The sequence below is a fragment of the Cupriavidus sp. FW306-01-F10A genome, from assembly GCF_058782785.1.
On sequence record NZ_JBYSYA010000009.1, the window covers coordinates 1 to 226,120 of the forward strand.

General features: G+C 67.5%; 202 protein-coding genes and 4 pseudogenes (1 of these 206 cut by a window edge). 84 read left to right on the plus strand and 122 right to left on the minus strand.

Going from position 1 to position 226,120, the window contains the following annotated elements; all coding sequences use genetic code 11:
• The first annotated feature begins 125 nt into the window (after positions 1-125).
• Positions 126-1,721, plus strand: a complete 1,596-nt coding sequence (locus AC3WLF_RS14930) for an exonuclease domain-containing protein (RefSeq protein WP_492321225.1) — start codon at positions 126-128, stop codon at positions 1,719-1,721.
• A gap of 113 nt (positions 1,722-1,834) precedes the next feature.
• Positions 1,835-2,275: a hypothetical protein gene (locus tag AC3WLF_RS14935; RefSeq protein WP_492351832.1), complete on the plus strand. Its 441-nt coding sequence runs from the start codon at positions 1,835-1,837 to the stop codon at positions 2,273-2,275.
• A 29-nt stretch (positions 2,276-2,304) separates the two neighbouring features.
• Here AC3WLF_RS14935 and AC3WLF_RS14940 read toward each other — a convergent pair whose 3' ends face one another.
• The 3 genes from AC3WLF_RS14940 to AC3WLF_RS14950 all read right to left on the minus strand — a co-directional run bounded on the left by AC3WLF_RS14940 (position 2,305) and on the right by AC3WLF_RS14950 (position 5,118).
• Complete coding sequence (locus AC3WLF_RS14940; RefSeq protein WP_492351833.1) at positions 2,305-3,312, minus strand: Bug family tripartite tricarboxylate transporter substrate binding protein; 1,008 nt, start codon at positions 3,310-3,312, stop codon at positions 2,305-2,307.
• A 135-nt stretch (positions 3,313-3,447) separates the two neighbouring features.
• On the minus strand, positions 3,448-4,422 hold the full coding sequence (locus AC3WLF_RS14945; RefSeq protein WP_492358437.1) for a pyridoxamine 5'-phosphate oxidase family protein: 975 nt from the start codon (positions 4,420-4,422) through the stop codon (positions 3,448-3,450).
• Positions 4,423-4,476: 54 nt separating this feature from the next.
• Positions 4,477-5,118, minus strand: coding sequence for a glutathione S-transferase family protein (locus AC3WLF_RS14950; protein WP_492321229.1), 642 nt, complete (start codon positions 5,116-5,118; stop codon positions 4,477-4,479).
• Between the two features lie 98 nt (positions 5,119-5,216).
• On the opposite strand from AC3WLF_RS14950, the gene AC3WLF_RS14955 reads away from it, so the two are divergent.
• The 4 genes from AC3WLF_RS14955 (at position 5,217) to AC3WLF_RS14970 (ending at position 8,594) form a co-directional block, all read left to right on the plus strand.
• Positions 5,217-6,119 (plus strand): LysR family transcriptional regulator, encoded by a 903-nt coding sequence (locus AC3WLF_RS14955; RefSeq protein ID WP_492321230.1) that lies wholly within the window; start codon positions 5,217-5,219, stop codon positions 6,117-6,119.
• 23 nt (positions 6,120-6,142) lie between these two features.
• Positions 6,143-6,877 (plus strand): VIT1/CCC1 transporter family protein, encoded by a 735-nt coding sequence (locus AC3WLF_RS14960; protein WP_492321231.1) that lies wholly within the window; start codon positions 6,143-6,145, stop codon positions 6,875-6,877.
• Positions 6,878-7,034: 157 nt separating this feature from the next.
• Complete coding sequence (locus AC3WLF_RS14965) at positions 7,035-7,721, plus strand: TetR/AcrR family transcriptional regulator (protein WP_013952396.1); 687 nt, start codon at positions 7,035-7,037, stop codon at positions 7,719-7,721.
• 198 nt (positions 7,722-7,919) lie between these two features.
• Positions 7,920-8,594 carry a histidine phosphatase family protein gene (locus tag AC3WLF_RS14970; RefSeq protein ID WP_492321232.1) on the plus strand — a complete coding sequence of 225 codons (675 nt, stop codon included), beginning with the start codon at positions 7,920-7,922 and terminating at the stop codon, positions 8,592-8,594.
• A gap of 170 nt (positions 8,595-8,764) precedes the next feature.
• Here AC3WLF_RS14970 and AC3WLF_RS14975 read toward each other — a convergent pair whose 3' ends face one another.
• The 3 genes from AC3WLF_RS14975 to AC3WLF_RS14985 all read right to left on the minus strand — a co-directional run bounded on the left by AC3WLF_RS14975 (position 8,765) and on the right by AC3WLF_RS14985 (position 11,533).
• Positions 8,765-9,940, minus strand: coding sequence for an acetyl-CoA C-acetyltransferase (locus tag AC3WLF_RS14975; RefSeq protein ID WP_492321233.1), 1,176 nt, complete (start codon positions 9,938-9,940; stop codon positions 8,765-8,767).
• A gap of 146 nt (positions 9,941-10,086) precedes the next feature.
• Entirely contained in the window at positions 10,087-10,557 is a 471-nt protein-coding gene (locus AC3WLF_RS14980) for a PaaI family thioesterase (RefSeq protein ID WP_492321234.1), read from the minus strand.
• Between the two features lie 4 nt (positions 10,558-10,561).
• Positions 10,562-11,533 carry an NAD(P)H-dependent flavin oxidoreductase gene (locus tag AC3WLF_RS14985; protein ID WP_492321235.1) on the minus strand — a complete coding sequence of 324 codons (972 nt, stop codon included), beginning with the start codon at positions 11,531-11,533 and terminating at the stop codon, positions 10,562-10,564.
• Between the two features lie 216 nt (positions 11,534-11,749).
• On the opposite strand from AC3WLF_RS14985, the gene AC3WLF_RS14990 reads away from it, so the two are divergent.
• Complete coding sequence (locus tag AC3WLF_RS14990; protein WP_010811662.1) at positions 11,750-12,625, plus strand: crotonase/enoyl-CoA hydratase family protein; 876 nt, start codon at positions 11,750-11,752, stop codon at positions 12,623-12,625.
• Between the two features lie 23 nt (positions 12,626-12,648).
• Entirely contained in the window at positions 12,649-13,320 is a 672-nt protein-coding gene (locus AC3WLF_RS14995; protein ID WP_492358438.1) for a nitroreductase, read from the plus strand.
• A 39-nt stretch (positions 13,321-13,359) separates the two neighbouring features.
• Here the strand turns inward: AC3WLF_RS14995 and AC3WLF_RS15000 are convergent, their stop codons facing one another.
• Both AC3WLF_RS15000 and AC3WLF_RS15005 read right to left on the minus strand, forming a co-directional pair.
• Positions 13,360-16,122 (minus strand): winged helix-turn-helix domain-containing protein, encoded by a 2,763-nt coding sequence (locus AC3WLF_RS15000; protein WP_492358439.1) that lies wholly within the window; start codon positions 16,120-16,122, stop codon positions 13,360-13,362.
• A gap of 155 nt (positions 16,123-16,277) precedes the next feature.
• Complete coding sequence (locus AC3WLF_RS15005; protein WP_492358440.1) at positions 16,278-17,825, minus strand: AMP-binding protein; 1,548 nt, start codon at positions 17,823-17,825, stop codon at positions 16,278-16,280.
• A gap of 254 nt (positions 17,826-18,079) precedes the next feature.
• On the opposite strand from AC3WLF_RS15005, the gene AC3WLF_RS15010 reads away from it, so the two are divergent.
• The 4 genes from AC3WLF_RS15010 (at position 18,080) to AC3WLF_RS15025 (ending at position 23,127) form a co-directional block, all read left to right on the plus strand.
• On the plus strand, positions 18,080-19,234 hold the full coding sequence (locus tag AC3WLF_RS15010; protein ID WP_492321240.1) for an acyl-CoA dehydrogenase family protein: 1,155 nt from the start codon (positions 18,080-18,082) through the stop codon (positions 19,232-19,234).
• Positions 19,235-19,279: 45 nt separating this feature from the next.
• Positions 19,280-20,515 carry an acyl-CoA dehydrogenase family protein gene (locus AC3WLF_RS15015; protein ID WP_492321241.1) on the plus strand — a complete coding sequence of 412 codons (1,236 nt, stop codon included), beginning with the start codon at positions 19,280-19,282 and terminating at the stop codon, positions 20,513-20,515.
• 566 nt (positions 20,516-21,081) lie between these two features.
• Positions 21,082-22,218, plus strand: a complete 1,137-nt coding sequence (locus AC3WLF_RS15020) for an FAD-dependent monooxygenase (protein ID WP_492358441.1) — start codon at positions 21,082-21,084, stop codon at positions 22,216-22,218.
• Between the two features lie 69 nt (positions 22,219-22,287).
• Positions 22,288-23,127: an IclR family transcriptional regulator gene (locus AC3WLF_RS15025; protein WP_492358442.1), complete on the plus strand. Its 840-nt coding sequence runs from the start codon at positions 22,288-22,290 to the stop codon at positions 23,125-23,127.
• Here the strand turns inward: AC3WLF_RS15025 and AC3WLF_RS15030 are convergent.
• The 7 genes from AC3WLF_RS15030 to AC3WLF_RS15060 form a co-directional block, all read right to left on the minus strand.
• Entirely contained in the window at positions 23,114-24,130 is a 1,017-nt protein-coding gene (locus tag AC3WLF_RS15030) for a tripartite tricarboxylate transporter substrate binding protein (protein WP_492358443.1), read from the minus strand. The genes AC3WLF_RS15025 and AC3WLF_RS15030 overlap by 14 nt on opposite strands.
• A 38-nt stretch (positions 24,131-24,168) precedes the next feature.
• Positions 24,169-25,020, minus strand: coding sequence for an IclR family transcriptional regulator (locus tag AC3WLF_RS15035; protein WP_492321245.1), 852 nt, complete (start codon positions 25,018-25,020; stop codon positions 24,169-24,171).
• A gap of 102 nt (positions 25,021-25,122) precedes the next feature.
• Positions 25,123-25,863 (minus strand): SRPBCC family protein, encoded by a 741-nt coding sequence (locus AC3WLF_RS15040; RefSeq protein WP_492351839.1) that lies wholly within the window; start codon positions 25,861-25,863, stop codon positions 25,123-25,125.
• The gene (locus tag AC3WLF_RS15045) at positions 25,853-26,329 is read right to left on the minus strand and encodes a (2Fe-2S)-binding protein (RefSeq protein ID WP_010811673.1); all 477 of its coding nucleotides are present in this window, start codon (positions 26,327-26,329) and stop codon (positions 25,853-25,855) included. Before AC3WLF_RS15045 ends, AC3WLF_RS15040 begins: the two co-directional genes overlap by 11 nt.
• Positions 26,330-26,338: 9 nt before the next feature.
• The gene (locus tag AC3WLF_RS15050) at positions 26,339-27,205 is read right to left on the minus strand and encodes an FAD binding domain-containing protein (RefSeq protein WP_492321247.1); all 867 of its coding nucleotides are present in this window, start codon (positions 27,203-27,205) and stop codon (positions 26,339-26,341) included.
• Positions 27,198-29,489 (minus strand): xanthine dehydrogenase family protein molybdopterin-binding subunit, encoded by a 2,292-nt coding sequence (locus AC3WLF_RS15055; RefSeq protein ID WP_492358444.1) that lies wholly within the window; start codon positions 29,487-29,489, stop codon positions 27,198-27,200. The genes AC3WLF_RS15050 and AC3WLF_RS15055 overlap by 8 nt, the downstream gene beginning before the upstream one ends.
• A 49-nt stretch (positions 29,490-29,538) precedes the next feature.
• A complete protein-coding gene (locus AC3WLF_RS15060; RefSeq protein ID WP_492321249.1) occupies positions 29,539-30,531 on the minus strand; it encodes a Bug family tripartite tricarboxylate transporter substrate binding protein in 993 nt (330 codons plus the stop codon).
• Between the two features lie 322 nt (positions 30,532-30,853).
• Here AC3WLF_RS15060 and AC3WLF_RS15065 point away from each other — a divergent pair, with 322 nt between their 5' ends.
• Entirely contained in the window at positions 30,854-31,372 is a 519-nt protein-coding gene (locus AC3WLF_RS15065) for a MarR family winged helix-turn-helix transcriptional regulator (protein WP_010811677.1), read from the plus strand.
• 61 nt (positions 31,373-31,433) lie between these two features.
• Here the strand turns inward: AC3WLF_RS15065 and AC3WLF_RS15070 are convergent.
• The 13 genes and pseudogenes from AC3WLF_RS15070 to AC3WLF_RS15130 all read right to left on the minus strand — a co-directional run bounded on the left by AC3WLF_RS15070 (position 31,434) and on the right by AC3WLF_RS15130 (position 44,692).
• A pseudogene (locus AC3WLF_RS15070) lies at positions 31,434-32,740 on the minus strand (MFS transporter).
• A gap of 349 nt (positions 32,741-33,089) precedes the next feature.
• On the minus strand, positions 33,090-34,046 hold the full coding sequence (locus AC3WLF_RS15075) for a PDR/VanB family oxidoreductase (RefSeq protein ID WP_492321250.1): 957 nt from the start codon (positions 34,044-34,046) through the stop codon (positions 33,090-33,092).
• Positions 34,047-34,072: 26 nt separating this feature from the next.
• Positions 34,073-35,047: a VOC family protein gene (locus AC3WLF_RS15080; protein WP_492358445.1), complete on the minus strand. Its 975-nt coding sequence runs from the start codon at positions 35,045-35,047 to the stop codon at positions 34,073-34,075.
• A 23-nt stretch (positions 35,048-35,070) separates the two neighbouring features.
• Entirely contained in the window at positions 35,071-36,549 is a 1,479-nt protein-coding gene (locus AC3WLF_RS15085) for an aldehyde dehydrogenase (RefSeq protein WP_492321251.1), read from the minus strand.
• A gap of 40 nt (positions 36,550-36,589) precedes the next feature.
• Positions 36,590-37,390 (minus strand): aspartate dehydrogenase, encoded by an 801-nt coding sequence (locus tag AC3WLF_RS15090; RefSeq protein WP_035825062.1) that lies wholly within the window; start codon positions 37,388-37,390, stop codon positions 36,590-36,592.
• A gap of 12 nt (positions 37,391-37,402) precedes the next feature.
• Positions 37,403-39,118 (minus strand): thiamine pyrophosphate-binding protein, encoded by a 1,716-nt coding sequence (locus AC3WLF_RS15095; protein WP_492358446.1) that lies wholly within the window; start codon positions 39,116-39,118, stop codon positions 37,403-37,405.
• Entirely contained in the window at positions 39,111-39,914 is an 804-nt protein-coding gene (locus tag AC3WLF_RS15100) for an SDR family oxidoreductase (protein ID WP_492358447.1), read from the minus strand. Before AC3WLF_RS15100 ends, AC3WLF_RS15095 begins: the two co-directional genes overlap by 8 nt.
• Positions 39,915-39,919: 5 nt before the next feature.
• Positions 39,920-40,774 carry an IclR family transcriptional regulator gene (locus AC3WLF_RS15105; protein WP_492351847.1) on the minus strand — a complete coding sequence of 285 codons (855 nt, stop codon included), beginning with the start codon at positions 40,772-40,774 and terminating at the stop codon, positions 39,920-39,922.
• A gap of 38 nt (positions 40,775-40,812) precedes the next feature.
• Positions 40,813-41,349, minus strand: a complete 537-nt coding sequence (locus AC3WLF_RS15110; RefSeq protein ID WP_492358448.1) for a cupin domain-containing protein — start codon at positions 41,347-41,349, stop codon at positions 40,813-40,815.
• Between the two features lie 34 nt (positions 41,350-41,383).
• On the minus strand, positions 41,384-42,157 hold the full coding sequence (locus AC3WLF_RS15115; RefSeq protein WP_492358449.1) for an SDR family oxidoreductase: 774 nt from the start codon (positions 42,155-42,157) through the stop codon (positions 41,384-41,386).
• Positions 42,150-43,211, minus strand: a complete 1,062-nt coding sequence (locus AC3WLF_RS15120) for an aromatic ring-hydroxylating dioxygenase subunit alpha (protein ID WP_492356559.1) — start codon at positions 43,209-43,211, stop codon at positions 42,150-42,152. Before AC3WLF_RS15120 ends, AC3WLF_RS15115 begins: the two co-directional genes overlap by 8 nt.
• 40 nt (positions 43,212-43,251) lie before the next feature.
• Positions 43,252-43,557 (minus strand): recombinase-like helix-turn-helix domain-containing protein, encoded by a 306-nt coding sequence (locus AC3WLF_RS15125; RefSeq protein ID WP_492321257.1) that lies wholly within the window; start codon positions 43,555-43,557, stop codon positions 43,252-43,254.
• 250 nt (positions 43,558-43,807) lie between these two features.
• Positions 43,808-44,692, minus strand: a complete 885-nt coding sequence (locus AC3WLF_RS15130) for an alpha/beta fold hydrolase (RefSeq protein WP_492321258.1) — start codon at positions 44,690-44,692, stop codon at positions 43,808-43,810.
• Positions 44,693-45,006: 314 nt separating this feature from the next.
• Between AC3WLF_RS15130 and AC3WLF_RS15135 the strand changes: the two genes are divergently transcribed.
• From AC3WLF_RS15135 to AC3WLF_RS15145, 3 genes are all read left to right on the plus strand, one after another.
• Positions 45,007-46,101 carry a porin gene (locus tag AC3WLF_RS15135; RefSeq protein WP_010811691.1) on the plus strand — a complete coding sequence of 365 codons (1,095 nt, stop codon included), beginning with the start codon at positions 45,007-45,009 and terminating at the stop codon, positions 46,099-46,101.
• A 112-nt stretch (positions 46,102-46,213) separates the two neighbouring features.
• Positions 46,214-47,206 carry a Bug family tripartite tricarboxylate transporter substrate binding protein gene (locus AC3WLF_RS15140; RefSeq protein ID WP_492321259.1) on the plus strand — a complete coding sequence of 331 codons (993 nt, stop codon included), beginning with the start codon at positions 46,214-46,216 and terminating at the stop codon, positions 47,204-47,206.
• A gap of 161 nt (positions 47,207-47,367) precedes the next feature.
• Entirely contained in the window at positions 47,368-47,859 is a 492-nt protein-coding gene (locus AC3WLF_RS15145) for a DUF421 domain-containing protein (protein ID WP_492321260.1), read from the plus strand.
• Positions 47,860-47,908: 49 nt separating this feature from the next.
• Here the strand turns inward: AC3WLF_RS15145 and AC3WLF_RS15150 are convergent, their stop codons facing one another.
• Positions 47,909-49,990: a 3-hydroxyacyl-CoA dehydrogenase NAD-binding domain-containing protein gene (locus AC3WLF_RS15150; protein WP_492358450.1), complete on the minus strand. Its 2,082-nt coding sequence runs from the start codon at positions 49,988-49,990 to the stop codon at positions 47,909-47,911.
• Positions 49,987-51,372, minus strand: a complete 1,386-nt coding sequence (locus AC3WLF_RS15155) for an MFS transporter (protein ID WP_492351852.1) — start codon at positions 51,370-51,372, stop codon at positions 49,987-49,989. Before AC3WLF_RS15155 ends, AC3WLF_RS15150 begins: the two co-directional genes overlap by 4 nt.
• 534 nt (positions 51,373-51,906) lie before the next feature.
• On the opposite strand from AC3WLF_RS15155, the gene AC3WLF_RS15160 reads away from it, so the two are divergent.
• The 7 genes from AC3WLF_RS15160 (at position 51,907) to AC3WLF_RS15190 (ending at position 60,389) form a co-directional block, all read left to right on the plus strand.
• Positions 51,907-53,091 carry an acyl-CoA dehydrogenase family protein gene (locus AC3WLF_RS15160; RefSeq protein WP_492351853.1) on the plus strand — a complete coding sequence of 395 codons (1,185 nt, stop codon included), beginning with the start codon at positions 51,907-51,909 and terminating at the stop codon, positions 53,089-53,091.
• Positions 53,092-53,145: 54 nt separating this feature from the next.
• Positions 53,146-54,285, plus strand: coding sequence for an acyl-CoA dehydrogenase family protein (locus AC3WLF_RS15165; RefSeq protein ID WP_492356561.1), 1,140 nt, complete (start codon positions 53,146-53,148; stop codon positions 54,283-54,285).
• Between the two features lie 359 nt (positions 54,286-54,644).
• Positions 54,645-55,601 carry an ABC transporter permease gene (locus AC3WLF_RS15170; RefSeq protein WP_035825039.1) on the plus strand — a complete coding sequence of 319 codons (957 nt, stop codon included), beginning with the start codon at positions 54,645-54,647 and terminating at the stop codon, positions 55,599-55,601.
• Complete coding sequence (locus tag AC3WLF_RS15175; RefSeq protein WP_492321265.1) at positions 55,601-56,518, plus strand: ABC transporter permease; 918 nt, start codon at positions 55,601-55,603, stop codon at positions 56,516-56,518. Before AC3WLF_RS15170 ends, AC3WLF_RS15175 begins: the two co-directional genes overlap by 1 nt.
• 125 nt (positions 56,519-56,643) lie before the next feature.
• A complete protein-coding gene (locus tag AC3WLF_RS15180) occupies positions 56,644-58,311 on the plus strand; it encodes an ABC transporter substrate-binding protein (RefSeq protein WP_492356571.1) in 1,668 nt (555 codons plus the stop codon).
• Between the two features lie 19 nt (positions 58,312-58,330).
• On the plus strand, positions 58,331-59,332 hold the full coding sequence (locus tag AC3WLF_RS15185) for an ABC transporter ATP-binding protein (protein ID WP_492321266.1): 1,002 nt from the start codon (positions 58,331-58,333) through the stop codon (positions 59,330-59,332).
• Positions 59,319-60,389, plus strand: a complete 1,071-nt coding sequence (locus AC3WLF_RS15190; protein WP_492351855.1) for an ABC transporter ATP-binding protein — start codon at positions 59,319-59,321, stop codon at positions 60,387-60,389. Before AC3WLF_RS15185 ends, AC3WLF_RS15190 begins: the two co-directional genes overlap by 14 nt.
• 14 nt (positions 60,390-60,403) lie before the next feature.
• On the opposite strand, the gene AC3WLF_RS15195 is transcribed toward AC3WLF_RS15190, so the two are convergent.
• The 3 genes from AC3WLF_RS15195 to AC3WLF_RS15205 form a co-directional block, all read right to left on the minus strand.
• Positions 60,404-61,642: a TetR/AcrR family transcriptional regulator gene (locus AC3WLF_RS15195; RefSeq protein WP_492321268.1), complete on the minus strand. Its 1,239-nt coding sequence runs from the start codon at positions 61,640-61,642 to the stop codon at positions 60,404-60,406.
• Positions 61,643-61,789: 147 nt separating this feature from the next.
• Positions 61,790-63,373: a fatty acid--CoA ligase gene (locus AC3WLF_RS15200; RefSeq protein WP_492321269.1), complete on the minus strand. Its 1,584-nt coding sequence runs from the start codon at positions 63,371-63,373 to the stop codon at positions 61,790-61,792.
• A 75-nt stretch (positions 63,374-63,448) separates the two neighbouring features.
• Entirely contained in the window at positions 63,449-64,231 is a 783-nt protein-coding gene (locus AC3WLF_RS15205; protein WP_035825028.1) for an SDR family NAD(P)-dependent oxidoreductase, read from the minus strand.
• Between the two features lie 264 nt (positions 64,232-64,495).
• On the opposite strand from AC3WLF_RS15205, the gene AC3WLF_RS15210 reads away from it, so the two are divergent.
• Together AC3WLF_RS15210 and AC3WLF_RS15215 are read left to right on the plus strand one after the other, a co-directional pair.
• Positions 64,496-66,832 (plus strand): mechanosensitive ion channel family protein, encoded by a 2,337-nt coding sequence (locus tag AC3WLF_RS15210; protein ID WP_492321270.1) that lies wholly within the window; start codon positions 64,496-64,498, stop codon positions 66,830-66,832.
• Positions 66,833-67,182: 350 nt separating this feature from the next.
• On the plus strand, positions 67,183-68,379 hold the full coding sequence (locus AC3WLF_RS15215; RefSeq protein ID WP_492321271.1) for a helix-turn-helix transcriptional regulator: 1,197 nt from the start codon (positions 67,183-67,185) through the stop codon (positions 68,377-68,379).
• A gap of 19 nt (positions 68,380-68,398) precedes the next feature.
• Here the strand turns inward: AC3WLF_RS15215 and AC3WLF_RS15220 are convergent, their stop codons facing one another.
• A complete protein-coding gene (locus tag AC3WLF_RS15220) occupies positions 68,399-69,289 on the minus strand; it encodes a LysR family transcriptional regulator (protein WP_011616764.1) in 891 nt (296 codons plus the stop codon).
• Positions 69,290-69,395: 106 nt separating this feature from the next.
• Between AC3WLF_RS15220 and AC3WLF_RS15225 the strand changes: the two genes are divergently transcribed.
• The 5 genes from AC3WLF_RS15225 to AC3WLF_RS15245 are packed head-to-tail and all read left to right on the plus strand — an operon-like array spanning position 69,396 to position 74,355.
• Positions 69,396-70,619 carry a CaiB/BaiF CoA transferase family protein gene (locus tag AC3WLF_RS15225; RefSeq protein ID WP_492351857.1) on the plus strand — a complete coding sequence of 408 codons (1,224 nt, stop codon included), beginning with the start codon at positions 69,396-69,398 and terminating at the stop codon, positions 70,617-70,619.
• Positions 70,616-71,077: a MaoC family dehydratase gene (locus AC3WLF_RS15230; protein WP_492321273.1), complete on the plus strand. Its 462-nt coding sequence runs from the start codon at positions 70,616-70,618 to the stop codon at positions 71,075-71,077. The genes AC3WLF_RS15225 and AC3WLF_RS15230 overlap by 4 nt, the downstream gene beginning before the upstream one ends.
• Positions 71,078-71,127: 50 nt before the next feature.
• A complete protein-coding gene (locus AC3WLF_RS15235) occupies positions 71,128-72,117 on the plus strand; it encodes a tripartite tricarboxylate transporter substrate binding protein (RefSeq protein ID WP_010811713.1) in 990 nt (329 codons plus the stop codon).
• A gap of 39 nt (positions 72,118-72,156) precedes the next feature.
• On the plus strand, positions 72,157-73,317 hold the full coding sequence (locus AC3WLF_RS15240) for an acyl-CoA dehydrogenase family protein (RefSeq protein ID WP_492321274.1): 1,161 nt from the start codon (positions 72,157-72,159) through the stop codon (positions 73,315-73,317).
• Between the two features lie 39 nt (positions 73,318-73,356).
• A complete protein-coding gene (locus AC3WLF_RS15245; RefSeq protein ID WP_492358451.1) occupies positions 73,357-74,355 on the plus strand; it encodes an acyl-CoA dehydrogenase family protein in 999 nt (332 codons plus the stop codon).
• 31 nt (positions 74,356-74,386) lie between these two features.
• On the opposite strand, the gene AC3WLF_RS15250 is transcribed toward AC3WLF_RS15245, so the two are convergent.
• The 8 genes from AC3WLF_RS15250 to AC3WLF_RS15285 all read right to left on the minus strand — a co-directional run bounded on the left by AC3WLF_RS15250 (position 74,387) and on the right by AC3WLF_RS15285 (position 85,623).
• Positions 74,387-75,940 carry a SpoVR family protein gene (locus AC3WLF_RS15250; RefSeq protein WP_492321276.1) on the minus strand — a complete coding sequence of 518 codons (1,554 nt, stop codon included), beginning with the start codon at positions 75,938-75,940 and terminating at the stop codon, positions 74,387-74,389.
• Between the two features lie 135 nt (positions 75,941-76,075).
• Positions 76,076-77,338, minus strand: a complete 1,263-nt coding sequence (locus tag AC3WLF_RS15255; RefSeq protein ID WP_492321277.1) for a YeaH/YhbH family protein — start codon at positions 77,336-77,338, stop codon at positions 76,076-76,078.
• A gap of 37 nt (positions 77,339-77,375) precedes the next feature.
• Positions 77,376-79,298, minus strand: coding sequence for a PrkA family serine protein kinase (locus AC3WLF_RS15260; protein WP_492321278.1), 1,923 nt, complete (start codon positions 79,296-79,298; stop codon positions 77,376-77,378).
• Between the two features lie 427 nt (positions 79,299-79,725).
• The gene (locus AC3WLF_RS15265; protein WP_492321279.1) at positions 79,726-80,913 is read right to left on the minus strand and encodes an acyl-CoA dehydrogenase family protein; all 1,188 of its coding nucleotides are present in this window, start codon (positions 80,911-80,913) and stop codon (positions 79,726-79,728) included.
• Between the two features lie 136 nt (positions 80,914-81,049).
• Entirely contained in the window at positions 81,050-81,829 is a 780-nt protein-coding gene (locus AC3WLF_RS15270) for an enoyl-CoA hydratase/isomerase family protein (RefSeq protein ID WP_492321280.1), read from the minus strand.
• Positions 81,830-81,852: 23 nt separating this feature from the next.
• Positions 81,853-82,836, minus strand: coding sequence for a Bug family tripartite tricarboxylate transporter substrate binding protein (locus AC3WLF_RS15275; RefSeq protein ID WP_492321281.1), 984 nt, complete (start codon positions 82,834-82,836; stop codon positions 81,853-81,855).
• A gap of 34 nt (positions 82,837-82,870) precedes the next feature.
• Entirely contained in the window at positions 82,871-84,583 is a 1,713-nt protein-coding gene (locus tag AC3WLF_RS15280; protein WP_492321282.1) for a long-chain fatty acid--CoA ligase, read from the minus strand.
• Between the two features lie 32 nt (positions 84,584-84,615).
• Positions 84,616-85,623, minus strand: a complete 1,008-nt coding sequence (locus tag AC3WLF_RS15285) for a tripartite tricarboxylate transporter substrate binding protein (protein ID WP_492321283.1) — start codon at positions 85,621-85,623, stop codon at positions 84,616-84,618.
• A gap of 322 nt (positions 85,624-85,945) precedes the next feature.
• On the opposite strand from AC3WLF_RS15285, the gene AC3WLF_RS15290 reads away from it, so the two are divergent.
• Positions 85,946-87,130, plus strand: coding sequence for an AraC family transcriptional regulator (locus AC3WLF_RS15290; RefSeq protein ID WP_492321284.1), 1,185 nt, complete (start codon positions 85,946-85,948; stop codon positions 87,128-87,130).
• 14 nt (positions 87,131-87,144) lie between these two features.
• Here AC3WLF_RS15290 and AC3WLF_RS15295 read toward each other — a convergent pair whose 3' ends face one another.
• The 3 genes and pseudogenes from AC3WLF_RS15295 to AC3WLF_RS15305 form a co-directional block, all read right to left on the minus strand.
• Positions 87,145-87,351, minus strand: coding sequence for a DUF6494 family protein (locus AC3WLF_RS15295; protein WP_492321285.1), 207 nt, complete (start codon positions 87,349-87,351; stop codon positions 87,145-87,147).
• Between the two features lie 144 nt (positions 87,352-87,495).
• Positions 87,496-88,738 (minus strand): annotated as a pseudogene (locus tag AC3WLF_RS15300) (CaiB/BaiF CoA transferase family protein).
• Entirely contained in the window at positions 88,738-89,652 is a 915-nt protein-coding gene (locus AC3WLF_RS15305; protein WP_492340460.1) for an SDR family NAD(P)-dependent oxidoreductase, read from the minus strand. The pseudogene AC3WLF_RS15300 and the gene AC3WLF_RS15305 overlap by 1 nt, the downstream one beginning before the upstream one ends.
• A 190-nt stretch (positions 89,653-89,842) precedes the next feature.
• Between AC3WLF_RS15305 and AC3WLF_RS15310 the strand changes: the two genes are divergently transcribed.
• Positions 89,843-90,745, plus strand: coding sequence for a LysR family transcriptional regulator (locus AC3WLF_RS15310; RefSeq protein WP_010813949.1), 903 nt, complete (start codon positions 89,843-89,845; stop codon positions 90,743-90,745).
• Positions 90,746-90,766: 21 nt separating this feature from the next.
• Here AC3WLF_RS15310 and AC3WLF_RS15315 read toward each other — a convergent pair whose 3' ends face one another.
• Together AC3WLF_RS15315 and AC3WLF_RS15320 are read right to left on the minus strand one after the other, a co-directional pair.
• Positions 90,767-91,273 carry a DUF2628 domain-containing protein gene (locus AC3WLF_RS15315; protein ID WP_492321142.1) on the minus strand — a complete coding sequence of 169 codons (507 nt, stop codon included), beginning with the start codon at positions 91,271-91,273 and terminating at the stop codon, positions 90,767-90,769.
• 196 nt (positions 91,274-91,469) lie between these two features.
• Positions 91,470-91,937 carry an MgtC/SapB family protein gene (locus AC3WLF_RS15320; RefSeq protein ID WP_010813951.1) on the minus strand — a complete coding sequence of 156 codons (468 nt, stop codon included), beginning with the start codon at positions 91,935-91,937 and terminating at the stop codon, positions 91,470-91,472.
• 502 nt (positions 91,938-92,439) lie between these two features.
• Here AC3WLF_RS15320 and AC3WLF_RS15325 point away from each other — a divergent pair.
• The 5 genes from AC3WLF_RS15325 (at position 92,440) to AC3WLF_RS15345 (ending at position 98,014) form a co-directional block, all read left to right on the plus strand.
• Positions 92,440-93,609, plus strand: coding sequence for an acyl-CoA dehydrogenase family protein (locus AC3WLF_RS15325; protein WP_492353083.1), 1,170 nt, complete (start codon positions 92,440-92,442; stop codon positions 93,607-93,609).
• 8 nt (positions 93,610-93,617) lie between these two features.
• Positions 93,618-94,814, plus strand: a complete 1,197-nt coding sequence (locus tag AC3WLF_RS15330; RefSeq protein ID WP_492321140.1) for a CaiB/BaiF CoA transferase family protein — start codon at positions 93,618-93,620, stop codon at positions 94,812-94,814.
• A gap of 73 nt (positions 94,815-94,887) precedes the next feature.
• Complete coding sequence (locus tag AC3WLF_RS15335; RefSeq protein ID WP_492321139.1) at positions 94,888-96,270, plus strand: MmgE/PrpD family protein; 1,383 nt, start codon at positions 94,888-94,890, stop codon at positions 96,268-96,270.
• A gap of 10 nt (positions 96,271-96,280) precedes the next feature.
• A complete protein-coding gene (locus tag AC3WLF_RS15340; protein ID WP_492321138.1) occupies positions 96,281-97,105 on the plus strand; it encodes an HpcH/HpaI aldolase/citrate lyase family protein in 825 nt (274 codons plus the stop codon).
• Positions 97,106-97,147: 42 nt separating this feature from the next.
• The gene (locus AC3WLF_RS15345; protein ID WP_492321137.1) at positions 97,148-98,014 is read left to right on the plus strand and encodes an HTD2 family dehydratase; all 867 of its coding nucleotides are present in this window, start codon (positions 97,148-97,150) and stop codon (positions 98,012-98,014) included.
• A gap of 180 nt (positions 98,015-98,194) precedes the next feature.
• Here AC3WLF_RS15345 and AC3WLF_RS15350 read toward each other — a convergent pair whose 3' ends face one another.
• The gene (locus tag AC3WLF_RS15350) at positions 98,195-98,866 is read right to left on the minus strand and encodes a GntR family transcriptional regulator (RefSeq protein WP_492321136.1); all 672 of its coding nucleotides are present in this window, start codon (positions 98,864-98,866) and stop codon (positions 98,195-98,197) included.
• A 360-nt stretch (positions 98,867-99,226) separates the two neighbouring features.
• Here AC3WLF_RS15350 and AC3WLF_RS15355 point away from each other — a divergent pair, with 360 nt between their 5' ends.
• The 7 genes from AC3WLF_RS15355 (at position 99,227) to AC3WLF_RS15385 (ending at position 105,793) form a co-directional block, all read left to right on the plus strand.
• Positions 99,227-100,576, plus strand: a complete 1,350-nt coding sequence (locus AC3WLF_RS15355) for an MFS transporter (protein WP_492321135.1) — start codon at positions 99,227-99,229, stop codon at positions 100,574-100,576.
• A gap of 29 nt (positions 100,577-100,605) precedes the next feature.
• The gene (locus AC3WLF_RS15360) at positions 100,606-101,400 is read left to right on the plus strand and encodes a citryl-CoA lyase (protein WP_492321134.1); all 795 of its coding nucleotides are present in this window, start codon (positions 100,606-100,608) and stop codon (positions 101,398-101,400) included.
• On the plus strand, positions 101,397-102,599 hold the full coding sequence (locus AC3WLF_RS15365; protein ID WP_492358452.1) for a CaiB/BaiF CoA transferase family protein: 1,203 nt from the start codon (positions 101,397-101,399) through the stop codon (positions 102,597-102,599). The genes AC3WLF_RS15360 and AC3WLF_RS15365 overlap by 4 nt, the downstream gene beginning before the upstream one ends.
• Positions 102,596-103,078, plus strand: a complete 483-nt coding sequence (locus AC3WLF_RS15370; protein WP_492321132.1) for an Lrp/AsnC family transcriptional regulator — start codon at positions 102,596-102,598, stop codon at positions 103,076-103,078. The genes AC3WLF_RS15365 and AC3WLF_RS15370 overlap by 4 nt, the downstream gene beginning before the upstream one ends.
• 202 nt (positions 103,079-103,280) lie before the next feature.
• Positions 103,281-104,264: a Bug family tripartite tricarboxylate transporter substrate binding protein gene (locus AC3WLF_RS15375; RefSeq protein ID WP_492358453.1), complete on the plus strand. Its 984-nt coding sequence runs from the start codon at positions 103,281-103,283 to the stop codon at positions 104,262-104,264.
• Positions 104,265-104,342: 78 nt separating this feature from the next.
• A complete protein-coding gene (gene rraA / locus AC3WLF_RS15380) occupies positions 104,343-104,843 on the plus strand; it encodes a ribonuclease E activity regulator RraA (protein WP_492358454.1) in 501 nt (166 codons plus the stop codon).
• A gap of 95 nt (positions 104,844-104,938) precedes the next feature.
• The gene (locus AC3WLF_RS15385; protein WP_492358455.1) at positions 104,939-105,793 is read left to right on the plus strand and encodes a helix-turn-helix domain-containing protein; all 855 of its coding nucleotides are present in this window, start codon (positions 104,939-104,941) and stop codon (positions 105,791-105,793) included.
• Positions 105,794-105,869: 76 nt separating this feature from the next.
• Here the strand turns inward: AC3WLF_RS15385 and AC3WLF_RS15390 are convergent, their stop codons facing one another.
• The 5 genes from AC3WLF_RS15390 to AC3WLF_RS15410 all read right to left on the minus strand — a co-directional run bounded on the left by AC3WLF_RS15390 (position 105,870) and on the right by AC3WLF_RS15410 (position 110,284).
• Positions 105,870-106,490 (minus strand): glutathione S-transferase family protein, encoded by a 621-nt coding sequence (locus AC3WLF_RS15390; protein WP_492321128.1) that lies wholly within the window; start codon positions 106,488-106,490, stop codon positions 105,870-105,872.
• Positions 106,491-106,520: 30 nt separating this feature from the next.
• On the minus strand, positions 106,521-106,991 hold the full coding sequence (locus AC3WLF_RS15395) for a GlcG/HbpS family heme-binding protein (protein WP_492358456.1): 471 nt from the start codon (positions 106,989-106,991) through the stop codon (positions 106,521-106,523).
• A gap of 35 nt (positions 106,992-107,026) precedes the next feature.
• Positions 107,027-108,283 carry an MFS transporter gene (locus tag AC3WLF_RS15400; protein WP_492358457.1) on the minus strand — a complete coding sequence of 419 codons (1,257 nt, stop codon included), beginning with the start codon at positions 108,281-108,283 and terminating at the stop codon, positions 107,027-107,029.
• Positions 108,284-108,306: 23 nt separating this feature from the next.
• On the minus strand, positions 108,307-109,542 hold the full coding sequence (locus AC3WLF_RS15405; RefSeq protein ID WP_492358458.1) for an acetamidase/formamidase family protein: 1,236 nt from the start codon (positions 109,540-109,542) through the stop codon (positions 108,307-108,309).
• A gap of 181 nt (positions 109,543-109,723) precedes the next feature.
• Complete coding sequence (locus AC3WLF_RS15410; protein ID WP_492321125.1) at positions 109,724-110,284, minus strand: cupin domain-containing protein; 561 nt, start codon at positions 110,282-110,284, stop codon at positions 109,724-109,726.
• 341 nt (positions 110,285-110,625) lie between these two features.
• Here AC3WLF_RS15410 and AC3WLF_RS15415 point away from each other — a divergent pair, with 341 nt between their 5' ends.
• The 4 genes from AC3WLF_RS15415 to AC3WLF_RS15430 all read left to right on the plus strand — a co-directional run bounded on the left by AC3WLF_RS15415 (position 110,626) and on the right by AC3WLF_RS15430 (position 114,638).
• A complete protein-coding gene (locus tag AC3WLF_RS15415; protein ID WP_492358459.1) occupies positions 110,626-111,564 on the plus strand; it encodes a fumarylacetoacetate hydrolase family protein in 939 nt (312 codons plus the stop codon).
• A gap of 154 nt (positions 111,565-111,718) precedes the next feature.
• The gene (locus AC3WLF_RS15420) at positions 111,719-112,756 is read left to right on the plus strand and encodes a porin (protein ID WP_492321123.1); all 1,038 of its coding nucleotides are present in this window, start codon (positions 111,719-111,721) and stop codon (positions 112,754-112,756) included.
• Between the two features lie 175 nt (positions 112,757-112,931).
• Positions 112,932-113,489: a VOC family protein gene (locus tag AC3WLF_RS15425; RefSeq protein ID WP_492353075.1), complete on the plus strand. Its 558-nt coding sequence runs from the start codon at positions 112,932-112,934 to the stop codon at positions 113,487-113,489.
• A 15-nt stretch (positions 113,490-113,504) separates the two neighbouring features.
• Complete coding sequence (locus AC3WLF_RS15430) at positions 113,505-114,638, plus strand: alpha/beta hydrolase family protein (RefSeq protein WP_492321121.1); 1,134 nt, start codon at positions 113,505-113,507, stop codon at positions 114,636-114,638.
• 58 nt (positions 114,639-114,696) lie between these two features.
• On the opposite strand, the gene ilvB is transcribed toward AC3WLF_RS15430, so the two are convergent.
• The 3 genes from ilvB to AC3WLF_RS15445 form a co-directional block, all read right to left on the minus strand.
• Positions 114,697-116,475 (minus strand): biosynthetic-type acetolactate synthase large subunit, encoded by a 1,779-nt coding sequence (ilvB, locus tag AC3WLF_RS15435; protein ID WP_492358460.1) that lies wholly within the window; start codon positions 116,473-116,475, stop codon positions 114,697-114,699.
• A 1,838-nt stretch (positions 116,476-118,313) separates the two neighbouring features.
• Entirely contained in the window at positions 118,314-119,285 is a 972-nt protein-coding gene (locus tag AC3WLF_RS15440; protein WP_492321119.1) for a Bug family tripartite tricarboxylate transporter substrate binding protein, read from the minus strand.
• A gap of 57 nt (positions 119,286-119,342) precedes the next feature.
• Positions 119,343-120,863, minus strand: coding sequence for a class I adenylate-forming enzyme family protein (locus AC3WLF_RS15445; protein WP_492358461.1), 1,521 nt, complete (start codon positions 120,861-120,863; stop codon positions 119,343-119,345).
• A 344-nt stretch (positions 120,864-121,207) separates the two neighbouring features.
• Between AC3WLF_RS15445 and AC3WLF_RS15450 the strand changes: the two genes are divergently transcribed.
• The 3 genes from AC3WLF_RS15450 (at position 121,208) to AC3WLF_RS15460 (ending at position 125,223) form a co-directional block, all read left to right on the plus strand.
• Complete coding sequence (locus tag AC3WLF_RS15450; protein ID WP_492353461.1) at positions 121,208-122,401, plus strand: acyl-CoA dehydrogenase family protein; 1,194 nt, start codon at positions 121,208-121,210, stop codon at positions 122,399-122,401.
• Between the two features lie 13 nt (positions 122,402-122,414).
• The gene (locus AC3WLF_RS15455; protein ID WP_492321116.1) at positions 122,415-123,542 is read left to right on the plus strand and encodes an acyl-CoA dehydrogenase family protein; all 1,128 of its coding nucleotides are present in this window, start codon (positions 122,415-122,417) and stop codon (positions 123,540-123,542) included.
• A 301-nt stretch (positions 123,543-123,843) separates the two neighbouring features.
• Positions 123,844-125,223: a DUF1329 domain-containing protein gene (locus AC3WLF_RS15460; RefSeq protein ID WP_492321115.1), complete on the plus strand. Its 1,380-nt coding sequence runs from the start codon at positions 123,844-123,846 to the stop codon at positions 125,221-125,223.
• Between the two features lie 289 nt (positions 125,224-125,512).
• Here the strand turns inward: AC3WLF_RS15460 and AC3WLF_RS15465 are convergent, their stop codons facing one another.
• The 22 genes from AC3WLF_RS15465 to AC3WLF_RS15570 all read right to left on the minus strand — a co-directional run bounded on the left by AC3WLF_RS15465 (position 125,513) and on the right by AC3WLF_RS15570 (position 149,148).
• On the minus strand, positions 125,513-126,304 hold the full coding sequence (locus AC3WLF_RS15465; RefSeq protein WP_492358462.1) for an SDR family oxidoreductase: 792 nt from the start codon (positions 126,302-126,304) through the stop codon (positions 125,513-125,515).
• 26 nt (positions 126,305-126,330) lie between these two features.
• The gene (locus AC3WLF_RS15470) at positions 126,331-127,431 is read right to left on the minus strand and encodes a 3-ketosteroid-9-alpha-monooxygenase, oxygenase component (protein ID WP_492321113.1); all 1,101 of its coding nucleotides are present in this window, start codon (positions 127,429-127,431) and stop codon (positions 126,331-126,333) included.
• Between the two features lie 75 nt (positions 127,432-127,506).
• Positions 127,507-128,703, minus strand: coding sequence for an NADH:flavin oxidoreductase (locus tag AC3WLF_RS15475; RefSeq protein ID WP_492358492.1), 1,197 nt, complete (start codon positions 128,701-128,703; stop codon positions 127,507-127,509).
• Positions 128,704-128,774: 71 nt separating this feature from the next.
• Complete coding sequence (locus tag AC3WLF_RS15480; RefSeq protein WP_492321112.1) at positions 128,775-131,216, minus strand: efflux RND transporter permease subunit; 2,442 nt, start codon at positions 131,214-131,216, stop codon at positions 128,775-128,777.
• Positions 131,217-131,254: 38 nt separating this feature from the next.
• Positions 131,255-132,220: a WD40/YVTN/BNR-like repeat-containing protein gene (locus AC3WLF_RS15485; RefSeq protein WP_492356695.1), complete on the minus strand. Its 966-nt coding sequence runs from the start codon at positions 132,218-132,220 to the stop codon at positions 131,255-131,257.
• 70 nt (positions 132,221-132,290) lie between these two features.
• On the minus strand, positions 132,291-133,493 hold the full coding sequence (locus tag AC3WLF_RS15490) for a thiolase family protein (RefSeq protein ID WP_492358463.1): 1,203 nt from the start codon (positions 133,491-133,493) through the stop codon (positions 132,291-132,293).
• 13 nt (positions 133,494-133,506) lie between these two features.
• Complete coding sequence (locus tag AC3WLF_RS15495) at positions 133,507-133,962, minus strand: MaoC family dehydratase (RefSeq protein WP_492321109.1); 456 nt, start codon at positions 133,960-133,962, stop codon at positions 133,507-133,509.
• A 40-nt stretch (positions 133,963-134,002) separates the two neighbouring features.
• Positions 134,003-134,806 (minus strand): SDR family oxidoreductase, encoded by an 804-nt coding sequence (locus tag AC3WLF_RS15500; protein WP_010813970.1) that lies wholly within the window; start codon positions 134,804-134,806, stop codon positions 134,003-134,005.
• Positions 134,803-136,005 carry an acyl-CoA dehydrogenase family protein gene (locus tag AC3WLF_RS15505; RefSeq protein WP_492356693.1) on the minus strand — a complete coding sequence of 401 codons (1,203 nt, stop codon included), beginning with the start codon at positions 136,003-136,005 and terminating at the stop codon, positions 134,803-134,805. The genes AC3WLF_RS15500 and AC3WLF_RS15505 overlap by 4 nt, the downstream gene beginning before the upstream one ends.
• Entirely contained in the window at positions 136,002-137,165 is a 1,164-nt protein-coding gene (locus AC3WLF_RS15510) for an acyl-CoA dehydrogenase family protein (protein ID WP_492321107.1), read from the minus strand. The genes AC3WLF_RS15505 and AC3WLF_RS15510 overlap by 4 nt, the downstream gene beginning before the upstream one ends.
• An 11-nt stretch (positions 137,166-137,176) precedes the next feature.
• Complete coding sequence (locus tag AC3WLF_RS15515; RefSeq protein WP_492352576.1) at positions 137,177-138,052, minus strand: SDR family oxidoreductase; 876 nt, start codon at positions 138,050-138,052, stop codon at positions 137,177-137,179.
• Positions 138,053-138,062: 10 nt separating this feature from the next.
• A complete protein-coding gene (locus tag AC3WLF_RS15520) occupies positions 138,063-139,214 on the minus strand; it encodes an acetyl-CoA C-acetyltransferase (RefSeq protein WP_492358464.1) in 1,152 nt (383 codons plus the stop codon).
• Positions 139,215-139,234: 20 nt separating this feature from the next.
• Positions 139,235-140,302, minus strand: a complete 1,068-nt coding sequence (locus AC3WLF_RS15525) for an acyl-CoA dehydrogenase family protein (RefSeq protein ID WP_492321104.1) — start codon at positions 140,300-140,302, stop codon at positions 139,235-139,237.
• Positions 140,303-140,322: 20 nt separating this feature from the next.
• Positions 140,323-141,489, minus strand: a complete 1,167-nt coding sequence (locus AC3WLF_RS15530) for an acyl-CoA dehydrogenase family protein (protein ID WP_492321103.1) — start codon at positions 141,487-141,489, stop codon at positions 140,323-140,325.
• A complete protein-coding gene (locus tag AC3WLF_RS15535) occupies positions 141,479-142,270 on the minus strand; it encodes an enoyl-CoA hydratase family protein (RefSeq protein ID WP_492321102.1) in 792 nt (263 codons plus the stop codon). The genes AC3WLF_RS15530 and AC3WLF_RS15535 overlap by 11 nt, the downstream gene beginning before the upstream one ends.
• 19 nt (positions 142,271-142,289) lie before the next feature.
• A complete protein-coding gene (locus tag AC3WLF_RS15540; RefSeq protein ID WP_492321101.1) occupies positions 142,290-143,372 on the minus strand; it encodes an NAD(P)H-dependent flavin oxidoreductase in 1,083 nt (360 codons plus the stop codon).
• Positions 143,369-144,256: an enoyl-CoA hydratase gene (locus AC3WLF_RS15545; protein ID WP_492321100.1), complete on the minus strand. Its 888-nt coding sequence runs from the start codon at positions 144,254-144,256 to the stop codon at positions 143,369-143,371. The genes AC3WLF_RS15540 and AC3WLF_RS15545 overlap by 4 nt, the downstream gene beginning before the upstream one ends.
• Positions 144,257-144,263: 7 nt before the next feature.
• The gene (locus tag AC3WLF_RS15550) at positions 144,264-145,064 is read right to left on the minus strand and encodes a CoA-transferase subunit beta (RefSeq protein WP_492321099.1); all 801 of its coding nucleotides are present in this window, start codon (positions 145,062-145,064) and stop codon (positions 144,264-144,266) included.
• Positions 145,065-145,087: 23 nt separating this feature from the next.
• Positions 145,088-145,978 carry a CoA transferase subunit A gene (locus AC3WLF_RS15555; RefSeq protein ID WP_492358465.1) on the minus strand — a complete coding sequence of 297 codons (891 nt, stop codon included), beginning with the start codon at positions 145,976-145,978 and terminating at the stop codon, positions 145,088-145,090.
• Positions 145,979-145,985: 7 nt separating this feature from the next.
• Positions 145,986-146,882: a VOC family protein gene (locus tag AC3WLF_RS15560; RefSeq protein ID WP_492321097.1), complete on the minus strand. Its 897-nt coding sequence runs from the start codon at positions 146,880-146,882 to the stop codon at positions 145,986-145,988.
• A gap of 105 nt (positions 146,883-146,987) precedes the next feature.
• A complete protein-coding gene (locus AC3WLF_RS15565) occupies positions 146,988-147,704 on the minus strand; it encodes an EthD domain-containing protein (protein WP_492321096.1) in 717 nt (238 codons plus the stop codon).
• 256 nt (positions 147,705-147,960) lie between these two features.
• The gene (locus AC3WLF_RS15570) at positions 147,961-149,148 is read right to left on the minus strand and encodes a helix-turn-helix transcriptional regulator (protein WP_340520975.1); all 1,188 of its coding nucleotides are present in this window, start codon (positions 149,146-149,148) and stop codon (positions 147,961-147,963) included.
• Between the two features lie 232 nt (positions 149,149-149,380).
• Here AC3WLF_RS15570 and AC3WLF_RS15575 point away from each other — a divergent pair, with 232 nt between their 5' ends.
• A complete protein-coding gene (locus AC3WLF_RS15575; RefSeq protein WP_116384512.1) occupies positions 149,381-150,211 on the plus strand; it encodes an SDR family NAD(P)-dependent oxidoreductase in 831 nt (276 codons plus the stop codon).
• A 43-nt stretch (positions 150,212-150,254) separates the two neighbouring features.
• Positions 150,255-151,154, plus strand: coding sequence for an NAD-dependent epimerase/dehydratase family protein (locus tag AC3WLF_RS15580; RefSeq protein WP_492358466.1), 900 nt, complete (start codon positions 150,255-150,257; stop codon positions 151,152-151,154).
• 45 nt (positions 151,155-151,199) lie between these two features.
• Here the strand turns inward: AC3WLF_RS15580 and AC3WLF_RS15585 are convergent, their stop codons facing one another.
• The 3 genes from AC3WLF_RS15585 to AC3WLF_RS15595 are packed head-to-tail and all read right to left on the minus strand — an operon-like array spanning position 151,200 to position 153,257.
• On the minus strand, positions 151,200-151,958 hold the full coding sequence (locus tag AC3WLF_RS15585) for an SDR family oxidoreductase (RefSeq protein WP_492358467.1): 759 nt from the start codon (positions 151,956-151,958) through the stop codon (positions 151,200-151,202).
• A 25-nt stretch (positions 151,959-151,983) separates the two neighbouring features.
• Positions 151,984-152,841, minus strand: coding sequence for an SDR family NAD(P)-dependent oxidoreductase (locus AC3WLF_RS15590; protein ID WP_492358468.1), 858 nt, complete (start codon positions 152,839-152,841; stop codon positions 151,984-151,986).
• A complete protein-coding gene (locus AC3WLF_RS15595; protein ID WP_492321093.1) occupies positions 152,838-153,257 on the minus strand; it encodes a nuclear transport factor 2 family protein in 420 nt (139 codons plus the stop codon). Before AC3WLF_RS15595 ends, AC3WLF_RS15590 begins: the two co-directional genes overlap by 4 nt.
• 208 nt (positions 153,258-153,465) lie before the next feature.
• Here AC3WLF_RS15595 and AC3WLF_RS15600 point away from each other — a divergent pair, with 208 nt between their 5' ends.
• Entirely contained in the window at positions 153,466-154,332 is an 867-nt protein-coding gene (locus tag AC3WLF_RS15600; RefSeq protein ID WP_492358469.1) for an SDR family NAD(P)-dependent oxidoreductase, read from the plus strand.
• Between the two features lie 77 nt (positions 154,333-154,409).
• On the opposite strand, the gene AC3WLF_RS15605 is transcribed toward AC3WLF_RS15600, so the two are convergent.
• The 9 genes from AC3WLF_RS15605 to AC3WLF_RS15645 form a co-directional block, all read right to left on the minus strand.
• The gene (locus AC3WLF_RS15605; RefSeq protein WP_492358470.1) at positions 154,410-154,874 is read right to left on the minus strand and encodes a nuclear transport factor 2 family protein; all 465 of its coding nucleotides are present in this window, start codon (positions 154,872-154,874) and stop codon (positions 154,410-154,412) included.
• On the minus strand, positions 154,874-156,505 hold the full coding sequence (locus AC3WLF_RS15610) for a FadD3 family acyl-CoA ligase (RefSeq protein ID WP_492358471.1): 1,632 nt from the start codon (positions 156,503-156,505) through the stop codon (positions 154,874-154,876). The genes AC3WLF_RS15605 and AC3WLF_RS15610 overlap by 1 nt, the downstream gene beginning before the upstream one ends.
• Before the next feature lies 1 nt (position 156,506).
• Positions 156,507-157,580, minus strand: coding sequence for a 2Fe-2S iron-sulfur cluster-binding protein (locus AC3WLF_RS15615; protein ID WP_492358472.1), 1,074 nt, complete (start codon positions 157,578-157,580; stop codon positions 156,507-156,509).
• A gap of 28 nt (positions 157,581-157,608) precedes the next feature.
• Positions 157,609-158,373 (minus strand): SDR family oxidoreductase, encoded by a 765-nt coding sequence (locus AC3WLF_RS15620; protein ID WP_492358473.1) that lies wholly within the window; start codon positions 158,371-158,373, stop codon positions 157,609-157,611.
• Positions 158,357-160,063, minus strand: coding sequence for an FAD-binding protein (locus AC3WLF_RS15625; protein WP_492358474.1), 1,707 nt, complete (start codon positions 160,061-160,063; stop codon positions 158,357-158,359). The genes AC3WLF_RS15620 and AC3WLF_RS15625 overlap by 17 nt, the downstream gene beginning before the upstream one ends.
• A gap of 19 nt (positions 160,064-160,082) precedes the next feature.
• Positions 160,083-160,619: a flavin reductase family protein gene (locus AC3WLF_RS15630; protein ID WP_492358475.1), complete on the minus strand. Its 537-nt coding sequence runs from the start codon at positions 160,617-160,619 to the stop codon at positions 160,083-160,085.
• Positions 160,616-162,370: an FAD-dependent oxidoreductase gene (locus tag AC3WLF_RS15635; protein ID WP_492358476.1), complete on the minus strand. Its 1,755-nt coding sequence runs from the start codon at positions 162,368-162,370 to the stop codon at positions 160,616-160,618. Before AC3WLF_RS15635 ends, AC3WLF_RS15630 begins: the two co-directional genes overlap by 4 nt.
• A gap of 26 nt (positions 162,371-162,396) precedes the next feature.
• Positions 162,397-163,590 carry an acyl-CoA dehydrogenase family protein gene (locus AC3WLF_RS15640; protein ID WP_492358477.1) on the minus strand — a complete coding sequence of 398 codons (1,194 nt, stop codon included), beginning with the start codon at positions 163,588-163,590 and terminating at the stop codon, positions 162,397-162,399.
• Between the two features lie 193 nt (positions 163,591-163,783).
• A complete protein-coding gene (locus tag AC3WLF_RS15645) occupies positions 163,784-164,935 on the minus strand; it encodes an LLM class flavin-dependent oxidoreductase (RefSeq protein ID WP_492358478.1) in 1,152 nt (383 codons plus the stop codon).
• 211 nt (positions 164,936-165,146) lie between these two features.
• Here AC3WLF_RS15645 and AC3WLF_RS15650 point away from each other — a divergent pair, with 211 nt between their 5' ends.
• On the plus strand, positions 165,147-165,491 hold the full coding sequence (locus AC3WLF_RS15650; RefSeq protein ID WP_492321082.1) for a VOC family protein: 345 nt from the start codon (positions 165,147-165,149) through the stop codon (positions 165,489-165,491).
• 15 nt (positions 165,492-165,506) lie between these two features.
• On the opposite strand, the gene AC3WLF_RS15655 is transcribed toward AC3WLF_RS15650, so the two are convergent.
• Positions 165,507-166,691: a helix-turn-helix transcriptional regulator gene (locus tag AC3WLF_RS15655; RefSeq protein WP_010814001.1), complete on the minus strand. Its 1,185-nt coding sequence runs from the start codon at positions 166,689-166,691 to the stop codon at positions 165,507-165,509.
• A 401-nt stretch (positions 166,692-167,092) separates the two neighbouring features.
• Here AC3WLF_RS15655 and AC3WLF_RS15660 point away from each other — a divergent pair, with 401 nt between their 5' ends.
• Genes AC3WLF_RS15660 through AC3WLF_RS15670 form a run of 3 tightly spaced genes read left to right on the plus strand, consistent with a single transcriptional unit; the run spans position 167,093 to position 169,989 of the window.
• The gene (locus AC3WLF_RS15660) at positions 167,093-167,902 is read left to right on the plus strand and encodes an SDR family NAD(P)-dependent oxidoreductase (RefSeq protein WP_492352583.1); all 810 of its coding nucleotides are present in this window, start codon (positions 167,093-167,095) and stop codon (positions 167,900-167,902) included.
• Positions 167,903-167,935: 33 nt separating this feature from the next.
• A complete protein-coding gene (gene lipP1 / locus AC3WLF_RS15665) occupies positions 167,936-168,892 on the plus strand; it encodes a LipP1 family hormone-sensitive lipase (protein ID WP_492358479.1) in 957 nt (318 codons plus the stop codon).
• On the plus strand, positions 168,889-169,989 hold the full coding sequence (locus AC3WLF_RS15670; protein ID WP_492321080.1) for a 3,4-dihydroxy-2-butanone-4-phosphate synthase: 1,101 nt from the start codon (positions 168,889-168,891) through the stop codon (positions 169,987-169,989). The genes lipP1 and AC3WLF_RS15670 overlap by 4 nt, the downstream gene beginning before the upstream one ends.
• 4 nt (positions 169,990-169,993) lie before the next feature.
• Here the strand turns inward: AC3WLF_RS15670 and AC3WLF_RS15675 are convergent, their stop codons facing one another.
• Genes AC3WLF_RS15675 through AC3WLF_RS15690 form a run of 4 tightly spaced genes read right to left on the minus strand, consistent with a single transcriptional unit; the run spans position 169,994 to position 174,111 of the window.
• Positions 169,994-170,959: an acetyltransferase gene (locus AC3WLF_RS15675; protein WP_492358480.1), complete on the minus strand. Its 966-nt coding sequence runs from the start codon at positions 170,957-170,959 to the stop codon at positions 169,994-169,996.
• A gap of 18 nt (positions 170,960-170,977) precedes the next feature.
• Complete coding sequence (locus tag AC3WLF_RS15680; RefSeq protein WP_492321078.1) at positions 170,978-171,769, minus strand: SDR family oxidoreductase; 792 nt, start codon at positions 171,767-171,769, stop codon at positions 170,978-170,980.
• Between the two features lie 33 nt (positions 171,770-171,802).
• Positions 171,803-172,996 carry a sulfotransferase family protein gene (locus AC3WLF_RS15685; RefSeq protein WP_492321077.1) on the minus strand — a complete coding sequence of 398 codons (1,194 nt, stop codon included), beginning with the start codon at positions 172,994-172,996 and terminating at the stop codon, positions 171,803-171,805.
• The gene (locus AC3WLF_RS15690) at positions 172,993-174,111 is read right to left on the minus strand and encodes a DUF1214 domain-containing protein (RefSeq protein ID WP_492352558.1); all 1,119 of its coding nucleotides are present in this window, start codon (positions 174,109-174,111) and stop codon (positions 172,993-172,995) included. The genes AC3WLF_RS15685 and AC3WLF_RS15690 overlap by 4 nt, the downstream gene beginning before the upstream one ends.
• A 212-nt stretch (positions 174,112-174,323) precedes the next feature.
• Between AC3WLF_RS15690 and cysD the strand changes: the two genes are divergently transcribed.
• From cysD to AC3WLF_RS15710, 4 genes are all read left to right on the plus strand, one after another.
• Complete coding sequence (cysD, locus tag AC3WLF_RS15695; protein ID WP_492352557.1) at positions 174,324-175,220, plus strand: sulfate adenylyltransferase subunit CysD; 897 nt, start codon at positions 174,324-174,326, stop codon at positions 175,218-175,220.
• Positions 175,220-177,154, plus strand: coding sequence for a sulfate adenylyltransferase subunit CysN (gene cysN, locus AC3WLF_RS15700; RefSeq protein WP_492321074.1), 1,935 nt, complete (start codon positions 175,220-175,222; stop codon positions 177,152-177,154). Before cysD ends, cysN begins: the two co-directional genes overlap by 1 nt.
• Positions 177,155-177,409: 255 nt before the next feature.
• Complete coding sequence (locus AC3WLF_RS15705) at positions 177,410-178,549, plus strand: helix-turn-helix transcriptional regulator (RefSeq protein ID WP_492352556.1); 1,140 nt, start codon at positions 177,410-177,412, stop codon at positions 178,547-178,549.
• 78 nt (positions 178,550-178,627) lie between these two features.
• A complete protein-coding gene (locus tag AC3WLF_RS15710; RefSeq protein ID WP_492321072.1) occupies positions 178,628-179,068 on the plus strand; it encodes a nuclear transport factor 2 family protein in 441 nt (146 codons plus the stop codon).
• A gap of 36 nt (positions 179,069-179,104) precedes the next feature.
• Here AC3WLF_RS15710 and AC3WLF_RS15715 read toward each other — a convergent pair whose 3' ends face one another.
• From AC3WLF_RS15715 to AC3WLF_RS15730, 4 genes and pseudogenes are all read right to left on the minus strand, one after another.
• Entirely contained in the window at positions 179,105-179,686 is a 582-nt protein-coding gene (locus AC3WLF_RS15715; RefSeq protein WP_010814013.1) for a cysteine hydrolase family protein, read from the minus strand.
• 201 nt (positions 179,687-179,887) lie between these two features.
• A complete protein-coding gene (locus tag AC3WLF_RS15720; protein WP_492358481.1) occupies positions 179,888-181,807 on the minus strand; it encodes a sensor histidine kinase in 1,920 nt (639 codons plus the stop codon).
• 2 nt (positions 181,808-181,809) lie between these two features.
• Entirely contained in the window at positions 181,810-182,517 is a 708-nt protein-coding gene (locus tag AC3WLF_RS15725) for a response regulator (protein ID WP_492352554.1), read from the minus strand.
• A 172-nt stretch (positions 182,518-182,689) separates the two neighbouring features.
• Positions 182,690-183,073: pseudogene (locus AC3WLF_RS15730) on the minus strand (pyridoxal-phosphate dependent enzyme); the annotation flags it as partial.
• A gap of 4 nt (positions 183,074-183,077) precedes the next feature.
• Between AC3WLF_RS15730 and AC3WLF_RS15735 the strand changes: the two are divergent.
• A complete protein-coding gene (locus AC3WLF_RS15735; protein WP_492352553.1) occupies positions 183,078-183,290 on the plus strand; it encodes a LysR substrate-binding domain-containing protein in 213 nt (70 codons plus the stop codon).
• A gap of 79 nt (positions 183,291-183,369) precedes the next feature.
• Here AC3WLF_RS15735 and AC3WLF_RS15740 read toward each other — a convergent pair whose 3' ends face one another.
• Positions 183,370-183,660 carry an excalibur calcium-binding domain-containing protein gene (locus tag AC3WLF_RS15740; protein WP_492358482.1) on the minus strand — a complete coding sequence of 97 codons (291 nt, stop codon included), beginning with the start codon at positions 183,658-183,660 and terminating at the stop codon, positions 183,370-183,372.
• A 79-nt stretch (positions 183,661-183,739) separates the two neighbouring features.
• Entirely contained in the window at positions 183,740-184,198 is a 459-nt protein-coding gene (locus AC3WLF_RS15745) for a MarR family winged helix-turn-helix transcriptional regulator (RefSeq protein ID WP_492321068.1), read from the minus strand.
• Between the two features lie 68 nt (positions 184,199-184,266).
• Here AC3WLF_RS15745 and AC3WLF_RS15750 point away from each other — a divergent pair, with 68 nt between their 5' ends.
• Positions 184,267-184,746, plus strand: a complete 480-nt coding sequence (locus AC3WLF_RS15750; protein ID WP_492356676.1) for a PaaI family thioesterase — start codon at positions 184,267-184,269, stop codon at positions 184,744-184,746.
• 149 nt (positions 184,747-184,895) lie between these two features.
• Positions 184,896-186,371 (plus strand): type I glutamate--ammonia ligase, encoded by a 1,476-nt coding sequence (gene glnA, locus AC3WLF_RS15755; RefSeq protein WP_492352551.1) that lies wholly within the window; start codon positions 184,896-184,898, stop codon positions 186,369-186,371.
• Positions 186,372-186,450: 79 nt separating this feature from the next.
• Here the strand turns inward: glnA and AC3WLF_RS15760 are convergent, their stop codons facing one another.
• Together AC3WLF_RS15760 and AC3WLF_RS15765 are read right to left on the minus strand one after the other, a co-directional pair.
• Positions 186,451-187,626 carry a M20 aminoacylase family protein gene (locus tag AC3WLF_RS15760; protein ID WP_492321065.1) on the minus strand — a complete coding sequence of 392 codons (1,176 nt, stop codon included), beginning with the start codon at positions 187,624-187,626 and terminating at the stop codon, positions 186,451-186,453.
• A 7-nt stretch (positions 187,627-187,633) separates the two neighbouring features.
• Complete coding sequence (locus tag AC3WLF_RS15765; protein ID WP_492356675.1) at positions 187,634-188,632, minus strand: tripartite tricarboxylate transporter substrate binding protein; 999 nt, start codon at positions 188,630-188,632, stop codon at positions 187,634-187,636.
• A 114-nt stretch (positions 188,633-188,746) separates the two neighbouring features.
• Here AC3WLF_RS15765 and AC3WLF_RS15770 point away from each other — a divergent pair, with 114 nt between their 5' ends.
• Positions 188,747-189,658: a LysR family transcriptional regulator gene (locus tag AC3WLF_RS15770; protein ID WP_492321063.1), complete on the plus strand. Its 912-nt coding sequence runs from the start codon at positions 188,747-188,749 to the stop codon at positions 189,656-189,658.
• 98 nt (positions 189,659-189,756) lie between these two features.
• Here the strand turns inward: AC3WLF_RS15770 and AC3WLF_RS15775 are convergent, their stop codons facing one another.
• Both AC3WLF_RS15775 and AC3WLF_RS15780 read right to left on the minus strand, forming a co-directional pair.
• On the minus strand, positions 189,757-190,674 hold the full coding sequence (locus tag AC3WLF_RS15775) for a LysR family transcriptional regulator (RefSeq protein WP_492321062.1): 918 nt from the start codon (positions 190,672-190,674) through the stop codon (positions 189,757-189,759).
• Positions 190,675-190,973: 299 nt separating this feature from the next.
• A pseudogene (locus tag AC3WLF_RS15780) lies at positions 190,974-192,025 on the minus strand (RNA-guided endonuclease InsQ/TnpB family protein).
• 95 nt (positions 192,026-192,120) lie between these two features.
• Between AC3WLF_RS15780 and AC3WLF_RS15785 the strand changes: the two are divergent.
• Genes AC3WLF_RS15785 through AC3WLF_RS15800 form a run of 4 tightly spaced genes read left to right on the plus strand, consistent with a single transcriptional unit; the run spans position 192,121 to position 195,703 of the window.
• A complete protein-coding gene (locus AC3WLF_RS15785; RefSeq protein WP_492358493.1) occupies positions 192,121-193,323 on the plus strand; it encodes a CaiB/BaiF CoA transferase family protein in 1,203 nt (400 codons plus the stop codon).
• A gap of 13 nt (positions 193,324-193,336) precedes the next feature.
• Complete coding sequence (locus tag AC3WLF_RS15790; RefSeq protein ID WP_492358483.1) at positions 193,337-194,290, plus strand: hydroxymethylglutaryl-CoA lyase; 954 nt, start codon at positions 193,337-193,339, stop codon at positions 194,288-194,290.
• Positions 194,291-194,309: 19 nt separating this feature from the next.
• A complete protein-coding gene (locus AC3WLF_RS15795; protein ID WP_035827066.1) occupies positions 194,310-194,696 on the plus strand; it encodes a VOC family protein in 387 nt (128 codons plus the stop codon).
• Positions 194,697-194,734: 38 nt separating this feature from the next.
• Complete coding sequence (locus AC3WLF_RS15800) at positions 194,735-195,703, plus strand: Bug family tripartite tricarboxylate transporter substrate binding protein (protein WP_492321059.1); 969 nt, start codon at positions 194,735-194,737, stop codon at positions 195,701-195,703.
• Between the two features lie 50 nt (positions 195,704-195,753).
• Here AC3WLF_RS15800 and AC3WLF_RS15805 read toward each other — a convergent pair whose 3' ends face one another.
• Entirely contained in the window at positions 195,754-196,908 is a 1,155-nt protein-coding gene (locus tag AC3WLF_RS15805) for a glycerate kinase (RefSeq protein WP_492321058.1), read from the minus strand.
• A gap of 31 nt (positions 196,909-196,939) precedes the next feature.
• Positions 196,940-197,896 carry a D-2-hydroxyacid dehydrogenase gene (locus AC3WLF_RS15810; protein ID WP_492358484.1) on the minus strand — a complete coding sequence of 319 codons (957 nt, stop codon included), beginning with the start codon at positions 197,894-197,896 and terminating at the stop codon, positions 196,940-196,942.
• A gap of 353 nt (positions 197,897-198,249) precedes the next feature.
• Between AC3WLF_RS15810 and AC3WLF_RS15815 the strand changes: the two genes are divergently transcribed.
• Entirely contained in the window at positions 198,250-198,960 is a 711-nt protein-coding gene (locus AC3WLF_RS15815; RefSeq protein ID WP_492321056.1) for a DUF899 domain-containing protein, read from the plus strand.
• Between the two features lie 20 nt (positions 198,961-198,980).
• On the opposite strand, the gene AC3WLF_RS15820 is transcribed toward AC3WLF_RS15815, so the two are convergent.
• The gene (locus tag AC3WLF_RS15820) at positions 198,981-199,355 is read right to left on the minus strand and encodes a VOC family protein (RefSeq protein WP_492321055.1); all 375 of its coding nucleotides are present in this window, start codon (positions 199,353-199,355) and stop codon (positions 198,981-198,983) included.
• Positions 199,356-199,647: 292 nt separating this feature from the next.
• On the opposite strand from AC3WLF_RS15820, the gene AC3WLF_RS15825 reads away from it, so the two are divergent.
• Positions 199,648-200,127: an SRPBCC domain-containing protein gene (locus AC3WLF_RS15825; RefSeq protein ID WP_492320726.1), complete on the plus strand. Its 480-nt coding sequence runs from the start codon at positions 199,648-199,650 to the stop codon at positions 200,125-200,127.
• 35 nt (positions 200,128-200,162) lie between these two features.
• On the opposite strand, the gene AC3WLF_RS15830 is transcribed toward AC3WLF_RS15825, so the two are convergent.
• Positions 200,163-201,062: a LysR family transcriptional regulator gene (locus tag AC3WLF_RS15830; RefSeq protein WP_436224008.1), complete on the minus strand. Its 900-nt coding sequence runs from the start codon at positions 201,060-201,062 to the stop codon at positions 200,163-200,165.
• 144 nt (positions 201,063-201,206) lie between these two features.
• Here AC3WLF_RS15830 and AC3WLF_RS15835 point away from each other — a divergent pair, with 144 nt between their 5' ends.
• Positions 201,207-202,244: a tripartite tricarboxylate transporter substrate binding protein gene (locus AC3WLF_RS15835; RefSeq protein WP_492320725.1), complete on the plus strand. Its 1,038-nt coding sequence runs from the start codon at positions 201,207-201,209 to the stop codon at positions 202,242-202,244.
• A gap of 42 nt (positions 202,245-202,286) precedes the next feature.
• Positions 202,287-203,462 carry a M20 aminoacylase family protein gene (locus AC3WLF_RS15840; protein WP_492358485.1) on the plus strand — a complete coding sequence of 392 codons (1,176 nt, stop codon included), beginning with the start codon at positions 202,287-202,289 and terminating at the stop codon, positions 203,460-203,462.
• A 73-nt stretch (positions 203,463-203,535) separates the two neighbouring features.
• Here AC3WLF_RS15840 and AC3WLF_RS15845 read toward each other — a convergent pair whose 3' ends face one another.
• The 5 genes from AC3WLF_RS15845 to AC3WLF_RS15865 form a co-directional block, all read right to left on the minus strand.
• Positions 203,536-203,772, minus strand: coding sequence for a hypothetical protein (locus AC3WLF_RS15845; protein WP_492358486.1), 237 nt, complete (start codon positions 203,770-203,772; stop codon positions 203,536-203,538).
• An 86-nt stretch (positions 203,773-203,858) separates the two neighbouring features.
• Positions 203,859-204,512 carry a TetR/AcrR family transcriptional regulator gene (locus AC3WLF_RS15850; RefSeq protein ID WP_492356669.1) on the minus strand — a complete coding sequence of 218 codons (654 nt, stop codon included), beginning with the start codon at positions 204,510-204,512 and terminating at the stop codon, positions 203,859-203,861.
• A gap of 13 nt (positions 204,513-204,525) precedes the next feature.
• Positions 204,526-204,903: a nuclear transport factor 2 family protein gene (locus tag AC3WLF_RS15855; protein WP_492320722.1), complete on the minus strand. Its 378-nt coding sequence runs from the start codon at positions 204,901-204,903 to the stop codon at positions 204,526-204,528.
• A 24-nt stretch (positions 204,904-204,927) separates the two neighbouring features.
• On the minus strand, positions 204,928-205,713 hold the full coding sequence (locus tag AC3WLF_RS15860; protein ID WP_492356668.1) for an SDR family NAD(P)-dependent oxidoreductase: 786 nt from the start codon (positions 205,711-205,713) through the stop codon (positions 204,928-204,930).
• 39 nt (positions 205,714-205,752) lie between these two features.
• Entirely contained in the window at positions 205,753-206,625 is an 873-nt protein-coding gene (locus AC3WLF_RS15865) for an alpha/beta fold hydrolase (protein WP_492356667.1), read from the minus strand.
• 126 nt (positions 206,626-206,751) lie between these two features.
• Here AC3WLF_RS15865 and AC3WLF_RS15870 point away from each other — a divergent pair, with 126 nt between their 5' ends.
• The 9 genes from AC3WLF_RS15870 (at position 206,752) to AC3WLF_RS15910 (ending at position 215,922) form a co-directional block, all read left to right on the plus strand.
• Positions 206,752-207,540: an SDR family oxidoreductase gene (locus tag AC3WLF_RS15870; RefSeq protein ID WP_492320719.1), complete on the plus strand. Its 789-nt coding sequence runs from the start codon at positions 206,752-206,754 to the stop codon at positions 207,538-207,540.
• Positions 207,541-207,677: 137 nt separating this feature from the next.
• Positions 207,678-209,240, plus strand: a complete 1,563-nt coding sequence (locus AC3WLF_RS15875) for a DUF1302 domain-containing protein (RefSeq protein ID WP_492356666.1) — start codon at positions 207,678-207,680, stop codon at positions 209,238-209,240.
• A 68-nt stretch (positions 209,241-209,308) separates the two neighbouring features.
• On the plus strand, positions 209,309-210,091 hold the full coding sequence (dmpE, locus tag AC3WLF_RS15880) for a 2-oxopent-4-enoate hydratase (protein WP_492320717.1): 783 nt from the start codon (positions 209,309-209,311) through the stop codon (positions 210,089-210,091).
• A 45-nt stretch (positions 210,092-210,136) separates the two neighbouring features.
• On the plus strand, positions 210,137-211,045 hold the full coding sequence (locus AC3WLF_RS15885; protein WP_492353225.1) for an acetaldehyde dehydrogenase (acetylating): 909 nt from the start codon (positions 210,137-210,139) through the stop codon (positions 211,043-211,045).
• A 10-nt stretch (positions 211,046-211,055) separates the two neighbouring features.
• Positions 211,056-212,081 carry a 4-hydroxy-2-oxovalerate aldolase gene (dmpG, locus tag AC3WLF_RS15890; protein ID WP_035823796.1) on the plus strand — a complete coding sequence of 342 codons (1,026 nt, stop codon included), beginning with the start codon at positions 211,056-211,058 and terminating at the stop codon, positions 212,079-212,081.
• A gap of 92 nt (positions 212,082-212,173) precedes the next feature.
• Complete coding sequence (surE, locus tag AC3WLF_RS15895; RefSeq protein ID WP_492320715.1) at positions 212,174-213,166, plus strand: 5'/3'-nucleotidase SurE; 993 nt, start codon at positions 212,174-212,176, stop codon at positions 213,164-213,166.
• An 11-nt stretch (positions 213,167-213,177) separates the two neighbouring features.
• Positions 213,178-213,840, plus strand: coding sequence for a hypothetical protein (locus AC3WLF_RS15900; protein WP_492320714.1), 663 nt, complete (start codon positions 213,178-213,180; stop codon positions 213,838-213,840).
• 356 nt (positions 213,841-214,196) lie between these two features.
• Positions 214,197-215,384 carry a cellulose synthase complex periplasmic endoglucanase BcsZ gene (gene bcsZ / locus AC3WLF_RS15905; RefSeq protein ID WP_492358487.1) on the plus strand — a complete coding sequence of 396 codons (1,188 nt, stop codon included), beginning with the start codon at positions 214,197-214,199 and terminating at the stop codon, positions 215,382-215,384.
• A gap of 130 nt (positions 215,385-215,514) precedes the next feature.
• On the plus strand, positions 215,515-215,922 hold the full coding sequence (locus tag AC3WLF_RS15910) for a hypothetical protein (RefSeq protein WP_492358488.1): 408 nt from the start codon (positions 215,515-215,517) through the stop codon (positions 215,920-215,922).
• 975 nt (positions 215,923-216,897) lie between these two features.
• On the opposite strand, the gene AC3WLF_RS15915 is transcribed toward AC3WLF_RS15910, so the two are convergent.
• From AC3WLF_RS15915 to AC3WLF_RS15930, 4 genes are all read right to left on the minus strand, one after another.
• The gene (locus AC3WLF_RS15915; RefSeq protein WP_492358489.1) at positions 216,898-218,070 is read right to left on the minus strand and encodes a thiolase family protein; all 1,173 of its coding nucleotides are present in this window, start codon (positions 218,068-218,070) and stop codon (positions 216,898-216,900) included.
• Between the two features lie 4 nt (positions 218,071-218,074).
• Positions 218,075-218,467, minus strand: coding sequence for a Zn-ribbon domain-containing OB-fold protein (locus tag AC3WLF_RS15920; RefSeq protein WP_051591783.1), 393 nt, complete (start codon positions 218,465-218,467; stop codon positions 218,075-218,077).
• A 131-nt stretch (positions 218,468-218,598) separates the two neighbouring features.
• Complete coding sequence (locus AC3WLF_RS15925) at positions 218,599-220,143, minus strand: acetolactate synthase large subunit (protein ID WP_492356700.1); 1,545 nt, start codon at positions 220,141-220,143, stop codon at positions 218,599-218,601.
• A 44-nt stretch (positions 220,144-220,187) separates the two neighbouring features.
• Positions 220,188-220,994, minus strand: a complete 807-nt coding sequence (locus AC3WLF_RS15930) for a GntR family transcriptional regulator (protein WP_492320711.1) — start codon at positions 220,992-220,994, stop codon at positions 220,188-220,190.
• A 324-nt stretch (positions 220,995-221,318) separates the two neighbouring features.
• On the opposite strand from AC3WLF_RS15930, the gene AC3WLF_RS15935 reads away from it, so the two are divergent.
• The gene (locus AC3WLF_RS15935; RefSeq protein ID WP_010810373.1) at positions 221,319-221,816 is read left to right on the plus strand and encodes an acyl-CoA thioesterase; all 498 of its coding nucleotides are present in this window, start codon (positions 221,319-221,321) and stop codon (positions 221,814-221,816) included.
• 53 nt (positions 221,817-221,869) lie between these two features.
• Here the strand turns inward: AC3WLF_RS15935 and AC3WLF_RS15940 are convergent, their stop codons facing one another.
• From AC3WLF_RS15940 to AC3WLF_RS15955, 4 genes are all read right to left on the minus strand, one after another.
• Positions 221,870-223,288 (minus strand): sensor histidine kinase, encoded by a 1,419-nt coding sequence (locus tag AC3WLF_RS15940; RefSeq protein WP_492320710.1) that lies wholly within the window; start codon positions 223,286-223,288, stop codon positions 221,870-221,872.
• Positions 223,289-223,527: 239 nt separating this feature from the next.
• A complete protein-coding gene (locus AC3WLF_RS15945) occupies positions 223,528-223,731 on the minus strand; it encodes a CsbD family protein (RefSeq protein WP_454750397.1) in 204 nt (67 codons plus the stop codon).
• A gap of 102 nt (positions 223,732-223,833) precedes the next feature.
• Complete coding sequence (locus AC3WLF_RS15950; protein ID WP_492320709.1) at positions 223,834-224,442, minus strand: hypothetical protein; 609 nt, start codon at positions 224,440-224,442, stop codon at positions 223,834-223,836.
• A gap of 319 nt (positions 224,443-224,761) precedes the next feature.
• On the minus strand, positions 224,762-226,120 hold the 3' portion of the coding sequence (locus tag AC3WLF_RS15955) for an efflux RND transporter permease subunit (protein WP_492320708.1). The gene runs 1,764 nt beyond the window's last position; only the last 1,359 of its 3,123 coding nucleotides appear in the window; its start codon lies off the right edge, out of view — the gene reads right to left on this strand; its stop codon occupies positions 224,762-224,764.

Here is a 226,120-nt window from a genome sequence, read left to right on the forward strand (position 1 = left end):
TGCGTCTGCTTTGCAGCGCTGCGTTGTGTTGCGAGGGGGCGAATATTAAGTGACCGCAGCGGGGTTGGCAAGGGGTTTTTGAAAACTTCTTCGTGCCACCATCAGCGCCCCCTTAGAATCGGCAGATGCCTGACATGCCTACCTACCTGCCGTCGCACCTGCCATCGGAAGGGGCGCGCCTGCTCGACGCCCAAGCTCTCGCCGCGGCGCTGTCGCGCCCTATTGTCTTTGTCGACCTGGAGACCACCGGCGCGGACGCCCAGCGCGACCGCATTACCGAGATCGGCGTGGTCGAAGTCGGCCCGGACGGCATCATTGAATGGGACACCCTGCTCGACCCCGGCATGTCGATCCCGCCGTTCATCCAGCGCATGACTGGCATTACCGAAGAGATGGTGCGCGGCCAGCCGAGCTTCGAGTCACTGGCGGAATCGCTTGCAGAACGCCTGCAAGGCCGCTTGTTCGTGGCGCACAACGCGCGCTTCGACTATGGCTTCCTGAAGAACGCCTTCCGGCGTGCCGGCGTGACCTTCCGGGCCGACGTGCTGTGCACGGTAAGACTGTCGCGCTCGCTGTTCCCGTCCGTGGAACGCCACGGCCTGGATGCGCTGATCGCGCGCTTCGGCCTGACGCCCAAGGGCCGCCACCGCGCGCTGGCCGATGCCGAGCTGCTGTGGCAGTTCTGGCAGAAGATCCATGCCACGTATTCCGTCGACCTGGTGGAATCAGCCGTGCGCACGCTGGTGCGGCGGGCCAGCCTGCCGGCCGGCCTGGACGAAACCGCGCTGGAAGACGTGCCGGCGGCGCCCGGTGTCTATATCTTCTACGGCGACCAGGACGTGCCACTCTATGTCGGCAAGAGCGTGCACCTGCGCCAACGGATCGGCGCCCACTTCTCCGGCGACTACCGGTACGGCAAGGACATGCGGCTGGCCCGGCTGGTACGCCGTGTGGAATGGCGCGAGACCGGCGGCGAGACCGGCGCGCTGCTGCTGGAAGCCCGGCTGGTCAAGGCGATGCAGCCGGTGCACAACCAGCTGCTGCGCTGCAATGCCCGGCTCTATGCCTGGGAACTGCCGCAGCAGTTGCCGGTGCCACGCCTGCGCTCGGATCGAGATACGGATTTCTGCCGGCATCGAGACCTGTTCGGCGTGTTCGGCAGCCGCGGCGCGGCCGAGGCTCGCTTGCGCGCACTGGCGCAGGAACACGGCCTGTGCCTGGCAACGCTGTCGCTGGAGAAAACCACCCGCCGTGGCAGCCCCTGCTTTGCGCGCCAGGTCCATCGCTGCGCCGGTGCCTGCGTCGGCGCCGAGCCGTCGGGCGCGCACCGCGCCCGGCTGGCCGCCGCGCTGGCGCCGATCGCGCTGATACCCTGGCCCTTCGATGGCCCGGCCGCCTGGCGCGAGCAGCACGACGGACGCACCTGGTGGCATGTCGCCGACGACTGGTGCTACCTGGGCTGCGCAGCCACACTGGAAGAAGCGCAGGCGCTGGCGGCAGCACCAGCGCATTTCGACCTCGATACATACCAGATCCTCGCGCCGCGGCTGGCGCAATGGATGCCGCAGGCGGTGCCGCTGTCCGTGCACAGGCCGTTCACGCTGACCGCCCCCGAGGCCCCCGCCGAGGCGCCACGCCCGGCACGCATCCCGGGCGGGCAGACCGCCCGCAAGGCGCCGCCGGCTGCCGCACAGCACCCCTTGGGCCTGTTCTCCGACTGAAGCCGGCCACGCTCTGTGCGTCATCGCGCAGAGCACGCTTGCAGCGAGGCACGCGGCTCCGCTAGCCTGCACAGGCCGGCCCTTGCAGCCGGCTGCGCCGATGCGGAGCCTACATGCCAGCCAACCCAATCCTTCCGGCCGAAACGGCCCGCGGCGCCGTCAGCGTGCGTGCAAGCCTGGCCGTCTTGTGGGCGGCTGCCATCACCGGTGCCTGCGCCGGCCTGGAGGCCAGCGCCATGCAGGACGTCTTCGATTCCTGGAAAAACGTCCCCGTCGATGAGGCGAAGCGCCAGTGGGGTCCGCCGCAAGCGGTGCAGGCCCTGCCCTCCGGCACGGCCTATGTCTGGAACGATTCGGTTGCGCCCGCGCGCGCCCCGGGCAGCGGCCCGCGCGATGCCGGCATGGAGCGCACGCCGGTGCCGGGCCAATGCCAGCGCAAGCTGGTGACCGGCCAGGACGGCATCGTCATCGGCGGCGAATGGCGCGGCGATGCCTGCTGCATCACCGCGCTCGTCGGCCACTGCGCCAGCCTGAAATATCGGGGCCGCAGCTGAGCCACGGCACCCGCGGGTACCAGCCCGGCTCAGTCGATACTTGCGCCCGACGCCTTCACTGCCTGCCCCCAGCGCTTCTGCTCGGCCGTGATCGTGGCGGCAAATGCCTCCGGCGACTGCCACGCGGGCTCGGCACCCTGCTGCTCGAGCTTCGCCTTGGTGTCGGGGTCGGCCAGCACCGTGCGCAAGGCACCGGACAGGCGTGAGACCACGTCCCTGGGCGTGCCCGCCGGCGCCAGCATGCCGTAGAAGCCAACCACCTCGAAGCCCTTCAGCCCGGCTTCCTGCATCGTCGGCACATCCGGCAGCGCGGGAGAGCGCTGCGGCGAGGTCACCGCCAGCGCACGCACCTTGCCCGCCTTGATGTACTGCGTGAACAGCGGGATCGAGTCGGCCATCATCTGCGCCTGGCCGCCCATCACGTCGGTCAGCGCCGGCGAGCTGCCCTTGTACGGGATATGGACGATGAACGTGCCCGAAGCCTGCTTGAACATTTCCGGCATCAGGTGCGAGATGCCGCCATTGCCGCCCGAGGCAAAGTTCAGCTTGCCCGGGTTGGCCTTGGCATAGCTGATGAACGCCTTCAGGTCGCGCGCCGGCACGTTGTTGTTGACCACCATCACCAGCGGGATCAGCGCCGTGCGTGCCACCGGCGCGAAGTCCTTCGGCATGCTGTAGGGCAGCTTGCGATAGAGCGAGTTGTTGATGGCCATCTGCCCGGTGTTGGCCAGCAGCAGCGTGTAGCCGTCGGGCGCGGACTTGGCGACGTTGTCCGAGCCGATATTGCCGGCGGCGCCGGCCTTGTAGTCGATCACGATGGTCTGGCCCAGGATCGGCTGCAGCTTTTCGGCCAGCAGGCGCGCGTGCGTGTCGACCGGGCCGCCGGGCGGGAATGCCACCACCAGCCGGATCGGCTTTTCCGGCCAGGCCGCCTGCGCGGCCCCCGCCGCCAGCGCCAGCGGCGCGGCGGCCAGGGCCAGCAGTGCGTGTTTCAGGATGTCCCGGCGGGCTTGCGGCTTGTTCTTCGTCTTGTCCACGGTTGATTTCTCCTTGATACAGGGCTGCCCGCCAGCGCCCTGGTTCCGGGTGCTACGGACAATCGCCAGCCGCCATTGTGACTCTTTTGTGACTTTTTGATGTCATTTTTATGACAATCTCCCGGACTACCGGACTCAACGCACCGGCCACGCGCCCGTGTCCGCCAGCACCGGCGAGTATTCGCGAAAACCGAAACGCAGCGGCAATACCGCCGCACGCCGCACCACGCGCTCGACATGCAGCCGCACCAGCCGTTCGGCGCCGGCGTATGACGCCAGTTCATCGCCCTCCCAGATCACCTCGGCGCGCCCGCCCACATGCAGCAGCGAGCCATCGACGAAATCCGGCACCACGATCCCGGCTCGCGGATTGGCCAGCAGGTTGCCGACCGTATTGAAGAAGTTGTTGCCGTTGAAGTCCGGGAATGTCAGCGTGCCGGCCTCGTCGACGCGGATAAAGCCAGGCTTGCCGCCGCGGTGCGAGACATCGGCGCCGCCGGTGTGCTCGCCCTCGTCCTGCGGCGATGCGGTGTGGCTGGTGGCGATGAACAGGGTATCGGCACCGCGCAGCCAGGCCACCGCCTGCTCGTCCAGCGCGTCGCCGTGCCAGGCGGGCGGCGCGGGCGCCGGCTCGGCCAGGCTCACGTCGCGCAACTGGATATAGCGCGGGCAGTTGCCAAAGCTCTGCTCGACCTCGACCGTCATCCCGCCCTCGTCGCGCGCCACGATGACCCCGTTCATGCGGTTGCGCCGGCGCGTAGGCAGCTCGATCCCGAGCAGGCCGATGCGCGCGCCCTGCGCCAGCGCCGAGGCCGCCGGGTCGCCGGGCAGCGGCACGGCGTCGATACGCAGGTGGGTGGCGTCAGGCGTATGCGCAAACCCCGGCGTCCCGGCCAGCATCGTGGCCCAGGGCTGCCCGTCGGCATCGACGGCGCCAACCAGCAGGAACGGCAGCTGCGCAAAGAACGTGCGGTGCTGCTCCGGCATCTCGCCACGGATCACCCGCGGGCCGGACGCGGCCATGCGTTCGCGCTTGCCGGCGCGCTCCTGGGCGGCCAGTTCGCCGGCGTGGAATGGCAGGCCGGCGTGCGGCCATGTGGGCAGATCCATGACTAGCTCCTTTTCCTTGTCGGATCGATTGGCGATACGCGGGTCCGGCAGGCGCTACGCCGCCAGGCCGACCTTCGACACCAGCATCGGCACGAAGCCGGGCAAGGCTTCGATGCGGCGCAGCCAGGCGTTCAGCGCGGGGTACGGCACCAGCGGCACGTTGCCTTCCTCGGCGCGGGCGATATAGCTGTAGGCGGCAACGTCGGCGATGGTGGCATGGTCGGCCGCCAGGAACGGCTGCCCGGCGAGCAGGGTTTCCATCAGCGTGAACAGCCGCTGCGCGCGGGTGACGGCATCGTCCATCGCCACCGGCCTGCCGAACAGCACGCCCAGGCGCGCCGCCGCCGGCCCGAAGGCAATGTCGCCGGCGGCCACCGACAGCCAGCGCTGCACGCGCGCCGCGCCCACCGGGTCGCGCGGCAGCCAGCGGCCGTGGTCATAGCGCGTGGCCAGGTAGACCAGGATGGCGTTGGAATCGCCGACGATCACGCCGTCGTCATCCAGCACCGGCACCTGGCCGAACGGGTTCAGGCGCAGGAAGGCCTCGCTGCGCTGCTCGCCGCCGCGCAGGTCGACGTCCACCAGCCGGCAGGGCAAGCCCAGCAGCCCCAGGAACAGTTCTGCGCGATGGGCGTGGCCGGACACCGGCGAGCGGTACAGCACCAGCGGCTTGGCGGGGCGATTGGTTTCTTGCATGGCACTCTCCTCAACGGTTGGGATAGCCGGATTCTGGGCGCCGAAGCCGTTGCAATAAATAGGGCAATTGATATTTGACTACTCCAAAGAATGGAGTAATGTGTGGCGCCATGGACAAGCTACGCGCGATGCAGACCTTTGTGCGGATCGTCGACGAGGGCAGCCTGACGGCAGCCGCGACGACGCTGCATACCTCGTTGCCGGCGGTGGTGCGCACGCTGGCGGCACTGGAATCCGAGTTGCAGGTCCGGCTGCTCAACCGCACCACGCGGCGGCTGTCGCTGACCGGCGAGGGGCGCAGCTACCTGGACAGCTGCCGGCGCATCCTGGCCACCATCGACGAGGTCGAGGCCGGCCTGACCGCCAGCCATGTCGAACCCAGCGGCCAGCTCACGCTGACCGCCTCGGTGCTGTTCGGCCAGATGTATGTGGCGCCGGCGGTCACGCGTTTCGTGCAGCGCTATCCGCGCGTGCGCTGCCGCATGGAGTTCACCGACCGCGTGGTGAACCTGCTTGAAGAAGACCTGGACGTGGGCGTGCGCATCGGCCCGCTGGCTGATTCCACGCTGGTGGCGCAGACCGTCGGCAGCATCCGCCGCGTGGTGGTGGCCACGCCCGCCTACCTGCGCAAGCACGGCGTGCCACGCCATCCCGAGGAACTGGCCAGCGCCAACTGCGTGCGCTTCACCGGCAACCACGCGCACTGGTGGACCTTCCAGGAAGCCGGCCGGGAGTTCCACGTGCAGGTCAGCGGCAACCTGGAATTCAACCAGACCGCGCCCGCCGTGGCTGCCTGTGCCGAAGGCGCGGGCTTCGGCCACTTCCTGTCCTACCAGGTCGCGCAACTGGTCGAAGCACGCAAACTGCGCATCGTGCTGCAGGATTTCGAGCAGCCGGCATGGCCGCTGTCGCTGATCTATCCCCATGCACGGCTGTTGCCGGCACGCACGCGCGCCTTTATCGAATGGATGCGGGATGACCTGGGCCCGCGCTTCAACTGACAACGTTCCATCGCCAAAAGACCATGCCCCTGTCGAGCGCCCCCACTCCAACCGGCTTCGGCTCCCGCGTGCGGCGCCTGATCCATCGACCGAGCGGCAACGCCTTGCGCGCAGCCGTGCTGGGCGTCAACGACGGGCTGGTGTCCAGCTTCTGCCTGGTGATGGGCCTGGAGGGCGCGGCGGCCTCGCGCGAGGCCGTCATCCTGGCCGGGCTGGCGGGCCTGGCGGCGGGCGCTTGCTCGATGGCGCTGGGCGAATGGCTGTCGGTGACCAACAGCCGCGAGATGAACAACAAGCGCCTGCGCGACATGGCGCACGAGCTCGCGCATGATGCCACCCGGGCCCGGCAGCGGCTGGTCACGGTGATCGAGGGCAAGGGCGTGCTGCCGGCCGATGCCGAGCGCGCCGCCGACGAGATCATGCGCAACCCGCGCGCGGCCCTGGACACCTTTGCGCGCGAAGTGCTGGGCATCAACCCGCAGGAGCGCGGCGGCAACCCGGTGCAGGCAGCGGTGATTTCCTTCGTGCTGTACAGCAGCGGTGCGCTGGTGCCGTTGCTGCCATTCCTCGTGACCGCAGGGCCATCGGCGCAACTCGGCAGCATCGTCGCGTGCCTGGCCGGCCTTGGCCTGGTGGGCTGGGGCACCTCGTCGTTCAATGGCCGCCCGGGATGGTTCTCGGCGCTGCGGCAGGTGCTGATCGGGGGCATGGCGGCAGCCTTCACCTACGGACTGGGCACCGTGTTCGGCTCGCTCTGACCCGCGCCGAGGCAAGCGGCGCATGCGCGCCGCAACGCCACCTCCGGCGCAGCCCACCCACCCGTCACGCCGGGCTGCCACCCGACAAAATCCTTGACGCGTCGTGGCACGCACCGGTATTTTCAAAATCGAATCCGAATTCGAATACGGAGTGCCCATGTCAGCGACCCAATCCGGCTTCACCGCCAACGCCTCCTTTCCCCGTATCGATACGCCCTCGATCCTGCAGCCGCCGCGCCAGCGCCGTGCGCGCGAGACCGAACAAGCCTTGCTGGGCGCGGGCCGGGAACTGCTTGCCTCGCGTGACTTTGCCGCGGTTTCCGTGGCGCAGATCGCCGCGGCGTGCCAGGTGTCGGTGGGTGCCTTCTATGGGCGCTTCCGCGACAAGATGGCCTATTTCGAGGCCTTGCGCGCGCTGGTGATGGAAGAAACCGCAGCGTCGACCGAGCGCTACCTGGCGCAGGAGCGCTGGGAGGACGTGCCGACACCGGTGCTGCTGGAAAAGGCCGCGCGCTTCATGGTGCTCGGCACCCTGGCCAACCGCGGCGTGATCCGCGCGTCGCTGCGGCATGCGTCCACGCGGCCCGAGGAATGGGTGCCCCACCGCCAGAGCGGCGAAGCCATCGTGGAGCGCATGGTGCAGTTGCTGGTGCCGCGGCTGGCGATGCCTGCCGAGACCGCCGAGCTGCGCGTGCGCTTTGCCATGCAGGCGGTGTTCAGTGTGCTGGTCAATGCCGTGCTCAACGATTCCGGCCCGCTGCACCTCGACGACGAACAGATGATCCCGGAACTCAACCGCCTGATGGCCGGCTATCTCGGCATCACCTGCGCAGAGCCGGCCTGAGCACACGACCGGCCCGCGCCAGCCGCGGTAATGCAGCCAGGCCATGGCTGCCATGAATTGCGCAGCGCTTGCTTGGCTGGCGCGCCGGACCTCCCTAGAATGTGCCCACGCCGGGTTCCGTGCCCGGCGCCCCCGGCCTGCCGCGAAACGGCGCGCCGGGCGCAGCCCTATCCGCCTCAACGTTCACCGGGACCGCTCATGGCCACGCTTTTCCTCGTCCGGCACGGACAAGCCTCGTTTGGCGCCGCCAACTACGACTGCCTGTCGCCGACCGGCCGCCAGCAGGCGCGCTGGCTGGGCGAGTATTTCCAGGAGCGCGGCGTCAGCTTCAGCCGCGTGGTAGCCGGCACGCTGGTGCGCCAGCAGGACACCGCCAGCGAGATCCTGGCCGGCATGGGTCAGCCGCAGGCGGCGATCGTCTCGCACCCGGGCCTGAACGAATACGACGGCGAGGCGCTGTACCGTTGCCACACCGGCGGCGCCGACCACCGCGCACACCAGAACGGCGACTACAACGATTACTGGCGCACCTTCCGCGCCGCCTACGCGGCATGGACCCAGGACGGGCTGGCCGAGATGCCCGAGAGCTGGGCCGATTTCGGCGCCCGCATTAACGGCGCCCTCGCGCACGCAAGCGAAGGCACGACGCGCGAGGATGCCATCCTGGTGGTGAGCTCCGGTGGCGCCATCGGCCGCGCCACGGCCGACCTGCTTGGCGCACCGGCCCAGGCCGCCATCGAGATGAACCTGCAGTTCCGCAACACGGCGTTCTGCGAGATCATCGTCGGCCGCGGCGTGCAGCGGCTGCTGAGCTTCAACAACGTGCCGCACCTGGAACGCGCCGACCGGCGCAGCGCAGTGACGTTCGCCTGACGCGCGACACACCGTAAACAAAAAAAGCCGCGAATATCGCGGCCTTTTTTCCGGCTGCCGGCGCGGGCACGCTGACATGCCCGCGCCGCCGGTCCTTCTCCCTTTACCACTCCTTGCTGCTGCAATTCATGCGCTGCGTGCCTGTGCGGCGCGCAGCGAGTCTCACAGCTTTACAGGCGCTCGACAATGGTCACGTTGGCCAGCCCGCCGCCTTCGCACATCGTCTGCAGGCCGTAGCGCTTGCCGTGCGTATGCAGCGCATGCACCAGCGTGGTCATCAGCTTGGCGCCCGAGCCGCCCAGCGGATGGCCCAGCGCGATCGCGCCGCCATGCACGTTCAGGCGCGCCGGATCGGCGCCGGTGGCCTTCAGCCAGGCCAGCGGCACCGGGGCGAAGGCTTCGTTGACTTCGAACAGGTCGATATCGCCGATGCGCAGGCCCGCCTTCTTCAGTGCGACCTCCGTGGCCGGCAGCGGCGCTTCCAGCATCACCACCGGATCATGCCCGATCACCGTCATGGTGTGCACGCGCGCCAGCGGCTTGACGCCGAGCTTCTTCAGTCCGGCCTCGTTGACCACCATCAGGCCGGCGGCGCCATCGCAGATCTGGCTGGCTGAGGCAGCCGTCACGCGGCCGCCTTCGGCGATCAGCTTGACGCTGCCGATGCTTTCCAGCGTGGCGTCATAGCGGATGCCTTCGTCAGTGGTGTGCATTTCACCATTGGCACCGTCGGCCGTGCGCACTTCCACCGGCAGGATTTCGGCAGTGAAGCGGCCCGCCTTGGTGGCGGCGATGGCGCGCTGGTGGCTCTGCAGGGCGTAGGCATCCAGCTGCTCGCGCGACAGGTCATACTTGCGCGCGATCATCTCGGCGCCGGTGAACTGGCTGAACTGCACGCCGGGGTAGCGCGCCTCGACACCGGGGCTCTTGGGCACGCCGAAACCGTTCTTGGCCGGCAGCTGCGACGACAGGCCCATCGGCACGCGCGTCATGCTTTCCACGCCGGCAGCGATGACGATGTCCATCGCGCCCGACATCACTGCCTGCGCGGCAAAGTGCAGTGCCTGCTGCGACGAACCGCACTGGCGGTCCACCGAGGTGCCGGGCACGCTTTCAGGCAGGCGCGAGGCCAGGATGGCATTGCGCGCCACGTTGCCGGCCTGCTCGCCGACCTGGCTCACGCAGCCCATGATGACGTCTTCGACCAGCGCCGGGTCGGCACCGGTGCGTTCCACCAGCGCGTCCAGCACCTGTGCGGCCAGGTCGGCCGGATGCCAGCCCGACAGCTTGCCGCCCTTGCGGCCGCCGGCGGTACGGACCGCCGCAACGATATATGCCTCTGCCATGTGATCTCCTTGGTTCGGTGCAGGCTGCCGGGGCAGCCATGGTGTTGTCCGGAGTGCCGGCATCTGGCGCCGGCAGTGTCGCTTTGCATTGTTGCGCTGCGGGCAGTGGCAAGCGTCGTCGGAAGCGACGAAGTTTGCCGCAGACCTCAGGTGCGCGGCGCCAGCACCGCAAAGATCGCGGTCGCGCGCAGCAGGCAGCGCTCGCCGCTGACCAGCCGGCAGGTGCCGTAGCGCAGGCGCGAGCCGAGCTTGTCGAACTCCACGCGGGCCTCGACCCAGTCGCCCAGGCGCGCGGAATCCAGGTAGTCCAGGCTCAGGTTGACGGTCACCGCGCTTTTGGAGCGCCCGGTTTCCAGCGACATCATCATGCCGATGGCGGTATCGGCCAGCGTCGCCAGCATGCCGCCGTGCGGGATGCCCAGGTTGTTCAGGTGGCTCTCGTCAATGCGCACCGCCAGCGTGCGGCGCCCGGCATGCAGGTAGAGCTGGCCAAAGCCCGCCATGTAGCCGCTCATGCGGCGCACCGGGACGAAGCCCTCCGGCACGTCCCCGCCGGCAGCTTCGCCCGGCGCGGCGATGGCCCGGGTCATCGCCGCCTCGATTTCAGCCTCGGCCATGGCGTCAGGCAAAGAAGCGCGAGGCCACGCTGAGGTGCTCGCGGCAATCGGCCACCATGCGCGTGATCAGCTCCTCGCAGCTGGGCACGTCGTCGATCAGGCCCACGCACTGGCCGGCGCTGATGATGCCGCCGTCGGTCTCGCCCGCCTTGAGCGCCGCCTTGCCGCGCACGCCGGCGACCAGGTGCTTGACGTCCTCGAACTGCGCGCCGCCCGGGCGGCGCTCAATGCTCACCACCTCGTCCGACACGGCGTTCTTGAGCACGCGCGCGGTGTTGTGCAGCGTGCGGAAGATCAGGTTGGTGTCGCGCTCGCTGGCCTGCACCAGCGCCTGCTTGACGTTGTCGTGGATCGGCGCCTCGCGCGTGGCGCAGAAGCGCGTACCCATGTTGACGCCCTCGGCGCCCAGCACCAGCGCCGCCGCCATGCCGCGCCCGTCGGCGATGCCGCCGGAGGCGATCACCGGGATCGACAGCTTGCGCACCGCCTGCGGGATCAGCACCATGCCGGGCACGTCGTCCTCGCCGGGGTGGCCGGCGCACTCGAAGCCGTCGATCGACACCGCGTCCACGCCCAGGCGCTCGGCCGACAGCGCATGGCGCACCGCCACGCACTTGTGGATCACCTTGATGCCGGCGGCCTTGGCGCGCGCGATATGTTCCTTGGGGTTGTTGCCGGCGGTTTCCAGCACCTTGACGCCGCTCTCGATGATGACGTCGAGGTAGCGCGCGTACGGCGGCGGGTTGATCGACGGCAGCAGGGTCAGGTTCACGCCGAACGGCTTGTCGGTCATCTCGCGGCAGCGGCGGATCTCTTCGGCCAGGTCCTCGGGCGTGGCTTGCGTCAGCGCCGTGAGGATGCCCAGCCCGCCGGCGTTGGAAACGGCCGAGGCCATCTCGGCGTAGCCAACCCATTGCATGCCACCCTGGATGATCGGGTAGCGGATGCCAAGCAGTTCGGTAATTCGTGTCTTCATGGTTGTCCCTTTGCTGTCTGCGCCGGCAGGCGCGCGGTAGTGCCGGCCCTGCCGCTTGATCGGGATCAGTCTACGGCCAGGTGCCAATTCCGAGCCTCGTCGGAAGCGACGATTGCGGGCGGCGCATTCTGCACTAGTGTTGACCGAGCCCCGTGCCGGCGCCCCGCCCCGGCACCCTTCCTCCCTTGTTTGCAGCAATCCCGGCAGGAGCCTCCCATGACGCAAGCCACGCCTTCGTTCGAAACCCTGCGCTACGCCGTTGCAGACGGTGTCGCCACCATCACCCTGCACCGCCCGGACCAGCTCAATGCGTTCACCGCGCAGATGATGCATGAGCTGATCGCCGCGTTCGACGCCACCGATGCCGACGACAACGTGCGCGCCGTGATCGTCACGGGCTCGGGCCGGGCCTTCTGCGCCGGCGCCGACCTGTCCGGCGGCAGTTCCACCTTCGACTTCGAGAAGCGCTATGGCGCCAGCCCCGACAGCGCGCACCGCGACGGCGGCGGGCGCGTCTCGCTGCGCATCTTCCGCAGCCTCAAGCCGGTGATCGCCGCGGTCAACGGCGCCGCGGTCGGCGTGGGCGTGACCATGCAGCTGCCGATGGATATCCGGCTGGCATCGACCGACGCCAAGTTCGGCTTTGTCTTTGCGCGCCGGGGCATCACGCCCGAAGCGGCGTCGTCGTGGTTCCTGTCGCGCGTGGTCGGCATCTCGACCGCGCTGGAATGGTGCTATACCGGCCGCGTGTTCTCGGCCCAGGAAGCGCATGAGCGCGGCCTGGTGCGCTCGCTGCACGCGCCCGAAGACCTGCTGCCTGCCGCCCAGGCCATTGCCCGCGAGATCGCCGCCAATGCCGCGCCGGTTTCGGTAGCGATCTCGCGCCAGCTGATCTGGCGCATGGCCGGCGCCAGCCACCCGATGGAAGCGCACAAGCTCGACAGCCGCGCGATCCAGTCGCGCGGGCGCTCCGCCGACGTGAAGGAAGGCGTCAGCGCCTTCCTGGAGAAGCGTCCCGCCGCCTTCCCGGAAACCGTGTCGCACGACATGCCGGACTTCTTCGACTGGACCAGCGAGCCGCCCTTCATCTGAAGCGCAACTTTTCCGGAATACGCATGAAAGTCAGCCAAGCCGTCACCAGCCGCAAGTCCGTCCGCGGCTTCCTGCCCCGGGCCGTTGCGCCCGACACCATCCGCCGCGTGCTCGACGCCGCCGCGCGCGCGCCCTCCGGGGGCAACCTGCAGCCCTGGCATATCCATGTCGTCGGCGGCGAAGCCCTGAAGGGGCTGCGCGCCATCATGCGCGAGCGCATCGCCCAGGCGCCCGCGGGTGAAGAGCGCGAGTACGACATCTACCCGCGCGAGCTGGTCTCGCCCTACCGCGACCGCCGCTTCCAGGTGGGCGAGGCGCTCTACCACTACCTCGGCATCCCGCGCGAGGACAAGGCGCGGCGGCTGGCGCAGTTTGCCAACAACTTCACCTTCTTCGGCGCGCCGCTGGCACTGTTCTGCACCGTGGACCGCCGCATGGGCCCGCCGCAATGGTCTGACCTGGGCATGTACCTGCAGACCGTGATGCTGCTGCTGCGTGAAGAAGGCCTGGACAGCTGCGCGCAGGAATGCTGGGCGATGTACCCGCAGACCATCGGCAAGTTCCTGTCGCTGCCTGCCGAACGGATGCTGTTCACCGGCATGGCAATCGGCTACGAGGATCCCGAGGCGCCCGCCAACCAGCTGCGTGCCGTGCGCGCGCCGCTGGAGGAATTCACGGAGTTTATGGGCATCTGAGCCGCAACCGCGCGCGCGGGCTGGCCTGCGCGCGCGGCCTCAGAGCAGCCCGAGCTGGCGTGCGATGGCCACCGCCTGGGTGCGGTTGCTGGCGTGCAGCTTGGCGCTGATATTGCGCAGGTGCGTGCGCACCGTGGTTTCGGACACGAACAGGCGCTCGGCCATGGCCACATTGGAATAGCCCTCGGCCAGCAGGTGCAGCACCTTCTGCTCCTTGGGCGTCAGCGGCTCCACCAGCGCGGCCGGCGCCGGCCGGCCGGCACCGGCGGCCTGCTCGCCCCCGGCCTGGCCGCAGGCCTGCAGCAGCTTTTCCACATAGGGAGCAGGCAGGCTGGCCGACTGGCGCGAGCAGGCATCGGCCACCAGCCTGCGCACATCGTCGCCCTCGTCGGTAAGGATGCGGACAAAGCCTTCGGCAGCGCCGAAACGCAGCGCCTCGCCCATCACCACCAGCGCGTGCGCGCCGTCGCCGGTGCGCTGGCACGCCTGCGCCAGCAGGATGCGCAGCTTGAGCGCGCGGCGCATCAGCTGGTTGCCGGCGGCAGCCGCCAGCTCGCGCTCGATGGCCTCGCGCACCGGCGTGCCCGGGCGCGCATACAGGTCCAGCCGCAGCCGGCCAAGGGTGATGTCCTCGACATCGCTGGCAAAGGAGCTGACCCCGGGCCGCGTGCGCCACAGCGCCGGATCGGCGGCGCGTTCGATCGCCTCCTGCGCCGCGTGGACATTGCCCTGGCGCAGTGCCAGCCGTGCGCGCTCCAGCATTGCCGCCATCACCAGCCGCGTCAGCCCGCGGTGGTGCCCCAGCGCTTCCAGTTGCGCCAGCCATTCATGCGCCTGGTCGGCTTCGCCGCGCTCGAAGGCAATGCGGGCCAGCACCGTGTGCCCGGTGATGATCTGGTCCGGCAGCCCGAGGTCGCGCGACAGCGGCAGGTAGACGTTGAGCAATCGGCTGGCGCGCTCGGAATCGCCGCTCTCGTACAGGCCTTCGGCCAGCAGGATGCCGGCCATGGCATTGCCGTTGGTGGGCCCGAAGCGGTTCGGCAGCATCGTGCTGGCGGCGATGCGGAACCGTGCCAGGGCCTGCTGCAGCCGCCCCTGGCGCAGGTCGATCAGCCCTTCGACCGATTCCGAGAAAATCTTGTTGAAATTGCTGTCCGAGCCGCGCACCGCGTGCCGCGCCACCTGCAGCAGCCGGCGTGCCTCCGGGTAGTCGCCGGCGACTGCAGCCAGGCGCGCCATCGACGTGCCCAGGATCGCATCGGGGAAGGCATAGCCCATCGGCAACGGCGGCAGCTCATTGCGGGCGAAGGCGCGCGCATCGTCGAAGCGGTCCATCATGTTCAGCAGCATGTGGCGCAGCGCGCGGATATGCGCCAGCAGGTCGCCGGCCGCGCCCTCGGTGGGGATCTGCTGCAGCAGGGCGATGGCTTCGGCCGGGCCGCGCGTGAACGACACCGCCCACACGCGCGCGATCTGCAGCTTGGGCCAGCGCGCCAGTTCTTCCGCCGGCACCGCCTCCAGCCAGCGCGTCAGCAGGCGCATGCGGCCCTGCGCCAGCAGGTCGTCCGCGGCGCCGTCCAGCAACGGCAGCGCGCGCGCCAGCGCACCGGCCGCGAAGGCATGCTCGATGGCGGGCACCGGGCGCCCCTGCGACTCATACCAGCGCGATGCCGACAGGTGCAGCTGCGGCACGGCGTCAGGCATGGCCTGCGCCAGCTGGCCGCGCAGGAAGCCGGAAAAGAGGCTGTGATAGCGGTACCACTGCTCCGATGCCGCACCGGAGCCACGCTCGCCATAGCGTTCGCTCTCCAGCGGCAGCAGGAACAGGTTGGCGCGCTCCAGCCAGGCCAGGATCTCGTCGCTGCTGCCAGCTGTCGCGGGCTCGCACACGACGTCGCACAGCGGCCCGCACAACTGGTCCAGGATCGAGGTGCGCAGCAGGAAGTCGCGCACCGCCTCGGGCAGGTGCAGGAATACGTCTTCGACCAGGTAGTCGGCAATCGCCGCGTTGGAGCCGGAGAAGCCGGCGATAAAACCCTCTGGCTGGCTGCGCCGCTCCAGCGCGACCGACGCCAGCCACAAGGCAGTGGCCCAGCCCTCGGTACGCCGGTGCAGCGCGCTGATGGCCGCCTGCTCCAGCTTCAGCCCGCGCGCATGGCGCAGGAAGGATGCGGTTTCGCTGGCGGAAAAACGCAGCTGCGCGGGTTCGATCTCAAGCAGCTCGCCGCGCGCGCGCAGGCGGCCCAGGCCGGATTCCGGCACCCAGCGCGTGCCGATTACCACGCGGCAGCCGGGCGGCAGGCTTTCCACCAGTTGCCAGACCAGCCCGGTCACGGCGGCGTTCTGGATCGCTTCGAAATCATCGAGGAACAGCGTGAAGGCGCCGTTATGGCTGGCCAGGCGGTCGATCAGCGCGAGCGCCTGCTCGCCGGGATCCTGTGCCAGCGTCGCGTGCGCGGACCGGCCGGGGCCGCCGCCGCCCAGGCCCTGCGCGATGGCAGCTTCGACCGACCCCAGAAAGCGCGAGGCATCATTGTCCGACCGATCCAGCGTCAGCCAGGCGGTGCGCCCGCCCGCGGCCTCGAGGCGCGCGCGACACTGGAGCATGGCCGTGGTCTTGCCGAAGCCCGCCGGTGCACGCACCAGCACAAGCCTGACGAAACCGGCCGCGCACACGGCCTCGCAGATCGCCGCGCGCTCGACCTGGAACGGGGTCAGCAGCGGCGGACGCAGTTTGGCCGCCAGCGATGCGGCGCCGGCGGGCGGCGGCGCGCGCCGTCCGGTCTCCTCGATACTTGCCATTGGCTGTTGTCGTCTCCCGCACATCGCTGCCGTTGCAGGCCGCGCGATGCGCCCGCCCGCGCTGCGGATGCAGCCGGGCGGCCGTGGCTGTGATGTAACGGAGGATTATGACGTAAACCGCCGCACTCGCGAAAATGCGGGCGGCGGCAAGTGGCCTACACCAGCTTGCTGGCGTGGCCGGCCCAGTAGCGGTCGCGCAGCAGCCGCTTGAGCAGCTTGCCGGTCGGCAGGCGCGGCAGCTCCGACGCGAAGTCGACCGAGCGCGGGCACTTGATGGCCGACAGGTTGGCGCGGCAGAACGCGATCAGTTCCGCGGCCAGCTCGGGACCGGCCTGGCCCATGTCGGCCGGCTGCACCACGGCCTTGACCTCTTCGCCGAAGTCCTCGTTGGGCACGCCGATCACGGCCACGTCCATCACCTTGGGATGCGTCATCAGCAGGTTCTCGGCCTCCTGCGGGTAGATGTTGACGCCGCCCGAGATGATCATGTTGGCCTTGCGGTCGGTCAGGTACAGGTAGCCGTCCGCATCCACGTAGCCGACATCGCCGATGGTGCTCCAGTCAGGCTGCTGCGGGTGGCGCGACTCCGCGGTCTTGGCCTCGTCGTTGTGGTACGAAAAGTCGCGGCCTTCGGCAAAGTAGATCGTGCCCGATTCGCCCGGCGGCAGCAGCGCGCCGTCCGGCCCGCAGATGCGCAGCTTGCCGACCATGGCCCGGCCCACCGTGCCCTTGCGCTCCAGCCACTCCGGCGTGCTGACCACGGTCACGCCGTTGCCCTCCGTCCCGGCGTAGTACTCCCAGATCACCGGCCCCCACCACGCGATCATGGCTTCCTTGACCTGCACCGGGCACGGCGCGGCCGCGTGGATCGCCACGCGCAGCGACGACACGTCATGGGCCTGGCGTTGCGCCTCGGGCAGCTTGAGCATGCGCGAGAACATCGTCGGCACCAGCTGCGTATGCGTGATGCGGTGCTGCTGCACCAGCTGCAGGTAGTGCTCGGCATCGAAATGCTCCATCACCACCGCAGTCCCGCCCAGCGCCTGCACGGTCATGTTGTAGCGCAGCGGCGCCGCGTGGTACAGCGGCGCGGGCGACAGGTAGCGCGTCTCGGCATCGAAGCCATAGAGCCGCTGGCACAGGCTGGTCAGGGTCGTGGGATCGTCGATATTCGGGCTCGACGGCGGCGCATACACCCCCTTGGGCCGGCCCGTGGTGCCGGACGAATACAGCATGTCGCCGCCGGTCACTTCGTCATCGATGCGCGTTGCCGGGCAGCGCGCCAGCGCGGTCTCGTACGCGTCATAGGCCGGCACGGTGCCGTCCAGCATCAACCTGCCGCGCAAGGCCGGCGTCTGCCCGACCAGGGCAGCCGCAACCTCGGCCTGCGCGTGCGTGGTGACCAGCAGCCTGGCGCCGCTGTCATTGATGATGTGGGCGGCATCGGCCACGTTCAGCCGCGTGCTCAGGCAGACATAGACAATGCCGCTGCGCTGCGCGCCCCAGCACAGTTCGAACAGGCGCGGATGATTCTCGACCATGAACACCACGCGGTCACCGGGCTGCAGTCCCTGGCTGCGGAACAGGTGGGCGACCTGGTTCGAGCGTTCGTCCAGTTCACGGTAGGTGACGACTGCGCCGCTGCCACCCATGATGACGGCTGGCTTTTCGGGTGTGCGCTGCGCGTGGATGTGCGGATGCATGGCGTTGGACTCCTCGAGGGTGTCGGTGTGTTGGCGGATGCCGGTACCGCATTCTCGGAACCCCAGCCGGTTCAACCATCGTCGGAAGCGACGAAGCGGCACCGCCGCCGTTTTGCCGCAGTGCCGCAAAACAGGGCCGCGGGCGCGCCGGGACAGCTTCGTCCGATGCGACGATGCGCCACTAGGCGGCCTGGCAGGATGATGCCCGCCAGACTACCGCAATCACGCCTCACCCCCATTCCGAAGGAGCCAAGGTGGATTTCCAGTTCAGCGAAGAACAGTCGATGCTGCGCGACACGCTCGCGCGTTACCTGGCCGACCACTATGATTTCGAAGCCCGCCGCGCTGCCGTGCAGTCCGCCGCGGGCTGGCGCCCGGACTGCTGGCGCGCATTCGCCCGCGAGCTCGGCATTCTCGGCGCGGCCTACCCCGAGACGCTCGGTGGTGGCCTGGGCGGCGGCGCGGCCGAGCACATGATCGTGATGGAACAACTGGGCCGCCACCTGGCGCTGGAGCCCTACCTGGGCACCGTGGTGCTGGGCGGCGGCGCGCTGATGCACGGCAGCCCCGAGCTGGCCGCGCAGTGGGTGCCGGCCATCATCGGCGGCGAAGCCACCGCCGCCTGGGCCCACGCCGAACCCGCCAGCCGCTACTGCCGCCACGACGTGCAGGCCAGCGCCACGCGCCAGGGCAACGGCTACAAGCTGAGCGGGCACAAGCACGCCGTGGTCGGCGCGCCGTTCGCCACCCACCTGGTGGTCAGCGCCCGCACCTCCGGCGCGCGCCGCGACCGGGATGGCATCAGCCTGTTCTGGATTGCACGCGACACGCCGGGCGTAACGCTGCGCGAGTACCCGACCTTCGACGGCCTGCGTGCCGCCGAGGTGCTGCTCGACAACGTGCAGGTGCCGGCCAGCCAGCGCATCGGCGCCGAAGGCGAAGCCTTTGCTCTGATCGAACAGCTGTGCGACGAAGCCATGGTCGCGCTCTGCGCCGAAGCCAATGGCGCGATGGCGCGCATGCTGGCCGACACCATCGACTATGCGCGCCAGCGCAAGCAGTTCGGCGTGCCGATCGGCACCTTCCAGGTGCTGCAGCACCGCATGGCCGACATGTACATGCAGCTGGAGCAATCCGTGGCGCTGACCCAGGTGGCGGCGATGCAGGCGGCCGGCGCGCCGCAGGCACGCGCCCAGGCGGCGTGCGCGGCCAAGATCCAGGCCGGCCAGGCCGGTGCCTTTGTCGGCCAGGCGGCGGTGCAGATCCACGGCGGCATGGGCGTCACCGAAGAGCTGGCCGTGGGCCACTACTTCAAGCGCGTCACCGCGATCGACCTGCAGCTGGGCTCGGCCGAGCACCACCTGCGCCGCTACGCCGACCTGCTCTACCCCGCCCAGGCCGCGGCCTGAAGCCGGCATCCCCGAACCCAGACGAATACCCAGCGAGGCCCGTCGATGAATCTCGATTTCTCCCCGCAAGACCAGCAGTTCCGTGAAGACGTGCGCGCCTGGATCGCCCAGGCCTATGACGCCGACCTGCGCGCGATGATGACGCAGTCCAAGAACGGCTACCTCGACAAGGCCGCGCAGCTGCGCTGGCAGAAGGCGCTGCACGCGCGCGGCTGGGCCGCGCCGAACTGGCCGAAAGAATACGGCGGCCCGGGCTGGAGCTCGACCGAGCGCTTTATCTTCCAGTCGGAACTGGCCGCCGCCGGCTGCCCGCCAGTGTCGCCGATGGGCCTGAAGATGGTGGCGCCGGTGATCATGAAGTACGGCACGCCCGAACAGAAGCAGCGCTTCCTGCCGCCGATCCTGAGCTCGGACGTGTGGTGGTGCCAGGGCTATTCCGAACCCAACTCCGGCTCCGACCTGGCCTCGCTGCAGATGCGCGCCGACCACGGCACCGACAGCGACGGCGAGCACTACATCCTGAACGGCTCCAAGATCTGGACCACGCATGCGCAGTGGGCCGACTGGATGTTCTGCCTGGTGCGCACCAGCCGCGAATCGAAGCGCCAGGAAGGGATTTCGTTCCTGCTGCTCGACATGCATACCCCCGGCATCACGGTGTCGGCACTGCCGACGCTGGACGGCCCCATGACCGGGCAGCAGGAAGTGAACCAGGTCTTCTTCGAGAACGTGCGCGTGCCGGCAGCCAACCGCATCGGGGAGGAAGGCAAGGGCTGGACCTACGCCAAGTACCTGCTGGAGTTCGAGCGCGGCGGTACGTATAGCCCGATGCTGCGCAAGCAACTGTCGAAGATCGCGGAGATTGCGGCAGAGCAGCCTGCCGACGACGGTGGCCGCCTGCTGGACGATCCCGCCTTCCGCCGCAAGCTGGCGGCGCTGCACCTGCGTGCTGCCGCGCTGGAAGCGGTTGAGTTACGGGTGTTCTCAGGCGTGGAATCCGGAACCTCGATCGGGGCTGCGTCGAGCATGCTGAAGCTCACGGGCACCGAGGCCCTGCAGGCGGCCAGCGAACTTGCCGTGGAAGCTGCAGGCCCGGCGGCATTGCCGTTCGTGCAGGACACCTGGGCTCATTTGCAGGGACGCGAGGCCGCGCCGCGTGTCGGCCCTGAATATGCTGCCGTGCTCGCGCCGCGCTATTTCAACTATCGCAAGGCGTCGATTTACGGGGGCTCCAACGAGATCCAGCGCAATATCATTGCCAAGCTCGTGCTGGGGCTTTGAGCGTTCGTGTACCAGTGATGGTTTCAAGAGCAGCCGCCGTGTGCGGCTGCTTTTTTTGGGCCGGCGACATCGCATCAACGCCTTCGGCTGCGCTCCGCGCAAGCGCCCAATGACCGTCAGCGCATTTTGAGCCTGCGTTGCAGCCGTAGGCGTCCCCGCGATACGGCTGGCAGCAGGCGGCCTACGCCCTGCATGGGGATCGTTCAATAGTGGGTTGACGCAGGCACTGTCCCTAACTCACATGGCGTAGCAAGGTCGAACGGCCAACCACGCGGAACGGAAACCACCACCGCGCGAACCACAAAAACGTGGAATTTATTGCCAGCCGCATAGGCGACGCGTTTTTTGGTTACTTTTTGTCGCTCGGACAAAAAGTGACTCGCCGGCTACGCCGGCGAAACAGCCACGCTGCCGGAAGCCACAAACCGACCGCATTGCCCCCAGCTCACCAAAGGACTGAAAACCACTCCCTAGGGGTTCACCCTTAATTGACTGGTTACCTCTACGCTCATATATTTTTATGAACATATAGTACATTTTTGAACACAGCCAAGCAGGTAGACCAAATGCCCCTCAAGATCGGAATCAACGGCGCCGGCATCGGCGGCCTCGCCGCAGCCATCGCACTGCGCAAGCTCGGCCTGGACGCAATCGTCTACGAACAAGCCCCCCGCTTCGCCCGCGTAGGCGCCGACATCAACCTGACCCCCAACGCCGTACGCGCCCTCGACGGGCTAGGCATCGGCGACGCCCTGCGCGAAACCGCCGCACGCCCCAGCCACCGCATCAGCCGCACGTGGGACACCGGCGAAGAAACTTCCCGCCTGCCGATGCAGGAAGACGCCGAGCGCCGCTACGGCGCTCCGCAGCTGACCATGCACCGCGCCGACCTGATGACCGCACTGGAAGCCGCCGTGCCGGCCGAATGCGTGCGCCTTGGCCACAAGGCCGTGGCCATCGAGCCGCATGCCGATGGCGCCACGCTGCGCTTCGCCAACGGTGCGCAGGAGCGCGTCGACGTGCTGGTCGGCGCCGACGGCATCCACTCGACCGTGCGCACCGCCCTGTTCGGCCAGGAAAGCCCGATCTTCACCGGCGTGGTGGCCTACCGCGCGGTCGTTCCCGCCGAGCGCCTCGCCGGCGTGCCCAACCTGGGCGCCTTCACCAAATGGTGGGGCCCCGACGCCGCCACGCAGATCGTCACCTTCCCGCTCAACCGCGGCCGCGACATCTTTATCTTCGCCACCGTCGCACAGGAAGCCTGGCGCCATGAGTCCTGGACCACACCGGGCCGCGTGCAAGACCTGCGCAGCGCCTATGCCAGCTTCCACCCCGAGGCGCGCGCACTGCTCGATGCCTGCGACGAGGTGCTGATCTCCGCGCTGTACGTGCGCGACCCGCTGCCGGCATGGTGCGCCGGCCCGGTCACGCTGATGGGCGACGCCTGCCACCCGATGATGCCGTTCATGGCGCAGGGCGCCGGCATGGCGATTGAAGACGGCGTGGTGCTGGCGCGCTGCCTTGCCGATGCCGCACCCGGCGGTGCCGCAGGCGTGCCCGTCGCACTGGCACGCTACCAGGCCGCGCGCCTCGAACGCACCAGCCGCATCCAGATCGGCTCGCGCAGCAATGCCTGGCTGAAGGAAGGCGGCAATGCCGACTGGGTGTACGATTACGACGCCTGGAACGTCGCGCTTGGCTGAAGCCGCTCCGATCGTTTCCGCCAGCACGGCCGCCTGCGCGGCCGTTTTCCGTTGACAGCAGACACCACCATGCCCAAGTCCCGCCCACAGCCTGACCTTGCCGACGATGGCGATACTGAAGACGCCCGCGAAGCCCAGCTGGTCTCGCCGGTGATCCGCGGCCTGCGCCTGCTGCGCTTCATCGCCGAGGGCGGCGCCACCGCCAACCTGAGCGAAGTGGGCCGGCGCATCGACGTGAACCGCGTCACCGTGATGCGGCTGCTGGATACACTGGAGCATGAGGGCATGGTGGAACGCCTGCCGCAAGGCGGGCACCAGGTCGGCTTCAACTTCCTGAAGCTGGCCTCGCGCGTGCTGGCCAGCAATGACCTGACCAGCTTTGCCGCACGCGTGCTGGCCCGGCTGAGCGCGTCGCTGCAGCTGTCGGCCTACCTGGCCGTGCGCGATGGCGGCGATGCACTCTACCTGCTGCGGCAGATGCCCGCGGCCTCGCTGGTCAGCAATATCCAGGTGGGCAGCCGCGTGGCCGCACACCTGACCACGCCGGGGCGGATGCTGATTGCCGAGCTGCCGCCGGAGACGCTGCGCGAGCTGCTGGGACCCGATCCCCTGCCGACGGTCACCGGCCAGAGCCCGGCCACGCACGCGCGGCTGGCCGATATCCTTGCCGCCGACCGCGAACGCGGCTGCGCCTGGAGCTTTTCCGCCTATGAGCCGGGCATCGATTCCTGCGCGGCACCGGTGCGCGGCGCCGACGGCGACGTGATCGCCGCCATCAGCGTGGCGGGACCGCAGCAGCGCTTTGACGCCGATGGCGCGCTGCGCGAGCGCGTGGCGAAGGAAGTCGGGCAGGCCGCGCGCGACCTGTCGGGCCTGATGGGATACCGCTCCGCCGCTACTCCGCGGTAATCCCGTACGCCTTGATCAGCTTCGCCCACGCCGCGGTTTCGTCGCGGATGCGCGCCTCGAGCGCCTGCGGCGTGCTGCCCACCGGCTCCATGCCCTGGCGCTGCAGCTCGGCGCGCACCGCGGGCGTGGCCAGCAGCGCGCGCACGTCGGCGCTGAGCGCATCGGCCGCCGGCTGCGGCGTGGCCCTGGGCACCAGCAGCGCATACCAGGAACTGACGTCGATGCCGGGCACGCCCTGCTCGGCCAGCGACGGCACGTTCGGCGCGGCCGGCGAGCGCCTGGGCTGCGTCACCGCCAGCGCGCGCAGCGCGCCGGACTGGATGAACGGCGCCAGCGCCGGCCACGTGCCGAACAGCATCGGCACCTGCCCGCCCACCACGTCGTTGAGCGCCTGCGTGGTGCCTTTGTAGGGCACGTGCAGCAGCGTGATGCCGGCCTTGTTGCGGAACAGCTCGCCGGCCAGGTGCAGGCCGCTGCCGACGCCCGGGCTGGCGTAGCCCAGCGGCTTGCCGGACTTCTCTGCCTGCTGTGCCAGCCTGACCAGGTCCTGCACGGAATTCGCCTTCACTGACGGATGCACCGCCAGCACGTTGGGCGACCCCGCCAGCAGCGACACCGGCTGGAAATCACGCTCGACGTTGTAGCTCAGCGCCGGCATCAGCGTCGGGTTGATGGTCAGGTTGCCGGCCGGGGCCACCAGCAGCGTGCAGCCGTCGCCCGGTGCCCGCCGCACCGTGTCGATGCCGATATTGCCGTTGGCGCCAGGCTTGTTATCGACCACGAACGGCGTGCCGCGCCGCTGCTGCAGCCCGTGCGCCAGCGTGCGCGCGAGCTGGTCTGCCGGCCCGCCGGCCGGGAACGGCACCACGATGCGCACATTGGCGCAGCCGGCGGCTTGCGCCGCCTGCCACGGCACGCACGCCGCCAGCGCAGCGGCCAGCGCCGTGCCGGCCAGCCATTGCCGCCGGCGCGGCGGCCTGTTGTATGTCTTGCGTTGCTGCATATTGCTTCCCATTGGATGGCTGGCGGCGCGCGCTGCCGTCACGCGAACGGTTTCTGCACCTCCGGCCGGTAGTCGAGCAGGCTCGACAGCTCGGCCGCCGCCCGCCTGACCTGTTCCACCACGTTGTCGAGCTGGTCCGGATCGATACGCGAGGCCGGGATGGTCGCGCCCAGCGCCGCCACCACCTTGCCGCTGCGGTCGCGCACCGGCGCCGCGATGGTGGAGATGCTGGCCTCGAAGAACCCTTCATGCAGCACATAGCCGCGCTGGCGGTCGCGCTGGACCATGTCGTACAGCTCTTCGACGGTGCGCGGCGTGCTTTCGGAATACACCTCCAGGCGCTCCTCCGGATACAGCGCGCGCAGTTCCGCCAGCGACAGGTCCTCCAGCAGCACGCGGCCCAGCACGGTGGCGTGCGCCGGCAGCCGGGTGCCGACGTTGACCGTGCTGGCAAACGGGCGCGAGGCCACCGACTTGGCCACATAGACGATGGAGCGCCCGTCGCGCACCACCAGGTTGCACGGATAGTGGATCTCGTCGCGCAGCCGGTCCAGCAGCGGGCGGCCCAGCTCGGTCAGCTCCAGCGAGGCCAGGTAGTCAAAGCCCAGCCGCAGCACCGCCATGCCCAGGCGGAACTCGCGCCCGCCGTCGGTGCGCTCGACAAAACCCATCATTTCCAGCGTGGCCAGCAGCCGGAACACGGTCGAACGCGGCACCTTGAGCCGGCGCGCCAGCTCGGCCGCCGACAAGGTGCGCTCACGGCTGCTGAATTCGGCCAGCAGCCGCAGGCCGCGCTCCAGCCCCGGCACGATGTACTTGTCCTGGGCGCTCTCCGGGGCGCCCTCCTGGCCGCTTTCCTGCGTGTCTTCCTGCGGCGAATCGGTCGTCATGGTCTGTCTCTGCAATATTCGGTCTTGGCGTAACGCTCTCATATATCACGCCTGCACCCCGTAGGGTACCCGTATTGCCGGCAGACCCCGCCCTGGCCCCGCCTATGCCCCCGGGCGCAGGTAGTCGCGCAGCCAGGCCGCGCATTGCTCGCCCTGGGCGGCGGGCCACCGCACCACGATGGTCTCGTCGCGGCGGCGCAGCTCGACGCAGATATCCGACAGCGGCCCGCGCGCGGCCTCGCCGCGCCCGAACAGCCGCGAGAACAGCCCGCCGGCGGCGGGTGCGGGCGGCGCGGACCGCGTCGGCAGCACCGCATGGCCGTTGGCAGCCGCGGCCCATGCAACCGGTGCCGCGGGTGCGGACTTCGCCGCCGGCTCGGGCGCTGCCTGCGCCCCCTGCGGCGACAGCCGCGCCAGCAGGTTGGCGCCGAACTCGTCCCACATGCGGTCGGCCTTGGTCTTCATCACGCTCAGGCCGAAAGTGCCCAGCCGGCCCAGCACGTCCACCTGCACCCTGATGCGCAGTTGCGTGCCGCCATCGTCCAGCGCGGTCAGGAAGAGCTCGCTCGACTGGCGCAGCGAGCTGGCCACCGAGGCGTCCTCGCCAGTGCCCTCGGTGCGCAGGTAATGCGGCGCGCGCGTCTCGACGATCTTCGTATGCAGCCGGAAGCGCGCGTTGATGAAGGCGATCTTGACCGCCATATGGGCGATGTACTCGACATCGCTCAGCACTTCGATCGATTCCATGCCGGGCACGCACGCGCCCATCACGTTGGGGTCGAGCAGCAGCTCCCACACGCGCGCCGGCGGCGCCGCGGTGACCAGGGTCTTTTCAATTTCCACGCATTTTCTCCGCGGCGGACAGGACCGATTCAACGATGCCGACATAGCCGGTGCAGCGGCACAGGTTGCCGTTCAGGCCGTGGCGGACTTCGTCTTCGGTCGGGTTGGGGTTGTTGGCAAGCAGTGCGCACGAGGCCATCAGGAAGCCCGGCGTGCAATAGCCGCACTGCAGCCCGCCGTTGTCCATGAAGCACTGCTGCAGCGGATGCAGCTGGCCATCAGCGGCCAGCCCCTCCACGGTCATCACATGGCGCCCGCGCGCCTGCACGGCGAGCATCAGGCAGGACTTGACCACCTCGCCGTCGACCAGCACCGAGCAGGCGCCACAGATGCCGGTCTCGCAGCCGCGCTTGGTGCCGGTCAGGTTCAGGTCGTCGCGCAGCAGGTCGGACAGCAGGCGCCGCGCCGGCACCTCCACCTGGTGTTCTTCGCCGTTGACGGTGAGTTCGATGCTGACTTGGTTCATGAAGACTCCTTACTCCGATGCCACGCCAAACAGCTCGGCAATGGTGCGGCGCGCGACTACCCGCACCATCTCGCGCCGGTAGCTTTCGGACCCGCGCATGTCCGAGACCGCGTTGATGTCCGCGGCGACAATGGCGGCCGTTTCCTCGGCCAGTTCCGCGGTGACGGCCTTGCCGGCCAGCAGCGCTTCGGCGCGGCGCAGCCGGGCCGGGATCGGCGTGGACGCGCCCACGGCCAGCCGTGCCTCGACGCAGAACGCGCCCTCGCGCCGCACCGCCAGTGCCACGCTGGCCAGCGGCCGGTGCTCGGCGGCGGTGCGCAGGAAACGCGCATAGCGGCCATCGGCGCCGGCACCCGGCGCCGGCACGCGGATCTGCGTGACGATCTCGTCCGGCGCCAGTGCCGTAACGTAGTAGTCGACCAGGAAGTCCTCGATATCGATCTCGCGCTCGCCGCCTCGGCCGCTGACCACGATCCGCGCGCCCAGCGCCATCAGGCAGCCCGGCGGATCGGTGGCGGGGTCGGCATAGCAGAGGTTGCCGCCGATGGTGCCCTGGTTGCGCACCTGCGGATTGGCCACGCGCGAGGCCATGCTGGCCAGCATCGGGTAGTGCGCCTGCACCAGCGGCGAGCGCGCCACCTCGGCATGCAGCGTCAGCGCGCCGATGCGCAGGCCCTCGCGCGCATCGAAGGTGATGCCGCGCAGCGCCTCGAGCCGGCCCAGCGAGACCAGGTGGCCAGGCGTCAGCATGCGCTGGCGCATGCCGAGCATCAGCGCGGTGCCGCCGGCAAGGATGCGGCAACTGTCGCCCAGATCGGCCAGCATCTGGCTGGCCTCGGCCACGGTGGCCGGCTCAAGGAAGGCAAAGTCACGCATGGGCGGCCTCCTTCTGCTTCAGTTCGCGCAGGCCCGCCAGCACCTTCTCAGGCGTGATCGGCAGCGACTGGATGCGCACGCCCACGGCGTCGAAGACGGCATTGGCGATCGCCGCCGCGCCCGGCAGGATCGCGGTTTCGCTGGCGCCCTTGGCGCCATAGGGGCCGTTGGGGTCGTTCGATTCCACCACGTCGGTGCGCAGCATCGGCACCGCGTCGGCGGTAGGCATGGTGTAGTCGGCAAAGTTGCCGTTCATCAGGCGGCCATCCTCGTATTGCAGGTTCTCGTACAGGGTCCAGCCGATCGCCTGCACGGTCGCGCCGTGGGTCTGGCCGTGCACGGCGAGCGGGTTGATGGCCTTGCCGCAGTCGTCGGCGACAAAGCTGTCGGTCACGGTGACCTGGCCGGTGCCGGTGTCGACTTCCACTTCCACCGCCTGTGCCGCGAAGGACTGCGCGGGCGCGACGTTGCCGTAGTAGTCGGCGTCGTGCATCACCGTGGGCGCGTCATAGGTGGCGCGCACGTGGATGCCCTCGCCGCCGTGGCGGAAGATATGCAGCCGCGCGATCTCCGCCAGCGTGGCGGACTTGTCGGGCTGGCCCGGCGCGGCGATGCGGCCATCGGCAATCTCCAGTTGTTCCGCGTCCACGCCAAGCTTCTCCGCCGCGAGGGCCAGCAGCTTCTGGCGCGCCTCGCGCGCGGCACGCAGCACCGCGTTGCCGGCAATGATGGTCACGCGCGACGCCAGCGAGCCCAGGCAGAACGGCGCGGTATCGGTATCCGGCGCCATCACGGTGACGTGCGACAGCGGGATGCCCAACTCCTGCGCGCAGATCTGGCTGAGCATGGTGTTGGCGCCCTGCCCCATGTCGCACTCGCTGGTCTGCAGCATCGCGCGCCCGTCCTCGTTGACCTTGAGCAGGATGGTCGAGCCGTCCCAGTTGCCCAGCGTGCGGTTGCCGCTGACGTGCATGGCCGCGGCAATGCCCACGCCGCGCCGGCGCGTGCCGGTGCCGCGCGGGGCGGCGCGCTTCTCGTCCCAGCCGATGGCGTTGCGGGTCATGTCCAGGCACTCGGCCATGCCGGTGCTGCTGATCTTCCAGCCATGCACGCTGGTCTCGCCGGCGCCGATCGCATTGCGCTTGTGCACCTCCACCGGGTCCATGCCGAGCATGCCGGCCAGCACGGTCAGGTGGCAGTTCAGCGGAAACTGCATCTGCTGCCCGCCAAAGCCGCGGAAGGCGCCGCGCGGCGGGTTGTTGGTATAGGCCATGACCGCATGCGAGCGCACGTTCTGCACGCGGTGCATGTTGTCGCTGCGCATGGCGGTGACGTGCATCACATCACCGGCAAGCCCGGAGTAGGCGCCGCATTCGGCCGTGATGCGCACATCCTTGGCCAGGATCACGCCGTCTGCGGACAGCCCCATGCGCAGCCACACTTTCATCGGCACGCTGGCGCGCGCGCCCTGGAAGTCTTCCAGCCGGTTGTTGACCAGCCGCACCGGGCGCTCCAGCCGGCTGGCCAGGAAGGCGCAGATCAGGCTGTTGTTCTCCTCGACGATCTTGGCGCCGAAGCCGCCGCCGGTGGTGGCCTGCACCACGCGGATGGTCGAGACCGGCCGGTCCAGCGCCTCGGCCAGCCGCGCGCGCGCCAGGAACACCGACTGGGTCGAGGCCCACAGCGTGAGCCGCCCGTTGCCGTCCTGCGCCGCCACCGAGGCCATCGGCTCAAGGTAGCCCGGGTACTGCGAGTGCATGTCGTAGGTGGCCTCATACACCGCCGCGCAGGCTTCGAACGCGGCATCCACGTCGCCCCGCACGATGTGCATCTCATGGCCGATATTGCGCGTGCCGGCATGGATCTCGGGCGCGCCATCGGCCAGCGCCGCTTCCGGCGTCAGCAGCGCGGGCAGCGCCTCGTACTCGATGCGGACCAGGTCCAGCGCATCGCGCGCGATCTCCTCGCTGACCGCCACCACCGCGGCCACTTCCTCGCCGACGTGGCGCACCACGCCGCAGGCCAGGATGCGCTGCTCCTTGCGGTGCGGGCCCCAGTTGCGGGTGGGCACATCGTGCGCGGTCACCACCAGCTTGACGCCGGCCAGCGCCTTCGCCGCGGCGGTGTCGATGCGCACGATGCGCGCATGCGGGTGCGGGCTGCGCAGCACCTTGGCGTGCAGCATGCCGGGCAACTTGATGTCGCCGGCATACTGCGCGCGCCCCATGACCTTTTCCCGCGCGGTCACCTGCGGCGTGGAGCTTCCCACGATGGCCTTGCTCATGCCGGCCTCCTGCTTGTCTGGTTGCATGAATGCGATGCGGTGCCCTGCGTCATTCCGCCGTGATCGCGAGGTCGCGGATCACCTTGCCCAGCCGCTCGTAATCGGCCGCGTTGACCTTTTCCAGCGCGGCCGGGGCGCCGCCCACCGGGCTGGCGCCGAAGGTGGCCATCTTCTCGGTCACGTCGGGCAGGCGCAGCACGTCGTTGAGCTGCTGGTTCAGCACCTTGACCACCTCGGGCGGCGTGCCCCTGGGCGCCATCACGCCATGCCAGGCGCCGACCACCACGTCCTTGTAGCCAAGCTCGGCCAGCGTCGGCACGTTGGGCAGCAGCGGCGAGCGCTTTGCGTCCGTGATCGCCAGCGGGATCAGCCGGCCGGTGTTGATGTACTGCGCCACCGGGCCCAGCGTGACGTAGGCAAAGTTCACGTGCCCCGCCACCACGTCGTTGACTGCCGGCGCCACGCCCTTGTACGGCACGTGCTGGATCTTCACGCCCGCGGCGCGGTTCAGCATCTCGCCGGCGATATGCATTGGCGAACCCGCGCCCGGGCTGCCATAGGTCAGCGTCTTGCCGCCCCTGGCCGCGGCAATCATCTCGCCGACGGTCTTGATGCCGGCCTGCGGGTTGGCCACCAGCAGGACCGCCTGCACCGCGGTCTGGATCACGGGGGTGAAGCCGTGCAGCGGGTCATAGCTGGCCGACGGCGCCAGCTTGAGCACCATCGGCGCCAGCGTGAAAGGGTTGGGCGTGTACAGCAGCGTGTAGCCGTCCGCCGGCGCGCGGCTGACGAAGCTGGCGCCGACCACGCCGCCGGCACCGGGGCGGTTCTCGACGATGACCGGCTGCTTCAGGCGCGCCGACAGCTTGTCGGCATAGAGCCGGGCCATGGCGTCGGTGTCGCCGCCGGGCGGATAGGCCACGACCATGGTCACGGTCTTGGCCGGATACGCGGCGGTGGCCAGCGCGCTGCCCGCGGCAAGCGCGAGCGCGGCCATGGCAGTGGCGGCAAGGAAAAGGCGGCGGGGGCGTTCGTGTCTCATCAACAGCTCCTGTGGGGGCGCATTCGCGGTTGGAGTGGGCTGTTGTGCGCACCGCGAAAACAGGGTTGGCTCGGGTTACAACACTTTCGGTTGTTTTATTAGTAAAACTCGTGTTCACATCCGGAACATTTACTATCCTATGTCGCCAATATTGACAACTCAACTTACGTTAAACCCCAATTGACTTGGCTGACTTTTCTGAATTCTTTCGCATGGCGCGAAAGCGACCCCCGGTGGCGGAATTGGCGAGCGCCTGTGAGACAATCGGGCCCGCCAACCGGCCCGAACTCCGCGGCCGGCAGAACCTGACCAAGAGGAACGCATGCCCCGTGACGCCGCGCCCGCCAACGGCCAGCCCGCGCCAGACACCGACAACACCAGCCCGTGGACCGACCTCGACGAGGCCGGCAGCGGCCTGACCGTCGACAATTTCCTGACCACGATGCTGAGCCAGCTGGTCACCGCGCTGCGCAGCACGGTGACCAAGCCCTATGCGGAACAGTTCGGCCTGACCGTGCCGGAGTGGCGCATCCTGGCGCTGCTGGCGCACGCGCGCGAACTGCCGTTTGCCGAGCTGGTGACCCAGTCGACCTCGGACAAGGCGCTGGTGAGCCGCACGCTGCGGCTGCTGGAGGATCGGGGATTGGTGCGGCTGACCTCAGCCGGCAACACGCCGCGCAAGAAGCTGATCTGCGCGATCAGTGAAGCCGGTGCCGCGCTGCACGACCAAGTGATGCCGCTGGCGCGGCGGGGGCAGGCGCAGGTGATCCGGCAGTTGTCGCCGGAGGAGCGGGAAGCGGTTTACCAGGGGCTGCGCAAGCTGTTGCGCACGCAGGAATAAAGAAAAAGGGCCGCACCCGGATCGCGGGGCGGCCCGAAGGGAACGGGACGAGCACGCCCGTTCAGACCTCCAGTTCTTCCAGCACCCGCCCCTTGGTCTCGATGCCAAGGAAATGCACGGTGACAGCCGCCAGCGCCGGCACCACGGCCAGCGCGAAGAAGGCGACGCTGAGGTTGCCGCTGCCAATGGTGCTGGCGATCAGGCCAGGCGCGAAGATCGCCGCCAGCTTCAGCCACGCCCCACCCAGCCCGCACCCCATCGCCCGCACGCTGGTCGGATACAGCTCCGGCGTATAGACATAGGCGGTGATAAAGCCGCTGGCCAGGAACCCCATCGCCAGCGCGCAGAAAGTAGCGACCACGTACACGTCCGAAGCGTGGAACACCCCCGCCAGCACCAGCGACAGCGCGCACAGCAGGAACGACACATTGATCACCGGCTTGCGGCCCACCTTGTCGACGATCATCGCGCACACCAGCGAACCGACCACGCCCAGCACCGAGGCACCGGCGGCAAGGTTCAGCGCCAGCTGCAGCGGCGCGTGGTAGACGGTCTTGTAGACCGTGGGCAGCCACGTCGACAGCCCGTACTGGATAAAGCCGCAGGTCGCCCACAACATCCATACCGCCAGCGTGCGGCCGAGGTAGGCCTTGCTGACCAGGTCACGCACGCGCCGGCGCGGGTGCTGGGTCATGCGGTCGTAGCTGCCGGCATTGACCGGCGGAGGCAGCGGACCCTTGGCGCGCGCCTCGAACGCACGCAGTGCGGCATCGGCGTCTTCAAGACGGCCTTTCTCCGCCAGCCAGCGCGGCGATTCCGGGATCACGCGGCGCAGGATGAAGAACAGCACCAGCGGCACGCCGCCGATGAAGTACATCACCTCCCAGCCGTAGTGCGGCACCAGCCAGGCGCCAACGCCGTTGGACACCATCAGGCCGATCGGGAACACCACCTCGTACTCAGCACGAAGCGCCCACGGCCATGCGCGCGCGTGACTTCGTTGATATAGGTGGCGGCCACCGGCAGCTCACCGCCAAGGCCGAGGCCCTGCACGATGCGAAGCAGCAAGAATATCTCGAACGACGGCGCAAAGCCGCAGGCAATACTCATCAGGCCGATGATGCCCGCGCTCCAGCCGATCGAGCGCAGCCGGCCGAAACGCTCGGCCAGGCCCGGGAACAACAGCGCCCCGACCAGTTGGCCGACTGACGGCGCCGCGATCAGGAAGCCGATCTGGCCCGGCGTCAGCGACCACTGCGCGATCAGCAGCGGCAGCGTTGCGGCAATGGCGATGACGTCGAAGCCATCGAAGAAGGTGGCCAGGCCGATCAGCAGCCGGGCGCGGATATGCATGGCGTTGCCCGGCATGCGCTCGATGCGGGCAACGATATTGCCGCGCGTGAGCGGGCCGCTGCGGGCCGCCGCCGCGCTCTGGCCGGCGCTGTCGGCCGTGGTCACGATACCTGCGGTGGCGGCCACCGGTGCGCCGGGGGACGCTGCGTCTTGTCTCTGGGTCAGCACGGGATTTCTCGGTTTGATTCTGGGGCGGCCCGGCATGCGGGAAGATTGCTCCTCTCTCCGGCTTGCGGGAGAGGGGCCGGGGGTGAGGGGCGGCGGTTCTGGTAGCGTGGTGCCTTGCCAAACCACCCCTCACCCTGCCCTCTCCCCATGAGGGGAGAGGGGAACACCATCGGTGTCCAAAGGCTGTGCGGCAGGATTACAGGTCGAGCACCAGCTTGCTGCCCTTGCACCCCGACACGCACACCATCATGGTCTTGTTGCTGGCGCGCTCGCTGTTGCTGAGCACGCTGTCGCGATGGTCGGGGCAGCCTTCCAGCACCGCGGTCTCGCACGAGCCGCACACGCCTTCGCGGCAGCTGTAGTCCATCTGCACGCCGGCATCGAGCAGCGCGTCCAGCAGCGACTTGCCGGACGGCACCTTGACGGTGGTGCCGGTGCGCGACAGCGACACGGTGTACTCGCCCTCCTGCACCGCCTCGGTCGAGGGGTCGGCGGCAAAGCGCTCGATATGCACGTTCGGGTAGCCATGCGCTTCGCAGGCAGCCTCGAACGCCTTCAGCATCGGACCGGGGCCGCAGCAGTAGAAGTGCGTCTGCACCTCCTGGCCGGCCAGCATCGCGTTCAGGTCCGGCGGCACGCCGGCCTCGTCGTCGAAGTGAAAGCGCACGGCATCGCCATGGGCCGACAGCTGTTCGACGAATGCGGCCTCGGCACGCGAACGGGCGCAGTAGATCAGCGTGAACGACCTGCCCAGCTCGGCCAGGCGGCGCGCCATGCAGACGATCGGCGTGACGCCGATGCCGCCGGCGACCAGCACGGTGTGCGCGGCGCTTTCGTCCAGCTCGAAGTTGTTGCGCGGCGCCCCCACGGTCAGCGTGGCGCCCACGCGCAGCTGCTCATGCACGTAGCGCGAACCGCCGCGGCTGCCGCGGTCCAGCAGCACGCCGACGGTGTAGCGCTGGCGCGCTTCGGGCGCGCCGCACAGCGAGTAGCTGCGCACCAGGCCGTTGCCCAGGTGCAGGTCGATATGGGCGCCCGGGCTGTACTCGGGCAGGGTCTTCCCTTCGGGATCTTGCAGTTCGATGCTGACCACGCCGCGCGCTTCATAGCGCATGGCGTGGACGCGCAGGGTCAGGGACTGGTGGGCACTCATTGCTGCTTCCTTCGATTGCTGCTGACTTACCGCTTCTCGGTCAGGAACTTGCCTGCCGGTCCGCCCGCGTTCTTCTGGCGGCGGGTGTTGCCGTCGATGCCGCCTTCGATCGCCCATTCGGCGAACATGGTCGGGCCCGGCTCGAAAGCGCGCGGCTCCCAGTGTTCGTCCAGCTGGTCTTCGTCGGCGTAGTACTCGATCAGGCCGCCGGCCGGGTTCTTGAAGTACCAGAAGTAGGCCGACGAGATCGGGTGCCGGCCCGGGCCGAGCTGCGTATCCCAGCCCTTGCGCGAGACATGCATGCCGCCACCGAAGACTTCGTGGATGTCGCGCACGGTGAAGGCAACGTGGTTCAGGCCGCTCTTGGGTTCCGGCAGCTGCAGCAGGAACAGGTCGTGGTGGCCGCCTTCGGGCGTGCAGCGCAGGAAGGCGCCGCGGTCCGGGTAGCGGTCCGACGGCACGAAGCCGAACTTCTCGACATAGAAGCGCTCCGTGGCCTTGACGTCCTTGACGAAGAACACCACGTGGCCCACTTCGATCGGGGTGGCATGGTCGTAGATCGGACTGCGCTGGTTCAGGCGCGGCTTGTCGTTCCACGTGTTCATCAGCGCGCATTCGACCTGCACGTCATGCTTGCGGGTGACCTGGAAACGCACGGCCAGGCTGTTCGGGTCGGCGCAGCCCACGCGCAGTGTATCGCCCTCGCCTTGCTTCACGAAGCCCGGTGCATCAGCGATTGCCTTGGCGAGCTGGTCCAGCGACGCTTGCGACTCCACGCCCCACACCACTTCGCGCAGCGTCGGACCGGCCTCGATCGCGGGCGGCAGCGTGGCATCGTCGATGCGGCGCACCAGCACGCGGCAGCCGTTCAGCGTTTCAAAATCCAGGCCCTGCGCATCGTCGCGCTTGATGGCCAGGCCCCAGTCGGTGAAAAAGCCACGGCAGGCCTCAAAGTCATCCGCGCCGTAGACGATCTCGTCGATCCCCAATACCTTGATCATTGCTTCTCTCCAGCCTGCCGGGTTCAGTGGTTGGCCCACGGCAGCGGTTGTTCGTTCAGGCCCCAGTACACGCTCTTCTGCTCCATGTACTGCAGGATGCCAAGCCGTCCCTTCTCGCGGCCCAGGCCGCTGTCGCGCCAGCCGCCGAACGGCGTCGCGATCGAGAACTGCTTGTAGGTGTTGATCCACACATTGCCCGCCTGCACGGCGCGTGCCACGCGCCAGGCGCGCTTGTAGTCGCGCGTCCAGATGCCCGCGGCAAGCGCATAGACGCTGTCGTTGGCCTGCGCGATCAGGTCATCCTCGTCGTCGAACGGGATCGCCACCAGCACCGGCCCGAAGATCTCTTCCTGGCAGATGCGGGCGTTGTTATCCAGCCCCTCGATGATGGTCGGCGTGTAGAAGTAGCCGTTGGGCAGGCCTGCAACATCGGGACGCAACCCGCCAGTGCGCAGCTGCCCGCCTTCGTCCACGCCCGCGGCGACGTATGACTCGATCGAATCGCGATGGCGGTCAGTGATGAGCGGCCCCATCTGGGTGTGCTCGTCGGCCGGATCGCCCACGCGCAGCTGCGCGGCGCCATGCGCCAGACGGTCCATGAAGGCCTCGTACTGCGAACGCGCCACGAACAGGCGCGAGCCGGCGATGCATGACTCGCCCGACGAACTGAAGATGCCGTACAGCACGCCGTTGACCGCGTGATCCAGGTCGGCATCATCGAACACCATGGTCGGCGACTTGCCGCCCAGTTCCAGCGACACCGGCATCATCTTGTCGGCGGCGATATGGGCGATATGCTTGCCGGTGGTGGTGCCGCCGGTGAACGACACGCGGCGCACCAGCGGATGCTTGGTGATGGCGTCGCCGATGACCGAACCCTTGCCCGGCAGCACGCTGACCAGGCCCTTGGGCACGCCGGCCTCCTCGCAGATGCGCGCCAGTTCCAGCGCCATCAGCGGCGTGACTTCGGCGGGCTTGACCACCACGGCGTTGCCGGCGGCAAGCGCCGGCGCCATCTTCTGCGCCTCGCTGGCGATCGGCGAGTTCCACGGCGTGATCGCCGCGACCACGCCCATCGGCTCGTACACGCTCATGGTCAGGCAGTCGCCGCGCTGCGGCGTGATGGTTTCTTCCAGCGTCTCGCAGGCGGCGGCAAAGAACTGGAAGGTGCCGGCGGCGCTGGCCACCAGGGCGCGCGTCTCGCTGATCGGCTTGCCGTTGTCCAGGCGCTGGCGCTGGGCCAGCTGCTCGCCCTGGGCGCGGATCAGCTCGGCCACGCGGTACAGCACGGCGGCGCGCTCATGCGGCTTGCGCTGGGCCCAGCCGCTGGTAAGGAAGGCCTGATGGGCGCCCTGCACCGCTTCTTCCACATCCGCCAGGCTGGCGGCGTTCAGTTCAGCCACCACCTCGCCGGTAGCCGGATAGCGCGTGCCGTAGCGGTCGCCGGTCCCCAGGCGCCATTCGCCCGCGATGCAGATGGGAAGTACTTCTTGCGTCTTCATTGTCGTTGCCTGCTAAGTCTGTGGGGCGTGGCTGCCGGGGCTAGATCGATACCGCGTGCGCGCGGTTGCCCAGTGCGCGCACCACGCTGAACACTGTCAGCGCGGAAGTCTTGGGATTGGCCGCGAGCGGCTTGCCGCGCATGGTCAGCTCGAAGCCGCCGAAGGCGCCGCGCGCTTCCACGTGGTGCACGTTCTCCACCGCATGCGGGTCGGCCAGCAGCTTGACCGAGGTGCGGTCCAGGCCGAGCCCTGCCAGCGACACCGTCGCGGCCACGTTGGCGTTCTTGGGATACAGGCGCGCCGCGTCGCGGGCCGTGCCCTCGAAGATCACGGTCGCCTCGGTCAGCGCATCCAGGTCGAAGAGCTGCTCGGCCGGCGTGCCGGCCCAGGCGCGAGCCGGCTTGCGGCCGGTGTAGATGACTTCGTCCAGCCCGCCGACACGCGCCGCGGCCAGCGCATCGATCGCGCCGATCGCACCCGACAACAGCTGCACCTGGGTGCCGCCGCGGCGCGCGGCCGCTTCCAGCCGCTCGGCCATGCCGGGCTCGGACAGCGCGCCCACCGACACCACCATGCACGGGATACCGCGTTCCAGCGCCGGCACGATGTGTTCTTCCAGCGCATGGTGGCCGGCGCACTCGACCAGCAGGTCGGGACGCTGGTCGTCCAGGTGCGTCGCCACGCGGGCCCCCGGCGCCAGCGCGGTGACCGCGTCGCGGGCCTCGTCCATCGTGTGCTCCGGCACGATCACCACGTCGAACACCACGTCGGGATCGCTCTTGAGCAATTCCATCACGCCGCGGCCGATCGCGCCGCAGCCAACCATGGACACATGCAGCATCTCCGGTCTCCCTCAGGCGGTGACAGTGGTTTGTTCGCGCGCCGGCTCTTCGTTGTCCTGGTTCACCGGGGGGCCGGCAAAGATGGTCTTGAAGGAACCGATCGACAGCATGTCGATCTCCAGCAGGAACGGGCCCGACTCGGCCGTGGCCGCTTCCAGCGCGGCGCCGACCTCGGCCAGGTTGCTCACGCGGGCATGGCGCAGCGACAGCGACTTGGCCAGCGTGGCGTAGTCCGGGGTATGCAGGTCCACGTAGTGGCGGCGGCCGCCGTACTGGGCGTCCTGGATGTTCTTGATCACGCCGTAGCCCTTGTCGTTCATCAGCACGATCACCATGTCGGCGCGTTCCTGCACCGCGGTGGCCAGTTCGCCCAGGTTCAGGATAAAGCCGCCGTCGCCGGCCAGCGTGAAGGTCTTCTTGCCCGAAGCGGTCGCCGCAGCACCGATCGCGGCGCCGATGCCCATCGCGAGGCCCTGGCCGATGCCGCCGCCCAGCGCATGCACGCCGGCACGCGAATCGAAGATGCGCAGATGGCGGTTGCCCCAGGTGCTGTTCGACACGGTCACGTCGCGCACCCAGTTGAAGCTGCGGCCGACCGCGCCCTGCAGCGCCTGCACCAGCGCCGAGTACGGGCCCAGGCCGTCGACCAGGCTGTTGACGGCGGTGTCGTGGGCGCGGCGCAGGTCGGCGGCGAAGGCCGGGTCGATCTGCATGCGCTTTTCAAGCCGATCCGCCAGGGCGTCCAGCGCCAGCGCGGCGTCGCCGCTGACGAAGTAGTCGCTCAGGTAGCAGCGGCCTTCGGCGGCGGGGTCGGCGTCGATGCGCAGCAGCGGGCGCGGCAGCTTCAGTTCGTACTTCAGGGTTTCATTGCCGCGCAGGCGCGAGCCCACCACCAGCATCGCGTCGCAGGTCTGGTAGAAGGCCTCGACCGGCTTATGCAGGTTGTAGGCGCCCAGCGAACGGGGATCGTCTTCCGGCACGATGCCGCGGCCTTGCGTGCTGGTGACCACGCCGAAGCCCAGGTCCAGCAGGCGCTGCACCTGCTTGCTGGCGTGGCGCGCACCGCCGCCCAGCCACAGCAGCGGGCGCTTGGCCTTGGCCAGGCGCTCGGCCAGCGCGTCCAGCGCATGCGCCGACGGCACGTGCTGCGGCACCGGCAGCGGCTGCAGGTCGGCCGGCATCTCGATCAGCGCGGCCTGGATGTCGATGGGGATCTCCACGCTGACCGGGCCGGTCGGCGCCGTCAGCGCGGTCTGCACCGCCAGCTTGATGGTGCTGATGGCGGTGTCGGCGCTGCGGATGCGGAAGGCGGCCTTGGACACGGCCTTGAGCATGGTGAGCTGGTCCGGGGCTTCGTGGATGTAGGCGAGGCTCTGGTCCAGGTAAGGCGTTTCGATCTGGCCGGTGATATGCAGCATCGGCGTACCGGCGGTCAGCGCTTCCACCATGGCGCCGGCGGCGTTGCCCGCGGCGGTGCCGGTGCTGGTCAGGCACACGCCCAGGCCGCCCGTGGTGCGGGCATAGGCATCGGCCATATTGGTGCCGCCCGCTTCGCCGCGCGCCGGCACGAAGCGGATCTTGCCGCGCTCGCCCATGGCGTCGAGGATCGGCATATTGTGGATCGAGATCACGCCGAAGGCGGCCTTGACGCCGCACTGCTCGAGAAACGCCGTGATGGCGCAGCCGACGGTGACCTGCTGTTGCTCGTACTGTGGTTGATTAGGCATGACGGGAGTGTCCTCCGGAGATATCGATATGGCTGCCCGTGGTGTACGAAGACAACTGCGAGGCAAGGAACAGGACGGCGCGGGCTGCCTCGACCGGCAGGCCCAGGCGGCCAAGGGGAATATGTTTCTGCTGGGCCAGGCGCGCGGTCCATGCAGCCCAGTCCAGGTGGCGGTCTGCTTCGGGGCGCGCCTCGAAGCGGCGGCGCCACTGGCCCGATTCGACCAGGCCGATCAGGATGCCGTTGACGCGGACGCCCTTGGGCGCAAACTCGGTGGCCATCGAGCGCACCAGGTTGAGCACGCCGGCGCGCGCGGCGGAGGTCGCCACCATATGCGGCTCCGGCTGCTGCGCCAGCAGCGAGTTGACACAGACAATGGCGCCCTGGCCCGACTTCTCGAGCTGCGGCAGGAACGCGCGCGTCGGGTGGATCACGGAGAAGAACTTGAGCTGCAGTTCCTCCATCCAGGCCGCGTCTTCGGTGTTGGCGAAGGTGGAGACACGGCCCTGGCCGGCGTTGTTGACCAGCATGTCGACGTTGCCCAGCGTGGCCTGCACGGCAGCGGCGAAGGCGGCGACCTGTTCAGGCTTGAGCACGTCGCAGGTGGCGGCATAGAGCCGGCACCCGGGGAATTTCTCGCGCAGCTGCGCTTCGGCGCTGCGCAGGCGGTTCTCGTCGCGGCCGCACATGGCCACGGCGGCACCCGCTTCGAGCAGCAGCTCGGCGGTCGCCAGCCCGATGCCGGAGGACCCGCCGGTGACGACGGCAACCTTGCCGCCGAGTTCAATCATGGACATTGTCCTCACTCCCGATACAGATTCACCACCTTGGCGCCGCTGCTGTGCAGCGACGGGCGGTAGTCGAGCAGGCGCGACAGCTCGCCCGCGGTATCCCTGACCATCTCCACCATCGCATCCAGTTGCGCCGGATCGATATGCGCGGCGGGGATGGTGGCGCCCAGCGCCGCCACTACCTTGCCGGTGCGGTCGCGCACGGGCGCGGCGATGGTGGAAATGCTGGCTTCGAAGAAGCCTTCCTGCAGCACGTAGCCGCGCTCGCGGTCGCGCTGGACGATCTCGTGCAGCTCGTCGACGGTGCGCGGCGTGCTCTCGGAGAACACCGCAAGCTGCGTTTCCGGGTACAGCGCGCGCAACTCCGCCAGCGACAGGTCTTCCAGCAGCACGCGCCCCAGCACCGTGGCATGCGCGGGCAGGCGCGTGCCGACGTTGACCGAGCTGGCAAACGGCCGCGGCGACACCGCCTTGGCCACGTAGACGATCGAACGCCCGTCGCGCACCACCAGGTTGCTGGGGTAGCCGATCTCGTCGCGCAGCCGCTCCAGCAGCGGGCGGCCCAGCTCGGTCAGCTCCAGCGACGCCAGGTATTCAAACCCCAGGCGCAGCACGGCCATGCCCAGCCGGAAATCCCGGCCGCCATCGGCGCGCTCGACAAAGCCCAGCATTTCCAGCGTGGCCAGCAGGCGGAACACGGTCGAGCGCGGCACCTTCAGGCGGCGCGCCAGTTCCGCTGCCGACATGGTGCGGTCCTTGCTGCTGAACTCGCTCAGCAGGCGCAGGCCGCGCTCCAGGCCCGGGACGATGTACTTGTCCGGGGTTTCGTTGGCGGCGGGCGTGGCCGGGATGGGGTTGCTGCTCATGGTTTCGGTGGATGCGTGCTGACGGGCGTTCGCCGGCATCAGCGCTTGATCTTCGTCAGCGGATGCTCGGGCGGATAGGTCGGCGTGATCGGCTTCTTCGCGCCCAGCATCACGCACATCAGCGCGTCTTCCTCGCCGATGTTGATTTCCTCGCGGTAGACGCCCGGCGGCACCGAGACCAGGTCGCGGTCGGTCAGGATGGTCTCGTAGCGCTCGCCGTCCTTTTGCAGGATCAGCTTGACCTTGCCGCGCAGGATGAAGAACACCTCTTCCACGTCGGTGTGGATATGCGACGGGCCTTCATGGCCGGCCGGGATGATCATGGTGGAGAAGGTGAAATGCTCGCTCGGCACGGTGTTGGTGTCGGCGGCCACGCCGGTGCCGCCGGTGCCCAGGTAGCGCATCTGCGCGCGGCGGTACTTGGGGTCGTAGTCGGCCTGGAACTTCAGCGCGTCCCAGTCGTACTTGCGCGTGGAGAAGCGCGCCACGCGGCTTTCCATCCACTGGTCGAACGAGGCGTCCTCCGGCTGGTCCCAGGAACGCTTGAGGTTTTGTGGTTGAGAAAGATCGCTCATTTGGATTCCTTCTGTTTTCAGTGGATCGGTTGGTTCAGTGCATGACAAAGCCGCCGTTGACCGCCAGCGTCTGGCCGGTCACGAAACGGGCGAGGTCGGACAGTGCAAACAGCACCGCGCCGCAAACATCGTCGGGCAGTTGCTCGCGCGTGATCGCGCGCTGCTCGCGGTACAGGTCGTGCCGGTGCTGCGGCACGTATTCGGTGGCTTCCACCAGCGTCAGGCCCGGGGCCACGGCGTTCACCGTGATCTGGTCCTTGCCCAGTTCACGCGCCAGCGACCGGGTCATGCCGATGATGGCGCTCTTGCTCGCCACATAGGCCAGCAGGTTGGGCGCGCCCCACAGCGGCGTGTCCGACGCCAGGTTGACGACGGCGCCGCGGCCGCTGGCGCGCAGCGCCGGCAGGCAGGCGGTGGTCATCAGCCAGGTGCCGCGCACGTTGACGTTCATCACGCGGTCCCAGGTGGCAATGTCGATGGCGGCGGCGTCACGGCCGCCGGAATCCGTCACGGCGGCGTTGTTGACCAGGCCGTCGAGCCCGCCCAGCGCCTTGACCGCGGCCCCGGCGCAAACCTGCACCGAGGCCGGATCGGACAGGTCCAGCGTGACCGGCACCACCTTCAGGCCGCGGGCGCGCAGGGCGTCGGCTTCCTGCTGCAGGCGCTCGGCCAGGATGTCGGCCATGGCCACGGTGGCGCCGGCTTCGGCCAGCGCCTTGACGAAGGCCAGGCCCAGTCCGCGCGCGGCGCCGGTGACCAGCACCTTGCGCCCGGCCAGCAGCGTATTGTTGGTGTTTGCCTCAGGCATGGCTGGCGGCTCCGGCGGGTTGCAGCATGGCGACGGGCTCGTCGGCCACTTCCTGCTCGGCGCGGCGCTTGAGCAGGCGGCGCACGCGGGTGATGCCGGCGTCGTGCTGGTACAGCATCTCGTGGTCGCGTGCGTTCGGGGCCATCATTTCCAGCACCACGCGGTCCTGCTCCAGCACGTCCCAGTGCAGCTGCTCCAGGCGGTTGCGGTACAGGAAGCGCCACACGTCGCGCTCCCAGCCCTGCACATGGCGGGTACGCCAGAAGAACACCATGCAGTGGTCTTCATCCACCGGCGTGGCCATGCCGACGATGCCGAACGGGCCGCCGGGGCCGACACTGGCGCGGTACGGGATCGCCAGGCGCAGCCACAGCGTGCCGGTTTCGCCAAATTCGACCCAGTCGAAATTGACGCCGCGCTGGCCGGTCTTCTCGAACACCAGGCCGTGCTCGGTCTCGCGCACCTGCATCACGGCGGACTTCTCGCCGCTGGCCATCGAGTGCGACACCGCATGCAGGTAGGCGCCGTGCATCGGGTCCATCACGTTGTCGATGGCGTAGCGGTAGTTGCAGTCCCAGTGCGCCACGCACAGGAAGTTGCTGTGTTCTTCGCTGACCAGGTCTTCCGGCAGGCGCAGTTCGTCGGGGCTGCCCTCGCCTTGCGGGGCCTGGTCGCCGAACCACAGGAAGATGGCGCCGGCCTTCTCCTGCACCGGGTAGCTGCGCACGCAGGTGCGGCCTTCCAGCGGGCAGCTTTCCACCGCCGGCACGCTCTTGACCTGGCCGTCGCCGCCGACCTCGACGCCGTGGTACCAGCAGGCAACGCGGTCGCCCAGGTTCCAGCCCATCGACAGGCGCGCGCCGCGGTGCGGGCAGCGGTCTTCCAGGGCGTGGACCTGGCCTTCGCCATCGCGCCACAGCACGATGTTCTGGCTCAGGCGGGTGATGCCGATCGGGGCATGGGACACCGCCCACGAGGCGGCGACCGGGTACCAGTAGTTGCGCAGGCCGGTGTTCAGGCGGGCTTCGGTGCGGGCTTGCTTGTTCGATTCCATGGTTTTCTCGCTTCGAGGCTGGACTTGGACTGGGGCGGGCTCAGGCACCCAGCCGGCGCATTTCGGACAGGAAGCGCTCTTCGGTCCAGGGCTGGCCGTCCACGCCCAGGAAACCGGCGTCATTGAAGGCGCGCACGATGTCCTGCGGGTTCTGCGCGCCGCCTTCGAACGCGGCTTCGAGGGCATCGCCCAGCGCGTTCTCATAGGCGCTCGGCGCGGCGGCGCGGGTCTGCCAGACGATGTTGGCGACCTTGCCGGGTTGCTCGATATGGCCCTTGCCTGCCACGTTGTTCGGCGCCGGACGCTCCCAGGGCACCAGGTTCGGGTTGTACGAGAGGCTTTCCATTGCGCTTTGCTCCATGTCTTGCAGCGGGGGACCGTGTTCCGCGTGCCTCGCCGACCGGTCTTGCGATCGCCTGGCTACGTTTTACTAATGAAACACTGGTTTAGATATTGAACACAGGTACGACTATAGACAACGCGGCCGCAAAAATTGACTGGGGTTAACCCGCGATCGGCACTACGAAATCTGGAACGGGTGGCGCAAGCTGCGCGCCACCGCTCGGGATGCGGCGGCAGGCGCCGCCGCGGTGGCTTCAGGTGGCGTCGTCCAGCACCGAGCGGATCAGCCGCGCGGTGGCGGCGGCCTGGTCGATATAGCAGGCGTGGCCGGCATCGGGGATCAGCGAGAACAGCAGGCCGAAGCGTTCGGCCAGCGTGCCGCAGGCTGGCGGCGTGGTGACGACATCGCGGCTGCCGCAGGCGATCCGCGTGGGCAAGGCAGTGGGGCGCCGCGCCAGGTAGGCGTGGATGTCGTCGCCGCACAGCATCGCCACCGCCTGGCGGTAGCCGTCCGGGTTCAGCCGCTGCATGTTCCAGCGCACCCATGCCTGGGCGCCGGGGTCGGCTTCCTCGCTCAGCAGCCGGGCCGGGCCGCGTTGCGCCAGGCCATCGACGCCCAGGGATTCCAGCGCCTCCAGCCGCTGCCGCGCCACCTCCCTTGCCTGCGCTTCCCTGCCCGCGCCGCCGTAGCCTTGCGCCACGCTGAGCAACAGCAGGCGCGCGGGCAGCTGGCGCGCGTTGGCGACATAGGCTGCCGCCATCAGCGCGCCCAGCGAATGCCCGACGATCAGCGCCGGCTGCACGCCCAGTGCCTGCAGCAGCCCGTCCAGCCGCTGCGCGTAGTCCGACGCCAGCGGCCGCGCCTGCGGCAGCGGCGACGAATCGCCATAGCCCGGCGCATCCCAGGCGATCACCCGCGCGTGAGCGGCCAGCAGGCTCGCGCACGGCAGCCACGACGCCGCCCCGGAACTGATGCCGTGCAGCAGCACGACCGCCGGGCCCGTGCTCCCGCCGCCGCGGTAGGCCACGCGCTCGCCGTCCGCGCCCACCTGCACCACGCGCTGGGCAAACCCGCTGTCGAGGGCTTCCAGCAACTGCCGGTCTGGCTCGGCTGGAATGTGGGGCTGATTTTGTTCCATATATAAAACTTAGGTTTGAGAATAAAACTTTTAAAGCATAGGCGTGTCGGGGTCCAGCCGGGATGAGGGTTAACGATAGAAAGATCGGAAACCTCCGCGCAGAGCCGGCGTTAGCCCTCGCGGCGTCGCCTCACTAGGGATAACCCTCCTCACATCTTGTGGAAACTCGCAGCTATATTTTGCTTGACGTTTCTTATGTTGTTTGATGTTTCATATATAAAACACAAAAGAGACCGAAACAGCATCCGCCGCCGCCATCCGCAGTGGCAGCGGACTACAAGACGACAAAACGGAAAACGGAAGGAAACTGGTAGATGAAACTTGCACGAATCGCCGCAGGCCTGGCCGCGGCTTTCCCCCTGCTGGCCTCGGCACAATCCTCGGTCACCCTGTACGGGGTCATCGACACGGGCGTCGAGTATGTGAGCAATGTCGGCGCCAACGGCGACGGCCTGGTGCGCATGCCCAACCTGACCGCGACCGTGCCCTCGCGCTGGGGCATCCGCGGCACCGAAGACCTTGGCGGCGGCCTGAAAAGCATCTTCGTGCTGGAGTCGGGCTTCTCGCCGGATTCGGGCACCTCCAACCAGGGCGGCCGCCTGTTCGGGCGCCAGGCGCTGGTCGGGCTGAGCAACCAGTACGGGCAGCTGTCGTTCGGCCGCCAGTACACCATGCTGTTCTGGGCCACGCTCGACAGCGATGTCCTGGGGCCCAACGTGTACGGCTCGGGCTCGCTCGACAGCTACCTGCCCAATACGCGCGCCGACAACGCGGTGTCGTACAAGGCCAACTTCAGCGGTTTCGTGGTGGGCGCCACCTACAGCTTCGGGCGCGATGCGGTCAACGCCGGCCCCAGCCCCTCGGGCACCAACTGCGCCGGCGAGAACGCCACCGACAAGAAGGCGTGCCGCCAGTGGTCGGCCATGCTCGGCTACGACAACAAGACCTGGGGCGTCACCGCCGCGTATGACTCGCAGCGCGGCGGCCCGGGCGCCTTCGGCGGCCTGACCAACAGCAACCTGACCGACGACCGCCTGTCGCTGGGCGGCTACATGCTGTTCCAGCGCACCAAGATCGGCGCCGGCTGGATCCGCCGCGACAACGAGGGCAGCCCCACGCCGATCAGCGACCTGTACTACGCCGGCGCGTCCTACGACATCACCCCCGCGGTCAACCTGGCCGGCCAGGTCTACTTCCTGAACTACCACGGCAGCGACAACCAGGCCATGCTGTATACGCTGCGCGCGATGTACAGCTTCAGCAAGCGCACCTCGGTGTACGCCACCGCCGGCTTCATCAACAACGGCGGCCAGCTGGCCATGTCGGTCAGCGGCGGCTCGCCTGGCTCGAACCCGCGCCCGGGCGAGAACCAGTGGGGCTCGATGATCGGCATCAAGCACGTTTTCTGATTTCCTCCGCGCCCCCCGGCGGTACCGTCCGGCGCAGGCAAGGCGCCGGACGCCAACACAGATATTGGCCCCGGCCCGTCCGGGCGCCACGTCTTACAGAGGTCTGAACATCATGAAGTCCGTACGCCGCAAAGTACTCGCCACGCTGGCCGCCGCGACCGCCCTGGTCGCTGCCACCGGCGGCACCGCCCTGGCCCAGGGTGCGTACCCGAACAAGCCCATCACCATCGTTGTCGCCTACCCGGCCGGCGGCGACGTCGACGTGCTGGCGCGCCTGTTCGCGGAAAAGCTCGCCCCGCGCCTGAAGCAGTCGGTGGTGGTGGAAAACCGCACCGGCGCCGCCGGCACCATCGGCAGCGCCTACGTGGCGCGCGCCAACCCGGACGGCTACACCCTGCTGCTGGCCCCCAACACCGTCGCCCTCGCGCCGCTGGTGCTCAAGGCCGGCACCGGCGCCAGCTATGACGTGCAGCACGACCTCACTCCCATCAGCCAGATCGGCACGCAGTCGCTGTTCGTGGTCGTCAACAAGGGCAGCGGCATCACCAAGGTCAGCGAGCTGGTGGCGCGCGCCAAGGCCGGCAAGGTGGAAACCTATGCCACGCCCGGCAATGGCTCGCCGATGCACATCATGGGTGAGCTGTTCAACAAGTCCGCCGGCATCAAGATCAGCCAGGTGCCCTACCGCGGCCTGGCGCCCGCCATCGTCGACGTGATCGGCGGGCAGGTGCCGGTGACCTACATCACCTACGGCGCGATCTCGCAGTACGTCGGCAACGGCAGCCTGGTGCCGCTGGCGGTTGCGGACCAGAAGCGCTCGCCGTTCGCGCCCAACGTGCCGACGCTGGCCGAGCTGGGCTACAAGGATGTGGAGATCGGCGCCTGGCAGGCCCTGCTCGGGCCCAAGGGCATGCCGGCCGACCTGGTGCGCACGCTCAACACGCACGTCAACGAGATCCTGAAGATGCCCGACGTGGTGGCGCGCATGGCCACCATCGCGGTCACGCCGGCGGGCGGCGAGCCGGCGGTGCTGTCGAAGCTGATCGCCGCCGACACCGCCCGCTACACCAAGGTGGTCAAGGAGTTCGGCATCCAGGCGGACTAGCCTGAGACCGGACCGCCAGGCGTCCCCGCCGCATGCGGGACGCCTGGCTTTCAGCGCAGCAAACCGTACGCGCCAGGTGTAAGAATTACCCGCGGCGCGGCGACGCCCGTGCCACCGCCGCCATCGTTGCAAAGTGGCCCGGAAGTTGCTGGGTAGCGCGCATGGACCTGTCATTCGACTGGCGCGAAGCCCTCCTCCTGACCCTGTCCCCGCTCGAGATCGTCGCGCGCGGCACGTTGATGTACTGGGTGCTGTTCCTGCTGTTCCGCTTCGTGGTCCGGCGCGACATCGGCTCGCTGGGCATCGCCGACCTGCTGCTGGTGGTGATCGTCGCCGACGCCGCGCAGAACGGCATGGCAGGCAACGGCGAGAGCGTCGCCGATGCCGTGCTGCTGGTGGTCACGCTGATCGCCTGGAACCGGCTGATCGACCTGCTGGCCTACCACTCCCCCGCTTTCCAGCGCTTTGCCGAACCCAGGAAGGTGCTGCTGGTGCGCAACGGCACCAAGCTGCGCGAGAACATGCGGCGCGAATCCATCACCGACGAAGAGCTCGAAGCCAAGTACCGGCAGGAGGGCCTGGAATCGATCGACGAGGTCAAGGCGCTGTACCTGGAGTCTGACGGCAAGGTCAGCGTGGTCAAGAAGAAGTAGGCGCCTGGCCGGCGCATGGCACCGGCCGGCCGAGGCAGCCCTTGCTGCCTTACCTGAGGTCGGCGAACCTGCGCCCTTGCGCCGCCAGCTCCTCCAGCAGTGGCGCCGGCGTGAAGTCCGCGCCATACAGCGCCTCATAGCGCCGCATCGCCGCCAGCACCTTGTCCAGCCCGATGGTGTCGGCATGGAACATCGGGCCGCCGCGATACACCGGCCAGCCGTAGCCGTTCACCCAGATCACGTCGATGTCCGAGGCGCGGATCGCCTTGCCTTCCTGCAGGATCTTCGCGCCTTCGTTGATCATCGGATAGATGCAGCGCTCCAGGATCTCCCGCTCCGACACCACGCGGCTGTTCCTGCCCTGTTTCGCGGCGAAGTCGCGAATGGCCTGCTCGACCACCGGCGACGGCTTCGCGTTGCGCTGTTCGTCGTAGTCGTAGTAGCCGGCGCCGGCCTTCTGTCCGCGGCGGTCCATCTCGCACAGCACCTCGCGCAGCGTCGAGCCGCTGGACTTCTCGCGCACCCAGCCAAGGTCAAGCCCGGCGAGATCGCTCATGGCGAAGGGCCCCATCGGAAAGCCGAAGTCGTACAGCACGCGGTCCACGTCCCACGGCAGCGCCCCGTCCAGCACCAGCTTCTGGGCCTCGCGCTGGCGCTGGGCCAGCATGCGGTTGCCGACAAAACCCGGGCACACCCCGACCAGCGCCGCGACCTTGCCGATCTTGCGCGCGAGTTCCATCGCGGTGCGGATCACCGGCTTTGCGGTCTTGTCGCCGCGCACCACTTCCAGCAGCTTCATCACGTTGGCGGGCGAGAAGAAATGCAGGCCGATGACCGCCTCCGGGCGCGAGGTCGCGGCCGCGATCACGTTCACGTCCAGCGCCGAGGTATTGGTGGCAAGGATGGCGCCCGGTTTGGCGATCCGGTCCAGCTTGCCGAACAGGTCCTGCTTGACCTCCATGTTCTCGAACACCGCTTCGATGATCAGGTCGGCATCGGCCAGCTGCTGCAGGTCCAGCGTGGGAGTCAGTAGCGCCATGCGCGCCTCGACACCGGCCGCGCTGAGCCGGCCCTTGCGCGCGGTGTTGTCGTAGTTGGCCCGGATCGTCTTCAGGCCGCGGTCGAGCGCCTGCTGCGAAGTCTCGACGATGGTCACCGGGTAGCCGGCGTTGAGGAAATTCATGGCGATGCCGCCGCCCATGGTGCCCGCGCCGACGATGCCGATGCGCCTGACCGCAAGCGCGGGCGTGTCGGCTCCCACATCGGGCACGTTCCATACCTGGCGCGAGGCAAAGAAGTAGTAGCGCTGTGCCGCCGACTGCGTGCCGTTGAGCAGTTCGGTGAACAGCTCGCGCTCGCGCTTCAGGCCGGCTTCGAACGGCAGCTCCACCGCCGCCTCGATGCAGCGGATATTGAACTCGGGCGCATCGAAGCCGCGAAAGCGCCGCGCATTGGCCTTGCGGAAGGCAGCGAACAGCTCCGGCTTGCCGCGCGCGGCCGCCACCTTGTCATCGGATTCGCGCACCTTGCGCAGGGGCCGCTGCTCGGCCACCACCTTGCGCGCGAACGCCACCGCGTCGGCGCGCAACGAGGCGTCGTCGGTCAGCAGGTCGACCAGGCCCATCTCCGCCGCGGCGCTGGCCGCCACGTGCGTGCCCGAGGTGACCATCTCCAGCGCCTGTTCCGGGCCCACGATACGCGGCAGCCGCTGGGTGCCGCCCGCCCCCGGCAGCAGGCCAAGATTGACTTCCGGCAGCCCGCACTTTGCCGAGCGCGTGGCAATGCGGTAATGGCACACCAGCGCCAGCTCCAGCCCGCCGCCGAGCGCGGTGCCGTGGATGGCGGCCACCACCGGCTTGGGTGCGTCCTCGATCATGGCCTGCACCTGCGCCAGCGGCGGGCCCGCCGGCGGCTTGCCAAACTCGGTGATGTCCGCGCCCGCGACAAAGGTCTTGCCGGCGCAGATCAGCACCACGGCCTTGACGGCATCGTCGGCGAGCGCGCGCGCCATGCCGTCGCGGATGCCACTGCGCACGGCCGCGGACAGTGCATTGACAGGGGGCGAGTCGAGGGTCAGGACGGCGATGTCGGCGTCCACCGCGAGGTCGGTCACGGCGTTGATGGCGGTCATGGATCGGTTCTCCTGGATTGAATCGGTGTGGGGTGCCGGTGCAGGCCCGGCGGAGGCTCAAGCGCCGCCCTGCGCCGGCGCGGGTCGACAATGCGCAGGGCCAGCACGAAGGCGGCGCACTTGACCAGGATGGCGAGCGCGAACACCACCCAGAAGCGCACGCCCTGGGCCAGCAGGCCGCCGCAGACCGGGCCGATGGCCATCATCGCGAAAGTGGCGGTATCGGACACCGCCAGCAGCATGGGCCGGTCCTTGCGGCTGCCGAACTCCATCACCAGGTTGTCCGCGGAGATGAAGAAGCCGCCGAAGGCGGCGCCCAGCCCGCAGAAGGCAAGCAGGAAGCCGGGCAGCGTGGTGCCGCACAGCAGCAGCAGCGTTGCCGCCACCCACAGCGCGATGCTGGCCAGGAACACCAGCCGGTAGCCGTGGCGGTCGGCGATGCGGCCCCAGGCCAGGCTGCTGGTGGTCTGCGCCAGCAGGTAGGCCAGGCTCATGTAGCCCAGCACCGCGCCGGACAGGTCGATATGGGTGCCGGCATAGATCGCATAGAACGGCATCGCCATCATGCCGAACGCCACCAGCGCGCGCGCCACGAAGAAACGCACGAAATCGCGGTCCGCGCGCAGCAGCGCCGGCACCTCGGCCAGGCGGCGCAGGAAGCCCGCCGGCAGGCGCACGTCGTGCAGGGTCGGCTCGCGCATCTGCGTGAGCGCCGAAATGCCGATGCTGGTCAGCACGAAGGCCGCCAGGAAAGTGGCGGCATAGCCGTTGCCCAGCACCTGGTTGCCCACCAGGTAGCGCCCGCCCAGCCACGCCACCGCGGCCGCGGTGAGCCCGCCGCAGAAATTGCGCAGCGCGGTCAGCCGGCCGCGGCGCGCCAGCGGGATGATCTTGGAGGTCAGGTAGTTGAAGCTGACGTTCTGCACCCCGTTGAGCAGCCCGAACAGCAGCAGGAAGATGCCCGCCGCGACCAGCGCCGCCTCGCCCGACAGCCACAGCGCCGACAGCGCCAGCCCCAGGATCTGCGCACGCACCAGCCAGCCCACCAGGTAGATCAGCGGCATTACGCGCGGGCGGTGCTCGATCAGCGTGGCGCCCCAGATCGACGACGCGGCCATGCCCGCATATTGCGCGGACAGCACGATGCCGACGGTCAGCTTGGAGCCGGACAGCAGGTACAGGTAGGCCGGCACGAAGGTGGGCGCGGTCACCAGCCTGAACCCGGTCATGCCCAGCATGCCGTGCGCCAGGTACGCGCGGGCGTTGCGCGGCAGGTGCTGGTCGACATGCTTGAGATAGCACCGCTCAGCCTGTTCATGCGCGCTCAGGTCAGGTCCCTCATCGGGGCCGGCTACCCGCTCGGGGGTCCGCGTGCATGTCATGCGCCGTGACCTATGCCGCCTGAATCCCCCTGGCGCACGCGGTCCGGCGCACCGGCACCGGGATACGAAACGGTTCGCTGGTCGAGCGAAGGCATGACGACGGGCACGGCTTGGTCTCCCTATGGCACCGGTCTGCGTTGGCAACTTGCCTGTCCGGCATCTCACGCAACCGGTGCATCCCCGCTTTTTCGTGATAGCGGTATGTTTTGAACGGATGCTACCACAGGAAACGCCCCCAACGCCTGACCTCCCTTTCACCGGGTAATTACGTCGAATTACCCCTTCATTTCTGGGATATTTCGTGCTGCAGCGCAACCTCGGATATGAACTATGGCCTGCGATGCGTGCACTTTGCAGCTCTGGCCGCAGCGCCCGCCACATCCATTTTAGGTAATTGAGTATTGACGCTACCAGATGCGACTTGTATAACGGGATACGCCGCCTGGCCGACCAGCCAGGTGCGGGCGACCTCACCGGCAGCGCGCCAGAGAAAGAGGCGTCCAGCGACAGGCACCCGAGAACAAGGAGACACGCGTGGACGAGTTGGAGACCTTCCGGCAGCAGGCGCGCGCCTGGCTGGAGCAGAACTGTCCGGCCGAGATGCGGCAGCCGGTGCGCAACGAAGACGACATCTGCTGGGGCGGGCGCAGGTTCCGCTTCCAGTCCGAGGCCCAGCGCCAGTGGCTTGGCCGCATGGCCGACAAGGGCTGGACCGTGCCCGAATGGCCCACGGAATACGGCGGCGCCGGCCTGCCGCGCGAGCAGGCCAAGGTGCTGCGCGAGGAAATGGCCCGGCTCGGCTGCCGCGTGCCGCTGCAGAGCTTCGGCATCTCCATGCTTGGCCCCGCCCTGCTCAGGTACGGCACCGAGGCCCAGAAGCGCGAGCACCTGCCCCGCATCGCCCGCGGCGAGATCCGCTGGTGCCAGGGCTACTCCGAGCCCAACGCCGGCTCCGACCTGGCCGCGCTGCAGACCCGCGCCGAGGACCGCGGCGATCATTTCCTGGTCAACGGCCAGAAGGTGTGGACGTCCTATGCCGACCAGGCCGACTGGATCTTCTGCCTGGTGCGCACCGATGCCGCGGCGCAAAAGCACACCGGCATCAGCTTCCTGCTGTTCGACATGGAAACGCCGGGCGTGACGACCCGGCCCATCCCGCTGATCTCCGGCAAATCCCCATTCTGCGAGACCTTCTTCGACGACGTCGCGGTGCCCCGCGCACAACTGGTCGGCGAGCTCAACCGCGGCTGGGAGATTGCCAAGTACCTGCTCACCCATGAGCGCGAGATGATCAGCGCCATCGGCAGCCGCGGCATGCGGCAGCCGCTTGGCGCGCACGCTGCCAAGGCCATCGGGCTGGACGCCGCCGGCCGGCTTGACGAGCCGATGCTGCGCGCGCACATCGCGCAGTTCGAGATCGACGAGGCCGCCTTTGCCGCGGCCGGCGAGCGCGTGCGCGACCTGGCCCGCCAGGGCGAGGGCATCGCGGCGTTCTCGTCGGTGCTCAAGTACTACGGTGCGGAACTGAACAAGCGCCGCCACGAGCTGCTGATGTCGATCGGCGGCAGCGACGCGCTGGAGTGGGAAAGCGAGCGCAGCCAGCAGGGCGCGCTGGCACGCGCGTGGCTGCGCAGCAAGGCGAACTCGATCGAGGGCGGCACCAGCGAGGTCCAGCTCAATATCGTCGCCAAGCGCCTGCTCGGCCTGCCGGGCGCCTGAGCCCGGCACCGCGCGCTCTCCCCCGCTGCCACGTACCCAGACACGAGTCCGCCCATGCCCATCGTACTGAACCAGACGCAGGAAATGCTGCGCGACAGCGCCCTGACCTTCCTGCGCGAATCCGCCCCGATCTCCGCGCTGCGCACGCTGCGCGATACCCGCGACGAGACCGGCTTCTCCCGCTCCTTGTGGCAGCAATTTGCCGAACTCGGCTTCGCCGGCGTGCTGGTGCCCGAGCAATATGGCGGCAGCGGCCTGGGCGTGGTGGAGGCCGGCATCATCATGGAAGCGATCGGGCGCACGCTGGCGCCCTCGCCGTTCCTGTCCACCGCCGTGCTGGGCGCGGCGCTGCTCACCCACTACGGCAGCGATGCGCAGCGCACGGCGATGCTGCCCGCCATAACCGCCGGCCAGCACCTGACCGCGCTGGCACTGGAAGAGAGCGCCAGGCACCGGCCCATGCGCCATGCCCTGCGCGCAAGCGCCGACGGCGACGGCTTCCGCCTCGACGGCGACAAGGTCTTTGTCGTCGATGGCCACGTCGCCGACACCCTGATCGTGGCGGCGCGCACCGCCGGCGCGCCCGACGACCGCGACGGCATCACGCTCTTCCTGGTTCCTGCCGGCAGCGCCGGCCTCTCGATCGAGCGTACGGTCATGGCCGACGCCACCAATGCGGCGCGCGTGACCCTGCGCGAGGTGCGGCTGCCGGGCGCCGCTGTGCTGGGCACCCCCGGCAATGGCGCCGCCATGCTGGAGCGCGTGCTCGACGTTGGCCGCGCCGTGCTGGCGTCCGAACTGCTCGGCATCGCCGACGAAACCTTCGAGCGCACACTTGCCTACCTGAAGGAGCGCCGCCAGTTCGGCCGCATCATCGGCGAGTACCAGGCGCTGCAGCACCGCGCCGCGCACCTGTTCACCGAGATCGAGATCACCCGTGCCGCCGTGCTGCAGTGCCAGCAGCGGCTCGATGCCGGCACGGACGACGCCGCCGGCCTGGTCTGCGTTGCCAAGGCGCGCGCTGGCACCAGCGCGACCCTGGCCGTGCAGGAGGGCGTGCAGATGCATGGCGGCATCGGCATGACCGACGCACTGGAGATCGGCTTCTTCATGAAGCGGGCACGCACGGCCCAGGAACTGCTTGGCGATGCCAACGCCCAGTTGCAGCGCTGGGCCACGCTGCGCGGCTACTAGCCAGCGCGCGCGCTGGCGCAGGCAACGTGCAGCCGGGCCCGGCGTGCGCGTGCCGGCGCGCGTCCCGCACACCGCCGCGGGGCCATGGAAAACCACTAGCCTTTCCGCGCGGCAATCGGGTTGTTTTCGTTTCGAACGATCAGTATGCTGGGATCACGGCCTCGCAAGACCACCCGCAACGGTGTTTCACCACCGGTGAAATAGCAAAAACCACTCCCACCCAGCAGCAGAATCCTGTGCTGGCGGATGCAAAGGGATCGGGAGACAGGAGACGACATGCACCAAGCATCATGCAGATTCGTGTTGCCGGTATCCTCCGTTTCGGCCAGCCGCGCCAACGCGGCGCTGCGAGGGCTGCGATGAGCGCCTACGTGCTGCGCCGGCTGCTGGCGCTGGTCCCCACGCTCTTGTTCGCCAGCCTGATCGTCTTCACCATCGTGCGCATGGTGCCCGGCGATGTGGTCGACCTGATGCTGAGCCAGAACGACATCAGCGCCGATACCCGTACCCGCGAAGACCTGGTCCGCGCCCTCGGCATGGACCGCCCGATGTGGCAGCAGTATGTGCACTGGGTCGGCGGCATCGTGCTGCGCGGCGACCTGGGCCAGTCCCTGTGGCAGGGCGAGCCGGTGCTGTCGATGGTGACCGCGCGCATTCCCGCCACCTTCTCGCTGGGCGTGATCGCGCTGGTGGTGGCGCTGTCGGTGGCGCTGCCGATCGGCGTGCTGTCTGCCATCCGCCAGGACAGCGCCGCCGACTACATCGCGCGCTCGTTCTCCATCCTGATGCTGGCCATCCCCAGCTTCTGGCTCGGCACCATGGTGATGGTGTTCCCCTCGGTCTGGTGGGGCTGGTCGCCCGAGGCCCGCTACGTGCCCTTCCATGAAGACCCGGTGCAGCATGTGCGCAACATGCTGATCCCCGCCATCGTGCTGGGCATGGCGCTGTCCGCCATCACCATGCGCATGACCCGCACCATGATGCTCGAGGTGCTGCGCCAGGACTATATCCGCACCGCCTGGGCCAAGGGCCTGAGCGAGCGCCTGGTGGTGCTGCGCCACGCCCTGCGCAACGCGCTGATCCCGGTGGTGACGCTGATCGGACTGCAGGCGCCGCTGCTGATCGGCGGCGCGGTCATCATCGAGCAGATCTTCGCGCTGCCCGGCATGGGCCTGCTGCTGCTCGACGCCGTGCACCAGCGCGACTATCCGGTCATCACCGGCGTGTTCCTGGTGGTGGGCGTCGCGGTGATGCTGATCAACCTGCTCGTCGACCTGAGCTACGGGCTGTTCGATCCCAAAGTGAGGCACCGCTGATGGCCAAACCCGCCCTGCACCCCAATCCCGCCGCCCCCGCTGCTGTTGCCGCGCCGGCCCGGCGCGCCGTGCCCGGCCGCGGGCTGCTCGGCCGGCTGTTCCGCGACAAGCCGCTGGGCGCCGCCGGCGCCGTCATCTGCGCCATCTTCCTGTTCTGCGGCGTGTTTGCCGAGCTGCTGGCGCCGTACGGCATGAACGAGATCAACATGCTGCAACGGCTGCAGGCGCCCTCCTGGGCGCATCCGTTCGGCACCGACAACCTTGGCCGCGACATGCTGTCGCGCTGCCTGTACGGCGCGCAGCTGTCGGTGGTGATCGGCCTGAGCGCGGCCACGCTCGCCACGGCGATCTCGGTGCTGCTCGGCATCCTGACCGGCTACCTCGGCGGCAAGCTGGACCTGATCGTTCAGCGCATGGTCGATGCCTGGATGAGCTTCCCGGACCTGGTGATCCTGATCGTGGTGGTCTCGGTGCTGGGCCCGGGCAGCTGGCAGATCGTCTGCACGCTGGGGCTGCTGCTTGGCATCGGCGGCTCGCGCATCGTGCGCAGCGCGGTGGTCTCGGTGCGCGAGAACATGTATGTCCACGCCGCGCAATCGATGGGCGCGTCAACCACGCGCATCCTGTGGCGCCATATCCTGCCCAATGTCCTGCCCCCGGTGATCGTGCTGTTCACCACCCGGGTCGGCACGGCAATCCTCGCGGAATCCGGCCTGTCCTTCCTGGGCCTGGGCGTGCCGCCGCCCGCGCCCACGTGGGGCGGCATGCTGTCAGGCGACGGCCGCACCTTCATGTTCCAGGGCCCCTGGCTGGCGCTGGCGCCGGGCATCTGCCTCACCATCGTGGTCTACGCGATCAATATCTACGGCGACGCCCTGCGCGACCTGCTGGACCCACGCATGCGCGGCACGCGCTAGCGCCCGCCCGAATAGCAATCCCCGCCGCGCTGGCGCGCGGGGCACGGATTTCCCGCGCGGCCATGCCGCCGGGCCAACGGCAGTCGACCACGGAGGGCTTCGGTTTGAACACACAGGCATCCTCGATGTTGGCGGGCGTGGTGCTCGCCTTGTGCGCAGCCACGGCGGGCGCGCAGAGCGACGCGCCCAAGTACGGCGGCACGCTGGAGATCGGCTCGGTCTACCCGACCATCTCGGCCCTGTCATGGGACCTCGCCGACTGGAACTGGAAGCAGAACTACGACACCGGCCAGGTCTACGAGCAGCTGTTCGTGGCCGACCTGTCCAAGTCCAGGCGCCTCGGCGGCAAGTACAGTTTCCAGGCCGACGCGTGGCTGCCCGAGGACGCCATCCGCGGCGAACTGGCCGAAAGCTGGAAATGGCTCGATCCGCAGACGCTGGAAGTCAGGCTGCGCAAGGGCGTCAGGTTCCCGGCCAAGCCCGGCGTGATGGAAGAGCGCGAACTGGTGGCGGACGACGTGGTCTTCAGCTACACGCGCCAGGCCGAAAGCGCGAAGAAGATCCCCACCTATTTCGACCACCTGGCCAAGGTGGAAGCGAAGGACAAGCATACGGTGCTGTTCCGCTTCAGCAAGTACAACGCCGAGTGGGACTACCGCTTCGGCTGGGGCTACTACTCCGGCATCATGCCGAAGGAGGTGGCCAACGCCGGCGCCGGCAACTGGAAGCACGTCAATGGCAGCGGCCCGTTCCAGCTGACCCAGTTTGTGCAGGGCAACGCCAGCACCTATACGCGCAACGCCTTGTACTGGGATACCGAGAAGGTGGGCGGCAAGGATTTCAAGCTGCCTTTCGTCGACAAGATGGTGCTGCGCACCATCAAGGACGAAGCCACGCGCAACACCATGCTGCGCACGGGCAAGCTCGACGTCATGGAAGGCATACGCTGGACCTCGGTGGAGGAGCTGAAGAAGAGCGCGCCGCAGCTGCAATGGTCGCGCTGGCTGTCCTTCACCGGGCAGTACCTGGCCATGCGCGTTGACACCAAGCCTTTCAACGATATCCGCGTGCGCCGCGCGCTCAACATGGCGGTCAACAAGCAGGAGATCGTCAAGCAGTACTACGGCGGCAACGCGGAACTGTTCGCCTATCCGCAGCACCCGGACTATGTGGGCTACTTCGAGCCGCTCAGCGCCATGCCGGAGAACGTGAAGGAGCTCTTCACCTACAACCCCGACAAGGCCCGCAAGCTGCTGGCCGAGGCCGGCTACCCCAAGGGCTTCAAGTTCAAGGTGCAGGTGTGCGCATGCGCCCCGGACCATATGGAGCTGCTGCCGCTGATCGCCGCGTACCTGGAACAGGTCAATGTGCGCATCGAAATCCAGCCGATGGAGTACGGCGCGTTCCTGTCCGCGATGACGACCCGGACCAATGCGCCCGGCTACATGATGGCCAACGGCCATACCAATCCCACCACCACGATCCGCAAGAGCTTCGTGCCGGGACAGGTATGGAACGCCGCGCAGTGGGGCAACGACGCGTACACGAAGCGGGTGGAAGCCGCCTTCGAGCTGCGCGACCTCGGCAAGCGGCAGGAAGCGCTGCGCGGGCTCACGCGCGATATCCTGGCCGAAGCGCCCTATATCTGGCTGCCCACGCCCTACATGTACACCGCCTGGTGGCCGTGGGTGCGCAACTACGGCGGCGAGCTGCGCGCGGGCGCGGTGCGGCCCGGGCCGATCTATGCACGCATGTGGATCGACCAGGACATGAAGAAGAAGCTTGGCTTCTGAGCCGCCCGAGGAGACACGCATGACGCAGCCCATCCTGCAGGTCAGGGACCTCACCACGCGCTTTCGCACCGATCGCGGCGTGGTGACCGCCGTCGACCAGGTCTCGTTCGACGTGGCCCCGGGCGAGACCCTGGCCATCGTCGGTGAATCCGGCTCGGGCAAGAGCGTGACTGCCCTGTCGATACTGGGCCTGATCCCCGCCCCGGGCGGCTCGATCGACGCCGGCGAGATCGTGTTCGAGGGCCAGGACTTGCTCAGGCTCGGCCCCCGCGGCATGCGTGCCATCCGCGGCAACCGCATCGCGATGATCTTCCAGGAGCCGATGTCGTCGATGAACCCGGCGCTCACCATCGGCAAGCAGATTGCCGAGCCCATCCACCTGCATCGCGGCCTGCCCTGGAAGACCGCGCTGGGGATGGCCGGCGAGCTGCTCGGCAAGGTCCAGATCCCCGAGCCCCAGAGCCGGCTTTCAGCCTATCCGCACCAGTTTTCGGGCGGCATGCGCCAGCGCGCGATGATTGCCATGGCGCTGGCCTGCGAGCCGCGCCTGATCATCGCCGACGAGCCCACCACCGCGCTCGACGTCACCGTGCAGGCCCAGATCCTGGACCTGCTGAAGGACCTGGCCGAGCGCATGGGCACGGCGCTGATCCTGATCACGCATGACCTGGGCGTGGTGGCGCGCTATGCCGACCGGGTTGCCGTGATGTACGGTGGCAGGCTGGTGGAGACCGCTTCCGCCGAGGCCCTGTACCGGCAGCCCGCCCACCCCTACACGCGCGGGCTGATGGCCTCCGTGCCGCGCATTGACGGCGACACCCGGGAGCCGCTGGTTCCCATCGAAGGCCAGCCGCCCGACCTGACTGCGCTGGGCCCGGGCTGCGCCTTCCTGCCGCGCTGCAAGCAGGCGATCGACCAGTGCCGCAGCGCCCGGCCGCCGTTGCTCGGCGTGCCGGACGCGGCCACGCGGCAGCTTTCCGACCAACATTTCAAGGCGTGCTTCCTCCATGAACTCCATTGAAGCGATAGCGGAGCCGGCAACGGGAAACGGCGGTGTGCAGGCGGGTGTGCAGCTTCACGTGCGGGCCGACGTGCAGAGTGGCGATGAGATCCTGCGCGTCGACGACCTCAAGGTGCATTTCCCGGTCACGCGCGGCGTGCTGCTCAAGCGCCAGGTGGGCTCGGTCAGGGCGGTCGACGGCGTGTCATTCACTCTGCGCCGTGGCGAGACCCTGGGCCTGGTCGGCGAAAGCGGCTGCGGCAAGTCCACCACCGGGCTTGCCATCCTCAAGATGCTGGCCGCCAGCGCCGGACGCATCGCCTTCCGCGGCGACGACCTGGCCAGCTTCACGCGCGCGCAGGAGCAGCAATTCCGCCGCAGCGTGCAGATGGTCTACCAGGATCCCTTCGGCTCCCTGAACCCGCGCATGAAGGTCAGCGACATCATCAGCGAACCGCTGGAGGTGCATGATTTCCCTGGCGGGCGCAGCGCCCGTCGCGCGCGCGTGGCGGAGTTGCTGGACATGGTCGGGCTGCTGCCCTATATGGCGGACCGCTACCCGCACGAATTCTCCGGCGGGCAGCGCCAGCGCATCGGCATCGCCCGCGCGCTGGCGCTCGGGCCCAGCGTCATCGTCTGCGATGAGCCGGTGTCGGCGCTCGACGTGTCGATCCAGGCGCAGGTGGTCAACGTGCTAATGTCGCTGCAGCGGCGGCTTGGCCTGTCCTACCTGTTCATCGCGCACGACCTGGCCGTGGTGCGGCATATCAGCGACCGCATCGCGGTAATGTACCTGGGCCGCATCGTCGAGATCGCAAGCCGCGAGGCGCTCTACGCCCGCCCCCGCCATCCCTACACCCAGGCGCTGCTGTCCGCGGTGCCGGTGGCCAGCGTGGAAGGCGAGCGCAGCCGCAAGCGCATCGTGCTGCAGGGCGAGGTGCCGAGCCCGATGAATCCGCCATCGGGATGCCGCTTCCATACCCGCTGCCCAGTGGCGATGGCGCGTTGCCGCAGCGAAGACCCGGCGCTGCAGGCGCAGCCGGATGGCCAGATGGTGGCCTGCCACCTCTACACTTGAGCGTGCGCTAGCGCTCAGGGCTCCGACAGGATGCCCATCAGCAACGGCCGCACGAACAGGTCAGCGGCGTTGTCCGCGTGGGCGTCGCGCACCCAGCGGGACAACTCCACCGCGGCATTGATCATGCCGTTGACCTGCAGCGCGGCAATGGACTGGTCCAGTGCCCGGATCGAGCCATCCTGCATGCCCAGCACCAGGAAGCGCACGATCCGCGCCGACAGCCGGCTCATGGTCAGCATCTTCTCCTTGCGCATGTCCTCGGGCAGCGCGCCATAGATGGTCAGGCGCAGCAGCGGTCCCTGGCTGGAGAACTGGTATTGCACCAGCGCCCGCGACACCGCGCACAGCTTGTCCCAGCCGGTGCCGGGGCCGTTTTCCACCAGCGTCTGGGTATTGCGGATCACTGCGAACATGCGGTCGACGCAGGCCGAGATCAGGTCGTCCTTGTTCTCGTTGTGGTGATAGAACGCGCCCTTGGTCAGGTTCAGCCGCGCCGAGATGCGATCGGCCGATGCGCCGCGATAGCCCTGCTCGTTGAGCAGCTCGGTCGCCGCGCGCAGGAAGGCCTCCTGCGTGGTCTCGGGCCTGTCCGGCGCCGGCAGCAGCGCGGATACGTCCATCTGCGCATGCCAGCGGGCCGACGGCGCGGCAATGCCGTGCAGCAGCACGTCGACCACGGTCTGCGCCACCTTCGGATAGTCCTCGGGCTCATAGCGCTCCACCCACGACATCGCGCCGGTCGCCAGCGACAGCAGCAGGTGGGCGCGCGCGCTCAGCGCACTGCGCTGCGCCGGATCGGCCGGCGGGCGTTCGCGCAGCAGCTGGCGGATGCGGCGGAACATGTCGGTATAGGCGTCGAATGCGATATCGGCATGGCTGTCCGGCAGCGCCCGGATCTCGCGGAAACTCATCAGCTCAGGCCGCTCGCCGGTGGCGGTACGCGCCAGGCGCTCGAAGAACAGCGCGATGAAGGCCTCCACCCGGTCGCGCGGCGCCGGCTGCTGCTGGGCCGCGCTGGCAATGTCCACCATCTCGCCGATGGTGCGCAGCAGGCACGCCACCACCAGGTCTTCCTTCTTGCGGTAGTAGTAGGTGATGCTGTTGGTGCTCAGGCCCACGTCCTCGGCGACATCCGACAAGGTGGTGCCCCGTACGCCCTGGTGGTTGAAGCGCCGCGCGGCGGCGTCCAGGATGGCCTCGCGTTTTTCGACATAGCGGCGGGTCAGGCGGGCTTGCGCGGGGTCCTTGGACATGGCGGAAAGGTATGGTCGCGCAATATTGCGGGTGAACGTGGTAAGGCGGCACAGTGCCTGCGCGGATTATAGCGGGCGCCCCGTTCCCCGCCCGCCAAAGCAAAAGCCCGCCAGTGACGGCGGGCTTTTGCTTGCTGCATGCCGGCGTCAGTTCACGCGCCGGTTCATCCCTTCCCAGAACGGCTCGCGCAGCTTGCGCCGCAACAGCTTGCCCGACGGGTTGCGCGGCAGCGCCTCGACGAACTCGATGCTCTTGGGCACCTTGAATCCCGCCAGCCGCTGGCGCGTCCACGCGATGATGCCGGCCTGGTCCGGGGCCTGCCCCGGCTTGAGCACGACGATGGCCTTGACCGCCTCGCCCCACTTCTCGTCCGGCACCCCGATCACCGCCACGTCGGCCACCTGCGGGTGGCCGTAGATCGCGCTTTCGACCTCGGCCGGATAGACATTCTCGCCGCCGCTGATGATCATGTCCTTGACGCGGTCATGGATGTACAGGTAGCCCTCGGCATCCATGTAGCCCGCATCGCCGGTGTGCAGCCAGCCTTCGGCGTCGATGGTGCGCGCGGTCTCTTCGGGCTGTTTCCAGTAGCCGGCCATGTTGTGCTGCGAGCGCACCACGAGCTCGCCGACCTCGCCGGGCGCGAGCTGGCGGCCTTCATAGTCGACCACCTTGATCTCCACGCCAGGCAGCGGCTTGCCCGCGGCACGCATGCGCGGCACTTCCTCGGTGGTGTGGTCCTCGGGCGGCAGCGCCACGATGGTGCCGGTGGTCTCGGTCATGCCGTACTGCTGCACGAAGCCGCAGCCGAACACCTCGATGCCCTCGCGCAGCAGCGCCGCGGGAATCGGCGCGGCGCCGTACAGCAGGTACTTCAGGCGCGAGTAGTCCACCTGGCGCGCGCGCGGGTCGCGCAGCACGATCTGCATCGCGGCCGGCACCAGGAACAGCTTGCTGATGCGTTCGCGCTCGATAAAGTCGAGCACCGCGCGCGGATCGAACTCGCGCGCGACCACGCCCTTGGCACCGGACAGCAGGTTGCGCAGGCCCCAGCCGGAGCCGCCGATATGCGCCACCGGCATCGCCACCAGCGAAACATCGTCGGCGACCCAGTGCGACCAGAGCACGTTCTCGCGCTCGCTGACTTCGGTGCCGATGGTCAGGTTGCGGTGCGTCAGCATCGCGCCCTTGGGCCGGCCCGTTGTGCCGGACGTGTATAGCTGCAGCAGCACGTCATGCGCGGCGGGCTGGTGCGCGGGCGGCGTGTCCGGCTGCGCATCGCGCCAGTCGGTGTAGCACTGCCAGTCGTCTTGCCCGGCGCACGGCTCCATCACCACCACTTTGCGCACCATCGGCAGCGCGGGCAGCAGGTTCCGGACCATTGCCGCCGATTCCGCCCCGACGAAGAGGACCACGGCATCGCAATGGCCGAGGATGAATTCCACCTCGGGCGGCGCCAGGCGCCAGCTGGCCGGCGTCATCACCGCGCCGATCTTGGACGCGCCAAGCAGCAGTTCGAAATAGTGGTCGCTGTTCTTGCCGATATAGCCGATGCGCTCGCCGACCCCGGCGCCTTCAGCCAGCAAGGCCTGTGCCACGCGATTGGTGTTCCGCTCGAACCCGGCATAGGTGGTCTGCCGGCCTTCGAACGCATACGCCACCGCCTCGGGCCGCAGGCGCGCGAAGTGGCGTACCGCGTGGGGCAGTGTCGTCAGATAGCTGAAGTCCATCCGCGTCTCCTGATTCTGATAGTGGCCGGACCAGCGGTGCGCGGGCCCGGCCATGACGATGTGCCGGCGCTACGCTCAGCGCGGCGCCATGCGGATGGCGCCGTCCAGGCGCACCGACTCGCCGTTGAAATAGCCGTTGCGGCACATCTCGACGGCCAGCGAGGCAAACTCTTCCGGCTGCCCCAGGCGCTTGGGGAACGGCACCGAAGCGGCCAGCGCGGCCTTGACGTTCTCTGCCGCGCCCTGCAGCAGCGGGGTATTGAAGATGCCTGGCAGGATGGTGTTGACGCGGATGCCTTCGCCCGCCAGGTCGCGCGCAATCGGCAGCGTCATGCCGACCACGCCCGCCTTCGATGCCGAGTACGCGGCCTGGCCCATCTGGCCGTCCTGCGCCGCCACCGACGCGGTATTGATGATCACGCCACGCTCGCCGCCGGCGCTGTCCAGCGTCAGCATGCCCGCGGCCGAGCGCGCGATGCAGCGGAAGGTGCCGATCAGGTTGATCTGGATGATGCGCTCGAAGGCATCGGTCGGGAAATGCTTGATCTGGTCCGGCGCTTCCTTGGAACGCGAGGCGGTCTTGATGGCGTTGCCGGTGCCGGCGCAGTTGACCAGGATGCGTTCCTGGCCGATGGCGGCGCGCGCCTTGGCAAAGCCGGCCTCGACCTCGGCCTCCGAGGTGACGTTGACCTGGCAGAACACGCCGCCCAGTTCACGCGCCAGCGCTTCGCCCTTCTCCACGTTGAGGTCGAACAGCGCCACGCGCACGCCCTGCGCTGCCAGCGCACGTGCCGTCGCCGCGCCCAGGCCCGAAGCGCCACCCGTCACCACTGCCGATACCGATGCATTGAGTTCCATCTCGTCTTCCCTTGTCTCTTGTTCCTGGCCTGGCCGGATCCAGCGCGGCCCCGCGGTTTGATGAAGCCGGCAGGCGCAAGAATCGCCTGTACCGGAGTGGGGTCAAGATTCGTGGATCGGCCGTTGCGACGCATCGTCCGAAGCGACGAATGAGGATGGCGCGGGCCTGCGGCGCGCTCCGGCACCCGGCGCAACCGATGCGCTACAGTGACGCGATCGACGGCCATTCCGGCGCCGCCCGGCACCGGCAACCGACTACGAACCATGCACAAACCCGAACACCACGCCCCCACCCCTGCGCCCCGCTGGCATGCCGCACTGCAGCCGGTGCTGCGTGCGCTCGCCATGCTGGCCGCGCTGTTGACGCTGCTGTGCGCCATCCCGGCGCACGCCACCCCGGCCGGCTCCCTCGCGGCACTGCTGGGCAAGGCGGAGAAACCCGCGGCGCCGGCCAGCGCACCCGCCGCCAGCGTGCCGCTGGCGCAGTCGCTGGACCAGGTGATCGCAACGCTGCAGAACGACGGCGAGCGGCGCGCCCTGGTCGGCCAGCTGCAAACCATGCGCCAGGGGCTGGGTGGCTCCGGGGCCGCGCCCGCCTCCGCCGCGGCAGCCGCGGCCGGCGCCTCCGCGCCCGGCCTGATCGGTGCCGTCGCTGAAGTGCTGGACGAGGTCGATTCCCATCTGCGCGAGGATCGCGGCCCGTGGCAGTTCTGGCGCTGGCGCACGCGCTTCGCGGGCGAGGAATGGCACGCCGCGCTCAGCCACAACGGCACCCGCACGGCGCTGGCCTCGCTGCGTGAATTCGCGCTGGTGCTGGCAGTCTGGGCGGTGAGCGGCGGGGCCTTGTGGGAGATTGGCCACCGCATCCGGCGCCGGCGCGCGGGCAAACCCACGCGCGCCGAGCGCGGCAAGCTGCCCGAACTGCCGTCGTGGGTCGACGTCGGCGTCTTCATGCTGCGCCATATCGGGCCCTGGGTAGTCGCGTTCGGGCTGACGGTGCTGCTGGCCCAGCACGTGTATGCCCAATCGCCGGCCAGCGTCGCCGCCGTGCTGGTCGCGTATGCGATCGTGGCCGGTGCGATCGCGGCAGCGGTGTGCCAGGTCATCTTCACGCTGTTCCGCACCGCGCACCGGCAGCTGGCGGTGCGGCAGCTGCTGGCGCACTCACCGTGGCTGCTGTTCTGCACGGGGGCGCTGGCGGCACTGGGCGACGGCGCCACCGACAGCCGCGTGATCGCCGTGCTCGGCACCAACCTGTGCGCCCTGGTGGCCACCGTGGCCAATATCGCCGCGGCACTGGGCATCGGCGCGTTCGCGCTGTGTTTCCGCCGGCAGATCGGCCAGCTGATCGGGCAGCGGCCGCTGGCCTTCCGCCAGGCCCGGCCAGCCGTGACCGACCTGCTGCGGCTGGCCGGCCAGGCCTGGCACCTGCCGGTGCTGGCGGTGGTGGTGGCATCGGTGGTCGGCACCATCCTGGCCACCGGCAATGCGGATGTGTTCCTGCGCCGCACGGTGGCATCGGTGGCGCTGTTCCTCGCCGGGCTGCTGCTGACGATGGTGGTGGGGCACTCGCCCAAGGCCACCGCGCGCGCGCCGCGCATCCGCGACCGCCGCCGCTCGGCCTACCTGCAGCGCTTCGGGCGCTTTGCGCTGGCGCTGGTGCGCGTGCTGATCTGGGCGGTCTTCATCGAGATGGTGATGCGCGTCTGGGGCACTTCGCTGGTGCGCCTGGCCGAGTCCTCCGCCGCGGGCCGCCATCTCACCGAGACGGTCTTCAGCGTCACCAGCACCGTGCTGCTGGCCTGGCTGGTCTGGCTGCTGATCGACACCGCCATCATGCAATCCCTGTCGCCGGCGCACGGACGCGGCGCGCAGCCCAGCCTGCGGGCCAAGACCATCCTGCCGCTGGTGCGCAACGCCTCGTTCATCGGCCTGCTGGTGATCACGGTGATCGCGGTGCTGGCCAACCTGGGCGTCAACGTGACGCCGCTGCTGGCCGGCGCGGGCGTGGTCGGCCTGGCCATCGGCTTTGGCGCGCAAAGCCTGGTGCAGGACCTGATCACGGGGCTGTTCATCGTGGTCGAGGACTCCATCGCCATCGGCGACTCGATCGAGCTGCCGGACCACGCCGGCGTGGTCGAAGCCATGACCATCCGCACGGTCAAGCTGCGCGACGGCCGCGGCGCGCTGCACACGCTGCCGTACAGCCAGATCAAGGCGGTCAAGAACCTGTCGCGCGGCTATGGCTACGCGGTGTTCAACATCGGCATCACCTACCAGAGCGACCTGGACCAGGCGCTGGAGCTGATCCGCACCACCGGCGCCGAACTGGCGCGCGACCATCGCTACGCGCGCAACCTGATGTCGGGGCTGGACATCCTGGGGCTGGACCGGTTCGACCCGAACGGCCCGGTGGTGATGGCACAGTTCAAGACCCGGCCGCTGATGCAGGCCGAGATCACGCGCGCCTTCAATGCGCGGCTCAAGCGCAATTTCGACGCCAACGACATCCGCATGGCATCGCCGAGCCTGACGATCCAGGTGGATGGCGGGGTCGCGCAGCTGGCGGGCAAGGAGGACGTGAGCCCTGCGCCACAATAGCCAGCGCTGCTGTGGCATGGGAGAAACGCTGGACTGTTTCCGCGTCGAGGATTTTGAAGTTTTCCTCAAGCGTATTACCATCGCGCCCCGGCATGATAACGGCCCCTGCCTGGCCTGGCTGGGGAGTTACGCCGTGCAATCCGTATTTTCCCCCCCGATACGGGGGATAAAACAAACAACATTGTTTGGCATGATTGCGTTACGGCGGACATGACGGGACAATGCGCGCCGCCAGCAGCATCCGTATCGGCGCAGATACAGAACGCCAGAACGGAACCGATAACACAAAAAGATGTAGCCACTTGCCGTGGCGCAGAGCAATAGGCGTTTGCCACCGGGGGGATCTGAACATGGGCGAACACCCGACTACGGACGAGGACTTCCATCGTCTGGTCGACTCAATCTACGAGTCCGCGCTGGACGTTGCGGCCATGCCCGCCGCCCTCGACCTCTTTTCCCGATACACCTGCACAGGCAGCCCGCGTTACCTGATCTGGGACAAGCTGGCCGGCTACGCCCGCCTTGGCGTGACCCCGCACGGCTGCTTCACCAGCGGCGCCAGCATGCCCGACTGGCTGCCCGGTCCGCTCGACCTGCCCCATGCGGGCGCTTGCTGCACCCCCGATGACGCCCCCGCGCTGGCCTGCGACGGTACCGCCGCGCTGGTGGCCTCGCACCATGGCGGCATGGCGGATGCGGCCACGGCTGCGCTGGCCTGCAGCGGACTGGAGCAAGGCATCCGCCTGATCGAGAACGCCGAGGTTTGCGTGCTGATGAGCGGCACCAGCGCGGGCAGCATCAGCGTGGGCCAGCGCGAGCGGCGCCTGGCCCACGTGATGCCGCACTGGGTGCGCGCGGCACGGATGCAGCAGCGCAACTTCGAGCTGAGCGGACTGGCCAGCCTGGGCCTGGCCGGGCTGGATACGCTGGACTTCGGCGTGATGGTACTGCAGGCCGACCTGCGCGTGCGCTATGCCAACAGCTGGGCCGAGGCGCTGGTGCAGGCCGACGGCCACCTGTCGCTGCAGGGCGGCGTGCTGCGCGCCCACAGCGAGACCCTGCAGGCGGTGCTGCGCAAGCTGCTAGACGGTGCCATGCGCGCCCGCGGCACTGAGGCGGCCTCCGGCTCCTGGATGCACATCACTTCCGGCGGACAGCCGGTGCCGATCATCGTCACGCCGCTGGTATCGCGCCAGCCGGTGGAGGGCCCGTGGCAGCTGCCGGCCGCGATGATGCTGTTCGGCAACTCGGAATCGCGCTCGGTGCTGGATGCCGGCGTGCTGACCTCGCTGTTCGGGCTGTCGCGCAAGGAGAGCATTATCGCGATCCGCCTGGCTGCCGGCGAAACCCTCAACGAGATTGCCGAGCGCGAATTTCTCTCGCCCCACACCGTGCGCGTGCATATCCGCGACACGCTGCGCAAGACCGGCACGCATCGCCAGTCAGAGCTGGTGCGGCTGCTGCACCTGCTGCCGGGCGTGAACCTGGAGCGCGCCGGCGTGACCCCGGCTGTGCGGCCGCGCGCGCCGCGCCCGCGCGCCGCCTGAGGCGCCGCACCACCCCCCATCAGTTCACCGCCGCCTGCGCCGCCGCGAGGAAGCGCTGCACCTGGCGGTCGCCGTCATCAGGCCGCGCCGCCAGCGCAATGCCGATGCGCCCGGCCGGCCGCGGGCTGGACAATGGCAGGAAGCGCACGCGCCGGTTGGCGTAGCGCGCCGCCACGCTCGGCACCAGGGCCACGCCAAGCCCGCTCTCGACCAGGCTGACCTGGGTCTGCACCTGCACCGCCTCCTGCGTGACACGCGGCACAAAGCCCGCCTGCTGGCACAGCAGCATGGCCACCGCGTGCAGGTTGGGCACCTGCGCCGCCGGATACATGATGAAGGGCTCGTCCGCAAGCGCGCGCAGCGGGATGGCGTCTGCGCCTGCCAGCGGGCTGTCAGCCGGCACCGCCGCGACAAAGACGTCGTTTTCCAGCGGCGTCAGCGAATAGTTGCCGGTGTTCAGGATCGGGAAGCGCACCAGGCCGGCGTCGATCTGGTGCTTTTCCAGGCGGTCCAGGATCGCGGCGGTGGTGGATTCATGCAGGATCAGCTCGATGCCGGGATGCGCCGCGCGGAACGCCGGGATCAGCTTGGGCAGCAGCGCATACGTCGCCGAGCCGATAAAGCCGATGCGCAGCGCGCCGCGCTCGCCCTGCCCCGCGGCGATCGCGGCGGCACGTGCCTGCTGTGCATGGAACAGTGCACGGCGCGCATCGTGCAGCGCGGCCTCGCCCGCCTGCGTCAGCCGCACCCCGCGCGAGGTGCGCACGAACAGCGCCGTGCCAAGCTGGTCCTCGAGCTTGCGGATGGAAATGGAAAGCGGCGGCTGCGCCATGTGCAGGCGTTCAGCGGCGCGGTGGAAGTTGCCCGTCTCGGCCAGGGCGACGAACTGCTGCAGCTGGCGGAAGTCCATGGCTTGTTAATATCCTGTGAATATCGATTTCTAAAAAACTAATATTAGACCAAGCCTCGCCTGCTGATCTACCCTGTGCCCCACAGTCAACAAGATCGGAGACAACATGCTGCCGCTTGCAGGCATCCGCGTGGTCGACCTGTCCACCGTGGTGATGGGGCCGTATGCCAGCCAGTGGCTGGCCGACCTGGGCGCCGAGGTGATCAAGGTCGAGCCGCCCGAGGGCGACTCCACGCGCCGTACCGGCCCCGCCGCCGAGCCCGGCATGGCGGCCATTTTCCTGGGCGTGAACCGCAGCAAGCGCAGCGTGGTGCTGGACCTGAAGCAGCCGGCCGCGCAGGCCGCGCTGGACCGCGTGCTGGGCGGCGCCGACGTGCTGATGCACAGCATGCGCCCGCAAAAGCTGGCCGCACTCGGGCTGGCGCCCGACAACGTGCGGGCGCGCCACCCGGAGCTGGTCTTTGTCAGCCTGCTCGGCTTTGCCGAGGATGGCCCCTATGGCGGCCGCCCGGCATACGACGACATCATCCAGGGCCTGTCCGGCAATGCCGCGCTGATGGCGGCGCAGACCGGCGACAGCCGCTACTTCCCCACCATTGCCGCGGACAAGACCAGCGGGCTGGTGGCCGCGCTGTCGGTCTGCGCGGCGCTGGCCGGGCGCGCGCGGCGCAATGCCGATGGCGGCAGCGGCCACGGCACGCTGGTCGAAGTGCCGATGTTCGAATCCATGGTCGCCTTCAACCTGGTCGAGCATTTCTACGGCCGCCATTTCGAGCCGCCGCGCGGCCCCAGCGGCTATCCGCGCGTGCTGGCGCCGCTGCGCCGCCCGTACCGCAGCGCCGACGGCGATGTCTGCATGATGCCGTACACCGATGCGCACTGGCGCGACTTCTTCCAAGCCGCCGGGCGCCCCGAGCTGGCCGCCGATGCGCGCTTTGCCGACATCGCGGCACGCACGCGGCATATCGAGACGCTGTACGAGCTCACCGGCGAAATCGTGCACGGACAGACCACCGCGCACTGGGTGGAGCTGTGCGAACGCCTGCAGATCCCGGTGGCGCGCATCAATGAACTCGACGACCTGCCGGCCGATCCGCACCTGGCCGCCACCGGCTTCTTCGAAACCGTCGAAGACCCGGCCATGGGCACGCTGCGTTTTCCCGGCGCGCCGGTGCGCTTCGACAGCCAGCGCGCGCCGCTGGGCATCCCGCCGCGGCTGGGCGAGCATACCGCGAGCGTGCTGGCGCAGGCGGGACTGTCCGCAGAAGCGATCGCGCAATTGCAACTAAGCGGTGCCGCACGCTGCGCACCCGTCAAGGAGACACCATGAAGCATGCAGAACTGCCCCGCCTCGGCCAGGGCTTCTACTGGCAGGAACTGCAGGAGGGCCAGGCCTTCCGCACCTTTGCCCGCACCGTGACCGAGACCGACCTGGTCAATTTCATCTCCGTCACCGGCATGGTCGAGGCCATCTTCATCGAAGCCGGCTATGACGGTGGCGCCATCCAGGGCCGGCCGGTGCCGGCGGCGCTGACCTACACGCTGATCGAGGGCTTCATCCTGCAGACCATGATCCAGGGCACCGGGCTGGCCATGCTGGAACTCACGCAGCAGATCCACGCGCCGGTGGTGGTGGGCGACACCATCCACGCCACTGTGACCGTGACCGGCATCCGCCCCACTTCGCGCAACGGCCGGGCGGTGGTGGATTCGCGCATCGAGGTGTTCAACCAGCGCGGGGAGCAGGTCATGACCTACACCGCGCGCAGGTTGCTGGCGGGACGCTGAACCCACGGCGGCATCCGCCGCGTGGCTGCATGGACGGAGGAGACAAAGACATGAAGGCAAAGACTTTCATCACGACACTGGCTGCCGCGGCAGCCATCGTATTGCCGGCGATGCTGGCGCAGCCGGCGGCGGCCGCCGATGCCGCCTACCCGTCGCACCCGATCCGCATGGTGGTGCCGTTCCCGCCGGGCGGCCCGACCGACCTGGTGTCGCGCGTGATCGCACGGCGCATGAGCGAGACGCTCGGCCAACAGGTGCTGGTCGACAACCGCCCCGGCGCCAACGGCAATATCGGCGCGGAGATCGTCGCCAAGGCGCCGGCCGACGGCTATACGGTGCTGTACAACACCTCGTCGATCGCGCTGAGCCCGGCGCTCTACCGCAAGCTCAGCTACGACGTGAAACGCGATTTCGCGCCGGTGGCGCTGACGGCAATGGTGCCGCTGGTGCTGGAGGTCAACGCGCAGCTGCCGGTACAGAACGTGAAAGAGTTCATCCAGTACCTGAAGGCCAACCCCGACAAGCTCACCTACGGCTCGGCCGGCAACGGCAACGTGACGCACCTGGCGGCCTTCATGTTCCTGCAGGCCAACGGCCTGTCGGCGGTGCATGCGCCCTACAAGGGCAGCGCGCCGGCGCTGACCGACCTGGCCAGCGGACAGGTGCAGTTCATGGCCGACACCATCAATTCATCGCTGCCCTTCATCCGCGACAAGCGTATGCGCGCGCTGGCCGTCACCAGCACCACGCGCAGCGCCCAGTTGCCGGACGTGCCCACCCTTGCCGAAACCGTGCAGCCGGGCTTCGAGGTCGGCGCCTGGCAGGGCATGATGGTGCCGGCCAGGACACCGGCCGAGATCGTGCGCAAGCTCAATGCCGCCGCCACCAAGGCGCTGGCCCACCCCGAGACGCGCGCAAGCCTGGCCGCGCAGGGGGCGGAGCCGCGCGGATCGACCCCGGAGGCCTACGCCGCCTACCTCAGCGCGGAAATGACGCGCTGGCAGAAGGTCGTGAAGGATTCCGGCGCGACGCTGGACTGAGCCGCTGCCACCAGCCAATACCAGACACAGGATTTCACCGTGACCGCATTGCTTTCCACCTTCGGCCTGACCTCCCTGCCGCCGCACGCCGTGGCGTTCCGCGGCGAGGTGCGGGCCTTTCTCGATGAGCACCTGCCCGCGCTGCCGCCGGAAACGCGCGCGCGCTCGTGGATGGGCTTTGACGCCGCCTTCAGCCGGGCGCTGGCCGCGCGCGGCTGGGTCGGCATCACGCTGCCGGCGCAGTTCGGCGGCGCGGGCCTGGATCCGTTTTCGCGTTTCGTGCTGGTGGAAGAACTGCTGGCCTGCGGCGCGCCGGTGTCGGCGCACTGGATCGCCGACCGCCAGAGCGGCCCGCTGATCCTGCGCTACGGCAACGACGCGCAGAAGGCGCGCTACCTGCCCGCGATCAGCCGCGGCGAGGCCTTCTTCTGCATCGGCATGAGCGAGCCCAACTCCGGCTCCGACCTGGCCAGCGTGGCCACGCGCGCGGTGCGCCAGGCGGACGGCAGCTGGCGCCTGAACGGCCGCAAGATCTGGACTACCAATGCCGACCGCTGCCACTTCATGATCGCGCTGGTGCGCACCTCGGGCACGCCGCAGGACCGGCAGGCCGGACTGTCGCAGTTCATCGTCGACCTGCACGCACCGGGCGTCACGGTGCGGCCGATCCACGACCTCGCGGGCGACGCGCACTTCTCCGAAGTCACCTTCGACGACGTGGCGCTGGCCCCGGACGCGCTGGTCGGCCAGGAAGGCAGCGGCTGGGAGCAGGTCAACGCCGAGCTGGCGTTCGAGCGCAGCGGCCCGGAGCGCCTCTACTCCAGCGTGGTGCTGCTCGACACCTGGCTCGACGCCATGCGCCGGCTGCCGCCGGCACGGCGCGACACGGTGACCGCGGGCCGGCTCGCCGGCCACCTGGCGGTGCTGCGCGCCATGTCGCTGGCCGTCACGTCGCGGCTGGCCGCCGGTGAAAGCCCGGTGGTGGAGGCTGCGCTGGTGAAGGACCTGGGCACGACCTTCGAGCAGTCGATCCCGGCGCTGGTGGAAGCCGCGCTCGGTGACGAACCCGCGCTGGCGGCCGATGGGGCGCTGTACCGCACCCTGGCCTATGTCACGCAGATCGCGCCGTCGTACTCGCTGCGCGGCGGCACCCGCGAAATCCTGCGCGGCATGATCGCGCGCGGGCTCGGCCTGCGCTGAATCCGCCCCCGTCGACCGCCATCCTGAACGAGATACCCCATGCATAACGCCTATTCCGACGCCCTCGACGCGCTGCTGCGCGACTGCTGCCCGCCCGCCACCGTGCGCGCGCTGGAACAGCGGGCCGACCCGCAGCCGCTGTGGCAAGCGCTGCTGGAAAGCGGCTTTGCCGATTGCCTGCTGCCCGAATCCGCCGGCGGCGCCGCGCTGCCGCTGCGCGAACTTGCGCCGGTGCTTTTTGTCACCGGCCGCCACGCCTTGCCGCTGCCGCTGGCGCAGACCATCTTTGCGCGCGCGCTGCTGCAGGCGCATGGCATTGCCCTGCCCGCCGGCCCGGTCGCACTCGCCGGCTTTGAAAACGGCGCCGCCGCGGCGCTGGTGGCCGACGCCCGCCATGCGCAGTGGTTCCTGCTGCAGGACGGCGAGCGTTGCCTGCTGCTGCCGGCGGCCGACGCCCGCGCCGAAGCGACCGGCGCCCATCACGACCTGACGCTGCGCGTGCCGCGCCCTGACGCCTCGGCGCCAGCGGCGTTTTCACTGCCGGCCGGCACCCTGCGCACGCTGGGCGCCTGCCTGCACACGGCGCAGCTGGCCGGCGCGCTGTCGCACGTGCTCGACCTGACCCTGGAGTACGCCAACGACCGCCAGCAGTTCGGGCGCGCCATCGGCAGGTTCCAGGCGATCCAGCACCAGGTCAGCGAGATGGCCGAGCATGTCGCCGCCGCACGCGTGGCCGCACAGCTGGCCTGCGACAGCGGCACCGGCACGCCCGACCGGCTGCGCGCGGCCATCGGCAAGCTGCGCGCCAGCGACGCGGTCACGCCGGTGGCCGCCATCGCGCACGCCGTGCACGGCGCCATCGGGATCACTGAGGAATACGACCTGCAGCTCTATACGCGCCGGCTGCATGCATGGCGGGTGGCGGACGGTTCGGAGCGCTGGTGGAGCCGGGTGCTGGGCGAGCAGGTATGCGCCAGCGCCGGCCGCAACGCGGTGGAACTGGTGCGCAAATGGTGCGAGCCCGCGCCCGCCGCCTGAGCGGCGGGGCTTAACCCCGGCAATCGCGGGATCAGGCGGCCAGGCTGAGGCCGCCGCCGTGCGGGCGGCGGTGGCGCCGTTCCGGCTTGCACTCGTACTTCAGCTCGGTGCGGCCGTCCTCGTAGGCGACCTCGAGCCGCACGGTGAAGCCCCACAGCCGGGTCACGTGCCGGATCACCTCGTCGAAGTTGTGCGCCAGCGGCCGGCGGTCGTTCTGCAGGTGCCGCAGCGTCAGCGAGCGGTCGCCGCCCACGTCGACATTGGTGACCTGGATATTGGGCTCCATGCTGGAGAGGTCATACTGCGCCGCCATCAGCTGGCGGATCGCGCGGTAGCCTTCGTCGTTGTGGATCGCGGTGACGCGCAGCTTGCCTTCGCGGTCATCGTCCAGCACCGAGAACAGCTTCAGCTCGCGGATCACGCGCGGCGACAGGAACTGCAGCAGGAAGCTCTCGTCCTTGAAGTTGCGCATGGCAAAGTCCAGCGTCTTGCGCCAGTCGCTGCCGGCGAATTCCGGGGCCCAGCGGTAGTCCTCTTCGGTCGGGTTCTCGCACATGCGGCGCAGATCCTGGAACATCAGGAAACCGACCGTGTAGGGGTTCATGCCGCTGTAGTAGGGGCTGTTGTACGGCGGCTGGTAAATCACGTTGGTATGTGCCTGCAGCAGCTCCATCATGAACGCATCGTTGACCAGCTTTTCCTCGTACAGCTGGTTGATGATGGTGTAGTGCCAGAACGTGGCCCAGCCTTCGTTCATGACCTTGGTCTGGCGCTGCGGATAGAAATACTGCGCGATCTTGCGCACGATGCGCACGATCTCGCGCTGCCACGATGCCAGCTTGGGCGCGTTCTTCTCGATGAAGTACAGCAGGTTCTCCTGCGGCTCGGGCGGGAAGATGATTTCCCCCTCGGACGCCTCGTCCTCCGACGCCAGCGCATGCGGCCGGTGCTTGGGCAGGGTGCGCCACAGGTCGTTGACCTGCAGCTGCAGGTAGTTCTCGCGATCGGCCTGCCGCGCCTTCTCTTCGGTGATGGACAGTTTCTTGGGCCGCTTGTAGCGGTCCACGCCGTAGTTCTGCAAGGCGTGGCAAGAGTCCAGCAGCAGTTCGACCTCGCGCTCGCCGTAACGCTGCTCGCACTCGGCGACGTAGTTCTTGGCAAACAGCAGGTAATCCACGATGGCGTCCGCGTTGGTCCAGGTGCGGAACAGGTAGTTGCCCTTGAAGAAAGAGTTGTGGCCGTAGCAGGCGTGCGCGATCGTCAGCGCCTGCATCGGCATGGTGTTCTCCTCCATCAGGTAGGCGATGCAGGGATTGGAGTTGATGACGATCTCGTAGGCCAGCCCCATGTGGCCGCGCTGGTAGCTGCGCTCGGACGCCAGGAAGTGCTTGCCGTAGGACCAGTGGCTGTAGCCGACCGGCAGCCCCGCCGACGCGTAGGCGTCGAGCATCTGCTCGGCGGTGATGATCTCGATCTGGTTGGGATAGGTATCCAGCCCGAATTCGCCGGCGATGCGGGCGATCTCGCGGTCATACCGTTTGATCAGCTCGAAGGTCCATTCCGAACCCGTGGAGAGATAAGCCATCTTCGCCCCTTGTTGCCCGGGCAAGGCGCCAGACCCGTCCAGCGCGCACGGCATCGCCGCGCCGCGTGGTCCGCGTTGCCTCGCCATTTGCCTTCACTGTGGCCCTCCGCGAGGAAGGCCAGGATCGGCGCCACCCTATGCTGCGCGCTTCTGGAACAGGTCGTGCAGCACCGGGTAGATCTCGTCCGCACCGATGATGCGCTGCATCGCAAAGTGATCGAACTGTCCCTTGACCGTCAGATACTCTTCCCAGAGATTCTGCGGCTCTTCCGACGCGACTTCAACATATGCATAGTACTGGACCAGTGGCAGGATCGAATCGCGCAGCAGGCGCCCGCACAACTCGGAATCACCGGCCCAGTTATCGCCGTCTGATGCCTGCGCGCAGTAGATATTCCACTGGCTGGGCGGATAGCGGTCGTGGATCACTTCCACCATCAGCTTCAGCGCACTGGACACCACGGTACCACCGGACTCGCGCGAGTGGAAGAAGTCTTCCTCATCGACTTCCTTCGCCACCGTGTGATGGCGAATGAACACCACGTCGATGCGCTCGTAGTTGCGCTTCAGGAACAGGTACAGCAGCATGAAGAAGCGCTTGGCCAGGTCCTTGCGGCTCTCGTCCATCGAGCCGGACACGTCCATCAGGCAGAACATCACCGCCTGGGCCTGCGGGCGCTTCTTCAGCACGCGGTTGTTGTAGCGCAGGTCGAGCTTCTCGATAAAGGGCACGCGGTCGATGCAGGCACGCAGGTGCCGCATCTTCTCCATCAGCTCGAGCGTGCCTTCGGCATAGGGACCGTCCTTTTCCAGCGCCTCGCTGTAGTCCAGCTCCAGCTCGCGCAGGCGCTTCTGGTAAGGGCTGGACAAGGCGATGCGCCGCCCCAGCGAGCTGCGCATGGTGCGCAGGACCGACAGGTTGGCAGGCGTGCCGTCGATGGAATAGCCGGCGCGCACCTTGCGCACCTCGGCGATCTTGGCGAGGTGGCGCTTGGCCAGGTCCGGCAGCGCCATGTCCTCGAAGAAGAAGTTCAGGAAATCCTCGCGCGACAGCGTGAAGACGAAATCGTCTTCGCCTTCGCCACTGTCGCTGGCGCGCGAACCGGTCCCGCCACCGCCCTGCTGCTGGCGGTCGAAGGAGTCGCCCTTGACGAATTTCTTGTTGCCAGGGTGAATCCACTCGCGCCGCCCGCCCGGGCCGTGGTGGAAGATCGGTTCGGAGATGTCCTTGACCGGAATGGACACCTGGCCGCTCTGCTCGATGTCCATGATCTTCCGGCCGGACACCGCCTTTGCCACCGCTTGCCGGATCTGCTCGCGGTAGCGCTTGATGAAACGTTGCTGGTTGACGGCACTCTTGTTGCCGCCGTTCTCGCGCCGATCGATGACCGTAGCCATATGTTGCCCTCGTTGAGAGACCTGTTCCGCGGCGCCGTTACGATGACTTTCTTACGCGCAGATACCACTCCACCAGAAGTCTCACTTGCTTGGGCGTGTACCCCTTCTCGACCATGCGGTTGACGAAGTTCTCGTGCTTGTCCTGGTCTTCGCGAGAAGACTTGGCATTGAACGAGATCACCGGCAGCAGGTCCTCCGTGGTGGAGAACATGCGCTTCTCGATCACCATCCGCAGCTTTTCATAGCTGGTCCAGACCGGATTCTTGCCACTGTTGTTGGCCCGCGCCCGCAGCACGAAGTTGACGATCTCGTTGCGGAAGTCCTTCGGGTTCGAGATACCCGCGGGCTTCTCCACTTTCTCAAGCTCGTCGTTCAGCGCGTTGCGGTCGAGGATCTCGCCGGTGTTGGGATCGCGGTACTCCTGGTCCTGGATCCACAGGTCGGCGAACACCACATAGCGGTCGAAGATGTTCTGCCCATACTCCGAATACGACTCCAGGTAGGCGGTCTGGATCTCCTTGCCGATGAACTCCACGAACGGAGTGGTCAGGTACTCCTTGATGTACGACAGCAGCTTGGCTTCCTGCTCCGGCGGGAACTGCTCGCGCTCGATCTGCTGTTCGAGCACGTACAGCAGGTGCACCGGGTTGGCCGCCACTTCGGTGTTGTCGAAGTTGAAGACCTTGGACAGGACCTTGAACGCAAAGCGCGTCGACAGCCCGTTCATGCCTTCGTCGATGCCGGCGTAGTCGCGGTATTCCTGGTACGACTTCGCTTTCGGATCCACGTCCTTCAGGCTTTCGCCGTCATAGACGCGCATCTTCGAGAAGATATTGGAGTTCTCGGGCTCCTTGATGCGCGTAAGCACCGCGAACTGCGCCATCATCTTCAGCGTGTTGGGCGCGCACGGCGCGGCCGACAGCGAACTGCTGCGCAAGAGCTTGTCGTAGATCTTCACCTCGTCCGACACGCGCAGCACGTACGGCACCTTGACGATATAGATCCGGTCCAGGAAAGCCTCGTTGTTCTTGTCCGACTTGAAGGTCGTCCACTCGGCCTCGTTCGAGTGCGCCAGGATGATGCCGTCGAACGGGATCGCGCCGAAGCCTTCGGTGCCCTTGTAGTTGCCTTCCTGCGTTGCCGTCAGCAGCGGGTGCAGGACCTTGATCGGCGCCTTGAACATTTCAACGAACTCGAGCAGGCCGCGGTTGGCCAGGCAGAGCCCGCCGGAATAGGAGTAGGCGTCCGGATCGTCCTGCGGAAAATCTTCCAGCTTGCGGATGTCGACCTTGCCGACCAGCGAGGAAATATCCTGGTTGTTTTCGTCGCCAGGCTCGGTCTTCGAGATCGCAATCTGCGACAGCACCGAAGGGCGCAGCTTGACCACCCGGAACCTGGTGATATCGCCGTTGAACTCGTGCAGGCGCTTGACCGCCCATGGCGAGGCAATGGTGTTCAGGTACCGGACCGGAATGCCGTAGTCCTCTTCCAGGATCTTGCCGTCCTCCTCTGGCGCGAACAGCCCCAGCGGCGACTCATGGATCGGCGAACCCTTGAGCGCGTAGATGGGGATCTCCTCCATCAGCGCCTTGAGCTTTTCAGCGAGCGAGGACTTGCCACCACCCGGAGGCCCGAGCAGGTAGAGGATCTGCTTGCGCTCTTCCAGGCCCTGCGCCGCGTGCTTGAAGAACGAGACGATCTGTTCGATCGTGTCCTCCATGCCATAGAAGTCGCGGAAGGCCGGATAGATGCGGATGACCTTGTTGAAGAACAGGCGGGACAGCCTGGGGTCATGGTGGGTATCCACCAACTCAGGCTGGCCGATGGCGGCAAGCATGCGCTCTGCAGCAGTCGCGTAGGCAGTCGGATCCTTCTTGCAGATCTCCAGGTACTCCTGGATGCTGTATTCCTCTTCCTTGCGAGCTTCGAAGCGCGTAGCGTAATGGCCAAAAATGTCCATACCTCACTCCCGTCAGAGTTCACGTCCGAGGCGTGCTACCCCTAAGGCTTCGCGCAACGTTCGCGGCACACCACCCCGGCCTGGCGACCTGTCATGTTGCGAAGTCTTTACTTCATCATAGTCAAATAACGGCGATGGTGGAATCCGAGTTGACAAATCTTGCATCGATGCAACGTCTGTTTCGTTGCTGCATTTTCTGCATGAATTCGCTTCAGCTTTTGGCTGCATTTCCGCTCGGGCCTTGCCCCCGCACGCGACGGGCCATTGACCATGCTTGTGAAACACCTTACACCTTTCCCGCCATCCGTGCACATCCGGTTTTGTAACCATACGCACGAAAGCCGGCACTGGTGCCGGCCTTCGTTTTTCCGCATTTTCTTACGCGTTTGCGCGCACTAGCACGCGCACAGTGCTGATAGCAGGCGCGTCAAAGCGTGCGCGCGACCAGCTCCTTCATGATCTCGTTGGAGCCGCCGAAGATCTTGCTCACGCGTGCATTCGCATACATACGCGCGATCGGGTATTCAAGCATGTAGCCGTAGCCGCCGTGCAACTGCAGGCACTCGTCGATGACCTGGCAGTTCTGCTGCGTGCACCACCACTTGGCCATGGCGGCCGTGGCAGCGTCGAGCTTGCCGTCAATCAGGCGCAGCATGCAATCGTCGACGAAGGTCGCGGCAATGGTGGCGACCGTCTTGCACTCCGCCAGCTTGAACCGCGTGTTCTGCAGATCGGCGAGCGGCTGGCCGAACACCTTGCGCTCGCGCACGTATTCGGTGGTCAGCTCGATGGCACGCTGCATGGTGGCCACGGCCCCGAGCGCAATGATCATGCGCTCTTGCGGCAGCTGCTGCATAAGCTGGTAGAAACCCTGCCCTTCCTGCGTGCCAAGCAGGTTGGCGCACGGCACCAGCACGTCGTCGAAGAAGAGTTCGGCGGTGTCCTGCCCTTTCTGCCCGATCTTCTCGAGAATGCGGCCACGACGGAAGCCCGGCAGGTCTCGCGTCTCCACCATGACCAGCGACACGCCGCGCGAACCGGCCTCCGGATCGGTCTTGGCCACCACGCAGACCAGGTCGGCGTGATACCCGTTCGTGATGAAGGTCTTTGCACCGTTTATGCGATAGCAGTCTCCGTTTTCGGTCTGTTCGCGCACCGCGCGGGTGCGTATCGCTTTGAGGTCGGAACCGGCGCCAGGTTCCGACATGGCAATGGCCGCCACCATTTCGCCGCTGGCCATCTGCGGCAGCCATTTCTTCTTCTGCGCTTCCGTGCCGTAGTTGAGCAGGTAATGTGCCACGATGCCGCTGTGCACATTATTGCCAAGGCTGGTGCAGACGGCGCGCGACATTTCCTGCGTGATGACGGCCTCGTGGGCAAAGGTGCCGCCACCGCCGCCGTATTCCTCGGGGATGCTGGCGCACAGCAGCCCGATCTGGCCGGCGCGGCGCCAGACCTCGCGGTCGATATAGCCCTGGGCGGCCCAGCGGGCCTCGTTGGGCACCAGTTCGCGCTCGATGAAGCGGCGCACGGTTTCCTGGAACATCCCCAGGTCTTCGGTCATCCAGGGGGTCTGGCGTACGGCGGGCGCCGTGTGCTGGTCGTGGGATCCCATATGGTGTGCTGGTATCAGGGTAAACGAGAAAATTGGCAGGCGACCGTTACCGTCCGGCCAGCGCCCGCCTGTATACGTAAACGACAGCCCGGCGAGGCCGCCGGATGCTGCGGGGCAGCATGACCCGCGCCGCCGCTCAGTCCGGCCAGCGGTAGCGCAGCGGCTGCTTGGCCATGAAGCGGTCGGCAGCCTCGCGGCGATAGGCGGTGGAGAAGGCAATGCCCTGCCCATCCGCTTCCATCGCCAGCATGGTGTGCAGGTCCTGGTTCAGCGAGGCGTTCAGCGCCTGCTTGGTCAGGCCCACCGCCACCGGCGAGGCCTCGGTGAAGGCCTGCGCCAGCGTCCGCGCACGTTCCTGCAGGCTGTCCGCCGGCACGATTTCCATGACGATGCCAAGGTCTTGCGCGGCCTGGGCGTTCAGCTCGCGCATCGAGAACATCAGCGCCTTGGCCCGCTGCAGGCCGATCATCCGCGGCAGCGTGTAGAACACGCCACAGTCGGGGACCAGCCCCATGCGCAGGAACGGCAGCCCGAAGCGCGCGCGCGGCGTGGCCAGGATGATGTCGGCCGTCAGCGCCAGGCTGAAGCCCGCGCCATAGGCCGCGCCGTCCACCGCGGCGATGACCGGCACGTCGAGCTGGATCAGGTCTTCCAGCCAGCCGTGCACCTTGTGCAGGCGCTTGCGGCCCTGCTCGGCATTGATCTCGACCTGCATCGAGCTGATGTCGCCGCCCGACGAGAAATCGGTGCCGGCGGCGGTCAGGATCAGCGCGCGCACGCTGTCGTCGGCACGTACCCGGCGAATCACTTCGCCGATCTCGTCGCGCATCGGCAAGGACAGCGCGTTCTTGCGCGCCGGCGAGTCCAGCGTCAGCGTGGCGACGCCGTCCTCGACGGCAAAGCGGATGGTTTCCATCGGTGGGCTCCGGGAGGCGGGTTTCAGTCGAGCTGGATATTGGCGTCGCGCACGATCTTGGCCCACTTGGGCGTATCGCCGGCGACCACGGCCGCCAGTTCCTGCGGCGCGGACCCGACCGGCTGCAGGCCCATGCCGGCCAGCTTCTGCGTCACTTCGGGCAGGCGCACGATGCGCGCGGTCTCTGCCGCCAGCTTCGCCGTCACATCCTTGGGCGCATTGGCCGGCAGGAACAGCCCGTACCAGCCGTTGGGCTCGAACCCCGGCAGGCCCAGTTCAGTGAAGGTCGCCACATTGGGCAGCGCCTTGTAGCGCTGGGTGCCGGTGATGCCGAGGATCTTGAACTTGTTGCTGCCCAGGTACGGGTTGGCCGAGGTCACGTCGACAAAGGCGCTGTCCACCTGGCCGCCAAGCAGGTCGCTCATCAGCGGCGCCGCGCCCTTGTAAGGGATGTGTGCGAGCTCGATGCCTGCCTGCTGCTTGAGCAGCTCGCCGTGCAGGTGCGACGAGGTGCCGTTGCCATAGGAGCCATAGCTGAGCTTGCCCGCCTTGGCCAGCGCCAGGAACTCGCGCATATTGTTGGCCGGCACGCGGTTGGGCACGACGAACAGGTCGGACGACTTGGCGATCAGCGAGACCGGCGTGAAGTCCCTGGCCACGTCGTACGGCGTGCGCTTGTACAGGGCCGGCGCCTGGATCAGCGCCGTGATCGCCAGCAGGATGGTGTAGCCGTCGGCCGGCGCCTTGGCGACTGTGTCGTTGCCCAGCATGCCGCTGGCGCCGGGCTTGTTTTCGACCACCACCGGCTGGCCCAGGCTTTCGGCCAGGCGCTGGCCGATCAGGCGGCCCACGGTGTCGGTGCCGCCGCCGGCCGGGTACGGCACGATCATGCGGATCGGCTTGCCGGGATACGGTTGCTGCGCGAAGGCGCTGCCCGCGCCGCCGAGGATGGCCGCGCCGGCCAGGGTGCCGGCCTGTGCCAGCCAGTTGCGTCTGCTTTGCTGCATGCTGTCTCTCTCTTTGCTGAATTCGCCGCTGGCGTCACGCGCTCGGGTTTTCCGCCTGCATCTCGCGCTCCTGCAAGGCGCGCCACAGGATCTTGCCGGTGGCCGACTTGGGCAGCGCATCGACCACGTCGACGATGCGCGGCACCTTGTACGCGGCCATATGCTCGCGGCACCAGGCCATGATGCGTTCGGGGTCGGCTTCGGCCGTGCCGCGTGCTTCCGGGCGCAGCGCCACCACGGCCTTGACGGTCTCTCCGCGGCGCTGGTCGCGGGCGGCGATCACGCAGGCTTCGTGGATGGCCGGGTGCCCGTACAGCAGGTTCTCCACCTCGGCCGGCCAGACCTTGTAGCCGGACGCGTTGATCATGCGCTTGAGGCGGTCGCGCATGAAGAAGTAGCCTTGCTCGTCCATGAAGCCGAGGTCGCCGGTGCGCAGGAAGCGCTTGCCGCCGATCTCGATGAAGGTGGCAGCGTTGGCTTCCGGGTTGCGCCAGTAACCCAGCATCACCTGGCCGCCGTGGACCACGATCTCGCCGGTCTCGCCGCAAGGCAGTTCCTGCAGCGTCTCGGGATCGAGCACGCGCGCGTCCACGCCGAAGGTGGCGATGCCCAGGCATTCGCGCTTGGGCTGGTTGCGCGGGTTGGACAGGATGAAGGCCGCGGTCTCGGTCATGCCGTAGGCCTCGACGTAGGGCAGGCCGAAACGCTCCTGCAGCATATTGGCCACCGCTTCGGGCATGGCCGCGCCGCCGCCGCCCACATAGGCCAGGCTCGACAGGTCGCGCGCGTCGATGCCCGGCTGCGAGAAGAAATCCACCATCATCGCCGGCGGCGCGCCCCAGACCGAGACGCGGTAGCGCTCGATCAGGTCCGCGGCCAGCGCGCGGTCCCAGCGCGGCATCAGCACCACGGTGGCACCCAGGTAGAGCGGCGAGTTCATGCAGTTCTGCATGCCCAGCAGGTGGAACATCGGCGCCACGGCCAGCACCACGGATTCGGGCGTGGCGCCGCGCCAGATCACCGATCCGGCCGCCGCGGTCATCAGCGTGCCGTGGCTATGCATGCAGCCCTTGGGGTGGCCGGTGGTGCCGGAGGTATAGGCCAGCATGCACAGCGTGTCGTAGCCCGCCTGGTGCGGCAGCGGCCGGTGCCCGGCGGCGCTGGCCGCGTCCCAGGCCACCGGCATGGCGCCGGAGGACGCGGCCTGCGGTGCGGGCGGCGCTTCGCGCAGCCAGGCCGGCACCGCCAGGCCGCCGTCGTCGCGCAGCATGCCGGCGTAGTCGTGCAGGATCACATGTCGCAGCGCCGGGCCGTGCAGCGGCGCCACGCGCTGGTACAGCTCGCTGCCGGCAAAGGCGGCCACCGCGCCGCTGTCCTGGACCACGTGGGCAAGTTCGGCCTCCAGCCACATCGGGTTGGCCGGGACCACCACGCCTTCGGCGCGCAGGATCGCGTAGTAGGCAATGATGAACTGCGGGCAGTTCTGGCTGAACAGCAGCACCCGGTCGCCCGGCTCGATGCCGCAGGCCTGCTGCAGGTAGCCGGCCATCCGTTCGATCTCGTCCTGCAGCTGGCCGTAGGAGATCGCGGTGCCGAAATACTGGATCGCGGTCTTGTCCGGATAGCGGTGCGCCGCCGCCTCGACGTTATAAAACAGGCTGGTGCGAGGCGTATGCAGCGTGGCCGGCAGGCCGGGCGGCCAGGCGGGGGAACGGAATGGCTGATTGGTATTTGTAGCAGGCTTCATTTGCGGCAATCGACAGGTCAAACGGGAATGACTTAATCCAGGCGGATGTTCCTGGTGCGGATCACCTTGCCCCAGCGGACATAGTCGGCCTGGATGGTCTGGGCAAACGCGTCCGGCGTGCTGCCGGTCAGGATCACGCCAAGCTCGTTCATGCGCTTGCGCACGTCGGGCTGGGCCAGCACGCGGTTGACGTCCGCCGAGAACTTCTCAACGATCGGCCGCGGCGTGGCGGCCGGCAGCAGCAGCCCGAACCAGCCCATCGCATCCATGCCTTCAATGCCGGCTTCGCGGAAAGTCGGCACATCCGGCAGTTGCGGCGCGCGCGCGGGGCCAGTCACCGCGAGGGCGCGCAGGCGGCCGGTGGCGACGTGGGGCTTGGCGCCCATCACCGAGATCACCGCCGCCGGCACCTGGCCGCCCAGCAGGTCGTTCAGCTCCGGAGCCTCGCCCTTGTATGAGACATGGAGCATGTCGATCTTGGCGGCCTCGTTGAAGACCTCGCCGTACAGGTGGCCACTCGAGCCGGCCCCGAACGAGCCGTAGGAGAACTGCTTCGGCTTGGCGCGAACCTGCGCGATGAAGTCTTTCAGGTTGGTGGCAGGCACCGCATTGCTGTTGACGGCGAACACCAGGTTGGTCGTGCCGAGCTCGGACACCGCGGCGAAATCCTTCACCGGGTCATAGGGCGCCCGGGCATACAGGCTTGGCGCCTGCACCAGCGGCGTGATCGTCAGCAGCGCGGTGTAGCCGTCGGCCTCGGCACGGGCGACCACCTCGGCGCCGAGCATGCCGCTCGCACCCGGGCGGTTTTCCACCACCACCGGGCGCTTCCAGGCCTTGCCCAGCCCTTCGGCAATGGCGCGGGCCAGCACATCGGTGGCGCCACCGGCCGGGAAGGGCACGACCATGCGCACGGTGCGCGCCGGGAATTCGCTCTGCGCGAGCGCCGCGCCCGCCCCCAGCATCCCGGCGGCAACGCCGCCCCACGCCAGCAATCCGGCCCCAAAGCGCCACAGCGCACTACGACGATCTGCCTGCATGTGTTGTTGTCTCCATTGTTTTTCCTGAGGCGGGGAACGGGTGGTTGCCCCGTTTCTGGTCCCGTCCGGGCCGGTGGGCCGGCCTTGTATCGGTATCAGCCGGAGAGTGCGCGATGCTGCGGTGCGTGGACAATGACCAGACAAGCCAAAATGATTGGCCGAATCGCTCAGATGGAAGGCAGCCTTTGGCAAATCCCGATTGTGCGGTGCGGTCGCGGCTTGCTAAGGTGCCGGGACGATGAGGCAAAACGTCCGTCAACGCCCCGCGGAGCCAGCCGTTCCGCGGTGCCGGCGCCGACGCGCCACCGTGATGAGGAGACCCATGCATACCGCTGTCCTGTCATCGCCGCGCCCGCCCGTGCCGGGCAAACTGCACCTCCCCGGCAGCACACTGCCGCCGGCGCTCGGACATGGCCATGCCAGCGGCCGGGCCGAGGCCCCGGCCACCACGGCGCAGGCCGCGCCCCAGGCCTCGGCGCGCCACACCATTGCGATCCAGCATGTGGATCACATCCTGCTGGGCCCGCGCCGGCTGGGCCACGACATTGCCCCGCTGCTGCGCCGGGCCGGGATTTCGCCGGCGCTGCTGGCCTCGCCCAATGCGCGCGTCACCCAGGGCCAGTACGCGGCGCTGATCCGCACGCTGCGCCGCGTCATGCGCGATGAACTGTGGGGGCTGCTGGACCGGCCCGTGACCCCGGGCGCGTTTGCGCAGGCGTGCCGCAACCTGATCCATTGCGCCACGCTGGAAGACGCCATCCGCGCCGGGCTGCGCCTGTACCGGCTCCATATCGACGCCTTCGCGCCACGCCTGCATGTCAGCGCCGACGGCAAGACCGCCTCCGTGGTGCTGCATCCGCGCGCGCCGGCCTCGGCCTGCCGCAGCTTTGCCGAATCGACTTTCGTGTTCCATGCCTACGCGCTGCTCAGCTGGCTGGTGGCCGGCCATATCCCGCTGGCGCGGGTCGACCTGAGCGCCGCGCCGTCACAGGGCGGCCCGGAGACCGAGCGCGTCTTCAAGGCCGCCGTGCATTACGGCCAGCCTGTCTCCGTGCTGCATTTCGATGGCGCCAGCCTGCGCCTGCCGGTGATGCAGGACGCCGCCAGCCTGCGCGAGTTCCTGCGCGAGACGCCGCGCAACCTGCTGATCCGCTACCGCGACAACAGCTGCCTGGCCGAGCGCATCCGGCAGCACTTGCGCTCCCACCTGGATGATGAACTGCCATCGCTGGAGCAGATGGCGCAGATGCTGCGGCTCACGCCCCAGACGCTGCGCCGCCGGCTGCGCGACGAGGGCAGCGGCTACCAGAGCATCAAGGACAGCCTGCGCCGCGACGTGGCCATCGGCATGATGGAGCGCCCCGGCATGACGCTGCAGGACGTGGCGCTGCGGCTTGGCTTCTCCGAGCCGAGCACCTTCCACCGGGCCTTCAAGAAATGGACCGGTGTAGCGCCGGGGGAATACCGCATGCGGGGGATGCGGGGAGAGGCGGAGCCGGCGGCCTAGCCAGGACGGCGCACTTACTCAAGCTGGATCTCCCCGTCGAAGCGCGCCTGGAGCTTGACGCCCGCCAGTTCCAGCGTCACCGACACCGGCAAGTGCTCGTTGCCGGCGATGGTACCGTCGGCCATGGCCCTGGCTATCGCCTGTTCGATCTCGCGCTGGGAACTGACGCCGACCACCTTCAGGAACTTGCGGATGCTGAGGTTAAAGGTCTCTTCGTTCATGGCTGTCTCCTGTGGGGAACCGGGAACAACGGTTCGGGCCGCTACCCAGACAGCCTAGGCGATGGGGGGACTTTGTGCCGAGGCCTGGCGATCCGCCCGGAAGCAGGCGGTGCCCGGCAGCTTCCGCCAGGCACCCGCCTCCAGTCAGACCACGCCTTGCTCGCGCAGCCTGGCGATGCGCTCGGCCGACATACCCAGCACCGATTCCAGCACGTGCGCGGTATGCTCGCCCAGCCGCGGCGGCGGTGCATCGTATTGCACCGGGGTTGCCGACAGCCGCAGCGGGCTCTTGACGGTCGGGCACAGGCTGCCGTCGTCGCGCACCAGGTCGACCTGCAGCTCGCGATGCCGCACCTGCGGGTCTTCCAGCACCTGGCCGTAGTCGTTGATCGGCCCGCACGGGATGCCCTGCGCTTCCAGCGCCTGCACCCAGTGCGCCGTCGGCCGCGTGCGCATATGCGCCTCGAGCAGCGGCACCAGCGTGTCGCGATGGATGATGCGGCCGGGGCCGGTGGCAAAGCGCTCGTCGGCGGCCAGGTCGGGACGCTCGACGCCGCGGCAATACGCCTGCCACTGTCCGTCGTTGCCGGCCGCCACGATCATGTAGCCGTCGGCGGTGGCGAACACATGGTAGGGCACCATATTGGCGTGCGCATTGCCGTAGCGCGGCATGGCCTTGCCGGTCACGCGCTGGGCGATGATGGGCGTGGCGCCGACCGCCACCACCGCATCGAGCAGCGCCATGTCGATATGCTGGCCCTCGCCGGTGCGCTCGGCATGGCGCAACGCGGCCAGCACGGCCACGGTGGCATACATGCCGGTGAGCATGTCGACCACCGCCACGCCCACCTTCTGCGGCCCGCCACCGGGCAGGTCGTCGCGCTCGCCGGTGACGCTCATCAGGCCGCCCAGGCCCTGGAAGATGAAGTCATAGCCGGGCTTGTGCGCGCTCGGCCCGGTCTGGCCGTAGCCCGTGATCGAGCAGTAGACGATGGACGGGTTGCGCCTTGAGGCTGTCATAGTCCAGCCCGTAGCGCTTCAGGTCGCCGACCTTGTAGTTCTCCAGCACGATCTGCGACTTGGCCGCCAGTTCGCGCACGATCTCCTGCCCTTGCGGGCTGGCGATATCGAGCGTCACCGACTGCTTGCCGCGGTTGGCGCCGGCAAAGTAGGTGGCATCGCGCGACGGCTGCCCGTCCGCGCCGGGCAGCCAGGGCGGCCCCCATGAACGGGTGTCGTCGCCCGCGCCGGGCCGCTCCACCTTGATGACTTCGGCGCCCAGGTCCGCCAGGTTCTGCGCGCACCACGGGCCGGCCAGGATGCGCGACAGGTCCAGCACCCGCACGCCGGCAAGCGCGCCGTGCGCCGGGGCCTGGCTGCCCGCCATCAGATCGGGTCCCAGCTGATCACGTCGGGGGAACGCTCCAGCTTGAAGAAGCTGTTGCGCATGGCCGGCATGGCGATCTCGCCCACGGTTTCAGGCGTCCAGCCTTCGCTCATATGCACCGAGCGCACCGGGCGCGGCTGGCTCATCAGGATGATCTCGTTGGCGCGCACCGCGAAGATCTGGCCGTTGACTTCGCTGGCGGCCGGGCTGGCAAGGTAGACCGCCACCGGCGCGATCTTGCCGGCTTCCATCTTCTGCAGCTTGGCCACGCGTGCCTTCTCTTCCGGCGTTTCGGCCGGGATCGAGCTGGTCATGCGGCTCCAGGCGAACGGCGCGATGCAGTTCGAGCGCACGTTGAAGCGCTGCATGTCCAGCGCGATCGACTTGGACAGCGCGGCAATGCCCAGCTTGGCCGCCGAGTAGTTGGCCTGGCCCAGGTTGCCGATCAGGCCCGAGGTCGAGGTCATGTGCACGTAGGCTCCGCTCTCCTGGTCCTTGAAGTAGCTGGCCGCGGCGCGGCTGACGAAGAAGGTGCCGTGCAGGTGCACGTCGATCACCGAGCGCCATTCTTCTTCATTCATCTTGAAGAACATGCGGTCGCGCAGGTTGCCGGCGTTGTTGACCACGGCGTCGATGCGGCCGAAGTTGTCGAGCGCGCATTGCACGATGGCATTGGCGCCGCTCCAGGTCGACACGCTGTCGGTATTGGCCACGGCCTCACCGCCGGCGGCGCGGATTTCCTCCACCACGCGCTGAGCGGGGCCAGCGTCGCCGCCCTCGCCGGTCATCGACACGCCGAGGTCATTGACCACCACCTTGGCGCCGGCGGCGGCCAGTGCCAGCGCGATGCCGCGCCCGATTCCACCACCTGCGCCCGTCACCAGCGCGACCTTGCCTGCCATCAAACCGCTCATTGCGTTGCTCCTCTGAATACTTTTTGTGCGGTCACCGACCGCAAACCCGGCCAAACACCCCTGCGCCGCGGGCATTCGCCCGCCGGTGCGGTCAATCCGGATGTCCACTCCGCAGCGGATACGATAAATTGACGGCCGAGACTTTGGAATTCACGAATCACAAAACTGGCCTTTGGCCTGACGGAAGCCCATGCATTACGACCTGACCGATCTCCGCCTCTTCCTGAACGTTGGCGAGACGGAGAACCTGACCCGCGCGGCCGAACGCAGCTTCCTGTCGCTGCCCGCGGCCAGCACCCGGATCAAGCAGCTGGAAGAGGCGTTCCAGACACAATTGCTGATCCGCCAGGTCAAGGGGGTGCGCCTGACGCCGGCGGGCGATGCGCTGCTGCGCCACGCGCGCGAGGTCTTCCGCGAACTGGAATGCCTGCACGCCGACCTGCGGCCCTATGCCAAGGGCGTCAAGGGCCGGGTGCGGCTGCTGGCCAATACCACCGCCACCAACTCGTTCCTGGCCACCGGCGTATCGCGCTTCCTGAGCGAGAACCCGGACGTGGATATCGAGCTGGAAGAGCACCTGTCGCAGGAAATCGTCTCGGCGATCAGCGCCGGCGCCGCCGACCTGGGTATCGTGGCCGGTGAAGTCGCCACCCAGGACCTGGACGCGATGCACCTGTGCAGCGATGAGCTGATCGTGATCGCCCCCGTCAACCACCCGCTGCCGGCCTTCAAGCGGCTGCATTTCGCCGACCTGCTCGATACCTGCCGCTTTGTCGGCCTGAACCAGTTCAGCGCGATCCAGTCGTTTTTGGACCGCATCGCCGGCGGCATGGGCAAGCGCATCAGCCTGCGCATCCAGGTGGGCAGCTTCGATGCCGTATGCCGCATGGTCGAGGCCGGCGCCGGCATCGCCATCGTGCCCAACAGCTGCGCGCGCCGCTACGCCAGCCGCAAGGTGCTGCGCTTTATCCAGCTGGAAGACGAATGGGCCAAGCGCGAGCTGCGCCTGGTGCGCCGCCCGGGGCGCGAACTGCCCCAGTTTGCCGAAACCCTGATCCAGTACCTGGTCGACGCGGCGCGCGAGCCCGTGTAAATCAGGGAAGCCGCCGGCCGTTCAGCCGGCGGTCAGCCCGCCGCCCTGCACCACCAGCCCCGCCAGCGGGCTCAGCGACACCGTCATCACGACCAGCAGCAGGCCCATGGCGAAGACACCGGGCCAGCTGGTGCGGCCACAGCGCGCCAGCGAATCATGCACCAGTTCCGGTGAGAAATGGTACTCGCGCAGGTGCCGGATGGTCGCCTCGGCATGCCAGCGGTAGATCTGGTTGCCATACATGCCCAGCAGCAGCGCCATGGCATACAGCATCGGCCGGACCGCCAGCGGCATCTTCAGCCCGAACAGCGCGTGCAGCACCGGTTCGGCGCAGACGATCAGCGCATAGACCCCCACCTGCCAGTACATGCGCCGGTAGGCCATCCAGAACGGCCCCAGCAGGCACGCCGCCCAGTTCCACGACATGCCGCCGCGTGCCTCTGCCAGGGACCAGCGCTGGCTGTAGTACGCATAGCGCGGCCCCACGAATGCGGCCAGCGCCGCGTCGTCACGGATCGATGATTTCATGGCTGCCTCCCCCTGCTCTGCCACGGCCGCGCCTGTGGATCGCGGCGCAACCTGTGCCACAGCATAGGGCGCAGCGCGCGCGGGCAGCGTGCGCTGGCGCGCATTGCTGTGGGAAATGACGCAAATTGGCGGGCAAGCGAACAGACCGGCGCACGCCGGGCGGCACGGGGTGCCGGATGCGCCGGGCGCGGGTGCGCTATTTCCAGCGCTGCAGGACCTGCAGGATGACCAGCGTGAAAATGGTGGCGATCACCGCCGTGGTATCGCGACCCAGGCCGGCAGCCACGCCGATGGCCGCGACCATCCAGATGCTGGCCGCGGTGGTCAGGCCCTGGATGTGGGCTTCGTCGCTGTGCTTCAGGATCGCGCCGGCGCCAAGGAAGCCGATGCCGGCAATCAGCCCCTGCAGCACGCGGCTGATGTCGGCCAGCGGCGTCCCTGCCTGCAGCGGCACCAGCACGAACAGCGCCGAGCCCAGCGCCACCAGCATATGGGTGCGCAGCCCCGCTGCCTTGCCGGAGGCCTCGCGCTGATAGCCGATCAGGCCGCCCAGCAGCACCGCCATGAACAGGCGTGCCAGGATGCGGGTGGCCTCGCCAGCGTCCGGCACATCGGCGAACTCGGCGCGCAAGACACTGTAGATCTCGGACCAGACCCCGTCCATGGCTCGTCTCCGGGTGCTTGGGTACAGACCTGAGCGTAGCACGGGATGGCCTGCCGGCAACCGGGCCGGCGGGCCGCAAGGCACTCGCGCCACGCCGCGCGGGGCCGCCCGCCAGGCGCTTGCGGCTGCGTCCTACATCGCAAGCGGAAGCTTTCCGACAGTGCCGGCATGACGGCATTCCTATATTGGAATCACCGATTACCGTCATCGACAGGAGTTGCACCATGCCCTATATCCTTGCCTGGCTACTTGGCGTCCCGGCCTTCATCCTGGTCCTGATCTGGCTCTTCATGCACTGATTCCCAGGCCCGGCGTGCCAGCCATCCCCGCGCAAGAGGCCGCTGCACCGGCCTCTTGCGCAACTGCGGGCGCCCCGGCGCCGCATGCAGCTTCCGCCTCCCCCCGCTTCCGGCCCACCTAAGCCGCTCTTTCGCAAATCCGAATTTCAGCGTGCCGGGGGCTCGGGAATAATGGCCCCATTCAATCCGAGCGGGGCTACCCCATGCACGCACATCAGGATCCAGACCAGCTGTACCCCGAAATCCGCGAAGCGATGCGCGACCTCTGCGCCGGCTTCGATTCGGCGTACTGGCAACGGGTGGAAGAGCAGAACGCCTTTCCTGAGACCTTTGTCCAGGCGCTGACCCAGGCGGGCTGGCTGTCGGCGCTGATCCCCGAAGCCTATGGCGGCTCGGGCCTGTCGCTGACCGCGGCCTCGGTCATCATGGAGGAAATCAACCGCAGCGGCGGCAATTCCGGCGCCTGCCACGGCCAGATGTACGTGATGGGCTGCCTGCTGCGCCACGGCTCCGAAGCGCAGAAACAGCGCTGGCTGCCGGGCATCGCCTCGGGCGAGCTGCGCATGCAGTCGATGGCCGTGACCGAGCCCACCACCGGCACCGACACCACCAAGCTCAAGACCACCGCGGTACGCCAGGGCGACAAGTACATCGTCAATGGCCAGAAGGTATGGATTTCGCGCGTGCAGCATTCGGACCTGATGCTGCTGCTGGCGCGCACCACGCCGCTGGACCAGGTCAAGCGCAAGTCCGAGGGCCTGTCGGTGTTTGTGGTGGACCTGCGCGATGCCATCGGCAAGGGCCTGACGGTCAAGCCGATCCGCAACATGGTCAACCACGAGACCAATGAGCTGTTCTTCGACAACCTCGAAGTCCCCGCCGAAAACCTGATCGGCGAGGAAGGCAAGGGCCTGAAGTACATCCTCGACGGCCTCAACGCCGAGCGCATCCTGATCGCCGCCGAGTGCATCGGCGACGGCTACTGGTTTGTCGAGCGCGCCAGCAACTATGCGCGCGACCGCATCGTGTTCGACCGCCCGATCGGCCAGAACCAGGCCGTGCAGTTCCCGATCGCGCGCTCCTACATCAATGTCGAGGCCGCCAGCCTGATGCGCTACAAGGCCGCGCAGCTGTTCGACTCCGGCAAGCCGTGCGGCAAGGAAGCCAATATCTCCAAGCTGCTGGCCGCCGACGCGTCGTGGGAAGCGGCCAACGTCTGCCTGCAGACGCACGGCGGCTTCGGCTTTGCCGCCGAGTACGACATCGAACGCAAATTCCGCGAAACGCGCCTGTACCAGGTGGCGCCGATCTCGACCAACCTGATCCTGTCCTACGTGGCCGAGCATGTGCTCGAGCTGCCGCGTTCGTTCTAAGGCTTTCCATGTCCCAATCCCCCCAAGGCATCCGCCCGCTCGACGGCGTCCGCGTGGTGTCGCTCGAACACGCGGTGGCCGCTCCCTTCGCCACGCGCCAGCTGGCCGACCTGGGCGCCCGCGTCATCAAGATCGAGCGCCCCGGCGCCGGCGACTTCGCGCGCGGCTATGACCAGTCGGTGCACGGCCAGGCCTCGTACTTCGTCTGGCTCAACCGGGGCAAGGAAAGCCTGACGCTGGACCTGAAGGACAACGAGGCGCAGACCATCCTGCACCGCCTGCTGGCCGATGCCGACGTGCTGGTGCAGAACCTGGCGCCCGGCGCCGCCGCCCGCATGGGCCTGGACTTCGACAGCCTGCATGGCAAGTACGAGAAGCTGATCGTCTGCGACATCTCCGGCTATGGCGACTCGGGCCCCTATCGCGACAAGAAGGCCTATGACCTGCTGATCCAGGCCGCCGCCGGCCTGGTGGGCCTCACCGGCGGCCCGAACGAGCCGTCGCGCGCCGGCGTTTCGATCGCCGACATCGCGGCCGGCATGTATGCCTACAGCGGCATCCTCTCGGCGCTGCTGCAGCGCGGCCGCACCGGCAGGGGCCTGCGCGTGCAGGTGACCATGTTCGAGGCGATGGCCGAATGGATGAACCAGGTTCTCTATTTCGGCCACTATGGCGGCAAGCCGCCGGCTCGCTTCGGCGCGTCGCATCCGACCATCGCCCCGTATGGCGTGCATCGCACCGGCAATGGCAGCGTGATCTTCAGCGTGCAGAACGAACGCGAGTTCGCCAGTTTCTGCGAGGTCGTGCTCGGCAATCGGGAACTGGCACAGGACGAGCGCTTTTCCAGCAATACCGCCCGCGTGCGCAACCGCCCCGAACTCACCGCCCTCATCGAAGAACGTTTTGCGTCGCTGACGGTGGAGCAGGCCGAGGCGCTGCTGGACCAGGCGCAGATCGCCAATGCTCCGATGAACGACATCGAAGGCGTATGGAACCATCCGCAACTGCAAGCGCGCCAGCGCTGGCGCGAAGTCGCCACCCCGGGCGGCCCCATCGATGCGCTGCTGCCGCCCGCCAACCTGTCCGGCGTGGAGCCGGTGATGGGCGACGTACCGGCGCTGGGCGCGCACAGCCGCAAGATCCTCGCCGAACTCGGCTATGCCGACAGCGACATCGCCGCGCTGGCGGACAAACAGACTATCTGAGCCAATACCGGCGCCCGGGCAAACCGGGCGCTCCCTTCTTTCTGCAAGCACCTGTTCAATTTCCGGAGCCGGCATGAGCCAAGCCGCAGACACCACTTACCCCACCCGCCAGCTTTGCGATTTCCTGGCCAACCTCAAGCTGTCCGACGTGCCCGCGCCCGTGATCGAGCGCGCCAAGGACCTGTTCCTTGACTGGATCGCCTCGGCCATCGCGGGCAAGGACGCCCCGGCCGTGCGCCGCATCCAGGAGTTTGCCGCCGCGATGGGGCCGACGCAGGGCGCGGCCGAAGTGCTGGTGGACCGCCGCCGCACCTCGCCCTACTTCGCCGCGCTGATCAACGGCGCTTCGTCGCACGTGGTCGAGCAGGATGACGTGCACAACGGCTCGGTGCTGCACCCGGCCGCCGTGGTGTTCCCTGCCGTGGTCGCCGCCGCGCAGGCCGAAGGCAAGACTGGCGCCGAGGTGCTGCTGGCCTCCATCGCCGGTTATGAAGCCGGCATCCGCATCGGCGAATTCATGGGCCGTTCGCACTACCGCGTGTTCCACACCACCGGCACGGTGGGCACCCTAGCCGCCGCCGCGGCCGTGGCCAAGCTCTACGGCCTGGATGCCGAAGGCATCAACCAGGCTCTGGGCTCGGCCGGCACGCAGGCCGCGGGCCTGTGGGAATTCCTGCGCGACGCCGCCGACTCCAAGCAGCTGCATACCGCCAAGGCCGCGGCCGATGGCCTGCAGTCGGCCTGGCTCGCGCGCGCCGGCTTCACCGGCGCCAGGCAGATCCTGGAAGGCGCGCAGGGCATGGCCGCCGGCATGTCCAGCGATGCCAATCCCGCCTGCCTGACCGACGGCCTGGGCACGCGCTGGGCCACCGCCGAGACCTCGTTCAAGTTCTTCGCCTCATGCCGCCACACGCACCCGGCCGCCGATGCGCTCAAGGCGCTGATGCAGCGCGAAGGCATCGGCGCCGACCAGGTCGCCAGCGTCACCACGCACGTGCACCAGGGCGCCATCGATGTGCTCGGCCCGGTGGTCAACCCCACCACCATCCACCAGGCCAAGTTCTCGATGGGCACGGTGCTGGGGCTGGTGGCCGTGCACGGCCATGCGGGCCTGGGCGAGTTCGAGCAGCATGCGCTGCAGGACCCGAAGGTGACCGCCTTCCGCGGCAAGGTCGGCATGGAACTGGATGCCGAGATCAACGCCGCCTACCCGCGCCAGTGGATCGGCCGCGTCACCGTCACGACCACCGACGGCCGCACACTGGCGGCGCGCGTCGACGTGCCCAAGGGCGATCCCGACAACACCCTGTCGCGCCCGGATCTGGAAGCCAAGGCGCTGCAGCTGGGCGCGTTCCGCCACGGCGCGAGCGAGGCCGAGATGCGCACCATCATCCAGCGCGTGTGGGCGCTGGAGCAGGCCCCGAACGTCAACGACTGGCTGCCCGCCGCAGGCTGAGAGCCAAGACATGACCACTGCAGTCACCTACCTGTTCGTGCCGGGCGACCGGCCGGAACGCTTTGACAAGGCCGCGGCCGCCGGCCCCGATGTGATGATCCTGGACCTCGAGGACGCGGTCCATCCGGACGCCAAGCCCGCCGCGCGCGAAGCCATCGCCGAGTGGCTGGCCGGGCGGCCCGCGGCCAACGCCTTTGTCCGCCTCAACGACAGCGCCTCGCCATCCTTTGCCGCCGACCTGGCCTGGCTGCGCGCGCTGCCGCCGGGCACCGCGCTGGCCGGCCTGCTGGTGCCCAAGGCAGAAGATGCCGCCGCGCTGGCCACCATCGCGCAGGCCCTGCATGCGATCAACCCGCAGGGCGAACTGGTCGCGATCATCGAAACCGCGCTGGGCCTGCATCAGATCGATGCCGTGGCCACGGCCCCCGGCGTGGCACGCCTTGCCTTCGGCTCGCTCGACTATGCAGTCGACCTGGGCTGCAGCCATACGCGCGACGCGCTCGCCTTTGCGCGCGCCCGCATCGTGCTGGCCTCACGCGTGGCCGGCCTGCCACCGCCGGTCGACGGCGTGACCACCGCACTGAAAGACGAAGCCGTGCTGGCCAGCGATGTTGCCTATGCGCGCGAACTCGGCTTTGCCGGCAAGCTCTGCATCCACCCGGCCCAGCTGGGCGCGGCGCGCGCAGGCTTCCTGCCCAGCCCCGAGCAGCTCGACTGGGCCCGCCGCGTGCTGGAAGCTACCGCCAGCGGCAGCCATGCGGTGCAGGTCGATGGCAAGATGGTCGACCGGCCCGTGATCGAGCAGGCCCGCCGGCTGCTGGCACTGGCGCAATAACCGGCCGCCCGACCACCTTCACGCATTACAAGGCTTATTGTCATGACTGACGCCACTCCTGAACTCGAACGCCTGCGCGGCTGGATCGGCCGCAGCGAAGCGCGCACCGAAACGCTGTCGCCGGAACCGGTGATCGGCCTCGCCGCCACCTTCGACCTCGACCCCGAGGCCGTCGCCGCCGGCCCGCTGCCGCCGCTGTGGCACTGGCTCTACTTCCTGCCGCGCGCGCCGCAGCGTGAACTGGGACGCGACGGCCATCCCACCCTCGGCGGCTTCATGCCGCCGGTGCCGCTGCCGCGCCGCATGTGGGCCGGCAGCGAGCTGAGCTTCAGCCATCCGCTGCATATCGGCGATACCGTCACGCGCACCTCCACCATCAAGGACGTGCAGTACAAGACCGGGCGCACCGGCGAGCTGTGGTTTGTCGCCGTCGATCACGAGCTGACCGTCAACGGCAAGACCGCGGTCAACGAGCGCCACGATATCGTCTACCGCGCCATGCCCGACCCGTCCAGGCCGCAGCCGCCGCGCCCGCGCCTGGAGCAGGCCGCGCAGTGGCAGCGCACGCTGCAGGCAGACCCGGTGATGCTGTTCCGCTACTCGGCACTGACCTTCAACGGCCATCGCATCCACTATGACCGCCAGTACACGCGCGAGGTCGAGGGCTACCCCGGCCTGGTGGTGCACGGGCCGATGCAGGCCATGCTGATGCTGGACCTGGTGGCGCGCGAGCAACCGCAGGCGCGCGTGCGCCGCTTTGGCTTCCGCGGCCTGGCCCCGCTGTTCGACCAGGACATCATCACCGTCGGCGGCGCGGCCGATCCGGCGCAGCCTGGCCGGCTGGTGCTGTGGACGGGGGACGATGCCGGCGGTCAGGCGATGCAGGGTTGGGCGGAAGTGGAAGGTTAAGAGCGCCGCCGGTTTGCTCTCCGGTCCCCCCTCTCCGATCGGGAGCGGGGTGCAAACCAGCAGCGCCGGAAACAACAGCATGTCAAGGCATGCCCTAGGTTGACCCCTTCTTGCAGCTTCCAGGGCCGAGCAGGCTGAGGCCATGGACGCCTGACGGAGCCTGAATCGGCGACAGCTGGTTCAGGGCCTGAAGGTGTCGGCTGGCATGCGGTCCACGAAATCGCTCGCGCGCCTGAGGTGTTCGCGCATCAGTTGGGCAGACTTGTCGGCATCGCCGCTGACGATGGCCTGGGCGATGAGGCGGTGCTCGCTGACCGACTCCTGCAGCGCCTCGCCTTGGATGGCATTGCCGAGCTGGAACATGAGCATCGGCAGTTGCAGGCGTCCGATGAAATCGGTGAGTTGCGCATTCCCGCATTCATCGGCGATGGCCTGGTGAAAGCGCCTGTTCTCCTCGAAGTAGGCCGCCGGGCTCATTGCATGGTGATCTTCCCAGATCGCCTGGGTCGCCTGCAGGAAACGTTCGCGCACGCATGCCTCGTTCATGCGGCCGGCCGCGCGGCGCGCCGCCAGTGCCTCAAGCTCCGCGCGCACCTCGAACAGCTCCCGTATTTCGGTGTGCGAGTAGCGCCTGACCATCGTGGTCTGATTCGGAATGCTCTCCACCAGGCCTTCAGCCGACAGCCGGCGGAAAGACTCGCGCACGGGACCGCGGCTGACGCCAAGCTCGCGCGTCAGATCGGCTTCGACCAGGCGCTGGCCCGGCACGAAGCGCCCGCTCAGGATGGCCTGCCTCAGGCTGTCGACGACATATTCGAGCGTGCTGCGTGGCGGGGCGGATGGATTGGTCATTTCAGGTGCTCTCCTCGCGATTACGCTGATTTTACCGCACCAATTCGTACATTATTGTCCTACATATTGATAGGGCACTCTTCACAAAAGTGATGAGCAAACTGCAATAGTGTCTTCAGCGGCATTCCCATATGTTGCCTTTCTGAGGCCAAATAGCCGCCAATCCCAGAGCTTCCCAAGCCCGATCAGGACTAACCCTCATTGGCATCGCCTCGATAGCTACACTATTGTCCTACAAAATAGTCGAACAAAAAGACGACGGCTGAATGTGGAACTGGCATGCGCCGTAAAAGCGCATCCGATAAGCGACAGGGCGCCGATGCACACGCATCCCCCGACCCATAACGAATGGAGACTGCAATGGCCGTGAGCATTCAGCAAACGCCGATCGACGCCACCTTGCCCGATCTTGAGAAGCGCACTTATGACAAGGTGTTCTGGCGGACAGTGCCGCTGTTCTTTGTCTGCTACGTGATCTCGTACCTCGACCGCGTCAATATCGGCTTCGCCAAGCTGCAGATGCTCGGCGACCTGGACCTGAGCAACAACGTCTATGCGCTCGCGGCAAGCATGCTTTTCTGGGGCTATGTGCTCTTTGAAATGCCGAGCAACCTGATCCTGCACCGGGTCGGCGCGCGGCGCTGGATTTCGCGGATCATGATCAGCTGGGGTTGCGTCTCGGTTTCGATGATGTATATCGAGCCGCTGGCCGCGGTGTTCCACACCAGCTCGGCAACCATGTTCTATGTGCTGCGCTTCCTGCTGGGCGTTTGCGAAGCCGGCTTCTTCCCCGGCGTGGTGCTCTACCTGAACCAGTGGTTTCCCTCGCACAAGCAGAATCGCGTGCTGGCCGGCTTCATGTTCGCGCTGCCGCTGAGCCTTTGCATCGGCGGACCGGTATCGGGTTGGATCTTGCAGAACATGCATGACACGCTCGGGCACCGCGGCTGGCAATGGATGCTGCTGGTCGAGGGCCTGCCCGCAGTGATCCTGGGCATCGTGGTGCTGGCTTGCCTGACGGACTCGGTCGACAAGGCGCGCTGGCTCAACGCCGACGAGAAGGCGCTGATCAAGCGCAACCTCGCCACGGAAAACGCGCACAAGACCCACAATTTCGGCGCCGCCCTGAAAAGCCCCGTGATCTGGCTGCTGTGCGCGATCCTGCTGACCATGAACACGGGCTTCTACGGCCTGTCGTTCTGGCTGCCTTCCATCATCCAGGCCACCGGGCTCAAGAACGTCTATCACGTCGGCCTGCTTTCAGCGCTGCCCTACGTGGTCGCGGGCGTGGTCCTGGTGGCCAATGCGATGCACTCGAATCGAACCGGCGAACGCCGCCTGCACGCCGCGATTCCGGCGGCCTGCGCCGGCATCGGCCTGATCCTGAGCGCGGCCTGCGCCGAACAGCTGGGCCCGTCCCTGCTGCTGATCTCAGTCGCCGCGGCAGGGATCCTCGGCGTGACGCCGCTGTTCTGGATCTTCGCGGGGCGCGCCCTCACCGGCGCCGCTGCCGCGGCGGGGCTGGCCATGATCAATTCGGTCGGCAGCCTGGCCGGCATCACCGGCGCCATGATCACCAATGTCGCCAAGAACGTGACCGGCAACATGAACAGCGGCACCTATGTGCTCGGTGCATGCCTGCTGCTGTGCTGCCTGCTGATCCTGCTGTTGCCGCGCGCCATCGTGTCGGCCGATGCGCCGAAGTCCTAGTGTCCTGAGAATTCAATACGGAGAAGTTGATGGAAGAACAGAAGCTGCAATCGGACATGGGCTGGAGCACGGCCGATCGCATCACGGTGCGCGGCCTGGATCTGTGCCAGGACGTACTGGGCAAGATCGCACTCGGTGACTTTGCCTTTCTCGAAGTCACCGGCAGAAGGCCGAGCGCGGCCGAGTCGACCGTGTTCAACGCCATTCTCGCGGTGCTGGTCGAGCACGGCATGACGCCCTCCGCCATGGTGGCCCGCCTGACCTATCTTGGAGCGCCGGAATCGATGCAGGCCGCCATTGCTGCCGGCCTGTGCGGCATGGGCACGACCTTCGCCGGCACCGCCGAAGGTGCGGCCCGGCTGCTGCAGCAGGTCCGTCCCGTCGGCTCGGCGAGCAGCTATGACGTGGCGGAGACGGCCGCGCGCATCGTGCAGGAGCATCGGCAGCAACGCCTGCCGGTGCCAGGCATCGGCCACCCCGTACACAAGCCGGTCGACCCGCGCGCCGTCGCGCTCTTTGCCATCGCCGAGGAAAACGGTCTGGCCGGGCCCTACGTCGCCCTGATGAAGGCGATCTCGGCTGAAGCCGAGCGCGCCTTCGGCAAGCCAGGCAAATTGCCGGTGAACGCCACCGGGGCGATTGGCGCCATCGCTTCCGAGCTTGGCCTGTCCTGGAAGCTGTGTCGCGGCCTGGCCGTGGTGAGCCGCGCCGTCGGCCTGCTCGGCCATCTGGCCGAGGAAATCGAACACCCGATCGCCAATGCGTTGTGGGTGCGCACCGAGGAAGAGACTTCGTCGCACCTCGTTCCGAAGGAGTCGCAATGAAAGTCCTGCAGAGAATCCGCGTCATCGAGATCGGCCGCTTCATCACCGCGCCGCTTGCCGCCCAGTTGCTGGGCGAGCTCGGGGCCGAGGTGATCAAGATCGAGTCGCCCAAGGTGGTCGACCCGTTCCGCACCTTCGATGGCGGCATGTACGCCGGCCATTTCCAGTCGCACAACCGCAACAAGCGTTCGCTGGTGCTCGACTTCACCACGCCTGAGGGCCGGCAGGTGCTGCAGGAGCTGCTGCTGGACGCGGATGTGCTGCTGCTGAACATGCGCCCCGGCAGCGAAAGCAAGCTGGGCCTGGACGCCGGACACCTGCACCGGCTCAATCCCCGGCTCGTGCATTGCTCGATCACGGGCTTCGGCGCCGACGGGCCCTACGCGCACCGCCCCGCCTTCGACAACGTCGGCCAGGCGCTGTCCGGCTGGATGTCGATGTTCCATCGCGGCACCGATTCACGCGTGCCCGGCCCGCCGGTATCGGACACCATCTCCGGCATCTATGCCTGCATCGGTATCCTTGGCGCGCTGGTCGAGCGCGCCAGCACCGGACGCGGCAGGAAGGTCGAGGTCTCGATGCTGGAGGCGATGATCGCGCTTGCCACGGAACCGCTCGGACAGTTGTCGGCCTATGGCAGCGCGCCGGAATTCTTCAGCCGCGCCTCGAAGTCGCAGTCCTACCTGGTCACGTGCAAATGCGGACGCCGCATCGGGCTGCACTTGTCATCGCCGGACAAGTTCTGGCAGAAGCTGCTCGCCGCCATCGAGCGGCCGGATCTGGCGCAGGCGTATCCCGACCGCCAAAGCCGCGTACACGGCTATGACGCCATCGCCGCCGAGCTGAGCGCAGTCTTTGCCAGCGCCGACCGCGACACCTGGATGGCACGCCTGGAACAACACGACGTACCGGCGGCGCCGGAACTGCGGCTCGACGAGCTGGAAAGCGATGCCCAGGTACGCCATCTCGACATCTTCTATCAGCTCGACCATCCCGACTACGGACCGGTCCGCGCCGCCAACCGCGCCATCCGCTACGACGGGGACAACGCCAGCGGCTTCCGCGCCCCGCCGGCGTTCGGTGAGCACTCAATCGAAATCCTGCGCGAGGCTGGCATTGCCGAGGCCCGCATCGAGCAGCTTCTCGCCTCGCATGCGGTGGTCGACCATCACAGGTCCGGGAGCGGCGACGGCCCATGATCGATCTCGACAAAATCGACCTCAGGATCCTGGCCGAGCTGCAGCGCGACGCCAGCCTCACCAATGTGGAACTGGCCGCGCGCGTCAATCTCTCGCCGTCGCCGTGCCTTGCCCGTGTGCGCCTGCTGAAGCAGTCGGGACTGATCAGCAGGCACGTCACGCTGCTGGATCCCCGCAAGCTTGGCCTCAACGTCAACGTGTTCATCCAGATCACGCTGGAAAAGCAGACCCGCGCCGGTCTGGAATCGTTCGAGCGCGAGGTCTCGGCACTGCCACAGGTCATGGAGTGCTATCTGATGAGCGGCGATTCCGATTACCTGATCCGGGTGATGGTTTCCGAGGTGCAGGCACTGGAGCACTTCATCGTCGACAAGCTGACGCGGCTCGATGGCGTGGCCAGCATCCGGTCGAGTTTCGCGCTCAAGCAGGTGAAGTACCAGACCGCGCTGCCATTGCCGGAGCCCATCGCACAAAGGTAGGGACTGCAGCGGCAATCGCCTGCCCCCTCACATGCACCACAGTGCAGCACATCGTGCCGCCCGAGCCCGGCACCGCGGAATTTTCGCCGGTGCACCCGGTGCATTCGGCCCCGGAACGACACATCATGCTTCGCCCCCATCCGTAGAATGGCCGAAATAAGTGTTTGAAAACACATCCGATGACAAAGCGGCAGGAGACACAATGCGCTACCCGAAGAGTTGCCTCGGCCTGTTAGGAATCAGCGCCGCGATTCTCGCCGGCGTGCCCGCCCAGGCCGCCGCCGATGCATACCCCACCCGCCCCATACGGCTGGTGGTTCCGTTCGTGCCGGGTGGCGTCACCGACGCCACCGCGCGGCTGGTAGCGGACCAATTGGGGCAATCCCTGGGCCAGTCCGTGATCGTCGACAACCGGCCCGGTGCGTCCGGCAATATCGGCGCGGAAGCGGTGGCCAGGTCGAACGCCGACGGCTACACCCTGTTGCTCGGCTTCGACGGCGCGCTCGTGACCGGCACGCACATCACGAAACCGCGCTTCAATGTGCTGACCGACTTTGCACCCATCACCAAGGTCGGTGACGCCACCCTGATCTTCGTGACGAGCCCTTCGGTGCCGGCCAGGGACTTCAAGGACCTGGTCGCCTACGCCGCCACCAGGAAGAGCGCCGGCTTGTCATACGGCAGCTCCGGCACCGGAACCACTTGCCATCTTGCCGGCGAACTCCTCAAGGAGCAGGCCGGCATCAACCTGCAGCACATTGCGTACAAGGGCGGCTCACAGGCGCTGACGGATGTGCTTGGCGGCTCCCTCCCCGTCCTGTGCACCGCCGTCGCCAGCGTGTCCCAGTATGTGAAGAGCGGCCAGGTCCGCGCTATCGCCGTCACCGGTGGCCGCCGTATCGCCTCGCTTCCCGAAGTGCCGACACTGATGGAATCCGGGGTCAGCAACTTCAGCGTCGATTCCTGGGTCGGCATCCTCGCGCCGGCCGGCACCCCAGCCGCAGTGGTCACGCGCTTGCAGCGGGAGATCAGGAAGGTGCTTGAGCAGCCGGAAACCAGGGCCAGGATGCTCGAGCTCGGCATCACCCCGGTCGGCAACACCCCGGATGAATTCGGCAAGCAGATCCGCCTGGACTACACCCGATACGGCGAGGTGGTGAAAAAGGCCGGCATCACGCTCAACTAAGCAGGCGCGGCCAAGAGGGACGGCACTGTACGTCATGCGGCCGCGCGCATTCCTTTGACTTCACACTCTTCTCTCATCATGTTTTCCACCAGCGATCTTTCCGACGAACACCCCGGCACAACCTCTGTCTGCCAGCTGCAGTTCCGCAGCTTCGGCTTGCGCCAGCATTTTTCCGGCCCCTGTGCGACCTTGCGAGTGCAAGAGGATCACCGGCCCGTCTTGCGCCGGCTTTCGGCGCCCGGCGCCGGCCGTGTCCTGGTGGTGGATGTGGGCGGCTCCCTGCGCATCGGCGTCTTTGGCGACCGGCTGGCCGGACTGGCGGCAAGCAATGGCTGGGCCGGACTGGTCATTCATGGCGTGATTCGCGACAGCAAGACCGTCAATGCGATCGACATCGGCGTCAAGGCGCTGGGCACGACCGCCTTGCGCAATGCGGCCGAGCAGCCCGGCGCCGAGGATGACGTCCCGCTGGCCTTCGGCGGCGTCACGTTCACGCCGGGTCAATGGGTGTACTGCGACGCGGATGCCGTGCTAATCAGCCCGGAGGCGATCCGGGCAACGGAGCCGCAAGCCTACTGATCCCTTGGGCTGATGCGGGTGTCGATTCGGTGATCGTAAGCAAGGGAAATTGAATCAACTGGCCTGTGTGATTGACTGGACCAAAAGGAGTAGGGATGGCTGAGAGGCACCCGGCGCAGATTCTGCACGGCGATTTCGGGCGTGCGACGATCAACACGACTGAACAAGCGATCGTCGAGCACGCACATCGTGAATTCAACGTCATCTTCAAGCTCAGCGGCGCGGATACGACGTTACAGTTGGAATCCACCGCGCTGGAGGTGAACGATAGCTCCGTGGTCTTGCTCAATCCATGGGTGGTGCACGCGAAGCATCCCAGCGATCGCGGCCCGACCACGATTCTGTCGCTCTTCCTGAACCCATCCTGGTTGGCGAACGAGTTCAAGGACGCTGCGCCGCATCTGGACCATCTGTTCCCCAATCCACAAGCACCGCTTGTCGATGAGCTGCGGGCAAAAGTGAACCTGCTTGTGGCCGCGATCTCAACGCGGTCGCTGGAGTCGCCAGGGCTATGCGAGGAGCGCCTGAAGGCGCTCGTGGGTACTGTCGTGCGGCAGTATGGGAAGCTCGATGCGGATGGCAGGACGCTAAGGAACACGCGTCCGACCGATCACCGGATCAGGAAGGCGATAGCCTATATCCACGAACATGCGACGGAGAATCCGAAGGTCAGCGAAATTACCCGATCCGCAGGTATTTCCCGTTCACATTTCTTTGCGCAGTTCAGCCGTTGCGTCGGTGTCTCGCCTCGGCACTACATCGACAGCCTGCGTCTGGGCTTTGCAACGCGCTGGCTTGCCACCACGGACAGGCCGCTGATCGACCTGGCCGACGAACTCGGCTTTGGTACCCATAGCAACTTTACGCGCTTCTTCACCAGGCACATGGCGTTGTCACCGAGCGAGTTCCGCCGACGCGCGACCAACCTTGCTTTCCTGGAACGGCAGTAAGGGCAAGCAAGACAGTGGAGATGGGCGGGAAGAGGCGACGGCGGGCACAAAGAAGAAGTGCCGCCGCTGCCCGTAGCTAAACGCGTCTCTTTCCGCTCATCGGCTTGAAGGCGGCCCGCGTGTTGATCCGCGCGTACCACGCTTCCAAGGCAGGAAAGTCAGCGCAGTTCGGCTCCATGATCTTCCAGATGTTGTAGCTAATGGCCATGGCGATGTCGGCTATGGTGAAAGTATCGCCGGCGGTATAGCCGCGCTGCCCAAGCGCGCTATCCAGCAAGCGGAGCAGCGGAATGATTCCCGACCGTGCAGCTTCGATCTCCTCCGGGGAGGGCATCGTGCTTCTCGGCTTGATGACAAGTACGACAAGGGAGCGAATCGCAGGCCACAGATGCGCGCATTGCCAGTCCATCCATTGATCGATGGACGCGCGAACCCGCAAATCGTCGGAGGTCAGTCGCTTGTCAGGGTCCCTGGCGGCCAGATATCGAAGGATCGCGTGGGATTCCCACAAGGCAAAGCCATCGTCCTCTATCGTTGGCACGCGGCCATTCGGATTCCTGGCCAGGTAATCGGGAGAGTCCGTTCCTCCGAACGGTCCCCCGACCTCCTTCAGGACATAGCGGGCCCCGAGCTCCTCGCAGGCCCAGATGACCTTCTGCACGTTGGGTGAGCCCAGGTGCCCCCAGATTGTCAGCATGAATGCTTCCTTATCGGCTGGAGTTCGACCTCAGATCGCTGTCGCTGCGACAACGGATCCACCAATCGATGCGATGGCTTTGGTCAGCATCTCTTCTTCGATCTCGGCTGCGCCACCGCTGGTCCCCATGGCCCCGATCAGCTTCCCATCCATCCAGACCGGCAGTGAACCGATGGCAGGAAGCAACGGTGCCCCATAGCCCAACGACGAGATATTGCCCCACACCATGGGATGGTCGACATAACGCTGGCGCAGCGCCCTGCCCGACTGCCCGCCGGTTGCCACGCAAGCGAAAGCCTTTCCGCGCGCGACTTCCATGGTGATAAAGGGGGCACCATCCATCCGCGCGGCAGCAACAAGATGCCCGGCGCTGTCGACAATCACAAAGCTCAGCGCGGTGCCATGTTCTTCCGCGAGCCGCACTGCCGCATCAAGCGCCTGCCTGGCTTGCTTGTAGCTGATCAGGGCGAGGCTATTGGCGTTCAAACTTTCCGTAGACATTGGCATTTCCATTGTTTCGAGGTGACAAATTCTTCTCACTGCTTGATTGCAGTGCGGAAGGTTGAGGTTCGGCTCAGGAGGAAGACCAGAACGGCGGCCAGTAAGCCTGGCAGGGCGATAGCCGAATAGATGCTGGCCGTGGACCACTGGAATCCAAGCAGCAGCCCGACGCAAACCGGACCAAGCACCGCTCCCGTCTTCCCGAAACCCAGGGACCAGCCCACACCCGTGGCACGGACGCGTTCCGGATAGAGGCTTGCCGACAGCGCCAGCAAACAACCGCCCGCCGCGGAGGAAAAGAAACCCGCAAGGCTTGCCGCGACTGCAACCACGGCAAAACTGTGCGCGAAGGTGCCCAGTATCACCAGCGATGCGGCCGCGGCGATCAGCGCCAGCATCAGCGCCCGTTGCGGAGGAACGTACCTGAGTCCGGCGCCAATCAGGAATGTTCCCGCGACACCGCCCGCATTGAGCAATCCAAGCATCATCGCGGCCATGGGTATGGTCCAGCCGGCCCGTTGCAGCAATGACGGGGTCCAGACACCGACGACGACGAGCAACATCCAGATCATCCAGGACGCGAGCCACAACCACAGCGTGGCGACACCGCGCCCTTCGCCGAACAGCGCCCCGATCGGCGAAACGCGCAATCGGGGGGCGCCATGGTCGCTTGAACCGCGTCGAATCTCCCGAGACTCCGGCAGCAGGAAAACCAGGGCCGGCACGAGCAAAAGCGGCGCCCCACCGCCGAGGAAAAAGATCGCCTGCCACCCAAACTGGGAAAGCGTGACGGAACTCGTAAACGACCCCATCATTCCGCCAATCGGGACAGCTGCCCATAGCATCGTGACCACGCGGGCGCGTAGCGCAGGTGGAGTGAATTCCGATGCCAGGCTGATAAAGAGCGGCGTCACCCCGCCAAGGCCGAGCCCGGCCAGGATGCGAATCGCCACCAGTTCATGGTACGAACCCGCAAGTGCGGTCCCCAGCGAGCTGAAGGCAATAATCAACGTCCCCGCAACCAGCAACCGCTTCCGGCCAAAGCGGTCTCCCAATGCGCTGAAAATCATGGCGCCGATCAGGAACCCGATCTGCGACGCGCTGAAGACCGGACCAAAATCCTTGATATCAATACCGATCGAAGCCGCAATCGCATCGGCGGCGGGCCCGATGGCCTGAGTGTCGAAACCATCCAGAAAGGCCACCAGCCCGCACAGAATGTAGACGTGCCATTGCAGGCGCTGCATGCCGTCCGGCTCAAAAGGCACGACATCGGCTTGCGCAGCCTCCATGTCTTGTCGAAGGGAGACCATGATCACAAGCCCTCAGGACGGAGAGAGCGCGAAATCTGCGCCTGCCGCTCCGCGCTGAATATGCGCTTGGGCAACATGGCTTGAATGACCTTAGGTGACTGGAAGCGATAGTTGCCCTCGGTCTGGTTTGCGTATTGAGTCACCCGGAAACTACCGTCGATACTGCAAAGCGCATAAACATCGTGCCTGGAAAGGCCGGTTGCCGCGCTGATCCACCCGATCGTCTGGCGCAGGGCTGCTGTCAGCGCTTCCTCAAGGGTGGCGCCTGATCCGAGCGCGATCCAATGCGTCGGCGTTTCAGCCACCGGCGCGCTCAGCGCCACTCGCTTGTGCAGCACATATTGAATCCGCAGGTCTTCCATCGCAGACTCAATGCCAGTCTGGTTGACGACACCGTCTCCCTGCGCTGCATTCGAGTCCCCGGTCCACATTTTTGCGCCGGGCACCTGCACCGACACAAACAGCGACGTGCCCTCGACCAGAGCCGGAAGCGAAATGCTGCCCCCATATGCCCCGAGCAACAACGCACTCGTCGGCTTGTCGCCCGCCGGCTGAGCCGCGATCGTGCCTTGAGTCGGCGCCAGCGGTATGCGTACGCCGGGAGAGAATTCAGCAAATCGCCGCTCAGCGTCGAAGCGGAAATAGTGCAAGTACCCCTCCTGGAAATCTCCGGGCAACGCGCCCATGCCCTTGACAGCCGAGTTCCAGCCCCAGTCGATCGGACGCAAACGGATCATCCTGCACTCCACCACATCCCCCGGCACGGCACCTTTGATACTCACTGGCCCGATCATCGATTGAGGGCCCTGGGGATACCGCTTGCGAATCGCGTTGCGCTCGGCCAGGGGCATGCCGAATTTGGCTTCGTTGCCCCAATGCGTCCACGTGTTTGGGTAATGAACCACGTCGCCCGATTCGATCTCCAGCACCGGCTGCGCCGCGGGATCCATCTCGCCAAAGCGCACCGTCTCCGGCGTCGAGGGCAGCGTGTGAACCTTGCCATGCCGGTTCGGGTCAAAAACGCGCGTCCCGTCGCGCCCCCCTTCGCTGGCCGGAGCCGCATGAGCCGTGGCGCCCAGGATCATCGAGGCCCCACCGATACCAGCCAGCTTGAGCAAGCCACGCCGGCTGCAATCAGCTCTGCCATCGCCTGCGAACCGGCGATGTTCATCGTGAGCCGAGCCAACGGCGTCATCGAAATCATTCGCCCGGCCGGTGATGCTCTTCCCTGCAGTCATTTGCCTACCCCCAGTTCTGGTTTCCCGAATCCTGCCGATGTCGGCGGTCGATGAGTACATTAATCGCGGGAGCGCGCCAGCCATTAACCGGTGCGTCGCTTCGCTTTTCAGATCGTCTGAATTTGACGCCTGCCGGCTTCAGCGTCCTGCTGCATCAAGTTGACCGTTACTCGAACCCCGTCTATCCCAGGCGCTGGTTTTCCTGGGCCGAGCGTTCTGTACCGAGCACCACGGCAGCGATCCAGGCCCGCTCCGTCCCGTGGTTCAACCAACGGTGGCGTACCCCGTTCTGAATCACGGTATCTCCCGCGTGCAACACCGTCGCGACACCACTGTCGAGCTCGAGCGTGATTGCTCCACTGAGGACGACGATGAAATCGATCGACGTGGTCGCATGCATGCCTGGCACGTCCGGATCCATCAGTTCCAGCAGGCCTGGAACCTCCCGCTCCATCTCCTCCCTGGCTTTCCCGATGTCGGCCGGGGGCTCGGCAGCCAAGACTTCGCTCATCGGAGGCACGCTGAAGACCGAGAAGTGATATCCGCCCGGCGGGGGAGAGAACTTCGGCGCCTGGGCCAACTCCCCTGCGTTGGGGACTGCAGGTGGCGTTTCCGCCCCGCACAGGGGCACCGTAGTGACGCCGCCCGCAAGCGCCAGCAAGAGCTCGGGCACTTCCACGTCGGAGGCGATCACCGCCTTTCCGTTCAGCAAACCTGTCACCACGCGCCGAATCTTCTTCATCGATCCATCTCCCGGATGTGATGTTTCTGCAAGTGAATGAATTGCATAGCGGGTCTGTCCCCTGGGAAGGGACTCGTTCTTGGTCGGCACAGGGGCGCACCCGCCATCTCGCAATTCAGGCCATGAGAGGCCACGGCAGTCTAGGGCGCGCCTGGCCGCGTTTACCCCTTGTTCAGGAAATTTTCGGACTGGAGGGAAAACCTGCGGGCTATCCGGTCATGTCGATCGGCCGATGGCCGCTTAGGCTGGGACCCCATACGAGGTGTGCAGGAACAGCGAGGAGACAAGAGTGAATCCGCCTATCTCATTTCGATTTCAACCCTGAAGAACCGGACCCGAACATGAAGATCATTGCTTATGCGGAAGGCAGCGCCACCGCGCTTGGTGTCGTCACCAGCCCGACGCATTTCGTCGCCGTTGCCGATGTCGCACCGGAACTGCCCGCAAGCCTTATCGCGATCCTGGAACTGGAGCACGGACTTGCGCGCCTGCGCGAGGCGGCGCAAGGCGCACAGGGAGATCGCGCGCTGGCGTCGGTCAGGCTCAAACCGTTCCTCGACCGCCCGAATGCCATGTGGGCGCTTGCCCTGAACTTCAAGAGCCATGTTGCGGAGACGGGTCTTCAGACCAACGCCGACTACCCTCATCTCTTCCTGCGGATGCCAGCGTCCTACGTCGGCTCGGGCGAAGCGCTCGTCGCCCCGCCCGAATCCATCGCGCGTGCGTTCGACTACGAGGGTGAGCTGGCCGTGATCATCGGCAAGCCCGGACGCTACATCCCCGTGCAACGCGCGATGGAGCACGTGGCGGGATACACCTGCCTCAACGAAGGCTCTGTCCGCGAGTATCAGGTGCACAACCGTCAGTTCGGCCTCGGCAAGAACTTCGGAGCATCGGGATCGTACGGGCCGTGGCTGATGACCAGCGACGAGTTCGGCGATCCGGCAAAACACACGGTGCTGACCCGGATCAATGGTGTCGTGCGCCAACGCGCGCCGCTCGACGACATGCTGATTGACGTCGCCAGGGTGATCAGCTACCTGAGCCAGGGCTACAACCTGCGGCCTGGCGACCTGATTGCGATGGGTACGCCCGGCGCACTCAAACCGCAGCCGGACGACGTCGAAGGCCGGGATATGTCCCGTCAATACGGCCTGTTCAAGGTGCCCGGCCTTGTACACATGCGGCCGGGCGACCAGGTCGAGGTGGAGATCGACGGACTGGGGATCCTGCGCAACCCGGTAGTTCGTGACGAGTCTTTTCACGGTGGTACGCAGTAGCAGCGAGAAACAGGCACTAACGAGCGATACCCGGGTCCGCAAACGGCCACCTGATTCCCCACGATGCATGGAACCCGTTGCCCGAAGCGAACTCGGCGCTTCGGGGTCTGTGTGCGCTTCGCATTTATAACAAGAGAGAGAGAGAGAGGAGAAGATGTTGAAAGCAAGTCGTTGCATCAAGAGCCAGTTGACCATTGCATTGCTAGCCTGCCTGGGTGCCTCCGCCACAGCACATGCCAATGGCGGCGTCCGGCTCTACGGACTGATCGATAACTATGTCGGCAGCGTCAAGCCTAGCGGCGCGGCAGCAAGCACATGGCAGCTCGATAACGGCGGCGGGACCACCCCCTTCTGGGGCATGGGCGGAGAAGAGGATCTTGGCGGCGGCCTGAGCACCGTGTTTGCCATTGAGAGCTTCTTCCGCTCCGACACAGGCGAGGCCGGTCGAAACCCGACCGACTCCCTCTTTGCACGCAATGCCTATGTCGGCCTTTCTTCAAACAAGTTCGGTGAACTCAGGCTCGGCAGAAATTCCACGCCCATGCTCTATCTGACGGGGCAATTCAATCCCTTCGCCGGCTCAACGCGCTTCTCACCGCTCAATGTCCAGAACTGGATCCCCTCTTTCGGGCGGCTGATTCATGGAGATACCGGCTGGAGCAACTCGGCGCGCTACATCTCGCCAACCATGGCCGGCTTCAGCGTCCAGGTCATGTACGGGCTGGGCGAGGCGGCCAACAACAATGGCACCAACAATCTGGGCGGATTCATCCGATACCAGCGCGGCGCACTCGATGTGGCCGTTGGCGGCAATCACACCAAAGTGGGACCAGCCATCACGGCGCTCGAACCCAGCCAGAAACTACTGTTCGCCGGAGCTTCCTACGATTTCAAGGTGCTCAAGCTGTTCGGCACCTTCAACATGACCAAGAACGGCCGGTCCGAGCTGCGCACATATACCTATCAGGCCGGGATCTCGGCCCCGCTCGGACCCGGCCAGATCAACGCCAGCTACGTGTGGACGAAGAACGATCGCAGAACCCTGGATGACTTCAACCGTGCCACCGCGGGCATTGGCTATACCTACAACTTCTCCAAGCGCACCGACGTCTATGCCAACTATCTCTACGACAAACTGACTACCGCCGCCACCGGCAACACCTTTGGCGTCGGACTGCGCCACAAGTTCTGACCGCACGGCGGCGCAGCCTGCCGGCCGGGAAGCCTGCCGATCGTCGGCGCGGGCTTCCTGGCACCGGCGAGGTGCCCGCTGTTCTGAGATCAGCCCCCCAACCAACCTATAAGCGCGCGAACGCGCGGCGGGCACCGTCGAGAGGTTCCGAGCGCCGCCATTTTCAGGAGACCCCATGCCTATTCAGCGCTTTTCACACGTGGCCTATCGCTGTGCCGATGCCAGCAAGACGGTCGACTTCTATACGCAACTACTCGGCCTCGACTTCGCCTTCGCCGTTGCGGAAAACTACGTTCCGTCGACCGGCAGGTTCGACCCGCACATACATGTGTTCCTGCGCGTCAGCCCCGGATCCTATCTGGCCTTCTTCGAGCTGTCCGAGGCTGCGGAGATGGGGTTCGATCCGAATACTCCGGACTGGGTCCAGCACATTGCGTTGCAGGTACCCAGCGTCGAAGAAGTCAGCAGCTTCAAGGAAGCGCTGGAGAGCGCAGGCATCGCCGTGATCGGGATTACCGATCACGGTATTTTCAAATCGATCTATTTCCGCGATCCGAGCGGACATCGCGTTGAAATCACCTGCGATTCACTGAGTGAGGAGATGTCCGAGCAACTACGCAGCAGATCGAAGGCGCTGCTTGATGAGTGGAGCCAGACACGCCGCGCGCCCGACATCGGCATCCATCGTTCGGGAGATCTCGCAGTTCCTGACGTGCCCAAGCCAAGCATTTAATCAAGGAAGCAGAGCATGAACGTCCTTTTTGAACACGTCGCGATCGATGTGCGACCTGGAGTCGTGATGGAAAGCCAGTCTGGCCTCCAGAACCTGCGGCCCAGAATCTACGGCGTACTGGGGCGCCCAGCCACCGGAAATCCCAAGACCGCGGCCCTGATCATGCACCCGACGTCCAACTACATGGGGCACTATTTCGTTGGGCCGCTGGCCGCGATGAATGTGCCATGCCTGGCACTCAACTCCCGCTACGCGGGCAACGATGCCCTGTTGCAGATGGAGCGCGTCATCCTTGACCTCGGTGCCGGTATTCGGTATTTGCGCGATCGGGGCTACCAGAAGGTTATCCTGATCGGCAGTTCCGGTGGCGGCGCTCTCGCAGCGTTCTATCAAGCGGAATCGGAAAACCTGACCGTGCATGAGTTCATCGAAGGTGGCCCGACCGGGGTCACCAGGAATGACCTGCCTCCGGCTGACGGCATTGTCCTTAGCGCCGCGCACCCGGGGCGCGCAGAAATTTTCGCCGAATGGGTCGACCCCGCGGTAACGAACGAGAACGACCTGTTTGCAACCAACCTGGAACTGGACATCTACGACGGTCCGATCCAGCCGCCCTTTACACCGCAGTTCATCGCCACGTTCCGCGCAGCACAGCTTGCGCGCCGCGCGCGGATCGAAAGCTGGGTAGAGGACGAGATCGCGGCACTCACGAGGCGACCGAACGGGCCGGCAGATCGCATCTTCGTCATTCACCGAACCCATTCCGATCCGCGCATGATCGACCTGGGCCTGGATAGCAACGATCGCAAATGGGGCAGCGTGTGGGGCGATCCACGCACCGTGAACTTTGCTGCCAACGCATTCGGCAGGGTGACGAGTCTGCGGGCGTTCATGTCACAGTTCTCATCGAAATCCCGTGCCCTGGGCCCGGCCAACCTCAAGCAGACCAGCGTGCCGGTGCTGCTGCTCGTGCACACCGCCGATGCCTCCACTTTCCCGAGCACGCGAGATGCATGGCAGGCTTCAGCCGAGGGACGTATCTCGACGGTGAACCTGGCGCGTGGCAACCATTATCTGGTCGGGCAGACTGAACTGGTCGAATACGGTGCAAATTCGATTGTCGACTGGATCGGCAGGAACGTTCACTGAGTCCCCGCCTGCGCGGGGAAGAGGTCGGCTCTGGGCTGTGCCCGAGCCGCCTCCCCTCTCAACGCGAGGCTTCGGCCAATGCGCTTTCGCCCAGCAGCATCTCACCAATGCCGCGCCCGCCGGGGATCATCGGCCAGACGTTCTCGCTGCCGTCGACGTGGATGTCGACGAAGACGGTGCGCGTCTTCCGCGCCAACGCCTCGCGCAGGGCCGGCTCCACCTCGGCCTCGGTCGTCACTGACAGGCCGACGTGGCCATAAGCCCGTGCCAGCGCCGGGAAGTCGGGCAGCGCTTCCATGTATGACTGCGAGTAGCGCCGCTCATATTCGACGTGCTGCAGCTGTCGCACCATGCCCAGGTAGCCATTGTTCAGCGAGACGATCTTGACCGGCAGATCGTACTGTTTGCACGTAGACAACTCCTGGATGCACATCTGGATCGAGCCGTCACCGGTGATGGTGATGACGTCGCGCTCAGGGAAAGCGTGCTTGACACCCATCGCATAGGGCAGGCCCACGCCCATCGTGCCCAGCCCGCCCGAATTGATCCAGCGGCGCGGCTGCGTGAAGCGGTAGTGCTGGGCGGCCCACATCTGATGCTGGCCGACGTCGGAGCAGATGATGGCGTCGGCGCCCGCCAGCCGGCTCAGGGTCTCGATCACGTACTGCGGCTTGATGCGCAGGCCGTCGCGCGCATAGGCCAGGCACTGGCGTGCCCGCCAGCCGTCGATGCGCTGCCACCAGTCGGCACGGTCGGCCAGCGGCGTTCGCGCTTCGCGCAGCATGGCGACCAGCTTGTCCAGCACCCGGCGCGCATCGCCGACGATCGGCACGGTCGGGCGCACGCGCTTGCCGATGCTCGCGGGGTCGATGTCGATATGAATGATCTGCCGCGGCGTCGCGCAGAAGTCGGCGACATCACCGATCACCCGGTCGTCGAAGCGCGCGCCGACGGCGAGCAGCACGTCGCATTCCTGCATGGCCCGGTTGGCCTCATAGGTGCCGTGCATGCCCGGCATGCCGAGGTAGCGCGGATCGGCGGCGGGGAAAGCGCCGAGTGCCATGAGCGTGGTGGTGACAGGCACATCGGCGAGCGCTGCCAGTTCCCGCAGCGCCGCGGTGGCGCCTGCCGTCACCGCCCCGCCGCCCACGTACAGGTAGGGCCGCCGTGCTTCGCGCAGCAACTGGGCAGCATGCCGGATCTGGCCATCATGGCCTTCCACCGCTGGCCGGTAGGAGCGGATTTCGACCTTGTCCGGGTAGTGGAATGGCGCGCTGGCGAGCGCGACGTCCTTCGGGATATCGACCAGCACCGGCCCCGGACGCCCCGTGCGGGCGAGATGGAAGGCCTTCTTCAAGGTGACTGCCAGGCTGCCGACATCGGCCACGAGGAAGTTGTGCTTGACGATGGGCCGGGTGATGCCGACCGCGTCACATTCCTGGAAGGCGTCTTCGCCGATCATTGACGTCGGCACGTTCCCCGACAGCACCACCAATGGGATCGAATCGAAATACGCGGTGGCGATGCCAGTGACCGCGTTGGTCACACCCGGGCCGGACGTTACCAGTGCCACGCCCACCTCACCGGTGGCGCGGGCATAGCCGTCGGCGGCGTGCACGGCTGCCTGCTCGTGGCGCACCAGCAGGTGCTGCAGTGCGGACTGGCCGGCGATGGCGTCGTAGATCGGCAGCACTGCCCCACCCGGATAGCCCCATACTGTACGCACGCCCTCCGCGAGCAGTGCTTCGACGATCATCTCTGCGCCTCGCAGGACTCGCGGGGCGTTTGCATTGGGCGTGGCGGGGGTATGGCGGAACTCCGGGACCGGCATGTTCATGGTTTGACTCTCTTCTCGATACTGTCTGCCGATGGTGCAGACGTGAAGAAGAATTCTAGGAACAGACCGGCCGCATGGGCTGCCGAACTTGGCCTCCGGCACTGGCGCCCGCAGTGGATCGTGCCGCAGCTGGTGTCGGCACTGCGCGAATCTTCCGCCGACAGGGCAAATGCAACAAACTACTTGTCGTCTACCGCGCCATGCCCGAACCGTCCAGGCCGCAACCGCCGTGCCCGGAGCATTCTAGTCAGCTGATTCCCTGAGCATGGCCGGCGCCTGCCATCTCAGTGAATCAGCGACCGACTGCGATTGGCTACCCGACCATCGCTTCCTCAATTCCCTCCGCGACTGCTTCTACCCTGTCAGCCAGCAATCCAAGGGAGGCCCGGCAGAGCCCTCGCAAGGCATCCAACGTAGCCGGCTGCAGGGCTACGCTCCCCTCTTCCTGTGCGTCGCATTCGCTGTGCGTAACCAACGTCAGTACACAGGCCGTGCCTCGCGCAACCGCATCGGCTTGATCCAACAGATTCAATAGCAAGAGTTGCCGAGGAACAGGTAGCGCGTCCTCACGCGCTGCACGGCGGGTTTCGGGGCTGAACCGCGAAAGGGAATCATCGAGTCGGGGTGGGGTGAAGGTGTCGGGTTCGATGTTGGACTGGTACATTGCTGACCTCTGTAACGTAGAAGTGGAGGCCCGCCGCTCATTCTCACTTGAGGTGGCGGGCCCGACGACGGGGGTGAGAAAACCGGACGTTACCCGGCCCAGCCGAAGCTGGCCCCGCCCGGCCCGCCGTAAAGTGAAGGCACACACAAGCGCAACGGACTCGAAAATTGCCGCTTACGCGAGCGTCCGCTGTAACGTGAACCGGGTTCTCACACCCGACTCCTGTTGATCAGGAGTCCAGCCAGTCTAGAGAACCCTGCCGTTCACAATCAAGGAGCAGATTGTGAAGGATCGATACGCTAAGTCAAGCGTAACAGTTGACTCCACAGAGCGGTGAGCTCCACGCCTTGGCGAAGGCACGCATCACGGTTTACAGGCAATGCCTTGATGGCATTCAACAAGGTACTTCGGCGGATTTGTGGTGCTGGTGAGATGTTGTCTCAGTTTGAACCGCCTGGTTCCGCCCTCCTGGGCGGGTCACTTTTTGTCCGAGCGACAAAAAGTAACCAAAAACCGCGTCGCCTGTGCGGCTGGCAATAAATTCCGCGGCGTTGGTCATATGGGCGGCGGTGGTTGCCGTTTTGCGTGGTTGCCCGTTCGACCCAGCTACGCTCCCTGTCTGGTGCCTACGTCGACGGACTATTGGACGAACCCGACTTTAGGCTATTGGCAGCCTGCTAATCAGGTCATCGGTAGGACGCCTTCGGCTGCGCTGCGCGCACTCAGTATCGTAGATCGGGTGCTCTGGCACGGAGTGCGTCGCTGCGCTCGCACGGCGCTGTCGTGATGCTGGGCCCAAGGCGCAAATCAGGAGGTGGCCGTCCCTCTGCCACCGTCAGCGCATTTTGAGCCGGCGTAGCAGCCGTAGGCGTCCCCGCGATATGGTCGGCAGCAGGCGGCCTACGCCCTGCATGGGGATCGTTCAATAGTGGGTTAACGCAGACGCTGTCACTAACTCACATGGCGTTAGCAGGGTCGAACGGGCAACCACGCCCAAACGGAAAGCACCACCGCTCGAACTACCAACGCCGTGAAATTGGTTGCCAGCCGCATAGGCGACGCGTTTTTTGGTTACTTTTTGTCGCTCGGACAAAAAGTGACCCGCCCAGGAGGTCGGAACCAGGCGGTTCAAACTGAGACAACATCTCACCAGCCCCCCAAGCCCCTCCCCCCCTCAATCCGCCTGAATCTTCGCCGCCTTCACCACCCCACCCCACAACGCCAGCTCCCGCTGAATCCGATCCCCCAGCGCCTTCGGCGTGCTGATATTGACGTCATACCCCCCAGCCGTCATCCGTTGCCGGAAAGCAGCATCCTCCCCAACCGCCTTCTGCGCCTTGACCAGCTTGTCCACCACATCGGCCGGCAGCTTCTGCGGCCCCACCAGCGCATACCAGCCAGTCAGGTCATAGTCTTTCTGGCCAGACTCGATCATGGTCGGCACGTTCGGCAGCGCCGGGTTGCGCGCCTTCGACGTGACCGCCAGCGCGCGCACCTTGCCGCCATTGATATGCCCGATGGCCGTACCGGTAATGTCGAACATGAACGTCACCTTGCCGCTCATCACGTCAGCCATGGCCGGCGCATTGCCCTTGTACGGCACATGCAGCATCTTCACGCTGTTCATCTGCGCCAGCAGTTCCGCGGACAGATGGTTCGACGCCCCAATGCCGGCCGAGCCGAACGAGACCCCCTCAGGATGCTTGCGCGCGTAGTCGACCAGCTCGCCCACGTTCTTCGCCGGGAAGTCCTTGTTCACCAGCAGCACGTTGGTGTAATCGGTGATCAGGCCGATATAGGTAAAGTCCTTGACCGGATTGAAATTGACCGAGTGCTGGATCAGCGGCGTCATGGTCATGGTCGGGCTGGCGACGAAATACAGCGTGTAGCCGTCCGGCGCCGCCTTGGCGGTCATGTCCGCGGCAATCGCGCCGCTGGCGCCCGCGCGGTTGTCCACCACCACCGGCTGCTTGAGCACGCGCCCGAGCTGCTCGGCATAGATGCGCGCGGCGGTGTCGACCGGGCCGCCCGGCGCGTAGCCCACCAGCAGCTTGACCGGCCGCGACGGGTAGGCGTCGGCGGCCCATGCCGCGCCCTGCAGCAGCAGCGTGGCGGTCAGGGCTGCCAGTGTCGTCCATGTCTTCATTATTGTCTCCTCCAGGTATGGCTGATATTGCCCGGGGCCGGCGGGCCCGGCGGGCGCTTAATCGAGCATGGCGCGCAGCGGCTGCTTGAGCAGCTTGCCGCTCGCCGTGGTCGGAATCACGTCGACGGTGCGGACCTCGGCCGGGCGCTTGTACGGGGCCAGGCTCTCGCGCAGGTAGGTGTCCAGCGCCTTGCGGTCAAGCTCGGCGCCGTCCTGCATTTCAATGAAGGCCACCACTTCCTCGTTGCCGTCGCCGGTGGTGCGTCCGACCACGGCCGACTGGCGCACGCCGGGGAAGGCATTGATCACCGACTCGACCTCGATCGGGTAGACGTTGAAGCCGGAGCGGATGATCAGGTCCTTGGAGCGGCCGGAGATAAACAGCGCGCCGTCGGCATCCAGGTAGCCCAGGTCGCCGGTATTGAGCCAGCCGCCGGGCAGCAGCGCCTCGGCGGTCTGCTCGGGGTTGCGGTAGTAGCCCAGCATCACGCCCGGGCCGCGCACGCGGATCTGGCCGCGCTCGCCGGCGGGAAGCCGCTTGCCTTCGGCATCGGTGATCTCGATCTCAACGCCTTCGACGATATAGCCGGCCGAGCAGTCGGCGCGCGGGGCTTCCATGTGCGTGATGAAGAGCGAGCCGGCGTATTCGGTGATGCCGTAGCCATGGTGCAGCGCCTGGCCGAACAGGGTTTCGACCTCGCGCTTGAGCGTGGGGTCCAGCGGCGCGCCGCCGGTATAGAGGTAGCGCAGGCGCGGATAGGCGCCGGGCTTCGCGCCGACGGTGGGCGCCACCGCCATGATGCGCGTGAACATGGTCGGCACGCCCTGCAGGATGGTGACGCCGGGCGATGCCAGCGACTCGAACACTTCACTGGCGTCGAAGCGCGGGCGCAGGAACAGGCTGGCGCCGGCATACAGCGTGGCCATCAGCACCGTGGCAATGCCGAAGATATGCGACATCGGCAACGCGCCATAGGCCACGTCGGCCGGGCCCATGTCGCGCGAGGTGGCGGAGATGCGCGCAAACTGCGTCAGGCCCTGATGCGGCACCATCACGCCCTTGGGCGCGCCGGTGGTGCCTGAGGTATAGATCAGCGTGGCGACGCTGCGGGCCAGCCCGGCCGGCTCGCGCTGCGGCGGGGTGGCCGCGCGCACCACCCGCATGCCGGCGTCGAACACCGGGCAGCCGGTGGCCTGTGCGCCCAGCCGCTCGCCGTGCACCGCGGCCACGTCAGAGACATGGCCGGTGAACAGCACCAGCGCCGGCTGCGCATGATCGCGGATATTGTCGATCTCGCGCGCGGACAGGCGCGCATTGACCTGGATCGGCCAGGCATGCAGCAGGCTGCTGGCGAACAGCGTGACCACCATCTCGTTGCAGTTCTCGCCGACCACCATCACGCGGTCGCCCTCGCCCACGCCCTGCGCCGCCAGCCAGTCGCGGGCGGTCTCGATGCGCCGCCACAGCTCGCCGTAGCTGATGACGGCGCCGTTCTCGTGCAGGCACGGCGCGTCAGGCGTCTGCGCGGCCCAGTAGCGGGGGATGTCGTGGATATATTCGGGGCGGAAGGAAGACATGGTGCTGGTGGGTCTCTCGATGCAGGCTGACTTGGATATGCGGCGGAATGCACCCGGCCACATGAAACTGGCTGCATCAGTTTGCGGCAAGCCCCGTGCCGGAGCCATTTGGAATTCACTAAGGCCGTGTTCGTCAACGCCACTGGCCAGCCGCCGTTCGCCCCGCCACCACCCGGCGCAGGTGGTTCCGCCTCCGCGAAGGACGGCTTTATGATTGATGAAGCAAAGAATCGCGCCCGGCCCCTACAATCGGCCGGCACAGTGAGGGCCGCCGCTTTGACGCACTGCACAACCAGGCTGGGCAAGAAGCGCCGCGCGGCCCGCGTACCACAGGGGACATTCAGATGGATTTGCGTTTCACCGCCGAGGAACAGGCCTTCCGCGAGGAGGTCCGTGCATTCGCGCAGGCCAGCCTGCCGGAAGACATCCGCAACAAGGTTCTCAACCACCAGCGCGTGGAAAAGGACGACTACATCCGCTGGCACCGCATCCTGCAGGCCCGCGGCTGGGGTGCGCCGACCTGGCCCAAGCAATGGGGCGGCACCGGCTGGACCGCGCTGCAGCGCCTGATCTTCGAGATCGAGACCTTCCGCGCCGGCGCGCCGCGCCTGCTGCCGTTCGGCCTGACCATGATCGGTCCGGTGCTGATGAAGTACGCCAGCCCCGAGATGCAGCAGCGCTTCCTGCCGCGCATCCCCAATATCGACGACTTCTGGTGCCAGGGCTACTCCGAGCCGGGCTCGGGTTCCGACCTGGCCTCGCTGAAGACGCGCGCGGTGCGCAAGGGCGACAAATACATCGTCAACGGCCAGAAGACCTGGACCACCATGGCCCACTTCGCCGACTGGATCTTCTGCCTGGTGCGCACCGACCCCGAGGCCAAGGCCCAGGAAGGCATCTCGATGCTGCTGATCGACATGAAGTCGCCCGGCGTGACGGTGCGTCCGATCAAGACGCTCGACGGCGGCCACGACGTCAACGAGACCTGGTTCGAAGACGTGGAAGTGCCGGTCGGGAACCTGGTCGGCGAAGAGAACCGCGCCTGGACCTATGCCAAGTACCTGCTCGGCCATGAACGCACCGGCATTGCCGGCATCGGCCACTGCCACCGCGAGCTGCGCCTGCTCAAGCACTACGCCAGCCAGGCCACCGACGGCGCCGGCCGCCCGCTGATCGAAGACGTGCGCATGCGCGACAAGATCGCCCGCGTCGAGATGGACATCATGGCGCTGGAAATGCTGCTGCTGCGCGTCGCCACGCAGGCCGCCGGCACCCCCGGGCCCGAGGCCTCGATCGTCAAGATCCGCGGCTCCGAGGTGCAGCAGGACCTGGGCATGCTGATGATGGAAGTGGCCGGCCCCAACGCCTGGCCGTATTCGCCGGACTGGCTTGAACCGGGCGCGGCGCAGCCGGTGGCGGGCCCTGACTGGGCCGCCCCTGCCGCCTCCACCTACTACGACATGCGCAAGACCTCGATCTACGGCGGCGCGACCGAAGTGCAGAAGAACATCATCTCCAAGATGATCCTGGGTTTCTGAAGGGATAGCTGACATGGACTTCACCTACAGCGAAGAGCAACAGATGCTGGCGGACAGCCTGCGTCGCTTCATCGATACCGAATACACCTTCGAGGCCCGCCGCAAGAGCGCGCGCGCAGGCGAGAGCCTGGATCGCGGCGTGTGGAACAAGCTGGCTGAAATGGGCGTGCTGGGCCTGACCGTGCCGGCCGACTTCGGCGGCTTCGGCGAAGGCCCCGCCAGCCAGCTGGTGGTGCAGCGCGAACTGGGCCGCGGCCTGGTGCTGGAGCCGGTCACGCCCAGCGGCGTGATGGCCGCGGCCATCCTGGCCGCCCACGGCAGCGCCGCGCAGAAGCAAGAATGGCTGCCCGCGATCGCCTCGGGCGAGCGCATCGTGACGCTGGCCTACCTGGAGCCGACCACCCGCTACCGCCCGGAATCGGCGCGCGCCAGCGCCGAGCGCAGCGGCGACGGCTACGTGCTCAACGGCATCAAGAGCGTGGTCTGGCACGGCGCCGCCGCCGACGCCTACCTGCTGACCGCGCGCGTGGCCGGCAGCAATGAGATTGCGTTGTTCCTGGTGCCGCGCGACAGCAAGGGCCTGGGCGTCACCGCCTACCCGACCATCGACGGCCTGCGCGCCGCCGACCTGTCGCTGCAGAACGTCACCGTGCCGGCCAGCGCGCTGGTGGGCCAGCCCGCCGACGGCCTGGCCGCGCTGGGCGTGGGCCTTGAGCACGGCGTTGCCGCGCTGTGCGCCGAGGGCGCCGGCGCCATGGAAAAGCTGATCGAGATCACCGCCGAGTACCTGGGCACGCGCCAGCAGTTCGGCAAGCCGCTGGCCAGCTTCCAGGCACTGCAGCACCGCATGGCCGACATGCTGGTGCAGAAGGAGCTGGCACTGTCGATGGCCTACGTCGCAGTCCAGGCACTGGACGAGGCCGATCCCGCCGCGCGCCGCCGCATGCTGTCCGCGGCCAAGGTGACGCTGGCCCGCGCCGGGCGCTTCGTCGGCCAGCAGGCCGTGCAGCTGCATGGCGGCATGGGCATGACCGATGAGCTGTCCGTGGGCGACTACTTCAAGCGCCTGACCATGCTGGACCAGTTGCTGGGCGACAGCGACTACCACCTGCAGCGCTTCGGCGAAGTGATGGAAGCCTGACCCTGGCTGCGGCCGCTGGCCGCACGCTGGCGCGAGGCCGGGCACTTGCCCGGCCTCGCGCCGTTTAAGTCCCCTACCCCCGCCTCCCCCCTTCCCGTACCGCCCCGGTACGCTCCCGCACTCCTCGCGGGATGCTGGCACGCCACCCGGATTGTCCCCGCCCCCTCCGCCACGCCGGACGCTAGGGAAATCCACTAGTCCGTTCCAACGATTCCCCGCCGCCGCGCCATCACTACGCTGTCACCACAGGCACAGGCACAGCCGGCGCCGGCAATTCCTCTTTACAAGGAGCAAGACTTCAATGAAATCCAGCACAAGACAACTGATACGCGGTGGCCTGCTGCTCACCAGCATGGCCCTGGCGGCGGCATCGTGGGCGAAGGCCACCCCGGAGGAACTCAAGCAACTGGATGGCCCCCTCACGCCGATGGGCGCCGAGCGTGCCGCCAGCAAGGACGGCGAGGTCCCGGCATGGTCCGGCAAGTGGCTGGGCACGCCGGCGCATGTCAAATACCAGCGCGGCGAACGCTACCCGGACCCGTATGCCGATGAGAAGCCGCTGTTCGTCATCACCGCGCAGAACATGGCGCAGTATGCCGAGCGGCTCAGCGACGGGCAGAAGGCGCTGTTCAAGAAGTATCCCGATACCTTCAAGATGCCGGTGTACCCAAGCCATCGCGATTTCCGCTACGAGGACGCGGTCTACAAGGACATCCGCACCTACGCCACCACCGTCAGCATGACGAGTGATGCCAACGGCCTGAAGGAAGCGGGTCCGCAGGTTCCCTACCCGATTCCGAAAACCGCGATGGAGCTGTTGTGGAACCAGCGTTTCTCGTCGGCCATCGGCACCGAGAAGGCTCAGTTCGACCAGGCCGTGGTGTATCCGAACGGCTCGATCGCGTGGGGGCGCGTCTCGTACAGCATCCTGTCGCCGCGCAACAATGGCAAGTTTGACCCGCGCAGCGCCCTCAACGAGCGCTCCTTCTTCCGCACCTCCACGGATCTGCCGTTGCGCGACCGCGGCCAGGTGATCGTGGGCTATGCGGTCTGGGACCAGGAGGGTTCTGACTCCAACCGCACGTGGATCTACAACCCGGGCACGCGGCGGGTGCGCCAGGCGCCGGAATTCGGCTTTGACCAGCCCCAGGGCCCCGGCGGCTTCCGCACCGTGGACGACGACCGGCTCTTCAACGGCTCGGGCGAGCGCTACAACTGGAAGATCGTCGGCAAGAAGGAGATCTTCGTCCCGTACCACAACTACAAGCTGCTGAGCACTTCCGTCAAGTACAAGGAACTGCTCACGAATGGCCATGCCAATCCGGACGTGATGCGCTATGAACCGCATCGGGTGTGGGTACTGGAAGCAACGCTCAAGTCCGGCTTCCGGCACCAGTATGCGAAGCGCGTGCTGTATCTCGACGAAGACAGCTGGCTGGCCCTGGCGGCCGACAACTACGATGGCCGCGGCCAGTTGTGGCGCACCAATCTCCAGGCCTCGGTATACGCCTATGATGCGCGCCGCTACTATCCGACCACGGTGTTCTACCATGACCTGATTTCGGGTGCCTACATGGCCGACCGCCTGACCAACGAAGGCCCGATGGCAACGCTGAACAACAGCCCGGAATTCAACGAGGTGTTCTTCTCACCGGACGCCGCGCGCGGGTCGGGTACCTGATCCCATCGTGATACCCGGCCGGGCGCAGCCTTTGGCGCCCGGCCGGGCTCCCCCTCCCCGCCCTGAACTGCCCCCCAGAAGTTGGAGACAACTTTTGGGGGTTTTTACATGGAAAAACCCGGCCCCCGGGCTGCGCCGGTTGCTTCTACCTCGAAAAGGAAACCCTGTATCCCGGCGAACGCGAGCGCCGGATGCAGGACGATGTCGTGGTCGCGTAGGTCCGGAACGCCATCGAATAAAAATGGGGCATCCGCCGCGGCTCGCGGCGGATGCCCCATTGGCCAGGAGATCAGAAGTTCAGCGGCCGCTGCGCTGCATCCAGCCCACCGTCGATGAACACCACATTGCCGTGCATGTAGGCCGCCTGCGGCCCGCACAGGAAGGCGATCAGCGCGGCCACTTCCTCAGGCTGCGCGCGCCTCCCCAACGGCGGCAGGAAATCGCGGATGGCATCGCCATAGCGCGGATCCTTCAGCCCGGCCTGCAGCAGCGGCGTTTCCACCGCGCCCGGCGCGACCACGTTGAGGCGCACGCCGGCCTGGCCCCACGCGGCGGCGCGTTGCCGCGCGGCCGCCGCCACCGCATGCTTGGAACTGGCATAAACAATATAGCCAGCCTGGTCCCGGGTGCCTTCCGCCGCCGCGGCGGCTGCCACTATCGCGCGCACGCCGGGCTCGTCGCCGGCAAGGTAGGCATCACGCAGCGGGCTGCCCTCCCAGGACTGGAGCGTGGCCGAACTGGACGACACCACCACGGCGCACGGATCCGAGCCCTGGCGCAGCGCCTCGAACAGGCCATCCAGCAGCGCCACCACGCCGAAGTGGTTGACCGATGCCACCAGCGTGGCGGGTTCGACATGCGGGCCCAGGCCGGCGCAGCAGACCAGCTGGTCGATGCGGCCGCCCGACCGCGACAGTACGGCGTCGATCGCGGCAGCGCGGCCCTGCTGGCTGGACAGGTCGGCAACGATGTCGGCATCGCGCAGGTCGATGCCGATGACCCGGCAGCCGTCGGCGAGCATGCGCTGGCGCACGGCCGCACCCATGCCGGACGCGGCTCCGGTAATGACGACGGTTTTCATGGTGCGAGGTTCCGTGGAGGTTGCCATCAGGCCTCGAACACATGCCGCAGCGCCGGCGGCTCGATATTGCCCGGGTTCAGCTCGAAGATGCGCCGTGCCACGCTGGACGGCCGCACCTGCTCCACGTCGGTGTAGAACTGCTGGTACCAGTCACGCATCTGGTAGATGGGCCCGTCGCCTTCGCACAGTAGCGGGTTGTCGATGCGGATCTTGCTGTCCCAGATCGCCACGTCCTCGTAGAAGGCCTGTTTGGCCTGCTCCACATAGGCTTGCGCCATGGCACGGTTCTGCTCCTCGGACAGCCCCGGGATCTTCTTCACCAGCACGCCGTAGCGCAGCGCGAAGCTGTTGAGGTCGATCGGCACATGGCAGTTGAGCAGGATCGAGTGGATCTGCTGGTCGCCCATCTGTCCGATCATCTCGGTGATGTGGTACGCGGGCCCGAAGTACGTGGACAGCGCCGTCAGCTGTGCATCGCCCGAGAGCCGGGCACTGCGCCCGATCATCAGCTGCGTGGCCTTGTGGTCTTCGAACAGGTTGGCAAAGTAGTCCACCGGCGCGCCATGGACCGTGCCGAAATGCGCCATGTCGGAGATGTTGTCGACCAGCTCGCGGCAGTTGGTCTGGATCACCATCTCGTCGATGGCCCAGTCCGACCACTCCGGCGAGAAGCAGGCCTCGATGCGCGGAATCGCCACCTCGGGGGGTGCCGGGCGGCCTTCGGGATCGTGCCAGATGAAGAGCAAGCGGTTCTGCTCGCAGGTCTCCCAGGCGCCGACACGGGCCTTGGGCGGCACCCGCTTGCAGTAGGGAATGGACTTGCAGCCACCGTCGCCGCCCCACTGCCAGCCGTGGAACGGGCAGACCAGGTTGTCGCCCTGCACGGTGCCGGTGCTCAGGTCTGCGCCCATGTGCGGACAGTAGCCGTCAATCACGCGAATCGCGCCGGTCGAGTCGGCAAACGCGGCCAGGCGCCGGCCGAAGATATTCAGCGTGTGCGGCACGCCGTCGCGGTAGCCATCGGCAGGGCCGAGGCAATGCCAGCCGCGCGCGTAGCGGGCCTCGAGCGGGCGTGATTCGATCTTGTAGCCGGCCTTGTAGCCAGTCTGGTTGCCGTCAGCGGTCATGGCGTCTGTCTCCTTGAATTCCCGTGGGACCTTCAAGATAAGAGCGTCTGGCCGGCGGCTCATCGTCTCATCGGACTACTGCAGCGCGGCGGCAATCCTGGTCAGCGCCGGATCATTGCCCGGGCCATGCACGCAACTGACGCCCGCCGGATCGTAGATCCGGGCCACGCAGCCATTGCAGCTGTCACAGGCCGAATGCGCCACCGCGCCGCCGCGCCAGTTGGCGACCAGCGCGGGATCATGGATCAGCGCGCGCGCCAGCGCGACACAGTCGAAGCCCTCTTCCATCAGCTGCGCGACATTGCCGATCGACTTGACGCCGCCGATATAGGCCAGCGGCATGCGCACCGCCCGCCGCACCACGCGCGACGCCTCCAGGAAGTACAGCTCGCGAAAGGCCAGCGCGCGCGGCGTGCGCTTTTCCAGCATGGTGATGCCGAAGCGCGCCACCGCGGTCGGCGCGGCGGCCTTCATCTGCGCCGTGGGCATGGGGCTGCCGAACAGCGCCCACGGGCTCTCGACGTTGCGCCCGCCGCTGAGGGTCAGCAGGTCGGCGCCTTCCGCCTCCAGCAGACGCGCGCTCACGGCGGAATCCGCGGGCTCGTTGCCGCCCGGCACGCCGTCGCTGACGCTCAGCTTGCAGCAGACCGCCAGCTCGGCGCCGACCGCGTCCTTCACCTGGCGCAGTACCGCGGCCGGAAAGCGGGTGCGGTTCTCCACGCTGCCGCCGAACGCATCGCGCCGCCGGTTGCTCAGCGGCGACAGGAACTGGTTGAGCAGGTAGCCGTGGCCCATGTGGATTTCCACCGCGTCGAAGCCGGCTTCGCGCGCCAGCCGCGCCGCCGCGGCAAACTGGCCGGCAACGCGCGCCATGTCCGCCTCGCGCATGGCACGCTGGAAATACACGCCGTGCAGCATGCCAAAGGCATTGAGTCCGGATGAAGCGCTGCCTGGCGCACGGCTGCCGCCGTGGCGCATGGTGGTGAACGAGCCCGCATGGGTGATCTGCAGGCAGGCCGCCGCGCCTTCGCGATGCACGGCATCGGTCAGCACGCGCAGGTGCGCAACCTGCTCCGGGCGCATGCTGAGCTGGTGCGAAAAAGTCAGGCCGTCGTCGGCCACCGCCGCATACGCGACCGTGGTCATGCCCACGCCGCCCGCGGCAAGCTCGCGGTGGTGCCTGACCAGCGCCTCGGTCGGCAGGCCCTGCGGCGTCATGCCCTCGTTGGCGCCGGCCTTGATAATGCGATTGCGCAGCGTGAGCGGGCCGATGCGGACCGGCGTGAATGCCGCCGCCGCGTAAGCCTGGTGATCGTGCATGCTGTCTCTCCGGGCCATCGGCCTTACACCGCGTCGGATTTCAGGGCGTGCGCCGGCGGCACCGTCTCGCCGCGCGCGGCGCCACCGGCACCACCGGCGGCCACGCGCGCACGCTCCTCTTCCTCCACGCCCAGCCACGCAGCCAGCGCCGGCAGCAGCGACACCGCGCCGAACAGGTTCACCAGGAACATGAAGGCCAGCAGGATCCCCATGTCGGCCTGGAACTTGAGCGCGGCAAAGGCCCAGGTGCCCACCCCGATGCACATCGTCAGCGCCGTGAACAGCGCCGCCGAACCGCGCTGGCGCATGGCCTCGGCAAAGGCCTGCGGCAGGGCCTGCCCTTCCTCGCGGATCTGGTGCTGGATGCGCTCATACAGGTAGATGCCGTAGTCCACGCCGACGCCCACGCCCAGCGTGATGACCGGCAGCGTCGACACCTTCAGCCCGATGCCAAGCCGCGCCATCAACGCATTGCACAGCACCGACACCAGCGTCAGCGGCACGATGATGCACAGCACCGCGCGCCACGAGCGGAACGTCAGCAGGCACAGCAGCGTGATCGCACCGAAGATCGACAGCAGCATGGTCACTTCGGCTTCCTCCACGGCCTCATTGGTGGCCGCCATCACGCCGATATTGCCCCCGCCCAGGCGGAACGCCACGTTGGGGGTCTTGTCGGCGGCGGTGAAGCGGCGGATCTCGCGGATGATGTGGGCGATGGTGGCGCCCTCATGGTTGGCGGTGTAGATCAGCACCTGGATGGCCTGGCAGTTCGAGGTATTCATGCCGTTGTCCGGGTCAAAGGCCTTGGCGCCCTGGCTCAGGCCCTCGCTGCTGCGCGGCAGCGCCTCCCAGCGCGGGTTGCCCTCGTTGTAGGCGCCGATCACCACCTTGGCCAGCGACGACACGCTCACCACCGACTGCACGCCGGACACGCCGCGCATATGCATCTCGAAGCGTTCCACCGCACTCATCACCGGGTAGTGCAGGCAGCCGTCGTCGAAGCCGGTGGGCTCCACCACCACGGTCAGCGCATCCGAGCCGATGTTGTACTGGCTCACGATGCTGGCGCTGTCGCGGTTGTAGCGCGAATCCGCGCGCAGTTCCGGAGCGCCGCTGCCGACATCGCCAATCTTGAGGCCGCGCGAATCGATGGCACCGGCCGCAAGCAACGCCAGCGCGGCAACGAACACGCCCAGCGCCGGGCCCGGGCGCGCCAGCGCGCCGAACTTCTGCCACAGCCCGCCGGTTCCGTGCGCGCGCCGGGCCTGCGCCGATGCCAGCGCCGACGGCTCCAGCCGCGTGTACGACAGCAGGATCGGCAGGAACACCTTGTTGGTCACGATCATCAGCAGCACGCCCAGGCAGGCGGTGATGCCAAGCTCGCGCACGATGTCGATCTCGATGCGCATGATGACCATGAACCCGAGCGCGTTGGTCAGCAGCGCGACCGTGCCGGGGATGAACAGCTTGCGGAAGGCCGCGCTGGCGCTGTCGAGCGCACCATGTCCCTGCACCACCTCTTGCTTCCAGGCATTGGTCATCTGCACCGCGTGCGAGACCCCGATCGAAAAGATCAGGAACGGCACCAGGATCGACATCGGATCGATGCCGTAGCCCAGCAGCGGCAGCAAGCCCAGCAGCCAGGCCACGGGCAGCAGCGCCACCACCAGCGACAACAGCGTGATGCGCAGCGAGCGCGTGTACAGCCACAGCAGCAGCGCGGTCACGGCGAAGGCCAGCGCGAAGAAGCCCATCACGCCGGCGATGCCCTCTTCCACATCGCCCACCAGCTTGGCGAAGCCGACGATATTGACCTCGACGTCGGTGCCGCTGAATTCCCCGCGGATCTTCTCCAGCTGGCGTGCGACCGAGCCGTAGTCGATGGTCTTGCCGGTGGCCGGATCGGTCTCGCGCAATTCCGCGCGGATCAGCGCGGACTTCAGGTCGTTGCTGACCAGGCGGCCGATCTGGCCAGAGCGCGCCACGTTGCGGCGCACCTTGTCGAGCTCGGCCGGCGCGCCGGAGAAGCGTCCCGGCACCACCACGTCGCCGCGGAAGCCCGCCTCCGTCACCTCGGTGTAGCGCACATTGGGCGTGAACAGCGAGAACACGCGCGAACGGTCCACGCCGGGGATGAAGAAGACGTCATCGGTGGCGCGGCGCAGCTTGTCCATGAAGGCCGCGTTGTAGATGTCGCCGTCGCCCTTCCAGCGCAGGCTCAGCAGCACCGTGTTGGCACCGGAGAAGGTGCTCGCGTACTTGGTGAACACCTGCATGTACGGGTGCTGCAGCGGGATCATCTTGTTGAAGCCGGGATCGAGCCGCAGCCGCGTGGCCGAGACGCCCAGCGCCACGGTCACGGCCAGGCACAGCACCAGCAGCAGGCGGCGCCGCTGCATCAGCAGGCTGGCGCAGGCATCGACAAAGCGGCCCAGGCGGCCGGAAGAATGGGGGCGGTTCATGATCGTTCTCGCATTCGGTAAGCCAGGGTCAGGCAGGGTCAGCGGGGATTGGCGGCGAGCGTGACGCCGGCAAGGCCGCCATTGCCGCCCAGCGCCAGCGTGTCCTTGCCGGCAGGGACCAGCGCGGCCAGGGTCTGCGGGCTGCCGGCGGGCAAGGCGGTGAAGTGGCGCCCGCCATCGGCGGAGATCACCAGCGTGCCGCCCTGCCCGGCCAGCACGATGCGGCCATCGGGCAGTTCGACGCCGCCGAAGAACGAGGTCTTGAGGCCAGTGTCCGCGGCCTGCCAGGTGGCGCCGAAGTCATCGCTGCGCAAGGCGTTGCCGCGCATGCCGAAGGCCAGCCAGGCGCCGTCGCGCAGCGGCTGCACGCCGTACAGCGAACCCTCGTAGGGGGACTTCACCACCTCCCAGCGGCCGCCGCCGTCGGGCGAGCGCAGCACCAGGCCGGCTTCGCCGACCAGCATCAGGCGTCCCTGCCCGTCGCCGGCAATGCCGTTGAGGTGGCGGTCCTGCATGGCCTTGTCGGCGGCCGGCTCCCAGTGCCTGCCCTGGTCGCGCGAGACCAGGAAGCGGCCAAAGCTGCCGACCGCGAACCACGGGCCGCCCGCCTGGGCCCAGGCACCCAGCAGCGGATCGGACGAGCTCGCCTCGAACGCCACCTGCTGCCAGTGGGCACCGCCGTCTTCGGTGCGCAGGATCCAGCCGCTGTGCCCGACCGCCATGCCGTGGCGGCTGTCGGCAAAGGCCACCTGGGTCAGCGCGGCGCCTTGCGGTTGATCCACGGCGGCCGTGCGCCAGTTGCGGCCCTGGTCATCGCTGAACAGGATCTGGCCACGCTCGCCCACTGCCACCAGGCGCTCGCCGGCGCGCGCGATGCCGTTGACCTGCAGGCCGTCCGGGCGCAGCGTCGTGGCCGCGAACGGCGGCAGCGGGCGCGGCGCGAAGGCCCATACCGCGGTGGCGAGCACGGCCAGCGACATGGCGACGCCGATCAGTCGTTTCATGATGTCTCCTCCGGTTGGAGTGATGGCAGGCGGCCTCGTTGCGGGCCGTCCCTGCACGGGCTGCTTGTGATTACAGAACGTCGAACAGCGCGGCGGCGCCCATGCCGCCGCCGATGCACATGGTCACCACCGCCTGCTGCACGCCGCGGCGCCGGCCTTCAATCAATGCATGCGCGGTCATGCGCGCACCCGACATGCCGAACGGATGGCCGATCGAGATCGCGCCGCCGTTGACGTTCAGGCGCGCATCCGGGATGCCCAGCTTCTGCTGGCAGTACAGCACCTGGCAGGCGAAGGCCTCGTTCAGCTCCCACAGGCCCACGTCGGCCGCCGTCATGCCATGGCGCGCGAGCAGCCTGGGCACGGCGAACACCGGGCCGATCCCCATCTCGTCCGGCGCGCAGCCCGCCACCGCCATGCCGCGGTAGCGGCCCAGCGGGCGCAGGCGGCGCCGGCGGGCCTCGTCGGCGCTCATCAGCAGCACCGCGGCGGCGCCGTCCGACAACTGCGAGGCATTGCCGGCAGTGATGTGCTCGCCGGCGGCCACCGCCTGGCCGCCGCTCCAGACCGGCTTCAGCGCCTCCAGGCTGCTGGCCGTGGTATCGGGCCGGTTGCACTCGTCGTGCGCAAGCCGAACGGTCTCGTGGCCGGTCAGCGTGCCGGCCTTGTCGAACAGCGCGCGGCGCGTTTCCAGCGGCACGATCTCGTCATCGAAGGCCCCGCGCCGCTGCGCCTCGGCGGTGCGCTGCTGGCTGCGCCAGGCGTAGGCGTCCTGCTCGGCGCGGCTGATGCCGTAGCGGCGCGCCACCACCTCGGCGGTCTCGATCATTGCCATATAGGCTGCCGGCTGCCGCGCCAGCACCGCTTCGGACTGGGCGCGGTAGCTGTTCTTGTGCTTGGTCTGCGTCAGCGAGATGGATTCCGCGCCGCCGGCGACGATGATGTCGGCCTCGCCGCACTGGATCGCACGGGCGCCCGCCGCGATCGCCATCAGGCCCGAGCCGCACATGCGGTCCATGGTCATGCCGGGCACGCTGTCCGGCAGGCCGGCCGCCACCGCGCACAGGCGGCCCAGGTTGTAGCCCTGGGTGCCCTGCTGCGCGGCCGCGCCGATCAGCACATCTTCCACCTCGGACGGATCCACGCCGGCGCGCTCCACCACCGCGCGCACCACGTGGCCGCCCAGCACCGGGGCCTCGGTGTCGTTGAAGGCACCGCGGAAGGCCTTGCCGATCGGTGTGCGCGCGACGGCGACAATGACTGCTTCTTTCATGCTGGATTCCTGTTCAGAAGTAATAGCGGCTGATGGTCTCGGCCACGCAGGCCGGCTTGTCTCCGCCTTCGATTTCCACGGTCATGCGCACCACCGACTGCACGCCGCCCTGCAAGGTCTCGGCCCGCACCAGTTCCCCCACCCCGCGCACGCGCGCGCCCACGCGCACCGGCGCCGGGAAGCGCACCTTGTCGCAGCCGTAGTTGACGCCCCACTTCATGCCTTCGACCGTGACCAGCTCCGGCAGGAACTGGTTGACCAGCGCCAGCGTCAGGTAGCCGTGCGCGATGCAGGCGCCGTATGGGCCCTGCGCGGCGCGCTGCGGGTCCACGTGCAGCCACTGGTGGTCGCCGGTGGCATTGGCGAACTGGTTGACCTGTTCCTGGGTGATCTGGGTCCAGGCGCTCTCGCCGAGGCGCTGGCCGACGGCGGCGTGGATGTCTTCGGCAGAACGGAAGATTCTTGGCATGTCTGGTTCCTGCGTTGTTCCCGGTCCCAACTGTTTCCCTTCAAGCCCGCTGGCTGCTCACCGGCAGCACCTCGCCCGTCATGTACGAGGCATAGTCGCTGGCCAGGAACACCATCACATTGGCCACCTCCCACACCTCGGCCGCGCGCCCGAACGCTTCGCGCTCGCTGAGCTGGCGCAGCAGGTCGGCCGGCGCCGACTTCTTCAGGAAGTCGTGCAGCGCGATGCTTGGCGCCACCGCATTGATGCGCACGCCAAATTCGGCGGCCTCCATCGCGCTGCAGCGCGTCAGCGCCATCACCCCGGCCTTGGCCGCGGCGTAATGCGACTGTTCCTTCTGCGCACGCCAGCCCAGCACCGAGGCATTGTTGACGATGGCGCCGCGCCGGCGCGCCTGCATGTGCGGCAACATCGCGCGCGTCATGCGGAAGGTGCCGGTGAGGGAAATATCGATCACGCGCGACCACTCGGCATCGTCCATATCAACTAGGCGGCGCGAGCCGCCCAGGCCGGCGTTGTTGATCAGCACGTCGGTGCCGCCCAAGGCTTCTTCGGCGGCGGCCACAAGTGCGCGCACCTGCGCTTCATCCGACACATCGCAAAGCTGGCCATGGATCGCCTGCAGGCCGGTTTCCGCGCGCAGGCGCTCGACCGCGTCTGCCAGCCGCTTCTCATGGACGTCGGAGATCATCAGCGCGCGGCAGCCCTCCTCGGCGCAGCGGCGCGCGGCGGCAAAGCCGATGCCGGCGCCCGCCGCGGCGGTGATGAGCACACTCTTGCCGGCGAGCAACTGATGGCCAGGCACATAGGCCGGGGCGCTGGGGATTTCGGTGTTCAGGGTCATGACTGTCCTCGTGCTTCGCGCGGCATGCCGAGGCCGCGTTCGGCGATGATGTTGAGCTGGATTTCGTTGGTGCCGGCGTAGATGGTGTCGGCGCGCGAGAACAGCGCCATCTGCTGCAGCCGCGTGCGGTGCGTGTCGCCGGCGTCCAGCACATTGGCCAGCGGGCCCAGCACGTCCAGCGCCAGCTGGCCCAGGTCGCGGTGCCAGTTGGACCAGTAGTACTTGTAGATCAGCGCCTCGCGCTGCAGCGCGGTGCCGCCGTCCTGGCCCGCCTGCGCCGCGCCCGCAAGCATGCGCAGCGCATTGGCCCGCATCACGCGCAGGCCGGCCCAGGCGCGCGCGATGCGCTGGCGCACCAGCGCGTCGCGGCTGCTGCCGTTGTCGCGCGCGGCCTGCGCCACCCATTCCAGTTCATGCGTGAACTGCATCTGCTGGCCCAGCGTGGAGATGCCGCGCTCGAAGCCCAGCAGCGCCATGGCGATGCGCCAGCCATCGCCGGGCGCGCCCAGCACATCGGCGGCGGCGGCACGCGCGCCGTCGAAGAACACCTCGTTGAATTCGGCGCCGCCGCCCATCTGGCGGATCGGCCGGATCTCGATGCCGGGCTGGTCCAGCGGCAGCATCAGGAAAACCAGGCCCTTGCTGCCGCGCGAGCCGGGCTCGCAGCGCGCCAGCACGAAGATCCAGTCGGAATCGTGCGCGAGCGAGGTCCACACCTTCTGCCCGCTCACCAGCCAGTCGCCAGTGGCCGCATCGCGCTCCGCGCGCGTGCGCACATTGGCCAGGTCCGAGCCCGCCCCAGGCTCCGAATACCCCTGGCACCAGAACGTGGTGCCGTTCAGGATGCCGGGCAGCAGGCGCGCCTTCTGGTCGTCGGTGCCGAAGGCGACCAGGGTCGGGCCGATCAGCCCCTCGCCGATATGGCCCATGCGGCCCGGTCCCCCTGCCCGCGCGTATTCCTCATGGAAGATCACCTGCTGCATGACCGGCAGCTCGCGCCCGCCATGCGCGCGCGGCCAGCCCAGGCCGGTCCAGCCGCCTTCGGCCAGCCGGCGCTCCCACGCCTTGCGCAGTTCGGGATAGGCCTCTTCGTCGCCGGGGCCGCCGCGGTGCTTCAGGCAGGCGAACTCGCCGGCCAGGTTGGCGGCCATCCATTGCGCGACTTCGGCGCGGAATGCCGCCTCTTGATTCGCTATCATGCTGTCCTCCAGGCGTGCGGGCCATTTGCTGCGAGATACGCCAGCGCCGCGCCGGCACCGCCCAGCCAGTGGCTGGCGGCCTGCGCGCGCTTGAAATAGAGCTGGGGGTCGTATTCCCAGGTGAAGCCGACACCGCCATGCAACTGGATGGCCTCCTGCGCGCAGAAGCGCAGGGCATCGTCGGCGGCCACGGACGCGGCGGCGATGTCGAGGCGGATGCCGGTGCCATCGGCCACCTCGCCCGTTTCCCACGCCTGCGCCGCGCCATACACCGCCGAGCGCGCCGCCTCGACCAGCACCATCATCTGCGCGCAGCGGTGCTTGACCGCCTGGAACGAGGCGATGGCGCGCCCGAACTGGATCCGTTCCGATGCATAGGCCACGGTCAGGTCCAGGCATTGCTGGGCCGCGCCAAGCTGCTCCGCCGCCAGCATCAGCTTGCCGTGCCACCAGGCCTGGGCCAGGCCGAAGGCCGCCGCGTCCGCGCGCGCCAGGCAGGCGCTGGCGGGCACGGGCAGCCCGTCCAGCCGCAGCGCGGCCTGCGGCCGCGTGCGGTCCAGCGTATCGAGCGGCGCCAGCATGCATCGCGCATCCTGTGCCAGTGCTGCCGGTTCCAGCAGGAACAGCGCAGGCACGCCGTCTCCGAGACGGGCCGGCACCAGCAGCCAGTCGGCGCCGGCGGCATCGGCCACCTGGGCGGCGCTGCCACGCAGCACGAAGCCATCCGCGCTTGCCTGCGCGCCAATGGCGACGCCGTCGTACTGCCAGCCGCCATCGTCCGGCAGCACCGCGGCGGCACGCAGCTCGCCACAGGCCAGCCGCTCCAGCCACTGCGCGCTGCCACGCGGACCCAGGCTGGCCTGCAGCCAGGGCGCGGCCACGCACACGGCGGACCAGAACGGCACGCAGGCCAGGCGCTGGCCCAGTTGTTCCTGCAGCAGCACCAGCCCGGGCGCACCCAGGCCGGCGCCGCCCACGGCTTCGGGCAGCGCGATGCCGCACCAGCCGAGTTCGCCCGCGACCGCGTGCCACAGGGCCTCGTCGTGCGCCGGGCCTGCCTCGGTCACGCGCCGCACCGCCGCCGAATCGCTGTACGCGGCGAGGTAGTCGCGCGCGCTGTCGCGGACCATCTGCTGTTCGACGCTAAGGGAGAAGTCCATGGCCGTCGCGCTCAGCTGCCGTAGACCGGCTGGGGCGGCTGCGCCTGCGCCAGCAGTTCCGCCACGGCTGCGCCCAGTTCGGCCGGCTGCCAGCGCGATCCCTTGTCGGTCCTGGGTCCGGTGCGCCAGCCGTCGGCCACCGAGACCATGCCGCCGGCCGCCTCGAACATGCGCCCGTTGACCTGCGCGGACGCGGCGCTGCCCAGCCACACCACCAGCGGCGCGACATTGGCGGGGTCGTAGTAGTCGAAGCCGTCTTCCGGCGCCTGCATCATTTCGGCAAACACCTCCTCGGTCATGCCGGTGCGCGCCGCCGGTGCCAGCGCATTGGCGGTGATGCCATAGCGGCCAAGCTCGGCGGCCTGCACCAGCGTGAGCGCGGCAATGCCGGCCTTGGCGGCGGCGTAGTTGGACTGCCCGACCGAACCCTGCAGGCCCGCGCCGGAGCTGGTGTTGATAATGCGCGCGTCGACGGCGCGGCCGGCCTTGGCGGCATCGCGCCAGCGTTTGGCGAGCAGGTTGGCCAGGCAGAAGTGGCCGCGCAGGTGCACGCGCATGACGTCGTCCCAGTCGGCCTCGGTCAGGCTGACGAACATGCGGTCGCGGCAGATGCCGGCGTTGTTGACCAGCACATGGACCTCGCCGAAGGCCTCGACCGCGGCATCGACGATGCGCTTCGCGGTGGCCAGCTGGGTGATGTCGTCAGCGCTGGCCAGTGCGCTGCCGCCGGCCGCGCGGATCTCCGTGCAGACGGCCTCGGCCGCCTCGCGCCGGATGTCGTTGACGACCACATTGGCGCCCTCGGCGGCGAAGGCCAGCGCATAGGCACGGCCCAGCCCGCCGCCGGCGCCGGTGATGATGACGGTGCGTGCGTCACAGATTCCCATGGCGGTCTCCTTACAAGCGTTCGATGATGGTGACGTTGGCCAGGCCACCGCCTTCGCACATGGTCTGCAGGCCGTAGCGGCCGCCGGTGCGTTCCAGCTCATGCAGCAGCGTGGTCATCAGGCGCGCCCCGGTGGCGCCCAGCGGGTGGCCCAGTGCGATGGCGCCGCCATTGGGGTTGGTGCGCTCGGCCGCGTAGCCGGTCTCGGCCAGCCATGCCATCGCCACCGAGGCGAACGCTTCATTGATCTCGACCACGTCGATATCGGCCAAGCGCAGGCCGCAGCGCTCCAGTGCGCGTTTGGTCGCCGGGATCGGTGCGGTCAGCATCCACAGCGGGTCGTCGCCCAGCACGCTCATATGCGCGATGCGCGCACGCGGCTTGAGCTGGTAGCGCTTGAGCGCGTCTTCCGAGACGATCAGCAGCGCGGCGGCGGCATCCGCGGTCTGGCTGGACACGGCCGCGGTCAGCGAACTGCCGGGCATCAGCGGTTCCAGCGCAGCCATCTTCGCCAGCGTGGTATCGGGGCGCGGGGTCTCGTCATGCTTCACGCCCTCGCACGGCACGATCTCGCGCGCAAAGCGGCCGCCTTCGATGGCCGCGGCGGCGCGCTGGTGGCTTGCCAGCGCGTAGGCTTCCATGGCCTCGCGCGACAGCTTCCAGTGATCGGCAATGCGCTGCGCGGCATGGAACTGCGACACCGGCGCATCGCCAAAGCGCACCTGCCAGCCCTTGCTGCCCGAGAACGGGTCGGCAAAGCCCAGTGCCTGCCCGGCCAGCATGGCCGACGAGATCGGGATCTGGGTCATGGTCTGCACGCCGCCGGCGATCACCACGTCCTGCGTGCCGCTCATCACTGCCTGCGCGGCAAAGTGCACCGCCTGCTGCGACGAGCCGCACTGGCGGTCCACGGTCACGCCCGGCACCGTCAGCGGCAGGCCGGCTGCCAGCCACGCGCTGCGGGCGATATTGCCGGCCAGCGGGCCGATGGTGTCGACGCAGCCGAACACCACGTCGTCATAGTCCTCGGCGGGAATGCCGTTGCGGCGCACCAGCTCGGCCAGCACGAAGCCGCCGAGGTCGGCGCCGTGCATGTGCGACAGTCCGCCCTTGCGGCGCCCGGTGGGCGTGCGCAGGGCATCAACGATATAGGCGTCTTTCATGGTCTTGGTTCTCTTTGGATTCAGGCGAAGGTGGCGCCGGCGCCGATCTCATGCGCGCCGTCAAGGATGTGCGCGCCCATGCGCGCCTTGTGGAAGGCACGGTCGCCCCAGCTTCCCGCCAGGGCCCAGGCCCGCTTGGTGAAGATCTGCAGGTCCAGCTCCCAGGTGTAGCCCATTGCGCCATGCACCTGGATCGCCTGGCGCGCCGCGCTCCACGCGCAGCGCGCGGCGGCCACGCGGGCGTGCGAGACATGCAGGCCCGCATCGGGCAGGCCGTGCGCCAGCGCGGCGGCGGCGCGCAGCAGCACCGGCCGGGCGAACTCGAGCTGGATCGCCACGTCGGCCAGCAGGTGCTTGACCGCCTGGTAGGCGCCGATGGCCTTGCCGAACTGCTTGCGCTGCGCGCTGTAATCGATCGCCAGGTCCAGCATGCGCTGGGTCAGGCCCAGCTGCTGCGCGGCCACGCCAAGCGCGCCGCGGTTCAGCGCGCTGTTCCACAGGCCGCTGCCGGACGGGATCAGTTCGGACTCCGCGGCCGGCGTCCACGCCAGCTCAAACAAGCGGCGCGAAGGATCGAGCCCGGTGCGCGCCGTCAGCACGGCCTGGTCGGGCCGCAGCAGGTGCACGGCGCCTTCGTGCGCACACAGGATGGCGTCGGCGACATGGGCGTCGGCGACCAGCCGCTCTTGCGGATGCGCCACCGCCACGCGGGCATCGCCGGCGGCGATGCGCTCCAGCAGCGTGGCGCAGCGTTCGTGCGCCGAGGCGTTCGGCGCCGCCGCGAGCGCATCGCGCAGCAGCCCGGCCGCGACCAGCGCGGTGTCCAGCAAAGGCTCGGGCAGCGCAAAGTAGCCGCAGGCCTGCGCCAGCGGCGCCCATTCGACCTCGCCCAGCCCCAGTCCGCCCTGCTCCTGCGGCACCATCACCGCGGTCAGGCCCTGGTTGGCAAGCTGGCGCCACAGCGCGTCGGAGCGGCCGGACTCGGTGGCCCACAGCTCGCGCGTCAGTTCGGGCGTCATCTCGGTCATCAGGAAGCGCCGGATCGCCTCGGCAAACTGCTCCTGCTCTTCGGTCAATGCGAAATCCATGGTGTTTTCCCCGGGTGCCGTCATGCGCGCGGCATGCCGAGCAGGCGCTCGGCGACGATATTGCGCTGGATCTCGTTGGTGCCGGCATAGATCGGCCCGGCCTGCGAGAACAGGAAGCCGTCCAGCCAGTGGCCGAGCGAACCCGGCGGCTGGCCGTCGGGCGCGACCTCTGCCGACTGCCCCAGGATGGCCAGCGCGGTATCGTGCATATGGATGTCCAGCTCGGACCAGAACACCTTGTTCGTGCTCGACTCCGCGCCGATATGGCCGCCGCGCACCAGGCGGCTCGCGGTGGCGTAGGTGGACAGCGTGTAGGCCTCGGCGTCCATCCAGGCGCGCAGCACCGCCTCGCGCAGCGACGGGTCGCGGTCCGCCGCCTCGCGGTTGGCCTGGTACAGCCTGACCAGCGCGCGCGCGGTTTCCTGGAAGCGCGCCGGCGAGCGCAGCATCAGGCCGCGTTCGAAGCCGGCGGTGGCCATGGCCACCTGCCAGCCGGCGCCTTCTGCGGCCAGGCGGTTTTCCACCGGCACGCGCACTTCGTCGAAGAAGATCTCGGCAAAGCCGGTCTGGCCGTTGAGCTGGCGGATCGGGCGCACGGTGATGCCGGGCGTGTCCAGCGGCATCAGGATGAAGGTCAGGCCATGGTGTCGGGTCGAGGCCGGGTCAGTGCGGAACAGGCCGAACAGCCAGTCCGCCCACACCGCCCGCGTCGACCAGATCTTCTGGCCGTTGATCACATAGTCATCGCCCTGCCGGATCGCGCTGCAGCGGATCGCGGCCATGTCCGAGCCTGCGTTCGGCTCGGACCAGCCCTGCGCCCAGACATGCTCGCCCGAGGCCATGCGCGGCAGGAAGCGCGCCTTCTGCGCCTCGGTGCCGAATTCCATCAGCGTGGGCCCGAGCAGGAAGATGCCGTTCTGGTTGACGCGCATCGGCGCGCCGGCACGCCAGTACTCTTCCTCGAAGATCAGCCACTCGATCAGGTCGCAGCCGCGCCCGCCCAGCTCGGCCGGCCACGTGACCATGCTCCAGTGGCCCTGGTTGAGCGTGGCCTCCCACGCGCGGTGCTGGGCGAAGCCCGCTTCGGTATCGAAGCTCGCCAGCGGCGTGCGCGGCACGTGCGCGGCCATCCAGTCGCGCACCTCGGCGCGGAAGGCACGCTGGGCGTCGGTGTATTCAAGCTGCATCGCGCTCTCCCTGCGCAAAGCGGGCTTCGCGGCCTTCGACAAAGGCGGCGCGCGCCTCGCCGGAATCGGCGCTCATGTAGGCCTGCAGCGTGAAGCCCTGTTCCCAGCGGTATTTGTCCTCCAGGTTGCCGTCTTCCACGCCGTTGAGCGCTTCCTTGGCCAGCTGCAGCATGGCCGGGCTCTTGGCGGCGATCTGGCGGGCCAGCGTCATGGCGGCCTCGCGCAACTCTGCGCGCGGCACCACGCGCTCGACCGCGCCCAGCCGGTACGCCTCGGCGGCATCGATCATCTCGCCGGTGAAGTACATCGCCCTGACCTTCTGCACGCCGAACATGCGCTGCAGGTGGGCGCCGCCGCCCATGGCGCCGCGGTCGATCTCCGGCACGCCAAAGCGCGCACAATCTGCGGCCACGATGATGTCGGCCGCGCCGCAGATGCCGATGCCGCCGCCCAGCACGAAGCCGTGCACGGCCACGATGACCGGCTTGGGATTGCGGTGCACGGCGCGGAAGGTGGCGTAGTTGCCGGCGTTGACATCGACGATGCGCTGCGGGTGCGCGGCCAGCTCCTTGATGTCGACGCCGGCGCAGAAGCCGCGGCCTTCGCCGCGCAGCACGATCACGCGCACGGCGGAATCGGTGCCCAGCTGGTCGATCGCGGCGGCCAGCGCATGCCAGCCGGCGCAGTCGAGCGCATTGACTGGCGCATGGTCGATCACCAGTTCGGCGATGCCGTCGGCAGTGTCGATGCGGAACGGCCCGGTCTTTTTGTTCGTTTGCATGGTTTCCTCTGTCTGTGGGTCAGGCCGCTGCAGCCAGTCCGGCGCCAGCCAGCGCCGCCAGGCGCGCCTGTGCCTGCGCGGCCATGCCGGCCACGATCTGCTCGCAGGATTCGATGGCCCGGATCGCCGCTGCCGCCTGGCCGCTGGGCAGCACGCCTTCATCGGGGCATCCCTCCACCATCGCGCGCTGGATCAGCACCGGCGCGTTGGCGGCCATCAGGGTCTGGGCGGCGCTGTAGTCCTGCTCGCGCATCGCGCGCCAGGCGGTGGCCAGCATCTGCGCGCTGCGCATGCCGGTACGTGCCTGCCATTTGCGCGCGGCCGCCAGCGCCAGCCAGGTGCGCCGCAGCGGACCGGCCTTCTCCAGCGCCAGCAGCAGGTCATTGTCGATCATTCGCTGCGGCAGGCCGTCGATGGCCAGCGATACGCGGATGCTGGCCGGGTCGCGCACCTTGACGTAGCGCTCAAGCGTTGGCGCCGGCACCGGCGATTCGGCCGACATCAGGAAGCGCGTGCCCATGGCCACGCCGGCCGCGCCGTAGGCCAGCGCCGCGGCCAGTCCGCGGCCGTCGAAGAAGCCGCCGGCGGCCACCACCGGCACGCTCACGCTGTCCAGCACCTGCGGCAGCAGCAGCGTGGTCGGTGTGCCGCCGGTATGGCCGCCGCCCTCGCCGCCCTGCACGGTGACCACGTCCGCGCCCAGTTCCACGGCCTTGGCCGCATGCTTGGCCGCGCCCACGGTCGGCATGCAGACCACGCCAGCCGCCTTGAGCTTGCCGATCATCTTCGCGTCCGGGCCGCGCCCGTAGCTGACCGCGCGCAGCCGGTGGCGGATCGCCATCTCGATCACTTCTTCCGCGTTGGGCTGGAACATGTGGAAGTTGATGCCGAAGGGCCGGTCGCTGAGCGCCTTCACGCGCAGGATCTCGCGCTCGACCTCGCCGGGCGCAATGGTGGCGCCGGCCAGGAAGCCGAAGGCCCCGGCATTGCCGCTGGCCGCGACCAGCTTCGCATCCGCCACCCAGCCCATCGCCGTCTGCACGATGGGGTAGCGGCAGCCCAGCAGGTCGCACAGCACGGTGTGCAGGCTCGCGGTGCTCATGCCTTGTCCTCGCCGGTGCGTTGCGAAGCGGCCATGGCGCGCGCGTCATAGCCGCCGAGCTTGTCGCCGCTGACCAGTTCGTTGTGCGCATGGGCGAAGTGGTGCCAGGCAAAGACGGCATCCATCGCGGTGCGCTTGCCCTGCAGGTCTTCCACATGGTTGACCGCCTGCTTGGTCAGCGTCAGGCCCAGCCGCGGCATCTGCGCGACCTTGGCGGCCATGCCGTAGGCGGTGTCTTCCAGCGCGTCGCGCGGCACCACGCGGTTGACCATGCCCATGCGCTCGGCGCGTTCGGCACCCATGCGCTCGCCCAGGAACAGGAACTCCTTGGCGATGCGCGGATGGAGCTCGTAGGGATGGGCGAAGTACTCGACGCCGGGAATGCCCATGCGCACCACCGGATCAGCAAAGAAGGCATCGTCCGACGCCACGATCAGGTCGCAAACCCACGCCAGCATCAGCCCGCCGGCGATGCAGGCGCCATGCACCATGGCGATGGTCGGCTTGGGCAGCTCGCGCCAGCGCCGGCACATGCCCAGGTAGACCTCCTGCTCGCGGGCATAGAGGAACTCGCCGCCCGGCTTGTTGACATGGTCATACCAGAGCGAGGCGCGCTCGAAAGTTTCATTGATGTCGCGCCCGGGCGTGCCGATGTCGTGCCCGGCCGAAAAATGCTTGCCGGCGCCGCGCAGCACGATCACCTTGACCGCGTCGTCCGCGGCGGCGCGCCGGTAGGCCTCGTCCAGCGCGTAGGTCATCTTTGAGTTCTGCGCGTTGTGAAACTGCGGCCGGTTCATGGTCACGGTGGCAATGCCGTCCGCGACCTGGTAGAGCACCTCGGCATTGGGGCCAAGGCTGATGGCTTCGGTAGCTGGCGTTGTCATGTCGGCCTCACACGCGTCCGGAAGGATTGCCGCGCACGATGGCCGCGCGCAGGTTGTGCGGATCAAGCTGGGTGATCAGCCGCAGCTCTTCCGGTGTCGGCGGCGCCGTCTCCGGCAGGGCCTCGCCGGGCGTGTTCGCCAGCGCAAAGCCGGTGGCCGCCTGTACCTGGTCGAAGCTCGCCCCCGGGTGCAGCGAGCGCACGCGGATGGCATGGTCAGCCCCCCTGAAATCCATCACGCACAGGTCGGTGACAATCACGCGCAGGTCAACGAAGCTGCGCATGCCCTCCAGCCGGCGGGCCGGGTTGTAGCCGGCGCTGCAGACCATGTCGACTTCACCGGCGACGAACGCGCGCGTGCTGTGCGCCGGCACGAAGAAGGAGTTGGCGTGGTGGATGCTGTTGCCGGGAAAGCCGCGCGCGCCCAGCAGCTGGGTCTTGGGCTGCGCATGGGTGCCGCCCAGGCAGGAGATATTGGCCTGGCCGAAGCGGTCGATCTGCGTCGGCATCACCAGCGCGTGGCGGCGCCCGCCCCACAGGCAGTCGAACACGCGCGAGTAGCCCATCCAGCCGCTGACGCGCACCTTGTAGCCGGGCTCGCGCGGGCCCAGCGGCACCGGCGTTTCCACCAGGTAGGCCTCGCCGTCGGTCAGCAGCAGGCCCGGGTTGTGCGCAAGCCGCGCCAGGCCGGCGGCGATGCGCGGGCCGGTGCCGATGCCGGTGGCCAGCACCTCGCCGTCGTCGCGCCATGCGCGGGCGGCGGCGGCAATCATCAGCTCGGCGCGGGTGAATTCATAAGTGGCGCTCACGGTCGCTCCTTGGGTTGGCGGGTTCAAAGTACCGGCAGCGGCAGGTCGTGCACATGGCCGAGGCCGCCGATGCGCTCTAGGTAGGCCGCTTCGCTCGCGCCCACCACCTCGTCGCGCCAGGTGCGGAAGCCGTCCTCGGCCTCGGCGCTGGCGCAGTACGCCTTCAGCGCAGGCAGGTCCCAGCCGTAGGCCGGCGCACAGGAAGTGGGATGGGCGCCGCCGGGTGCGTGCACCACGCCGCTTACCAGCGAGCGCTCGAAGGCGTTGTTGCGCGCGCGCGCCAGGTCTTCATCCTCGAGGCGCGGGTGCAGTGTTTCGCAGCTCACATAGCAGCGGTGCGCGGCGCGTGCGAACCATTCATCGAAGAACGGATCGGGGCCGTCGATGCGGGTGTTGCCGAGCACATCGCTTTCGTTCACGTGCAGCAGCGCGGCATCGAGCGCGATCGCCGGCATCGCCACCAGCACTTCGCCGTCGGCATAGGGCGAACGCACCGTCTTCAGCTGGGGGTTCATGTCCAGCACGTCGGTGCCCAGCGCGGCGCGCGTCGGCAGGAACGGCAGGCGCGCGGCCGCGGCGCGCAGGCCCAGCTGCAGCATGCCTTCGTCCAGCTCCGTCACTTCCAGCACGCCGCGCTCGCGCGCCTGGCGGAAGTAGGGCTCGAGCGGAATCACGTCGAGCGAGACAAAGCCGAACACCAGCCGGCGCACCTTGCCGGCCGCGCACAGCATGCCCACCTCGGGGCCGCCGTAGGCGACCACGGTCAGGTCCTTCAGCGGCGAGCGCAGGATCTCGCGCACCAGCGCCATCGGCTTGCGGCGCGGGCCCCAGCCGCCGATGCCGATGGTCATGCCATCGGCGAGCTGGCCGACCACGTCGGCCGCGCTCATGGTCTTGTCGATTGTCTTGGTCATGGTGTGTTTAGCGGTATCCGATGCTGAAGTCGTGTCCCCACAGGCTGACGCGCGTGGCCTCGTAGGCGGCGTGGTGGCTCCAGTCCACCTCCAGGCCGCCGTGGCCGAACTCGAGGTCAAAGCCGCCGGGGGTCTTCATGTAGAAGGAAGTCATGCGGTCATTGCAGTGCTGGCCCAGCGTGGCCGAGAGCTTCACGCCGTGCTGCTGCACGCGGTCCAGCGCGCGGCCCACCTCGGCCATGTCCGGAACCTCGGCCATCACGTGGATGCAGCCCGCTTCCGACGGCATCTCGAAGATCGCCAGGCTGTGGTGGCGGGCGTTGCCGCAATGCAGGAAGTGGATGCGCTTTTCCGGTTCGGCCGGGTCATTGGTAAAGCGCACGCGGAAGATGTCGGACAAACCGAAACCCATCACCTCGCACAGGAAGGCATAGGTCTCGTCGAAGGCCGGCGCGGGCAGCACCGCATGGCCCGCCCCCATCGGGTCCGTGATGAAGCGCGGCACGCCCACCGGCGAGATAAAGCGCAGGAAGTCCGAGCGCATGCCCCAGGAGATCTCATGGCGGTTGCCCGACGGATCGGCAAACCAGGCCATGGCCTGCACGCGGCGCTGTGCCAGTTCCGCGGCGCTGGCGTGCACGACCTCAACGTTCGCCTGGCGCAGCGTGTCGAGCGCGTGGCGGTAGGCCGGTTCGTCGGCCAGCTCCCAGCCCGATGCCAGGTAGCGGTCGCGCGCGCCCGGCACCACCAGGTAGCGGTAGTCGCGCTCATCCATCTTCACGTACAGCGCACCGCCGGGGGCGCCGGAACAGGTCATGCCCAGCACCTGTTCGGCATAGTGCCGCCATTGCCCCAGGTCGGTGGACTCGACCACGATGTAGCCAAGCGCACGGATATCCAACATGCCGGTCTCCTCAGGTTCGTTGCCACTGCTGGCTGATGGGACCATTCTTCCGTGCGCTGCAGCCCGGCACATCGTCCAGTGGGACTAGCCGGTCCGGCGCTGGCGTCAGCCCGCTGCCGGGCGCACGAGGTACTGGCTGGTGGGGATCACGTCGATCTTGTCGAAGTCGATGAAGCGCTGGCAGCTTTCCATCATGGCCTGCAGGTTGCGCTGGAACTTGTCTTCGTCGCCGGCCGCGTCGAAGAACGCCTGCGGGTCGGTCATCGCCGCATCGGGGAAGCCCTCTTCGACAATGGCGTCGTAGTGCGGCGCGGCGTAGGTGAGCGGCCGCACCACCACGTTCTGCACGTAGAGGAAGTTGTCCTGGGTCTCGACCGCCACCGGCGTGTGGTGGTTGTGCCAGAGGTCCAGCCAGGCCTGCGGCGTAAGCCGGGGCGGCCGGGTAAGGAAGGCAAGCTGCGCGAAGCCGGGCGTGCGTTCGCCCGGCGCGGCCGGGAAACGTGTATTGCGGATGGGCTGGGACTCCGTCACAAGGTAGCCGGCCATGCGGCCCACGGCGGTCGCGATCGCCTGGTCGAACGGCTGCCGCAGGCGGTCGATGGCGCTGTCCATCCAGACCGAGACCAGCCCTTCCATCTGCGGGCGGGTATTCGCCTGGCGCAGGCCCGCGGCCGGCAACACCGCGTCATCGGCCACGTTCACCTGCAGTCCGCGCGCGCCCAGCGCCAATAGCTTGTCCGCAAGCGTCGTGCGCAGCCGGCGCGCGAACTCCCCCGGCTCGGTCTGAGAATCGCGCCAGACGATATAGATGACTTTTTCCATGCTCCACGCTCCCTGGTACAGGTGCCGGCCGGGGCCGGACAGGTTGATGCGTGCGCGGAACAGGACCAAGCGCGGACAGCACGCGTCGCTGCGTCCGTCTGAGGTGCCATCCGTGTGCCGCGCCCGCTTGTCGGATGCATGCTAGGGGCGCGGATGGCGGGACTCATCCTCCATTCGGACTAGGAGGACCGGTCATCGGGCCACAAGGGAGTCACGCGTGCCCTGGAACACGCGTGCGTGGATCAGGCCCTGGCGCTCAGCCGAGCGTCACCACACTGCTCAGCAGCATGCGCACCAGCGTGGCCTGCCGCGTGACCCCGGTCTTGGAGAAGATCGCGCGCAAGTGGGCGCGCGCCGTGTTCTTGCTGGTGCCCAGCGCCTCGGCGGCTTCGTCGAGCGTCATGCCGTCGGCAAGCACCAGCGCCAGCGCGGTTTCGGCGGGCGTGAGGTCGAACAGCTTGCGCACCACCTCGTGCGAGGCGCGCGACTTGCGCTCCGGATCGCGGATAAAGACCGCGCAGGCCGGGCGATGTCGGTGGTCTTCGGACCATTCGCTGAGCGGAATGGTGCGGATCAGCACGCCCAGCTTGCCGCGCCCCGAGGGGCGGGTGATCGACATGGCTTCGGCCAGCGCCGGCGCGCTGCCGTGGTGCCCCATCTGGGCGCGGCGCAGCAGGTACTGGAACTTGCGGCTTTCCTGTGCGTAGGCGATCTCGAAGTTGCCCCCATTGAGGCGGATGCCGTCGTTCTCCGCCAGGATCTCGTCGGCTTCCGCATTCTTCTTCAGGATTGCGCCGGCTGCGTCGAGGATGACCATGCCCACCAGCATGCGGTCGATCGCGCCCGCATAGAGGCTGCGTTCCGATTCGACCACATCCAGCCTGGAATGCAGCCGGACCGCGCGCCTCAGGTGCGGCAGGATGGTGGCGCACGCCGCCTTGTCCACCTCGGAGAAGTCCTGCGCGTCGTGCTGGCGGCAGACGCGCAGCCGGCACTCGACCCCGTCTTCGGTGCGGATATCGGCGCCCAGCAGGTAGCGCACGCCAAGCGGCTGCAGGAACTGACGGTAGATCTCGCTGCGGCACCAGTTGCCGGCGCCCATCGCTTCGTCGACCGTCACGGCCCGGTCGGTGGGCAGGTTGATAAAGGGATCGATGGCGTAGTAGTAGGTGTTGTACGACGCCTCGGCCTCCAGCGAAGTGCCGTGCTGCGACGCGTGCACCGCGATGCCACTGCGGTCGCTCGCGGGCGAGCGCAGGATGAAGCTCACATAGCTGGCACCAAGTTGCTTGCGCAGCATTTCCAGCGCGCGGCCCCAGGGCACGGGTTCCATCGGCCCTTCGTAGACCGCCGCCAGCAGCGCGCTGAAATGCGGCAGGCTCAGTCCGGACTGCGCAAACCAGGGCGACGCCACCCCTTGCGCCTCAACGGTCGCCATCAACATTGTCTGTCTCCTGTTTCCACACCCCATGCGGGGACTGGCCGGTGCTCTGCGGCACCTGGGCAGCGCAGATTATAGGGAGGCTGCCTGCCGATGTCCGGCGCGCGGCGCCCTTGTTCGCCCTGGTTTGCGCCATCTAAGTGTTTTCCCTGACCTGCAATCGGACGATGCCGGTCCCGCCTGCCGCCGATCAAATGGCCGCACACCACAGTGCAACCGAAGGAGAACGACTCAGATGGATTTCACCGACAAGACCGTGCTGGTCACCGGCGGCGGCGCCGGCATCGGGCTCGCCACCGCGCAAGCCTTCCTGGAACAGGGTGCGCGCGTGGCGCTGATCGAGATCGACGCACAGCGCGCCGAGCAGGCCCGGGCGCTGCTGGGCAAGACCGGCGCGGAAGTGCTGGTGGTACAGGGCGATGCCACCGATGCCGGCACCGTGCGCGAACTGGCTGCGCAGGTCGAACAGCGTTTCGGGGTGCTGGACGTGCTGGTCAACAACGTCGGCGATTTCCTGCGCATCGCCAAGCCGTTCGAGCACTATGCCGACGACGAGATCGCCAGCCTCTACGCCGCCAACCTCGGCCACGTCTTCACCGTCACGCGCGCCATGCTGCCGCTGCTGCGGCGCAGTGCCGCCGGCAGCATCGTCACGGTGTCGTCGATCGAGGCCTTCCGCGGCATTCCGTACTGCAGCGTCTACGGCGCCTTCAAGGCCGCCATCACCGGCTTCACGCAGAGCCTGGCGCTGGAGCTGGCGCCGGCGGGCATCCGCGTCAACCTGATCGCCCCCGAGACCACCGAAACGCCGCAGGTTCCGGTGTCGCAGATGGTCGCTGCGGAACACCAGCACCATATCCCGCGCTGGATTCCGCTGGGCCGCTTCGGCACGCCGCGCGACATTGCCGACGGCATCCTGTTCCTGGCCAGCGCGCGCGCGGCCTGGATCACCGGCACGGCGCTGCATGTTAATGGCGGCGCGCTGGCCGCGGCCGGCTGGTATCGCGACCCCAAGGGCGCGTGGACCAACATGCCGGTCATCGGCGGCAACGGCATGAACCTCTGATGGCCGCGCACCGCGGCCACACCACCCCACCAAGGAGACAAGCATGAAGATACTGATCGTCGGCGGCACTGGCATGATCGGCGGCCACGCGGCCCTGCACCTGCGCAGCTGCGGGCACGAGGTCACCATCGCGGGGCGCAACCGCCCCGCGCCCGGCACGGCGCTGGGCGGGCTGGACTTCCTGCGCTGCGACTACATCGCCAACGACGTGCCGGCCGCGCAGCTCGGCACCTTCGACGCGCTGGTCTTCGCCGCCGGCAACGATGTGCGCCACGTGCCGCCCGGCGGCGACGAAGCCGCGCACTGGCAGCGCGCCAACATCGAGGGCGTGCCGCGTTTCCTGCGCGCGGCGCGCGCTGCCGGGATCCGGGTCGCCGTCTACGTCGGCAGCTTCTACCCGCAGGCGCAGCCGCAGCTGGCCGAGGACAACGCCTATATCCGCTCGCGCAAGCTGGCCGACGAAGGCGTGCGCGCGCTGGCCACCGATGCCTTCCGCGTGAGCAGCGTGAACGCGCCGTTCGTCGTGGGCACGGTGCCGGGCCTGATGGTCCCGATGTTCAAGGCCTATACCGACTACGCCCGCGGCAACTTTGCGCCGATGCCGGATTTCGCGCCGCCCGGCGGCGTCAACTTCATCTCGGCCACTTCGCTCTCGGAAGCGATCGAAGGCGCCCTGCTGCGCGGTGAAAACGGCAAGGCTTACCTGGTAGGTGACGAGAACCTGTCGTTTCAGGACTATTTCGGTGCCTTCTTCCGCGACGCTGGCCGCCCGGTGCCGCCTGTCATCGACCAGGAGCATCCGTTGCTGCCGGACTCGGCCATCTGCTTCGGCCGGGGCAACACGCTCTACTACGAGCCGGATGCGGCCGAGACCGCCCTGCTCGGCTATCGCCGCCGCGACATCCTGCGCACGGTCGGCGAGATCGTGACGCAGTACAGCTAGCCTGGCGCTGCGGCGGCCTGCTTGCGCGGGCCGCCGCAGCGGGCCTTACAGCCCCGAGATCAACTGCGCGTTATCGATGCGCAATTCCGCGCCATTGATAAAGCGCGACGCGTCCGAAGCCAGGAACAGGACCAGGTTGGCCACATCCTCCGGCTGGCACATGCGTGCCATCGGGTCCGTACCGATACCAAGCGTGGCCGGATCCAGGTCCGGCACCAGCGCCTGCGTCATCGGCGTCCAGACGCCATCGGGATGGATCGAGTTGCAACGGATCCGGTAGCCATTCTGCTTGCAGTGCACGGCCACGCTGCGCGTCAGCGCGGTAACGGCGCCCTTGGCGCCGCTGTACGCGCACATCATCGGCAGCCCGCCCAGCGCCGCCACCGACGACATCACCACGATGGAGCCCCCGGCGGGGTTGCCCTTCATCGCCTGCACACCGAACCTGCAGCCCAGGAAATAGCCGTCGGCATTGACCCGCATGACCTGCCGCCAGCTGTCGAGCGAGGTTTCCTCGATCGACCCGAGCGGACAGATGGCCGCGTTGTTGACCAGCACGTCGAGCCGGCCGAAGCGGTCCTGCGTGGCGGCCATGGCCTTGCGCCAGTCCTCCTCGCTGGCAATGTCGTGGCGCACGAACATGGCCGCATCCCCGATCTCGCGGGCCAGTGCCTGCCCGCCCTCCTGGTTGACATCGCTGATGACCACGCGCGCGCCTTCGGCCGCCAGCAGCAGCGCATCGGCGCGCCCTACCCCGCTGGCCGCGCCGGTGACCAGCGCAACCTTGTCCCTGACTTGATGCATTGCTTATCTCCTTGGGTTGCCGGCTTCAGCCGGCTTCGGGAATCCTGCCGGCCAGCACGGCCTGCAGCGCGGCTTCGCCATACACCGCAGCCACGGTTTCATCGAGGATGGGATTGCCGCGCAGTTCGCTGCCGCCGTCCACGGCGATGCTCTGTCCGGTCACCCAGCCCGATTCCGGCCCCGCCAGGTAGCGCACCGCGCCGGCAATGTCGTCCGGTTCGCCGGCGCGGCCCAGCGGCATCTGCGCGACGAACTTGTCGAGGATGGCCGGGTTGTCGAACATCGGCCCGGTCGTGCCGGAGCGGGTGAGTCCCGGCCGCACCGCATTGACGCGGATGCCGCATCCCGCCAGCTCCTCGGCCGCGGCGCGCACAAACGCCTCCAGCCCCGCCTTGGCGGCGCAGTACGCCGACAGCCAGCGGCAGGTCATGCGCGCCGCGTTCGACGAGATGCAGACGATGGCGCCGCCATGCGGTGCCATCAGCGGCGACGCGTGGCGCACCGCCAGGAATGCGCTGGCGATGTTCAGCTCCAGCTCCGCCATCAGCGAGGCCGCGTCATGCATCAGCAGCGGACGGAAACCGCCCCCGCCAACGGTCGCGACCACGATATCGAGGCGCTGCTGCAGCTCCCAGGCCTGCTGCAGCGCGGCCTGGACGTCATCCTCGCGGCACGCGTCGCCGACGCTGATTGCCACGGTGGCGCGGGCCACCTGCGCGCACAGGCTGCGCCGTGCCGCTTCCAGCGCTTCGCGCCGCCGCCCCATGAGGACCACCGTCGCGCCGTCGCGCAGCAGCGCCAGCGCGCTGGCCGCACCGATGCCGCCGGCGCCGCCGGTGACGAGGGCGGTCTTGCCTTCCAGTACACGGGTCGTCGTCATCATGCCCCCCGCAGCGGCAGGTCCTGCGTCCAGTCCACCACCAGCTCGCGCGCGGCAATGCGCCACTGGCCGCCGCGCCGCACGAAGCGGTCCTGGTAGCGGATGCCCCAGTCCAGCTTGCGCGGCACGCCGTCCTGTTCGTACAGGTGGTTGGCCACGCAATAGGTTTCGCCGGTCGCGGTATCGCCATCGACGTCGACCAGTTGCTGGTGCACGTGATGCTGCGTGGCGCTGTACTGGCCGAGCGATGCCATGCCGTCAGCAATCGCCTGCGCTCCCTCCATGCGGAAGCCCGGCCCGCTCAGCCATGCATCCGCCGTGAACAGCGCCGCCAGTTTCGGGAAATCGCGCCGGTCCACCGCCTGCGCATAGCGGCAGGTCAGGGCATGGATGGCTTCCTTGCACTCCAGTTCAGACATGGCCAGTCTCACTCCTTGTTGTGACCGCCAGCGCCGCGATATGCAGCGCGGACAGTCGTTGGGATGGGGACTATCGTCGGCCTTGCCGCGCCGGGGGCCATCGTCCGCGTGGAGTATCCGGACCGGATACCGCTTAGTCCGAACGAAGGATGTAGCGACGCCGCGCCCGCCCCAAGCTTCAATGACATCAATGACACAGGAGACACACATGAAGCAGGCGGAACAGGCCATCGTCGCCGTCGTCACGGGCGGCTCGCGCGGTGCCGGCAAGGGCATCGCGCTGGCGCTCGGTGCGGCGGGCGCTACGGTGTACGTGACCGGACGCACCGAGCAGGAAGGCAGCGCGCCGCTGCCCGGCACCATCCACGCCACGGCGCGCGAGATCGATGCGCTGGGCGGGCGCGGCATCGCGGTCGCTTGCGATCATCGCGACGATGCGCAAGTGGCGCGTCTGTTCGCGCGGGTGCGAGAGGAATCTGGTCGGATCGACATCCTGGTCAACAATGCGACCTTCCTGCACGACGAGCTCATCATGCCGGGGCCGTTCTGGCAGAAGCCGCTGGAGATGGCCGGGATTCTCGACGTGGGCCTGCGCTCAGGCTACGTCGCCAGCTGGCATGCCGCGCCCATCATGGCCGCGCAGGGCCGCGGGCTGATCGTGTTCACCTCGTCATTTGGCGCCAACTGCTATATGCACGGTCCGGCCTACGGCGCGCAGAAGGCGGGCATCGACAAGTTCGCGCATGACATGGCGGTCGACCTGCGGCCCTATGGCGTGGCGGCGGTGTCGCTGTGGATGGGGCCGCTGCGCACGGCGCGCACGCTGCGGGTATGGGAGAAGCATCCGGACAAGTACGCGGGCTTCGCGCCGGTGGCGGAGACGCCGGAGTTCACCGGGCGGATTATCGATGCGCTGTATCGCGACCCCGCGCTGATGGATAAATCCGGTCGCGTGCTGATCGGCGCCGAGGCGGCGCTGGCCTATGGCATCGTCGATGCCGAGGGGGTGCAGCCGCCGTCGTACCGGCAGGCACTGGGCGGGCCTCCGCCGGTGCATCCGGCGATTGTGGAATAGGGTTGGACTAGCCATCACCCTTCGCATACGCTCCCCTCTCCCGCAAGCGGGAGAGGGGAGAAAACAAGCGCCGCATCCTATCCTCCCTGCGACACCAACCCCGTCGTGAACACCGTCGAGCGAATCAGCCACGCACCATCGATCTGCACATACTCATCCGCATAGCGCCCGGTCAGGAACGTACGCGAACCACTGGCATCATCCTGCGCCAGGTAAGCCAGATCCCAGCTACCCTGCGCCGCATTCTCATCCAGCACACGGATATCCGCCTGCCCCGCAAAATGCATCTCCCGCAGCGTTGGCCGGCACGCCAGCTCCGCAAAGCACTGCACCAGCGCCTCGCGCCCGGCAAAGCTGCCGATCCGGTCATAGTGGATATGCGCGTTGTCCGGCACGAAGCAGGCGCGCATCGCGTCAGGGTCCTTGTCATCGCAAGCGCGCAGGTAGCGCAGCTTGAGCGCGCGGATCGCCTCCGCGGCTTCCAGCCGCGCGACACGGTCGGCAATGGCGGCAATGTCGGTCATGATCGGTTCCTTGTTCATCAGGCTTCGCGCAACTGGTACTTCAACACCTTGCCTGCCGCGCTGACCGGCAGCGACGTCACGAACAGCACCTCGCGCGGCACCTTGTAGTTGGCCATGTGCCGGCGCGCCCAGGCGATCAGGGTTTCGGCGTCCACGCGCGCGCCGTGGCGCAGCACCACGTAGGCACGCCCCACTTCACCGAGCCGCTCGTGCGGCATGCCCACCACCGCCACCTGGGCCACGGCCGGATGCGCCACCAGCAGCTTTTCCACCTCCGCCGGATAGCAGTTGAAGCCGCCCACGATAAACATGTCCTTGATGCGGTCGGTGATGCGCAGGTAGCCGCGCGCATCGAGCGTGCCGACATCGCCGGTATGCAGCCAGCCATCGCTGTCGATGGCCTCGGCGGTGGCGTCGGGCAGGCCGAAATAGCCCTGCATCACGTTGTAGCCGCGCACCAGCACTTCGCCCGGCTGGCCGGTGGCGGCCGGCTGCCGCTGCGCATCGATGCAGCGGATCTCGATGCCCGGCATGGCGCGGCCGGATGTGCCTGCGACGGTTTCGGCGTCATCGCCGGCGCGGGTCAGCGTGGCGAAGCCGCACGATTCCGTCAGCCCATAGCCGGTGATGATGGTGTCGAAGCCGAGTTCGTCGCGCATGCGCTGGATCAGCGCGGGTGCGATCGCCGAGGCGCCGGTCACCGCCACGCGCAGCGTGGACAGGTCGAACTCGCGCAGGCGCGGCGCGTTGAGCAGGGTCTGGTAGAGCGTCGGCGGCCCGGGCAGCACCGTGATGCGCTCGTTTTCCACGCGCGTCATCACCGCTTCGGCGTCGAACACCAGGTGCGGCAGCACCGTGGCGCCGCGCGACAGCGCGGCAAGCCAGCCGGCCTTGTAGCCGAAGGTATGGAAGAACGGATTGACGATCAGGTAGCGGTCGCCCGCCCGCACGCCGGTGATGGCTGCCCAGCCGTCGATGGCGCGCAAGTTCTGTGCGTGGGCGGTCATCACCCCCTTGGGACGCCCGGTGGTGCCCGAGGTGAACATGATGTCCATCAGCGTGTCGCCGCGCACGCCGGCCTCGCGCGCGGCAAATGCCGCCATGTCCGCCTGCGGCGCCAGTGCGAGGAAGTCGTCCCATGCCAGTTCATCGGGGCCGGCGGTCCTGCCCTGCCCCGGGCGCAGGATCACCAGCCGCTCCAGCGTGGCGGGGCGGTGCGGCGCCAGCATCTGCGGATAGCTTTCGCCCAGGAAGCTGTCGACGCAGAACAGCAGGCGCGCGCCGCTGTCGGCCAGCACGGCGCCGGCCTCGGCCCCCTTCATGCGGGTATTGAGCGGCACCAGCGCCGCGCCCACGCTGTGCGTGGCCAGCGCCGCGATGATCCACTCGGAGAAATTCGGCGCCCACACGCCAACGCGGTCGCCAGGCCGCACGCCCAGCGCCATCAGCGCGCGGGCGGCTTCCATGCGGCTGGCGTCGAGCGCGGCGTAGGTCAGTCGCAACCCGTCTTCCTGGATGGCGATGCGCTCGCCGTGGCGCGTTGCCGCGCGCCGCACCAGCTCTGGAATGGTCTCGGCAACGCTGTCGTTTGCTGCGGCTTCGATGCCGGCCGGTGCCACAATGGCGTCGATGGTGTCAGATGGAGTCATGTCAATCCGGGAACTTCAGGTGGATTTCGCCGCTGGCCGGGCGCGCCTGGCAGGCCAGGGTCCAGCCCGCCTCCAGGTCGGCGCGGTCGAGCACATGGTTCTCGCCGAGCGTCACGTCGCCCTGCGTCACCTGGCACATGCAGGCGCCGCACAGGCCGGCGCGGCAGGAGTTGGGGGCGGCCACGCCGGCGCGCTGCAGGGCGTCGAGCACGGTTTCGTCCGGTGCCGCGCTGACCTGGTGAACCGCGCCGTCCAGCTGCACGGTCAGGGCAGCGCCGCGCATCGCGGGCGCGGAGGCAGCCGGCGTGGCATCCCCCTCGGCAATGCTTGCGGGGGCGCTTGCGAGCACGCTGGCCGCCGGCATATCGGGCAAGGACACGAAGCGCTCGACATGCAGCTGGCCACGCGGGACACCCAGGTCCTGCAGCGCGGCCTGGGCGCTGTCCATGAACGGGCCGGGGCCGCAGACAAAGCATTGCGCCAGACTCCACGGCCGCACCAGTTCTTCGATCTGGCGCTGCGTGGGCGGGCCCTGCACGCTGTCCAGCCAGTGGATCACGCGCAGCCGCCCGGGGTGGCGGCGCGCCAGTTCCGCAAGTGCCTCGCGAAAGATGATGGATTGCTCGTCGCGGTTGGCATAGACCAGCGTCACCGCGCCGCGCCCGTGCTGCAGCGCCGCCTTGGCGATCGACAACACCGGCGTGATGCCGCTGCCGCCGGCCAGCAGCAGGAAGTCGCCATGCAGCGCGGGCGGGGTGAACACCCCGGCGGGCGGCATCGCCTCGACCGTATCGCCCGAGCCCAGATGGTCGCAGATCCAGTTGGACACGCGCCCGCTCTGCACGCGCTTGACCGTCACGCGCAGGGCGCTGTCGACGCCCGGCGTGCTCGACAGCGAATAGCAGCGCTGCAGCGCCACGCCGTCAACCGGCACGCGCAGCGTCAGGAACTGGCCGGGGCGGTAGGAAAACGTGTCGCGCAGGCCGTCTGGCAGCGCGAACACCAGCGAATGCGCCTGGTCCGTCTCCGTGACCACTTCGGCGATCTGCAGCCGATGGAATTGCACTGGCGCCATGATGTTCTTGTTCCGTTGCGGGGCGCGCTCAGGCCACGCCCATGATGGTCTGCGCGTTGTCGATGCGCAGTTCCGCGCCGTTGATAAAGCGCGATTCGTCCGAAGCCAGGAATAGCACCAGGTTGGCCACGTCGCGCGGATGGCACATGCGCTGCATCGGCTCAGCGCCGCCCACCTCTTCCGGCAAGGCCGTGGCGCCGCCCGGCAGGAAGGCCGCCGTCATCGGCGTGAGGATGCCGTCGGGGTGGATCGAGTTGCAGCGCACCTTGTAGCCGCTCTGCTTGCAATGCCCCGCCACCGCGCGCGTCAGCGCCGCCACCGCGCCCTTGCTGGCGCTGTAGGCGCAGAACGCGCCCATGCCGCCCAGCGCCGCCACCGACGACATATTGACGATGCTGCCGCCGCCCGCCTTCATCGCGGCCACGCCGTACTTGCAGCCGAGGAAGTAGCCGTCGGCGTTGATGCGCATCACGCGCTGCCATTGCTCCAGCGTGGCGTCCTCGACCGAACCCAGCAACAGGATGGCGGCATTGTTGACCAGCACGCTGGGCGCGCCGAACTGCCTTTCGGTGCGCGCCATCACCTGCTGCCAGCCGGCTTCGCTGGCGATGTCATGCGGCACGAACAGCGCGGTTTCACCGATCTCGCGCGCCAGGGCATGGCCCGCTTCCTCGTTGAGGTCGGTCAGCACCACGCGCGCGCCCTCGCGCGCCAGCAGCAGCGCGTCTTCCTTGCCGACGCCGCTGGCGGCCCCGGTGACGATGGCGATCTTTCCTTCAGTACGTTGGCTCATGGGTGGTCTCCTCGTTGGTGTGTGCCTGCCGGTCGCCGGCAGGCTGTCGTGTCAGGTGCCGGCCCGCGTTGCGCCCCGACCAGATGCAGTCGGCAAGCGACAGGCCGCTTACGTAATGGTTGGATGCGATGCCAACGGCAGTGCGGCCCACGGCGTAGAGCCCTTGAATGGGCGCCCCGCCAGCGGCGGCCAGTACACGGCCGCTGGACTCTTCCACCGACAATCCGCCCAGCGTGATGGCAGGGCACGGAAAGACGCGGCTGTTGGCCGAGATGTCGATGGCAAGCCACGGCCCGGTTTCGAGCGACGCGCACATCGGCGCCGACTTGCCGGCCGGATCGGGGATCTCGCCGCGGGCCGCGGCGTTATAGGCATCGACGGTCGCCCGCAGCGCCGCGCCGGGCATGCCCAGCTTGCCGGCAAGCGCTTCGAGGGTGGCGGCGCGCCGCGCTCCGGCCAGCATCAGCAGCGCCGCGGGCAAGGCCTGGAAGGCCCACAGCCGGCCGCCCAGGCATTCACGCAGCGCCGCGCGCGCCAGTTCGCGGTTCAGGATGAGCCAGGCCCGCCCGCCGTGCCGTTCGCAGATGGCGTGGCCAAGGGTGGCGCCGTAGGTTTCCTCGTTGCCGATGCGCGCACCCTGCGCATCGACCACGCAGCCGCGCGCCCAGTCGAACGGCGGATTGATGAAGCGCCATGCCGAGACCCGCTCCAGGTGCCGCGTGGCCGCGCCCGCCGACTCGCCGAGGCGGATGCCGCTGCCGTCGCAGCCGGTCGCGCCAAGGCGCCAGTTCTGCAGGTACTTGCCGGCGTGGCGCGCCACCATGGCGCGGTTGAAGATAAAGCCGCCGGTGGCCAGCACCACCGCGCCGGTGCGCACCGCGACCGGGCGCGCATGGCGCAGTTCCAGTTGCAGCACGCGCTCGCGCAGCAGGTCGGCCAGCGCAGGCGCTGCGTTGTGCAGGCGCTCGGCCAGGCGCGCCAGGCGGGCGTGGCGTTTCTGGTGGCGGCCCGGCGGCAGTTGCCACAGCTCGATGCCGACGACCGCGCCGTCCTGGTCGAGAATCAACCGCCGCGCCGCGGTCTGGCGCATCACAGTCACCTCCGGCCGGGCCTGCACGGCGGCGCGCAGCACGCCGTACAGCGTGCGGCCGGACATGCCGGGGCCTTTCACGCGGTGACCACGCGGCGCGGGCGCGGCGTGCTGCGCGTAGGCGGCGACCGCTTCGTTGCCGGAGTAGTAGAGGTAGTAGGGTTGCGCCGGATAAGAGGTCTTGCGCGGCGGCACGGTGGCGGCAAAGCGCACGCCCAGGCCTTCGAGCCAGCCGATCATCTCGCGGCTGCGCTGGCAGAACGCCTGCAGCGTGGCATCGCTGACGACCGCGCCGGTCTCCTGGCGCAGGTAGGCCGCCATCGCCTGCGGTGTATCGGCATAGCCCGCGGCGGACTGGTACGGCGTGCCGCCGCCGGCGTAGACCACCCCGCCGCTCCTGGCGCTGGCGCCCCCGCCTTCAAAGCGTTCCGCAACGATCACGCGCGCGCCGCCATGCGCGGCTTCCAGCGCGGCGCAGGCCCCGGCGGCGCCGAAGCCCACCACCACGGCATCGCACGCGGCCTGCCACGGGTGGGCGTCCGGATCGTCCAGGCGCAGCGGCGCGTGGACCGGCGTGGCGGAATCGGTCGGAGGGTACATGCTGGCTTGCGCTCCCGGCTCAGGCCGAACACAGTGCGCCAAGCGGCGCGGACGTGGTGTAGGCACCATCGACATAGACCAGCGGCGACACCTCGCCAGCCAGCTTTACCTCGCGCAGGCGTCCGATGAAGACCGCGTGCGTGCCGTAGTCGAAGCGGCCATCCTGCTGGCACACCAGGTTCGCCTGGGCATCGCGCAGGCACGGCAGGCCGAGCAGGTCGTCCTCCCACTCGCCACTGGTGAAGCGCTCTTCCCCCTTGAGGCGTCCGCTGCAATCCACCGCAATATCGCGGTGGTCGGCTGCCAGCAGGTTGATGCAGAAGTCCGCGCCGGCATCCAGCGGCGGGTAGATCGAAGAATTGCGGTTGATGCAGATCAGCAGCGAAGGCGGGTCCGCGGACAGCGAATCGACCGCGGTCACGGACATCGAATAGCGGCGCTCGCCATGGCGGCAGCTGATCACCGCCACCGAGCGCGCCATGCGGCGCATCGCCATCAGCATGTCATCGCGCAGCGCGGTGCTTGGTTCGGCGCGTTTGTCTTGACTGGCGCTCATAAGGCCTCCTGTACGGTTTGAGCATGGGGCGCGGCGGCAGGCTGGCGCGCGTTCTGCGAGAGCACGTCGGCAGCGATAAAGCCGAAGGTCATGGCCGGGCCCAGGGTGGAGCCCGCGCCGGGATAGCTGGTGCCCATCATCGAGGCACTGGTATTGCCGATGGCGAACAGTCCGGCGATGGCGGAGCCGTCGTCGCGCAGCACGCGCGCGCCGGCGTCCGTCACCAGGCCGCCCTTGGTGCCGATATCGCCGGCATCGATGCGCACGGCGTAGAACGGCGCCTTGCCGATCGGCGCCAGGCACGGGTTGGGCCGCACTGCCGGGTCGCTGTAGTAGGTATCGAACAGGTTGTCGCCCTTGCCGAACTCCTCGTCCACGCCGGTGGCCGCAAAGTGGTTCATGCGCGCCACGCTGTCGGCCAGGCCGCCGGCATCGACACCGATCCGCTGCGCCAGCTGCGCCAGCGAGTCGGCGCGCACCAGGATGCCGGACAGGCTTGCCGGAATGCTGCGGTCCGGCATGACCGAGCCGGGCAGGATCGGCCCGCACGGATATTTGTGGCGGAAGGTGGCGTCGAACACCATCCACGCCGGCACGCTGCTGCCGGTTTTCTCGTGGTCGCGGTACATGGCGGGAACGAACTCGGAATACGGCGCGGCCTCGTTGACGAAGCGCCGGCCCTGCCCGTTCACCACCAGGCAGCCGGGCATGGCGCGCTCGATAAAGAGCGCGCGCTGCTTTTCCTCGCCCTGCACATGCACGGTGGGCGCGCCCCAGACGTGGGACATCAGCGCGACGCCGGCACCGGCGGCCTGGGCGGCGCGGATGCCGTCGCCGGTGTTGTTGGGCGGGGTCGCGCTCCAGGCGGCCTGGGTCGGCTGCGGCAGGTACTGTTCGCGCATGGCCTGGTTGCGCTCGAAGCCGCCGGCGGCCAGGATCACGCCGCGCAGCGCGCGGATCTCCACCACGCGCCCGTCCTGCACCGCGCGCACGCCGCGGACGGTGCCGTCTTCTACGATCAGGTCCTGCAGCGCGGTGTCGAGCCACAGCGGAATCGCGCGGTCCATCATGGCCCGCCGCAGGCCGCCGACCAGGCTGTTGCCGAGCGTGAGCCGGCGGTCGCGCCGGGTCTTGCGGCGCCAGCCCAGGTCCAGCCAGTAGCGGGCAAACTGGCGCACCGCCAGGCCCAGCCAGCCGGGCGTGCGGCACAGCAGCGCATGCGCCTCGGCCGAGGTCACGGCCACGCGCCCGCCCACCAGCGTGCCCGGCGACGGCGGCCGCAGCCGCGCGAATTCCTCGCCCAGCTGCGCGCCGTCGAACGGCATCGGGTCGAGCGCGCGGTAGCCCGGCATCGCGCCCGGAACCTTCTGGAAGTAGTCCGCGTAGCGCGGCAGCGTGTAGTAGCGCACGCCGGCCTGCTGCTCCAGGTACTGGAGCATGCGGGGCGCCTGCTCAAGATAGGCGCGCACGCGCTGCGGATCGCCGTGCTCGCCGGCGCACGCCAGGATGTATTCCAGCGCCGTGGCGTAGTCGTCGCGCCCGCCCGCCGGCGCGATATGGTGATTGAGCGGAATCCAGATGCCGCCGCCGGACACCGCCGAGGTGCCGCCGTACTGGCTGCTCTTTTCCAGCACCACCACCGACAGTCCGCGGTCCGCGGCGCGGCAGGCGGCCAGCATGCCGCCGGCGCCCGAGCCGACCACCACCACGTCGAACTCGCTGGGCTGCATGCGCGCTCTGCTCTGGCTCATATTGGGTCTCCGTGCCGGCGCGCGGCTCAGATGAAGAAGTCAGTGTTGGCGCGGCCCATCATCACGCCGCCCAGGTTCTGGCCGAAGCGGTCCAGGTTGTTGGCGTAGTGGGCGCGGGCCGCATGCAGATCGAGGAAACGGCGCACCATCGGGTTGCTGCGGTAGATGCCGTTGCCGCCGGCATAGCGCAGCAGGCCGTTGGCCAGCTGCGCGCAGCGCTCGGCCACTTGCGCGGACTGGTAGCGGAAATGCAGGCGGCGCGGGGTCTGCACCTGGCCGCCTTCACGCGCAACGGCCAGCAGCTCGTCGAAATTGCGCTCAAGGATGGTCCGCATCTCGTCGATGGCGACCTGCGCGTTGGCGCAAGCCATCTGCGCGCCGCCGTCTTCCGCGGTCTTGCCGCCACCGTTGCTGCTGACGCGGCCGTCGGCATAGGCGACAAAGTCATCGAGCGAGCCTTCCAGCGCGCCGATGCAGGCGGTGCACACCGCGCGCACGAAGATCTGCGCGAACGGCAGCCGGTACAGCGGCACGTCATTGACCGCCAGCCCCGGGCTGGTGCCCATGGCGCCATCGACGGCGCGGTGGGTGCGGTACTCGGGCACGAACACGTCCTCGACCACGATGTCGTGGCTGCCGGTCGCGCGCAGGCCCAGCACATCCCAGTTGCGCACGATCTTGTAGTCGGAACGCGGCAGCAGGAAGGTGCGGTAGTCATAGGCGCCGCCCGGCTCGGCCGGCGGCACCAGCCCGCCCAGGAAGATCCAGTCGCACAGTTCGCTGCCGCTGGAGAACTTCCAGTGGCCGGAGAAGCGATAGCCGCCTTCGACCGGCGTGACCTTGCCCACCGGCATATAGGTCGACGCGATCAGCGTGGCAGGGTTGCTGCCCCACACTTCCTGCTGCGCGCGCTCGTCGAACAGCGCCAGCTGCCAGTTGTGCACGCCGATCACGCCATAGACCCAGGCGGTGGACATGCAGCCCTTGGCCAGCGCCATCTGGATGCGGAAGAAGGTCTGCGGATCGAGTTCGTAGCCGCCGTGGCGGCGGGGCTGCAGCACCTTGAAGAAGCCCGCGGCCTGCATGTCGGCGATGGTCTCGGCGGGAATGCGCGCTTCGGCCTCGGCCTGCGCGGCGCGCTCGGCCAGCACCGGAATCATCTGCTCGGCACGCGCGATCAGCCGTGCCGCCAGTTCCTTGGAATTGTTGTCGTGATGCACCGCGGTCTCCTTGTTGCTTGGTCTTGTAGCTGGCCTTGATGTTTGCACCGGTGGGGCCGGGTGCCATCGTCTATTGGGACTAGCTATGTCGCGATTTGGTGAGTGGGACTTCGTGGATGTGCTGGCCCTCTCCCCCTGCCCCTCTCCCGCAAGCGGGAGAGGGGAGCAAACCCGCAGGCTTGCATAGCGCCGATCAAGCCAGCGCGCGCAGCTTCCGTCCCTGCTTGCGGAAGTGCGGGATCACGTGCTCGCCGATATTGCGGATGGTTTCCAGCTGCGCCCACTGCGGCACCGTGCCCATCTGGCAGATGAACAGGATCTCGTCGGCGCCGGAATCGATCAGGCGCTGCACGTAGCCGATGCAGTCCTCCACCGTGCCGTAGGCATGGTTCGGGTTGAGCATCATCATCGCCGGGTCGCTGAAATCCACCGAGACCTTCTCTGAGGCGAACTTGGTGTTGATGACGGCCTTGCCCTGCGCGTCAGTGGCGGTGACATGCTCGTCGTCCCACTTCGAAGGATCGGGCCGCTCGCCGCCCGCATACCAGTACGACAGCGACTCCATGAAGTAGCGCTGGCCCTTGATGCCGATCTTGCGCGCGGCCACGCCGTCGTCCAGCACGATGGTCGGGCACAGCGCGGCCAGGTGCTGGTGCGGGCGGAAGCCCACCTGGTCCTCAGGCTTGCGGGTCTCCCACGCAGCGCGGTAGATCTCGTTCTTCTTGGCGACATCCTCGGGACCGCCGAAGCCGAGCACCAGCGCGCCCATGCCGCGCGCGCCGGCGCGCTGCAGCGTGTCGGCATTGGTGCAGGCCAGGTACATCAGCGGGTGCGGGTCCTGGCGCGGCTTGGGGTGGATCGGGCGGCGCGGGATCTTGATGAACTCGCCGTCGTGCTCGATCTCGTCCTGCGTCATGATCTTCGGGATCAGGTACATCGACTCGTCGATCATCGGGTGCAGGCTGTTCAGGTCGTAGCCGAAGGTGCCGGCCTCCTGCTGGGTGCCGCCCTTGCCCACGCCGAAGTGCACGCGGCCGCCGGACAGGATGTCCAGCGTGGCGATGCGCTCGGCCACCTTGACCGGATGGTTCATCGCCGGCGGCAGGCACACCACGCCGTGGCCGATGCCGATGCGCTGCGTGCGCCCGGCGACGAAGGCCAGGAAGGTTTCCGGCGCGCTCATGTGCGCATAGTTGGTCAGTGCGGTGTGTTCGACCGCCCAGACCACGTCAAAGCCCATGTCCTCGGCCAGCACCACCTGTTCCATGATTTCATCGAACACCTTGTGGTCGCCGGCACGCGAGGCATCGACGGTCTGGGCTTCATAGATCAGTGAAAAACGCATTGCAGTCCCCTTGTCTGGCATTGATGGTTCAGGACCGCCGCCGGGGCGCCGCCCGTTGCCGCGCCACCGGCCCGAAACGGCCTGTGTGATCGCAGTGTGGTCGGCGCAAGGCGTTGCAACATCGTCTGATTGGATTATGAACAGGACATGGAGCATCCCTATCATTGGCCACGGGCATCACGCCCGCTTTCACCAGGAGGATCAGGACATCATGCAAGCCAGGCTGCTGCTTTACCCCGTCGCGGACATCGACACCGCGCTGCCGTTCTTCACGGAAGGACTCGGACTACCGGTGAAGTTTCGCGACGGAAACCGCTATTGCGCGCTCGACGCGGGCGCGCTGACGCTGGCGCTGGTGGCCGGCGAGGAACGCCTGGTGGACCAGCCCGCGCTGGCCTTCAAGGTGGATGAGGCTGACGATATCGCCGCGGCGATGGCGCGGCTGGTGGGTGCCGGCGCCAGCGTAACGCTGCCCGCGGCGCAGGGGCCGCATGAGACGCGCGCAGTGCTGGAAACGCCGGAAGGCTTTGCGCTGGTGCTCAGCGCAAAGCCCTGACGTGCGTTACGTGGCTTAGCCGAGAGAAATCACGCTGCTCAGCAGCATGCGCACCAGCGTGGCCTGCCGGGTCACGCCGGTCTTGGAGAAAATCGCGCGCAGGTGCGCGCGCGCCGTGTTCTTGCTGATGCCGAGCTCGTCCGCGGCCTCATCGAGCGTGAGCCCGTTGGCCAGCTGCAGCGCCAGCTGCGTCTCCGCCGGGGTGAAGTCGAAGAGCTGGCGCACCACCTCGTGCGAGGCCTGCGAGCGCCGCTCGGGGTCGCGGATGAACACCACGCAGGCGGGGCGCTTGCGGTTGTCCTCGGACCACTCGCTGAGCGGGATGGTGCGGATCAGCACGCCCAGCCTGGCGCTGCCGGACGGGCGCGTGATCGACATCGCTTCCATCAGCGCCGGCGTGGTGCCGAGGTGGCCCATCATGGCCTGGCGCAGCAGGCGCTGGAACTTGCGGTTCTCCTGGCCGTATTCCACGTCCAGGCTGCCTTTGGCGACACGGATGCCATCCTTGGCGCCCAGGATTTCATCGGCGGCCGCATTGGTCTTGATGATGGTGCCGGACTCGTCCAGGATCACCATCCCGACCAGCATGCGGTCGATGGCGCTGGCATAGACGGTGCGCTCGGATTCAACCACGTCGATGCGCGAGTGCAGGTCCACCGCGCGCTTCAGGTGCGGCAGCAGCGCGGTGCACAGCGCCTTGTCCGCGGCGGAGAAGTCGCGGCCGTCATGCTCGCGGCACACGCGGAAGCGGCATTCGACGCCGTCATCGGTACGCAGGTCCGCGCCAAGGATGTAGCGGATGCCGATGTCCTTGAGGAACTGCTGGTAGAGCTCGCTCTGGCACCAGGCGCCGGGTCCGAGATGCTCATCGATGGTCACCACCCGGTCTGACGGCAGGCCGATGAACGGGTCGAGCGCGTAGTAGTAGTTGTTGTAGGAGGTCTCGCCCGGCAGGGTTGAGCCATGCTCGGACGCATTGATCATCAGCCCGGGCCGGTCCGTGGCCGGCGAGCGCAGGATCAGGGTGCAATAGTTGGCGTTGAGCTGGCGGCGGATCTGTTCCAGTGCCTTGCCCCAGGGCACCTGCTCCATCGGGCCCTGGTAGATATTGCCCAGCAATGTGCTGAACTCCGACAGCGACACCGTCGCCTGCGCGAACAGGTGTGCGGCCGCCTGGTTCTGGCTAACCTCCATCAGCATTTTCCTCTGTCTCCATTGTGGCGTGCGCAGCGCTTCGGGCGTGCCGGGTCGGCGCTGGCCTGCTACGGGCTCTGTGGCCCTTTTTTGTGCCCTGATTATAGGGACGGCAAAGGGGTCGCGGCTTGCCCCCCGCCTTCATGGTTTGCCCTAGGCAAGACCGGCTGCACACGCTGGCCGGACTAGTCCTGCGGGACAGGCCAATCCTCACGCGCCGGCGGGCCGAACACATACTCCAAACAGACTAAGGACAGACCCATCCCGGCCTGTCGAGGGCAAACCCCTAGACACCATGTGACGCCGCCCTCCTACCCAAACAGACGATGCCGTGCCGCCGCGCTGCCGCTACAAGTCAGCCATGCGCGGCGATCCCCGCCGCCTTCTTTTCACGGAGAAACATGACCATGGCGGCAAACCCGCGGCAGCAAGCCGCAGTGATCACCGGAGCGGCCAGCGGCATCGGCCGCGCGCTCGCGCAGGCGCTGGCAGCGCAAGGCTACGCGCTGGCGCTGGCCGATATCGACGCCGGCGCGCTTGAAGCGGTGCGCGAGGCGCTTGCCGGCCAGGGGGCAAACGTCATCGCCGTGCCCACCGATGTCTGCGACGCGCGGCAGATCGAGCACCTGTGCGAGGAAAGCTTCCTGCGCCTGGGCCGTGTCGACCTGCTGGTCAACAACGCCGGCGTGCTCGTCACCGGCCGCTGCTGGGAGCTGCCGCCGGAAGTGTTCGACCACGTGATGCGCGTCAACCTGTGGAGCGTGCTGCACGCGCTGCGCTGCTTCGTGCCGCGCATGGCGGCGCAAGGCGCCGGCCATATCGTCAACGTGGCCTCGATGGCCGGCCTCGCCGTGGGGCCCTGGCTGGCCCCCTACACGCTGTCCAAGCAGGCGGTGGTGGCGCTCAGCGAAGGGCTCGCGCTGGAGCTGCAGGCCGCGGGCCTGCCGCTGGGCGTGTCCGTGGTCTGCCCCGGGCCGGTGGCCACCGGCATCGCTGCGGGCCTGGACGGCGGCGGCGCGCAGGAGGTGGACCACATGAACGGCGCGCTGCGCAGCGGCATTGCCGCCGGCATGACGCCGGACGCGGTCGCGCGCTACATCCTGGACGGGGTCTCGGCCGGCCAGTTCTGGATCCTGCCGCACGAGCAGGCCGTGCATGCGGCGCTGGCGCGCGCGCAAGGCATTGCCGCCGGCACCACGCCGGCATTCGCGCTCTGACACTGATTTCCCCACCGCAATCCAGGAGACCCCATGCCGCTCGATCCCCAGGCCCGCGCCGTGCTTGAAGCCATGGCCGCCATGCCCAGCCCCGACTTCTCCACCCTGCGCGCGGCCGACTACCGTGCCGCGCTGGCTGCCATGCCCGCGTTCGCGCCCGGCGACACCGTCGCCGCGCAGCAAGATCTCACCATCGATGGCGCCGCAGGCCAGCTGAAGGCCCGCCTGTACCGGCCCGACGACAGCACCGCACTGCCGCTCGTGGTCTATTTCCATGGCGGCGGCTTTGTCCTCTGCGGCCTCGATTCGCACGACAACATCTGCCGCGGCCTGGCGCGCCGCAGCGGCGCGCTGGTGCTGTCGGTCGACTACCGGCTCGCGCCGGAGGCACGCTTCCCGGCCGCGGCCGACGACGCCGTCGCGGCCGTGCGCTGGGCCGCCGCGCATGCGGCGCAACTGGGCGCCGACCCGGCCCGCCTTGCCGTGGCCGGCGACAGCGCCGGCGGCAACCTTGCCGCCGTTGCCTGCCAGCAGCTGCGCGGCAGCGGCATCGCGCTGCGGCACCAGTTGCTGCTCTACCCCTACCTGGACTGCAGCGACGCCGCGGCCGCCAGCGCCAGCTACCGCGAATGCGCGCAGGGCTACTTCCTCAGTGCCGCGGAACTGGACTGGTATCGCGCCCAGTACCTGGCCAACCCGGCGGACGCCACCGATGTGCGCGCCAGCCCGCTGCACCAGCGCGAGCTGCACGGCCTGCCGCCAGCCACCATCATCACCGCGGAATACGACCCGCTGCGCGACCAGGGCGAGGCCTATGGCGAGGCCCTGCAGCGCGCGGGCGGCAACGCCACCGTGCGCCGCTGGCCCGGCCAGTTCCATGGCTTTGTCAGCATGCAGGGGATGATCGATGCCGCCAGCGATGCGCTGGATGCGGCCGCGGCATCGCTGCGGCAGGCCTTCGGCAGCACCAGCCGGCAGGAGGCAGCATGAGCCCCGCCACCACACTGCCGCCGATGGCCGACGTGCTGGCGGCGCTGGCCGCGGGCCAGCGTGTGCTGGTGATCGAGGACGAGACCGACGAGGCCACCGGCTGCGTCCTGGTTGCCGCCGAGCGCGCCAGCGAGGCCGACGTCAACTTCATGGCCGCCGAGGCGCGCGGCCTGGTCTGCATGGCGATCACCGAGGCGCGCCGCGCGCGGCTGCAGCTGCCGCCGATGGCCGCGAACCACCGCCAGCGCGAGCGCTACACGGTATCGATCGAAGCGGCCAGCGGCGTCAGCACCGGCATCTCCGCCGCCGACCGCGCGCTCACGCTGCGCGTGGCGGCGGCAGCGCGCGCGCAGCCGCATGACCTGGTCCAGCCCGGCCACATCTTCCCGGTGGTGGCCCAGCCCGACGGCGTGCTGCGCCGCGCGGGCTTTGCCGAGGCCTGCTCCGACCTGCCGGCGCTGGCCGGGCGCGTCGCCGCCGGCGCCTATGCGATGCTGCTCGATGACGACGGCGACCTGCTGCGCGGCCCCGCGCTACTGGCCTTCGCGCGGCACCACGGCTTGCCGGCGGTTTCGATCAGCGGGCTGATCCACCACCGGCTGCTGACCGAAAGCGCGCTGCGCCGCACGCATTCGACGGAACTGGCCACGCCCTTCGGATGCTTCACCGTGCACGCCTACCACGACGCGCCGGTCGATGCGCTTCATCTTGCGCTGGTGCTGGGCCAGCCCGATCCTGGGCAGCCGGTGCTGACGCGCGTTCAGACTGTGGAAATGCAGCGCGACGTACTGGGCTTCGGCACGCCGGCCCTGCCCGCCTGGAACCTGGAGCGCTCGCTCGCCCGCATCGGCGCCGAAGGTTGCGGGGTGCTGGTGCTGCTGGATGAACGAGAATCGCCGCAGCAGCGGCTGGAGCGGCTGGCAGCGCCGGCCGCCGCCACGCCGGCGCTGGCCTTCGCGCAACGCGCGCTGGGGGTCGGGGCGCAGATCCTGCGCGATGTGGGAGCGCACAAGCTGCGCCTGCTCAGCCATCCGGTGCCGTATCGCGCCGTCACTGGCTTCGACCTGGAGGTCACCGAGTTCGTGCCGCCGTGCTGACTCGTCAGGAACGGGGACCGAAGCAATCGGCAAAGCTGCGCGTGAAGCGCTCCACGTCGGCGTCTGGCAGGTGGTTGATGCCGCCTGCCAGGCGCCGGCCGCCGCCGGTCTCGAAGCCGCGGCAGAAATCGGCCGCACCGGTGGCGCTGTGGGCGGGCACCCGCACGCTGACGGCAAAGCCGCCGCCGGACTTCGGCGAGAGCAGGCCGATGGCGTCGCCGGGCCGCCCGCGCACCAGCTCATTGGCCAGCACGCCGATCGCGCGCCGCGCCCACGGCGCGTCAGGCAGCACCAGCAGCGCGGCGCCGGGCACTTCGTGCGCTGGCGCCAGGCAGCGCGCGCGGGCCATGTCGTCCGCATAGCCGTCGCACAGCACCGCATAGGCGCCGCATTGCGCGGCGAAGGCCAGCGGGTCGGCAAACGGCAGCATGTGCCGCGCCAGCTCGGCGGGATCGAAATGCAGGTCCGCCACGCACTCGCCGTAGGCGTTGTAGTTCAGGCACGTGCCCAGCTGTTCCAGCACCGCGGTTTCGCACTCGCCCAGCCCCGCCTGCGCCGCCAGCGCGCGCGCCACGCTGCCCAGGTTGTCGCCGAACGCGGCGGTGATCGCCCAGCGCCGGTGGCAGCCGTCCAGGTGGCGGTCGACCAGGAGGCTGGTGCAGACCTCCGGCCCCTCGTCGATATGCGCGCGCAGGCCGGCATGCCCGGGCAGTTCGCCGGCATGGTGGTGGTCGAAGTAGTCCACCCGCGCACCGGCGCCGAGCAGCCGCATCAGGCCATCGCGGTTCTGCTCTAGCGAGATGTCCAGCGCGGTCACGGTGTCGCCGGGCCCGGCGTCGATGCGCTCGAGCAGCCGGATATCGCGCTTGACGCCGGTGACCAGCGTGGCGTCGCCGGCATGCGCCAGGCGCAGCTGCTGCAGGGCGCACAGGCCGTCGGCATCGCCGTTGAAGGCAAAGTAGCGTGTCATGGCAGGTGTGGTCAGGACTCAGGGCATGAAATCGCCGCCGTTGGCGTCGAGCGAAGCGCCGGTGATGGCCCTGGCGTAGTCTGACACGAGAAACAGCGCCGCGCGCGCGCAGTCGTCGTCGGTCGGCATGCGGCCCAGCGCAATCTGCGCGGTCACCGGAGCGACCACGGTGTCCTCGCTCACGCCCTGCTCGGCCGCGGCGTGGCGCACATAGCCCTGCACCGGCTCGCCCCACATCCAGCCCATGAAGATGCTGTTGGCGCGGATGCCATGCGGGCCCAGTTCGCGCGCCAGGTACTTGACCGCCACCGCCAGCGCGCCCTTGGACGCCGCGTAGCCGGATTCGCCGGGCATCGGCTTGCGCGTGGCCTGGGTGTTGATCATGACGATGGCGCCGCCGCCCTGCGGCTTCATCAGCGCCGCCACTTCCTGCGTCAGCGTCATGGTGCCGAACACGTTGGTGTCGAACACCTGGCGCCAGACGTCCAGGTCGGCCGCTTCCACCGGCTCGGGGAAGTTGCCGTGCTGGAAGGCGCTGTTGACCAGCGCGTCGATGCGCCCGAAGCGGCGCATGGTCTCGCCGGCAAGGTGCCGGGACTGGGCCCGGTCGGTGATATCGGTCACCACCTTGAGCACTTCGCAGTCGGCGCCCAGTGCATCGATGCGGGCCTGGGCGTCGTCCAGCTTCGCCGCGGTGCGCGCGGCGATGGCAACGGCACGCGCGCCTTCGCGCGCCGCCTCCACGGCCAGCTTGACGCCCAGCCCGGGACCGATTCCCGACACGATGACGACCTTGTCTTTCAACAGCATGGTGTTGTCTCCTGTGATGCGCAGTGCGCTGTCTTAGTTTTGCTTAAGGATGTGCCGCGCGCGGTAGCCGGCGAAATCGCGTTCCAGTTGTTCCTGGCTCAGTCCGAACTGCTCCAGCGTATAGGCGTGGGCCGCGCGCTGGTTGCGCGGGTTGCCCTCCATCCATGCCCACATGCCGGCGCGCGCGGACTCGGTCAGCGGCATGCCGGCAAAGCGGTAGACCGCCTGCGCCACGCCGAAGGGATCGCGCACGGTATCCTCGAAGCGCACGTCGAGGAAGCGATCGGCCGGCAGACCGTCGCGCACCGTCATGGCATGGGCGGTGGCGCGCTGCATCTGCCCGCTCCACTGCCGCCCCACCGTGGCGGCATCGGGCGCGTCGGCGTATAGCTTCCACAGCGTATGCGCCATGCTGGCCATCGACGGAATGGTCTGGGCGGGGTCGCGATGGGTCAGCACGACCTGCGCGCCGGGGAAGACCCGGAACAGGATTTCCAGCGTATGCAGGTGCTGCGGCGTCTTCAGCACCCACCGCTGCGCCGGCGCCTCGCCGCGCTGCCGCTTCTGCCACTGCAGGAACTGCAGCATGGTCTTCAGGCAGGCATAGACCTGGGTGTGGTCCTGGCGCGCCAGCCAGTCGGTATAGGACGGCACGTTGGCGTAGGAATCCATCGCGCACAGGAAGGAATGCTCCATCAGCATGAATTCCTCGTCGGCCGCCATGGCGTCGAGCGGATGGATGGCGAGGATGTCCGGGATAAAGCGGATCATCTGCGCCACTTCCTCGCGCGCCAGCCCGATGCGCCGGCCGGCGTCGCGCACGTGCTCGCCGGGCAGCGGCGCCGGGTAGCGCGTTTCCCACCAGGCCGCCGAGTGGAAGCGCGCGTCCGTGGCCAGCATGCGCTGCAGCAGCGTGGTGCCGGTGCGCGGCAGGCCGACGATCACCAGCGGATCGTCGACGCGCTCTTCCAGGATTTCGGGATGGCGCCGGCAGTAGTCCTGGATCACCAGCCGGTTCACCAGTTGCGCCTGCAGCTTGCCTTGCAGCATCTGCGCGCCCTGCGGCGACAGCCCGGCTTCGCGTGCAAGCGAGTCAAACAGCACCTCCAGCGCCTCGCGGTAGTCGCCCGGGCCAAAGTCAGTCAGCCCGCCGGCCTGTGCGCTGGCCTGTGCCAGCAGTCGCTCCACGTCAAGCACTGCGGTGTCGTCGGATGCGATGGTGTTCATGCGTTCTCCCTGCATTCATTCCTGAGCGATTCAAGCTTGACCACGCGCGTGCGCGGATGCACCGGCTGCGCCGCCCCCACCCAGCGCCAGCACATGGTGCCGTTGCGGTGGCCGGCGGTTTCCAGCCAGTTGGGCAGGCCCGGATCGCGCGCGCTGAGGACGACGGTGACGCCGCCGTTGGCATCCAGCCGGGCACTGTGCTTGTTCAGGCAGATGTCGTGGTAGCGGTAGTCGAGCGACTCCATCCAGTAGTTGTTGATCTGGAAATTCCAGAAATCGCAGGCCGGCACCCGGTCCACCTCGACCACCAGCGCTTCGTCGTCCGCCAGCGCCCAGCAGGAGTGGTAGTAGAAGATGTTGGGATCGCCGCCTGCCGCCTGGCATACGGCCTGGTCGGCGGGCGGCAGCGCATTGACATGGCCGCCATAGCCCTGGGCCCAGTCGGCGAAGATGCGCGCGGTGCCCTCGACAAAGCCCGCGGCGCGCAGCAGGCCGCCGTGCAGGCGTTCGGCATCTAGCACGGGCGGCTTGCCGCTGCCATTGAGGCGCTCGATGTGCAGTTCGGCCGGGGTCTCGGCCTTGCGCTCGAGAAAGGTCTGCCGCACCACCAGCGCATTGGTGCCCGGCTCCATGCGCACCCAGTTGCCTTCATGCTGGCGCGCGCTGAGGATGATTTCGAAACTGCCATCCGCCGCCACTGCCAGCTTGTTGCAGTCGATAAAGCCGGTCTGGACCATGCGCCCGTCGGTTTCGTAGCCGCCCTTCTGCGTGCCGAAACTCAGGTAGGCCACGGTGCCGCGCCGGCCGCGGATGCGGTACTCGGCACTGCCGTCCAGGCGTGCGTAGCGATAGAGATTGTCCGGATTGTCCGCGCCGATCTTGGCGGTTTCGTGCGACGGCGAGAAGAAGCCGGGAAACGCCGGATCGGCGAATTCCACATGCATCTCCAGCGCAATGCGCAGCAGGCGGCTCAGGTAGCGGAAGCCCTCGGCGCGCGTGAGCGCATCCGACGGGGCCTCCGGGCGCAGGATCTGCTGCCCGCTGCGCTTGAGCACCTCGCAAAACTCGGCCCAGGTCTGGCCGCTCAGCATTTGTTCTTCGGCGGAGTTCGCCATCTGCCTGCTCCCGTGGTTCGTCGGCGAAGCAACGATACCGAGCGCGGGGCCGCCCCAGCCTCGTCCGGGTGGACTAGGAAATGCGCGCCGCGTCCCGCGATTTCTTAGTCCGCCCGGACGAAGTGGCGAAGGGCCCCGGCTCGCTACCTTGTGGCCATGCCAGACCGCCGCGACATCCCTGCACGGCACCGGCAAACCAAGAGGAGATCCCGATGTTGACCCACCTGGAGCAACTGGAGGCGGAGAGCATCCACATCATGCGGGAGGTGATGGCGGAATGCGAAAACCCCGTCATGCTCTATTCCATCGGCAAGGACAGCGCCGTGATGCTGCACCTTGCCATGAAGGCCTTCTATCCCGCGCGGCCGCCGTTCCCGCTGCTGCATGTCGATACCACATGGAAGTTCGGCGAGATGATCACGTTCCGCGACCAGACCGCCGCGCGGCTTGGCCTGGACCTGCGCGTGCATGTGAATCCCGAGGGGCTGGCACGCAACATCAGCCCGCACGAGCACGGCTCCGCCGTCCATACCGACGTGTGGAAGACCCAGGGCCTGAAGCAGGCGCTGGACCACTACGGCTTTGACGCCGCCTTCGGCGGCGCGCGCCGCGACGAGGAGAAGTCGCGCGCCAAGGAGCGCGTGTTCTCGGTACGCACCGCCCAGCACCGCTGGGACCCGAAGATGCAGCGCCCCGAGCTCTGGCGCCAGTACAACACCCGCAAGCGCAAGGGCGAAAGCCTGCGCGTGTTCCCGCTGTCCAACTGGACCGAGCTGGACATCTGGCAATACATCTACCTGAACGACATCCCCATCGTGCCGCTCTACTACGCCAAGGAGCGCCCGGTGGTGGAGCGCGACGGCACGCTGATCATGGTCGACGACGAGCGCCTGCCGCTGCGCCCCGGAGAAACGCCGCAGCTGCGCAAGGTGCGCTTCCGCACGCTGGGCTGCTACCCGCTCACCGGCGCGATCGAGAGCGAGGCCGACACCCTCGGCGGCATCATCCAGGAAATGCTGCTGGCGACCACCTCGGAGCGCCAGGGACGGCTGATCGACAGCGACTCGGCCGGATCGATGGAAAAGAAGAAGCAGGAGGGATACTTCTGATGGAAACCCTGATCGACACCGCGCCCGCGCCTGCGCAGGACGCCGCGCAAGCCACCGCCACCTCGGGCGAGATCGCCCGCTACCTGCACGCCCAGCAAAACAAGAGCCTGCTGCGCTTCATCACCTGCGGCAGCGTCGACGATGGCAAGAGCACGCTGATCGGCCGGCTGCTGTATGAATCCAAGATGCTGTTCGAAGACCAGCTCGCCCAGCTGGAAGCCGACTCGAAGAAGATGGGCACGCAGGGCGAGGACCTCGACTTCGCGCTGCTGGTGGACGGCCTGGCCGCGGAGCGCGAACAAGGCATCACCATCGACGTGGCCTACCGCTTCTTCGCCACCGACAAGCGCAAGTTCATCGTCGCCGATACGCCGGGGCACGAACAGTACACGCGCAACATGGTCACCGGGGCCTCCACCGCCGACCTGGCCATCCTGCTGGTGGATGCGCGCCGCGGCGTGCAGACCCAGACGCGCCGCCACAGCTACCTGGTGGCGACGCTTGGCATCCGCCGCGTGGTGCTGGCCGTCAACAAGCTGGACATGGTCGACTACTCGCGCGAGGTCCATACGCGCATCGAGAACGAGTACCGGGAGTTCGCCCGGCAGATCGGCCTGACCGATATCACCTGCATTCCGATGTCGGCCCTGCGCGGCGACAACATCACCGAGCCCAGTGCGAACACCCCGTGGTACCACGGCCCGACGCTGATGGCCCACCTGGAGAACGTGCCGATCGACAACGCGCCCGTGCAAGGCGAACCGTTCCGGCTGCCGGTGCAGTGGGTCAACCGGCCCAACCTGGACTTCCGCGGCTTTGCCGGCACCGTCAGCGCCGGCGAGATCCGCCGTGGCGACCGCGTGCGCGCGCTGCCCTCGGGCCGCGAGAGCCGCGTGGCCGGCATCGTCGGCGCCGCCGGCGCGTGCGAGCACGCCATGCGCGGCCAGGCGGTGACGCTGACGCTGGAGAACGAGATCGACATCAGCCGCGGCGACGTGCTGGCCTGCCCGGAAGACCCGCCGGCAGTGGCCGACCAGTTCGAGGCCACGCTGGTGTGGATGAACGAGGACGCCATGCTGCCCGGGCGCCCCTACCTGCTCAAGCTCGGCACGCGCACCGTGGGCGTGACCGTGGCGCAGCCCAAGTACAAGGTCAATGTCAACACGCTCGAACACCTGGCCGCGCGCACGCTGGAGCTGAACGAGATCGGCGTGTGCAACCTGCACCTGGACCAGCCGGTGGCCTTCGATCCCTACGCGCGCAACCGCGAGCTGGGCGGCTTTATCATCATCGACCGTCTCAGCAACAACACGGTCGGCGCCGGCATGCTGCACTTTGCGCTGCGCCGGGCGCAGAACGTGCACTGGCAGGCCATCGACGTGGACCGCCGCGCCCATGCCGCGCTCAAGCACCAGTCGCCGCGCATCGTCTGGTTCACCGGGCTCTCCGGCGCGGGCAAGTCCACCATCGCCAACCTGGTGGAAAAGCGCCTGCACACGCTGGGCCACCACACCTACCTGCTCGACGGCGACAACGTGCGCCACGGCCTGAACAAGGACCTGGGCTTCGCCGAGGCCGACCGCGTCGAGAACATCCGGCGCGTGGCGGAAGTGGCAAGGCTGATGCTCGATGCGGGCCTGATCGTGCTGGTGTCCTTTATCTCGCCGTTCCGCTCGGAACGCGACATGGCCCGCGCGCTGGCCGGCGACGGCGATTTCGTCGAAGTCTTCATCGACACGCCGCTGGCGGTGGCCGAGCAACGCGACCCCAAGGGCCTGTACCGCAAGGCGCGGCGCGGCGAGCTGAAGAACTTCACCGGCATCGATTCGCCGTACCAGCCGCCCGAGCGGCCCGAGATCCGCATCGACACCACCGCCGACAGCGCGGAGCAGGCGGCGGAGCGGATCGTGGCGTGGCTGCGGGAGAAGCCCTAGGCCGAACGGACGATGAGGCGACGGACGGGGTCGGTACGATGGGACAGGGATTCCTGCCCTGGACTACCGCCACGTCTGGCGCCAGTCATGGCCTTTGCATGACCGATTGGGCGCTCCCTCGCCCGCTTGCGGGAGAGGGTTGGGATGAGGGCGGGAATGTCCACGAAGTTCCGGCTGCTGGTATGCCACCGCCGGCCCTCACCCCTGCCCCTCTCCCGCACGCGGGAGAGGGGAGCAAACCGTCGCACCGCCATCATGCTGCCAGCCTCCCTGCCCGCCGCCGAGCTGAGCGCCCTGCTCGCCCAGCTCTACCAGGGCCCGACCGAAGCCGTGCCCTGGGCAAGTTTCCTGGAAAGCGTGCGCCAGCGCCTGGGCGCCACCTTCGTCACGCTGGTGCTGCGCCACCCGGCCACCGACCGGCCGGGGCTGATCGTCAATGCCTCCGACTACGGCCCGCACCTGCCGGGCGAGCCCTCGTACAGCGAGCAGTACTACGCGCTGTGCCCCTTCCTGGACCTGCACCCGGACCGGCTCTTCAGCGCCGACGAACTGTTTGGCGAAGCCGGCTGGCTGGCACACCCGTTCTACACGCAATACCTTCAACCGCTGGGCCTGCGCTATATCCTGGCGGCCAACCTGGTCACGCCCGACGGCGTGGAATGCGCGCTGTTCATCAGCCGCGTCCACGCGGGACAGGACTTCGGCGAGGCCGACAAGGCACTGCTGCACGGCCTGCTGCCGCACCTGAAGCGCGCAGTGGACCTGCATGCCGCGCTCGATGTGCTTGCATCCGAACGGTCCCTGTACGCGGATGCGGTCGACCGGCTGCAGGTCGGCACGGTGATCCTGGACGAGCACGGCAGGACCATCCGGACCAACGACGTCGCCGGCCGCCTGCTGCAGGCGCGCGACGGCCTCTACCTGTCGGAGGGCGCGCTGCACGCGCACTGCCCGGTGGAGAACCGCAGGTTCCGCAAGATCCTGGAGGACGCGGCCCAGGCCCACGCGCTGGCCGCACCGCGCAGCGAAGTCACCACGCTGAGCCGGCCCGCCGCGTCCACGCCCCTGAGCGTGCTGGTGCGGCCGATCCCGCTCAGCTATCGCAGCGAAGACAAGTCGCGCCGACCCGCGGTGGCGGTGTTCATCCGCGACCCGGCGGGATCGCCGCGCAACACCCACGCCAGCCTGCGCAAGCTGTTCCACCTGACCCCGACCGAGATCGAACTGGCTTTGCTGATGGTCGACGGGCTGACGCTGGACGAAGCCGCGATGCGGCTCGGCGTCAAAAAGAATACGGCACGGGCGCACCTGCGGGGCATCTTTGCCAAGACCGGGGCGACGCGGCAGGCGGTGCTGGTGAAGATGTTGCTGTCCAGTGTGGTGGGGATGGGGTGAGGGCTTCGTACTCCAAGCGGACGATGCCGGAGTAGCGCCGGATTGCTTTAATCCTCGCAAACCACCGGAGACGAGTCGATGACCGACGATGCCGTGCAGCTTGCCAATCTCCTCTACATCTATGCCGAGCGCATGGACGCCGGTGATCTGCCGGGGGTCGCCGCACTGTTCGAACATGCGGAGATCGAAACCGGAGATGCAGTGCTGCGAGGTTCCGAGGCCATGCTCAAGCTCTGGCAAGCCTATGTGAAATTGCATGCGGATGGAACGCCCAGAACCCGGCATGTCATCAGCAATCCGATCATTGAGATTGCTCCGGACAAGCTGACGGCAACCGTCAGATCGTACTATACGGTTCTCCAGGCATCCGAGCGTATCCCACTACAGGTGATCGCAGCCGGTCGCTATCATGACGCCTTCGAAAAGGTCGAGGGACGCTGGCGCTTCAGCCGCCGGAATTATTCGATGCTCGATCTGAAGGGCAACCTGACCGATCATCTGCTCTTCCCGTCTGCCTGAGGGATGGCACGGCGGCACTCCTGGCAGGTCGAAATGCTAGGCAAGCAAGCGCAAGGCATCAGCGAGCGAAAGCACCGTTGTGCGCGAATCGAATGCCGTTGAAAAGAGATGGTCGTGCACGACCTGATCCGGGTCGTAGCAGCAATCCTTGACCGTGAATAAGCGGAAGTCCGCATCGCTCGCATAGGCGACCGACGACAGCACCACACCGGTCGACGCAATGCCCACCATGAGCAGGGTATCGATACCCTGCGCGGAAAGCCGTACCTGCAGGTCGGTACCAAAGAACACGCTGGCGCGATGCGCGATGATCAGCGGCTCAGTGGCCTGCTGGCCGAGTTCCGGCGAGATCTGGTCGTCGACGAAAAGACCAAGCTGCTTGATTCCCTGCCCGTTCCGGTTCAACGGACTGACTTCCGGATAGCCTGGAGCAAAGTGGATCTTGGCGAAATAAACGCTGACGCCCCTGGCCCGCGCGGCGTCACACAGCTTGCGCGTGTTGGAGAGCAGAGTGGGCGCGACCGAGGGAAATAGCGCCAGGATGTCGGTCTGGTAGTGCATGACCACCAGCGCGGTTTGCGCGGGAACAATTGCCGGAATCTCAACGGGTGGCGACATAAGGCTACACGATAAGAAATGATGGTCGACTCTACCACGACCAATCGGTTGGCCGTTCTGGGTCGCCTACGGAAGTTGGCCGTGGGATCGTCAGCGAACGACCTGCACCCGGCTTCGAGGGTTCAACTGCGTCCACAGCCCGTTCAACATTGACTATGTTCGTCTCGCTGGCGGGCCTAACCTCGGCCCTGTACCGGAGGATCAGTCTCTATGGCCGAAGCCGGCAGGCTTTGGGCCACGGGGGGTAATGCCAGGGTCAGGAACTCGATCACCGGATCGGCCGGGCTGCAGGTCAAGTGGTGACCCAAGGGCGGCCGCGATTGGGATACGCACGGTCAGCATAGTCCCCTCCCCTGTGGATCGCACGCTGAGCGTCCCGCCTAGACGCCGGGTACGCGCGCGCATGCTGCGCATGCCGGTGCCCGGATGCCGTTCGATGGCGGCGGGTTCGAAGCCCATTCCGTTGTCGCTGACAACCAGCTCCAGTCCCCGGGCATCATTGCGCAGGACGACGTCCGCGCGACTCGCCTTGCTGTGCTTCAGTACATTGGTCAGCGCCTCTTGCAAGGTCCTCATGACATCAAGAATTTGCGAAGTCGGCAGATAGCATTGATCGAGGCCAGTGAGCTGCCACCGGCACTCGATGTCGTGGCTCTCGAACAGCCGCGTAAGACGGTGCCGCAGCGGCACGATCTGACCCGCCAGCGCGTGCTCGCCAAACTGCTGGCTGGAGGTGGCATCGATGATGATGCGCAGGTCGTCGCGCAGCTCCTTGAGGATCGACAGGACCTGGCCTGGCGGGATGTCGTGAGGGATGCGCTCCAGTGTCGCAATTCCGCTGACGAGCGTGCCGCCGAGCCCGTCGTGCAGGTCGTGTGCGAGATTGAGCCGTTCACTGAGCCGCGCATTGGCGACTTCGAACTCGCGCTGGCGATCCAGGTTGGCTGCGAGCTCCGCCTTGGCCGCGTCGATCTTGCAGTGCAGTTCGTCATTGAATCGTTCAATGCGGCGCAGGTTGGCGACGAAGCGCCAGGCCAGCACCAGCGCCATGGCGATCATCTGGAACTGCGAAGTGAGGGCTGCGTAGTAGAGGTTGTCCTTGAGGATGCCAAGAAAGCTCAGCAGGTCGTGTACCGCGGCGACAAGGAAAATTGCAATGCAAAACGAGAGGATGCGATGATCGGTGCGACCACTGCGCCAGGCAAAGCAGAGAAATACAAGGCACGTCGCGAAGAAATTGCACGCCAGTCCCACCGTCAGCGTGTTGCGTACGTCGGTCAGGTAACCGTGCGGCGCCCCGAGCATGACGGCCGCGCCCAACACTACCAGCGTCCAGAGCACCGCTTCGATGCGCGGCAGGCGCCGTTCGCAGAAGCGCACCATGGACATCGTGAAGGCAGCACTGTAGATGAGCAGCGCGATGATATTTGCGCGCCCCCAGGCATCGGTACTGGCAAACGGCCAGGTGCTCGTCGCCACCTGATTCAGCGCCACCCACCACCAGGCCAGCGACATCAGGCTGAACCATCCGTAGGTCACTTCTTGCCGGCGCATCACCCAGAGCGAAAAGAAGAAGCAACCTAGCGCGACGGTGACTGCAAGGCTGACCAACTGCAGGTCATGACGCAGCCGGTAGGCCTGTTCGTAAGCGGCCCGCAGGCGGTCCGGGTCGGCGACCGATACGGGTCCAAGGCCGGGTTGGTATGCCGACAGCCCCGAGACGCGAATCAGCAGCGTGTTGGTGCCCTCCCGCAGCAACGGCGGAGATATCAACTGATAACGGGGAGTATTCCAGGCTCGCGTGAGCGGTTCGACGAGGCTCGCGTCACGCATCAGCAAGCTGCCGTTGAGATAAACCGCCCCCGCCATATTCAGGTAAGCGAGCATCAGCGCCGTGGGTTGGCTTGCATCTGTGCATTGCCAGCTCAGCCGGTACCAGACCACGCCGTCGAACTCGGGCCAGCGCGAGGACCAGTCGTCCGGCAGCTTCACTGTGACCCAGCCCGCCGCCGGCGGGCTATCACCCTGCCAGGTCGATCGGGCAGCCTCTATGCGGGTGAAGGCCGTGGCGCCCGGCCCTTCCTGCGCGTTTGCAGCGCCGGCGAGGAGCGTGGCGCCCAAGATCAGCGCAACAAGCCATGCGCACGCGCTTCGAAAACGGCCTGCGTGCGGGAGTGGACGGCCAACTTCTTGTATATGTTCCTGATGTGGCATTCGACCGTCAGTCTGGACAAGGACAGCAAATCCGCGATCTCCCGATTGGTCAGGCCCTTGCCGACCAGCGAGAGGATTTCGATTTCCCGTGCGCTCAGCGGCGACGCGCCGACCAATCGGCGCGCATGAATTTGCGCCCCGCCGGGCAATGGTGCCGTCGTGGCGACCAGATCGAGGATATGCCTGGCAACGAAAGGATCGATCGGCGCTCCGCCGCGCAGCGCACTGCGGATCGACAAGGAAATCTCGAGGTCGTCGCGCTCCTTAAGCAGGTAACCGGTGGCACCCGCCTGCAGCGCGCTCACGATGACGCGCTCCGTGTTCCAGGTCGAGATTACCAGAATTGGCAAGGCGGGATCGCGCTCGTGCAACGCGCGAATGAGGTCGATGCCATTGCCGTCGGGCAGCCCGACGTCAACCAGCACCATCGCAAACGGCTGGGCGGTTAGCAGCGCATTGGCGTCGGCGAGGCTGCCGGCAAACCACAAGGCCTCATCGGCATAGCCGAGCGTGGCCAGGATCGTGCGTAGCCTGGTCTGCATCAGTGGCTCGTCCTCGACGACCAGCAAGGGCGCGGGCAACACCGATTCGCCGGTGTCAGTCAATGGTTGGCTCATGGGGTACGGTGCGGTCACGGCCAGAGTTTAGCTGTACCACCGGAATTGGCCGATCTCCGGATCACGCCAGGCTGACAGAAATCGGCCGTGAGGGGCATCCCCGGAACCAGGTAATCCGGGCGAATCTCGCCGGCGGGTAGCCGAGCTTACCAAATTGCTACCTTAAACCCGCTCAGTCCAGCTTTGCAGCAAAGTCAAGCAGTTGCTGTGCCGTCACCGTGGCCCCGCCACATACCACCACGGCAATGCTGGAGGCCGCCTGCAGCACCGGGGTGTCGCAATCCAATGCCGCCAAGGCTGCGCCGCATGCCGGCTCAACCAGGACGCGGTGTTCGTCAAGAAACCTTATCGCTGCCTCCACCGCCTGTTTGTCTGACACAACGACGCTGTGGATCTCGTGACGCTGCGCCCATCGGAGCGCGCCATCACACGGCCGCCTGGCGCCAAGCGACGTCGCCACGCTGGTGATCTGTGAGAGTTCCACCGGCCTGCCTTCGGCAACCGAGCGGGCGTAGCAGTCCGCACCGTCGGTTTCTACCGCGATCACAGGCACGTCGGACGTGTTCGGTCTGGTTTCGGCGGGGATGGGTTGCGCGTTTGTCCCCGCAAGCCTGGCAACCGTCTGTCCGCCGACCGTGCGGCTGGTGCCACTGCCTGAGGTCGCTGACCGCTTCGACGTGGAATTCGCGTTCGACGAGGAGGTAGCGACGCCAGCGGTCAGGCAATTCGTGCAGGCGCTGCAGCACGTGATCGATGATCGGGCAAGCCAATAGCCGTTGGTTTCGTGACGGCCCGTGCCGGTCGGTCACATGACGCATTGCGCGGTTCCGGTGTCGGACAGCAAGCGGCACGTCAAAACATGCACTGCAGGGGCGGCGTCTCACATGGAATACCGTCGCCGTCCCCATCCATCTTTACCGCCGGGCAGTTTTTCAGATAGAAGCGCGCTTCCGCGCAGGATGCCATCTGGCTGCAGTGCTGTTTGCCGTCGCAGCGGAATGCCGGTTCCGCCGTTGCTGCCACGGCTGAAACCTCGATCTGCTGTGGCTCGGCCTGGGCAACGGGATTTGCCAAAGGCGCGTGCGTTTTGTAATAGATGAAGGCGGCCGCGACGGCCGCAACTACCAGCAAGCCCTTATACATGTTGACCCCTACCCTTCTTTTTCTTTTTGGAAATGGAAGGATGCCACAACAGCGTCGTTGTCGGTCAGGCGCTCTGCCACTACTCTGCCAGCCTTGCTGCGACCTCGCCTACCATGTCGTGCAACTCTGAACCCAGCTTTTGGCGCAACGCACGGTGGGCTGGCTGCCACAGCGCCAGAGCCTGCTGCAACTTGAAGGCGCCAGCCTCTGTCAACCACACCGCGCGGCGGCGGCGATCCGCTTCGGACGTGACGACTTCCACCAGCCCCGTGCTGACAAGCTGATCCACATTCCTCGACATTGTCGATTGATTCAGTCCGGCTCGTTGCGCCAATGAGGCAAGGGTGTCGTCCGTTGCTGACGCGATCAGGCACATCAATCCAAATTGGGTACTGGACAGGCCAGATGAAGCCAACGCCTCATCCAGCTCCGCTGTAATTCTGCGCGCCAACAGGCGCGACCACCAGCCGAGATCGACATCGAGAACCGCAGCGGCGTCTGCGCGCAGGGTCCTGGCTCCTTGCCTTCGCTTTTGCATGCCGATACTATATGCAGATGCATTGTTTGTATCTGCATATATTACCAACAACGAGGAGATCTGACGAGATGGAATATCGATACGGCCTTGCCTCACCCGCCGACGTCGCAAACATGAACGGCAGGGCAATTCTTCAAGCCATTGTGGACGGACACCTGCCGCAGCCGCCCATCTCACAGGCCCTCGACTTCTGGTTAGTTGAGGTCGGCGACGGATTCGCCGCGTTCGAAGGCGAGCCGTCGTCCAGACTGCTCAATCCAATGGGTTCGGTGCACGGCGGATGGCCCCTGACGCTCATCGACAGCGCAACCGGCTGTGCAGCCAACTCCCTTCTTCCCGCCGGCACTGGTTACACCACTATCGAAACAAAGGGCAATTTCTCCCGGCCGATCAAGCCCGATACAGGCCGGGTCCGTGTCGAAGGCCGCGTTGTCAGCCACGGCCGTCAGATCATTACCGCGGAAGCTCGCGTGCTTGCGAAGGACGGGCGCGTTCTGGCCCATGGCACGTCTACGCTACTCGTGCTATCGCCTGCGCGGGAACAATAGGCAAACCAAGCGAATGTCTGGGGAAGCCGGCTTGAGTCGGGCTGGCGACCACAGACATTCGGCTGGACTGCGGGGTTGGTGAGGCGCTTTCCATTCGGAATCTGACAAGCTAATGTTGAACTAGCTGCGCGCAGATGATGGAGGCGGATATGGGCATGGTCTCAATAGAACCCGGCAGCTATCACGTTGCACCGCCACAAAACCCCGGCGAGGTCATCGATCTGATCCGGACGCACGCGATCCAGGTGGTTGACCTCAGGTTCACCGACTTGCCCGGCGTGTGGCAGCACTTCTCGATCACGCTGCCGGAAGTCAACGACGACCTGTTCTCGGCCGGCATCGGTTTCGACGGGTCTTCCATTCGCGGGTTCCAGGAAATCCACGAGTCCGACATGCTGGTCAGGCCTGACCCGGCCACGGCATTCATCGATCCGTTTTGCGCAGCACCAACGCTGGCGCTGATCTGCGACGTGCTGGACCCTGTCCTGCACCAGCCGTATTCGCGCGATCCGCGCCACATCGCACGCAAGGCAGAGCTCTACCTCCGGCAAACCGGTCTTGCCACGGTTTGCTACCTTGGTCCCGAACTTGAATTCTTTATTTTCGACTCCATCCGCTTCGGGCAGGACCAGCACTCTGGCTACTACCATGTCGAATCCGCCGAAGGCGAATGGACCTCGGGGCGTGACGAAGGCGCCTATGGTGGCGGCAATCTCGGCTACAAGCAGCGCTACAAGGGAGGATATTTTCCCGTGCCGCCAAGCGATACGCTGCAGGACATCCGCTCCGAAATCGTGCTCGCGCTGATGCAGGCCGGCATCCAGGTCGAGGTGCATCACCATGAGGTCGCCACGGCGGGCCAGAACGAAATCGACATGCGCTTTGCGCCACTGATGCGAATGGCAGACAACGTGATGATGTACAAGTACATCTGCAAGAACGTTGCGCGCCGCCACGGCAAGGTCGCCACCTTCATGCCCAAGCCGCTGTTTGCCGACAACGCGAGCGGCATGCATTGCCACCAGAGCCTCTGGCGCGACGCCGAGAACCTCTTTTATGACAAGAACGGTTGGGCGCAGACGTCCCAGATGTGCCGTTGGTATATAGGCGGCTTGCTCAGCCACGCCCCCGCGCTGATGGCTTTTTGCGCACCGAGCACGAACTCCTACAAGCGGCTGGTGCCCGGATACGAGGCGCCTGTCAATCTGGCCATGTCGCAGCGCAACCGGTCCGCCGCGGCCCGGATTCCCATGGTTTCGGATTCCCCAAGTGCCAGGCGCGTTGAATTTCGCTGTCCTGACCCGTCCGCCAATGCCTATCTAGCCTTCTCGGCAATGCTGCTCGCCGGCCTGGACGGCATTGAAAACCAGACGGATCCCGGCGACCCGCTCGACAAGAACATCTATGATCTGCCACCGGAGGAAGCGGCCAGCATCCGGCAGGTACCAGGTTCGCTCGAAGAGTCGCTTTGCGCGCTGGAAGCCGACTCAGCGTTCCTGCGAAAAGGTGATGTTTTCACTGAAGACCTGATCAGCACCTGGATCGACTACAAGCGCACGCGCGAGATCGATACCTTGAAGGTGCGGCCGCACCCATGGGAATTCCAGCTCTACTTCGACATTTGATCACCGTAGGTGGCGCCGGGACGACGAACGCTGGCGGCCCAGCCGGTGATGGAAGACTGTGCATCCCGCCGGCCGATCATTAGTCCACGAGGAATCGTTCGCATAGCAGGGCCCAATACGCCGCACCGACAGCAATGTTCCCGTCATTGAAGTCGTAGCCGGGATTGTGGACCGAGCAGCCTCCGGCCATTCCGCCTTCGCCGTTTCCGATCCACAGGTAGCAGCCGGGCACGGCATCCAGCATGAAGGCAAAGTCCTCACTTGCGGCAATGGGCGACGCCTTGCAATTGACGTGGCTCGGGCCCAGCAACTCCAGAGCAACCTGGCTCGCGAACGCCGTTTCAGCCGGCGTATTCACCAGGACTGGGTATCCGCGCTGATAATCGACCTGCGCCGTGACGCCATAGCTCTGCGCCTGCGCCGATACCAGATCCCTGACACGCTGTTCGATCTGCTCTCGCACATCGCGGTCCAGTGCGCGGACACTCAGCCTGAGCACGGCATGCGAGGGAATGATATTGGAGACGGTACCGGCCTGGAATGCGCCCACGGTAATGACCGCCGCTTGCAGCGGATCGACATTGCGCGCCACGATGGTCTGCAAGGCCATCACGATGGAGGCGCCGGCCACGACAGGATCGGCCGCGTGGTGTGGGATCGCTGCATGGCCACCGACGCCTTCCAGCGTAATGGTCACGTTGTCGGCCGAAGCCTGCGCCGCGCCCTCACGCAAGAGCAGACGGCCCGATGCGGTGCCCGGTACGTTGTGCATGGCGAAGACGGCATCGCAAGGGTACTTCCTGAACAGTCCGTCCTCCATCATCTTCTTTGCACCGCCCAACCCCTCCTCTGCCGGCTGGAAGATAAGGTTCAGCGTTCCACTGAAACCGCCGCGCCGGGCGAGGTACTTTGCTGCGCAAAGCAGCATGGTGGTATGCCCATCATGCCCGCAGGCGTGCATGACGCCAGGATGGCAGCTGGCATAGGCCAGCCCTGTGGCCTCCTCCATCGGCAAGGCATCCATGTCGGCGCGGATGCCAAGGCTGCGGTTGCCCGAACCGCGCCGCAGCCGGCCGACGACCCCCGTTGTCCCCAGCCCGCGCTCGACCTCATAGCCCCATTCGGCGAGCAGGCTGGCAACGATGTCGCTGGTGCGATGTTCCTCGAAGCCGAGTTCCGGATGCCGGTGCAGGTCACGGCGAACTGCTACGAACTCTTCGGCGCTATCCCGCAGCGCGGCCAGGATGGGATGCATGGCGTCCTTATTGCGGCTGCAAGCCGATGGCACGGGCAATGCCGCGGTATTGTTCGATGCTCTGCTGATAGGCCTTCTGACTTTCCGCAAGCGACACCGGCCTGGACGCAGGCAGGTTCGCGGCATCCAGGCTGGCGCGCACCGAGGGGTCGGCCAGCGTATGCACAATCGCGTTGTGCACCGCCTGCACAACCGGCTCGGCTGTGTCCTTCTTCACGAAGATCCCGGCCCAGGTTGAATAGTTGAAGCCCCGCAGCGCCTTGCTTTCATTGACGCTGGGCACCGACTTCACTGCATCCACGCGTGTGGGCGACAGGACCGCCAGCATCCTGACCTGGCCGGTGCGCATGCGTTCGATATCAGGCTTGCCAAACGGCGAGATAAAGATATCGACGATTCCGCCAACGAGGTCCTGGATCACGGCCGCGCCGCCCTTGTAAGGCACGTGAGTCATCGGCGCTCCGATGGTTTGGGACATATGCGCCCCCAGGAGGTGATAGAGCGAGCCGATGCCGACGCTGGCATACGTCAGTGGTTTGCCGGCCTTGGCTGCCTGCGCGGCATAGGCGGCCAGTTCGTCGACATCCTTTACCGGCAGATCCCTGCGCACCAGGATGGCAAGATCGACCGCGCCGACCATATGCACCAGCCGGAAATCCTCGCTCCTGAATTTGATTGCGGCATTGGCCAGCGGCGTAGTGATGAGCTCGCCGGGCCCTGCCTGCAATAGCAAATGGCCGTCGGCCGGTGCGTGAAGGACCTTCTGCGCGGCAATTGCTCCACCAGCTCCCCCGAGGTTTTCGACGATGACCGGCTGCCCGAACTGCCGGGCGAGGGGCCCGTTCAGGTTCCGGGCAACAACGTCGGAGAGGCCCCCCGCCGGGAACGGCACCATCAGCGTTACCGGCCGGTCAGGAAAGCCGTGTGCCGGCGCCAGGCCGGCAAGAAGCAGTGCTGCAACCAGGCCGCCGAGCCAACGGCGGCCGACGTTCTTGAATCGGGTCATGGCTGTCTCCTCAATCCGTGTTCTTGTGGAATCGGATCGTAAAGCGCCATCAAGCATGCGTCCAATGCATTATCAGACTAAAATTTATTCAAAAATCTCATCACGAAGTGCGCAATGCATCTCAAACATCTCAAGCATCTGCTGATGGTGGCGGATATGGCGTCCTTCAGCCAGGCGGCGCAACGCCTGCACCTGACCCAGTCCGCGCTGAGCCGGAGCATCCAGACGTTGGAGGATGAACTGGGAGGCCGCCTGATCGACCGGCACGGCAAGCGCAATGTGCTGACCCCATTGGGGGAGCTGATTGCCAACCGGGCCCGGCGCATCGTGTTCGAGGAAGCGGAACTGCATCGCAGCGTCGAACTGTTCCACCACCACCACCTGGGTGCCATCCGCGTCGGCCTGGGCGCCGGGCCGGGCGCAGTGCTGGCGACGCCGTTTCTGCGATACATGGCCAGGCACCATCCCGGCATACAGGTCAGCGTGTCGCTTGGTACTTCCGATGCGCTGATGATCCAGCTGCGTCAGCGATCGCTTGATGCAGTCGTCGTGGAGGTGAGCAGCGTGGCGCCAGCAACGGACCTTCGCCACGAGTTGCTGAACGCGTTGCAGGGTCGCTTTATCTGCCGCACAGGACATCCGCTTGTGCAACAGGCCGCCGGCGGAGACGCTGTAACGTTTGACGATGTCATGCGTTATCCGCTGGCTTCCGCCCCGCTCAGCACGGAAGTCGCGCGCAACCTCGTGAAGCGCTTCGGACCGCGCGCCGATCCGGAGCATTGCCTGAGCCTCAGGTGCGAGAATGTCCGGAGCCTGGTCGAAGCTGTGCTGGATTCCGACGCGATACTGTTCAGCATCGTCGCGGCAGTGCGTGCGGAGATTGCCGCAGGAAAACTATGCGAACTGGACACTACCCCAGCGGTCGATGACGGCCCCCGCTATGCCTTCTTCACCCTGGCGGGGCGAACCGAGGCACCGAGCATGGAAATATTCCGAAAATTCATGGGCGAGCATTTGCGTGACTAGCCGCCGCCCGGCGCGGCGTCATCTCCTGGCAGGCCGTGCTGACGGTGAAATGCGTCCTGTGGACCGTCGGTGACCGGCATCACGGCACATCCATGCCATCAACGACTCGCGCTGGCAGACCCCGCTGCACGCAGATGCTGCAGCAGCGTCCTTGCCTCCGGCAGGAGACCAGCTTCATCCCTCACGCCCAGCCAGAGAATGCGTGAGGCCCAGGCGTCGGACAGGTAGACGGCATGCAGCCCGGCACCCAGCAGTTCGGGCCGGACCGCGCCATCCGGCAGGACGCCGATGCCCAGGCCGGCCTCGATCATCCGGCAGATCGCATCGAAGCTGCTGACCTGGATCCTCAGCCGCACGACCTTGTCCAGTGCCGATGCAGCGTCGGTCAGGCGCTGCAGCAGCGAGCTGCCCTGGTTGAGGCCGACAAAGTCGTACTCCAGGGTTTCGTCGAAACTCACTTCCGAGCGCCCGGCCAGCGGATGCCCGGCAGGCACCAGGACGACCAGGCGGTCACGCCGATAGACAGACTTCCTGATGTCATAAGCGGGCACGTTGTCGGCGAACACGCCGATATCGGTTTCACCGGACAGCAGCGCCACCACCACGTCCTGGCTCAGGCGCTCCTCCAGGCTGATCCTGATCATCGGCTGCGAAGCCAGGAAGCTTGCCAGGTCGTGCGGAAGGAACTGGATCACGGCTGACGTATTGGCCCAGACCTTGACGTGTCCGCGCACGCCGGTGGCGAAGTCGCTCATCTCGCCCGCCATCTGGTTGACCTTGTCGAGCACCATGCGCGCATGCTGGACCAGCTCATGGCCAGCCGGCGTCAGCTCAAGCCCGCGCCGAACCCGCAGGAACAGCGCGCATCCCACCGTGCGCTCAAGGTCTGCGATCCGTTTGCTCAGGGCCGACAGCGTCATGTGTGACTTGTTCGCCGCCTGCGTCAGCCCGCCGCATTGGGCCACCAGCTGGAAGACGCGCAGGGACTGGAGATCGAAATGGGCAGGATTGATCATCGGATTGCACTGGCGACGCGCGCCGACTGGATTGAAAGTCAGGAAAGGCTAGTAAGCCGCTCGCGCCTTGTCAAACGGCGCGCCGGGCTTCCCGAATCTCGATGCTAGCCTTGATCCGCCTGGGATAGCCGACAAGTGGCGGGTTGTGCCGGTGGTGGTGCCCCCGTACAGCAATATGGACCACCTTTTCCCGTCAGGAAAGGACGGTTGAGAATCCATCGATTACCAGGCAACGGCTTTTGACCCACTATCTCCAGCGCACACACAGCAGGAGCCATCGAGTTGACGTCCTCCCCTGCCTAAAGGCAGGGGATTCCCACACTTGGCGATGCACGTCCGCATCGGAGAATGTTTAACGCAGCATTGGTATCACGGTCATGCACGACACCACATCTACTGCAAGTCCACTCTCTTATTCGCAGTCCTGCGATACCTTTCGGCCGCGTCGTGCTGTCCTTCGAACCGCACGCCGAACAGGACTGGGTAGAACCGCTTTCGTTCACTTCCTCAAACGTAGCTCCGTGCGCAATCGCTTTGTAGCGGAGCTTCTCCCGGAAGGACGACCAGGATGCGTCGTAGACGCTCTTCGCCATCTTAGTTTTGGCGAGTTTCAAAGCCGACACGTTGCCGACCGCGATGTAATCGAAGCGCCGGACGAGCTCGAGCGCAAGCTTGTGCTGGAAGTCGGCGCGGGCATTCGCCACCTTGGCATACAGCTTGGCAATATGCCGCTTGTGCTTTCGCGCACGCTGCGCCTTCGCCAGTCGTTCGGCGGCATGCCGGCCAAAGCGGTCATTGGGGAGCTTCTCGCCGGTCGAGAGCGTCGCGAAGTCCTTCAAACCAAGATCGATGCCGACGCCAGTTTGAATCGGGCGTGCCGGCATATCAGCAACCTCTATCACGATGTTGAGAAACCAGTTCCCGCGCGAATCCTGCGCAAAGTTGGTGCCGTCCCTGATCTTGCCTTCGGGCAACAGGCGACTATTGAACACGCGGAAGGTATGCCCGGCAAAGCGAAACGCCTCGCTCTCTCGCTTCAAATCGCGGCACTTCATGGGCACCCATCCAAGCTCTTCCTACCGCGGTATCGCAAGTAAGGACGGCGATGCTGGCTGCGCGATTTCGCGTACTGCTCGCATGTCGCGTTGACCGTGCCGGAATGAATGCCGAGTTCCTTGCTGCTGCCGGTGGTCAGCACGTTCAGATCGAACCCGCTCGGCCACTTCTTCCCCCATTTGAGCGCGTGCTTCTGCGAGTCATTGCAGAAGTTCCAGACGTAGTTCACCGCGCGGCTCTGCTGATTGAGCAGGCCGTTCAGCGACTTCACCCGGTAGCGATAGACGAGAAGCATGCCGGCCATTCTAATTTGGGATTGCTTGCTGCCGGCAGCACTCCTTTCACTCCCCGCCATGAATGGCGAGGTTTCTCGGAGCAAATCTGATGGAGATGGAAGCAAGCAAGTCAAAGCCTCTTGCCGGCGTACGCGTCCTGGAACTGGGGCAGCTGATCGCGGGGCCGTTTGCCGCGCGCATGCTGGCGGCGTTCGGCGCGGAAGTGATCAAGGTCGAGCCGCCGGGCACGGGCGATCCGCTGCGCAAGTGGCGGCTGTTGCATGAAGGCACCTCGGTCTGGTGGGAGGCACAGTCCCGCGACAAGCAGTCGGTCACGCTGGACCTGCGCACGCCGCAAGGCCAGGAAGTCGTGCGCAAGCTGGCCGCGCAAAGCGACGTGCTGATCGAGAACTTCCGCCCGGGCACGCTGGAAGGCTGGGGCCTGGGCTGGGACAGCCTGCGCGCGGCCAACCCCGGGCTGGTGATGCTGCGCGTGTCCGGCTATGGCCAGACCGGTCCCTATCGCGACCGGCCGGGCTTCGGCGTCATTGGCGAAGCGATGGGCGGCTTGCGCCACCTGAGCGGCGAGCCGGGCCGCACCCCGGTGCGCGTGGGGGTATCGATCGGGGACTCCCTGTCCGCGCTGCACGGTGTGATCGGCATCCTGCTGGCGTTGCGGCACCGGGAGCAGAACGGCGGCCAGGGCCAGGTCGTGGATGTGGCCTTGTACGAGTCGGTGTTCAGCATGATGGAGAGCCTGCTGCCGGAATACTCGGTGTTCGGCGCCGTGCGGCAGGCGGCCGGCAGCAGTCTTCCCGGCATCGCGCCGACCAATGCGTACCGCTGCGCCGACGGCAAGTATGTGCTGATCGCTGGCAATGGCGATGGCATCTTCAGGCGGCTGATGGACATGATCGAGCGCCCCGACCTGCGCGACGACCCTGCCCTGGCCCACAACGACGGCCGGGTCAGCCAGGTCGCGATGCTCGACGCCGCCATTGGCGAATGGGCGGCACAGCGCAGCCTGGAAGCGGCACTCGACGCGCTCAATGGCGCCCGCATCCCCGCGGGCAAGATCTACGACGTCGCCGATATCGCCAGCGATCCGCACTACCGCGCGCGCGACATGATCCTGGACGCGCAATTGCCGGACGGCACCCCCGTCCAGTTGCCCGGCATCGTGCCGAAGCTGAGCGCCACCCCCGGCGCACTGCCCAACCCCGCCCCCGCGCTTGGCCAGCATACCGACGCGGTGCTGGAAGGCCTTGGCATCGGCACGGCGCAGCGCGAGGCATGGCGCGTGGCAGGGATTATCTGACAAGGAGACCGGCATGACTGCCAGGAAGGTTTACATACATGAAGTCGCCACGCGAGACGGCTTCCAGAACGAGGCCCGCTTTGTCGAGACCGATGACAAGGTTGCCCTGATCGACGCGCTGAGCGCGTGCGGCTACGCCAGGATCGAGGTGACTTCCTTCACCTCGCCCAAGGCGATCCCGGCGCTGCGCGACGCGGAAGCGGTGATGCATCGCATCGCGCGGCGCCCGGGTGTGGTCTACACGGTGCTGGTGCCGAATGTGCGCGGCGCCGAGCGCGCGCTTTCCTGCCAGGTCGACGAGGTCAACCTGGTGATGTCGGTCAGCGAAAGCCACAACCGCACCAACCTGCGCATGTCGCGCGAGCAATCGTTTGCCCAGCTTGCCGACGTCATCCGCGTGGTGAAGGAGACGCCGACCGCGATCAACATCTCGCTGTCGACCGCGATGGGTTGCCCGATGGAAGGCGACGTGCCGCTGGAAAACGTGCTGGGCTGGATGCAGCGCTTCGCCGACCTGGGGGCTCACGGCGTGACGCTGTGCGATACCACTGGCATGGCGTTCCCGTCGCAGGTCGCCAGGCTGTGCGAGGCCGCGCGGCGGCAGTTCCCCAGCCTGGCGCTGACCCTGCATTTCCACAATACCCGGGGCCTGGCGCTGGCCAACACGCTCGCCGCGCTGGAGCAGGGCATCGACCGCTTCGACGCTTCGCTGGGCGGCCTCGGTGGCTGTCCGTATGCGCCGGGCGCGACCGGCAATGTCTGCACCGAAGAACTCGTCCATATGCTTGAACTGGACGGCTATGACACCGGCGTCGACCTGGCAGCCATCCTGGATGCCGCCGCGCGCCTGCGGGGCCTGATCGGCCATGACGTCCCAAGCCAGCTGCTGAAGGCCGGCCGCCGCCTCGACCTGCATCCGATGCCGGCCGCCGACGCGATCCCCGAACAGCGGGCCTTCCAGCCCTGACATCTACCTGGAAACCATCATGTCCCTGATCGACCATCTTGACCATCTGGTGCTCACCTGTGTTGACCTCGAAGCCACGCGGCACTTCTACACCGAAGTCATGCAGATGCAGCCTGAAACCTTCGGCAACGGTCGCCTGGCCTTCCGCTTCGGCAACCAGAAGATCAACCTCCACCAGCGCGGCGCCGAGTTCGAGCCCAAGGCACACCTGCCCGTTCCCGGCGCACTCGATCTTTGCTTTATCGCTTCGGTCCCGCTCGACGACGTCATCGCCCATCTTCAGCGATGCCAGTGGCCGATTGTCGAAGGACCGGTGGCACGCACCGGCGCCACGCAGAAGATCCGCTCGGTCTACGTGCGCGATCCGGACCTGAACCTGATCGAGATATCAGAACTGGTCGACTGAAGATCGGCCAACCCGACAAAACGACGGAGGAGACACCCATGAAACGCATGACGATCGCCGCGGCCGCCCTGGCGGCCCTGGCTGCGGCCGCCCCGGCCCACAGCACCAACGCCTATCCCACCAAGCCGGTCACCCTGGTGGTGCCCAGCGCACCGGCCGGATCCACCGATATCGTTGCCCGCCTGGTCGGCGAACAACTGCAGGCCGCGCTTGGCCAGCCCGTGGTGGTGGACAACAAGCCCGGCGCCAGCGGCAATATCGGCACCGAAGCCGTGGCGCGGGCGGCGCCGGACGGCTATACGCTGCTGCTCCAGTATTCCGGCTACCACGTCGGCAATCCGGCGCTGTTCCCGCAGATCCGCTGGAAGCCGTCCAGCTTCGTCCCGGTGGCGCTGGTCATGCGCGCGCCGCACGTCATCGCCGTCAGCGGCAAGCTGCCCGCGACATCGATAGCCGAACTGGTCGCCTACGGCAAAAGCAATGGCAAGGGCCTGTTCTATGCCTCGTCCGGCAATGGCTCGATCCAGCATATCGCCGGCGAGATGCTGGCGCGGCAGACCAAAGTGCCGATGACGCACGTACCGTACAAGGGCGCCGGGCCCGTGGTCACCGACCTGATCAGCGGGCAGGTCGACATGTTCATCACGACCCCGCCGAGCGTGATCGGGCATGTGCAGGCGGGCAAGATCAAGGCGCTTGCCTATGCCGGACCGAAGCGCCATCCCTCCATGCCCAATGTGCCGACCACCGCGGAGGCTGGGCTGCCAGGGTATGAGGTGGAATCCTGGTTTGCACTGTTTGCACCGGCGAATACACCGCCGGCCATCGTCGAGCGCTTGTCCCAGGAGGTGAAAAAGATCGTGGCCAGCGACACCTACAGGAAGAAGATCGAGGAACAAGGTGCCTTCGCTGCCTACATGGGGCCGCAGGAACTGGGCAAGTTCGTCGATCAGGAACTGGCGTCCTGGTCGCGTGTGGTCAAGACATCGAATATTCGCGCGGACTAAGTATCTTCGATGCGTGGAAGGTCTCCCCGGGGTGGGGAGACCCTTTTTTTCTATACGCCCAGGCGATTTTCCTGCCGGCCGGCGGCGACATACAGGCGCGCAAGCTGGCATGCAGCATCCTCAAGCAATGCCGCCGCATGCTCCATCGCAAAGCCGATCGATACCGGCCCCTGCTGAATCGAGATGCATCCGTCGAAGGCTTCGGCCAGTCCGGCATCGGGCTCGACGGCGCCAGAGAGCAGCGTCACCGGCACACCAGCCTGGCGCGCCATGCGCGCGATCATGGCAGGACCTTTCCCCATCATGGTCTGCGCATCGGACCGTCCCTCGCCGGTAATGACCCAATCGAAGGCGCCGAGCCCTGCACCGAGGCCGGCGGCACCCAGCACAAAGGCCGCGCCGGGAACGATCTCGGCGCCGAGCAGGCGCAACGCAAAGCCGATGCCGCCGGCGGCGCCGCTGCCTTGCGCATCGGCAACATCCAGCCCGACGACGGCCGCGCATCGCTTTGCGAACCGTTCCAGCCGGGCATCCGCAGCGGCCAGGTCTTGCACGCCCTTCTGCGGGCCGAAGACAAAGGTCGCGCCGTTTGGCCCGCAGAGCGGATTGTTGACGTCGGACAGGCCCAGCAGCCGGACCCGGCCAAGCTGCGCAGGCTGCTGATACGTTGCGGCGCAGATCGCGTCCAGCGTATCCAGGGTTGGCCACAATGCGTTGCCCTGCGCATCGGTAAAGCGAAAGCCGGTTTCCGCCAGCAGGCCGGCACCTGCGTCATTGGTGGAAGATCCGCCCAGCCCGATCGCGATGGTATCGACACTGCGCTCAGCGAGCGCGCGGATGACATGGCCGATGCCCCTGGTCGTGCGTTGCCCCGGCGCCAGCAGGGCGTGCGGAAGGCCGACGATTTCAGCCACCTCGACGATCGCGAGCTCGCCAAACTCCTGCGTGCGGCCGCGGAAGTACCGCACCGGCTTTGGCACGCCATTGGCATCGGTGGCAACCACCGCTTCCCACACGCCCGCAAGCGTGGCCGCCAGGACTTCTGCGGTACCTTCGCCGCCATCGGCAATCGGTGCCACGGTGACATCCGCACCAGGCACCGCACGCCGGATGCCGGCGCGGATGCGATCCGCCACCTCGGTCGCACTGAGGCTGCCTTTGAACGAGTCAGGTGCAACCAGCACCTTGAGTCCTGCTGCTTTCATTGTCGGCACCATCCTTCGTCCGGCGGGCACGTCATGCGGCCACCACGTTCCTGGGCGCGCCTTGCGCGAAGGCGCAGATATTGTCGATAAGCTGGTCGGCCAGGCCTTGCACGGCCTCGTCGCTGGCCCATGCAACGTGCGGGGTCAGGATGAAGTTCGGCGCATCCTTCAACTGATGGAACGGGTGTTCCGCGCCGGGCGGTTCCTGCGTCGCAACGTCGAAGCCTGCCCCCGCCACCTTTCCGGATTGCAGCGCTTCCACCAGCGCCGCTTCGTTGACCAGCCCGCCTCGGGCAGTGTTGATCAGCAACGGGCGCCGTTCCATCTTCAAGAACGCCGCGGTGTCGATCAGGTTGCGTGTCTGCGCCACCAGCGGGCAATGCAAGGTGATGATGTCGCTGCGGCGCAGCACCTCGTCGAAAGGCGTGTAGAGCGGGCCCATGCCCTCGCGTCCCTTGTGGGCCGCAAACAGCGGCTGCATGCCCAGCGCACTCGCCATCCTGGCCACCGACTGGCCGAGCACGCCGTCGCCGACGATGCCAAGCACCGACCCGTGCAAGTCCTTGATCGGGTAGTCGAAGAAGCAGAAGGATCCGGATTCCTGCCAGCGGCCGCGCCGGACCGCATCGTGGTAGGCGGCCAGGCTTCGCCGCAGCGCGAAGATCAGGGCAAAGGTATGTTCCGGCACCGTATGGACGGCATAGTTGCGGATATTGGAGACGACGATGCCGCGGGCGGCACAGGCTTGCAGGTCGACAACATCGGTGCCGGTCGCCGCAATGGCGATGAGCTTCAGGTTCGTTGCCTGCTCAAGCTGGCGGGCATCCAGATTCACCTTGTTGGTGATGACCACGTCCGCGGCGGCGATGCGCGCGGCGACGTCCTCGTCAGCCGTTTCCCCGTAGAGTTCAAGCTCATGCGGGAACGGCAGCGCTCGCAGCGTGGTCTGCGGCGAGATGGTGGAACGGTCCAGGAATACGATCTTCATTGCATGACTTCCAGGTTTGCGGGCCGCCCGCGGCGTGCCGATGTGAGGCACGGCTCATCGCACTGGCGCGTAGGGACGGGCTGCGGTCGAGGGGCGGCAGGCATCTGCCGCATTGCTGCGCCACAGACATGATGAGGGGAAGGCGGGCCAGGCTGGAATCGCGGCTTTCTCCACCTTCCTTTCTCAAATGGAAAGGCAATGGCCACGCCACGGGCAGCATCGGGCCTGCATGGCGCGGAACATTTCGGCCCGGGCTGACACGAACTACGAGAGGGCCGCGGAAACGCCGACGCAGCGCGACGGCATCACATTCCCCGGCCATTCGCGGTATCTATCCTGGCAGGAGGACCGACATGAACACCACTGCAAGACTCATTCCCTCAACCGAGTTGGCGCAACAAAACCCCGTCCGGTTTCCCAATGAAAGCGCGGAGTACCGCAAGGCGCGCAATGCGCTGCTCGCGGAGGAAATCGAGCTGCGGCGCCACATCGAGCGCGTGGCCGAACAGCGCCGCGGCCTGCCCGCGGGCGGCGAGGTGACAAAGCGCTATACCTTCCAGGGAGAAGGCGGTCCGGTCACGCTGGCCGAACTGTTCGGCGACAAGGACACCCTGGTCATCTACAGCTATATGTTCGGACCGCAGCGGGAACAGCCTTGCCCCATGTGCACGTCAGTGATGGCGTCGTGGGATCACAAGGTTCCGGACATCGAGCAGCGCGTGGCGCTGGCGATGATCGCCCGCTCGCCCATCGAGCGCCTGGTCGCCGCCAAGAAGGCGCGGGGCTGGACCAAGCTGAAGGTCTATGCGGACGTCGACGGCGATTTCACCCGCGACTATGTCAGCCCCGAGGATGCCGACGTTCCGGGCTACTCGGTGTTTACGCGCCGGGACGGCAAGATCCGCCATTTCTGGAGCAGCGAGATGTATGCCCTCTCGGTCGACCCGGGTCAGGACCCGCGCGGTGCGCCGGACCTGGATCCGCTGTGGACCCTGCTGGACACCACGCCGGAAGGCCGGGGGGCGGATTGGTATCCGGAGCTGGAATACCCCGAGGGGAAATGATCGTCCCTCTGATGGCAGGGTCAGGCCTCGGGTTGGTGGCAAACCACTTCAATGTTGTGCCCGTCCGGACCAATGACGAACGCTGCGTAGTAGTTGGCGTGGTAGTGCGGCCGCAGACCAGGCGCCCCATTGTCTTTGGCACCCGCCTCCAGGGCCGCGCGATGGAAAGCTTCGACTTGCCGGCGATTCTCGGCAGTGAACGCCAGGTGCAGATGCGCCGGCTTTTCCTCGGTCTGGAACAGGCACAATGAAGCCTTGCCCTTTGGGCAAAGCTCGACACCGTACACCGGCGGCCCCTCCGAGGCAACCGCTACGCCGAGCGGTTCGAGTGCCTTGAGGAAGAACGCCTTGCTCGCTGCATAGTCGCTGACTCCGAATTTGACGTGGTCAAACATGGGTTCTCCTGAAGTGTGTGGGCCCTGCGCGCGGCCCGACCCCAGAGTTTGACGATGAACCAAAAAAAATGCCAGCCATCCCGGATGGCCGGCACCAAGCTCACAGCAGTTGGAGACTGAGACCCCGCCGCGCGTCGCCGCCGCCGGACAGCGCGCTCGGGGCAAGCCTCAATCTGCCTGACCTCGACAACATCGCCTTCGTCCACCCGGACTCGTCCGTTCGGGGTATGCGAACCGCAGTCACACGGCTCTAGTGTGTCCCTTCCCAATGACTTTCATGAAGGAGGGGCCGATGGCCAAAGCAGAGAATCTCGTGACGTCGATCCAGGTGGAGATCGACGCGCCGGTAGCGCTGGTGTGGGAAGTGCTGACCGACTTTGCGCGCTACGCGGAATGGAATGCGTTCTGCCCTGGGCTGGAGACCACCGGCCGGCTCGGCGACATGGTGTACATGCAGGTGCGCATCCCCGGCACTGACCAGGTCATCCCGGTCAACGAGTACCTGGTGGCGTGGGAGCCGGAACGCCTGCTCTCGTGGGAGCAGCGCCCCACCGACGAGAACAAGGATGCCGCCCGGCGCGACCAGTACCTGGAAGCCATCGGGCCCGGGCGCACCCGCTACTTCACCACTGACCTGTTCCTTGGACTGAATGCGGAGACCATCATGCGCGAGCACGGTGCCTGGGTGAAGCAGGGGTTCGACCAGGTGGCACGCGACGTCAAGGCGCGCGCGGAAGCGCTGAATGCGCAACGGCAGGCTGGCCTGCGCTGAGCGGTCATTGCCTGTACGCGTGGGCGGGAGCGCCGCTACTCCCGCATCCTCTCCGCCATGAATGCCCGCAGCATCTCCATTGCGGGCGTCTCGGTCCGTCCCTGCAAGGTGATCAGCGCGAACTGCGCGCTGGTGTGCAAGGGCGGCGTCAATGCCAGCTCCACCAGTTCCCCGCTTGCCATGGGCTCGCGCGCGGCGGCGATGATGCCGAGGAACACCGCATCGGTGATGCGGGCGGCTTCCACCAGGCTGGAGATCTCCTCGCAGCGCAGCGTGACCATCTGGTCGGGATGCGCGCGTGGCCCGAAGTGGGCGATCAGGATGCGCGCCACCTCGTCCGACAGGGGGCTGGAAGCGATCGGATAGGCCAGCAGATCGTCGAAGCTCACGCGGCGCAGCTTGCACAACGGATGGCCGCTGCGGCACATGAAGCCGGCGCGCAGGTCCGGCAGCCGCTCCACGCGCAGGTCGGGGCCCGGCACTAGCGAGCGCAGATCGATGACCACGCCGTCAAGCGCGCGGGCGCGTAGCTGCTGAAGCTGCAGATTGGTCGCGCCGCGCGAAATGGTCAGCCTGACCCTGGGATGGTGCCTGGCCATATGCACCAGCAACGGCGTCATCAGCATGGCGCCCGGCCCGGATCCCAGGCCGATGCGCAGCGTGCCCGCCTGGCCGGCCTGCAACGCCAGCGCGCTCTGCCTGAGCTCGCCAGCCTCGAAGGCGATGCGCCGTGCCCTTTCCAGCGCCAGCTGCCCGAACGGCGTCAGTTCGTTGCGCTTGCCGATGCGGTCTACCAGTGGCATGCCCAGCTCCGCTTCCAGGGCCTGGATGCTGCGGCTGAGTGCCGGCTGCGTCAGATGCAGCCGCGCGGCGGCCTGGCTGAACGAGCCGGTCTCCGCCAACGCGATCAGGTGCTTGAGCTGAATCAGGTTCATCGCCGTCCTCGCATGCAATCTTGTAATGATAATGAGAAAAATGATGCATTGGACATCAGGTTGCCACCTTCCTAACATGGCTGCCAGCCGTGCGTCCCGCCGGGGCAACAAGACAGACGCGGCATCCATGATCAGGAGACGACGATGACCCTCACACAATGCCTGCGCCGCCCGCTGACGAGGCTGACTGGCGGCCTGCTTGCCGCCGTGCTGGCCAGCCCGATCTGCGCCGGCGCGGCCGGCGCGACCGCAGCCGCGGGGGCGACCGGGGCGTCCTATCCCGCCAAGCCGATCGCACTGATGGTGCCCTATCCCGCCGGCGGCGCCTCCGACGCCATCGCCCGCGTGCTGAGCCAGCCCGTCGGCAAGCAGCTCGGCCAGACCGTGCTGGTGGAGAACCTGGGCGGCGTCAGCGGCGCCATCGGCGCGCAAAAGGTGCTGTCGGCGCCGGGCGACGGCTACTACCTGTTCCAGGGCTCTCCCAACGAAGTGATCCTGTCTCCGCTGGCCAATGCCGCGGTCAAGCTGCAGGCGGAGGACTTCCAGCTGGTGCAGCCGATTTCCACCGCGGTGCTGGCACTGATCGCACGCAAGGACCTGGAAGCCAACTCCGCGGACGAACTGATCGCCCTGGCGCGCAGCCGCAAGGACAAGCCGCTGTCTTACGGCAGCGTGGGAGTGGGCTCGCTGTACCACATCCTGGTCGAGCACATGCAGCAGCTCACCGGCACCAGGATGACCCACGTCCCTTACAAGGGCGCGGCGCCGCTGGTACAGGACCTCGGCGGCGGCCAGCTCGACTTCGCCATCGTGCCGTTCAACGCCGCGCTCGGCGCGATGGCCCAGCAGGGACGGCTGAAACTGCTGGCCACCGCGGGCGCCACCCGGGCGCCGCTGTTGCCCAATGTGCCCACCATCGGCGAAGGCAAGCTGCTGAAGAACTTCGCCTTCACGATCTGGACCGGCTTCATGGTGAAGAAGGGAACCCCGCCCGAGGTGGTGCAGCGCCTGAACCTGGCGCTCGGCAATGTCCTCAAGGATCCCGGCGTGCGCGCCGGGCTGGAAGCCCAGATGCAGACCGTGGCCACGCCGATGACGCTGCAGGAGGCGGCCCGCTTCTACGAAGGCGAGACGGCGCGCTACCGCGGCCTGGCCAAGGCCATCGGGCTGCAGCCGCAATGACACAACGCCAATGCCATCGCATATAGAGAGGAGAGAAATCCCATGCACGCCATCCTGGAATCGCTGCGCTCCCGCGCGGACAAGTTCGTTGCGCTGCGCCGCGACATTCACCAGCATCCGGAACTTGGCTTCCAGGAGCACCGCACCAGCGACGCTGTGGCCGAGCGCCTCGCCCAATGGGGCTACGACGTGGAGCGCGGGCTGGGCGGCACCGGCGTGGTGGGCAGGCTGCGGCGCGGCAGCGGCACGCGCCGGCTCGGCCTGCGCGCCGACATGGACGCCCTGCCGATCGGCGAGGCGACCGGCCTGCCCTACTCCAGCAGCCATGCCGGCGTCATGCATGCCTGCGGGCACGATGGGCACACCGCCATGCTGCTTTGCGCCGCGGAATACCTGGCGCAGGAAGCGCAGTTCTCCGGCACGCTAAACCTGATTTTCCAGCCGGCCGAGGAAGGCATGGGCGGCGCCGTGCGCATGATCCAGGACGAGCTGTTCGAGAAGTATCCCTGCGACGCCGTCTTCGCCATGCACAATATGCCTGGCATCACGCAGGGACGGCTGGTGCTGCGCGACGGTCCCACCATGGCTTCGTCGGACTACGCCACCGTCACGGTCAGAGGCGTGGGCGGCCACGGCGCGCTGCCGCACCGGGCAGCCGATCCGCTGGTGGCCGCCGCCGGCATCGTGCTGGCCCTGCAGACCGTGGTCTCGCGCAACGTCGACCCGCTGCAGATGGCGGTGGTAACGGTCGGCGCCATGCATGCCGGCAAGGCCAACAACGTGATCCCGCAGGAAGCCACGCTGGAAATCAGCGTGCGGGCGCTCGACCGCGACGTGCGTGCCACCCTGGAGCGGCGCATCAAGGCCCTGGTGCAGGCCCAGGCGGAAAGCTACGGCGTGCGCGCCGAGATCGATTACCGGCAAGGCTATGCGGTGCTCGTCAACACTCCGGAAGAGACGGAATTCGCGCGCCAGACGGCGCTCGCCTTGCTTGGGCCGGACAAGGTCGTGCCGCAAGGCCCGGCGCTGCCCGGCAGCGAGGACTTCGCCTTCATGCTGGAGCGCTGCCCCGGCAGCTATCTGCTGATCGGCAACGGCGATGGAGACAGTGCAGGCGCCTGCATGGTGCACAACCCCGGCTACGACTTCAACGACGACAACGTCGCCATCGGCGCGGCCTATTGGGCGCTGCTGACGCAACGCTTCCTGATCGACTGAGGTCGCAGATCGCTATTTCGGCGATTAGGGACTGGCCCGTCGATCGACCTGCATAGGCAGGTCGATCGACAGGTCAATGCGGAGGTCTCTGGCTTAGCACCACCAACGCCGCGGTGCCGCGGCTGCGCACGCAGGCGTCATTGCAGTGGTCTTGCGCCACGTCGGCGGAGGCCACGCTGACAGCGGGCATCTCGTCCTGGCTGCCATGCGCGGTGGCAAGGTCGCCGCCCACGGCAATCGCCCAGGCCGCGCCCATCGCGGCGCCGGCCCCGGCCAGGCCCGCCGCCCAACGAAATCCGAGCCGCTTCATGCTGTCTCCTCCGCACCCTTGCTGGGTTTCCATGCTTTTGAAAGCATCGTAGTCAGCGCCGGCCCGAAACGCTTCGTCCGAGCAGACTAAGGGGTATCCCGCAGCAGCGCCGGATCGAAAGTGGCGTCGGATCGACAGGAGGGGATGGTGGACAGGGACGGATGCTGCGGCACATCGGGCCCTTGATACAGCCGGGCCAGCGCCGCGGCACAGCCGGACAGGCCAGACGGCGCCAGGTGCATGGCGTGCGCGCTCAGCAGGCCCCACAGGTGCGCCACCAGCAGGCTGGCCAGGCCGGGGGCCGGCAGCAGGTCTGCAAAGGTCGCGCGCAGGGTCTCGACGCCCGCCAGCACGCGGGCGCGCAGCGGGCAAAGCTCGCAGTCGTCGCCGCACTTGTGCTGCAGCAGCGCCGCCAGCAGGCTGACATGGCGCGCCAGGTCATCGCCATGGAGCAAGGCGGCCAGCGCCTGCTCCAGCGCGCCTGGTCCGCTGCCGGCGCGGCCCTGCGCCAGCGGCGCGAGGCGGGCGGCGAAGTCGGCTTCGGCGCACGACAGCAGCGCGCCGAGCAGCTCGGTGCGGGAATGGAAATGCCCGTAGACCGCCCCGCGCGTCATGCCGATGGCGCGGGCCACATCGTCCACGGTGACGCAATGCAGGCCGCGGTGCCGGATCAGTTGCAGCGCGCTGGCCAGGATGCGCGTCCGCGTGACGGCGGCATCCTCGCGGGTGTGGCGGGCCATGGGCGCGGCGGGCCTACAGGAAATGCACGTCGTCCGGCCCCCAGTGGGCGCGCATGCTGCGGATGCGGCCATCTGCGCCGAACGTCATGATGTCGGTCACGTCGATGCGGGCCGGCCGCCCTTCCAGGCGGGCGTGCACGGCAAAGGTCAGCGCGGCGGCGTCGCCGTGCGAGCCGCGCGGCGGCGCCACCACCTCCAGGCGCGCGCCCAGCGCGGTAGTGTGCTGGTAGAAGGCCAGGATGGCCGGCTTGCCGGCGATCGGCTGCGCGCCGACCGGGTCTTCGACGGTGGCATCGTCGGCGTAGAGCGCGGCAACGCCCTGCGCGTCACCGGCATTGAAGCGCTCGGCATAGGCGAGCAGCGTGGCTTTCATTGCGGCGCTATCGGGCATGGGGATTCTCCTTGTCTGGTGGTTCTAGCGTGCGGTGTAGCCGCCGTCGATCACCAGCTCGGCGCCGGTGACATAGCGCCCGGCGTCGGACACCAGGTACAGGATGCCCGCGGCGATGTCGCGCGGCTGGCCCACCTTGCCCGCGGGGGTCTGCCCGCCCAGGTAGTCGAACAGCGCCTCGCCCTGCCCCGAGGCCTGGGCCACGTGCTCGAGCATCGGCGTGCGGATATAGCCGGGATGGATCGAGTTTGCGCGAATCCCCTTGCCGGCATAGAGCATGGCATCGGTCTTGGCCATCATCCGCACCGCGGCCTTGGATGCGTGATAAGGCGGCACGTCCGGCCCGCCGGCGATGCCGTACATCGACGACACGTTGACAATGGCGCCGCCGCCGGCGCGCTCCATGTGACCGATGGCGTGCTTGGTGCACAGGAAGGTGCCGGTGACGTTCACGGCCATGACCTGCTGCCATTGCTCAAGCGCGAGCTCATGGGTCGGCGCATTGGGCCCTTCGATGCCGGCGTTGTTCACCAGGATGCCGAGGCCGCCGAAGCGCGCCGCGATCTCCGCGAACACGCGCTTCACGTCGCTTTCGCTCGTGACGTCGAGCTTCCAGAACGCGGCCTCGCCGCCTTCGGCGCAGATCGCTTCCGCGGTGGCCTTGCCGTCGGCTTCCAGCACGTCTAGTACCGCGACCTTCGCGCCGGCCGCCGCCAGCACGCGGGCGGTTTCCGCGCCGATGCCGCGCGCGGCACCGGTGATGGTGGCAACCTTGCCGCGCAGGTCGAACAGGCTATACGGGTATTCCATGATGTCTCCTGGGTCTTCTTGTGTGGACGTGCGAGCCAATTATGCCGCCCCGCCCTGGGCGGTATCCGCCAGGAAGCCGAGACATTCACGGTTGAAATAAGCGGCGTGCTCGACCATCACCCAGTGGCCGCAGCGGTTGATCATGACGAAGCGCGCGTCGGCGCAGCCGGCCAGGAATTTGGTGGCGCCCGAGGCGGGATTGAACTGGTCCTCCGTGCCCCAGAAGCCAAGCACCGGGCAGCGGATCTCGCCCAGCCGCTCGGTCAGGTTGGGCACCTTCATGGTGGCCAGCACCTCGCGCGGCTGCTCGCGGCACACCGCCATGCGCTCATCGACCAGCGCGTCGGTGACCAGGCTGGCGTCGTGCACCAGCAGTTGCAGCAGCTGCCGCATGGTGTCCGGGTTCATGTGGCCGCCGGTAAACAGCGACACCATGCGCTGGATGCCCTCCATCTGGAAATAGGTTTCCCGCTCTTCCACGCCGCCGGGCGCCATCATCACCAGGCGGCTGACATGCTCCGGGAAGTCCAGCGCGTACTTCAGCGCGATGGCGCCGCCAAGCGAATTGCCCACCAGCACGCAGCGCGGCAGCTCCAGTGCCAGCAACTGCTCACGCAGCGCGCCGACGAAGAAGTCCAGGGTGTACTCGACATCGTCCGGCTTGGACGACAGGCCATACCCCGGCAGGTCCACCACCACGGTGCGAAGGCCCGCCTCGGCGAAGGCCGGCGCGTTGTGGCGGAAGTTGCTGTGCCCGCTCGCGCCCGGCCCGCTGCCGTGGATAAACACCACCGGCTCGCCGCTGCCGGAGTCCAGGCAGTGCAGGCGCAGGCCCGTTGACGTGGTGACGAAGCGCCCGACCGGCAGGTTCGGGTGTGGGGACAAAGGCGTGTGCTGTGACGTAGCGGACATGAGGGCGTCTCCCGTGGTTTGCCCAGCATATTGCGCAGCGCCGCCAGCGCGGGCATCGTTCATTCGGACTACGATCCGGACGGCCACTTCTCCTACGATGGGCGCTCCATGCATCAAGGGGGACCCATGACAGGATTCGACTACACCGGCCAGACCGTGCTGGTCACGGGCGGCATGCGCGGCATCGGCCGCGCCATCAGTGAGGCCTTCCTGCGCGCCGGCGCGCAGGTCTTCGTATGCGGCCGCACCGCGCCCGCCGACGACAGCGAAGTGCCGGCCGCGGATGGCCGCAGCGCCCGCTTCATCCCGGCGGACATCCGCGACATCGAACAGGTCGATGCCATGCTGGCGCAGATCGCGCAGGCCAGCCCGACGCTCGACGTGGTCATCCACAACGCCGGCGGCTCGCCGTTCGCGCTGGTTGCGGAGGCCTCGCCACGGCTGCTGGAATCGGTGATCCGGCTCAACCTGGTAGCGCCGCTGCAGCTCGCGCAGCGCGCCAATGCACGCATGCAGCAACAGGCCGGCGGCGGCACGCAGCTGTTCGTCGGCAGCGTCAGCGCGCTGCGTCCTTCGCCCGGCACGGCGGCCTATGGCGCCGCCAAGGCCGGCATCCTCAATGCGGTGCGCACGCTCGCGGTGGAATGGGCGCCCAAGGTGCGCGTTGCCGCGGTCAGCCCGGGCGTGGTGCTGACCGAGACCTCGCAGCAGCAGCACTACGGCGACCCCGAGGCATTGCGCACCATGGCCGCTACGGTGCCGCTGGGCCGGCTCGCGCATCCGGACGACATCGCCGGCGCGTGCCTGTTCCTGGCATCGCCGCAGGCGTCGTACGTGTCGGGCGCCAATCTCGTGATCGACGGTGGCGGCGAGCGCCCGGCCTTTCTCGACGCGGCCTCGGTCAATCGCGGCTGAGCGGCCCGCCTGTAGGGAAACCGCCTAGTCCGTTCTGCCGATTTGTGCATGGCTGGCCCTCTCTACGCTTGCGACCAGGCGAGCGCCATTCGAAGTGCCAGGCAACGAACCAACACCGACACCACGGGGAGACCACCATGCACCATCCACAACTCGGCCCACTGAAACGCCGCAGCCGGCTGCGGCCAATCGCTGCCGCGGCGGCACTGGCCGCGCTGCTTGCAACGCCAGCGAGGGCCGGCGACACCATCGACCTTGGCCACGACACCACGCTCGACTACAGCGTCACCGCCTCCTACGGCGCGGCGGTGCGCACCGGCCACCAGAGCAACACGCTGCTGAGCCCCGCCAACATCAACGGCGACGATGGCAACCGCAACTTCAAGCGCGGCGACATGATCGCCAACCGCGTCTCGCTGTTGGGTGAAGCGCATCTCAAGCACGACGTCTTCGGCGCGCTGGTGCGCGGCAGCGTGTTCCAGGACTGGGCCTACAGCGGCACCAACTCGAACAACGCGCCGTTCACGGTCAACCATAGCGGCCCGTTCAACCAGTTCACCAACTCGGCGCAGGACTATCACGAGCACCGCGCGCAACTGCTCGATGCCTATGTCTATGGCGCGGCGCCGATCGGCAGCACGCAGCTGAGCTTCAAGCTGGGCAACCAGGTGGTCGCCTGGGGCGAGAGCCTGTTCTTCGCCAATATCGCCGGCGCGCAAGGGCCTGCCGATGCCACCAAGGCTTTCGTGCCGGGCGCCGAGGTCAAGGACATCCTGCTGCCGGTGCCGCAGGCGTCGCTGCAGCTGCAGGTCACGCCGGCATTCAGCGTGATGGGCTATTACCAGTTCACCTACAAGCCGAACCAGATCTTCGCACCGGGCAGCTATTTCAGCTCCACCGACGTGGTCGGCCCGGGCGCGGAGTTCATCATCGGGCCCGGCTTCAACATCCCGCGCGGCCCGGATATCCGCCCCTCGGACTGGGGGCAATGGGGCGTGGGCGCGCGCTTCCGCGTATTTGACAGCACCGAGATCGGGCTGTACCAGCTGCGCTATCACGACAAGAACCCGAGCGTGGTCACCTCGCTCTTTCCCACGCTGCAGTACCAGCAGAAGTTCTACGGCGGCATCAACCTGACCGGCGCCAGCTTCTCCACGCAGGTGCTGGGCGCCAACGTCGCCGGTGAAGTCAGCTACAAGGACGGCGTGCCGATGCTGGTGGACGTGGCCGGCTCGCCCACCGCGACGCGCGGCAAGGCGCTGCAGGGCCAGCTCTCCGCGATCTACTCGGTGGGCCCGACCTTCCTGGCCGACTCGCAGACGCTGCTGGGCGAAGTCGCCTACCTGCACGTGCTGGACGTGGACCCGGTGATGGGCTTCAGCAAGCTGTCGAACACCCGCAACTCGGCGGCGTTCCAGGTGGGCTGGTCGTTGACCTACAACAATGTGTTCGATGGCTGGGACATGAGTGTGCCACTCACCTACGCTCAGCAGTTCAGCGGCCAGTCGGCGGTGGCCGGCGCCTTCGGCACGCTGATGGGCTATGGCGACAAGCGCGCCAGCGTGGGGCTGACCTTCAAGTACCTGAACAACCTGGAGCTCAGCCTGACCTACGCCGCGTTCATCGGCGGGCCCAACATCGCCAACCGTCCGCTGGCTGACCGCGACTACGTGGCCTTCAACGCCAAGTACTCGTTCTGACCTTTGTCCTGACCCGAACTGCCGCGGCGCGCTGCCGCCGCGGCAGCGCGGCCCGACCCTCCCCTGCCATGAACGCCGACCTGATCACCACGCTCAGCAATGAACTCCACCATGCGCTGGTCACGCGCGCGCCGGTGCCGCCGCTCAGCGGCCGCGGACTGGGGCTCGACGTCCACGCTGCCTATCGCATCCAGCAAGGCTTTATCGCCCACCGGCTGGCGGCCGGCGACCGCGTCACCGGCAAGAAGATCGGCGTGACCAGCGCGGCCGTGCAGCAGATGCTGGACGTGCACCAGCCAGACTTCGGCATCCTGCTGCAGAGCATGCAGTACGCCGCCGGGCAGCCCATCTCCACCGATACCCTGATCCAGCCGCGCGCCGAGGGCGAGATTGCCTTCTTCCTGCGGCGCGACCTGCGCGGCCCGGGCGTGACGCGCGCCGATGTGCTCGACGCCACCGAAGCGGTGGCGGCCTGCTTCGAGATCGTGGATTCGCGCATCCGGGACTGGCGCATCCGCATCGAGGACACCGTCGCCGACAACGCGTCTTGCGGCGTCTATGTGCTCGGCGCGGAACGCGTCAGCCCGCACGCGCTGGACCTGGGCGCATGCGCGATGACGCTTGAGAAAAACGGCGAGTGCGTGGCCACTGGGCTTGGCAGCGCCGCGCTGGGGCATCCCGCCGACGCGGTGGCGTGGCTGGCCAACACCCTGGGCAGCTTCGGCATTCCGCTGCTGGCCGGCGAGACCATCCTGTCGGGTTCGCTGGCGGCGCTGATTCCGGTGCAGGCGGGCGACCGGCTGTCCATGCATATCACCGGCATCGGCGGCTGCAGCGCCGTGTTCCGCTGACTTCCACGACTTTCCTGACTTCCTGACTTTGCCAAGCGAGACCCCATGAACAAGATCCGATGTGCCCTGATCGGGCCCGGCAATATCGGCACCGACCTGCTCTACAAGCTGCGCCGCAGCGACATCCTGGAACCGGTCTGGATGGTCGGCGTGGAGCCGTCATCCGAAGGCCTGGCGCGCGCGCGCGAGCTGGGGCTGAAGACCACCAGCGACGGCATCGACGGCCTGCTGCCGCACCTGGAGGCCGACGATATCCGCATCGCCTTCGATGCCACCTCCGCCTACGCCCACGCCGAGCACTCGGCCAAGCTGACCGCGCGCGGCGTGCGCGTGATCGACCTGACGCCGGCGGCGATCGGGCCGTTCTGCGTGCCGCCGGTCAACCTGGACGCCCATATCGGCAGCAACGAGATGAACGTCAACATGGTCACGTGCGGCGGGCAGGCCACCATCCCCATGGTGTATGCGGTTTCGCGCGTGCAGCCGGTGGCCTATGGCGAGATCGTGGCAACGGTGTCGTCGCGCTCGGTCGGGCCCGGCACGCGCCGCAATATCGACGAGTTCACGCGCACCACGGCGGGCGCGATCGAAGCCGTGGGCGGCGCGCGCCAGGGCAAGGCCATCATCGTGATCAACCCGGCCGAGCCGCCGCTGATCATGCGCGACACCATCCACTGCCTGACCGACGATGCGCCCGACGTTGCCGCGATTACCGCCTCGGTGCACGACATGATTGCCGAAGTGCGCAAGTACGTGCCCGGCTACACGCTGAAGAACGGCCCCGTGTTCGACGGCAAGCGCGTGTCGATCTTCCTGGAGGTCGAGGGCCTGGGCGACTACCTGCCCAAGTATGCCGGCAACCTGGACATCATGACCGCCTCGGCGGCCCGCACCGCCGAGTGCATCGCCGCCGCCATGCGCGCCGGCAGCGCGCAAGAAACCGCCAACGCCTGAGGAGCCAGCCATGGTCCAACGCATCACCCTGCACGACATGACCCTGCGCGACGGCATGCACCCGAAGCGCCACCAGATCTCGCTGGAACAGATGAAAGGCATTGCCCGCGGGCTGGACGCCGCCGGCGTGCCGCTGATCGAGGTCACCCACGGCGATGGCCTGGGCGGCGCCTCGGTCAACTACGGCTTCCCCGCGCACAGCGACGAGGAATACCTGCGCGCGGTGCTGGGCGAACTGAAGCAGGCGCGCGTCTCCGCGCTGCTGCTGCCCGGCATCGGCACCGTCGACCACCTGCGCATGGCGCATGAGATCGGCGTGCATACCATCCGCGTCGCCACCCACTGCACCGAGGCCGATGTCTCGGAGCAGCATATCGGCATGGCGCGCAAGCTGGGCATGGATACCGTGGGCTTCCTGATGATGGCGCACATGGCACCGGTGCAGACGCTGGTGCAGCAGGCGCTGCTGATGGAAAGCTATGGTGCCAACTGCCTGTATATCACCGACTCGGCCGGGCACATGCTGCCGCACGACGTCACCGAGAAGCTGGGCGCCGTGCGGCAGGCGCTGCGCCCCGAGACCGAGCTGGGCTTCCACGGCCACCACAACCTTGCCATGGGCGTGGCCAATTCGCTCGCCGCGATCGCCTGCGGCGCCAGCCGCATCGACGCCGCCGCCGCCGGGCTGGGCGCCGGTGCCGGCAATACGCCGATGGAAGTGCTGGTGGCCGTGTGCGAGCGCATGGGCATCGAGACCGGCGTCGACGTCTACCGCATCGCCGACGTGGCCGAAGACCTGGTGGTGCCGATCATGGACCACCCCATCCGCATCGACCGCGACGCGCTCACGCTGGGCTATGCCGGCGTGTACTCGTCCTTCCTGCTGTTCGCCAAGCGCGCCGAGGCCAAGTACCGCATCCCCGCGCGCGAGATCCTGGTCGAGCTCGGCCGGCAGCGGCTGGTGGGCGGGCAGGAGGACATGATCGAGGATACGGCGATCACGCTGGCGCGCGAACGGGGCCTGCTGGTGCCGTGACGCTGTCGCCCCGGCTTCGATCAAGCCCGGCGGCGCCGCTGCGCGGCCGTGCATGGCTTTCATCACGCACCAGAGAATGGAGACAGGTTCCCATGCTTCGACTTCCCACCCGCCTGCGGCTCGCTACCCTCGGTATCGCGGCCGCGGCACTCGCCGCCGCGGCCAGCCCCGCGCACGCGCTCAATATCCTGCTGACCAATGACGACGGCTGCGCCGCACCTGGCATCACCGCGGTCCGCAAGGCCCTGCAGGACGCCGGCCACCGCGTCATCACGGTCGGGCCGGCCAGCAACCAGAGCGGCTCGGGCGCTGCCTATGCCGTGCCCGACGGGCGCACCCGGCTGGTGGTCGATCCGCTCGCCGGCAGCGCCGACACCTTCTGCGTGCACCGGGTCAAGACCACCTTCGTCGCAGGCGGCGCGCTCAATGCCACCAACCCGGACTACCTGGGCAGCGGCTCGCCGGTTGACGCCACCGCCATGGGCCTGAAGATCGTCGGGCCGGAAAGCAGCTTCACGCCGGACCTGGTCGTCTCCGGGGCCAATTTCGGCGAGAACCTGTCGGACTCCATTCCGCACTCGGGCACGGTGATGAACGTGCTGTTCGCCGCGCGCCGCGGCGTGCCCGGCATCGCGCTGAGCGTTGGCGTGGACTTTACCGAAGCACGCACCGGCTTCGGCAGCACCGTGGCCGCGTTCCCCAAGGCCGGGGCCTTCCTGGCCCGCGTGATTGCCAGCCTGGAAGCCACGCGCGCAGCCGGCCAGCCATTGCTGCCGGTGGCCCACCCGCTGAGCATCAACTACCCGATCGCTGCCGGCGGAACCCCTGCCGGCGTGCGCCTGACCACGCCTGGCACGGTGGATTCCTTTACCACCGCCTACAAGCGCAATGCCGACAACACGGTATCGATCGACGTGGGCGCGCCGGAGACCGAAGCGGCAGCGCTGGCGCGGATCGCGGAGACGCCGGCCTTCCTGGCCAAGTTCATCACGATCTCGGCGCTTGACGTCGACTTCCGCCCGACGCCGCTGGCGCGCGGCCTGTTCAACCGCTCGCGCCGCGAGCTGGCCACCCTGGCACCTTAGGCGGAGCAACCATGGGCAAGGACCTTAGATCCTGGCGCCACCTCGTGCTCGCATGCGGGGTCGCGGCGGTCGCAGCATGCGGGGATGGCCATGCGCCGGAAGTGAGCGGCACGGCTGCCGTCGGCGCCGCGCTGGCAGGCGCCACCGTGCAGTTGCGCGATGCGCAAGGGCAAGTGCGCAACGCAACCACCGATGCCAAGGGCGCATTCCGCCTGGCCGAGGTGCCGGGCGGCGCGCTGATGGTGCGCTGCGAGGGCGGGCTTGCGCAGGGCGAGCCGAACCGCCTGCGGCTGCATGGCCTGGTGCTGGGCGGGCGCACCGTGAACTGCTCACCGCTGACCGAGCTGGCCTTGTGGAAGCTGTTTGGCGGGCCGCCGGAACAGGCGTTCGACAGTTTCGGGCAGGCGCGCGCCAGGGACCTGTCCGCCGACGCCATGGCCGAAGCGGAAGCCGCGGTGCTGGCCGCGCTGGCGGCAGGCGCCGGGGTCGATATCGACCCCGCTGCCTTACCCCGGCGCTGGCATGACACGCCGCTGGAGGCCGGCAATGCCAGCGATCCCCATGACGCCGCGCTGGATGCGCTGCGCGACGCGATTGCCGACCAGGCTTCCATGGGCTTCATGGGCGAGATGGTGGTGCGCGGCGTGTGCGCGGCCGACGGAACCTGCGGGTGAGTCGGTTGCCGCTGCGCCGCCAACAGGCAGCCTGAAGCGGCCGGTTTGCCAACCGCAAACGCCGCCCCCTTGCCAGGGGGCGGCGTTTCTGCTTTTTATATCACCCCTGAATCTTTTTTTAGACCCGGAGGAAATGTGGCTCGCGCGGTGCTTTTCGGGCATATGGGCAAGTGGACCGGCCTGCCGTCGCTGCGCGTGACGGTGGCGCCGGTGTCCGCCATCGACGGCCATCTGGGTGCGGGTCTCGGCCTTCCCCGGCCTGATGGCGATCGCCGGGCTGATGGCGGGGCTGGTGGTGGCGCTGTCGCTGTTCTGGACGCCCGGCAAGCTGGCGGCACGGCGCAACGGGAGCTGACATGCGGCGCACGCTGACGGGCCTGACCCGATGGCTGCTCGCCGGTACGCTGGCCTGTGCCTCGCTGGCCGCCACGGCTGCCGGCGCCCCGGCCTGCAAGTGGGCGGACTGGGATGCCTTCAGGCGAACCCTGCTGAGCGCCGACGGCCGCGTGATCGATGCCAGCACCGAGAACCAGGCCACGGTGTCTGAAGGCCAGGCCTACGGCCTGTTCTTTGCCCTCGCGGCCAATGACCGCGCCAGCTTCGACAAGCTGCTTGCCTGGACCGAGAACAACCTCGCCCAGGGCGACCTGATCGCGCACCTGCCGGCCTGGATCTGGGGACGGCTGCCGCCGGAGCAGGCCAAATCGGCAGGCAAGGCCGCGGACAGCTGGGGCGTGATCGATGCCAACCCGGCCTCGGACGCCGACCTGTGGCTCGCCTACACCCTGCTGGAAGCCGGCCGGCTCTGGCAGGAGCGGCGCTTCACCGCGCTCGGCACGCTGATGGCCCGGCGCATCCTGCGCGAGGAAACGGCGGTGCTGCCGAGCCTGGGCCGCACCGTGTTGCCCGGCGCGCAGGGGTTCAAGCTGAGCGAGCGCCGCTGGCGCCTGAACCCAAGCTATGTGCCGATGCAGGTCATGCGCCGGCTGGCCACGCTGCTGCCCGATGAACCGGCCTGGCAGCAACTGGTGGCCAGTTCGGCCAGGCTGATGCTGGACACCGCACCGCGCGGCTTCGCGCCGGACTGGGTGGAATACCAGACCGGGCGTGGCTTCCTGCCCGATGCGCAAACGCACGCCGAAAGCGCCTACAACGCGATCCGCGTCTACCTGTGGGCCGGCATGCTGGCCAGCGACGAGCCCCAGCGCGCCGCGCTGCTGCGCACCTTCACACCGCTGGCGGACTACGTGGCGGCCAAGGGCTTCCCGCCCGAACGCGTCGATACGCAGACCGGCCAGCCCGGCCCCAACGCAGGCAACGGCGGTTTCTCCGCCGCGGTGGCGCCCTTCCTGGCCGCGCTCGGCCGCGCCGGCCAGGCCAGCGCGCAAGCGCGCCGCACGCGCGAACTGGCGCAGCGCGAGCCGCCCGGCTACTACACGCAGGTGCTGACGCTGTTCGGCCTGGGCTACCTCGACGGCCAGTTCCGCTTCGCGCGCGACGGCGCGCTCGTCCCCGCATGGGAGACCGGATGCCCCGCTCGCTGACAGGCGCTAGCGAAGAAGGCGCACGAAGGCTGAGGCTGGCATGGCTGTCAAGATAGCCTGCGAGGCGCCGTAATCGCTAGAATGCGCGTTAATGCGCGGCAGTGCGCGTTGGTCTGATTCCGGAGCCGGCATGGAACCCCTCTCTTTTGAATTCGTCACCGTTGAGGAAGCAAAGAAGGTACTGGACGGTGCGCCGCCATTGCAAGCCGAGCCCGACTGGAGCGGCGTGCGGCGAGCGCCGTCGCCGGAAGATACCTTGCTTTCAGATGTCGCCATGCGGTGGCTGGCGTCGCTGCCTGCGGAGGCGCGCCCCGTGGAGCTATGCCGCCGCTATGCGCGCATCGGCAACCAGCTGGCTGCGCTTGCAGCCAACCCGGCGGCTCTGCATGCTTTCCTGGTTGAGCTGCTGATCGATAAGCGGGGTGGGCGGCAGGGGTTTCCGGATGGGATTGCGTTTGAATTGTCGCGGTTGCATGAATATGTGGTGCGGCAATTGCCTGGGTCTGGGGAGCAGGGGTGGCCTGAGTTGGCGGATTGAGGTGGGCTGGGGGTTGTACGCCGTGCGTTCGCTTGTCGCCCTTGGCGGGCATGGCTTTATTGGCTTGGTGCCAATACGGTTGCTTGTCGCGCTTGGCGGGCGTGGCTGTTTCGCCGGCGTAGCCGGCGAGTCACTTTCTGTCCGAGCGACAGAAAGTAACCAAAGAACGCGTCGCCTTAGCGGCTGGCAATAAATTACGCGGCGTAGGTCATATGGGCGGCGGTGCTTGCCGTTTGAATGTGGTCGCGGTTCGACCCTGCTAACGCCATGTGAGTGTGGGACAGTGCCTGCGATAACCAGCTTTTGAACGATCCCCAAGTCGGGCGGTGGCCCGTGCTCTCGAGCGATATCGCATCAACGCCTTCGGCTGCGCTTCGCGCAAGCACCCAATGACCGTCGGCGCATTTTGAGCCTGCGCAGCAGCCGTAAGCGTCCCCGCGATGCGGCTGACAGTGGCCCGCGCTCTCCAGCGATCTCGCATCAACGCCTTCGGCTGCGCTCCGCGCAAGCGCGCATCGACCGTCAGCGCATTTTGAGCCTGCGCAGCAGCCGTAGGCGTCCCCGCGATGCGGCTGGCAGTGGCCCGCGCTCTCCAGCGATCTCGCATCAACGCCTTCGGCTGCGCTCCGCGCAAGCACCCAATGACCGTCAGCGCATTTTGAGCCCGCGCAGCAGCCGTAGGCGTCCCCGCGATGCCGTTTGCAGCAGGCGGCCTACGCCCTGCATGGGGATCGTTCAATAGTGGGTTAACGCAGGCATTGTCCCTGACTCACATGGCGTAGCAGGGTCGAACGGGCAACCACGCCAGAACAGCAAGCACCACCGTACGAACCACCAGCGCCGTGAAATTTATTGCCAGCCGCATAGGCGACGCGTTTTTTGGTTACTTTTTGGCGCTCGGCCAAAAAGTGACTCGCCGGCTACGCCGGCGAAACAGCCACGCCCGCCAAGGGCGACAAGCGACCGTATGCCCCCTTAAACCGTCGCCCCAGTCCCCAAAATCGCCGTAGCCTGACTAGACAACGTCCCCCCATTCCCATGCACCACGGCAACCTCGGCATCCCTCACCTGCCGCTCCCCACATTCCCCACGCAACTGCCGCACCGCTTCAATGGTAATGAACATCCCGTACATCCCAGGATGCACGCATGACAAGCCACCGCCATTGGTGTTCACCGGCAACCGCCCGCCCGGCGCAATGCCGCCACCGCTGACAAACTGACCGCCCTCCCCCTTGGCGCAGAACCCCAGGTCCTCCAGGAACAGCAGCGTATTGATGGTGAAAGCATCATAGAGCTCAGCCACGTCGACATCCGACGGCTTGAGCCCCGCCATGGCGAAGGCGCGCTCGCCGGATTCCTTGGCGGCCGTGACGGTCAGGTCCGGCATGCACGAGATCTGGCGGTGCCACGTGGCCGCGGCATTGCCCAGCACATAGACCGGCGGCCTGGCCAAATCCCTGGCGCGGTCCGCACGCACCATCACATAGGCGCCGGCACCATCGGTGACCAGGCAGCAGTCACGTACTGACAGCGGGTCCGACACCATGCGCGCATTGAGCACATCATCGATGCTGAGCGGGTCCCGCATCATCGCTTCCGGATTCAGCTGCGCCCACTTGCGCGCGGCCACGGCGACCTCGGCCAGGTGCTCGCGCGTGGTGCCGTACTGGTGCATATGGCGCGCCGCGGCGAGTGCATATGACGTGATCGGCTGCAGCGGGCTGTACGGGTGCTCATACGGCTGCGGGTCCAGCACCGCGCGCACCTTGGAGATGCCGGCGCGGCCAACCGTGGAGGTGCGCTGGTTGCTGCCGTAGCAGACCAGCACCGCATCGCACTGGCCCGATTCGAGCGCCATCATCGCCGGCAGCATGTGCGAGACAAAGCTGGAGCCGCCGATCATGGTGCTGTCGACAAACTTGGGCTTGATGCCAAGGTACTCGGCCACCGGCATCACCCACATGCTGGCGCCGACGCTGGCGGTGGCGATGCCGTCGATGTCGCGCATCGACAGGCCCGCATCCCTGACGGCGGCCTTGGCGGCCTCCACCAGGATTTCCATTTCAGTCTTGCCGTGGGCCTCGCCCAGGCCCGCCTGGCCGACCCCGACGATGGCGACGCTGCCACGCAAATTGGACAAACTCATGGCCTCAGCCCTCCACCGGATCGAACACGACGAGAGCGGCCTCGCCTTCCTTGCCCTGCGCCACGCGCGCCTGCACACGCATGCCGATGCGCACGCTGGCGGGCGCAATGCCTTCCACACGGCTCATCATGCGCACGCCCTCATCCAGGTCGACCAGCACCACGTTGTAGTCGCCGCCGGCATCCGGCTTGCGGCGGATCACGCTGGTGGAGTAGACCGTGCCGGTACCCTTGGGCTCGACCCAGGCGAGCGTGTCGCCGCCGCAGTGCGGGCAGATATTGCGCGGGAAAAACACGTGGCGCTTGCAGTCCTGGCAATGCTGGATGCGGAACTGGCCAGCGGCGAGCTGGTCCGCATAAGCCTTGTCCGGACCCACCGCCGCTTCTTGTTGGGGCATGGAGTCTCCTTCACTTTTGATGGTGCCGCCATGGGCCTTCCATGGCACGGCAATGAGCTTGCCGCAGTCTGTGCATTGCAACAATTCACATCTGCCGAAGGCTGGATTTTTGAATGCGGAAAGCGCCGCGCTCAGATCACCAGTTCGATCACAAACGGCCCCTTGCGCGCATTGGCCATGCGGAACAGGTCGGCAAAACCTTCCATGTCGCTGGCCTGCGCGCCCTCCACGCCCATGCCGTTGGCCAGCTTGACCCAGTCCAGGTCGGGATTGCCGATGTCCAGCATGTCCAGGGCGGTCTTGCCCGGGTTGGCGCCCACGCCTGCGAGCTCGCCCAGCAGGATGGCGTACTTGCGGTTGGCCAGCAGCACCACGGTGACGTCGAGTTGCTCGCGCGCCATGGTCCACAGCGACTGCAGCGTGTACATGGCCGAGCCATCGGCCTGCAGTGCCACCACGCGCCGGTCTGGCGCCGCCACCGCCGCGCCCACGGCCAGCGGCAGGCCTTCGCCGATGGCGCCGCCGGTCAGCTGCAGCCAGTCGTGCGGGGCCGCATGGACCGTGCCCGGATAGAAGGCGCGGCCGAAGCTGATGCTCTCTTCCACCACGATCGCCTGTTCGGGCAGCAAGGCGGTCAGCGTACGTGCCACCGCCTCGGACGTGACCGCGCCGCGGGCGGGCTCAACGGATGCGGGCGCTACGGCAGCCGGCAGCGGTGCATTGCGTGCACCCACCTCGTCGGCCAGGCGGGCCAGCGCTTCGGCAAGGTCTTCCTCCGGGCGTGCCAGCACGTGGATCACGGCATCTTCCGGATACGGGCGCGGCGACTTGCCCGGGTAGGCAAAGAACGTCACCGGCGCCGGTGCGCCGACCAGGATCACGTTGCGGATGCCGGCCAGCTTGTCGCGCGCGACGTCGCCCGAATATGGCACGCGGTCCACCGCCAGGCGGCCGCTGCCGCGCGACACGCGCGCATTGGACATGGGCGAGATCAGGCGGGCGCCGGTGGCCGCGGCAATGCGGTGCGCATCGGCCAGCGGCGCCTCGCGCAGCGCGCTGCCCCCCAGCACCACCAGCGTGGGCTGGCCCGAGCGCAGCACGCGCGCGGCCTGCTGCACGGCGTCGGGCGAGACCTTGGGCACCGCCAGCGGCGGCAGCGGCGCGGCCACCACGCCGCCCGCATCCCAGCACACATCGGAAGGCAGGATCAGGCTGGCGACCCCGCCCGGCGCGGCGCATGCGGCCTGCACCGCGGACGAGGCATCGGCGCCGACGGACGCAGCCTGCGTGGCCGTGCGCGTCCACACCGAGACCGGACGGGCCCAGCCTTCGGTATCCGCGGTCAGCGGTGCGTCCAGCGGCCGGTGGTAGGTGGCCTGGTCGCCGATGATGTTGACCACCGGCGTCTGCGCGCGGCGCGCGTTGTGCAGGTTGGCCAGGCCGTTGGCCAGCCCCGGGCCGCAATGCAGCAGCGTGGCGGCGGGCTTGCCGGCCATGCGCGCATAGCCATCGGCCGCGCCGGTGACCACGCCTTCGAACAGGCCCAGCACGCAGCGCATGCCCGGGATGCGGTCCAGCGCCGCGACGAAGTGCATCTCGCTGGTGCCCGGGTTGGCAAAGCAGGTGTCCACGCCGTTGGCGAGCAGGGTCTTGACCAGGCTCTCGGCGCCGTTCATCGGTTGGGTAGTTTCCATGTCTCGGGTTCCGCTCAGGTTCTGGGTCAGCAGGTTGGCATTGGTTGCACTGGGGGCGTCAGGCCGGGCGGCCGCGCCGCCAGCAGGTCGAAATCCAGGCAGACAAACTCGGTCGGGAATTCGATGCGTGCGTAGTAGACGATCAGTTCGCCGCGCTCGCCCGGGACACAGGCAAAGCGGCGCAGCTCAGCCACCGGCGCGCCCACGGCAAGCGCCAGCGCGGCGGCGGATTCGGCCCCGGCCGCGACGATCGACAGGCGCTGGCGCGCGGTGCTGACCGACAGGCCGGGGAAGCGGTCCAGCACCGGCACCGAGGCGCCCTGGCGGAAGGCCTCGGGCTCGCGCGCAAAGACGCCGGCCTCGATATAGACCTCGCCCACCGCGAACGGCCGCCCTTCCAGCCGGTGCAGCCGGCGCAGGAAGTGGTATTCGGCGGCGCGCTCACCGGGGCACGGCATGCCGAGATCGGCGGGCAGCGGCACGTTGCCGGCGGATTCGACCATCGCTTCGGTGTCCAGTTGCGCGCCCACCGCCACCGCCTCGTCCCAGCTGGTCGACAGCGACACCTGCCGCCGCGCCTGGCACGGCGCCTTGACGAAGGTGCCGCGCCCGCGCGAGCGCGCCACCAGCCCTTCTTCATCGAGCATCGACAAGGCATGGTGCATGGTCATGCGCGCCACGCCGTACTGGCGGCACAGCTCTTCCAGCGACGGGATGCGCTCACCCTCGCGCCAGGCGCCGCTTTCGATCTGGCGGCGGAAGATGGTGGCCAGCTGCAGGTAGACCGGCTGGCGGCTGCGCGCGAGGAGTTCGCTGGACGTGGTGTCTGCCATGCGGCGGGAGGTCGGGAAACGCCGGTGAATGTCGGGGAAAAGGGCGATGCGAGGGCCGCCCGGAGTCGTCCTGGCCGGACGACTATATAAAAGTCTATAAACCTAGACTACTCGGGTTAACGCCGATCCATGCCGCTCCGGTATTGCCAGGCCCGGGCGTGCATTCCGGGGCTTTTGTTGCCCGTGCGTCACGCGCCGGAACGTGCCGCAACCCCCACTTCAGCGCCCACCTTGCCACTGCCCAAGCGGACAGAATGCCACCATGCCCAACCTTCCCGGGGGCAGGCGTGGCTGCCGCTTGCAGCCATCTCAAGGAGTCAACTTATGTTGATGCGAGACGTGATCCCCCAAATCCTGAACCGCGGCGCGGCCCAACTGGCGCCCGACGCGTTCGAGACCGCTTCGCACAAGACCTTCCACCATGCGATCGACATCTATCTCAAGGATTCCAATGCCTTTATGAACACCTACTTCGCCCGCTATTTCGAGTGGCAGGGCATTTGCCGGGAGCGGTGGTTCCATGAATGCATCCACGACAACCTGCTGGCCGCCGGCGGCGTCTTCGTGACCAAGCGCGCGCACCAGGAGTATGTCGAGGAGACGTTCCCGTTCCAGCGCGTGGATTGCTACCTGAACACCTTCCAGGTGCGGCAGTGCTCGGCCTACCTGCTGTTCCGCTTCTGCGTGGGGGGCAAGCCGGTGTCGCTGGGCTACCAGCAGATCGTCTTCGCCGACCGGCAAAAGCGCATCACGCGCTTTCCGGCGGGCATCATCGAACGGGTCAGGGAATATGAACTGGCGCTGCCGGCACTGGCCAGCTGAGCCAGGCGCGGCTGACCCCGCGCGGGTCTGAATCCGGCACCGCCGGCCGTGGCTCAGCCGGCGGTGCTGGTGCGCAGCCGGCTGTCGGCCATGGCGGTGAAGCGCGGCAGGCTGAGGGTAAAGGTGGTATGCACGGCCGGCACCGACTCGCACTCAATGCGCCCGCCGAAGGTCTCGATCACGCGCCGGCAGAAGGCCAGACCGAGGCCGGCACCGGTGCCATGCGCCTTGGTGGAGAAGAACGGATCGAAGATGCGCGGCATGACGTCGGCCGCAATGCCCGGGCCGGTGTCGCGAAAGCGGATCACGTGGTACTGGCCCTCGGTCGCGCCGGTGATGTCGATGTGGCCGCCGCCGGCCGCGCGGATCGCATGCAGCGCGTTCTTCAGCAGATTGAACAGCACGTAGACCAGCAGCGTGTCGGAGCCGACAAAGCGCCAGCCCGCGTCGATGCCGCGCACCTGCACGCAGCCGCGCTCCTCGCCCTGGAACGGGTAGCGCTCCAGCGCCGCATGCACGCAGTCGGCAATGCCGTGCGGGGCAAAGCTGCTGCGGTCCAGCCGCTCCAGCGTGACCGAGGCCAGCGCCATGTCGATCACGGTGCTGGTGCCATCGACTTCCCGCGTGATGGCGCCGACCAGGCTCGACACGCGCTCAAGCTGGCCGGGCCGCATGCGGTCCTCGCACAGCCCCTGCTGGACCGCCAGCCGGTAGCCGTGCAGCACCTGCGGCCAGGTGCGCGCCAGCTCCTGCGCCTGCATGCGGATGGTCGCCAGCGGCGTGCGCACCTCGTGCGCCACGGTGGCGGCCAGCGAATACGGATGCATCAGGTCGTAGCGCACCACGCTGACCGCCAGGATGCCCAGGCTTGCCGCCACGAACACCACGCCCGGCGGATAGAACGCTGCGCCGTAGTTGACGGCGTAGTCCACCGCCGCCAGCGAATAGAGCGCCACCGCCACCAGGCACAGCTTGTAGCGCTTGCGGCGTTCGGCTGTCGCATTGCGCCGCGCCGCCACCAGCAGCCAGGCGCTGCGCAGCGCCACCAGCACCGTCTGCACCAGGTGCAGCGGATGCAGCGGGCCGGCCCTGGGATAGTCGCCGAAGAAATAGCTGTAGTAGCCGGAGACTACCTGGTCGGTGGTCAGCAGCAGCACCGCCAGCACCAGGCTCAGTCCGTACGAGGCCAGCAGCAGCGGCCGCTCGCGGCGGCTCTCGGTGACTTCGGCGATGAAGTGGTAGAACGTGGTCGGCAGGAACAGGATGAAGAGGTAGCCGAGCCGGGCCAGCACCAGCGCCACATCGGGATGCGAGGACTGGAACAGGAACACCCACGTGCCCTGCCAGGCGAAGGTGGTCACGCACAGCAGGAAGAACGAAGTGGAGACGCGCGTCACGCCCTTGGTCACCAGTACATAGAGGCCGTAACCGAGGAAGATCGACGAGACGAAGGCGGGCAAGGCTGCGTACATGCGGAGCGCGAAGGCAAGCCGGGCGGATGGCAGGGTCGGCGACGCGACATGTTATGCCCTGCGCGGGTGGCGCGTGCATCATTCGGTTGCATTCAGAGCTAATCCGCGCTTAATGCTGTGCGATACGCGCCGGCGCCCCCCTCGTTCCGGGGGTGCCGGGGTATCGAGCACGCGCGGCACGCAAACAGCAAGGCGGGACGCCCGCTGGCGTCCCGCCTTGCCTTGCTGCCACGCACTGCTTACCAGCGCGTGTCCCGTTCCCACTCCTTCATTTCTTCCTCGGCGCGCTCCTTGGTGTAGCCATAGCGCTCCTGGATGCGGCCGGCAAGCTGGTCACGCTTGCCGTTGATCTGCGCGATGTCGTCGTCGGTCAGCTTGCCCCACTTCTCCTTGATCTTGCCCTTCGCTTGTTCCCATTTGCCTTCGATCTGGTCCCAGTTCATCTCGTGCTCCTTCATCCGATGGCAAGGGGGCGCCATCGGAGGCGTCCCCTTGCGGGTGGTGCGGTGCGTGGCCCGCCAATGCTGGCGGGATGCCGCGAAGGCTTACTTGCCGTACTTGGCCTTCACATCGGCCTGGCACTTGTCCTTGGCATCGCCCGACATCGCGTCGCAGCGTTCCTTGTCGGCCTTGTAGGCGGCGTCGGTGGCGTCCTTCTTCGCGTCGGCGCGGGTTTCGGCCACGTCGGCACTGGTGCCGGTCGCCGCGGCCTTGTCGACCTTGGCAGCCATCAGTGCCTTTTCATGGGCGGCCTTGGCGTCCTTCTTGCAGACGTCCTTGTCGTTGCCCTTCTTGTCGTCGCACATTTCCTTGGCTACGTCATAGTCGCGGTCAGCCTTGGTCTTCTCGGCCTTGGCGGTCGCCTTCTGCGTGCCGTCGCGGCGGGCTTCGGCCTGGGCCTTGGCCACATCGCGGTCGCGCTTGGCCTCGGCCTTGCAGACGTCCTTGGCGTTGTCCTTCATGCCATTGCACTTGGCGGAGGCAGCCTTGTAGTCCGCATCAGCCTGCTTCACCGCGGCGTCATAGTCTGCCCTTGCCCCGGTTGCAGCCGTTCCGGACGTGGTTGTTGGTGCGGTCATCTGCGCCAGCGCAAATCCCGCCGGTGCGGCAACCATCATCGAACACACTGCTGCGGTCAGCCATTTCTTCAACATGTCGATCTCCTTTCCGGGTGATTGCGTAAAGGTACGCATGAGAGGCCGGCGGCTATGCTGCTGGCCATGCCGTAAGTACAGAGTAGGCCCGGGGGGGTATGGGAAGCAGGCGTCCGGTTCCGAAAGGCGCGTCAGACTATTCCGACATTGCAATGCGGGCGAGGCACGCGGCGGGGCATGCACCTGGTTGCTGAGGGGGGATGGTGCGGTCAGCGCGTCATGTGTGCGACGGCGGGCGAGCATGCGTGCCGCAGAACAAGGCGCCCCTCTCCCGCTGCGCGGGAGAGGGGCGCAAATTGCCAGTCAAGCAGGGCGGCCGTCAGCCCAGAATCGACGGCGTCAACCGGTTCTCGTCAGGCGCTTCGCCCTCTTCGTCCGGCCAGTTGCGCCCCACCATCCATTCATACAAGGTGGGCAGCACGATCAGCGTCAGCATGGTGGCGGTGATCAGCCCGCCGATGATGACGATGGCCAGCGGGCGCTGCGTCTCCGAGCCGATGGCGCGCGAGATCGCCATCGGGAACAAACCCAGCATGGCCAGCAGCGCGGTCATCAGCACCGTGCGCAGCCGGTCCATCGAGCCGGTCAGCACCGCCTGGCGCACCGGCATGCCTTCATCGCGCAGCTGGTTGAAGTAAGTCACCATGACCACGCCATTGAGCACCGCCTGTCCAAACAGTGCGATAAAGCCGATCGCCGCCGACACCGACAGCGGGATGCCGGTCAGGAACAGCGCGAACACGCCGCCGATCAGCGCGAACGGGATGTTCGAGATGATCAGCGTGGCGCTCTTGAACGACTTGAACGCATTGAACAGCAGCAGGAAGATCACCAGCACCGACAGCGGCACCACGATCGAGAGCCGCGCCATGGCGCGCTCCTGGTTCTCGAACTCGCCCGACCAGCTGATCTTGACGTCGTCGGCCTTGACGTTTTTCGCCACCAGCTTCTGCATGTCCTTGACCACGCTGCCCATGTCGCGGTCGCGGATAAAGATGCCGATCGAGGTGGTGCGCTGGCCGTTCTCGCGGCTGATGTTCATCGCGCCGGATGCCGCGCGGAAGGTCACCAGCTGCGACAGCGGCACCTGCGCGCCGTCCGCGGTCTGCATGAAGATATTGGGCAGGTTCGGCAGCGCGCGCTCCGACGGCTTCAGGCGCACGGCCACGCTGAAGTGCTTCTCGCCCTCCCACAGCTCGGTCGCGGCCTTGCCGGCCAGCGCGGTTTCCATCAGGTCCTGCACGTCGGCCACGTTGATGCCGTAGCGCGCGGCCTGGGCCCGGTCGAACTCCAGCACGTACTGCGGCAGTTCGCCGTCACGGTCGATAAAGGCGCGCATCACGCCCTTGACCGTCTGCACGTTGGCCAGGATCTGGTCGGCCACCTTCTTGTTCTGCTCCAGGCTGTCGCTCTGCACCTTGATCACGATCTGGCCCTTGATCTGCGAGATGCTCTCCAGGATGTTGTCGCGCACCGGCTGCGAGAAATTGGGCTCGATGCCGGGGAGCTGGCGCAGGTTCTTGTCGATCTCGCCGATGATGGCGCGCTTGTTGAAGCCGTCGCGCCATTGCTTCTCGGGCTTCAGGTCGACCAGGATCTCGACGGTGTTGATCAGCTTGGGATCGGTGCCGTCGTCGGGGCGGCCGACCTTGGAGATGGTGGTATTGACCTCCGGGGT

Bases quoted from the DNA above. Each gene is read 5' to 3' on its own strand.
- AC3WLF_RS15705 (WP_492352556.1), top strand. From the start codon at position 177,410: ATGCTGCCAGCCTCCCTGCCCGCCGCCGAGCTGAGCGCCCTGCTCGCC.
- AC3WLF_RS15615 (WP_492358472.1), bottom strand. From the start codon at position 157,580: ATGGCGCCAGTGCAATTCCATCGGCTGCAGATCGCCGAAGTGGTCACG.
- AC3WLF_RS15910 (WP_492358488.1), top strand. From the start codon at position 215,515: ATGGAACCCCTCTCTTTTGAATTCGTCACCGTTGAGGAAGCAAAGAAG.
- AC3WLF_RS15785 (WP_492358493.1), top strand. From the start codon at position 192,121: ATGGAAGCAAGCAAGTCAAAGCCTCTTGCCGGCGTACGCGTCCTGGAA.
- AC3WLF_RS15650 (WP_492321082.1), top strand. From the start codon at position 165,147: ATGCAAGCCAGGCTGCTGCTTTACCCCGTCGCGGACATCGACACCGCG.
- AC3WLF_RS15080 (WP_492358445.1), bottom strand. From the start codon at position 35,047: ATGATCAAGGTATTGGGGATCGACGAGATCGTCTACGGCGCGGATGAC.
- AC3WLF_RS15520 (WP_492358464.1), bottom strand. From the start codon at position 139,214: ATGAAAGACGCCTATATCGTTGATGCCCTGCGCACGCCCACCGGGCGC.
- AC3WLF_RS15135 (WP_010811691.1), top strand. From the start codon at position 45,007: ATGAAACTTGCACGAATCGCCGCAGGCCTGGCCGCGGCTTTCCCCCTG.
- AC3WLF_RS15385 (WP_492358455.1), top strand. From the start codon at position 104,939: ATGGCTGAGAGGCACCCGGCGCAGATTCTGCACGGCGATTTCGGGCGT.
- AC3WLF_RS15220 (WP_011616764.1), bottom strand. From the start codon at position 69,289: ATGGACTTCCGCCAGCTGCAGCAGTTCGTCGCCCTGGCCGAGACGGGC.
- AC3WLF_RS15670 (WP_492321080.1), top strand. From the start codon at position 168,889: ATGAGCCCCGCCACCACACTGCCGCCGATGGCCGACGTGCTGGCGGCG.
- AC3WLF_RS15025 (WP_492358442.1), top strand. From the start codon at position 22,288: ATGCCCAAGTCCCGCCCACAGCCTGACCTTGCCGACGATGGCGATACT.
- AC3WLF_RS15360 (WP_492321134.1), top strand. From the start codon at position 100,606: ATGGAAGAACAGAAGCTGCAATCGGACATGGGCTGGAGCACGGCCGAT.
- AC3WLF_RS15060 (WP_492321249.1), bottom strand. From the start codon at position 30,531: ATGAGACACGAACGCCCCCGCCGCCTTTTCCTTGCCGCCACTGCCATG.
- AC3WLF_RS15085 (WP_492321251.1), bottom strand. From the start codon at position 36,549: ATGAAGACGCAAGAAGTACTTCCCATCTGCATCGCGGGCGAATGGCGC.
- surE (WP_492320715.1), top strand. From the start codon at position 212,174: ATGCTTCGACTTCCCACCCGCCTGCGGCTCGCTACCCTCGGTATCGCG.
- AC3WLF_RS15865 (WP_492356667.1), bottom strand. From the start codon at position 206,625: ATGTCCGCTACGTCACAGCACACGCCTTTGTCCCCACACCCGAACCTG.
- AC3WLF_RS15335 (WP_492321139.1), top strand. From the start codon at position 94,888: ATGAGCCAAGCCGCAGACACCACTTACCCCACCCGCCAGCTTTGCGAT.
- AC3WLF_RS15195 (WP_492321268.1), bottom strand. From the start codon at position 61,642: ATGTCCAAGGACCCCGCGCAAGCCCGCCTGACCCGCCGCTATGTCGAA.
- AC3WLF_RS15825 (WP_492320726.1), top strand. From the start codon at position 199,648: ATGGCCAAAGCAGAGAATCTCGTGACGTCGATCCAGGTGGAGATCGAC.
- AC3WLF_RS14930 (WP_492321225.1), top strand. From the start codon at position 126: ATGCCTGACATGCCTACCTACCTGCCGTCGCACCTGCCATCGGAAGGG.
- AC3WLF_RS15515 (WP_492352576.1), bottom strand. From the start codon at position 138,052: ATGGGAATCTGTGACGCACGCACCGTCATCATCACCGGCGCCGGCGGC.
- cysD (WP_492352557.1), top strand. From the start codon at position 174,324: ATGTTGACCCACCTGGAGCAACTGGAGGCGGAGAGCATCCACATCATG.
- AC3WLF_RS15810 (WP_492358484.1), bottom strand. From the start codon at position 197,896: ATGAAGATCGTATTCCTGGACCGTTCCACCATCTCGCCGCAGACCACG.
- AC3WLF_RS15145 (WP_492321260.1), top strand. From the start codon at position 47,368: ATGGACCTGTCATTCGACTGGCGCGAAGCCCTCCTCCTGACCCTGTCC.
- AC3WLF_RS15805 (WP_492321058.1), bottom strand. From the start codon at position 196,908: ATGAAAGCAGCAGGACTCAAGGTGCTGGTTGCACCTGACTCGTTCAAA.
- AC3WLF_RS15820 (WP_492321055.1), bottom strand. From the start codon at position 199,355: ATGTTTGACCACGTCAAATTCGGAGTCAGCGACTATGCAGCGAGCAAG.
- AC3WLF_RS15565 (WP_492321096.1), bottom strand. From the start codon at position 147,704: ATGGAAAAAGTCATCTATATCGTCTGGCGCGATTCTCAGACCGAGCCG.
- AC3WLF_RS15925 (WP_492356700.1), bottom strand. From the start codon at position 220,143: ATGAACGGCGCCGAGAGCCTGGTCAAGACCCTGCTCGCCAACGGCGTG.
- AC3WLF_RS15310 (WP_010813949.1), top strand. From the start codon at position 89,843: ATGCATTACGACCTGACCGATCTCCGCCTCTTCCTGAACGTTGGCGAG.
- AC3WLF_RS15775 (WP_492321062.1), bottom strand. From the start codon at position 190,674: ATGATCAATCCTGCCCATTTCGATCTCCAGTCCCTGCGCGTCTTCCAG.
- AC3WLF_RS15355 (WP_492321135.1), top strand. From the start codon at position 99,227: ATGGCCGTGAGCATTCAGCAAACGCCGATCGACGCCACCTTGCCCGAT.
- AC3WLF_RS15305 (WP_492340460.1), bottom strand. From the start codon at position 89,652: ATGAGCGGTTTGATGGCAGGCAAGGTCGCGCTGGTGACGGGCGCAGGT.
- AC3WLF_RS15930 (WP_492320711.1), bottom strand. From the start codon at position 220,994: ATGGCAGACACCACGTCCAGCGAACTCCTCGCGCGCAGCCGCCAGCCG.
- AC3WLF_RS15505 (WP_492356693.1), bottom strand. From the start codon at position 136,005: ATGATAGCGAATCAAGAGGCGGCATTCCGCGCCGAAGTCGCGCAATGG.
- AC3WLF_RS15715 (WP_010814013.1), bottom strand. From the start codon at position 179,686: ATGTCGCCACCCGTTGAGATTCCGGCAATTGTTCCCGCGCAAACCGCG.
- AC3WLF_RS15205 (WP_035825028.1), bottom strand. From the start codon at position 64,231: ATGGAACTCAATGCATCGGTATCGGCAGTGGTGACGGGTGGCGCTTCG.
- AC3WLF_RS14955 (WP_492321230.1), top strand. From the start codon at position 5,217: ATGTGTGGCGCCATGGACAAGCTACGCGCGATGCAGACCTTTGTGCGG.
- AC3WLF_RS14980 (WP_492321234.1), bottom strand. From the start codon at position 10,557: ATGGCCGAGGCTGAAATCGAGGCGGCGATGACCCGGGCCATCGCCGCG.
- AC3WLF_RS15560 (WP_492321097.1), bottom strand. From the start codon at position 146,882: ATGTTGGATATCCGTGCGCTTGGCTACATCGTGGTCGAGTCCACCGAC.
- AC3WLF_RS15945 (WP_454750397.1), bottom strand. From the start codon at position 223,731: ATGAACTGGGACCAGATCGAAGGCAAATGGGAACAAGCGAAGGGCAAG.
- AC3WLF_RS15885 (WP_492353225.1), top strand. From the start codon at position 210,137: ATGAACAAGATCCGATGTGCCCTGATCGGGCCCGGCAATATCGGCACC.
- AC3WLF_RS14990 (WP_010811662.1), top strand. From the start codon at position 11,750: ATGACGCAAGCCACGCCTTCGTTCGAAACCCTGCGCTACGCCGTTGCA.
- AC3WLF_RS15920 (WP_051591783.1), bottom strand. From the start codon at position 218,467: ATGCCCCAACAAGAAGCGGCGGTGGGTCCGGACAAGGCTTATGCGGAC.
- AC3WLF_RS15685 (WP_492321077.1), bottom strand. From the start codon at position 172,996: ATGAACACCATCGCATCCGACGACACCGCAGTGCTTGACGTGGAGCGA.
- AC3WLF_RS15900 (WP_492320714.1), top strand. From the start codon at position 213,178: ATGGGCAAGGACCTTAGATCCTGGCGCCACCTCGTGCTCGCATGCGGG.
- AC3WLF_RS15395 (WP_492358456.1), bottom strand. From the start codon at position 106,991: ATGTCTACGGAAAGTTTGAACGCCAATAGCCTCGCCCTGATCAGCTAC.
- AC3WLF_RS15835 (WP_492320725.1), top strand. From the start codon at position 201,207: ATGACCCTCACACAATGCCTGCGCCGCCCGCTGACGAGGCTGACTGGC.
- cysN (WP_492321074.1), top strand. From the start codon at position 175,220: ATGGAAACCCTGATCGACACCGCGCCCGCGCCTGCGCAGGACGCCGCG.
- AC3WLF_RS15190 (WP_492351855.1), top strand. From the start codon at position 59,319: ATGAACTCCATTGAAGCGATAGCGGAGCCGGCAACGGGAAACGGCGGT.
- AC3WLF_RS15580 (WP_492358466.1), top strand. From the start codon at position 150,255: ATGAAGATACTGATCGTCGGCGGCACTGGCATGATCGGCGGCCACGCG.
- dmpG (WP_035823796.1), top strand. From the start codon at position 211,056: ATGGTCCAACGCATCACCCTGCACGACATGACCCTGCGCGACGGCATG.
- AC3WLF_RS15030 (WP_492358443.1), bottom strand. From the start codon at position 24,130: ATGCAGCAACGCAAGACATACAACAGGCCGCCGCGCCGGCGGCAATGG.
- AC3WLF_RS15765 (WP_492356675.1), bottom strand. From the start codon at position 188,632: ATGACCCGATTCAAGAACGTCGGCCGCCGTTGGCTCGGCGGCCTGGTT.
- AC3WLF_RS15595 (WP_492321093.1), bottom strand. From the start codon at position 153,257: ATGTCTGAACTGGAGTGCAAGGAAGCCATCCATGCCCTGACCTGCCGC.
- AC3WLF_RS15635 (WP_492358476.1), bottom strand. From the start codon at position 162,370: ATGAGCCAGAGCAGAGCGCGCATGCAGCCCAGCGAGTTCGACGTGGTG.
- AC3WLF_RS15585 (WP_492358467.1), bottom strand. From the start codon at position 151,958: ATGCATCAAGTCAGGGACAAGGTTGCGCTGGTCACCGGCGCGGCCAGC.
- AC3WLF_RS15440 (WP_492321119.1), bottom strand. From the start codon at position 119,285: ATGAAGACATGGACGACACTGGCAGCCCTGACCGCCACGCTGCTGCTG.
- AC3WLF_RS15855 (WP_492320722.1), bottom strand. From the start codon at position 204,903: ATGCCCGATAGCGCCGCAATGAAAGCCACGCTGCTCGCCTATGCCGAG.
- AC3WLF_RS15330 (WP_492321140.1), top strand. From the start codon at position 93,618: ATGTCCCAATCCCCCCAAGGCATCCGCCCGCTCGACGGCGTCCGCGTG.
- AC3WLF_RS15570 (WP_340520975.1), bottom strand. From the start codon at position 149,148: ATGTTGATGGCGACCGTTGAGGCGCAAGGGGTGGCGTCGCCCTGGTTT.
- AC3WLF_RS15255 (WP_492321277.1), bottom strand. From the start codon at position 77,338: ATGGCTACGGTCATCGATCGGCGCGAGAACGGCGGCAACAAGAGTGCC.
- AC3WLF_RS15470 (WP_492321113.1), bottom strand. From the start codon at position 127,431: ATGACCGCTGACGGCAACCAGACTGGCTACAAGGCCGGCTACAAGATC.
- AC3WLF_RS15275 (WP_492321281.1), bottom strand. From the start codon at position 82,836: ATGCAGCAAAGCAGACGCAACTGGCTGGCACAGGCCGGCACCCTGGCC.
- AC3WLF_RS15180 (WP_492356571.1), top strand. From the start codon at position 56,644: ATGTTGGCGGGCGTGGTGCTCGCCTTGTGCGCAGCCACGGCGGGCGCG.
- AC3WLF_RS15110 (WP_492358448.1), bottom strand. From the start codon at position 41,349: ATGAGCGATCTTTCTCAACCACAAAACCTCAAGCGTTCCTGGGACCAG.
- AC3WLF_RS15675 (WP_492358480.1), bottom strand. From the start codon at position 170,959: ATGACACGCTACTTTGCCTTCAACGGCGATGCCGACGGCCTGTGCGCC.
- AC3WLF_RS15130 (WP_492321258.1), bottom strand. From the start codon at position 44,692: ATGGAACAAAATCAGCCCCACATTCCAGCCGAGCCAGACCGGCAGTTG.
- AC3WLF_RS15605 (WP_492358470.1), bottom strand. From the start codon at position 154,874: ATGAACAAGGAACCGATCATGACCGACATTGCCGCCATTGCCGACCGT.
- AC3WLF_RS15345 (WP_492321137.1), top strand. From the start codon at position 97,148: ATGACTGACGCCACTCCTGAACTCGAACGCCTGCGCGGCTGGATCGGC.
- ilvB (WP_492358460.1), bottom strand. From the start codon at position 116,475: ATGAACATGCCGGTCCCGGAGTTCCGCCATACCCCCGCCACGCCCAAT.
- AC3WLF_RS15375 (WP_492358453.1), top strand. From the start codon at position 103,281: ATGCGCTACCCGAAGAGTTGCCTCGGCCTGTTAGGAATCAGCGCCGCG.
- AC3WLF_RS15620 (WP_492358473.1), bottom strand. From the start codon at position 158,373: ATGAGCCAACGTACTGAAGGAAAGATCGCCATCGTCACCGGGGCCGCC.
- AC3WLF_RS15450 (WP_492353461.1), top strand. From the start codon at position 121,208: ATGGATTTGCGTTTCACCGCCGAGGAACAGGCCTTCCGCGAGGAGGTC.
- AC3WLF_RS15045 (WP_010811673.1), bottom strand. From the start codon at position 26,329: ATGAACCAAGTCAGCATCGAACTCACCGTCAACGGCGAAGAACACCAG.
- AC3WLF_RS15575 (WP_116384512.1), top strand. From the start codon at position 149,381: ATGGATTTCACCGACAAGACCGTGCTGGTCACCGGCGGCGGCGCCGGC.
- AC3WLF_RS15270 (WP_492321280.1), bottom strand. From the start codon at position 81,829: ATGGAAACCATCCGCTTTGCCGTCGAGGACGGCGTCGCCACGCTGACG.
- AC3WLF_RS15245 (WP_492358451.1), top strand. From the start codon at position 73,357: ATGCATAACGCCTATTCCGACGCCCTCGACGCGCTGCTGCGCGACTGC.
- AC3WLF_RS15510 (WP_492321107.1), bottom strand. From the start codon at position 137,165: ATGGACTTCTCCCTTAGCGTCGAACAGCAGATGGTCCGCGACAGCGCG.
- AC3WLF_RS15590 (WP_492358468.1), bottom strand. From the start codon at position 152,841: ATGATGACGACGACCCGTGTACTGGAAGGCAAGACCGCCCTCGTCACC.
- AC3WLF_RS15750 (WP_492356676.1), top strand. From the start codon at position 184,267: ATGGAATATCGATACGGCCTTGCCTCACCCGCCGACGTCGCAAACATG.
- AC3WLF_RS15815 (WP_492321056.1), top strand. From the start codon at position 198,250: ATGAACACCACTGCAAGACTCATTCCCTCAACCGAGTTGGCGCAACAA.
- AC3WLF_RS15125 (WP_492321257.1), bottom strand. From the start codon at position 43,557: ATGGAAAGCCTCTCGTACAACCCGAACCTGGTGCCCTGGGAGCGTCCG.
- AC3WLF_RS15940 (WP_492320710.1), bottom strand. From the start codon at position 223,288: ATGTACGCAGCCTTGCCCGCCTTCGTCTCGTCGATCTTCCTCGGTTAC.
- AC3WLF_RS15460 (WP_492321115.1), top strand. From the start codon at position 123,844: ATGAAATCCAGCACAAGACAACTGATACGCGGTGGCCTGCTGCTCACC.
- AC3WLF_RS14945 (WP_492358437.1), bottom strand. From the start codon at position 4,422: ATGGATCTGCCCACATGGCCGCACGCCGGCCTGCCATTCCACGCCGGC.
- rraA (WP_492358454.1), top strand. From the start codon at position 104,343: ATGTTTTCCACCAGCGATCTTTCCGACGAACACCCCGGCACAACCTCT.
- AC3WLF_RS15100 (WP_492358447.1), bottom strand. From the start codon at position 39,914: ATGTCCATGATTGAACTCGGCGGCAAGGTTGCCGTCGTCACCGGCGGG.
- AC3WLF_RS15840 (WP_492358485.1), top strand. From the start codon at position 202,287: ATGCACGCCATCCTGGAATCGCTGCGCTCCCGCGCGGACAAGTTCGTT.
- AC3WLF_RS15625 (WP_492358474.1), bottom strand. From the start codon at position 160,063: ATGTACCCTCCGACCGATTCCGCCACGCCGGTCCACGCGCCGCTGCGC.
- AC3WLF_RS15915 (WP_492358489.1), bottom strand. From the start codon at position 218,070: ATGAGTTTGTCCAATTTGCGTGGCAGCGTCGCCATCGTCGGGGTCGGC.
- AC3WLF_RS15370 (WP_492321132.1), top strand. From the start codon at position 102,596: ATGATCGATCTCGACAAAATCGACCTCAGGATCCTGGCCGAGCTGCAG.
- AC3WLF_RS15350 (WP_492321136.1), bottom strand. From the start codon at position 98,866: ATGACCAATCCATCCGCCCCGCCACGCAGCACGCTCGAATATGTCGTC.
- AC3WLF_RS15600 (WP_492358469.1), top strand. From the start codon at position 153,466: ATGAAGCAGGCGGAACAGGCCATCGTCGCCGTCGTCACGGGCGGCTCG.
- AC3WLF_RS14965 (WP_013952396.1), top strand. From the start codon at position 7,035: ATGTCAGCGACCCAATCCGGCTTCACCGCCAACGCCTCCTTTCCCCGT.
- AC3WLF_RS15055 (WP_492358444.1), bottom strand. From the start codon at position 29,489: ATGAGCAAGGCCATCGTGGGAAGCTCCACGCCGCAGGTGACCGCGCGG.
- AC3WLF_RS15745 (WP_492321068.1), bottom strand. From the start codon at position 184,198: ATGCAAAAGCGAAGGCAAGGAGCCAGGACCCTGCGCGCAGACGCCGCT.
- AC3WLF_RS15250 (WP_492321276.1), bottom strand. From the start codon at position 75,940: ATGGCTTATCTCTCCACGGGTTCGGAATGGACCTTCGAGCTGATCAAA.
- AC3WLF_RS15525 (WP_492321104.1), bottom strand. From the start codon at position 140,302: ATGGATTTCGCATTGACCGAAGAGCAGGAGCAGTTTGCCGAGGCGATC.
- AC3WLF_RS15455 (WP_492321116.1), top strand. From the start codon at position 122,415: ATGGACTTCACCTACAGCGAAGAGCAACAGATGCTGGCGGACAGCCTG.
- AC3WLF_RS14975 (WP_492321233.1), bottom strand. From the start codon at position 9,940: ATGGCAGAGGCATATATCGTTGCGGCGGTCCGTACCGCCGGCGGCCGC.
- AC3WLF_RS15260 (WP_492321278.1), bottom strand. From the start codon at position 79,298: ATGGACATTTTTGGCCATTACGCTACGCGCTTCGAAGCTCGCAAGGAA.
- AC3WLF_RS15660 (WP_492352583.1), top strand. From the start codon at position 167,093: ATGGCGGCAAACCCGCGGCAGCAAGCCGCAGTGATCACCGGAGCGGCC.
- AC3WLF_RS15690 (WP_492352558.1), bottom strand. From the start codon at position 174,111: ATGGCGAACTCCGCCGAAGAACAAATGCTGAGCGGCCAGACCTGGGCC.
- AC3WLF_RS15230 (WP_492321273.1), top strand. From the start codon at position 70,616: ATGAAGCATGCAGAACTGCCCCGCCTCGGCCAGGGCTTCTACTGGCAG.
- AC3WLF_RS15490 (WP_492358463.1), bottom strand. From the start codon at position 133,493: ATGAAAGAAGCAGTCATTGTCGCCGTCGCGCGCACACCGATCGGCAAG.
- AC3WLF_RS15175 (WP_492321265.1), top strand. From the start codon at position 55,601: ATGGCCAAACCCGCCCTGCACCCCAATCCCGCCGCCCCCGCTGCTGTT.
- AC3WLF_RS15290 (WP_492321284.1), top strand. From the start codon at position 85,946: ATGCATACCGCTGTCCTGTCATCGCCGCGCCCGCCCGTGCCGGGCAAA.
- AC3WLF_RS15860 (WP_492356668.1), bottom strand. From the start codon at position 205,713: ATGGAATACCCGTATAGCCTGTTCGACCTGCGCGGCAAGGTTGCCACC.
- AC3WLF_RS15170 (WP_035825039.1), top strand. From the start codon at position 54,645: ATGAGCGCCTACGTGCTGCGCCGGCTGCTGGCGCTGGTCCCCACGCTC.
- AC3WLF_RS15630 (WP_492358475.1), bottom strand. From the start codon at position 160,619: ATGAGCGCCAGTCAAGACAAACGCGCCGAACCAAGCACCGCGCTGCGC.
- AC3WLF_RS15420 (WP_492321123.1), top strand. From the start codon at position 111,719: ATGTTGAAAGCAAGTCGTTGCATCAAGAGCCAGTTGACCATTGCATTG.
- AC3WLF_RS15465 (WP_492358462.1), bottom strand. From the start codon at position 126,304: ATGAAAACCGTCGTCATTACCGGAGCCGCGTCCGGCATGGGTGCGGCC.
- AC3WLF_RS15655 (WP_010814001.1), bottom strand. From the start codon at position 166,691: ATGCTGATGGAGGTTAGCCAGAACCAGGCGGCCGCACACCTGTTCGCG.
- AC3WLF_RS15090 (WP_035825062.1), bottom strand. From the start codon at position 37,390: ATGCTGCATGTGTCCATGGTTGGCTGCGGCGCGATCGGCCGCGGCGTG.
- AC3WLF_RS15210 (WP_492321270.1), top strand. From the start codon at position 64,496: ATGCACAAACCCGAACACCACGCCCCCACCCCTGCGCCCCGCTGGCAT.
- AC3WLF_RS15530 (WP_492321103.1), bottom strand. From the start codon at position 141,489: ATGCAGCTTGAATACACCGACGCCCAGCGTGCCTTCCGCGCCGAGGTG.
- AC3WLF_RS15740 (WP_492358482.1), bottom strand. From the start codon at position 183,660: ATGTATAAGGGCTTGCTGGTAGTTGCGGCCGTCGCGGCCGCCTTCATC.
- AC3WLF_RS15405 (WP_492358458.1), bottom strand. From the start codon at position 109,542: ATGACTGCAGGGAAGAGCATCACCGGCCGGGCGAATGATTTCGATGAC.
- AC3WLF_RS14960 (WP_492321231.1), top strand. From the start codon at position 6,143: ATGCCCCTGTCGAGCGCCCCCACTCCAACCGGCTTCGGCTCCCGCGTG.
- AC3WLF_RS14935 (WP_492351832.1), top strand. From the start codon at position 1,835: ATGCCAGCCAACCCAATCCTTCCGGCCGAAACGGCCCGCGGCGCCGTC.
- AC3WLF_RS15315 (WP_492321142.1), bottom strand. From the start codon at position 91,273: ATGAAATCATCGATCCGTGACGACGCGGCGCTGGCCGCATTCGTGGGG.
- AC3WLF_RS15365 (WP_492358452.1), top strand. From the start codon at position 101,397: ATGAAAGTCCTGCAGAGAATCCGCGTCATCGAGATCGGCCGCTTCATC.
- AC3WLF_RS15645 (WP_492358478.1), bottom strand. From the start codon at position 164,935: ATGCGTTTTTCACTGATCTATGAAGCCCAGACCGTCGATGCCTCGCGT.
- AC3WLF_RS15035 (WP_492321245.1), bottom strand. From the start codon at position 25,020: ATGACGACCGATTCGCCGCAGGAAGACACGCAGGAAAGCGGCCAGGAG.
- AC3WLF_RS15390 (WP_492321128.1), bottom strand. From the start codon at position 106,490: ATGCTGACAATCTGGGGGCACCTGGGCTCACCCAACGTGCAGAAGGTC.
- AC3WLF_RS15795 (WP_035827066.1), top strand. From the start codon at position 194,310: ATGTCCCTGATCGACCATCTTGACCATCTGGTGCTCACCTGTGTTGAC.
- AC3WLF_RS15115 (WP_492358449.1), bottom strand. From the start codon at position 42,157: ATGCCTGAGGCAAACACCAACAATACGCTGCTGGCCGGGCGCAAGGTG.
- AC3WLF_RS15710 (WP_492321072.1), top strand. From the start codon at position 178,628: ATGACCGACGATGCCGTGCAGCTTGCCAATCTCCTCTACATCTATGCC.
- AC3WLF_RS15075 (WP_492321250.1), bottom strand. From the start codon at position 34,046: ATGAGTGCCCACCAGTCCCTGACCCTGCGCGTCCACGCCATGCGCTAT.
- AC3WLF_RS15325 (WP_492353083.1), top strand. From the start codon at position 92,440: ATGCACGCACATCAGGATCCAGACCAGCTGTACCCCGAAATCCGCGAA.
- AC3WLF_RS15610 (WP_492358471.1), bottom strand. From the start codon at position 156,505: ATGACTCCATCTGACACCATCGACGCCATTGTGGCACCGGCCGGCATC.
- AC3WLF_RS15540 (WP_492321101.1), bottom strand. From the start codon at position 143,372: ATGAGCACCGCGAGCCTGCACACCGTGCTGTGCGACCTGCTGGGCTGC.
- AC3WLF_RS15875 (WP_492356666.1), top strand. From the start codon at position 207,678: ATGCACCATCCACAACTCGGCCCACTGAAACGCCGCAGCCGGCTGCGG.
- bcsZ (WP_492358487.1), top strand. From the start codon at position 214,197: ATGCGGCGCACGCTGACGGGCCTGACCCGATGGCTGCTCGCCGGTACG.
- AC3WLF_RS15200 (WP_492321269.1), bottom strand. From the start codon at position 63,373: ATGGACTTCAGCTATCTGACGACACTGCCCCACGCGGTACGCCACTTC.
- AC3WLF_RS15760 (WP_492321065.1), bottom strand. From the start codon at position 187,626: ATGCATCCCATCCTGGCCGCGCTGCGGGATAGCGCCGAAGAGTTCGTA.
- AC3WLF_RS15555 (WP_492358465.1), bottom strand. From the start codon at position 145,978: ATGACCAAGACAATCGACAAGACCATGAGCGCGGCCGACGTGGTCGGC.
- AC3WLF_RS15095 (WP_492358446.1), bottom strand. From the start codon at position 39,118: ATGCCTAATCAACCACAGTACGAGCAACAGCAGGTCACCGTCGGCTGC.
- glnA (WP_492352551.1), top strand. From the start codon at position 184,896: ATGGGCATGGTCTCAATAGAACCCGGCAGCTATCACGTTGCACCGCCA.
- AC3WLF_RS15120 (WP_492356559.1), bottom strand. From the start codon at position 43,211: ATGGAATCGAACAAGCAAGCCCGCACCGAAGCCCGCCTGAACACCGGC.
- AC3WLF_RS15265 (WP_492321279.1), bottom strand. From the start codon at position 80,913: ATGGGATCCCACGACCAGCACACGGCGCCCGCCGTACGCCAGACCCCC.
- AC3WLF_RS15005 (WP_492358440.1), bottom strand. From the start codon at position 17,825: ATGCATCCGCACATCCACGCGCAGCGCACACCCGAAAAGCCAGCCGTC.
- AC3WLF_RS15845 (WP_492358486.1), bottom strand. From the start codon at position 203,772: ATGAAGCGGCTCGGATTTCGTTGGGCGGCGGGCCTGGCCGGGGCCGGC.
- AC3WLF_RS15950 (WP_492320709.1), bottom strand. From the start codon at position 224,442: ATGTTGAAGAAATGGCTGACCGCAGCAGTGTGTTCGATGATGGTTGCC.
- AC3WLF_RS15015 (WP_492321241.1), top strand. From the start codon at position 19,280: ATGAATCTCGATTTCTCCCCGCAAGACCAGCAGTTCCGTGAAGACGTG.
- AC3WLF_RS15790 (WP_492358483.1), top strand. From the start codon at position 193,337: ATGACTGCCAGGAAGGTTTACATACATGAAGTCGCCACGCGAGACGGC.
- AC3WLF_RS14950 (WP_492321229.1), bottom strand. From the start codon at position 5,118: ATGCAAGAAACCAATCGCCCCGCCAAGCCGCTGGTGCTGTACCGCTCG.
- AC3WLF_RS15150 (WP_492358450.1), bottom strand. From the start codon at position 49,990: ATGACCGCCATCAACGCCGTGACCGACCTCGCGGTGGACGCCGACATC.
- AC3WLF_RS15155 (WP_492351852.1), bottom strand. From the start codon at position 51,372: ATGACATGCACGCGGACCCCCGAGCGGGTAGCCGGCCCCGATGAGGGA.
- AC3WLF_RS14995 (WP_492358438.1), top strand. From the start codon at position 12,649: ATGAAAGTCAGCCAAGCCGTCACCAGCCGCAAGTCCGTCCGCGGCTTC.
- AC3WLF_RS15235 (WP_010811713.1), top strand. From the start codon at position 71,128: ATGAAGGCAAAGACTTTCATCACGACACTGGCTGCCGCGGCAGCCATC.
- AC3WLF_RS15340 (WP_492321138.1), top strand. From the start codon at position 96,281: ATGACCACTGCAGTCACCTACCTGTTCGTGCCGGGCGACCGGCCGGAA.
- AC3WLF_RS15185 (WP_492321266.1), top strand. From the start codon at position 58,331: ATGACGCAGCCCATCCTGCAGGTCAGGGACCTCACCACGCGCTTTCGC.
- AC3WLF_RS15480 (WP_492321112.1), bottom strand. From the start codon at position 131,216: ATGAACCGCCCCCATTCTTCCGGCCGCCTGGGCCGCTTTGTCGATGCC.
- AC3WLF_RS15870 (WP_492320719.1), top strand. From the start codon at position 206,752: ATGACAGGATTCGACTACACCGGCCAGACCGTGCTGGTCACGGGCGGC.
- AC3WLF_RS15065 (WP_010811677.1), top strand. From the start codon at position 30,854: ATGCCCCGTGACGCCGCGCCCGCCAACGGCCAGCCCGCGCCAGACACC.
- AC3WLF_RS15105 (WP_492351847.1), bottom strand. From the start codon at position 40,774: ATGAGCAGCAACCCCATCCCGGCCACGCCCGCCGCCAACGAAACCCCG.
- AC3WLF_RS14970 (WP_492321232.1), top strand. From the start codon at position 7,920: ATGGCCACGCTTTTCCTCGTCCGGCACGGACAAGCCTCGTTTGGCGCC.
- AC3WLF_RS15415 (WP_492358459.1), top strand. From the start codon at position 110,626: ATGAAGATCATTGCTTATGCGGAAGGCAGCGCCACCGCGCTTGGTGTC.
- AC3WLF_RS14985 (WP_492321235.1), bottom strand. From the start codon at position 11,533: ATGAAGACACGAATTACCGAACTGCTTGGCATCCGCTACCCGATCATC.
- AC3WLF_RS15800 (WP_492321059.1), top strand. From the start codon at position 194,735: ATGAAACGCATGACGATCGCCGCGGCCGCCCTGGCGGCCCTGGCTGCG.
- AC3WLF_RS15500 (WP_010813970.1), bottom strand. From the start codon at position 134,806: ATGACCCTGAACACCGAAATCCCCAGCGCCCCGGCCTATGTGCCTGGC.
- AC3WLF_RS15000 (WP_492358439.1), bottom strand. From the start codon at position 16,122: ATGGCAAGTATCGAGGAGACCGGACGGCGCGCGCCGCCGCCCGCCGGC.
- AC3WLF_RS15850 (WP_492356669.1), bottom strand. From the start codon at position 204,512: ATGGCCCGCCACACCCGCGAGGATGCCGCCGTCACGCGGACGCGCATC.
- AC3WLF_RS15165 (WP_492356561.1), top strand. From the start codon at position 53,146: ATGCCCATCGTACTGAACCAGACGCAGGAAATGCTGCGCGACAGCGCC.
- AC3WLF_RS15425 (WP_492353075.1), top strand. From the start codon at position 112,932: ATGCCTATTCAGCGCTTTTCACACGTGGCCTATCGCTGTGCCGATGCC.
- AC3WLF_RS15280 (WP_492321282.1), bottom strand. From the start codon at position 84,583: ATGAAGCCTGCTACAAATACCAATCAGCCATTCCGTTCCCCCGCCTGG.
- lipP1 (WP_492358479.1), top strand. From the start codon at position 167,936: ATGCCGCTCGATCCCCAGGCCCGCGCCGTGCTTGAAGCCATGGCCGCC.
- AC3WLF_RS15410 (WP_492321125.1), bottom strand. From the start codon at position 110,284: ATGAAGAAGATTCGGCGCGTGGTGACAGGTTTGCTGAACGGAAAGGCG.
- AC3WLF_RS15050 (WP_492321247.1), bottom strand. From the start codon at position 27,205: ATGCGTGACTTTGCCTTCCTTGAGCCGGCCACCGTGGCCGAGGCCAGC.
- AC3WLF_RS15535 (WP_492321102.1), bottom strand. From the start codon at position 142,270: ATGCAAACGAACAAAAAGACCGGGCCGTTCCGCATCGACACTGCCGAC.
- AC3WLF_RS15400 (WP_492358457.1), bottom strand. From the start codon at position 108,283: ATGGAGGCTGCGCAAGCCGATGTCGTGCCTTTTGAGCCGGACGGCATG.
- AC3WLF_RS15430 (WP_492321121.1), top strand. From the start codon at position 113,505: ATGAACGTCCTTTTTGAACACGTCGCGATCGATGTGCGACCTGGAGTC.
- AC3WLF_RS15770 (WP_492321063.1), top strand. From the start codon at position 188,747: ATGCATCTCAAACATCTCAAGCATCTGCTGATGGTGGCGGATATGGCG.
- AC3WLF_RS15680 (WP_492321078.1), bottom strand. From the start codon at position 171,769: ATGCTGTTGAAAGACAAGGTCGTCATCGTGTCGGGAATCGGTCCCGGG.
- AC3WLF_RS15320 (WP_010813951.1), bottom strand. From the start codon at position 91,937: ATGGACGGGGTCTGGTCCGAGATCTACAGTGTCTTGCGCGCCGAGTTC.
- AC3WLF_RS15485 (WP_492356695.1), bottom strand. From the start codon at position 132,220: ATGAAACGACTGATCGGCGTCGCCATGTCGCTGGCCGTGCTCGCCACC.
- AC3WLF_RS15225 (WP_492351857.1), top strand. From the start codon at position 69,396: ATGCTGCCGCTTGCAGGCATCCGCGTGGTCGACCTGTCCACCGTGGTG.
- AC3WLF_RS15495 (WP_492321109.1), bottom strand. From the start codon at position 133,962: ATGCCAAGAATCTTCCGTTCTGCCGAAGACATCCACGCCGCCGTCGGC.
- AC3WLF_RS15020 (WP_492358441.1), top strand. From the start codon at position 21,082: ATGCCCCTCAAGATCGGAATCAACGGCGCCGGCATCGGCGGCCTCGCC.
- dmpE (WP_492320717.1), top strand. From the start codon at position 209,309: ATGAACGCCGACCTGATCACCACGCTCAGCAATGAACTCCACCATGCG.
- AC3WLF_RS15445 (WP_492358461.1), bottom strand. From the start codon at position 120,863: ATGTCTTCCTTCCGCCCCGAATATATCCACGACATCCCCCGCTACTGG.
- AC3WLF_RS15830 (WP_436224008.1), bottom strand. From the start codon at position 201,062: ATGAACCTGATTCAGCTCAAGCACCTGATCGCGTTGGCGGAGACCGGC.
- AC3WLF_RS15545 (WP_492321100.1), bottom strand. From the start codon at position 144,256: ATGACAACGCCAGCTACCGAAGCCATCAGCCTTGGCCCCAATGCCGAG.
- AC3WLF_RS15725 (WP_492352554.1), bottom strand. From the start codon at position 182,517: ATGAGCCAACCATTGACTGACACCGGCGAATCGGTGTTGCCCGCGCCC.
- AC3WLF_RS15295 (WP_492321285.1), bottom strand. From the start codon at position 87,351: ATGAACGAAGAGACCTTTAACCTCAGCATCCGCAAGTTCCTGAAGGTG.
- AC3WLF_RS15140 (WP_492321259.1), top strand. From the start codon at position 46,214: ATGAAGTCCGTACGCCGCAAAGTACTCGCCACGCTGGCCGCCGCGACC.
- AC3WLF_RS15215 (WP_492321271.1), top strand. From the start codon at position 67,183: ATGGGCGAACACCCGACTACGGACGAGGACTTCCATCGTCTGGTCGAC.
- AC3WLF_RS15285 (WP_492321283.1), bottom strand. From the start codon at position 85,623: ATGCAGGCAGATCGTCGTAGTGCGCTGTGGCGCTTTGGGGCCGGATTG.
- AC3WLF_RS15935 (WP_010810373.1), top strand. From the start codon at position 221,319: ATGTTGATGCGAGACGTGATCCCCCAAATCCTGAACCGCGGCGCGGCC.